We start from the raw sequence: 230,686 nt of genomic DNA, 5'->3' as shown, positions 1-230,686 counted from the left end.
CCTCCACCAATTGTCCGTCTTTCCATTCCATAGACTCAATCACAAAACCTCCTCTGGCTCTGAGTCCAGTCACTTTGCCCTCAGGCCAGACATCGGGAAGCGCTGGCAGCAAATGGATCGCTCCGTCATGGCTCTGCAACAGCATCTCGGCTAGTCCGGAGGTGAATCCAAAATTGCCATCGATCTGGAATGGCGGGTGAGCGTCTAGCATGTTGGCATAAGTACCTCCCCCCTTTGGAGAGTCGGGTCTGCCTACAAGTTTGATCTGATCGCCCATGAGCTTATAAGCATGGTTGCCATCGAGCAGTCGCGCCCAGAGGTTGATTTTCCAGTTCATCGACCAGCCGGTAGATGGGTCACCTCTGTAGATCAGCACATTCTTGGCTGCCTCGAAAAGCTCTGGATTGCGATAAGGCGATATCTGATTGGAGGGCTGCAGGGCGTAGAGATGCGAGACGTGCCTGTGCTTGTCCTCGGGATCATCCCAGTCCTGGATCCACTCCTGGATTTGCCCATGTTGCCCGATTTGGATCGGTGCAAGCTGCGGCAAGGTCTGCGCTATTTCATCAATCATCTCGGCATCTTCTCCTAGCAACTTGGCCGCTGCGGCAGTTTTGGTCAGGATATCGAAGACCAACTCATTGTCCATGGTAGCACCGTACTGGATATTGACCATATTGGGGAAATGCGCTGGACGGTTTTCGGGCGAAGTGGAGGGTGATATAATCAGCCATCCATGCTCCGGCTCAGGCACCAAGGCACTCAGACAAAACTGTGCCGCCCCCTTCATGGCTGGGTATACTTCTCGCAGATAGGTCAAGTCTCCGCTATACTGGTACTTGTCCCATAGGTGCTGCGACAGCCACACCCCGCCCATTGGCCATACGCCCCAGGTAGCACCATCTACCGGTCCGCAGATACGCCACAGATCTGTATTGTGATGAGTGACCCAGCCGTCAGCGCCGTACATGACCTCAGCGGTCTGCTGGCCTGCTACGGACAGTTCTTTGACCATCTCGATCAACGGCTCGTGCATCTCCGGCAGGTTCGTCACCTCGGCCGGCCAGTAGTTCATTTCTGTATTGATATTGATGGTGTAGGCACTCTTCCACGGTGGGTTGAGCTCGTTGCACCAGATCCCCTGCAGGTTGGCTGGCTGCCCACCAGGCTGTGATGAACTGATCAGCAGGTAACGTCCGTATTGAAAGTACAATGCAGCCAGAGCTGGGTCGTTGACCGTACTAAAGTTTTTGATACGCTCGTCGGTGGGTTTGTCTGCCTCTGCTGTACGTCCCAGGTTCAAATCCACCCGATCAAAAAACTGTTGATAATACTTTGTGTGTGCCGTTTTTAGTTCTTCATAAGTTTTGCCTTCGACAGCCTTGAGATAGCCCACTGCCAGCTCATGCTGATCAGCAGAAACATCCTGATAGTTGACAAAATTGGTGGCAATCGATACATAGACCGTCACGCTGTTGGCATTTCTTACCGTGAGCGAAGTATCGCCTGCAATCAATTCTCCGCCTTCTGGCAAAAACTTCACCCTTGTTTCGAATTTGATTTTTCCTTCGGTACCTGCTGCATCTTCAGGCAGACGATTGCTTTTTCGGTCGTTGTTTCTACCGACCATTTTCAACAGGTCATTGCCTTCTGTGGATATCGTCACCAACTCCGGTTTGGGACGGTCCATGGTAGAAGTGAAGCTAATCTGCCCTGGCTCGCTCGCTGTGAGTCGTACGACCAATACCTGATCGGCAAAAGATGTAAAAACCTCGCGTTGAAAATCTACTCCACCTACTGTATAGCTTGTCCTTTGGATGGCCCGACTGATATCCAGCTCACGATAATAGTCGCTGTAGTTTTCGTGACCGTCAAACTTGAAATACAGGTTGCCAGCGGTCTCGAAAGGCATGCCGTGAGAAGTCTTGGATATCAACTTGTCGTTGGCCAGATGGTGTGCTTCCTTGTACTTACCGTCAAAAAGCAGTTGGCGCATTTCGGGTAAAACATCTCTGGTTTCGGGGTTGTCATTTCGATGTGGCCCTCCTGACCAAAGCGTACCTTCGTTGAGTTGGATATTCTCCTGCTCAGGCACACCGAAAACCATGGCGCCTAAGCGACCATTGCCGATAGGCAGTGCCTCGTTCCAGTTGGGTGCTGGCTCGTCGTACCACAGTTTCAAGTGCTCTCTATCTGACTTCACTTCCATGCTGGATGGAGCACAAGACCCCAATACCAGCAAAAAGACTAGCCCATATACGTACTCAATATTTCTTTTCATAATCCCTTAATCAATCTGCTCGATCAGCACCAAGCTCCATGGAGTCAGCTCCCGATCAATCTCTATATTCCCCTTTTTATCCGCCGTGACAAGTTCCGTCTTTAGGTTCTCTACATACTGCTTCATCACCTTGATCTGCTCACGTGTCGGTGGCTCTGGCTTGTCCATCGATTCCCAGTAGTTGTAGATATTACCGCTTTCCCAATCCAACACTTCTAGTTTGAACTGTGCCCCTGGTTTCAAATCAGTGAGTTTAAATTTCAGTTGTCTACTTTTACCATTTTCGTATTTGTCTATTTTTCGGATACTTGAAGGTACTGCTTTGTAGTGGTCTTCTGGGTAGTTGTAAGCCAGTGATACGATTTTTCCATCGCCAGAATCTCGGCTCACGAAGAGATAGTCATTTTTGTAAAGTTGCTCATCGCCCAGCTGGTGCAACATGCGGTAGGCATGATACGAGGGCTTCACCAGGCCCTGATAGTTGATCATACCAAATCCGCCATGAAAGATGCTTTCTCCACCGCCTTTTTCCTCAAAAATATCGGTGAATGTCCAAAAAGCCAGCGAGTTAGTCAGTCCAATACAATCCAAGTTGACCTTGGCTATGTAAGCTGCTGGAGGCAAGAAGTCATGCATCGCATCGCGGCTATTGGGGCTGGTATTCCACTCTGTGAGGTGGATTTCTGCATCAGGATAGGCACTTTTTTTGATCACCTCATTGAGCCATTCTATATCGTCTTTTGTGGAGTTTACATATCGTGAAAAATCTTTCCCTTTGCCCGTTGTGGGGTTGAATGGGTAATCCGTAGGGTAAGGGTGGGTAGATATAAAATCCATCGGGAGTTTCTCTTCTTCACAAAAGGCTAAGAAATCTTCAATCCAAGAGCCTTTCCACTCTAAGTCGTTGATATTGTCTGCAGTAAAGGTGATCAAATCACCATCTCTACTCTCCACCTCTCCGTCGTACCTGCCATCTGCTACGAAGTTGCTACTCGATGGCCCTCCTACTTTCAAACGCTCGTCTACCGATCGCACAGCAAGTACAGATTGTCTATACAACTCAAAGTACTGTGACTTAGTCCCGTCGAAAAAACCATAGTATAGGTTAGGTTCATTCCATACCTCGAAATACCACGTGAGTACCTCGTCAATACCATAGCGATCCACACAGTGCTGCGTAAAAGCCTGTACCAAATTGTGCCACTCATCGTACTTGGACTCATCGGGTGTGATGTTGGCTTTCCACCAAAACTGCGTCTTGCTGTTTTCGGCTGCTAGAGGGGTAGGAAAAAACGCCAACTCCACAAAAGGTCGTACGTTCAGATCCAGCATACGATCAAACAGATCGTCGATGTACTGCCAGTTGTAGGTGATCTTACCATCCTTCTCGAAGACGGGGAACATATCGTCGTGGAAGATGCCATGGAATCGCACATACTCGAATCCACAGTTCTGCTGTACCATCTCCAGCTGCTCCAGCCATCCGGCACGCAGGCCTTCGTTGGCTCGCCCTGCCCCTACACTCTTGCTCCAAAAGTGTTCGAACTTTTCTCCTTTGGACTTTGCACTTACAGTGACCGGTTTTTGTGCCCAGGTCATGCCAGCTTGCACTAGCACCAATAGTAGTATCAATATTTTTTTCATGTCTTTATCTGCTTTATTCTAATTCAAAATCAGCCTCTATAGCCATTCTACTTAGAGGCTTGGGGTTTTATCATTGCTCGTCCTCAAACACCTGCTCCAACTCGATGTAGTCGATGGCCAGCTGCCCTTCGGAGGGTTTCCAGTTTCGTTTGAATATTCTCACCTGATTGTCACCTGCTTTGAGCTCTACGATACCAAAATCGATCGTGGTGAACGCCGTGGATTGGGGAAACTTAAACTCCCGGTACTGGTGACTATTGATCAGGATGTCGTGGTTGGATTCACCATCAGGCGAAGCGTACCTCACTTTGAAACGGTACTTGGCCGGTTTGGCCACTTGCGCCAGCATGGTCACGTGATCGTAGGGGTTGTCAAAGTTGGTCACATAGCCCTTGCCACTGTAGCCTTTGATCCAGGTATCTACAAAGACATTGTAGAGTTCTCCGCCAGCAGCAAAACCATTCTCCGCCTCCAGGTGTATGGTCGTTTTGGTGCGCTTGGCTTTGCCCAAACCTTCTTTGGAAGGGACTATCGGGATGATGTTTCCTTTCTTGTCGTACTCCAGATAGTCAGCCATCACCGAACGAGTTTCGCTCAATCCCCCAGACAACCAGGCACTGTGATAAAACATGATGTCTTTCCCTTTGTAGGTAACAGTGCCTCCATGATTGGTACCACTTTGCCCTTCGAAATCGTCGATGAATACTCCCTTATAATCATAAGGACCCAACGGCTGATCGGCCACTGCATAAAACATCTTCTCAGGCCATCTGCGTGGGGTCAAGCCCGGATAGGTCAGGTAATACTTGTCCTGATACTTGTGCACCCAAGGCCCTTCGAATACATGTGTCAATTGTGAGGTCAACTCCACGTAGGTCTCTGGTTTGATAGACATCAAGTCCTCATTCAACTCTGCGGCGAAACATTTTCGGTCATGCCCCCAAAACAAGTAAGGTGTCCCTTCGTCGATAAAAATCGCCGGATCCTGACCAAACTCTACCCCCTTGACATAGCCCAGATCGGTGAATGGCCCCTCAGGCACATCGCTTCGCGCCACCCCAGTACGAAACAGCCCAATTCCGGCTTCTTTCATACAGTAGATGATATAGTATTGGCCTCTATAATAAGCAGCGTCCATTGCCCAGGCATGGCTTTCTGCCCAATCGACATTGTCTAAATGCAGGATACGACCATGATCCGTCCAGTTGACCATATCTGTAGTAGAAAAAGCATGGTAGTCGGTCATGCCATAGTGGTTGTTGGACCCGGGCTCGTCGCGTGTGGTATAGACCCACAGGCGCTCATCCTCAGGCCATACATGAGGCGATGGGTCGGCGGTATACAAGTGTGTGAATATGGGGTTTTGTGCTTGAGCTATCCCCATTGAAATCATGGCCATGAAGAAAAAAATATGCTTTCGAATCATGCTAGTTTGATGCTATAGTTTTGGCAACATGTCCTTATCAAGTTAGTTTCTTGATGAAAGTCCATTATCGCCCTCCTTTAAAATTTAAAGCTAGTGACGACCCATGGACGAGGGCATAACTTATGGCTCAAATAGCTACATATATGATCCAAAATAGCACTTATTGCTTTGAGAGCAATTGTTTCACAGAAGAAGACCCAAAGGTTTTGGCTTCACTCACCTAGCACTGGGAAGTTTTATTCATACGCGCAACGATTTTTTTCACCTCTCATAAGAATACTTCGAAGATTCTATTTCATTGTCAACTCCAAGATCTTCTACAGCTCCATTGGTTATTATCTTATTGCGACTCGCTTTTGCATTCAGCTCTACAGGCATATCAGTCGAGTTACGTAGCACTACACCAGAGGTAGGAGTCGAGCCCAGTGGACTAAAACCATTGTTGGCAGGTGGTCGTGTGGTGCCGATTCTGATGGGGTGCGATTGTCCTCTTGTCATATTTCTCCATTTGCTTAGGGTCACCTGATGGTCATAGCCAGAGATGAGTGCTAGGGCATGTACGGTAGTCTGAGATTCAGTGGGCAGAAGAAACATCTCCACATGGGATGGTTGATCTCCATACACGTACAACAAAGGACCATGGGCAACATCACCACGGCTATTTTGGACCGTGACTCCTCCTACATTGTAGCCCACTTCACACCCTATGGTTTCACTATCTTTGATCAACACATCGTCTGTGATCTTCCCAAAAGCAAAACCGATCCGCGTGTTTTTGGCCTTGCAGTTGACTGCTGTCACGGCTCCAGTTTTGATCCCTTTTACTCCACCTTTTCCGTACATTCGAAAGCCACATTCGTTAAGTGACTTGGTGTAGCCTCTTGGGATCAACTTCTCTCCGCTGTAATTAGTGTATACGGATGCGAAGCTATTGTCATAAGCCAATCCAGAAGTTTCGGCGAGCATCGCATCGGTCGTTCGGGTCACACCTTCAGCGTAGCAATTTTCAAAATAGACATTTCGACCGCCCTGCACAAAAAAGCAGTGACCAAAGGCTTTCGAATAAATAGAACTATCTACTATGCTGTCGTTGAGTCCTTCGATACACATCCCGCTATGCTTTTGTAAACGAACGAGTGCTCCTCCACCTTTACCCAACAAATCGCCATAGCCATAAGGTGACGAACCACTGATATTGAGTGTTACCTTCTCTATTTTCACATTCTCTCCTGCTACAGTCATGGAATGACCTCCTTTGAATGTAGGATGATTTCCAATATCTGTGACTGTAAGCCCTTTGATATGAAGATTGTTTCCTCTCACATATAATTCGATGACTCGAGCCTTAAAAATGCTCAAGAGTTCGGTATCCACTTCTATAGTTACTCCTGTCAAATCAAAAGTATTGTCACTACCACTAAAATCGATCATGGCATATCTGCCTACACCATCCGGTTTCGTTTTCTTCACCACTTTGTCGGTCAGGTAATCCTTCATTTGATACACGCCAGGCTGCATACTGACGATATTTCCATCCTGAGCTGCATATTTGGCTAATTCAGTGATAGAATGGACCTTTATTTCTGCTGCCTGTATTGCGCCGTGGCTCAACAGTAATCCAATGATCCAGTAACCTATTTTTCTTTTCATATCTTTCGTTATTCTGCTTTGCCCATGACACTTCGCAATCGCTGTTCTTTGCCCTCACTCCAATAGTCACAATCGAGATTAATAAAAACGGAGGTATACGGAATGGTCATATTGGTTTTTAGAATCAATACCTTATACATCTCCGACGCACGATCCAATTGCTCAATAATCTGTTCGTGCGACATCTCAGCAACTTCACTGCTACCCAATAACCTATCTAAATCCTCTTTGTAACTCCCCACTCCGGGTGCATTCTGATCGGTCACAAAAGCCAACTCTTGATCGAACATAATTTTTGGCCTCACATGAGGACTTAATTCGATTTGCTGCAATACGTAGGTCAAAATTTCTGTTTGGCTTTCCCCTGTTACCAGCGTGGTGATCCCTTTCGAATTTTGTGAAGGATAAGCCGAATCGGCAACCACAATCCAATTGCGATGGCCCAACTCAGCAAGCTGAGTATCAAATGCTGATTTCCAATCGTTTTGACATCCACAAAAAGTGATGATTATCAAGGCCAGCATCAGACCAATTTTCTTTCTTTCTATATTCATCAGCTTTCTAAAATCCGTTGTATTGTTTATCTGATATCTAAAACTGCCTTTTCGCCCGCCTGAATTTTTAGTGGCTTTTCGAATGTCAATTGGGTCTCATCGGTCAAAGAGAAAGAGCTCAATAACACCGACCCATGAGCCACTGACAGCTCTACTGTAGAATCGGACTGTGTACATACGCCCCACGCACTGCCATTGGACCAAAACATACTTCCTTCGAAAGGGGCAAAAGCCATCGACTGATCCACAGCAGAATATTGAAACCCTGATAATGCGACCACTGCCCCCCAACTCGCCATGGCGCGGGCATAATTATGTCCGCATTCTGCCTCATTGAATGGGTTTCGCTTTAGACCATCATAGCGATCTCTGATATTTTTGATATTCAATAGTCCATCTTCGGTTTGCCCTTCGTATAGCATCCCTACAGCCGCAGTGTATTCAAATCCTGTCATGGCTTCTGTGAAATAGGGAAAGGGGTGTTTCGGACGATCGCCCGGATAGCTGGCCATCACGAGGGATTTTTCATCTCCTAGCACAAAGGAACGCATGCTATTAAAATCCGAATTGCTATCGTCTCGATAGTTGTATTTCATGATGCTTTGCAGCGTAGTCTTTACGTTTTGCTCATCGGTAAGGTAGCCGAGTCCACATATGTGTGCGAGATATTGCCCTACCAGTTGATCCACCAGGCATCCCTCGCCTAGCTGGTAATCCGGATTGCCAAGATCCTTGGACTCTAGTCCCTTGAGGAGCGATGGTGCTATGTCATCTCTACTTTCTGGTGCTTCTATCAAATGGATATAATATTCGCCATTGAACAAGTTGTCATCGATCCATTTGCTGCCTTTCTCAAATAGTTTATGACAGGTTTTAGCAAATTTCACATCTCCTGTGTATCTGGCCATTTCTTCCGATGCCCGCAGTGCCCCCAGATACCAAATGCCCATTTGCGGATTGGGACCAAAATACTGCACATCCATCGTATTGTGCTGGCATCCATCCATCACGCCGTCTTTGTCGGCATCCCAGCCTCCATCTATCCAGCAGTATTCCATGGCCTTTTTTACATTGGGCCAGAGTTTGAGCAATAGTTCATCGTCTCCACTCAACTGCCAATCCCGGTACATACGCATGATGCTACCCATTTGACCGTCCGCTGCGGTGCGATCAAAGTAAGTGGCTCTCTCCAATGGCAATCCGACGCGAAAATTCAGCATACCCAAATCATCGGTGGCGTGTCCAAACTCGACCTCTCGCATCGAACGAGACAGTCCGCCAAACAAGAACGCTGTGGCCTGCTCGTAATTCCAAACATGGGTACAAGATCCATGACAAATCCCACCTACATTGCTCGTGCCTTCCCATCCAAAAAATTTGCCGTCTGCTGTTCTAAAACAAGTCTGGGTCCGAAGCGTACTGCTGTTGTACAGGGCGGATTCTTTGACTACATCTGGCAAATCGCTATTCACAAAGGCATTGACGAATTGCAAAGACTTCCCTTCAAGTTCGGGGATTTGAGGAACCACTTTTTCCGCTACGTCCCAGGCGTCAGCATACTGGGTTGCGTAGTAATTCGTCAACCCATTGTCGATACCATCGTCTAGTGGAGACCAGCTCATGCGGTTAGGAAAGTGCCAGGTGAGGTAAAAAGTAACCTCTCTACTGCTATTGGCAGGTACATTGACCTCCACTGCCAGCGAGCCCATAGGCCTATCCTCCTCATTGGGTGAGCGGCCTTCGAGCTGCCCATCGGCGCTAAAATCATCCCAGTAGTCCAGTCGAGCATTGCTCCACTCGTCTTTGCTCCAAGAGGTCCGATAGGTGATCTTTTCGTCTACTGAGGTAGTCAAGGCCATTGTCCCCCAGGCATCATCGCCTTGGTCTACGCCCTCAGAGCGCATGTATATTCCCTGTACTCCGTTGTCCTTGCGGAAATCGTTTTTATTGTCTTTTGCGCCAGTAGCGGTCCAAAAGCCTCTCCCTTTCATTTCCTGATCCGCCCCGTCCATACCTATAAAATTGGGCATGTTGCCTGAAACAGATGCCTTCACGGCTTGATCCGTGGGATTAGTCAACTCATAAGTGAGCACAGCTATGGGTATTCCACTGGCATCAGCGTCTCCAGGGATGTAGGGATTAAATGCTTTTATTCTCACATCCAGAGGCATATCACTGTCCGAAAGCAACACCTGTCCAAAGGGATAGGCTGCCTTGAACGTGCAAGAATCGAAACGAGGGAAACCATGGTTGGGTGTATTGCTCCCGAAAGGGCCTTCGTATAAAGACACGTCCAGGGGTCCTTCGAGCGCCCGAGTGGCACGCTGGCCATCGGCTGTTTGGGTGAATAATGCAAAAAATGGCCCTATGTATCCACGGTGCTCACTGGTAGGTATATAACCAATGGCACCCGTGTTCATAATCGCCCAATCTCTCAGGTCGCCCCGACCTCCCAGTGATACCGTACCCGTCCCGATACCACCGATCGGCATGGCGATTCTGGCGATATGGTCTTGATCGTAGCTAGTCAATACTGGCCAATCTTCGGCAGGCATTCGCACCACTTCTTGGATCACTTTGTGAGTCTTCCCTTCGGTGTCTTTCACAGCCTGTGCCTGTACCTGTACAACTGCCAGAAGACTCAAAATGTACAACCCCAATTTCCTTTGCATGGTTTCTTTCCTTTATTACCTATTCCTTATTCGAAAGACACATCTTTCACAAACTCATTGATCGTGATCTGATCAGCCGTCACCTTTTTGCCATCCAGCACCACATTGTCGAAAACCACCCCTTCGATGGTATGCTCATCGTCAAAACCGATGAGCTGCATACTGGCATGGTCACGGATGATGTAGGGCTTCCAGTCCGTCCCGTCCTGAAATCCCGTGAGGGTCGTATCTATGGGTGCGGAAGTCGCCACGATGTCTTTGAACAAGACGTTGCGCACATTGCCACGCTCCTCGCTCTCGGTCCATCGCGTCTTGCCGATCCAGCCTGAGATCAGCCTGCGGGCTTCCTCCACGCGGATGTTTTGGAAGGTAACATCGCTGATCAATGCATCATCGCAATGGTAAATGCGCAAGGCAGTCTCGCGCCCTACGTCATGGATCACGTCACAGTCTTCGAAAAGGACATTGCTTACATTTTCATGAATCTCCGCGCCTATGCTCAGGGCATGCGCCAGCTCGTTCCATACTACGATCTTTCGGGTATGTATGTCTCTGACCTCTCCCTTGCCGGGAAAAGACTTGACCACTACGGCATCATCCAAGGTGCGCATGAAGCAATTTTCGACCAGCGCGGTACGGCTATTGGAGATATCCACCCCGTCGGAGTTGCCTCTCCAGCCGATGATCTTGACATTGTCGACATGCAGATCGTCCGATGCCTGTAGAGGGATCGTCCAGTGACTAGGGTCGACGATCGTAACACCCTCGATGCTAATTTTTTCAGAATGCTGCGCAAAAATGGTGTATCGTCGTTTCTTTTTGGGGATGGCGGATTGATCGATGATCCCCCGTCCACGAATGGTCATATTCGTGCCCTCCAAAAAGAAAGTAGGCGGTGTCTGGTTCTGACCGATTACCTTCTCCATTTTTGCTTCGTCAGGATCTACCATGGCGCGCAAGTATGCCCCTCCAGCCAGGTAGACGGTCTGGCCATCCTTTACCTCGACGTGGGTTACCTCATGTACGCCCGGGCCATAATAGATCACATTGGGGTCGTCTGGACTCGGTACGTTTTGTTCCATAGGGTTGGCAAAAATGTGCAGAGACTCATGCCAGTCACCATTGAACTCGATCGTCAAATGTTGAGGTTGAGCCACCTCAAAGCTGACCGTATTACCTGCTATAGTCGGTTCGATCCCAAAAGAGCTAGGCAATATTTTTACTGAATCAACAGGTTTGGGATAGGTAACTGTCACCTGTACTGCTTCAGCGCCCATGTCGAAAGAACCAAAGGTGGCAAACCCAAACTTGCTCCTTGAATGATTGAGACGTGGAACGGGGTCTTTGGTGGCGACTTTGGTTTTGAAAATCGGTACTTCCTGCCCCTCCACAGTCACCTGATAGGCTGCGGACAGTTCAACACCTTCGGGCGCGGGGTATACTTTTACTTTTTCTACCTGCTCTACACATGCACTGAGCCATATCGCACATAGCCATAGCAGAAATGCCTTAGCTCCCTGTATCTGAGGACGCCAGGTATCACGCTTCATTTGTTTCTCTATTTTTTTCACCATTGTTTTATTGTTTGGTCTGTTCTTCTCTGATGAGTTTTCCATCCTTCCATTCCTGAACGGATACCTCTACCGCACCGTCCTCACTTTGCAAGTCCGACACCCTGATCTCCTGTACCCGTCCGTCGGTCAGGGTCACGGTGAGTTCGTTTTCGTTTTTGGCCACCACTGACTTGATCATCGATTCATCTTCGTAGGGCTCTACGACTGCCAAATACCTGGCACTCTCGCCTTTGCTCCTCACGATCATGTTTTTGAGCCTTGCGCTCTCGTCCCCCAGAGGATAGTCGCTTCCGATCTTCGCTTCGAACCTGACCACATCCAGTCCCGACAAGTCCACGGTGATTTTACCGGTTACTTGATTGCTTTCGGGCATACCAGGTGTAGAATGCTCTAACAGCTCGCCTTGGATCTTGACCGGCCCACCGTAGTAGTCCAGACCTTCCTTTTCAGGCCTAGTAATGTTTTCGTACCTGACCGGGAGTGTGGTCACAAACCGTTCTGTTCCATCCTTTAAGATCACTTTGGCATTGCCCCAAAAGATTGAATTGTTGTCGTAGCGACCGGGTGTCCGGGTTGTAAGCTCCAACTGCTTTGTCCCAGAGATACCTACAGAGATGGCTTTGCTACCCAATATCCAGGCACCCGTGCTATCGTTGACTACCATTTCACCATCTGCAGACACGGTGTACCACAGCTGCTTGTTGACATGGAAGGCCTCATTGGAAGTACCGATCATGATGTCGGCCTGCTTGGGCCAGGCATTGAAAACATCGATTTTGAGCGGACCATCGACACTGTGTGGAAAACGTACCCCTCTATTGTCACAGTCATCGCCAAAGCACATTTCGAATCTGGTGCGCGAGGTGCCCTCCACACTCCACCAATCACAATCGGTAATGAACTGTGCGCTACCTATCGGGTCGGTATTCCGCTGGTTGGTATGCTCCAAGTAGGTCGTCTTATCGGCTTCTATGCCCTTAAACCCTTTGGCATTGAAAGTCCAGTCAAACGTGTGCTCCTCATCACCGGTCAGGTAATCGACCAGCACCACATAGTCGTCCATGACCAGCATGACCCTGCGCTGCAGGATCGGCTCGGTAAACTGTGTCACCTCACCAAACTCAGGCTGATCCGCTGGCAGTGCGATGCTTCGACCCTCCTCCCACATCTTGTCGGCGAAAGTGCCCTCTCTGGGGATGCCGCCATAGGGTGGCTGGCTCCACTTGGAGACCGTCTCGATTGCAGTCGCCTGCATCATATCACCTGCATAAAATAGTAAACGCTTATTCGGTACCGGCTGCTGCATTTTTTCATCCACGACCACCATATTCTTGTTAATGGAGACTTGCTTCAAAAACTTGTACAGATAGCTACTGTAGCCATACCAATACATGAGCGTACCATAAAAGCTACGCCCGTAGCGGCTCATGTGTACCAAATTGGTACGGTCAAAATGACCGTGATAACCTCCATGCGAACCATAGTGCAAGGCGGCCTGAATTTGCTCTGACTGCTCACGGCCAGCCGTTTGGGAGCGCAGCTGCACTATCCCCATATTGTCTGCATAGGCAGACACTGTCATCTGCTCGGACTCATAATCCGGCAAGTCTGGAACCCCATAGAGCAGGTCTCTCCCCTTGCCACGACGGATGACCGCTGCATACTCAGGATCGCCATATAGATAGTAAGCCAGCTCGTAGGACTTGCCAGACAAGCGACCATCCACGGCATCATTGACCGCCAAGAGCACCCCACGATAATCGGTAAAGGGCAGAGAAGCATCCCACATATCCTTAATACTGACGCTGTTTTTCTCGATTTTGCCCCACTTTTCAAACTCCATGCCCATGATGCCGCCTTGTCTGCGGCTGGATAGTAGCGAAAAGTGTTTGGTCGTACCTATCGGAAACTCTCGATCTTTGAAATTAATACCCCAAGGCTTCAGCGCAAGCGCAATTTCTGAAAACTCTGTAGCCACCCAGGTGTTGTATCCTACGGCACACTCGTACCACCAGCCGTCGCTCATGATGCCATGCTCCAGATGTTTGTAGATACCCGTCGGACCGTCGAGCAGCTGATTGATCAAGTGCCAATCTTGCAAGTTGAGCGCACAGTAGACTGCCGCAGTAAGCTCGGCCACATTCCAGTTGCTGATCGCGCCTTTGGTATTGCCTTTGAGCGTTTGGGTCGCAAACAAGCGAAAGGTAGATTCGATCTGTGCTTTATCTTCTGCGGTGACCTGCGGACTGGTTCTGATCAGGTCGTACATTCGAGCTACCGACTGCCAAAACTTGCCTTCACCTACAAAAGAATTGCTTCCGCCCACTAGAGTAGCAGGATATCCAGTTTGTGGATCGATCAAACGGCGCAAGAGCTTCAGGCATTTGGTCACGTAGGCTTCATTGCCAGTCAGCTGATAAGCGATACCGCAATCGAGCGCTCCATAGGCACTGGTATGAAAGACGGATTTGCCCAAAGGCCTTCCGTCCACGTCTGAAAAATCTGCCGCTTTGGGTACTTGCCACTTGTCGGCCTTTTTCACATATTCATCATAGCCTTCTTTAGCCCAATCGTAAGTTTCTGCTTTGTCTCTGATCCTCTGCCAGCCCTCAGCGGTAAATATGATATTAGGAAAGGGCACACTCACCGCTGTGGTAAACGCCAAGGTGGCTTCTGCTGCACCCTCTCCATTGGCGATGGCTTTTACGATTTGCTTTTCGCGAATGCCGTTGGGCAAATGATCTGGGATATCGACCGTGAGCACGCAGGTCTGCACCTCACCTGGTGCGAGCTGTAGCGTAGCAGGCGCGATAGTCGCGTGCATCGACTCCCAGCCCATGGTTGCTATTCTCAACTGTAGCCCTTGGGGCTGATCGGTGGTATTGCCGACTTGTACTTCGTATTGCACTTGCGTACCCGCATCAGCGGACTTTCCTTGGATATCAGCTTCGAGGTAGGTATTGAGGCCTTTTACGACCTGCACGCGCCGGATTTTGTAAGTATCGTTGGCACCAGCATCTACGGATAGCAAAAGGTGCTTAACGGCAAACAAGGTTGCTTCCTTTTGCCCTGCATCCACATCAAACATGTCCCAGGGGATGTACACCTGATGCCAGCCCTTGCCCGCAAGCTCTATCTGTGCCGTACTCACAGGATTAAGATCACCGTAATCCAGCGAGTCTACCTTGAAAATGGCCGTTGCCTGTATTTTGTCTTCTTTTTTGAGGAAGAGCTGAAAGGATAGCCCGCTGTAAGGCGTCCAATCAGCGGCATCTCCTTTAAACGGTCGACTGATCCCGGGGAAATAAATGCGATCCTGGTCAGAATAGGTGTAGGATATCGTATCTCCTCCTGCTACGACGGCCTCATTCTTTTTGACTTTTGACACGCCAGTCCAATCTGAAAAATCCAGTGAACCTACCTGTTGCTTGGGCTGAGCCTGTACACTCGCTGCGAGCATCAAGATCAATAACACTAAAACCCAAGGCTTGCTTCTTCTTACTAATTCTTTGCGCTCTGTTTTCATTTGATCGTACTTTCTTCTCTTAGCAGTTTTCCGTTTTTGTATTCTTTAGTCGTGACTTTTATGTTAGAGTCATCTCCATCGAGGTTTTCTATGAAGACCTGCTGCACTCTGCCATCTAGTAGTTCTACCTCCAGTTCGTTGGCACTTTTGGCCTTTACCGATTTCACTACAGACTCGTCCTCATACGGCTCGATCACCGACAAGAACCTAGCTTCTTTCCCTTCAGATCTGATAGCTAGCGTTTTTCTTCTGGCCGATTCGTCCCCCAGCGGATAGTCTCCTCCGATTCTGGCTTTGAATGCCACGGCATCTATCCCCGACAAGTCGACGGTGATTTGTGCTGTTTCTTTGTGATTATCAGGCATGGCAGGCGTGGAGTTCTCCATCAGTTGCCCCGAAATTTTGATTGGCCCATCGTAGTAATCCATTCCTTTGGACGAAGGCAAAAGGGTATTTTCGTACTGTAGGTCCAGCGATGACAAATACACTTCTGACCCATCTGACTTGACCAATCGGGCATCTCCCCAAAAGATGCTGTTGTTTCTGATTCGACCTGCTACCTTAGTCGTCAGCACCAGCTGCTTTTTGCCCTCTACATTTACGGACACCTCTTGACTTCCCAAAATCCATGCACCTGTACTATCGTTGAGCAATGTTTCCTCATCCCCCTGCACGGTGTACCATAGTTGCTTGTTCACACCATGGGATTCGGGCACTGTAGCGGTCGCCATTTCATTTTCAAGTGGCCAGGCATTGAACACATCTATTTTCAGTGGACCGTCTTCACTATTGGGTGCCCGGGTGCCCTTGTTGTCACACCCTTCGCCAAAGCACATTTCGAATCTGGTGCGCGCTGTTCCTTCAGTTTGGTACCAATTGACATCTGTAAAAAACTGTGCCGCACCTAGAGGGTCGGTAGACAGCTGATCGTCATGCCTAATAAATTTCTTTTCGGGCGCTTTCAATTCTTTCAGGCCTTTCATCTGAAACAACCAATCAAAAGTGTGCGCTTGATCAGACGCTAGATAATCGGCTAGGACCACATAATCGTCCATCATTACCATCACGCGACGTTGGGTAACGGGCTCCGTAAAATCATTGATCTTGCCGTATTCCGGAGCATTTTCTGGCACATCGATTGAGCGCCCCTCTTCCCAGGTTTTCTCGGCAAAGCTCATCCCTTCTTTGTAGCTATACACTATACCGCCGTAGGGAGGATTGCTCCATCTGGCTCTGGTCTCCACGGCAGTGGCTTGCATCATATCGCCCGTGTGAAAGAGCGTTCTGAAGCTTTCTTTGGGTTCCTGCATTTTCTGATCTACTACCACCATGTTTTTGGTCATCGAGGTTTGCACCAAAAATTTATAGTTGTAGCTGCCGTACCCGTACCAGATCATTTCGGGATTGAAGAAACTGCGACCATAGCGCATCATGCTCAGGAAGCTAGTTCTATCAAAATGACCGTGATACCCGCCATGAGTACCATAATGAAGTACCGCCTGAATCTGATCTCTCTGTGTGCGTCCATCGGCTTGTGAGCGCAATTGAACCACTCCCATGTTGTCGGCATAGGCAGATTGCGTATTTTTCACGGAAGTAACTTGAGGCAATTCAGGCACACCGTACAGCAGATTTCTCTTTTCGTTTTTATTAAGTACTGCGGCATATTCAGGATCTTTGTACAGATAATAAGCCAACTCGTAAGGCTCTCCCGTCACACGGCTTTCTTGCGCATCATTCACGGCAAACATCACCCCGCGGTAATCAAGGAAAGGCACCAATGCATCCCACATATCTTTGATCGAAACACTGTTTTGGTGCATAGTCCCCCATTTGTCGAAATTCATACCGTACAAACCTGGCTGCATTCTTTCTGGTAATAACGAATAATAGGGTGTGGTACCGATGGGTACCTCTGCATCTATAAAATTGATGCCCCAAGGTCGCAGTGCGATACCTATTTCCGAAAACATGGTGGCGCACCATAGATTGTAACCCACCGCGCATTCGTACCACCAACCATCGCTCATGATGCCTTGAGAAAACTGTCTCAAGATACCTGAAGGCGAGTGAAGTGTCCAATCTACTAAGGTCCAATCCTGAATAGCCAAGGCACAATAAAAAGCCCCTGCCAACTCACTCAGGTCCCAGTTGTTGACGCCTCCATCATCATTACCCAACTGTGCCGTTTCGATGTACAACCTGAAGGTTTTTTCGATCAGCTTATGATCTTGCTCGGTCAATAGACCTGATGTTCTAATCATGTCGTAGGTACGCGCGATATCTTGAAATATCCCACCTTCCTTCACAAAATTATTTTGGTTGACACGCAACGTAGTGGGGTATCCCGTTTCTGGGTCTATCAGTTTGCGAAGAAAGTCCACACATTTTTGGGCATATTCTTCTTTGCCCGTCAGTTGATAAGCAATCGCACAATCCATCAATTTTCCTCCTTCATTGCTATGAAAAAGGTATTTGCCCTTTTGCGCATTCATTGAAGGTAATTTATCAGCGATATCGGGCACAACCCATTTACTGGCTTTCTCTTCATACACCTCAAGCTCAGCCTGGGCCCAGCTATAGTTTTCAATTTTATCGCGCACTTTCTGCCAATTGTCTGCGGTGTGAATCATGAAAGGCGACGGTACCGTGACTGCCGTGGTAAATTCCATTGTCGCTAAAGCACTGCCGTCACCATTGGCTATAGCCTCCAATCGTTGCTGCTCTCGCACGCCCGCTGGGAGTGTTGCTGGCAACTGTACCGATACTTCGATTGTCTTTATCTCCATCGGATTCAGGCTTACCACCGATGGGTTCACACTAGCCTGCATCGCTTCCCATCCTACTCTTGGGAAAGTCAGTTGGACCTTTTGCACCTCATTGGTAGTGTTGCCGATTTCTACAGCGTACTGTACGGCATCCCCAGCCTTCGCAGATTTACCTCGAATGGATGCATCCAAATAGATACGCTCCCCTTTGGTCAATACTATACCCTTGATTTTCAAGCTTTGATTCTTGGCAGAAGTAAGTTTGATGGAAAAATCCTTCACGCCTTGCAGCGTACCTCTTTGACCTTCTGCCAAGTCGAACAATTGCCACGGTACATAGACTTTTTGCCAACCCGAGCCATAGAGCTGAATGACGGCACTGCTTTTGGCTTGTAGTTTTCTGGTATTTTTCTCGTCTACCTCAAAGGTCAGCTCTATTTCCGCATTCGATTCTTTCTTCTGATATATATCGAACGATAGCCCCTGATAGATACTCCAATCCGCACCACTATAAAAATCCCTAAATCCTTTGTCTGAGTTTTCACCATCTGGATAGCTAAAATCAATGCGTTTTCCGCTACTTACCATGGCTTCATTGCCTTTGACTTTTTCTATGCCAGACCAACCCGAAAAATCCGAAGACCCTATATGCGCGATAGGCTGTGCCCTTGCCCCTATAGAGATGAGAAAAACAAAAATTAGTAATGCAGTTTGATTTAGTTTCATAATTGTGATGCCTTAGATGGCTTGCTGATAAAGCTCTTCTGTTCGTTTTCTTAATTCCTTTAAAATCTCCTGATGCTCTGGGCTATCGGCCAGATTGTTTTGTTCTGATGGGTCTTGTGCTAAATCATATAGCTCTTCGATTTGAGGCGTGTGCTCATAAAAAACAATATACTTCCAGCGGTCCATTCGGATGCCTCTGCTACGGTAGGATTTGTTCTCATCGATCAACTTTTGGTTGATCTCATCTACATTTTCCTTGTAGCGCTCTTTGAACATGTCTACTAAAAAAAGATCCTCCATCAGCACTGCATCGCGCCACTGTGTCATGTCTTGTGATTGATCCAAAATACCACTGATATCTCGTCCTTGCATACTGGCTGGTGGCTCCAGTCCTGCAAGTGACACAATAGTGGGTGCTACATCTACGGAAGAAATCAGTGCATCTTCTCTCCGCTGTTGTTGCGCTTTTGGTTTTCTTCCATCGTACACTATAAAGGGAGCTTTCACCGATTCTTCATACAAGAGGCACTTATCAAACAAGCCATGCGAACCTTGAAAGCGACCATTGTCACTAGTGTAAATGATTACCGTATTGTCCAGGATCCCCTTTTCTTCTAGCTTCTGCATCAAAAGTCCTACCTGCTCATCAACCGAATAGCCTTGGGCGGCAAATCGACGCACGAGCCGCTGATACATTTCGGGCGTAGAAGAACGCTGGCGGTGCAGATATACCCCCCTGGCATTCTCCTTGACTACCTCGGGCAAAGCTTCATTGTCACCCTCTACCCAATTGTCAGGCACGGCAAACTCATGATCCTTGTATGGCTCAAAATGCGGCCAATACACATCGTGATCTCTGTCGTGCTTGACCGCATAGAAGCTCACCGACAAGCAAAAAGGCTGATCGGCAGGCTGTGTATCTAAAAATCGCAGCATGGCCTCCCCAGTGCGCAAGGTTCGTCCAGAGTTTTCGCGCCCTTCGCGATAAATACCCGACAGCACTGAGTCTTCTTCCGGCCAGGTGACCAGCCCCTTATAATCATAGGTTTCGCTCCCAGCAAAAAAGTCAAATACCCCACCCATCTGCTCCCGATAGTAATGCTCCTTAGGCGTACTCGGGCGGGTTGCTTCGTTGGTTACAGTGAAGCCCACTTTGCCTACAAAGCCCGTGCGATAGCCTGCTGTTTTCAACAGTGCAGGATAGCTTTTGGTAAAATCCGCTTGTGATAACGTGTAATCGTTAGGAGCCACAAAGCCCACGTTGTGGTTGGAGTTGTAGCGTCCTGTCAGCATCGTGACCCTACTGGGCATGCATACTGCCACGGCATAATAGGCATTGTCAAAAGTCACTCCACCGGATGACAGCTTGTCGATATTGGGCGTGTTGAACTCTGGACGGCCGTAGCAACCCAGATTGTCCCAGCGCTGATCGTCCGTCATCAGGAAAATGATATTGGGCTGTGTGCTCGTCTCCTCTACCACAGTGGTAGGAGAAGTACAAGCACCCAGCAGCAACACCGTAAGTGCGAATATGTATGCCGGCTTTATCAACAAGTTTATCACCTTATAATCTTGAAAGAATCCGAGGCATTAGGTCCTTTCAGCATAAGGATATATATCCCCTCATCCATTGCTCTAAAATCCACCGACAGTTGCTGCGCTTGATCTGCAATCTGCCCCTGACGCACCACACGACCATTCAGATCATGGATCCAAAATTGTGAATAGGCAGCAGCAGGAAACTGAACATTGAGAACATCTACCACCTGATTGGGATAAACACTCACTTGTCGAGATGCAGAAGTGGAAAGAACTTCATCGTCTGTTTCAAGATTGTCCACGTCTGCAGCTTCAAACTTCCATTGCTGCGCTTCGCTAGTATAGTCCAGCGCTTCAAGGTAGATATTGGCTCCATCAAATCTGCCACTCCCTCCATCGATCACCAATTCTGTTCCTTTCAGTTGTAGACGATAGTGTCCCTCTCCTCCTCCGATTTTGAACCATTGTTGGTTTTCTGCACTTTCATCACATGTTGCCAGCACGAGATCGTCCTGATCATTGCCAGCCAAGCACAATTCGCTTCCGTATTTTTGATAAGAATAGTATCCTTCTTCTCGGTCTAGCTCTGTCCAGGTCATATTCTCATGATTGCTGAACTTAAGCATGGCCACAGAATGTCCCGCTTCGGTTTCTTGTGCGCCACCATCAATGGCATATAGGTCAGAATCTCTCTTACGCAATTGAAATTCACCACCGTGTGTAACCTCAGTGCCTTCGTACACTTCCACTTCGGCTAGCGCTAAGATCCCCACCTCAGTTTTTTCTATCCTGATTACTCGACCCAGTACACCTTCGGCATCTACTGTGACAGATGGCTCGGTGAGTGGCTCGATATACTGACAAAATAGAGTCTGGCCCTGCTCGTTCAACACGCTGATCGTAAAAGCACCTAAGCGATCCGAACAGCAATCTGTGCGATTGTAGACGTTTATTTCTCCGATAGGATAAGTATCTCTCAGTTCGACTTGCCACCAAGCATTCGTTTCTTCATATGTGTGCGTCACCGAATTGGAAGCGAAAGCCCCATCAGTATTGCCATCGACCGCCCTTATAGCTAAGCCTCCATCTGAAGTAGAAGGTTGTGTTGCATTGGCCAGATAGGCCAAATTATCGATGGAAGCAAAGTCATTACCAAATACATCCAAGGCCGTGGTCTTAGCTACATCGTCTGATTCGTAAGAAACGGAAAAGCTCTGATCACTATTTTTTTCGACTCGAACGACTTCTAATGAATGAAAGCCCTCAGCCAAACAGATCTCCCCAGATGACTCAAGTAGACCTGAAGCGCCATCGTAGCTCACTACTTCTTTGCCATCTACGATCAGGCTTGTTGGATCATCGGATGATACATAAAAAGTGTAACGACCATCAGCAGATACTTCGAGTGTACCGTCAAATGCCACCACAAATTGGCTTAAGGTATCCGTAGCGGAGATGTCCATATCTGCGACCATACCTGACTTAGCAGGAGTCATCGTTTCCAAATCTGGTATCGCATCGAAATCTCCCTCATATATCTCATAATTGATCCCTGAAGTGGCATAAGTAGGGAAGGCCACACCCTCTTCGTAGACACATGCCGTAGCACAGTCGACATCCGACACATCGTTGTTTGTGCCGTCATCGGTAATGGCACCACAAGACTGACCTGTCACACGGGCACTATTAGATCCCAAATACATCGGGTAATTAGTCAGGTTATTGAAATCGATATCAGTTGCTGTGAAATTAATGGGAGGAGCTGTACTACCTGACAAGAATCTGTGAGCCAATCTTTCGCCTCCAACTACAACTTCTACATGATCGTGCAAATAGGTCGTTTCGTCATATAGCACCACATTGTGTCCCGAACCCGCGTAATAAATGGCTGTAACCTCGCCATCCACGGGAGTCACATAATCATCCATCAGTGACAATTCGATATTGGAATTGCTACGGCTCACATCCTCAGAAAGTAAAGATCCAATAGAAGCATCTCCACGAGAATTCACCACGTCGGTATTCGCTCCGACCCAGTACCCTATCTCACAAGCCAGAGTCGTACAGTTTTCAACATACTTGTATCCTGATGCCCACCCGATAGTAACACCAGACCTCATTTTCACTACAGTACTGTTGGTGACGGTGGCTCCAGTTACTCCTCTTTCGTACTCTATGCCATCTACGATGGTCTCTCCTGCATTGTATGAGCGTATACCGTCTTCCTGTAGACTGAAGTAATAATTGCCCGTAATGTCTTTTAAATTAAACCCCCAGACTGTTTCAAAATCAACATTGTCTGCAGGTGAGCCTGTACCCTCTTCGGCGAGCACTTCGTCCGTAGAGCGCAACTCACCTTCTACATAACATCCATCTACCCTAGGATCAACAGCTCCCTGAAAAAAGATTCCGTGACCATAAGATCGACAAATGAATGTACAGTCCTTAACCAGATTAGATTTTCCACGGACCAAGCATGCGCTGCGTTTGTTATGAGAGATGACAGGACCTCCGCCTTTCCCAAAAATATCCCCATAACCATAAGGGTAAGAACCTTTCACCGTAAAGTGACAACCTACCAGCTTATTGTATGCCCCATCCAAAACCACACTAGTAGCTCTGCTAGTAGGTTTATCATCTACATCTCCATCATCCACCACGGTTACATTTTTTATCGTGTTGTTGCTTCCTAAGACACGAAATTCATAAAAATCAATACTTCCAACAGACTGCGCTGTTTCTGTCTTGATGTAAATCGTAACTCCGGTAAAGTCATAGGTACTATTGTTCCCTTCGAAAAGGAATACATTGAAAGTACTCCCCAGATACTGGCTACCAGTCCAGCGTTTGCCAATCACACCATTGGCCACATCGGCCCCTGTCACCGTATAATCGCCAGGTGCCAATTTCACATGAACATCGTCCTGCTCGAGATACGGTTGCAGTTCGGTCAATGAATTGACCGTCGTTTGAGCCATCAAACCCGTACTGCTCCAAAGCAACACGGCTAATAGTAATAGTTGTAATCTTCTCATGCTGATTATCGTTTATAATTCAATTTTTCTTCCCTTGTATTGTATTTTTTTCAAGTCTCCGTCTCCGACCACTTCTACCATCATGTCCATTGGGTTTTGTTCAAAATCGATGTAGTCTCCGTTTCCATTTTCGATGGTCAGGCTCTGATCGGCCTGGTCGTACGCAAACACAAGCTCTGAATACTCTCCCTGCTCATAGTCGTAACTTTCATTGTCGTCTAGGTACAGCACATACTCGGCATCCTCGCCTGGATAGATTTTGATCGTGAGCGGCTCATCTGTCTCTTGCGTGGCGTATTGTACTTTCGGGCCGAACGGTATGATCGATCCAGCTTTCACGAAAAGCGGCGTCTGATCCAGTGGCGCGTCTACAGTCACGGTTTGGCCTCCGGGTAGTTTCTCTCCTGTCCAGTAGTTGTACCAATCACCGGCTGGTAAATAAATGTCTTTTTCACGCTGCTCGTACTCGGTCACTAGCCCCACCATGATCGACTCGCCAAAGAAAAACTGGTCTTTAATCTCCCAAGTCTTTTTGTCCTCTGGATAGTGATAGGCCAATGGACTCATGAGCTCGCGACCTTCCCGCGTCACGCGCCATGCCTGCGAATAGATGTAGGGCATGAGTTGGTAGCGCAAATCGATGAACCTACGCGCTGTACTTTCGAAAGCTTCGTTGTAGCGCCAAATCTCCGTCTCTGACACATAGCCATGGATGCGAAAAATCGGGCTGAAGGCACCAAACTGAAACCAACGCGTCAGCAACTCGATAAACTCGGGATTGGTGTATTGATCGTCAAAATACGGATTGATGGATTTAATATCGCGAAAGAAACCACCAATGTCATGCGTCCAGTACGGTACACCCGCCATCGTAAAATTGAGTCCAGCAGCAATCTGTTCTTCGAACTGCTCCCAAGAAGCCTCTGTATCGCCCGACCAGGAGGTTGCCCCATAGCGCTGCTGTCCAGCATAGGCCGAGCGAGTCAGGTTAAACACCCGTTCATTGGGAAATTCCTTCCTTCTGCCTTCATACATGGCTCGGGTTACTTCCAGTGAATACGTATTATGTACTTGCTCAAATGGCCCTACGGCTGTCATGGCCTTGCTGTCTTTGACGCCCTCTGGCTCAGTGCCATCCAACCAGATCGAACTGACTCCCAAATGAAACATCGAATCACTTAGCATCCGATAAAAACGATCTGCAACGCCCTGATCATAGATATCTACATAATTGCTACTTGGGATTTTCGTCAGGTCGTACTTTTCTTCCAAAGCCTCATTTTTTACCTCAGGCCATACAGAAACCATCAGTTTCATGTTCAAATCCTTGAGTTCATCTACCATGGCCTTGGCGTCAGGGTATTTGTTTCTATCCCACTCTGGTCCTTTCGTACCTTTCGGCCAATAAAACCAGTCCTGCACGATGTAGTCTACCGGTATTTTTCTTTCACGCATCTCTCGGGCGTTTTCTAGGATTTCGGTCTGATCGTGATAGCGCTCTCGGCACTGCCAAAAGCCATAGGCACCTTTGGCAAACATCGGTGTACTACCTGTCAGTTTATGATTAAGTGCAATAGCCTCCGCTGGATTATCTCCCGCTACGAAGTAGTAGTCGATGGCATCACCAGCCTGACTGCTAAAAACTGTTTTGTTGAAATCCGGCTTGTTGTAAAACAGACGTCCGGGCATCTTAGCTCCTGTGTTTTGGAATACCACTTCGTAGGTCCTGCCTGCTTCTAGGTACTTTTTGCCAGAATACCTCCTCGGCATCCAAATCGTAGAATAGTTGATCACCTCATCGCCATCGATGGTCACTTGGATTTCGCCACGCATACGACCGTTGTTGTCGCTCAGTGCTAAAAAGGTGTACTCTCCTGTTTGATCCGGAGTGAAAGTGGTGCTTCTGATGTTTTTTTCTTCAGCCTCCACTGTAGCATAGGCTGCTACGTTCTCCTTTTCTCCTGTAGTTGGTACCTCTTCGTTTTCCTTCGAGATTTGAGCTTTCGCTACGGCATCAAACTCAATTTCATTTTGCGGTTCGTTGAAATCCGTCAGGCTGTAGTTGTTCCAGTAGATGCCGTAGCCTTTGGTAGAGACCAAAAAAGGAATCGCAATCTCTTGGTTGTATTGCTGGAGTCGGATCGGTACATTTTTCCAGTTCATGATGCCGCTCTGAAACTGCCCCAACCCGTACAAAGCTTCCTCTCCTGCTACGAAAGCCTGCGAAAGGACATTGCCTTCAGCTGTAGGATTGAGATAAGTCCTGTCATTGGTTTCGGACAGCAATGGCTTGCCGTTTTTGTCCTCATACTGGATCGTACCATCACTGTTGACCAACACTTTGATCTGATCAGTAGTGATCGTCAATTGGTCTTTGATTTCTTCGATGGTCCATTTTATGTCCTGAGGTTCCAGTACCGTCACATAATCCGGAACATTAGAAACAGCTGCTCCAGGCATTTGCTTCGTCACATGGACAATCGCCTCGTCTACTATTTCGATCTTTAGTTCGAGACTATCATGTTTGATGGTAAGCCCCTTGTCTTCTTTGATTACTTCATGGATAAACTTTGAATCACAAGCATTTAAAGCCAGAATCAATAGCAGACCTAAAAGCGTCTGGCCATGATAGTTCAGTTGAGTAATTTTAGTCTTCATGTGATTTTTTACTAGCTATCGTCAATCTTCTATTTTGGTGAGCCGGTACACTTTGAAATTGTCCAAAGTCATGTGGTTGTGCACGGTACGCAAACCGAAATGCCCTTCGGTGTAAGGTCTCGGATCTCTATAGTCATATATCAAGGTATCATTTCGATAGTATTGGATCACATCATCGAATGCAACGAGACGAATCTTCTTCACCGTATTGGGCTTGATGAGGTAAACTGCATCCGACAAATCATGCGCTGGCAGCAAAGGCTTTTCTCCATTGCCTGTATATCTTCTAAACCGGGTTTTGGTATTGAAATGCCCCCCCATACCTACATAATACAGGCTAAGTGTATCGTAGTTGGGGAAGCGACCCGTACGAAAATCAGATTTAGCAAATAGGTCGTCAGGGTTTTCGCTATCGGTAGCCATCCAGAAACAGTTGAGATCCGAAGCTCTATCGAAAATACCGTCTTCTTCCTGACTCTTGGTGGTGTCTTGCAAGACCACCGCCTCATATTCGATCATGATGGGGCCTTCTAGTTTTTCTTTGAACCATGCAGTGCAGCCTCTCCAGTCATTAATCTCTAGTTTTCCGTCTTTGTGATAGACACTGCCGTCTGGCATTTGCTCCACTTTCCAGTTGTCGATCCCATCTGTAAAATCATCACTATGTATCAGTTCGGCCTTTACTGTCAGGTCGTCGGTTAGTGCTAATGACCGCTCTGGCTTGGACTCACACCCTATCATCACCAGTCCTGCCATTACCACTATTAGTTTTATTCCTCTTACATTTTGTAGCATCCTTTTAACCTTTTATTATTAATTATTCGCCCTCACCTAATTGGCCTAAAAAACCCTCAGGCAGTGGCGGTATGTTTAGTACCTCGTCTTCGTCTTGGGTCCTGTTGGAGCTAGTCTGCCGATCTCCATACCAGTACATCCCTACAGTATAGCCCATCTCGCAATCTGTCCAGCTCCATACTTCCATGTCTAGCCGCAGTGAGCTACCAAAAGGCATCGTGTCTAAAGCTCGGCTTCTGGTCTCCGTACTATAACCCTGAGTATTTTTCTCTTCACCTTTTTTTCGATTCAGTTTGTTATAGACGTGGCTGTTTGGCTGTGCATGAAAAGGATGTTCGTAAAAATCCGTGCTTCTTCCTCCCCAGGAATATCCATAATAGTCCTCTGTACCCGTACCGAAAATAGAAGGAAAATCTTCTCCATCTACCCATATCTTTTCATCGCCTTCGCCCCACCATTTTTTTACGGGATTCATCACGGTGAGCGCATCTCCTACATAAACGCCACGCCCTTTCAAAGTCACGTAGTTCCAATCGGAGAAAGGTCGCGTTAGCACGGGATATTGCCCTCTCCAGGCAGCGTTGAAATACATACTTGCATCATCCCATTGCCAGTCACCCACGATAGCTTTGAGTTCCACCTCTACAGGGACTGCACTCAGATTAAAGACACTGATCTTTGCTGATTTTTTATAAGGCATGACCCATCTGGTAGTCATTGTACCATCCTTGTCCACGGTATTGTACCAGCCCTGCACAGGATTGAGTCCTATGCCGCTACCGAAAAAATCACCGATCGGACACCAAACGGTTTCTTCCCCATCGAACTCTATTTTGAGCACAACTGTGCGCGTCACTTCTGGATTAGAATAGTCACCCAATTTGACGCTAAGAGAGCGAATCGCTGCATTCCCCTTAGGTAGTTTTATTCCTTTTTCTACACCAGTATTCAAGGTTTTAACCATATTGACTTGCTGTCCGACCATAGGACTATCAGGGTTCAAAAGTTGTTGTCCCACCGCTTGAGCCAGTGGCATAGATTTCTCAAAATCAACTGAGCTAAAGGTCTTTACTGCTGTGCCTTCGTCATAAACTCTGTAAGTAAACTGATAGAAGAACGGCTGAGCTGTGGTGGTAATTTTACAGCTTTTGGCATAAGGTATCGGATAGAATGAAACTGCAGAACGCAGTGACTGGTGCGCTAGTGGATATGGGATTTCTCCCGTCCCATCGAATAATCCTAGCATATTCCCTTCTAAAACCGGTCGATCACTACCATCCAGATAAATTTTTATCTGAATGTCAGTATCGGGTTGGTTGGGTTTCATGAACGGCATCCAAGTACGAACAATTGCGCCTGGCCCTTTCTGATCCATGAGTACCCATTCTTGCCGCCCCTCATTCTCCTCTATTCTGATAAAGTTGTGGTCTTCATCACTTGAATTGTAGTCATGATTGATAAACCATCCCACACTATCCTCTGGGCTTTGAGAAGCCCTGTTGTAGCTGCTTTCCTGCTTCAATCTGAAATTGGACTGAGGAAAACGAGCGATAGCTTCTCGATCCACCATCTCCTGCAGCAAGGATGTGATACTTACCTCCTCTTGCTGAGCGACTGCAGCATAGCTCAATAGCGTCACAAACAGGCCAAAAAATATTTTTTTCGTTCTCATGCTTATCGATTGTTAAAATTGAGGTGAATTTTATCAAGGATCAGTTTTGCTTTTTTCACCGTTCCCAAACATGACTTCCCTCCAACAATGCCTGATACTCCTTGTTGAGGATCACCTTCATGCTATCTAACTGCTCTGGTCGATCAGCAGAGAGGTCCTTCCACTCGTTTTCATCTTCTGTCAGATTGTAGAGTTCAAAATCTACCAGCTCGGCATTTTTGACCGAATCGACATTGCCTGGGTAAACGTTTTTGATCTTGGGCAAGTAGGCAGTATCGTATTGGAGACGAGCCATCAGCTTCCAATCGCCATCGCGCATCGCCACCACCCGGTCGTTGAGCGCGTTGTAGAATGCCCATAGCAAGGGCTTTTCCCTTTCCACCTTACCCGTCTTCAGAAAATTGGTGAGGGACTGACCATCCAGTGTACGGTCTGGGAGCTCTGCTCCGGCCAGTTCGCAGAAGGTCGGCATCAGATCCAGTGCTGAGACTACAGCGTCCGACTCACCATTGTAGATTTCCCCTCCCATCCAATACATCATACCGGGCACTTTGAAGCCGCCATCGGTCGTCCAGAGTTTTCGACCTTTCAACCCATCCGTCGTGCCATAGGAATGTTTGGCTTGAGGATACCTAAGCAGTGTTTCCGGTCCATTGTCCGAGGTAAAGACGATCAAGGTATTGTCATGGCCATTGTCTTCGAGATATTGAACCAGGCGCCCTACGGCGATATCCACGTTTTCCACGTTAGCGAAATATTGGGCCTGGTTCTCATTTTGCGCATGCGCCAGATACTTCTGCACCAGTGCTGGCGGAGAGGCGATCGGCACGTGCGGCTCGTGAAAAGTCACCTGGAGGTAAAAAGGTTGATCTTTCTGCTGCTTGCCCAGCCAGTCCATCGCCTCATCTACCACGATCTGACAGCTGTAGCCTTCGATCTCTCCTACTTCCTGGCCATTGCGCACAAAGTTGCGCGGGTTTTCGTGGCTTGGCGCAGCATTGTTGTGCGTAGCAAACCAGTGATCAAATCCGAACTTGTCCGGCGTAGGTTGCTTTTCAGGATCGTTGAATAACGAGCTGCAATGCCACTTGCCAGACAAGCAGGTGGCATACCCCACCGACTTCAGCTTTTGCGGAATGGTCTCCTCATGCGCCTGCATGTGCACCAAGTCACGGTTGTTGAGGCGAGGGTTGTGACCGCCGACTATGAAGTCATATATACCGGCACGGTTGGGGCTGCGTCCGGTCATCAGCCCCACGCGAGAGGGAGAGCATACAGGAGCCGCTGAGTAAAAATTGGTCATGCGTATGCCTTTGGCCGCCAGCCCGTCCAGATTGGGCGTCTGAATCATCGGATGGCCATAAGACGACAAGTCTCCATAACCCAAATCATCGCATAGAAACACCACGATATTGGGTTTCTCCTGCTGTGTGGATTGCTGCTCCTGCTTTTGCTTATCGCAAGAAAAAACGAACAGCGATACAGTCAATAAAATGGCTATTTGTATTCTTTTCATAGTGTTGAATTTTGATCCCAGAGTCTATAGGGGTCATCATGTGCTATCATTTGCTTTAGCAGCAGTGCCTCCATCTCCTTTAGTTTGTCAGCATACTTTGGATTGTCGGCCAGATCAGTCAGCATCTCCCCCTCCTTGCCGTGCTCGGGCAGGTATTCGTTGGGGTTTTCGGCCAGATTGAAAAGCTGCGTTTCTCTCACCGCTCCATCCATCACGTCGTATTTGATCAGCTTCCAGTCGCCCTGGCGTACGCTGCGCATCCCCGGCTTGGTGCCTCCACAATACACACCATACTGTACCTCACGCACGGTCTCTTTTTGGCCCATCAGCACAGGCTTGAAGCTCACACCCTCCACGGTCTCTGGGATATCAATCCCCGCCAAATCGCACAGAGTAGGCAGTACATCTAGCAAGTAGATGTTACCCTCGGCACGCTGTCCGGGCTGGATCCCGGGTCCGCTTACGATGAAAGGCACACGCCAGGTATGCTCATACAAATTTTGCTTGCCCTGCAGACCATGGCGACCTATGGCCATACCATGATCAGAAGTGTAAATGATATAAGTATTGTCCAGCTCTCCCATCTGCTCCAACCTGGCCAATACCTTCGCCATCTGGCTATCGATATTCTCCGAGCAGGCGTACTCGCGCCCCAGTTCGTTGCGGACGGTGTTTTCGTCCCTTCTCTTCCACACACCGCTCACACGCTCTTCGTCGCGTAGCTCAGGGTGCCCATGATGAAATGGATGCGCCTGGAGATAGTTGTCCTGCAGCGGCGGTTGTTTGGGGTTGGCTGCCGGGATGGTTTCTTTGTCCTTGTGATTGGTCGCTCCGTATTTGGCCAGCAGCTCAGGGGTACCGTTGCGGGTATCATGCGGATGCGAAAAGCCAAAGTATATCATAAAAGGATCGTCCTCTCCGGCCGTCTCACGCTCTCCCAGATAGTCGAGTACCTGCTGGGCATGCCAGGCACTGCCCGACTCCTCGGTACCGCCGCGCTTGGTGGCGTCTTTGACCACCGCAAACTGGCGGTTGGCCCCTGGGTAGGAGTTGCCCTTCTTGCAGGTACGCATGGTCTTGTATCCGGCGCGATTGAAGATCGCCGGCAGTGACATCGTATCGAGTGGATGCGGATCGGTCTGCTTCTGAAACTCCGCACTAGGTGGCAAATGCCACAGCGTGCGCCCCGTCATGATCATGTGCCGCGAAGGGGTGCACACCGCGCCGTTCATCGAGCCCATGTGGCGTGCACTCTCGATCACCATGCCCCCAGAGGCCAATCGATCGATCGTGGGCGTCTCCAGGATCGAATTGGGATCGTACTGCTTGAGGTCAAATGGCGACTGATCGTCTACCAATACAAAGAGAAAATTGGGACGCTTGCTCTCTTGCTTTTGCTCCGATGGCTGACAGGCCACCAGAAGTAGCAGCAAGCCTGCGATGTACCCGATATTTTTGATCATGTCTTTCATTCCAATTTCTATTTTAGTCTATCTGCTGATCTATAGCTGCCGGATACTCCTTGGCCTTGCCTTTTTTCAACTTGATACGGATCGGCTGATCGGCACTGTAGTACAAATGTCCATCCTCCCATCGCAGCTCTGCTGTAGCTGACTCTCCCACTGCTTCGAGCTGATATTTACCAAACTGCAACTGCTTGCCTTGCCCGAGAAACAGGTACTCCAGCTCTCCCTCCTTCTGTGATACTACCCCCAATCTACCTTGAAACTGCTGTTTCTTTCCTCCTTTATGCACCTGGTCATCAGTAGCCTGATAGATGGTTTGCTCGCTCATCGCTGAAGTCACCTCCAGCTGCACGAAGGTCGCTGAAGCCACTTTTGTCTCCACTCGCTTTACGCTACTTTGATCTCCTGCGTAGCTGTCGAATACGGCTACAAACGGATGTGCTGCGCCATTGCTGCCGTACTGCTGTACCAGCAGGGTTGGAGTATTTTGTGGTGCCTTGTTGACCTGGCCTGGCGTCACATCAGAGCGAAGAGTCGTTGGTGGCGCATCCATTTGATACAGTGTACGCCCGGCTCCTCCTGTCATCCACATCGTGGTGCTGATAGATGGCGATACTCGGTCTATCGTCCAGGTGGCTTTGAAGTCTCCCTCATGAGCGACAGCCTTTGTCTGTTCAAAAAACGAATAGGTCTTGTGCGGTGGATTGGCGATCTCCGCGTCGGTCAGTACCAGTGGCTCTCCTGCCAGGCTTTGTAGGGTCAGCTCATCGCCCAAGTTGTGATGCAGGTAGTCATTGTCGTCCAAATCCGAACGAAATATATCTACATAGTATCCTGACGTAGGAGAAGTGCGAATCATGGCGATCACTCGTCGCTTTTCATCGGCCGATACATCGACAAACGAGCAGTACTTTGAGATCACCTCGTCATTGTAAAACTGCCCCTCGGGTACCGCCGGAGACATGGCATTGACAGTGATGTCACCTTTCTGATAACCTTGGATGATGGTATTACTACCGACGATGTTGCGATGATAGCCGGCATCCTTCGACCAGTAGGACTCATAGGCCGAGGCGTCAGGCGCCATCGCCCAACCCTGGTGGTAAAACTGCCAAGCCAGACCATTGGGCGAGAGATGCCCCCCTTTCTTGCCTCCGTAGAGGGTAAACATCATGCCATTGTCCTCGTCATTGCCATTGCGTAGGATCATGTGACGATGAAAACGCGAGTAAGCCGCACCGTAATAGGGCAAAGTCGTCTGGTTGGACTGGATAGGCTGATTGAGTACGATGCTGCGCCATTCGCCATCGGCACGGTCGTACTGTCCCATTTCGATGCCTTTGTTGATCACGGTCTCTACGTTGGCCACATACTCGTCGCTCCCTACCCAAGAGTAGTAGGTCAGCAGTCTCTCAAACACATCGAAACCCAGCGGACCACCGCGCATATCACCAAATACCACGAGGTTGCCTCGCGGATCCAGCCAGCCAATGTTAGCCATGGCTGCTTTCTGAATGATCGGATTGTCTCCTACTGTATTGACACCCGCCTTGTACAGCGGCATGGCCATCTGTAGTATCGCTCCGATCATGCCTGAGGCATAGCCAGGAGACTCAGGCCATAGCCCCGTGTCAGGATCATAGTTTTGCAGAATCTTGGGTAGTGCCGCGTGATACTCAGTGGATATCTCCGTATAGTAGGGGATATAATGTTCCTTGCCTTTGCCATCGGCATAGTAGTCGTCAGACTCCAGCACCAGCATACTCGGTATGATGTGACGGTAGCGGTTTACGTTCCAGTTGCCCTTGTCGCCACCGCGTACGAGTCCGATCTCGATGAACCGCTTGAACACCACGCTAGCCAAATCCGTGACGGTCATATCCAGCGTTTGGAGATGCTCGTGCGGGTGTGCACTCATATAATCATGTACAAAATCATACGTAAAAGCTGCCGGTTCCTGACGATCGTCATGGATCACCTCATAGTCGTAGTAGCCCAAGATACCACCCGGTGCATATCCCCCTGGGCCATTGGAAGACTCCTCTGGATCCAAAGGCGGCTCCATGTAATAGGTACCCAGCAGCCAGGCCCACAGAATGTCCGATGAAAATTTGGCGTATTTTTCGTCCTGCGTGAGATAATAAGCAAAAGCCGACTTCTCTGCCAGCTTGAGGATCTCCATATTGTTTTGGCGGATCATGTGTCCTGACTTCTTGTAGGGCACTAGTATACGGGTCGTATCTCCCGAGGATCGACTCACGCCCCACATATCACCCGTGGCATTGTATGGGGTACGCTCTGCTAGCGGCACATTGTAGTAGTCATTCCAGCGACGCATGCCGGGGAGGCGTACAGTCGGTACTGGAGCATTGCCTTCACCATAGTCCCAGTCTTGATTTTTGATATAGCATTGGGTGTATCGCTCACCATCTTGCCAGTACATGGCCAGGCGAGATACGATCCAGTCTGGGTCTGTCTGGTGCCTATTGGCAAAAGGCTCTACTTCCTGGAGCAGCTTGTCCCAGCTGGCTTTGGCCCAATCTTCGCTTTCGATTTTTTGTTGAATAACTCCCCGATCTTCTGTACTGACGTACAAAGCGGGATGCTGGCTTGTACTGGTAGTCTGTGCCAGTATAGGGAGGTGAAATAGGAGTACCAAAGTCCAAAGCATAGGTTTGAACCATGATGACCATGTCATATTTTCTTTCATAATAAATACAGCTTTACAGCCCGTAATTTCAGTCAAAAGCAAGGTTTTGGCTATCACTCATCGTTCGAGACCGATAAATTATGTGTCAAAATCTCCAAAATGAAGGCTTTTCTCTGATTGAGCAAGACAAATGAATTAGTATACGAAGTATGACTGACAAGCCAAGCTCCAAACACTTGTCCGCTTGGATAATTTACACTTAAACTGACTACAAAAAAAGGGCTTCCTCGTTAGAGAAAGCCCAAGTTCATCTAATATGAACCAAAAAGGGTATCGTAATGTGATGGTTTAGAAAAAGAGCAAAGTAGCCACTTTGCTCTTTTGTATTTGACTAAACTTTCACAAACCAATTAATGATTTTCAGCGTATGCTTCAAGCTCTTCCATCGTCTTGAAAGTAATCACCCAGTCCACAGAGATATCGGTACCAGGCACAAGCCCAACTCCGCCTCTATTCTGGAAGCCCCACTGATCAAAGGTCACATTGCCGTCAGCATCCTGCGCTGTGGCATAGTTGGCATCTGCTTCGATACTTGTCGATCCATCCCAGTAGTACACATCAGTGTATCCGCTAAGTACAGATGCATCTCCATAGTTGCCATTGCCAACACTTGCATCTGAATTGGACGCAGTGAGATAAGGAAGCTCTCCATAAAGATTGGCCTTCATCGCTATAATCGGGTACTCTGGAGAGTAAGTAACTGGTCCTACATAATCAAGAGTAGTCACACCATCAGGGTAGCCCGTAAGTGCGAACTTATTGCCGTCCCAGCATCTGAATATACCCACACGAGCTGCAGTCAAGGTGGTATAGAAAGATCCATCTTCTTGCCACTCTGGTGTATTTCTATGATCCATAAACTCTAGGTTGAGATAATCCTCTTCTGTCCAATCTGGAGCAGGACGAGTATCCATATCAAATTCCCAGAAAAGTTTACCCGCAGGGTAATTTTCAACTACCTCCGATTTCATCAATTCAATGGACTCGTACGATCTAATCCAATCTACATCGTATCCAGACTCTGAAGAGCGTGCTTCTATATGGAAACCAAACTCTCTGAATATAGTCAATCCATCCAGAGTCTCTTCACTACCATCGGCAGCTACAAGTGGCAAAGCACTCAAATCCCAATACAAGACGTCACCCGCTCCAGAAACATAGTTATGGGTATTGTACTCTGTTCCAAATACTCCAATATCACTAATGATCTGCAAATCAGCATCTCCTAATCTCGACATTCTAATAGCCAAAATAGGGAAAGTAGCCACATCAATGACGGTATTGCCATCATACATGAGGTCAGCCTGACTTCCTCCTGCGAATTCAACATGCAGTTCACTACCTGATACAGATTGAGTAGCTCCCTGCTGAGCCATCCACCCTTCATTGTCCGTATCAAATTGCGTTTCAATACCTACAAATGGGAAAGTAAACTCTTCGGTTTGAAACTGCTGAGGAGCCACTACCACAGTCAATGGTCCTGATATCGCCAAAGGCACTTCTACCTCTATCTTTGTGTCAGCAACTGACAGTACGGTCGCTTCAGCTGGTGCATCTATTCCCGAAAAGAACACCTGCACATCTGAGGCCACAGTGCCAAAATTCTTACCATAAATGGTCACTATATCTCCAATCACCCCAACAGTCGGTGCAATCGAATCAATCACCCCTCCAGGCAATACATTGAAGGTCTCTGTAAAGGCCACTTCATGCGTCCAAACTTTGACCATCAAGTCATCGTCTCCAGCAATGGCCTGAGAAGGAACTCTGACTTTTAGCTCTTCATTGGATACGCTTTCTATTACCTCTGCCTCGAACTCTCCAAAAGTGACTGTGACCGCATCTGCATAATCACCGAAGTCTGTACCTATAATCGTGACCAACTCATTGGGTTTTCCAACTTTAGGAGAGAAATCTCCTAAAGTTGGTTCTGGATACTCCTTGTATCCAACCTCTTCTGGTTCGCAAGCACTGTAGATCGCCATGATCCCAAACGTCAGTGCCAACAGTATGATATTATTTTTTATAATCTTCTTCATTTTTCATGTTTTTTCGTTGAGCAAACTGCTACTACCTTACCACTCAGGATTCTGAGTCAACGCTCTGTTGAGGTTCAATTGTGCAGTCGGCAATGGGAACAAATAGTCCTTTCTATCGAAGCTACGGTTAGATGCTGGGTCGATGACCGTAGCTCTAAGTAGTGAACCCGTACCGTTTTCTACTTCTAGTTCTCCATAGATATATACAGAAGGGTCATACAAACTAGGGTCCGCCTCGTACAAGGTTCCTTCAACTATTGCACCCAAGATTGGTGCATTCAACTCTTGCTCAGCGATTCCCCATCTTTTCAGGTCATTGTATCGGCTGTTTTCCAAAAACAGTTCTACTGCACGCTCTCTTCTTATTTCCTCGAGCATGTCGAGGTTATAATTAGAAACCAAAGCATTGGTCAAATCCGCTACTCCTGCTCTTTCACGAATCTTATTGATCGACTCATCCAGCTGTGCATCGGTAATCGTACCGTTCAACTCGAACAATGACTCTGCATAGATCAAATAGACCTCTGCCAATCTCAAGAACGGGTAATTGAATGATTCTTCATTGACATTTCGATAAACAGGGTAGTTCCATGATCTAAACTTCTGTCCTAAAATACCCGTTGGGTTTCCTTCACTAGTAGGAGGCGATAGCGCAGGCGAGCCATCCTCAGGAATCCCGTAGTAATATGACGTCATGCGGTAATCTCTATTCTGAATCTCATCAGAAACCTTGTAATACCCTTGAAAGCGTGGTGATTTGTCCACTGGCAAACCATCTGTACACAAGAACATATCCATGAATTTTCTACTTGGAGCAGTTCTGCCATCAACAACGTGACTTACATTGGCTCCTCCTTTTCTTAGGATAAAATCGTATACACCTTGGATGATAAATTCCTTGTTGGATGACTTATCTAGACCTGCAGGATTAGAGTCACCATCTTCTAGATTGAACAAATAGTAGCTACTCATGCTGTCCAACTCTGTATTATGGTTCCATAACTCATAGCCACCATTGTCCATCACGTCTTTGGACAAAGTAATAGCTCCTGTCAGCATATCCTCTACCGAAGGGTAGTTGTCAGGCTTGGCACTGCCTGCTCCTGTGTTTACACCATCACCATCGGTCGTAGTACCTACGTACTTCTCCCAGGTGGCTTCATAGAGCATTACCTCTGACTTGAAAGCCATGGCTGCCCATTTGGTGATTTTGCCTTTGTCGCCAGCGTCCAGCTGTTGCTCCGTGGGCAACAAGCCAATCGCTACATCTAGATCCGCCAAGATCTGAGCAATCACTTCGTATCGGCTATTTCTAGCACTAGACAACTCTGGAGAATCCAAGTCCAACACAGAAGTCACAATCGGCACTCCACCAAATCGCTGTAGCAATAGGAAGTGATGCCATGCACGGAAGAAATGTGCAGTTCCGATGGGCTGCTTGATTTCCTCTTGACTGCCATCGTATTCATCGGCTTTTTGGAGAATCATGTTGACATCACGCAACCAATAATAACAGTTGCTCCAGTACTTGTCCTGCTCTGGGACGATCAAACTACCTCTTCCTTCTGGTTGGACAAAGGCAATCAAATCTGTACCAAAATCCATGAAATCAGCATATCCTGTCTGGTAGTCATTGCTCAAACCAGACCCTTTTACCTTTTGCCAGCCCACCAATTGGTAGTACAGGTTATTGGCTGCTGCATCGAAGTGCTCAGGTGTCTCGAAATAAACCGACTCAGTCACACTGTCCAGTGGATCCAATTCCAAAAACTTATCCTGACATCCAAATATGATGGTCAAGACCACCATCATTGCTATTTTTATATAATTATTCATGTTTGTTCGCTTTTAAAGTTCCAAAAACTAGAATGTGATATCTAGACCCAAAGAATAGGTTCGGGTGAATGGATAAATATCGCTACCCGTTTCGCCCATTTCTGGATCATAACCATCTTTGATGGAAGTAGCTTCCCACAGGTCATTGCCAGAGAAGTACACTCTTGCTTTTCTCAGCTTGATTTTCTCCAACACTGACGATGGTAGTGTATAGCCTACTACAAGTGTTTTGAGTCTGATGTATCTGTTGTTCTGCAAAGCAAAATCATTGTTCAACCAGTTATACCCTGATCGAGTACCGTTGGTAGTCAAACGTGGATAATCAGCCCCTGTATTGGTTTCTGACCAAGTAAGTCCCTGATATGAAGTAGTACTCGTAGACCATATCGCTCTAAAAGGATAAGACATGTGTCCCGTTCTTTGTATATTTTGGTTGAGTACTCCTTGGAAGTTAGCGGTAAAGTCAAACCCTTTCCAACTCATGTTGGTATTGATACCGTAGTTGTAATGAGGAGCAGCATCACCCATATATTTCACATCACCGCCTTCGTCTGAAATCGCAGAAATGTACCCATTGCCATCCGCATCTACTTTGATGATGTCTCCTGGTCTGAGTGCCTGAGCCGCATTGTTTTGTACAGGCACCTCTCCTTGACTAGTAGCTGTATACTGTGCATAGTATGCGTCTACTGCTGCTTGATCAGCAAAAAGTCCATCCGTCTGGTACATGAAGTACGAATTGAGAGGATACCCCTCACGTTGAGCTACTTTGCCTGCATTGTAAGAATCAGACCCCTCTAGCTTGACAAGCTCATTGGTACTATTACCCATGTTGACAGATACACCAAAGTTGAAGTCTCCGATTCTGTCTTTATAGCCCAAAACAGCTTCCCAACCTTTGGTCTCCAAGGTTCCTATATTGGTTTTAGGTGCATTGCCCCCCAATATGGCTGACAAAACTGGTGTCGACAGCATCCCTTCGTTTTCTTTGATGTAGTAATCAAATGAACCGTTCAGCTTATGATTGAGCAGAGTAAACTCAGTACCGAAGTTGGTCATTTTCACACGTTCCCAAGTTCTCACATTGGTAGTAATCCCGCTCACACGAGCAGTATTTTGTATAGCAGGGGTAGATCCAAAAGGTATCGAACCTGTACTGATAGTAGATACATAGTCATTTTCACCAATCCCTACTTGGTTACCCATTTCACCATAACTGGCTTTCAATTTCCAGAAACTCAAAACAGGATTATCTCTAAGGAACGCCTCTTCTGTGAGTACCCATCCTAGTGATGCACCTCCATAGTTGGCCCATTTGAATCCATCAGCAAATCGCGAAGAACCGTCTCTTCTACCGATCAATTCCAACAGATATTTGCCTTGGTACTCATAGTTGAATCTACCCACATAAGAGTAGAGTCCCCAGTGTCCAGCTCCCCCTTCATTTTCCATGAGGTCTTTGGCTGCCACATCCAGGTCATACACTCCTTGATCTTCGAGACCTGTACGCTTGCCCATCAAGTCTCTATGTTCGTTGAGATCAGCAGTCACACCTACCATAGCAGATACGTAGTGATCTTCTGCGATCGTCTTGTCATAGTGTAGGAAACCACCATAGTTTTGGTAGGTAGCGTCATTGTAGGTGTTTTTAATTGATGAACTTGAATTGACCATTCCTATCTGATCTCCAGCCCACGTATAGAGAGGTACACTCAAATAAACCTCGTCGGTACGACCGATACGTCGGTTGATCGACCCCAACACTTTGAAATCCAACCCTTCGATGATGTTGACATTCAATCCCAAATTAACTTTCGTCAAATCTTCTTTGATGTCTTTGGTACCACCGTCGACTACTTGACCTACGGAGTTTCTGCCTCCTACATTAAAGTTGGCATACCACTGGCCGTAAGGGTTCTTGGCAGGAAACACCGGAGGGTCATTGTACACACCTCCTTGTATACCTCCAGATGGACTAGAGCTATTGGTCTGCTGATAAGTCATCCCTGACTGGAAGGTCACTCGATCAGAAAGTTTGTGCTCAAAATTGAATCGAACATTGTATTGTTTTTGTCCGTCATATGCGATTTTGAGCGGAGCTCTGTTGTCGGCAAAACCTCCAGAGACTCTATACTTGGTTTTCTCATCGCCACCAGAAATACTCAAGTTGTGCTGCTGCGAAAAGCTATCACCATAGAAATCATTGAATCTATCCGAACTCTCTAGATAAATATCTCCCCAAGCTGTCCCTGGATAGATTCTAGCTTCGCCATTGGCCATACCTTGCATGTTTTCCAGAGTACTCCAACCCCAGTAGTCGTTCGTTCCATCTTGCTCTACTGCTTCGATAAACATCGAAGCATACTCCTCCATACCTGGAGTCGGAGGACGAATACCTATCGTGTTGAGTCGGAAGTTGTTGCTATAATCTACAGTCATGCCTCCAGATCCTTTCTTGGTAGTCACCAAGATCACACCGTTGGCTGCACGTGAACCGTAGATAGATGCAGAGGCATCTTTCAACAAACTCACAGACTCGATATCGTCAGGGTTCATGTTGTAGAATTCACGAAGTCCCACTACAGGCACTCCATCAATGATACACAATGGATCACCGCCGTTGATAGAGGTAGCCCCTCTGATCTGCATTGTGATCCCTTCATTACCTGGACGACTCGATCCTCGAGTGACCACTAGACCTGGAGTCTGTCCTTGTAGAGATAAAGCTGGGTTTGTCACCGCACGATCTTCAAAAGTCGCAGCAGTCACTTGCTCTACAGCACCCGTCAATGTAGCTTTGGTTTTCTCACCGTATCCAACGACAATTACTTCTTCCAAACTCTGTGCATCGACCTGCATATCTACACTGAATTGAGTACGACTACCCACAGTCAAGGTCTTGGTTTCGTATCCAATAAAAGAAATAGAGATTTGAGAATTTTGACCCTCAACACTCATGTTGAAATTACCATCCAAATCCGTAGTGGTACCATTGTTGGATCCTATTTCCATCACGGTAGCTCCTGGTAATCCTGCTCCCGTTTCATCTAACACCTGTCCCGATATCTGAGACTCTTGTGCATATACTGTAGCTACTGACAGACAAGTCAGCAACAACATGATTACACTCCTCTTAAGAGGCAATCCAATGCTCTTAGTAATAGTTTTTTTCATAATTTAGTTTCTTAATATGCTTTTAATTCTTTCCAAGTGACACCTTATGGTGTTTACTTGATCACCCTCAAGCGGGCTTCTCTAACTTCTTAGTTCACTGAGAAGCTCATTCCATGCTTTGTTTCATACGCTCATACTTTTAGTTTTCATTCATTTCATGTGACAATCCACAGATTGACACCTCAATTCTAAATGTTTAAGTAATGACTGCATATAATTCATGATTCACACCTTATAAAACATGACTCATTATGATAAAAAGCAGTTATACGTGGAATAAAAGCACATTTTATCCGCACAACACGAATAAAATTCAATACAAAAGAATTATTATTTATAGGAAAATGAACGTATTTTCAAAATCAATACAAAGCTGATCAAGCTCCTGAACCGTCTCCGCTGGCAAACTCATTGGGAGTAACTCCAAACAACTCTCTAAAAGTCTTGGAAAAATAAGCGGTTGAGTTGAAGCCCGACATAAAGGCGATCTCTTTGATCGATCCTGTTTTCTTCTTCAATAATTCGGCGGCATGCTTCAAGCGAATGGTTCGTATAAAATTGCTCGGGTTCTGACCAGTTAGAGAGTTGATTTTGCGATAGAAATGAGAACGGCTCACGCCGATTTCGCTGATCAACTGCTCCAATCCAAAATCAGAATCGCTCACATGGTCAAGAATTACCTTCGTCACATCATCCAAGAACTTTTCATCCAAAGAGTTGGTAGTCAATTCACTTGACGCCATTATTCCTGTCTGGGACACAAATTTTTCTCTCAGACGCTTTTTGGACTCCAACAGGTTTTTGATCCGAGCACGTAGTACGTTGACATTGAAAGGTTTGGGCAAGTAAGCATCGGCTCCTATTTCATAGCCTTCTATCCTGTCCTCTTCCAAACTACGTGCAGTCAGGAGTATCACAGGAATGTGACAGGTATCGGTGTTGGTTTTGATATTGCGACACATTTCAAAACCATCCATCTCTGGCATCATCACGTCACTGATCACGATATCTGGATAAAATTTCTTGGCCTTTTCAAGGCCTTCCTGACCATTGGCAGCTTCCTTGATTTTAAACTGGTGCCTCAGTTCATTCTTCAGGTGTACCCGCAACTCTTTGTTGTCCTCTACAATCAGGATGGTTTGATACCCAGATGTATCTGCCGTTTCATCCGAATCCAATACATTCATATCCGAAATCGAAATTTCATATTCCAAGGACTTGATGCTATTCATGTCAAAATCCTTGATCGTACGCCTGACTTCTTGGTTTCCCTTGAGCGCGTCTTGAAGTTGCTTGCTTTCCAACGGTAGATTCACTGTAAAGCAACTCCCTTGTCCATAATCACTCTCTACGGTGATCACACCATCATGCTGCTCGACGAGACTTTTGGTGAAATTGAGTCCTATCCCAGTACCAGAGTTGGTATTGTCGATGTGAAAAAAGCGATCGAAGACAGCACTAAGTTGCTCTTTCTTCAGGCCTATCCCTGTATCCTTTACTTTTATTTCTACGGATTCACCCAATTTGCGTGTCCCAAACAAAGTCCCCCCAACATCTTGTTTGTGATCGACTATCACTTCTACTTTTCCTCCCTTCGGAGTGAATTTGAGTGCATTCGACAGCAGGTTGGATAGCACTTTCTCTATCTTGTCCGGATCGAACCAAATAAACATGCCATCAATAGTCGACGAAAACGTCATTTCAATCTCCTTTTCTCTAGCCAGATCTTCAAACAACTTCGTGATGTCCTTGGTGAAAGGCACAATGTCCCCTTTTATAGGATCTAGAGGAGCCTTACCCAAATCCATTTTCCTAAAATCAAGCAGTTGATTGACCAAGTTGAGCAGTTTACGTGCACTTCTTTGGATGACAAACGCAGAATTCTTGACGATCTCTGGATCATTGAATGAAGAAATGATCTTATCTACTGGGTTCAGTATAAGCGTCAGAGGTGTTCTAAATTCATGAGACACGTTCATAAAGAACTGCAGCTTCATGTGGTCCAACTCACGCTCACGCTCCTCATTCACCATCTTGGTGTAATATTTGAAAAGCATCCATGTAGCCAATGAGATCAAAAGAATATAGATCGTATAGGCCCACCAAGTTTTCCATGGCGGTGGAAGTACTTCGAGCCATAGAACGGTAGAAGCCGCGGTACTCCAGTCCCCATTCAAAGAGGCCTTTACCTCAAAACGATAACTCCCCGGCTGCAATCCAGAGTAATTCGCCATGCGGGTCGGTCCCGCCTGTACAAAGCTCTGATCTGCTCCATGTAATTTGTAGGCATATTTGACACGGTCGGGATTATGCATGTGCAAAGCGACAAAAGAAAGGGTGATGTACCCTTCGTTGTGCTTCAAGACTATTTCTTTGGACTGATCCAATGCGTGCTCTAAAATGACCCGCCCATTCAACTCCTCTCCAGCATGTATGGAGTGATTCAAGATTTTAAAATCTATCAATATCGGCAATACTTGTAGCGTATCCTGGGCAATGTTGCGAGGATCAAAAAGGTTGAATCCGTTGATTCCTCCTGCCAATATTCGACCGTCCTTGAGTCGGGCAATCGACTTACTTTGGTATTCCATCTCCTGCAATCCATCACTGACGTTGTAATTTTTGAAACTTTCTGTTTCAAAATCGAAACAACTCATTCCACTTTTGGTGATGAGCCAAAGCTGCTTTTGCTCATCCTCCTCCACTCCTATCACTAGATTGTTGGGGATTCCATCTTCGGTAGAGTAGGTCTTTTTCAAATTGAGATCAGCACTCAATCTGTGCAAGCCCAAATCAGATCCTACCCAAATATCCCCCAAATGATCTTCTACGATATCATTGATCAATATGCCTGTGACATTGGGTTCATCGACTTTATTAAAAACCAACCCTTCGCTCAAATCGCCAGAGATATCAGCCCAACACATACCTATAGACGTGCCTACCAAAAGTCTCTCTTGTGAGTCTATGTATAATGAAAACACATAATCTCCTAAAATACTGGTCGAGTCATAGGGTGTGTGTTCAAATTGTACAAAGCTACCCGTCCGAGGGTCCAATACATTGAGACCTTCCTCTTGCGTCCCTGCCCATAATCGGTGCTTTTGATCTTCTACTGCACACCACACTGAATTTTGGGCAATGCTAGTAGAATCAGATTGGTCATGTTTGTAATGGACATAGCGCTTGGTCTCTGGATCAAACTTATTTAATCCCCCATCCAAAGTACATACCCAAATATCCCCATCATAGCATTTTTCCAAATACAGGACCTTATCAGAACTCAGTGAGTTGGGATTTTTGGGATCATGTCTAAACTGCTCAAACTTCCCTGACATTTCATCAAAATAATTGATACCTGCACCATCCGTACCTATCCACAATCGCCCCTTTAGGTCTTGCATGACAGCCTGTGCTATTCTAATATCAGAATCTTTACTCTTTTTGTAGAAGTTGTGCCCGAAAGCTCCTTTGGACAAATCCAACTTAACCATCCCTTCGTTGTATGTCGCAATCCAGAATATACCATCCTGATCTTGCAGCAACTTGGACGCTTGATTGTTGGGTATAGAGAAGGGATCACTAGAATCATGCTGCATATGATGCAACAGTTTCCCTTGAGTATCCACTACATAGACTCCATGGTCGGAGGTAGCAATCCAGACGTTGTGATCTTGCCCTTGATAGATGTCATATATCGCTATGCTTTCCTCTGCAATGACAGGGTTTTCAAAAACCTGATTTTGGTCCATCACAGCCAACTGCGACAGGTTATTGCCTACCCATACCTTGCCTCCCTTATCTACCATCAACGCCTTAGGCAAGTGATCTAAAGATTCTCCTCCATTGTTGGGGATGGTGATTCGTTGAAAATTGTCCTGATCAGGTCTGTATCTATGCAAATGGCTTCCTCCGGTCACCAACCAAACATTACCTTGTTCGTCAATATCTATACGAGAGACATCATTGTCATCCAAGGAGGTCTTGTCCGAAGGATGGTTGACATAGTGAGAAAAATGAAGTGCTTGTTCATCGCCTGAGTCAAAGCGACTCAATTCTGTCTTGCTCACTCCATTTTTAGTAGCCACCCAAATTTCATTGGTTAACGGGTTGTAATCAATGTCATTGATGACGTCACGCGTATTGATGTGAAAAAGATTTTTGTCGTATAAGTGTATCCGTCGGAAAGCCCCCTTTTCGTGTCGATATATGTTCAACCCATTCTTGGTTCCTACCCACAGGTTACCATATTTATCTTCTTCGAGAGCATAAACTCTGTTGTTGCTAATGGATGTGGAGTCACCAATGATCGGACGAAAAACCTCAAAACCATACCCGTCATAGCGGTTGAGCCCGTCGATCGTCCCAAACCACAAAAAACCACGGCTATCCTGAAACACTTCCAGGCATGTACTACTCGACAATCCCTGCGGTGTAGAGTAATTCTCAAATTTGAGATTGGAAAATTGGGGTTGTGCCCATGCCAAACTACAACTCAACAGCAACCCTACGACCAAATGACACTTTCTATTTGCTTTCATAATCCCTCCAAATCAATGCTGCAAGCAAAGTAGCCTTTACCGATTGCGATTGTGTCCAATCTAATCTTTTTTCAATAATAATAAATCTCTCTGCTGCTAATGATGAAGTCATCCTGAAACACAGCATGACTTCATCTCACCTTAAAATTAGGAAAATCCTCGACTCGTTCACAACAAATTTGCTCCATTACTTGCAGCAACTGTGTTTTGAGCATTCCTATGATATGGTCTCCACCTTGGCTACCCAGCGCAGCTACGCTATACATAAAGCTCCTGCCCATGAAAGTAAACTCCGCCCCACTGGCCAATGTCCTTGCTACGTCTGGACCTGATCGAAGACCACTATCCATCATGACCTTGATCTGACCTTTGTATTTCTCTGCGATACGAGTCATCGGCACGATACTCGACTGCCCTGCGTCCAACTGTCTACCTCCGTGATTGGAGACGATGATCCCATCCAATCCCAACTTGATAGCCTTCTCAGTATCTTCTTCGCTGGCAACTCCTTTCAATACGATCTTTCCTTTCCACTTGTCACGTATGGCTGCTATTTTATCCTCGTTTAGCCTACCCGAAAACGTTTGATCCATGAATTTACCGAGTTGCTTCATGTTTAGATTCTTGGGCATATAGGGACGAAGTGTCTCGAAATTTGGCTGACCGTTGATCAAAGTTCTCAATGCCCACTCTGGCCTCCCCATGATCTGTAGCATGTTGTTCACAGTCATACTTGGCGGCATGGCCAGCCCGTTGCGAATGTCTCTGGGACGAAAACCAAAAGTAGGTACATCGGACAGCAATACTAATACTGGACAACCGGCTGTATCTGCACGTTTGAGAATATCATCTCTCACCTCATCCTTGGCTGGATGATAGAGCTGAAACCACGCCCGCCCCTCGGTCAGTTCGCTGGCCTTTTCGATACTCATGGTAGTGACAGTACTGAGAATAAACGGCACATTGTGTCGAAAAGCCGCCTTGGCTAAAATCTCAGGAGCCTTGGGCCACATCAAGCCCTGCAAGCCCACTGGAGCAATCCCAAACGGCGCATCGTAGGTATGCCCAAATAGTTCGGTAGACATATCCGAATGCGTGTGCTTGGTCAAGTACTGAGGGATCAATTCCACATCTCGAATCTCCTTGGTATTCCTCACCAAATTCACATCCTCGTTGCATCCTCCATCGAGGTATTCAAAAGCAAATCGAGGCACTTTTTTCTTCGCTCTTTTGATCAAATCGTCTATCGACGGGTAACTGGAGTTATATGCCCACTTGCTCATAGTTCAAATATTTTGTTCATTACTACCCATTTTTCTCCCTTAGCGGCAAAGGGCAATCGCTTTTGGTATTGATCCATCAGTTCTTCCCATTCTTGCACTTTTGGATTGTTCTGATCCAAAGCATTCTTCTTTTCGAACGAAAAATCATCCCTTGCCTCCACGGTCATCACCAGTCGATCTCCCACATGATAAATTTCCATCCGCTCGATACCGGAATCTATGATGCTTTTCTGCACCTCCGGCCACACAGCCTGATGATGCTCTTTGTAAGCCTGGATCAATGAAGGATCATCCTTCACATCTAAAGTGAGTGTATATTTTTTCATTTAATAAAAGCTTATTGGTCTTTAGGTCAACGCTCGGTTTAGAAAACTAGGCTACTTCATAGGTACCTACTTGCAACACGTAATCAAATTTTCCCTTTCATCACACGCATGCCATAGCTGGCGATAAACAGGAAGCACAACAAGGGCAGTACGAAAGAAAAATTGACTTCTGGAACACCGAGAATCTCAATATCCGAATACCCTGCTCCTCCCAAATCCAATATCATCCCTTGTAGGGTAGGCATCAAGGCCCCTCCCACTATCGCCATCACCAAACCTGCTGCGCCAATCTTGGATTCGTCCTCACTCAAGCCTTCCAAGGCAATACCGTATATCGTCGGAAACATCAGAGACATACAAAACGAAACCATCACCAAACAATACAGCCCAATCATCCCTTGGATGAAAATGGTCCCCAAGACAAATACAATAGCAAGAGCCGAAAGCAGTGTGAGCAATTTGCCCGAATTGATATACCTCAACAGAAAGGTACAAATAAAACGCCCCGAGAAAAACAGCACGAAAGCCGCAAACTGATAACTGCCTGCCGTGACACCATCCACTCCGATCGATTCGGCATACTGGTAGATGTAGGTCCAACACATGATCTGTACACCTACATAAAAAGCCTGAGCCAATACCCCCTGTGCGTAGTGTGCCCTTTGGACCAATGTCTTGATGATCTGCCAAGTACTCAGGCTATCTTCTTCATCTTTGCTCTCTGGCATTTTGCTAATGACAATCAGTACAAATACAGCTATCACCACCAAACCTAGCGCCACGTATGGATCACGTATGACCATCAAGTCAGACTGTCGGATCGTCGCTTTGGCACTCTCTGACAGCCCACCAAAGTTGACGTCATCGGACTGAAGTTTGGCTAGTACGAAATTTTGCGCCACTAACAATCCACCAATCAAGCCCACTGGATTGAAAGCCTGAGCCAGATTCAACCGACGTGTGGCGGTCTCCTTGCTTCCCATAGATAGGATGTAGGGATTGGCGGTGGTTTCCAAAAAAGCCAGTCCAAAAGTCAATACATAGAGTCCCATCAAAAAGAAACCAAACTGCTGGGTAACGGCAGCCGGATAAAACAACAAGGCTCCCGACGCATACAATCCCAAACCGATCAATACGCCTGTTTTGTAGGAGTACTTGCGGATGAACATAGATGCTGGTAAGGCCATGGTGAAATAACCACCGTAAAAAGCCAACTGTACCAGCGAGGCTTGAAAATTGTTCAATTCCAATACCTTCTTGAAAGCCGACACCATCGGGTCGGTCACCGCATTGGCAAAACCCCATAAGGCAAATAATGAGGTGATTAAAATGAAAGGTAACAATACCTTTCGCGATACTACTTTTTCATTCGTCTTCATCATGCTTTTTTGCTTTATGAGAAATGTTAGTCTTTAGTATTCATATGCTTCACATTCAACATTCCTCTTTCCCCTCCTAGGGGGAGTATATCACGTAACTGATCGGTCGAAGTGTACATAGCCACCATCCACAAACAGCCACTGTCCCGTCGTATGAGCACTTCGCTCGGAAAGTAAAAATACGCTCATAGCTGCTATCTCCTCTGCTTCAGTCATTCTTTTACCTAGCGGGATATTAGCTACGATCTTCTCCAACTTCTCGTCGCGATTCTCAAAGGTGCTTAACCAAGTCTCATAGAGTGGAGTCATCACCTCTGCAGGAATCACAGCGTTGACCCTCACATCGTAGGGAGCCAGTTCTACCGCCCACTCTCTAGTCAGTGCGAGTTGAGCACCTTTGCTGGCGGCATATCCAGATGTACCTCCTTGACCTGTTACAGCCGTTTTGGAACTTACATTCACTACCGACCCTTTGTGTTCTTTGAGCTGTGGCAGTGCGTAGTGCACCATATCATAATAGTGCATCAAATTGGTCATGACCGATTGACGAAACCGTGCCGGGTCACCCTCTTCTAAGCCAGCACCATCATTGACTCCTGCATTGTTGACCACACCATCGATGCGACCGAGTGTAGCGACGGTTTCCTCCACTACACGCTGGCAGACCTCTGCTTCGCCCAGTTCTGCAATGATATTGAGGCATTGACCTCCCGCTGCTTTTATCTTCTTTTCTATCGCCTCGCCTGCAGCGACGGATCGCCCGACTACCACAGGTATAGCGCCTTCGGCTGCCAGCTCTAGCGTAATCGCCTCGCCGATCCCTTTGGCTCCACCCGTCACGATGAAAACTTTATTTTTTAGTTTTAAATCCATGTTTTTCTTGTATTGAGTACTGCGTAATTAGTATTGAGGTAGGCTGTAGAATTTAGCAGCCGTGCCTCCCATAATATGCCCCTGTTCTGTATCTGAGAGTTGGGAGATATGGGACTGGAGTAAGTCGTATATTCCCGAATAGCTCCCTGCCAGCAGACATACAGGCCAATCCGAACCGTACATCAAGCGCTCTGGCCCAAAATGCTCCAGACAAAAATCGATGTAAGGAGTAAAGTCCTCCCTTTTCCAATTTTTCCAATCAGCTTCAGTCACCAGACCTGATACTTTGACTGTCACATGCTTTCTTTCAGCGATGGCCTTCATGTATTTGGCCCAGTGATCGAAAGATGCCTCTTTGATCTGAGGCTTGGCGATATGATCGATCACCAGCGGCATCTCTGGCAGTTGATCGATGAATTGCAGCGTCTCTTCCAGCTGTCCCTGATGCACCAACACATCGTAAGTCAAGCCAAAATCCGCCAGCTTCTTCACTCCCGCCATGAAGGCCGAATCCGTCATAAAATCATCCGGTTCAGCTTGCAAAATATGTCTTACGCCTTTGAAAACCACTTGTTCGGTATAACGCTCCAAGTCTGCAGACAATTGATCCGATCTCAAATCAACCCAACCCACTACACCTCGAATAAAGTCATGCTTATTGGCTAGAGACAAAAGGAAATCTGTCTCCGCCAATGATTGATCTGCTTGTACGGCTACACATCCATCTATCCCCTTGTCCTCCAGAAGAGGCTGCAAATCCTCGGGCAAAAAATCCCGCTGTATCACAGCCATTTCTTCGGTGATCCAGGTATCCCTCAGCGGATCAAACTGCCAAAAGTGCTGGTGTGCATCGAGTCTCATGCGTCTGGGTGTGCTACAGCTGTTTGCTTGGATGTACCCAGACCATCGATACCCAATTCCATCACATCTCCTGGTTTCAAATAGACTGGAGGATCAAATCCCAACCCTACGCCTGCAGGTGTACCCGTGGAGATCACATCCCCTGGTTCCAAAGTCATAAACTCTGACAAATAGCTGATCACAGTCGGGATATCAAATACAAAATCTGACGTATATCCATCCTGAATCTTCTCGCCGTTGAGCTTGAGCCATAGGTTGAGGTTGTGTGGATCAGCGACCTCATCGGCACTCACAATATAGGGTCCGAGTGGCGCGAATGTATCGCAACTCTTGCCTTTCACCCATTGACCACCACGCTCGAGCTGGTAAGCTCTTTCGCTCACGTCATTGTGTAGGGCATAGCCGCCAACATAATCCATGGCTTCATCTTTGCTCACATAACTAGCGGTCTTGCCGATCACCACAGCCAATTCGACTTCCCAATCGCTCTTTTCGCTTCCTTTTGGGATCACCACATTGTCATTGGGACCACATAGACTGGATGTTGCCTTGAAGAAAATCACAGGCTCTTTCGGTACTTCCATACCACTTTCTTCTGCATGTTTCCTGTAGTTCAATCCGATGCATATGATCTTGCCTGGGCGATAGATCGGTGCATCAAACTCAGGGGTCTCTATCGCTTCCAGCTGACCTTTTTCGATCAACTCCTCTACCTTGCTAAAAGCATCCGATGACTCGAAAAAATCCCTGTCGATATCTTGGACGTGCCCTGCCAAACTATAGTGTGTATCACCAGCACTTACACCAGGCCATACTTTCCCTTCTTTTCTATATCTAAATAATTTCATGATTCTTCGTATTTTTTGATTGTAAAAATTCTCTTTTCTCATAAACAGTCACTCGCTGTTTCTCAAAACATCTCTTTGCAAGTGACTAGTCAAACTAAAAAGGCCGCTCGGATCAATTGCCATTGAGCGTCACAAAACCTCCATCTATCGGGAAATCTGACCCTGTAATAAAAGACGCCTCGTCTGAGCATAGATACAGTACCAAGTCACCGATTTCTTGTGGTTTACCCATTCGACCAATAGGCTGTGTTTGTGATAATTTTTCGAACATTTCCTCTTCCTTTCCTGGGTAATTTTTGGATATAAACCCATCCACAAATGGCGTATGGACCCGAGCAGGTGATATACTATTGCATCGAACTTGTTGTCCTAGGTAATCTTTGGCAATCGACAAGGTCATGGTATGCACAGCCCCTTTGCTCATCGAATAAGCAAAGCGATCATTGAGGCCTACATGTGCACCAATCGAAGACAGGTTGACGATAGCTCCCCCATCTCTCATCTTTGCAACACCCGTTTGCAAGCAGTGGTACACGCCTTTGACATTGACAGAGTAGACTCTATCCAAATCTTCCGCAGTTGTATTTTCTACATTGCCTACATGCGCGATACCCGCATTGTTGACCAGTATATCAAGGTTTTCTTCGCCTACTGCTCGATCAAATGCCTGCTGCACACTCTCCAACTTGGACACATCACAAGCAATGGTTTCAGCGTCTCCACCAGCTGCCTTGATCTCATCGACGACCAACTGACCTCCCTCTTCGTTGAGCTCGAGGATGGATACCTTCGCGCCATTTCCGGCCAATGATAGTGAAATCGCTCTACCGATACCGCTACCACCACCCGTGACAATGGCACGTTTCCCTGTTAAATCAAATTTTTTCATAGTGACACTCCTCTTTTCCAAAGTATAAAATCGTTTTGTTCTAAGTCCATCGCTTTGGTTTTCTCACCACTAGCAACGGCTATTATTTTTTCTAGAATCTCTTCTCCTACTTGTTCTATGTTTTTTTCACCACGAGTAATTGGCCCTGCATCCAAATCTATGATATCACTCATGCGTTCGCGAAGGCTCGTATTGCTAGATATCTTGATTACTGAAGCCAATGGATTGCCTGTCGGTGTACCCAAACCGGTAGTGAAGAGGATAATACTCGCACCCGATCCTGCCAGTCCTGTGGTAGATTCCACATCGTTGCCTGGTGTACATAGTAGATTGAGTCCTGGACGGGTGACTGGCTCTGTATAATCCAACACATCGCTCACGGGTGCTCGTCCTCCTTTTTTCGCCGCACCGGCAGATTTGATCGCGTCAGTAATCAAACCATCTTTGATATTGCCAGGCGAAGGGTTCATGTCAAAACCTGAACCAGCCGCTTTGGCTTGTGCTTCGTAGGCCCGCTGAATATCCACGAACTTCTCTGCCACACGATCCTCTGTACATCGATCAATGATGTCTTGCTCTACGCCGTTCAACTCTGGAAATTCACTCAATACCGTAGAAGCCCCCAGCGCCACCAACAAGTCTGATGCATAGCCTACCGCAGGATTGGCAGAAATACCCGAAAACCCATCCGAACCGCCACATTCCAGTCCTACGACCAGTTTGCTCAGTGACGCTGGCTTGCGCTCGATCTGATTGGCTTCTTTGAGTTGCTCGATCGTATCAGCAATGGCCTTTTTGATCAATTTCTCTTCCGATTGGATGACCTGCTGCTCCAAATAGATCACTGGCTTGCTTGCCTGCGGATATAGCTCCTCTTGAATCTCTTGAAACCACTGCACCTGCGCATGTTGGCAACCCAGACTCAGTACTGTAGCTCCCGCGACATTCGGGTGCTGTAGATAACCTGCCAGCAAACGCAAGAGCGTCTCTGCGTCACCACGTGTACCTCCACACCCTCCGTCATGGTAGAGAAATTTGATGCCGTCTACATTTTCAAACACTCGATTTCGCAACGGTATCTCTTGTTCCATCACCCCGCCGATTAATTCATGAGCATACTGCAAATACTCGTTGGGCTTTTTGTAGCCCAACGAGGACTTCAAGGTCTCCTCAATGACTTTAAGGTTGCGGTTTTCGCAGAAGACCAAAGGGATGAAAAGCCAGTAGTTGGCCGTCCCCACCTTCCCATCTGGTCGATGGTAGCCCTGAAACGTCCTCTCCTCCCATGCCGAGACATCGGGAGCTTGCCATTCGTATTTTTTTCTATTGCCGAGTGAGATGGGATCAGCAAAGTGCGTCACATTCTCGGTGGTAATCATCGCACCGATGAGCAAGTCTTCATTGGCGATAGCAACAGGGACCCCATACATTATTACTTTTTCACCTCTTTTCAAAGACTGCAAAAGCACCTTGTGCTTTTGCTTGATTGCCTCGATGTGAAATGACTGGCCATTGATCTCTACTTTTCCTCCTTCGTGATCCTTAAGCGCCACGGCCACATTGTCTGATCGATCTATGATTAAAAACTCTTTCATCTTGTTCATGCTTTGCTTTACAGCTTCCTTACTCCCATACAAACCTGCTGTCATTTGATCCTCAGTCTCCTTTTAGGAGCCTCAGTTCCCTAATTTTCAGCAGAACAGAAAGGTCGTACGGAATGGAATCTTTTGCTTCCTTGCCTCTTGCATAATTACACGAAAGCTTCAGTCTCCACAACTAAATCGACCTAGAATCACATTACACACGTGTGCACTTATTGTCTAAACATAGAATTGGAGCCAAAGTCAAAAATGAAACTCGAAAAAAGGGTTCTCATTTCTATCTGGTCATAGCACAATCTAATCCAGTAGTCAAAAGAGAATTGATAAACTTCAGGATGGGCTATTCGAAGTTAGTCTAACAGACACTACAGCTAGTGAGAATTGATTCCTATGGAGAAATCAAGGTTATTATTCCATTGTTCGACGCTACAAAAGGGGTCAGTCGATATTTCTCGGGAGAGAAACCTCTTAATTAAAAACTAGGATTGATAAACGTAACAACTTTGCAATCATGGTGATCAAATTTCACAAAATCCTGATCGTCTGTTACAATCACCAAATCTTGTTCGGTAGCCAACTCAATATAATAGCTATCATTAAAATCAATTTCAGTCGTGCGCTCAAACACATGATCTAATTCTATTGACTCAAATTCATCTGAGATGGGGTCTGCGATAGACAGTATCCGATCGGTAGCGTCTCTAATTTCTTCTGCAGTTTCTTTGTACCTACTTGTCCCTACATAATCCCTTTTGTATTGAAGTTCGGTATCGCCTGCTCTCCAAAGATCAAAATCCATCCTAAAACATCGATTAGTAAATTCTGAAATAATCATACTACTCGTGTAAATGGTACAGCCTCTATCCCTGATCCGCTTTAATAAGCCAGAGTACAACTTTTGTTTATATGAATTATAGTCACCAATAAAGGCGTATAAGTACATCCAAATGTTGTTGTCAAAAAAGAAAAGGTCGTCGGAGTCTGGTGAGTAAGTCTTTACATCTCGGATACTAGCTGCCATGTATTGCTTGGTTGGCGGATTGGTCAAATTGTTTTTTATTGGCAAAGTACTCCTTGGCTCGTGCCACTACTTTCTTGAAAAGAATTTTATCTTGATCGGCTACATTCACCAATTTAAGTCTTGCATTTAATTGCTCACTACTATAGGCACTATACAGTTGGCCTAGTGCTGCATTCAAAAATGCTGTGGTCAATATTTCAATACCAGAAAAATCCAAAATCACTACTTGGCCTGCATCAAAATCCTTTTTGATTAGACCAAATATTTCATTGCCATCTTCGGTAGATACAGCTGCATCTCCTCCAATATTTTGAGCAATATTAATCTGCACTTCGGCTTTGTTCATAATACAAAATTACTAAAAAATATCGTCTAGTGATATTTCTCCTTCTAGGTAGTAGTCGTGTGTATCGGATAGATTGAACTCAATATTGACGATCGTACCCGGAAAACTCAAATCGAAATCGAGCATTCTTACCTCCCCTCTTCTGTATTCCCAATACCCATCAGACGAAATAATCTGTACTTTTCCCTGATTCAATTTGATAAACTGAAACATAATATCTAGTCCTAACCCTCCTGAAATATCACCTGTTTTAGTGGTGTTTCCATATTTCAGTGCCCATTCTATCGCCTCACTGCCAGTCATCTGACTTCCGAGATAATTGTTGACATTGTACTTAATCGACTGCCCCATGTCTACAATAGACAGGTCTAATCGCTTGATATTGTCCTTACGAGGAAAATACTGTCCACATGCATGTATCTGCTCGCACAATCCATGGGTTCTGGCATTTTCATATAATTCAAAAATACTTTCCCTGATTTTTTTCCCTAGATTGGGACTATGACTCGGAAAGTCTGGCTTGGCCAACAACTTGTTTTTGATATATTCTAGAAACCGATCTCCTTCATTAGGATTGAATCTGGTGTATGCAACCATGGTCTGGTGAATATCTCTCTTGGGCTCATATCCAAACTCACATAAGAACCTATTTCTCTGAAGCACATCTTGAATAGCATAATTGCACCCGCCTACCACGACATGTTTACCCTGATTAGTAAGCAACTCGCAAATGGCGCCTAGCACTGCCGAAAGATTAGCCTCAAACCATGTGGTATAGGTGAAGTCGAAAACTATAGAATCGGACGGTTCCTGCCTGGCCGATTCGTACAACGTCATGAGGTGAGTGTAGCCGTCATGCTTGCTCATCACTTGAGGGGCAACATATATTACCTTTTCATTGGCCATACTCCCCCCTATCCTCAGCAGCCATACTCAAATCCTGATCATCCACTAATCCTGAAAATCCCGATGCAGACAACCCTTCCCCCACCCTCACCTGACCATTCATCAGCATCGGCAACAACCAATCCCGCAACTCTGACAGCTTTTGGTTTTCTTCTGACGCAACTACTGTTTTATTAATAATTGGATCAATTTGCTCATGTAGGTTATTTATCAAATTCAAGGGAGGAATTACTATTCTGCTCTGTTTCAGGTGATCTTGAGTAATGTGACCCATTGTAGTTTTTCTCAACTCAGCAATCATTTTGAAATGTTGCAGATATTGAAGTATCTCAAAATAGTAATATGTCCTTGGATAGTTGGACGAAGTAATTTTAAAAATGTGCTGATTCAATCCACCAATTCCACCTGTCCAAATTTTTACATCTAAAGTAGCTGACCAAGAAAACAAAACATCACCATTAAAAACAATGACTTTCTCAGGTATTGATTTAGAAACAAATTCAGATTTGTCTGTAAACCCATCACCCATCTCTCTAATTTTAATGACTCTTAATGACTCTTCACCTTCATGAGGTCTATATTTCTGACAAGCAATCCCATTAGTGAAATTCGCTATATCTAGAAGTGTTCCAACATCCCACCCCTCAGGGATCTCTCTTTTCAACTGCTCATTGTAGACCATAGCGCCACCAGAGGACTTGTAGGGCTTGTCTTTGAGCTCTGGCTTGCCTATCGAAGAAGCATATGCTTCGGAGATAGGGAAATCGAACTGCACAAACCAGTAGTCGTACAGCAACTTCGCCATCCCCTCCAACTCCGCATTGATCTTGTTGTTGAGTTCTATTTTTGCGTCTAGATCGGAGAGGACTTTGGCGATTTTATTTTGCTCAGAAATGGAGTCAGGTAATCCAATTTCAAAATTTTTAATGTCATTAGAGTTAAGGTTTTTCCTCACTCCTGATGACAAATTCCTTAATTGATGATACTGTGTTTTTAGAAAGTAATAAACATATTCATAATCAGCCTTTTTGGAATCGATTACCACATTACAACACGCTTGATTAGTCGTCATTTCCTTTTTAAGGATAGACACACTTCCTCTAGTTTTCCCTTCCCCATACATTGCAATTGAAAGGGTGTTTTTTGGGTTTAATTTCAAGCCCGTCTTTTCAAAAACTAGTTTTGAAACCTTTTCATTAGAATCATAAATATGCTTTACACCGAGTTGTTCCGTTTTCACCCATGGAATATCTTGAGAGTCCCAAAAATCAGGATTAGAACGCAGTGGTGTTAAGCCACTTGAGATTTTCTTGGATATAGTATTTAGGGCAATCTTATACATATTTAATTTGCTCTAAATTCGTCTCAATCTCTTTCTCCAATTCCTTCGATTCTCCAAACAACCCTTTCAAAGAGTCCTCAAAACCTTTCATCTTAGCCGTAAACTCATCATGTGAAATATCCACATATTCGATCTTCACCTCGAAGTATTGCCCTGCGCTTAGGGAGTAGTTTTTGGCCGTTATGTCCTCATAGCTCACTACTACAGAGAAGTCATCGACTGCCTCCTTAGCGTTGAAAGTATTGATGATTTGATCTTCTTCCTGAGGGGTCAAGACTGTCCTTTGGTTCTTATCTTCCTTAACTGTCACACCGAGGTTGGATGCATCGATCAAGACTACCTCCTCTTTGTTTTCTTTGTCCAAGAAGAGGATACTCACGTTGGTACCTGTATTGGCAAAGATGTTGGACGGCATACTCACTACTCCTGCCAGCATTTTGTCTTCTACCAGCTTTTGCCTGATCTTTTTATCTATCCCGCTCTGTGCAGTGATAAACCCAGTTGGCACTACGATAGCAGCCTTGCCTTTATCCTTCAACACATGCATAATGTGCTGGAGAAACATCAAGTAAATCGCCATGGATTCCTTCTTCTTGGCTGGTACCTTAGGTATGCCAGCAAAGAATCGGACGTTGTTGGCTTTGGTATCCAAGTCTACACTGAAATCTGAAAAATCCAGCTTAAACGGCGGATTAGATACGATATAGTCGAATTTCTGAAGTGATCCGTCTTTTTCCTTGTGATAAGGCTCTAGGATGGTATTGCCTTTCACGATGTGAGGAATGGAATGCACCAAGTCATTCAAGATCAGATTGAGTCTGAGCAGACTCGATGATTTTTGCGAGATATCCTGAGAGTAGATAGTACATTTATCTTCACCTATCTGATGTGCTAAGTTCATGAGTAGCGATCCCGATCCTGCACTTGGATCAAAACAGGTCACACTTTTAGGTGTGCCATGCACCAGACATCTGGCCATGATCTTGGCTACCGCATGAGGGGTGAAGTACTCAGCATATTTACCTCCACTGTTGGTATTGTAGTCTTTGATCAGGTACTCGAAGATAGTGGCATAGAAGTCGAATTTCTCATGAAAAATGTGCTCGAAGCTAAAGTTGACCAGCTTGTTGACCAGTGCCTTACAAAACTCATCCCGATCATCAGTCACATACTTGCTCAAGTTTTCGAACAATACCACTCGCTCTCCACCAGCAGTCAGTACAGAGAAGATATCACTGTTCTCCTTGGCAATATCCAATAAGGTGTTGTCAAATATATCTGCAAAATTGGGTTCATTCTGTCGTTCATACAGACTAGAGATAAACTGACTGGGTTTGATGCTGGCCGTGCTGGCACTCATCTGCATCATGAGCATCTCATAGTCATCATCTGGATAAGATCTAAGTACTGCTTCCCAGTCGTCGGCTTTGGCTATTTTATCATCCAGTTTCTTTACCTCATGCACGAATTTGTCATTGAGGAATTTGTATAAAAATACTTGTGTGATGATCTTGAACTCATTGCCGTCATTGCCCAAGCCATAGTTGGCACATACACTCTTCAACCCGTCTATCAGTTGCTTGGTCTGCTTCTCAAATTCTACTGTCTTCGTCATTCTATCTTGCTACCTCTCTATTATTTGTCTGAATCAGGATTACCTTGATTTAAGGATTTTTTGGATTGAATATTTTCTTAAACTCTAAGCTCCTGGCTCCAAAATTGATCAATAATCCAACTTTCTTCTGATATGCTACCACATAATTTTTTGCCTGTGCCAAATGCACATCTTCCAATTTTATTAGTGCTTTAAGCTCCACCACAACTTCACCTTCCACCACAAAATCTGCTCTTCGTGTACCAACATCAACGCCTTCATAATAAATTGTGTGTTCACATTCACGTTCGAATCCCAAGCAAGCCTGCCTTTTCCAACTCCAGTGCAAGACACCTTTGATAAATAACTTCCTGAAAGCCATTACCAAGCGTATTATGTACCTTCATCGCACAGCCATTGATTTTATAAGTTACCTCATCTAAAGTCATCTTGTTAATCCAATAATCCTAACAATCCTGATTCAGACCACCTAAGCCACTTTACCATAAAATTCATTCATATACTCTTTCACCAGCAATCCATTCACTCGTCTTGTAGTAGCAGGATCTAGATTGATGTGATGCTTGTTTTTCAATTGATCTATCACCAATTTCATCGTCATCTTCTCTACAAAATTCTCGTTCTCCAACATCTTGGAATTCTCAAGAATTTTCAAATCTACCTCCTTTTTCAAACCTTGCAAGGCTTCAAATAGCTTACTTTCACTATCAGTCAAAGGATCCTTTTCCATCAGCCTTTTGTGCAATCGAGCGTACTTTTCATCATAGTCATACTTGGCTCTCAGTAGTTGGTTTTTGCGTTCCAATTCTTTCGCCTGATCATTGATGGCATTCAGAGCATCTATATTTTCAATCATCTCTCCTTGAGAGATTTCACTTAGGTTTTTCTTTTTAAACAATCGCTCCAGCTCCTCCTTCAAACTGACAAACACTGGATCAGCAGGATCAAAATTGCCACCTAGATTTTCTCTAGTTCTACGCAAAGTGTCTTTCAATTGATCAGCCAAGATCATCTCCTCTTCAGAAATTTTAGTAAAAGCAAACAAGATGTCTTCCAGTGCTACATTGAGTAGGTTGTTGGTATCTGCACCCGACTCCAATGCTTCCTTTTTATTGATCAAAGCCAAGTGGTTGTTGGCTTCTCTCGAAAGCACCGTGAGCTTTTTAAAATCTAGTTTCTCCAGTAGTTGATAGTTACCAGACAAACGAATCAGATTGTAAAGGCTCTTAGCAGCATTCAAAGCCTTGGTAATCTCCAACATCTGCTTTCGATCTTGGATCTGAGTGATCTGCTGAGAAAACACTTCTGCATTCAGCGTATCAAAATGAAAGAGTGCATCCTTAATTTGGTGTATCTCCTCTTCTATTTCTTCCTGAGATTTAAACAGGTTGGAATAGTGCTCCATCTCATCACCTAGCTCTGATTGGAGTTCATCAAAATATGCCTTGTTGGTTTTGTCAAATTCACTTTTGATATCGGCAAAGTCCACCACATAGCCGTACCTGAAATCCTTATAGGTTCTATTGACTCTAGTTAAGGTTTGCAGCAAGTTGTGCGACTTGATCACTCGACCGATATATAGTTTTTTCAATCGCTTGGCATCAAAGCCAGTGAGCAACATATTGTAGACAAATAGTAAATCAATCTTTCCTTCTTTGAAATCCTCTACTTTATCTTTTCGGTCTTCCTTAGTACCAATATCATGAAGAATGACGGCTGCACTTTTTACCTTGATGTCTCTTTTTCGTTTGTCTCCGTACCTCTCTACTGGATCTGCCGCCTGTAATAGTTCTGCCTCCGATTCAGCATACGTCTCACTGAATATTTCATACATCATCTTGGCCTGATCAGAAGAATCACAAACGACCATTCCTCCAATACTAGGATCATCCAAAGTCAAACGACTCTTTTCAAAATCAGTAACTACATAGTCAAGCATTGGCTCCACAAACTTTCGATGTGCATAGATCATCTTCTTATCTGCATTGCCTTTCAAGATTTCAATCTCCTTCAAGGCTTCAATCATCGTCATCTTATAACTGGTCTCTATCTCTTCACGAATAAGCCGCAAAGTATAGCCATCAGCTATAGATGCATTGTAGTAATACTTATGTATATAGTCACCGAATAGTGCTCTAGAATTGAAATCTTGTCCCAGTAGTGGCGTACCTGTTAGTCCTATTTTGACAGAATTTGGATCTGACTCTTTGAGGTTAGCCAAGAAACTTCCTTTTGGGTTATAACTACGATGCACTTCATCCAAGAAGTAGACACGCTGGATATTCAGATTATAATCCGTATTCCTAACCACATCAGGATCGTTTTCAAACTTTTGAATATTGACTACAGTAATTTCTGGCTTGCCCGAGGCATTATGGAGAGCTGTAGTTGATTTGATATTTTTAGCAAACTCCTCTTTTGAATTGACGTTGTGTACAATCAATCCTCGGCTTTTAAATTCTCTCCCAGCTTGTATCAATAGATCTAATCGATCCACGATGAAATAGAATTTTGGTATGATTGATTTCTTTTGATAGTAATCTGTGAGATAGCCCACATTGTAATAAGCCAAGGCGGTCTTGCCACTGCCTTGCGTGTGCCAGATGATTCCTTTCTTGATACCCGATTCCAAAGTAGCTTCTATGGCCTTGGTTGCAAATATTTGCGGATAACGCATCACATGCTTTTCCAGTCCCTTCTGCTCCTTCACATAGGCTAAAGCATACTGAAGCATAAAGGATAAACGATCTCGACTAAATAGAGAAGTGCTTACTCTGTTGGTTGGTGTGTCAGGATTCTTGTTGGTTTGAAATTCAGGCGCATGCTTGATACTGATGTAATTGGTATCCTTGAGTACAAAATCTTCCTCTTCATCACTCAGTGATTTTAGTATACTACCTAAGTCAAATTTCTTCTTTTCTTTAAAGTAGTTGAACATCGGCTTGCCATACGAAGTGGAGGCATAGTATGCGCCTTGCAGAGGTTCAGGATCTAGATCATCATATTCCATGTTATTGGAAAATACCATGAGCTGAGTGAGGTTTACAAACTTGCGAAATTTCTTATTTTGGAATCTCGTATTGATCCGATCTCGCTCAGCTAGAATACCATCACGATTATTTGGTTTCTTCACCTCTATAAACACTAAAGGCATACCATTAATCAGCAGAATAATATCTGGTCTAAATTCATCATCATCCTTCTTATAGGTCAACTCAGTGACCACATGAAATGAATTATTATCAAAGTCCTCAAAGTCGATCAATCTTTCTCCAGATCGATCAATAAGCTTCTCATAAAATGCTTTCCCTAGATCTTCATTTTCAAGGGTCAAAGACACTTCATCATAAAGTCTTTTGATATCGCCAGCGTCCATCTCAGGATTGATGCGTGCAATTCTTTCATTAAATATATCAGTGAAGATGTTGGTGTCTTCATCCCACTTAGCACTCTTCAAGGATAAATACTCATATCCCAACCTGATCAGGTGGAGAATGGACGGGATCTTTACTCTTGAGTCTTCGTTGAATTTCATTAATGTTCGGTTGGTTCAATTAGCTTCTGATGTATTCTTAAAATTATTGTTAATAAAATATTGTTGAGAGGATCTAACAATCTTCTTTGAGCCTCGACGTGATAGAGATTCATGAATTTATTAAAACTCCATGATAGTCAGTATCGTCAATAGATGAAACTGTTTGACTCCAATTATTATAAGAATTGATGTAGTATGAATTCACATTCCTTTAGTTCTAGTTATAATAACACCTGAAACTGAATTTGGACAAGACATTTCAAGTCTAAGTTATTATTCTCAAAATGCTTCACCAATTTGGAAAAAACCAATGTAAGTATCAATTATTACTAGAGAAATAACAGAAAACGTATGCACAAACCTGTTACTAATCTGGAAAATAAATCCTTATAGTTTGGGTATTCAATGAAAGGAATCTGTGATCATATCAATTGGAAGTTAATATATAATACCAAGCCCGTTTGGGCTTACAAAAAGCATTCCCTTTCTGCTAAAAAGCCCTTTTTCATATAGAATGTATAACTGTTAAATGAGGTAGCCGTCAAAAATTCGAAAATAAAAAAGACCCCCGGGGGCTGTTTATGTACTGTGGTTGATTTGAGACTTCTTGTTACTGATCATTTTTAATTCACTCTTAGCTTAGCATCGTCAGGTTGGGTCAAAAGCTTTTCGAAACTCTGAGAAAATGCAATTGTTAAAAAGTGAGACTTTTCTCAAAAATTACTAATTAAAATTTAATGGGGTATCAAACAATGAAATTGAATTCCATCTCCCTATTTAGGGTTTCAGGGAGAAGAAAATAGTTATGTGAAAATAAAAATCCCCTTATATTCGAGATATAAGGGGAAAATGTGGGCCCACCTGGGCTCGAACCAGGGACCACCTGATTATGAGTCAGGTGCTCTAACCAACTGAGCTATAGGCCCTTCAAAATAGTATTTACGACCACCTTGAATTTGGGAGTGCAATGTTACATATTTGCCAAACATTACACAAACATTTCTTTTGAATATCAATACAATAATTTTCGATCTTGGAGGTGTCATCATCGACCTCAACGAGAAGGCAACCGTAGAAGCGTTCGCTCAACTGTCTGGCAAGGATATCACCGAAGTGGTCAAATACTACCAAGAATCCGATACGTTCAAACAGTATGAAATGGGGCTGATACCGAGTGATGAGTTCAGAGCCTATATCCGTGAGATCCTAGACACTCCTCAGGCCACTGATCACGAAATCGATCGGGCCTGGAATGCCATGCTTGGAAACATCCCTCTGCGTCGACTAGAATGGATGATCAAGCTCCAAAAGACGTATAAAATCTGCATCCTTAGCAATACCAACGCCATCCATGAATCAGCCTTCAACCAAACACTCCTCGAAGTGAGTGGCAAACCCTGCTTGGATGATTTTGCTCATGAAGTCTATTTCTCCCATCGACTTCATCTACGCAAGCCCAATATGGACATTTACGAGAAAGTCTTGGAATTGTCTGGACAGTCTGCTGCAGGTTGTCTTTTCCTAGACGACAAACTCGAGAACTTAAAGGGGGCTGCTTCAGTAGGTATACAAACCATGCACATCTCATATCCAGACGAAATATTTAAACTAGAATCTCGTGTTTGATTTCAAAACCAACAAACAAGTCCTCATTCAAATCGGACTCTTCGTCACTACGCTGATCACCACCACCATCTCTGGTGCCGAATGGACCAGTGGCAAGTCTCTACTCTACGGCGAAGACACGGTAGGCTGGTCTGACTTCTTCACAGGATTGACCTTTTCGATTCCTTTCCTACTCATTCTCACGGTGCACGAGTTTGGGCACTATTTCATGGCGCAGTACCACAAAGTCAAAGTCACTCTCCCGTACTACATCCCGTTGTGGCTCGGTTTTCTTGGAGGGCCTTCGATCGGCACCATGGGTGCTTTCATCAAAATCAAAGACCGAGTAGACAGTCGCAAAAAATACTTCGACATTGGGGTCGCAGGACCATTGGCAGGCTTTGTCATTGCTCTTCTAGTGCTATTTTATGGATTTACGCACTTGCCAGACTTGGATTACCTCTACGAGATTCATCCAGACTATGCCCAATGGGGAGCAGACTACCCATCACATGCCTATACGGATCGAGATCTTTCTGTGATGGTTTTAGGGCCCAATCTGCTATTCAGTTTCTTTGAACACTTCGTCGTATCTGACCCTACTCTCTTGCCACATAGCTACGAAATGATTCATTACCCCTACTTGTTTGCAGGCTATCTCGCACTATTTTTCACCGCACTCAACCTCCTACCGATTGGTCAGTTGGATGGCGGGCACATCCTATATGGCCTGATTGGCCCCAAAAATCATCGAATATTCTCTCAGGTGTTTTTTCTTGCTCTGATGTACTATGCGGGACTCGGCCTGATGACACCCTACGATATTTCTCCATGGATGCTAGACGAACTTCTATACCTTGGCTTCCTCTACTTTTGCCTCTACCGGTTCACAGAGCACCGAACAGAACGAATCATGTATGCACTCGGAGTATTCTCCTTGCAGCTAGCGACAGTATATTTCTTTCCTCGGGTAGAAGGGTATTCAGGGTGGCTTGTCTTTTCGTTTGTACTGGGTCGTTTTTTAGGCATTTATCACCCGCCCGTGTTGCTTGACAGGCCGCTAGATGCCAAACGTATCTTCTTAGGATGGATCTCCATCGGTGTATTTATCCTCTGTTTTAGCCCAAAACCCTTTGATATCATCGAGATTCAAAGCAACGACAACAAGTCAGAGACTCCCAGTGCTCTGTCTGTCACGAACCCTTCGCCGTACTTGCAGCGAATCGACATCCCGAACTCTCGCCCTCTCGCCTCGAGCAGTTCCATGAATTCCGGTGAAGAGATTAATGTATTGCTTTCTTCACCTCCAGGGGTAAAAAACTGAGACTTGAATGCCCGTACCGCATCCATGCGTCGGTCCCAATACTCGGACACATCCACCACGAAATCGGGTTTGTGCCAATCCGTCTGAATGTAATGATACATATTTTGTGCTCGCCAAATGGGTTGAGACTCTCCGTCATGACTCGTTTCGATCTTCTGGAGCCCCGCCCAAAACAAGGCTCGTTTGACTACTTCCGCCGCTTTGCCATGATCAGGATGTCTGTCAGAGAGGGCATTCGCCAAAATAGTCTGAGGCTGGTACTGACGAATCTTCTCAACCACTGCCAATACATGCTCCTCATCATTTTGAAAATAGACATCCTTGAACCCTAGGTTTTCTCGAACAGTCAGCCTTAATATCTCTGAGGCTGCAGCTGATTCAGCCTCACGAATCTCTGGAGTCCCTCGTGTACCCATTTCGCCACGAGTAAAATCCACGACCCCTACTTTCTTGCCTTGTGCCGCCAAAGACAATAGCGTGCCTCCACAAGCCAATTCAGCATCATCTGGGTGTGCTGCAAAAACCAATACATCCAATTTCATAGTCTATTCTTTAAGCCTTCATCAAGTAATCCGCAACCGTTGCCCAATGCGCAAAATTGAATTTCGGCTGATTCCATTCAATCTGCAAATTTTGCTAATTGAAATCCCATATCGATAACTGATCCCACTCAAGGTATCTCCACTCCGAACCCGGTGAAAACGAATCTTGCGCGCTTCTGTCAAGTACGAGAAGGTAGATGCATTGATTTCTAGTTCTTCGCTTCGCAACGACAAAGACTCAAAATCAAATATCTCTGAGGGAGTGATCGCATTGCCTTGGTAGCGTGCCTCAAAATGCAAATGCGGGCCAGTACTTCGCCCCGTGCTACCACCCAAACCGAGTACATCACCTGCCTTTAGGATATCGCCTGGTTCTACGAGACGCTTACTGAGATGTCCGTAGAGTGTCTCCAGTCCATTGTAGTGTCGCACGAGGATATAGTGTCCATAACCATAGCGGTCGTAGCGCGCCAAACGTACAATACCGTCAAAAGCCGACCGCACAGAATCCCCGACATTGAGACGTAAATCATCGCCATAGTGCCACTTCCATCGCCGCAAACCAAACGGAGAAGTCACCTCCATTTTCTCCAAAGGCATACACCAATCCAATTCTGGATTCTTGTACACCAGCGGCAACCGAACCGTGTCTGCAAATTTCTCTCCATCCAACTCATAAGGATTGATCTTGTTGGCACTCCAAAGGCTATAGTACTCACGAATAGTCACCCATACCGAATCGATGTACAACTGCTCTGACACCTCTACTGGTGTGTTGTAAAACAACACCAGTTGGTTAGAGTCCTCCTTCGCAGCTGTCATCATTTGCTGTTCGACGAGGACTTGCTCCTCTTCCCAAGCTAGGCTATCCAAATAGGACTCATCGAGTGCAAACCAATCTTCCTCTACCACATTGACCGTGTCTGGGTCAAAACTGCTCTCTATTTTCTTATTTCTAAAACGAAAAAAATCCTTTCGCCGGTTATTCTCCTGACCAAAGGATTCTGATGATATGCATAAGAAAAGAAAGAAGCCTACAATTACACTTCTTCTCATGCTATAAAACTATCTTATTGTGCTGCTTCGAACTCCTTAGCAGCCAAAAAACGCTCTGCATCTAGCGCTCCCATACATCCTGTCCCTGCTGCAGTCACTGCCTGTCGGTAGACTTTATCTGCCGCATCCCCCGTCACAAATACACCTTCGACTTTGGTCTTGGTCGTACCAGGCTCGACGATCAAGTACCCCGCCTCGTCCGTATCCAAATACTCTTTGAATATCTCAGTATTCGGTTTGTGACCAATCGCTACGAAGAATCCACTCAAAGCAATATCCTTCTTCTCTCCTGTCACATTGTTGACAACACGCATGCCTTCTACTTCGTTTTCCCCTAGGATTTCTTCTGTAGAAGTATTCCAAAGGATCTCAATATTTTTGGTGTTTTTCACTCTTTCTTGCATAATGAGTGACGCTCTCATTTCGTCTCTACGGACGAGCAAGTATACTTTAGGGCAGATATTAGCCAAGTAAGTCGCCTCCTCAGCAGCGGTATCTCCACCTCCTACGACAGCTACATCTTTTCCTTTATAGAAAAAACCATCGCATACCGCACAAGCTGACACCCCCACATTCATCAGTCTCTTTTCCGATTCTAGGCCGAGGTATTGTGCACTAGCACCAGTCGAAATAATCACTGCTTCAGCTGTAACTTCATGTTTTTCATCCACGACAACCTTGTGTGGGTAAGAAGAAAAGTCTACCGAAGTGACCAAACCGTATCGTATATCAGTTCCAAATCTCTCCGCTTGCTTCTGTAGGTCTGTCATCATAGCCGGACCATTGATTCCTTCTGGATACCCAGGAAAATTCTCTACGTCGTTGGTAGTTGTCAGCTGTCCTCCAGGCTCACCACCTGTATACAAAACAGGATTTAACCCTGCTCTCGATGCATAAATAGCAGCCGTATACCCTGCTGGACCCGAACCTATGATTAGTACTTTTACTTTTTCCTCTGTCATTATTTCTACGCTTGAAATTGTCTTTCTTGATGAACGCAAATATAGATTTTCAGTTCACCAAATGCAGAACAAATCCCATCAAAAAAAGTTCATAGGATATTGAATTTATCGATCAATCTTAACCCAAAAACACACGAAGACTCTGAGTCTTGGTCGTATGTCGCAAACGACGAATGGCCTTTTCCTTGATTTGCCTGACTCGCTCCCGAGTCAACTCAATACGGTGACCAATTTCGTCGAGTGTCAACGGGTGTCCGTCCTCTAATCCAAAGTAGTAATTTAGCACTTGAGATTCACGGTGAGTCAATGTAGACAATACACGCTTCACTTCACTCTTCAGCGAATCTACTTCCAACTGATCGTCAGGGTCTTTTTCTGACTCATCGGCCATCACATCGAGTAGATTACTCTCTTCTCCTCCAGCGAATGGAGCATCCATAGACACATGCTTGCCCGAATTACGCATTGCCAAGATCACGTCATCTACAGACAAAGCCAACATCTCCGCGATCTCTTCATTGGTGGGTTCCCTCTCATAGTGTTGTTCCAATTCGGCAAATGCCTTGGATATTTTGGATATAGAACCAACTCGATTGAGTGGCAGACGCACTATCCGAGCCTGCTCTGCCAGAGCTTGCAAAATCGACTGTCTAATCCACCATACAGCATAGGATATAAACTTGAACCCTCGCGTCTCATCAAAGCGTTGTGCAGCTTTGATCAATCCCAAATTCCCCTCATTGATCAAATCTCCTAAAGTCAATCCCTGGTTTTGATATTGCTTGGCTACTGAAATCACAAACCTCAGGTTGGCCCTGATCAGTTTCTCCAAAGCCACCGTATCTCCTTCTTTGATTCGCTGCGCAAGGAGTACCTCTTGCTCGGCTGAAATCAATTCCACTTTGCTGATTTCCGAAAGGTATTTTTCGAGACTGGGACTCTCGCGGTTGGTGATCTGTTTGGTGATTTTAAGCTGACGCATCGATGCTGGTTTTGATGTTAATAACTTAGTGATCAATATTTTCCAGTAATATAGTCATTTCCTGAATTTCACAAATTGAAGAGAATTCCTTTTATTTCTCTTCTGAAAAAGATCAATCTTTCAACTGCAAACACACATAAAAACACCTCATCCCGGTTTTCATGAACCTAACCACTCCCTAATGCTCCTATTCACAACCTACTGCACAGACCAAAATTCGTCTGTCCAGACCTCCTCGACATGGTATTGAGCATGTGCGACCTCTATTCGCGCCAGTTGTTCTTGACTGGCCACAGCCTGTATCTCGTTGAACAACACGCGTTCTTCAAATCGAATATGATCATTCAACTCCTTTTGGATCATCCGTAGATGTTCTTCCTTACAATCTACTGCGGCAAACAACGTCTTGAGTCTAGTATGATCTGCAAGCACCTTGACCACATGTACATGTTCTCCTCCCAATATAGGGAAGAGTGCCTTTTCTTCGAGTTCAAAGTGTGGCACCAAATGATGCAGCCAAAACCAATCCACATACGCTTTGATGCGCTCGACAGATACTCCCTTTTTAAGTCCTTCTCGAATTTTCCAGCACAGCAGCAATCCCTGATGGTGATCACGACTGACAGGCTGAATGGAAGGGTGTCTTTTGATGGGTTTATGTATCATGGGCATCGGTTTTGATTCTGTATTCAAATTAACAAAAAAGGTCATTCCTCTTGCGAAGAATGACCTTTTGTATTTTTATATATGATCTATCCTTAGTCCTTTTTCTCAGGCTTAGGAAGAATCGCTTTTCTAGACAATCTAAATTTACCCGTCTTCTTGTCGATCTCGATCAATTTGACTTTCACTTCCTCTCCTACTTCCATGACGCCATCCATTTTCTCGACGCGTTCCCATTTGATTTCAGAGATGTGTAGCAATCCGTCTTTGCCAGGCATGAATTCAATGAATGCACCGAAAGGCTGAATCGACTTCACTTTACCGACGTAGATTTCACCTTCTTCTGGCATTGCTACGATGTTGTTGACACGTCTAACCGCATCCTCCATCGCATTGCCGTCTGTAGCGAATATGCTCACGATACCATTCTTGTCATCCTCGTCCACTACGATGGTCGCACCAGATTCTTTTTGGATTTCCTGAATGATCTTACCGCCAGGTCCGATCACAGCACCGATCAATTCTTTCGGTATTCTGATGACCTTAGATCTAGGCGCATGAGATTTCAAGTCCGCTCTAGGCTCAGACAATGTCTCGGTGATTTTTCCCAAGATATGCTCTCTACCCGCTTTGGCTTGCATCAACGCTTCGGTCAATACTTCGTAAGACAACCCGTCTACTTTGATATCCATCTGACAAGCAGTAATACCATCCGCAGTACCTGTTACTTTGAAGTCCATGTCACCCAAGTGATCTTCGTCACCCAAGATATCCGATAGGATGGCATACTTTCCAGTCACAGGGTCAGAAATCATACCCATCGCGATACCTGATACAGGCTTCTTCAACGGCACACCAGCATCCATGAGTGCCAACGCACCTGCACATACAGTCGCCATAGATGACGAACCGTTTGATTCCAAGATATCAGAAACTACACGGATCGTGTATGGATTTTCATCGTCTGGTGGCAACATTGGCTTCAATGCTCTCCAAGCGAGGTTACCATGACCTACTTCTCTACGTCCAGGCCCTCTATTAGGTCTTACTTCACCCGTTGAGAAACCAGGGAAGTTGTAGTGCAAGATGAATTTGTTGTATCCAGAGTGTACCGCTCCATCGATCATTTGCTGATCCATCTTGGTACCCAATGTCACAGATGTCAACGACTGGGTTTCCCCTCTCGTAAACACCGCAGAGCCATGCGCTGACGGCAAGTAATCTACTTCACTCCAGATCGGTCTGATCTCGTCCAATTGACGACCATCGAGACGTACTCTAGTGTCTAGCACTACATTTCTGATGGCTTCTTTTTCCACATCGTGGTAATATTTCTTTAGTAAGAAGGTGCTATACTCTTCGCCCTCTGGCAATTCTGGAAGCGCCTCTACATACTCGTCATAGATTGCTCCGAATTTTTGCTTTCTCAAGTTTTTGTCCGCCAGACCTTCTTTGGCTACCGCGTACACTTTGTCGTAGGTCTTCGCTTTGATATCGGCAGCAAGTGCTTCATCATGCGTTTCGTGGTTGTATTCTCTTTTGACAGATGCTCCGACCGCCTCAGCCAACTCTGACTGCAATGCACACTGGTCTTTGATCGCCTCGTGTCCCGCTTTGATCGCTCCGATCATCACGTCTTCAGACACTTCTTGCAATTCGCCCTCCACCATCATGATCTCTGTAGCAGAACCTGCTATGATCATGTCTAGCTCAGCGCCTTCCATTTGTGTTTTCGTTGGGTTGATGTGGTAATCTCCATCTTTGAAGATCACGCGTACTTCTGAAATAGGCCCGTTGAACGGAATGTCAGAAACAGCGATCGCAGCAGAAGCAGCAAATGCAGCCAATGCATCTGGAAGATCATCCTCTCCCAAAGAGATCAACTGGATAAAAACTTGTGTATCCGCGTGATAATCACCTGGGAACAAAGGTCTCAAAGCTCTATCTACCAATCTACAAATCAATACTTCTTGGTCAGAAAGTCTACCCTCTCTTTTCAAAAATCCTCCAGGAATCTTACCAGCAGAAGCAAACTTCTCTTGATAATCTACAGACAACGGGAGGAAGTCCACGTCTTCTTTAGCGTCTGGAGCAGACACTACAGTCGCGAGCAACATGGTGTTGCCCATTTTCAAAACTACAGAACCATCAGCCTGCTTGGCCAATTTACCGGTTTCAATCGTAATTTCTCTGCCGTCCTTTAACTTAACGGTCTTGTTTACTACGTTTAATGACATAAAATATGTTTTAAATTTTGACTAATGATTGAGTGTGAGTGATGTCAAAATTTCAATTAACATGGAGTGAGAAAGAACAAGAAAGGGAATCCGTAAGAATTCCCTTTTTGCGCATAATATTATTTTCTAATGCCAAGATCAGCAATTGTTGCTCTATAGCGTTCGATATCGCTTTTGTATAGGTAATCTAAAAGTTTTCTTCTTTTACCTACCAATTTCAAAAGACCTAGTCTCGTAGAGTGATCTTTTTTGTGTGTTTTCAAGTGCTCTGTCAAGTGCTTGATACGGAAGGTAAAAAGCGCGATTTGCGATTCTGGAGAGCCAGTATCTGTTTTCGCTTTCAACCGACCATGATTCGCAAACAACTCTTGTTTCTTTTCTGTTTCTAAATACATGATTAGTAATTTTTATAATAAGCTGCAAAGCTAGAAAAATATTGTACAATTACCTACTTCTTAGAGAAAGTAAATTTAGACAACAAATCCCCTCGTTGTGTCCACAGGCGAGTAGCTCGTTCGATGGCCACATTGTAAAAGTCTGTATCAAACAATTTGGCATCCTTCCACGCTTGTATCAAAAAGAAGATCCCAAAAGGTAGCAACACGACATCAGCCATCCATGCGGCATAAAACCCGTCTACAATTCCTCCTTTGGCCCATTTGTCACTCGCACTGGTAAACACGTAGAATATGATGAAGAATATCACGCCAACTATGACAGGCATCCCCAGGCCCCCACGCTTGATAATGGCTCCCAATGGGGCCCCAATCAAAAACATGACAATGCATGCAAAAGCTTGGGCAAATTTCTTATACTTCTCCACGGTGTGAGAATCAATAGCACGTTCAAAATAGCCCTGTCTGTTGATCGAACTGGTGATACTCGATCGGATGCTGCGAGCCTTGCTGAGGGCCTTAACTGTTGCCTGTTTGTACTTTTTGGCAGGCATGAAAAAAGTATCTACTTCCATTCGGACCGAATCCATATACTCCGCATCCACATAAAGCGAATCGTTCTTCAATTTCAACTTCTTCTTATTTTTGAGAAAGCTCAACGTACGATCCAAAGAAGTCTTCTCCGGCCCTTCGTTAATGGAGCGATCATTTTTCATATAAATCGGCAGGGTATCTATCGGATTTCTCGCTAGTCCCTCTGCAGCCCCCTTTACTTTAGGATTCTGCACGACGTCTGTAGAGTCTTCAAGCGACTCATCTATACCCAAGCTATCTTTTTGGGCTCGGGCTTGACGCAATGAATCGCGGTACACTTGCACAGCCATCAAATCATCCGTTGGCTCTACAAAACCACCCATAATCAACTGATAACTACTGGCTACCGAATTGAATAACTTGAAATGCACATCAGACTGCTCCATTTTCATAGAGTCAATACTCTCCGCAAGCTCATGCACACTCTTCATGTACCGGTTGCCTGAAAACAAATCCATATCCGTACGGTCCAGATCAAATGAAGATAGGCTAAACACCAAATCCATCCGATCAAAATTGGTACGAACAAACTGTGGAATCTCCTTTTTGCGGGAAGCTTTGTTTTCTTCCTCTACGTAATAATTGCCACGATACAACTCCATCATCAAATACCGATCATTGATAAAGGTGTACATTCGGCAAGAATCGGCAAATATCACTTTTTTGTTGCCATTGGAGTTGGTATGATCATAAATCACCACGTCGGACATCCCTACTCCATCCTTATGTTTTTCTCGAACCTTTATGCTAAAATTAGGGATGCCTGCATAAAATTGTCCCTCCTTTAGGTCTAGGGCGGGTTTCTGCTGCTTGATGTCGTAGAGCAAACTATATGCCCGCAAATTGGCATGCGGCACCAAGTAGTTGTTCAAAAAAAATGCACCTATAGATATAAAAATCACCAATACAAATGTAGGCAACAGTACTCTCGGGAGGGATATTCCTGCGCTTTTGATAGCCGTCAATTCAAAGTGCTCCCCCAACTGACCATAGGTCATGAGCGAAGAAATCAAAATCGCCAAAGGCAGTGCCATGGGCACCATGTTGATACTGAAGTACATCATCAGTTCTCCAAACACACTAAACCCTAGATCTTTGCCTATGAAATCATCAAAATACTTGAGCATGTACTGTATCAGCAGAATAAACACCGCTACTAGAAAAGTAAGGATAAAGGGCCCAATAAAGGACTGTAATATGAGCTTGTCCAGCTTTTTCATTTAGAGATTCATAGTCTGTGTCGTACTAACCATACCTGTATGCCGTCTAAAGGTTGTCCTTTTGGCAAAATCCACGACAAAAAAGATGAGAATAATCAGAAACAACAGGACGATAAGTAAAAATATTTTCTTTGACCGATTCATTTCTAGTGACAGGGTTCTAGTTGCAAACTTCACATTTAATCCTAGAAAATGGAAACTTCGCTCGATCATTTCGCAGACAATGCCTCATATCACCCTCTGCTACTCTAGAGTATACAAAATCAACCCATTGAAAATTAGTCTACTATACCTGCCGCTTTGTCGAAAATAATAGTGCTCAATTCAATTAGCTTATTATATTTGGGATTGTGTACAGCCGCGCATGAGAAAAATAATTGTTTGTCTACCTGAATGAAAGTCATCTATCCCAACAAAAAACTGGATGCTTTATTGAAAAAATCATTCGCTCAACGAGTGAGTGATCTCCCAGACGCCATCAAGATCGCTCAAAAAGTAATCAATCGATGTGCGCTCAACTACGATGATTATCATCAAGCCTATGCCAATTGCTATCTCGGCTACTACTACATGATCTTAAGTGATACACTTCAGAGTGAAATGTACACTAAAAAGGCCCTTACTTATTTTGAGAGACATGGAATTGACGCAGGTATCGCCATGTGCTACTACTCTTTGGGTAGCACACTCTACAAAACCGACAACTACCACAAGGCCCTCAAATACCTACTCGAAAGCCATCAGCTCTTCAAGAACAACGAAGATCTATTTGGTCAGGCTCGTTCACTCAAAGCCATAGCTTCGATCTACGAACTGTTCAACGATTATAAAAAAGCAGAAGAAACCTACCTCAAGTGCATCGATATAGCACATCGAAACCAAGATTACAACGGCATCTCCAATGCATACAACCCTCTGTCTGGAATTTTCCTCAAAAGAGGAGCTATTGATCTCGCCGAAAAAACAATTCTCAAAAGCATCGAGCTCAAGAAAAAAACCAAAGATGCTCGTGGCTTGGCGTATGCCTACTATGGAGAAGGCAAGGTCGCACTTGCTCGTCACCAGTTCGAACGTGCCGAAAGTCTATTCATCAAAAGCAAAACAATCCACCAAGAAAAAGGAGATCAAATTGGGCAAATGATGTCGCTCAACAAACTAGGAGTCCTGTATTCTCAATCGGGTGACATCAGCAAAGCCAAAGTCTCTCTGCACCAAAGCGTACAGATAGGCGAAATGTCCAAGCACTATGTCTTGCTTTACAAAGCATACAACGTCCTCTACCAAATCGCCAAATCAGAAGGTCGGTCAGAAGATGCCCTGAAATATCTTGAGTCCTACACCGATCATAAAAACGCTGTAGAAAAGAAAGATACACAAAACGTCATCAGCAGTATCAAGTCACTCTCAGAGATGGAGCTCCTAGAGAAGGAAGCGGTCTGGCAAAAGACCATCAACGAAAGTGTCGAACGAAAAAACAAAGAATTGGACACCTTCGTCTACAAGGTAGCACATGATCTACGAGGCCCTATATCATCCCTCATGGGGCTATATTCTGTCGTAGAGCATGATGTCTCTGATGAAAAATCCCTCGGCTACTTTGACATCTACAACAAAGAGATCAACCGACTCAACAACATCGTGTTGGATTTTATCAGTGTGACACAGATCAAGGAGAAAAAACTAGAGAGCACTCAGATCAATTTCGAGCCTATGCTCGACGAGATCATCAGTTCGTACCGTTACATGGACAATTTTGCTTTTCTGAATTTCAAGGTTCGTATAGACAAAAACTTAGACGTATACAGTGACGAGAGCACTCTCACTACAATTATTCAAAACTTGATCGAAAATGCCATCAAGTACGCCAAGCCCTTCGAAAATGGAGAAGTCACCATCAAGATCTATGGCAGAAAGCGTGACATGGTCATCCTCGTGCAGGACAGCGGAATCGGAATTGAAGAACGCAACCAAGACCACATTTTCGAGATGTTTTTCCGAGCCAACCACAACACCAAAGGAACAGGACTAGGGCTGTACCTGCTAAAATCAGCTGTCGAAAAGCTTAATGGAGAAATCACCTTTGACAGTACGTTGACCGTCGGGACAACCTTCAAAATCATCCTCCCCTATTGATACTCTTGGTAGAGTTTTCTCTTTCCTTTTTTAGTCACTCGGTACCACTTACCTACTTCTTTGCCTTGTGCATAGTTCCCTTCAAAACTGACATCCCCTTCCTTGTCATAGAATTGCCAAAAACCCTCTTCTAAATTGTGGTGATAGTCGCCCTTCTGCTTCAACGTACCGTCTTCACGATACACTTCCCAGCTCCCATGCGGCTCCCCTAGATGATAGGTCCCTCTGCTCTTGAGATGACCATTGCTATAAAAAGACAACCAAACACCCTCGTAGAGTCCATCCACGTACACCCCACTGCGATGCAACTGTCCCGTCTCGTAGTAGTAAAACGCACTGTCTGTCAATACATCCACTTCATAGTACTCTTCACTCTTGACTCCCCCCCCATGAAAATAATGGACAGACAACCCGCTAAGTAGGCCGTTCTGATACTGCTCTACTGCATTGAGTTGCCCTGTCGGGTAATAAAACCGCCATTCGCCTCTTCTACCCATGGTATCAGACACCCCTTCACTGCGAAGTGTCCCATCTGGATAGTAGTCTCGGACAGGCTGTGCAAAACCGCTTTGTGCCAGTAGTACTCCTCCCAAAACAACCACCCACAACCAAGCGTTCCATCTAGATACCGTCTTGGTATATATCTCATTATTCATAGCTCACCGTAGTTTCATTCTCCAATAAAGCAAAAAGCTCCACTGTCCTGCCAAATAAAACAAGTTAGTACTTTATTACTTTATAAAAATGCGTTAAAATTGACCTTAGGAAAATTCATAACAAACAATGATCAACACAAAACATATACTCAATCTTTTTGCGGTGGGAACTTTAGCGTTTGCAGTGACCTCATGTGGAAACGACAATAAAAAATCCAAAGGTGAACTGGAAGCACAAGCTGAGGTTTTTGACAAGGCCGAGCATGAGCTCATCGGTGAGATTGACAAAGTAGTGCACGACATGCCTCCTCCATCCGAAGTGCCTTACCTATTGATGGCAACTGGAGCAGATTTCAATGGAGACATCATCAACTCCGTAGACAATGCATCCAAGTACTTCAATTCTGCAGACAAAGCAGCTATGAACCTTGGAGCATATGCCACTGATATAGGATATCTTTCTTCGTACGATCAAGTACAAGATGCTTTGAAATACATGGAAACAAGCCAAAAACTTGCAGATCAAATTGGTGTTTCTTCAGCATTCGAACTGGACTTGATGGAGAGATTTGAGAAAAACTTGGGCAACAAAGATTCGCTGGCCAACTTGATCAACTACTCAATGGAAGTAGCCGAGAAAAAACTGGAAGAGACGGACAGATTACAAATGGTTGCGTTGGTATTGTCAGGCAGCTATATCGAAGGACTGTACCTCTCCTGTATGGTACTTGATACCTATCCAGAGGATCTACTCCCTGAGGCTCAAAAAGATTTGATTTTGGAACCTATTGTTCGAATCATCATCGACCAAAAAGAATCATTGAATGACGTCATTCACCTGTTGAAAAACCTAGAGAGTGATCCAATCATCTCTGACGTGATTGCAGAATTTGACATCCTCAAAGAACTCTACAAAGAAGATCTATCAAACATCGATCAACGTATCGCTGATCAAGACCCTACCTTGAAACTCAACAAGGAGTTGTTGGTAGACATCATCACTGAAGTCAAAAGAATCAGAGGAGAAATGGTTCTATAAATCAACCCTTTCATCCTTTCTAAAAAGCATTGTGTTTTCACGCAATGCTTTTTTTATATGCAAAGCATAATCCCTTATATTTAGACTCGTTTTGGCACATGCCAAAACAACCAATATCGACTACCTAGACTATGAGCGAACCACTACTGAAAGCCATCATCCATCTCCTTGCGATTGTAGCCAAAGAAGATGACGTCACTGAAAGTGAAAGAAGTGCCATCCAAGACTTCCTGTTAGAAAATCTAAATCAAAAGGACAGTACCCGCTACCTGACCCTCTTCGATGAGATGACAACCAACATGACCGAAGGCAGAGGTGTTTCGTTCAGCGAAGAACGTGAGATTGAACTCCTCGCCAATCAGGTCAATCAAGAACTCACACAACAACAAAAAATAGTCGTGATCCTCAAAGTGATCGAACTCATCGTAGCGGATGGAGAAGTATCCGAACGAGAAACCCACCTACTCCATCAAATTGGTGAAGACTTTCACTTCAGCAAGACTGTCGTGGATCAGGTGATGTTTTTCGTGATGAGCAAGACACGCACAGCCATGGATCAAGAGGATACCTTGCTCATCGATGGCACCCCAAAAGAAGGACTGCTCAAAGCCAAACATCTCCACCGTGAAAATCTCAGCGGACTCATCGCATTTTACCGCATTGCCGCACTCGACACCTACTTTGCCAAATACATCGGAGACGAACAACTCACCAACAACGGCGTACCTGTCCGTCCCAACAAAATCATGGTCTTCTCGGCGGGCAGTTCGATTCGTGGTGCCAAGATTGCCCCGATATTCTACAGCGACATCATCTCCTACTACCGCAAAGAAAGTAGTGATACCAGAATTTCATTCGTAGCAGAGAAAGTTGAGTTTGCATTCCCAAACGGCAATCTTGGTCTACGTGGCATAGATATCGCAGAGTCTTCTGGAAAGCTCATCGGACTCATGGGTGGTAGTGGTGCAGGAAAATCCACCTTACTCAATGTCCTTAACGGCAATGAATCTCCCTCGTCAGGCTCAGTCCGAATCAATGGGATTGACATCCACAAAGACAAAAAAAGCATCGAAGGCATCATTGGATATGTCCCTCAAGACGACCTGCTCATCGAAGAGCTCACCGTCTACGAAAACCTACACTATGCTGCACAACTTTGCTTCAAAGACAAGACTCCTGCAGAACTCAACGAACTCGTCGAAGGTACACTTTCCTCTCTCGGCCTCATGGCCACACGTGACCTCAAAGTAGGCTCTCCACTCGAAAAAACCATCAGTGGTGGCCAACGTAAACGCCTCAACATTGGACTAGAACTTCTCCGTGAGCCTTCTGTCATGTTTGTAGACGAACCGACTTCTGGCCTCTCTTCACGGGATTCTGAAAACATCATGGACCTACTCAAAGAGCTGTCCCTTCGTGGAAAAATGATCTTTGTTGTCATTCATCAGCCTTCTTCGGATATCTTCAAGATGTTTGACAAACTGGTCATACTTGACGTAGGAGGCTACCAGATCTACTATGGAAACCCAGTAGATGGGGTTATCTATTTCAAAAAAATAGTTAAAATAATTGACAAAGACGCGGGGTCCTGTATCGAATGTGGCAATGTCAACTCCGAGCAAATCTTCAACATCATTGAGACCAAAGTCGTCGATGAATATGGGCAACTGACCAACACACGAAAACTCAGTCCAAAGGACTGGAACATGCTCTTCAATGTCAAAATCAAAATTCCAGCAGCTGAAGAGGCCAGTGACAAACCGGAAAAAACCCTTTCGATCCCCAACAAACTGAAACAACTCTTGATTTTCTCCAAGAGAGACTTGGCAGCCAAACTCAGCAACAAACAGTACCTCACAATCAACTTGCTAGAAGCCCCAGTACTTGCTCTGCTGCTAGCCTTCATCATTCGCTACGCTGGCGAAGGTGAGAGCTATACTTTCAGCCAAAACCCAAACATCCCAGCATTCTTTTTCATGTCCATCATCGTGGCCTTGTTCATGGGACTGACCGTGAGTGCTGAGGAGATTTTCAAAGACCGCAAGATTCTCAAGCGTGAATCTTTCCTCAATCTGAGTCGCTACAGCTACTTGATTTCAAAACTCCTCATTCTATTCACTCTGTCGGCGATCCAAACGCTGATGTTTGTCCTAATTGGGGACTGGATCCTAGGGATCCAAGGCATGACACTCTCCTTTTGGCTTGTCTTGTTTTCTACATCCTGCTTTGCCAACATCCTTGGGCTCAACATCTCCTCGGCTTTCAATTCGGCTGTGACTATCTACATCTTGATTCCGCTACTGATCATCCCTCAACTCATCCTCAGTGGAGTAGTAGTCAATTTCGACAAGCTCAACCCGATGCTCAGCAGCCCCAATCGTGTACCAATCATCGGTGAAATGATGGCGTCTAAATGGGGCTATGAAGCACTGGTCGTGGATCAGTTTAAAAACAATACCTTCGAAAAACACTTTTTTGCATATGACCAACAGATCGCCAACTCGGAATTTAAGAGCATGTATTTCTACCCAGCAATCGAAAAAGCGATCGAATCAGCCTTCAAAAACTATCAAAGCGAGGATGCTTCCTTACGCAAAAGCGCTAGTCAGCAGCTTGAGCTGGTACACAAAGAACTGAGCAAAGAGATGACTGCATTCCACATCCCGAAAGAGAAATTCAGCGCGATCAGTGCTCTCAACCTAGAGCAGTTCGATCCAGCGATCTACGAGCAAACAATGCACTTCATCAAAGTCATGCGCAAAATTCACAACAACTCGATGAAGGAAGCATCCAAAGCTAAAGACGAACTGGCTCAATCCATGACCGATACTCCAGAAAAAGCTCGCGAGTTCGACAAACTCCGAACGGGCCATGAAAATGAGGCCATTACTTTTTTCTTGAAAAATGCGACGACCAAAGACCGCTTGCTCGTCACACAAGATGAACTGATTCAGAAAATCTACCCGATCTTTTTGAGCCCACAACCTGACGGCCCCTTAGATTTTCGTGCACACTTTTATGCGCCCGAAAAACAATTTCTTGGACGGTATTATGACACGCTGCCTTTCAATGTCGTGATCATATGGATCATGTCTTTTCTCCTGTTTGTCACTTTGTATTTTGATGTGTTGAAAAAAATCATCTCTAGTTTCGGAAGATAGCGACCATGTTTTTCGTCCTATCCAAAATCATCACATGGTTCTTGATGCCACTTAGTCTAAGTTGTCTTTTATTGATCACGGGGCTGACCTGGCGACATTCCCGACTCAAAAAGCCTCTCCTACGTTTGGGAATCGCTTTGTTACTATTTTGCAGCAACCCTCTGCTTGCCAAGTGGATGATGAACCTTTGGGAACCTCCGCCTGTGACCTATACCAGCATAGACCAAGCCTACGATTGGGCCATCGTTCTCGCAGGCATCACAGAGCCCAATCGGCCACCCTATGACCGAGTACAGTTCAACAAGGGAGCAGACCGCATCGTACACGCCATACAACTCTACCATCTTGGTAAGGTCAAGAAAATATTGATATCGGGAGGCTCAGGAACGCTGACCTTTGAGGGCGTCAAAGAAAGCCATGCATTGGCAGACTTTGCTCGAATGTGCGGTGTAGACTCCTCAGCAATCTATATAGAGGACCAGTCCCGCAACACGCACGAAAACGCCAGTTTCTCTGCTACACTCCTCCCCCCCAATGAAACGAGCATTCTCTTCACCTCAGCATTTCATATGCGACGAGCAAAAGCATGCTTTGAAAAAACAGGCCTCTATCCAGACGCCTTCCCTACTGACTACTATGGTGGACAAATCCGGGCCACACCAGACGCCCTACTGATCCCTTCCGTCTACAGCTTGCAACTGTGGTCCATACTCATCAAAGAATGGATGGGACTCACAGCTTATCGCCTAGCAGGCTACATCTAACTATCGTCTGCATAAGCGATACACCTCCATATCGTCTTTGTAGACGATACAGTAGGATATCGTCTACAAAGACGATATCTTAGCAACAAACACCCTACTATGATTGCCATACTCACCGGAGATATCATCAATTCACAAGCAGGTCAACCCTCTGACTGGCTACTCAAGCTAAAAAAAGTACTCAACCACTATGGCACCTCTCCCAAACAATGGGAGATATATAGAGGTGACAGTTTCCAGTTATCCGTGGCTCCTAAGGTTGCTCTCCTTGCGGCCCTACATATCAAGGCTGCCATCAAACAAACGAAAAACCAAGACGTCCGCATTGCCCTTGGTATAGGCCAAGAAACACATCATGCACAAAACATCACTGAATCCAACGGCTCGGCCTACGTACACTCCGGAGAAGCCTTCGAGAACATGAAAAAACAAACCCTTGTCATCCAATCCGAAGACCCACACTGGAATGACACACTCAACCTTATGCTCACTCTCGCACTACTGACAGCCAACCAATGGAGTAGTACTGTAGCAAAAATCATCACGACAGTAATCGAACACCCTACCAAAAATCAAAAAGATATCGCCAAATTGCTCAACAAGTCCCAAAGTACGATCAGTGAAGCATTGAAAAGAGGAGGATACGAAGAAGTAATGAATCTCAACCGCTACTACACGCAACAACTAGACACGCTATGATCTCCCTTCTACTCAAACTATTAATTGCACATACGCTTGGTGACTTTGTACTACAACCCGATGAATGGGTCGTAGACAAACGCCTCAAAAAACATCGATCTAGATTCCTATACCTGCATGTCTTGGTACATGTTCTCACCCTGCTTGTACTGCTACAGTTTGACTGGAACTATGTACCACTGATGGTTGTGATTGCTGTCAGTCATTTCTTCATAGACTTGGTCAAACTCCATCTAGACTCAGTCGTCAATACCCGCCTACTATTTGTCATCGATCAAGTCGCTCACTTGCTCATCATTGGGGCCCTAGTCTACTTCCATGAACCCTTCGCTATTGATTTTGGGGTTTTGTATGCCAACTCATCACTCCTCTTAATCTTTGCCTTGCTGTCCATCACATCGATCTCCTCCATCGTGATGCGATTGATCATGAGTCGCTGGACACTCAACGAAGACAGTGAGAATGACTCGCTAGCCCAAGCCGGAAAATACATCGGAATTTTGGAGCGACTCTTTGTATTTGGCTTCATCGTACTCAATCAATGGCAGGCCATTGGGCTCTTGATTGCCGCGAAATCCGTCTTTCGATTCAGCGACCTATCCAAAGCCAAAGACCGTAAACTCACAGAATACATCTTGATTGGGACACTACTCAGCTTTGGATTGGCTATCTCTATCGGTCTAGCCTACCGCTATGCTCACCAGTCATGGTGCTAAGATCTTGCTAGCATGCAGCAAAATGGATTACAAATGTCGTACCCTCCCCTACCTTTGACTCACAAGTCAACTGCCCATCTAGCAACTTGATATACTTGCTGACGATGGACAATCCCAATCCCGAAGACTTTTCTCCCGCTGTAGCTTTGGCGCTGAGCATCTGAAATTTCTTAAACATCTTCTTTTGATCCTCCTTGGAGATACCAGGTCCTTCATCCTTGATTCTCACTTCTACATGATTTTCTACCACGGTAGAGTTGACGTAGATACTAGCGCCTTGTGGCGAAAACTTGATCGCGTTGGATAGGACGTTATCAAATACATGAAAGAAAAACTCCTCCAGTCCCATCACAAAAGTGCCCTCCACCAAATCCTGCCGCAATGAAATTCCCTTCGACTCAGCCGTCGGCGCAAAATTCGTCACTACTCGCGACAATACACCATGAATATCCACCCTGACAAACTCTTCCTCCGTCTCTGACTCCATTTTTTCCACATCTAAAATACGTGTCACCATATCACTCAACCGCTTGGACTCATCCGATACATGAAGCAGCAGTTTGGACTGGTCGGGTTTCAAATCCTCCGCATCACTCAACAGGATACGAGATATCCCATTGATATTATTGATCGGAGCACGCAAATCGTGAGACAGGATACGGATAAAACTATTTTTATCCTCGTTGAGTTCGACCAATTTCTTGACGTTTTCTTCGAGCTGTACATTTTGATTTTCTATGATCTGACGCTGAGCGGTCAATTCCTGATTGGCTTTCGATTTAATCTTGTATCGATTGTAAAGAAAAAAACTAACCATTAGAACCATTCCCACACTCAGCAATAGAACATTCCTCAATCTCGTTTGCTTTTCCACTTGAATCATCTGATTGTCTATCTCCTCGTCCATAAACTTCTTCTCTTGCATCAGGAGTACGACCTCTTCGTTTTTATGATCTTCGAGATTATCAATGAATGCTTGAAAATCCGGCCCAAAATACTTATCCAATCCTCGGTCTCTGATACGGTCAAATTCTTGACTGGCGAGGTACTCATTGAACGGCACCTCCCAGTCCGAATTCTTATTAAAAATCACCCCCAAACCATGTCCCTTTACCGCGTAGGCATTGAGGCGTTTGACCGGCAGATTGTTATCCAAAGCCAACAGATAACGTGTCAAATCGATATAACCAAAACTACCGGGTGTCCGAATAACATGTTGAACAATCTCCGTGCTCTTCTCTATATATTTTATCTCAAAATCCAAACCAGCTGAAGATTTGATCTCTTGAAGGTTCTTTTCATAGGTAGTACCTGCCACAGTGATCGCCGTGTGATGATTGTAACTTTGAACAAAATCTCCTAGCTGAAGTACAGTAGGGCTGGACCGGTTGGCAATCAACACCTGAAAATCCGGAAAGTAAGGTTCGGAAAACTTGACATTTTTTTCGCGATCTGCGGTCCAAGAAATAATATCTAAACCAATCTCTCCAGGCTTATTGATCGTTTGTATGCGCTCAAATATCTCTACCAAACTTTGTCGTTCTACCCATTCGTACTTGAGTACAACTCCATAATGGTTGAGCAAATAATGCTGAAACCCAATCATCATATCGTACTCCATTCCCTCAATCCATAAGCTGTCATTGGCAATAAGAAACGGTTCATTGAGTTTGTACTGAATAGTAAGCAAACCTCCTCCATCCAACTGAGCTTGCTGCCATGTGAGGTCACTCGCGTGGCTAGGTTGAAAATGAAAACATATCGAAAGGAGTAAAAGAAAATAGAATGTAATCTTATGCATGGCACTGCTTGCTTGTTCTTTGACAGTATGAGCCGGTGCAGTATATCCACAGCAGCACTCCTCCAAATTAAATACAAATTGGATGATTCAATACCTCTAATCGAGAAAACCTTAGGTTACAGCAATTTTACGCACGATGCGCGAAAACAAACTTGGAAAGAACCGCTTGACATAGATCCCCATCACCTCTTTGAAACCACCAATGTAGACTTCCTCTTTCTCTGCAGCGATGGCCTTGGTAGCAATCTTGCAAAATTCATCAACGGACAGGCCGTTAGCTTGTGCATTGTCTAATTTCAATTGCTGAGAGCCATCTCCCATGAGCGCGTTGTAAGAAATATTGGTATGTACGTACCCAGGACACAACAGAGTCACTTTGACGTTGTTTTGATGCTGCTCGGCACGTAAAGCATCAAAAAATCCATGCAAAGCATGTTTAGAAGCAGAATAACCCGACCGATACGGCGTACTGATTATACCCACCGCACTCGTCACTACTACATGCAAACCTGACTTGCGCTCGACCATCTTAGGCAAGACAGCCCTAGACAGGTGTATTGCACCAAAATAGTTAACCTCCATGATTTTGCGCTGTACCTCCATCGAGGTACGAAGCACAGTATCTCGCTGACTTATCCCACCGCTTTGCACGAGTATATCGATATACCCCAACTGACGTTCTACATCTGCTACACACGCATCGATCATCTCTGGATTCGTGAGATCCAAAGGTGCAATCACAAATTTTGCCTTTCTACCTCGATTGGCATCCTTGACACGGTGAAGCTCTTCTTCTCTACGTGCCGACAAAATCAAAGTACAGTCTACATCACTAAGAAAATGAGTCAATCCTTCTCCTAGCCCACTCGATGCACCGACAATCCATATGTGTTTCCCTTCGAAGTATTTCATAATTCCTTTATTGCTAGTTTCTAATCAGTCACTTATCCGCGTTCGTAGGTCACAAAATCAAACGCATACTGATGTCGCTCATCCACCCCATGTGCTGTCCTCGTTTTTTCTAGCCAGTCGCTGGTCAGCTCAGGAAAAAAAACCTCTCCTCCCTCGATATCTGCATGGATCTCTGTGAGATAAATTTTATCTGCCAAGGCCTGTCCCAGTTGATATATCTGCCCCCCACCAATGATGAAAAGCTCCTCTTCACCGGTATTACGAGCAAACTCAATGGCTGCTTCGATGCTATCAAATCGTTCACATCCAGGGGTTTCATAATCCCCCTGCCTCGTCACCACCAAATTGGTTCGGTCCGGCAATGGACGAAATTTTGGAGGCAAGGATTCATAGTTCTTGCGCCCCATAATCACGCAATGATGCTTAGTCGTCTCCATAAAATACTTCATATCATCGGGCAAATGCCACGGCAGATCATTGTTGATGCCAATGACTCGATTGCTCGACATGGCCGCTATCATTGATATCTTCATCTTAGTCAAATTTGTATCCTCTGAGCAAATCGGTGATTCCCATACGCTTCTTGCCTTCCATCTGTATTTCTAAGACATCGAGAAACCCCTCTTGCGTTTTCACGCTAAAATAAGTCTTGCCATCTGTGAGGTACCCCCCCACTTTCAAAGCCTCTCCCTCTCGGTTCTCAGCATGCGTTGTCTTGTATATTTTGAAGACCTTTTCATTCCAGAGCGTCCAAGCTGCTGGATAAGGAGACAGACCCCGGACAAAATTACGTACGGACTCAGCGGGTTGGTCCCAGTTGATGCGACAAGTTTCTTTATGAATCTTAGGAGCAGAATTGAGTGTACCAGACTCCGCTTGGGGTTGAGTTTCAATCGTCCCCGCCTCAATTTTCCTTACTGTATGTAGCACTAGTTCTGCACCGTGATTCATCAACCGCTCGTAGACATCCCCGACATTGTCATCAGTGTGTATTGGTTCGTGGATTTGATCTATCACATTCCCCGTATCAATCTCATGTTGAAGAAAAAAAGTCGTGGCTCCCGTCTCCTTCTCCCCGTTGATGATTGCCCAATTGATCGGAGCAGCTCCACGGTACTGTGGCAACAGCGATGCATGAAGGTTAAATGTACCTCCTGAAGGCATGTTCCAAACCACCTCAGGGAGCATACGAAAAGCCACTACAACCTGTAGATCTGCCTGAAGAGCCTGAAGCTCCTCGATGAACTCAGGAGCTTTTAGATTGGTAGGCTGTAGCACGTTGAGTCCTACACTCACTGCATAATCCTTGACAGGAGTGCCTTGCAGCTTTTTGCCCCGCCCCTTAGGTTTGTCAGGAGCTGTGATCACTCCGACGACATCCAAACCGTTTTCTACCAATATTTGCAAACTAGGTACAGCAAACTCTGGCGTACCCATAAATACTATTTTCATACAATGGATTGTCTTATCGGCGTCTCCTGACTCGACTACCTAGTGTAATCCGAGGATTAGCAATGAACTGAATAATAACATTGGACCAAGACTTGTGTGTAAACAAATGATCATAAAAATCAGGCGCCGTTTTCTTGACCTCAGGTAGCCGTGTGCCCGGTACATTTGGAAAATCATGGTGTTCGTTGTGATAACCTACGTTTAGCGCAAAGATATTAAGCGGCCCATAGTACGAATACGTCTCTTGTCCTTCTTTGAACACATAGTGCTCGGCAATGAAATGCCCTGCCAGAGGGTGTAAACTACCCGCCAAGAAGATACTCAACAGCAAGTACAGAATCGCCCCATACCCTACAAAATACCAATAAACCGCTACAGCGATCAGCTGAAATACGATGTTGATTTTGTGCCATTTCTCATACTTGATCGGATGCACAAACATCGGCCTCAAAGCATAAAACAATATTTGATTGGTCGCCCAAAGCAGCTTCCCAATAAATCCTTGGAAAACTTTTCGTTCTCCGTCTGTTGGCAAATCAGTATCATGGTTTACATCTCCTTGCTCCCAGTGATGCTTGAGATGATAGGTCCTAAACGACATAGCATAAGGAAACAAAATCGGAATATTAGCAATTAGCGCAAGCCAGTTGTTGGGCACACGATTCTTGAAGGCCAAATCGTGACTAATCTCGTGAATGGCCAAAAAAAGTGTATGACTCACGGAAGCTCCAACAAGATAAGCCAATGGTATATACCAATACCATGCTAACTCTGCAATAAATGGAGCTGTGGCCAATTGAAACACCACCAGAGCCAAGGTTTTGAATTTGAGTCCTTTGTCGATCCCAAACAAATCACGTACCTGTGGATACTTTGCAAGTATCTCTTTCCTTCTGTTGAAATGAGGCTCTCTCTCGTCGGACCAATAAAAACCGTTCTTCTTTTCCACAATATTTCCTTTTAATTCTCCGGCAAAGATAGGTCGTAAATGGCAGCTTAGGAAAAAGCCCCGTGCAATTATTGACTAGGGAACAGGATCGTAACCACTCCCCCCCCATGGGTGACATTTTCCGATTCGTTTGATCCCCAACCGGACACCCTTCCATGCCCCATGTTTCATGATGGCCTCCTTCATATACTGCGAACAAGTTGGTGAATATCGACAGGACGAAGGAAACATCGGAGATATGCTGTACTGGTAAATCAATATCGGAAAGATGGCTATTTTTTTGATGATCGTTCTAAGCATATCTTCAAAGCGAGAGGAGTAACGTTCCTTCAGTTGGTGATTGAATACTCAAGTTGAGAATAAATTCATACGCTCTCATGAGCATAAATGTTTTCCGCTCATTCTTCAAGAATCCCCTCTAAACCAGTCCCCTGTAGCCTAATATACACCTAACTCAGGGTGCTTCCCTTTGACATCCAAGTACAAGGACTTAATGTAAGCCATGTCCTCATCCATATGTCCAGTCGGACTAAATTCCTCTATGAAACGAACAAGCCTTTTAGAATAATCAAACCCTACCAGAACAATAGGAACTTGAGCACGAAGTGCAATTCTATAAAACCCCGTTTTCCACTCTTTGACATAAGAGCGTGTCCCTTCTGGTGTGATGGTCAGTACAAGGCTCTCCCGAGATTGAAATTTCTCTACAACACTTCCAACAACATCTACCTTCTTGTTTTTGCGATCCACAGGAATCCCCCCAGTCACCTTAAAAAACCACGCAAGGGGTTTCAATTTAAAGAACTCTTTCTTGATAAGGTAATTGGCCTGAAAACCACAAATCGAACGGGACATCACACCAATCACAAAATCCCAATTACTGGTATGTGGAGCAATTATCAAAACACATTTTTTTAGCCCCTGCGAGAGGTTGCCGTCTATCCGCCAACCCACCAGCTTGAAAACGGCTAAAAAAATGAGTCTAATCATGTGTATATTATGCGTATGCGCCCATGGCGCTAAACTTATCTATTCTCGCATCGATGCGTTGACGTGCATCAACTTTACTCAGTGCTTTGATATCTTTCAATATCACTTTTTTTAGCTCTTGGGCTGCAGCCTTCATATCCGTATGTGCGCCTCCCAACGGCTCTGAGATGATCCCATCAATGAGCTTATTCCCCATCATATCGTTGGCGGTCAACTTAAGAGCCTCTGCTGCTTGCTCCTTGTACTCCCAGCTACGCCACAATATCGACGAACATGACTCTGGAGAAATCACAGAATACCAAGTGTTTTCCATCATGAGTACACGATCTCCTACACCGATACCAATGGCTCCACCTGAAGCTCCCTCACCAATAATCACGCAGATCACAGGCACTGTCAACATAAACATTTCTTTGACATTGCGAGCAATGGCTTCACCTTGCCCTCTCTCCTCAGCCTCCAGCCCCGGATAAGCTCCAGGAGTGTCGATCAAACATACAATTGGCTTACCGAACTTCTCAGCCATTTTCATCAATCGAAGCGCTTTACGGTACCCTTCTGGATTGGCCATACCAAAGTTCCTCATTTGTCTTTGCTTCGTGTTTCGGCCTTTTTGCTGCCCTATAATCATCACAGTCTGCCCATCTATGGATCCAAACCCACCAATCATTGCTTTGTCATCTTTGACATTGCGATCACCATGAATCTCTATAAAGTCGTCTGTGATTTCGAAGATATAATCCAACGCATAGGGTCTGTCTGGGTGCCTAGATAGCTGTACCCTCTGCCAGCGCGTCAAATTCTGAAAAGTATCCTTTTTCAACTTTTCTATCTTTTGTTCTAATGATTTTACCGTTTCAGAAACATCCACGTCATTGGTGCGAGCCAGTTGCCTCATGTCTTGCAACTTTTCCTCTAACTCAGCAATCGGTTTTTCGAATTCTAATAGCATATATCTGATATGAATTGAATTGCAAACCTAAAAAGAAAATTGAATTGGAACGGCAAAACACGCCGAGATATCTACACAATAATAAGATAAGGCCCCTCACGAATAGTACCAGTGGGAATGACGCCTTCTCAGATGCTTTCTGAAGTTCATCACGAAAGCCAACATCAAATAGACCACCAGTGGACTACCGAAGGTCAAAAAAGAGATGTAAATAAAGAACAAACGGATACTCGAAGAAGGAAGTCTCAATTTCTCCCCGAGCCTTGCACAAACTCCAAAAGCATGTTTTTCCAAATAATCTTGTAATCCTGTCATAGTGTGGCAAATTTAGGCTAAAAACGCTGATTTATTTGTGTTTATTAATTTTAGGATAAAAAGTTTTTTTCCGTATTATTGCAGTTCTATCCAAGATAAGTACAAAAAGTTATATCAGTTTTCAAAAAAACAATTTTTCAAATGAGAAAATCGAATATTGTGATAGCCATCGTTTTAGGCTTAACTGTATTTTCAGCGTGTAGTTCATTGAACAACATGGTGAAGCTTGCTGACAGCCAGCAGGTAGACATCGTGCCTAGTCCTTTAGAACTTCACGGTGATTCAGTAAAGTATGACATGGCAGTTGTATTACCAGCAAAAATGCTTCCAGAGAAGTATGTGTATAATTTGACATCATTTTACAAGTATGGTGAGTCTGAAGTAGAAGTAGGTACTATGACCTTCGACGCAGCAGATTTTCCAGATAGCAAAACTACCACCTCAAGAAAATCAGACACTTTCGCTTTCTTATATGATCCTGCCATGGATCAAGGCGATCTTCAAGTGATGGGGGTTGCTGTAGATGAAAAAGGCGAAAACAAGTCTACTCCACGTGCTACAGTTGCACAAGGATTGATCACTACTTCAGCCATGGCTGAGCCTGTATACTACAGTGCATTCGCTGATCCAGGGTACACAGACCAAGAAGAGCTCGCTCCTACCAACGTCAACATGTATTTTGACAGAGGCAGTGCTGTATTGAAAAGCTCTGAAACTAGAAGTTCAAAAGGAAAAGAGTTCTCTGCTTTCATCGCGGACAAAAATGTAACTAGAACAGTGTCAATCACTGGTACTCACTCTCCAGAAGGTCTCGAAACTGTCAACACAAACTTGTCAGAAGACAGAGCTAAGGCGATTGAGAAGTACTACAGATCTCAAATGAGAAAATACGACTACAAAGATTTGGCTGACTCTATTGAGTTCATCTTGAAGCCTGTAGTTGAAGACTGGACTGAATTCAAAGATTCGTTGGACGTATACGAAGGTGTATCTGACGACCAGAAGTCTGAAATCCTAAAAATCGTAAACGGTGCAGGCACATTTGAAGACAAAGAAAAAGCGTTGCAAAAACTGGACTCATACGATGCGATTTTCAAAGACATCTACCCAGGATTGAGAGCTGCTAGAACAGAAGTTCTTACTGTCGTTGAAAAGAAATCTAACGCAGAAATCTCTGTAATCGCAAAACAAATCGTAGATCAAGATTCTACAGCTACTGATTCTCTATCAATCGGAGAGCTACTTTTCGCTGCTACCTTGACTCCATCATTGGAAGAAAAAGAAGCTATCTACAAAGCAGCTACCAAACAAGAAGGAAACTGGGAATCTCACAACAACCTCGGCGCTACATACCTCGCTATGGCTATCGCTGCTGAAGGTGATGAGAGAAACCAAAATGTAGAGTTGGCTTTGACGCAGTTGGATATCGCTGCAAACAAAAACAACACTGCTGAAGTACAAGCTAACATGGCGACTGCTTACCTCCTACAAGGCAACAAGGCGCAAGCTTACGATGCGGCTGTAGCTGCATTGGCTAGCAACCCAGGTGATCACGCAAGCGGCATCAACGGCGTAAAAGGTTCTTTGGAAGTAATGCAAGGCGACTATGAAACTGCTGTAGCTACACTAAGCGCAGCTGACGAGTCTGTAGAAGTTGCATTTGACAAAGGTCTAGCGCTACTGTTGAACAAAGACTTAGAAAACGCTGTAACTGGATTTGATTCAGCTACTGAGTTGGACCCTGAGTTTGCAAAAGCATATTATGCTTCTGCTATCACTGCAGCTAGAGCCAACAAAGCAGAAGATGTACTTTCTAACTTGAAGACAGCTGTTGAAAAAGATCCTTCATTGAAAGAAAAAGCATTGGCTGATCTTGAGTTCAGAGCATTCGCTACTCAAGTAACGGAAGCATTGAACTAATCAAGGCGACTAAGGCACTGAAAACCCTGACTAGATTAGTCAGGGTTTTTTTATGCCCTTTTTAAAACCCAAAACAGCTATTTATTCAAAATAGATTGGGATATTGGAGCACTTGACATAATTTAGCACCTGCAAAAATTACGACAAGACACCCTCCTTTAGGAAGTATATATTAAACAAAAAAGTATGAAAGTTTTACAATTTAGAGAAGCCCTCAGAGAAGCGATGAACGAAGAGATGCGCAGAGATGAATCTGTTTATCTAATGGGTGAAGAAGTTGCGGAATACAATGGTGCTTACAAGGTAAGTCAAGGTATGCTTGATGAATTTGGCCCAAAAAGAGTCATCGACACTCCTATCGCTGAGCTCGGTTTTGCGGGTGTAGGTGTAGGCTCAGCAATGAACGGCCTGCGTCCTATCATTGAATTCATGACTTTCAACTTTTCATTGGTAGCCATCGATCAGGTCATCAACGGAGCGGCTAAAATCATGTCTATGTCAGGTGGACAATTCACTGCGCCAATCGTGTTTAGAGGACCTACAGGAAACGCTGGTCAGTTGAGTTCACAACACTCACAGAACTTCGAAAACTGGTACGCAAACTGCCCAGGACTAAAGGTTGTCGTGCCATCTAATCCTGCAGATGCTAAGGGCTTGTTGAAAGCATCAATCAGAGACAATGACCCTACGATCTTCATGGAGTCAGAGTTGATGTACGGTGACAAAGGCGAAGTACCTGAAGGCGAATACATCATCCCAATTGGTGTAGCTGATGTTGTCAAAAAAGGGACAGATGTAACCATCGTCTCTTTTGGTAAATTCATGAAAGTTGCTAACGCATCGGCAGAAGAATTGGCAAAAGAAGGAATCAATGCTGAAGTCATCGACCTCAGATCTGTAAGACCTATTGACTATGCTACTGTTATAGAGTCTGTAAAGAAAACAAATCGATTGGTAATCGTCGAAGAGGCCTGGCCACTTGCTTCGATTTCATCTGAGATCAGTCACTATGTACAGCGAAAAGCATTTGACTACCTAGATGCCCCAATCCACAGAATTACAAACAAAGACGTACCACTACCTTACGCACCTACATTGATCCAAGAGATCTTACCTAATGTGGAGAGAACCGTAAAAGCAGTCAAAGAAATAATGTATGTGCAAAAGTAATTGTCACATCATATAAGACTTAAAAATCCCAAGGCCTACGTCTTGGGATTTTTTTATCTTCAATACCCAAGACAAAAACTACTCTAGAGCTACACAAGAGGATTTTGATTTTGTTTAGTCTTCTTTGTTGAAGGTCAATCAAAACCATTTTTTACCATTTTGTACTTTTCTAAGAATTTCAAATTCTTTTTTCTCATTTCCGAGGACAGAAGTAGTTTTTAAAAAGTCAATATGAAATAGATTTTTTAATTCATTTTTTTTTGGTCAAATTTGAAATTCTCAAAAGAGAAAGCTACAAGATTTTATCGTAAACCTCCAACTACCAAAATCCAAATGCACAATAGAATATGGGATAACTGTCTGAAATTTATTGGGAGTAAAATCCCAGAACAAAGCTTCAAAACTTGGTTCATCCCTATTATTCCGTTAAAATTTGATAGTCCGGTACTGACGATACAGGTTCCTTCACAATTCTTTTATGAGTGGTTAGAAGACAATTACGTACAGCTACTTAAAGAAGCCATTCAATCTGAAATCGGTCCTGAGGGCAAATGGGAGTACTCGGTAATTGTAGACAAAGGAAATGCCAAAAACCAACCATACACCGTCAATTTGGCGCAAAAGAAGGATTTCTCCAAATTTGCACAAAACGGTGGCTATAAAAACCAAGTCTCGTCAAGTCCATTTGCCTTGCCAGAGATTGACAATAAACAGCAACTCTCCAATCTCAACGCAGAATACACCTTTGATACTTATATAGAAGGAGACTGCAACAGACTGGCTCGTTCTGCAGGTTTGGCTGTAGCCTCTAAACCAGGGATCACCTCGTTCAATCCTCTGATGGTTTATGGTGGTGTAGGATTGGGAAAAACACATTTGGCACAAGCCATTGGCAATAGAATCAAAAGAGAAAATCCAGAGCAATTTGTACTCTATGTCGCTTCAGAGAAGTTTGCAAGTCAATTTATCGAAGCACTCAAAAACAACAGCTTACAGGAATTTCAAAATTTCTATTTGAATGTCGACACTTTAATCATTGATGACGTTCAGTTTTTCAAAGACAAGGTCAAGACGCAAGAAATCTTCTTCCATATATTCAATCACCTGCATCAAAACGGTAAGCAAATCATCATGTCAAGTGATCGCCCGCCGACTGAGTTGAAGGGGTTGCAAGAGAGATTGGTTTCTAGATTCAAATGGGGACTGACTGCTGATCTGCAGCAACCAGATTTTGAGACAAGGCTAGCGATCATTCAACGCAAGTTGCAGGATGACGGACTAGAAATAGACGACAAAGTACTCGAGTACCTCGCTTACAGTGTGGACACCAACATCAGAGAACTTGAAGGAGTTCTAATTTCTCTCGTAGCACATGCATCACTCAATAGAAGTGAAATCGATCTAGAACTAGCCAAACAGACTCTCAAATCGATCGTCAAAAACATCGAATCTGAAGTAGGTATTGATTACATCCAAAAGACTGTCTCAGAGTATTTCAATGTATCCTCTGATGACCTCAAAGCGAAAACCAGAAAGAAAGAAATCGTCATCGCAAGACAACTGGCGATGTATTTCTCCAAAGACTACACCAATCACTCGCTCAAGAGTATCGGTAGTCACTTTGGGGGGCGAGATCACAGTACGGTCATTCATGCCTTGCAGTCGGTCAATGACATGCTAGATACAGACGCTAGATTCCGTTCCTCATTCACGGAACTAAAAAAGAAATTCAAAATGAAGGCTATCTAACGATAGCCTTCATTTTGAATTCTTCATATGTACTCGTCATCAAAAAATCGAGCCTCCAGTCTTTGTAGTCAATAACTCCAATGCCTTCATCCCTTTGCTCGAATTGCCTTTCTTATTAAGCGGCGGACTCCAAACACTCACGCAATACCGCTCGGGCAACAAAGCTACAATCGCCCCACCTACTCCGCTCTTGCCTGGCAAGCCCACTTCGAAAGCAAATTCACCCGATTCATCATAAAAGCCACAGGTCAACATCAGAGCATTCATACGCAAAGCTTGACTCATCGTCAGAATATACTCTCCATGACCAAAAGGTTTGCCCGTCTCCCCAAAGTTGCGAAAAGCCTCTGCCAATTCTACGCAGGTCATCTCTAGCGAGCATTGCAGATAATAAAAATCCAAAACTTCTTCTACATCGTTGACCAAATTCCCTTTCTCCTTCATCATGTAGGCGAGAGAAGTATTCATATAGCCTACACTCTTCTCCGACTGAGCGACTTGCTCGTTGTACTGGATATCTGACCCCGTAATTCCTTGTACGAAAGCCAAAAACTCCTCTTTGGGCCTTTTCAACTGACTCACCAATACATCTGCTATCACAATTGCCCCTGCATTGATGAAAGGATTGCGAGGTATACCATTTTCGTACTCTAACTGTACAATCGAATTGAATGGATTGCCTGAAGGTTCCACCCCTACACGCTTCCAAAGATCACTGCGAAGGATATTGATTGCAATGGTAAGTGACAGTACCTTCGAGATACTCTGTATAGAAAACTTGACTTGAGAATCTCCTATCTCGTAGCGTGTGCCTTCGACTGTGGTCAAACACATGCCAAACTGATTGGGGTCCACCTTGGCCAATTCAGGTATATAACTTGGGACTTTTCCCTTTCCCTCAAATTCTTTCAGTTCTACCGCTATCTCACAAAGAACAGCTCCATAATCCATCATATCTGTAAGCATACACATAAAAAAAACCTCTGACCAATCATCAGAGGTTTTGTCATTTTCAAATAAAATCTCTTATTCGATGCCTGAGCAACTCATTGCCCATTCCAAATATTGATCTTGATACTTTTCGTAGCTTGCTGGAGTTGCCAAGGCATAAAACATGTAATACACATCACTGTAGGCATTTTTCGCCACGACAGCATACATCATTTTGTCTCCTACCTCTGCTTCATAAACTTCCCACCAAGCAAAACCATTTTCGTTTTCACCCGTGTCTACAGCATCCCAACTAGCCTTTGCTATTCCTGATTCTTTTGAACCAAAATCGTAGATCTTAGATTTCTCTATCGCACCTACATATGCATAGGCATTGATTTTGGTATCAGATTCGGCATTGTATCCTTCGATTTTTGTGAACCCATCCTTTTGACTTTGTTTGAACCCATATCCCTCAGGGATAGCCATGTCAAACTTATATTTCTTGGTATCGATATTGCCTTGTGCAAATACACTTCCTTGGGCAACCAATGCCAATAGCGCTACAGCTAGTACGTATTTTTTCATCGTGTTATGATTGTGTTTTTGTATGATTAGTTAAAAATATAGAATTAAATCAAGTCACCAAAACAATCTTCCCTTTCACTTCTTTATTCGCCAAAGTATTGAGTGCCATCTCAAAATTTGCCAAAGGGAATACCTTATCTATTGGTACTTCTAACTTCCCTTCACCAAACCACTGCATCAACTGGCTCACATTTTTTCGATTCTCTTCTGGGTTATTTCTAAAGAACGATCCCCAAAATACCCCAACGAGAGAAGCACTTTTAAGCAAGGGCAAATTCAATGAAATCTTGGGGATTTGCCCAGCAGCAAACCCTACCACTAAATACCGACCAAAACGTGCTATACCTCGAAAAGCTTCTTCCGTATACTTCCCTCCCACTGGATCGACCACTATGTCTACCCCCTTTCCATCCGTGAGTTCCTTGATTCTTGTTTTCAAATCCACCTCCGTATAGTGGATCACCTCGTCTGCTCCCAGTGATCGACAATAAGCCAACTTGTCCTCTGTCGAAGCACAGGCCACTACACGCGCTCCGAGTAACTTGGCCAATTGTATAGATGCAGATCCTATTCCTCCAGACGCCCCCAATACCAAAACGCTCTCTCCTGCCTGCAAGTTTGCACGATCTACAAGCGCATGATAAGCCGTCCCGTAGGTCATCAGGCACCCAGCAGCTTGTTCCATTTCTAGATTATCAGGTATCTTGTAGACATTGCTAGCCAATGATCGCGCCTCCTCAGCCAACCCTCCCCAGCTAGTACCTGCCACAACATGATCTCCCTCCTGCACATGCCTCACATCTTCACCTTGGGCAATCACTACTCCCGCCACCTCGCCCCCAGGGGAAAAAGGAAATTCGGGCTGAAACTGATACTTACCCTGTATGATGAGATTATCAGGAAAGTTCAGCCCACAGGCCTTTACCCCGATGATCACCTCATTGGGCTTAGGTACCAAAGAAGGCACATCTTCTAAGACTAAGCGCTCTGGTCCTCCATATTCTTTGCACAAAACGGCTTTCATACTGCTACAACTTCTGGTTCGGAAAAATAAATCAAATACCCCTCTACCTGCTGGTATCCCATCTTGGTGAGGATAGCTTTGTACTCTTCGACTTGACGAATGTGCCCTGCAGACTTGGTTCCTGTTTTGTAATCAATGACTAGAGCTCGCTGATCTTTGATTACAACCCGATCGGGCCTTTTCATCTTGCCATCAGACAGGAGTATCGATGCTTCATTTTTGACCTCCCAGTCTTCAGTAAACCAGCGTGACACCCCTGGCAACTCCCAAATCTGACGCAAATGACTCTTGATCTGCTCCAATTCCTCCCCACTGAGACCAAACTTGATAGTGGCCATCTCGATGGCTGACCCAAAATCACTACGCTGTGCGATCTTGGAGTAAATCCAATGCACAATATCTCCATAATTGATCGATTCGAGCTGAGCCTCTTCTAGTATTCTCGATTGGTGACGTAGAGAGATATTGTCACCGAAGGCATTGAACATTCGGCGCGGTGTTATTTCAAAAGTCCGCATCAAATCCTCGTGATAATTCCTGATTGCCGGCAACACTCCAATTTCAACGGTGCGCCCACCCTCTTCTACTAACCCTTGCGTCAAGGCATAACGATACATCAGGTGACCACTAGTCTTCAATCGACCAGAACCGTATCCATCCGTCGTAGAAGTGATAATCAACACCTCCTCCGCACGCGTCATCGCTACATAGAGCATATTGAGATTATCCAAATGAATATCGTGTCGCTCAGTCCAATAATCCGGAGCAAAAACTGTATTCTTTAACCCTGAAGTATACACAATCGGCACCAACGGCAGATCCACCAATCCAGAACTCGCCGCACGTCCACTCCATAGAAACTGCGTCGTGAAACCACCACTCTTGTGCTCCAGGGTCCACTGACAATACGGGATCAGTACCGCTTTGAACTGCAAACCTTTGGACTGGTGTATCGTCATGATGGTCATAGCGTCCTGATCACCCGACACCTGAATCGAACGCCGCTCGTTCTCTAGCCACCAGGTGAGGAAGTCCACCAAGGTATCACTCTCGTACATTAGAAAATCCTCCACTGCATCTTGAAACGCCATGACATACGGCAAGTCTTCTCCTTTGGCCATCAAGTCAAACTCCCGTACGATATCATTGATCAACTCCGACAAGCGCAGCGTCAGCCACTTTGACCGATGGTCTTTGACCGTATTCCATTGGCTCTCCCATTCTTCCATCGCATAGCAGGACTGGAGTGCATATTGCACCTGCTTCTGATACAGTCGCTCCTTAGGTTCCATGAGGTAGTAGAGCAACTGTAGGATCAAGTGCACGGCTTTGTTGTTTTTGATAAACAACGATTCATTGGACAACACATCATAGCCAAACCCATCGTCTGGGTGATCCATCTGATACTTCATGAGTGCCTCAGCCACCTTGCGGCCTTCGTCATTTTTACGCACCAGTATCGCAATATCACTCAGGCCATAATTCGCCCGCTGTAGTGCCTGCACATCTTCGATCAGCTGAGTCAACGGATGCTCTTCTCCGTCCTCAGATTTCTCATAAAATCGCAGCTGAACCAAACCTTCCTCCGACGTATCAAAGTACTCCTGACTACTTCCCTCGTAAGCTTCTTGTATCCGCAGCGCTGCGCTTTCGGGTGCTTCGAGTTCTCCTTCCATCATCTGGGGAGCTCGCTCAAAAAAATCGTTGTTAAATGCCACCACGTTCTGCTTGCTCCTTCGGTTGGTCGCTAAGTTTCGTTCTTCCACTACAGTGGGATCGATGCCTTCTTTGACTTTCGTCAAAAGAATGTCCCAATCCCCCCCACGCCATCGGTAGATCGACTGTTTGACATCTCCCACGACCATATTGAAATGACCACTAGCCAAGCTATCTAGCACAAGTGGCTTGAAATTACCCCACTGCATGCTACTCGTATCCTGAAATTCGTCAATCAGAAAATGCTTGTATCTCGTCCCAATTTTTTCATACACATAGGGAGAATCACTATCCTGAATGATTTCGTTGAGGAACAGTTGAAAATCCGAAATCAATAGCAGCTCATTGTCCTCCTTGTAGTAGGCAATCTCTTGAGAGATTTTGGACAGGAGTCCAAAAGCATATAGCTGCCTAGAAATCTGTACCAAGGACTGGTAACGATCGATGTTCTCCTCGTAGTACTCCACCATCTCAGCTACGATACCCTGCAATCCAGATCCCACGACTTGCATCACCATGTCTCGATCCGGCGATTTCTTGGTGACCCATGCTTCCTTCTCTAGTGCATTGGTCACCCGCGCACCAGGTTCCTTCATCTCTCCCTCTTTGACCTTGTAGAAGTAGCCTGCCACACCTTTTTCTCCATAGACAAAGCTAGATTCATTGAGCCCATTGCCTTCGCAAAAGTCAACCGCATCCCTTCCCAATTTCTGATACCTACGCTCAAAATCCCTGACACTGCTGCGTACCTGGTCCAGCGCCTGATTCATGAATTCGGCATCCTCGAGTTTGGCAAACATTTCCTCTTTGTGTCGTACGACTTGCTCTTTGAACAACTCTTTGGACAAACTCAAGATGCTTTTGTATGTATCCCAAGATTTTCCTTCGTTGATCTGACTGATCGCAAAATCCGTCAACCAACGCAGCAACTGTGGGTCTTCGGAGAGCTTGAGAATCAATCGATCAATCACCTCTCCCAATACTTTGTTTTGATCCAGCTCGATTTTGAATCCCGTGTGTATACCTATTTCCTTGGCAAAAGAACGCACTACCTTCTGAAAAAAGGCATCAATGGTCGTCACCGCGAAAAAGGAATAGTTGTGCAAGATGGTATTGAGCACCGTCTGAGCACGATGCTTCAGCTGCACTCCGTCAAGTCCCAAATCCTCACACAAATCGACCGACATGCTATGCTCGCCCTTGCCCAAGTCGCGCAGTGTCTCTACGATACGAGATTTCATTTCTTGGGTGGCCTTGTTGGTGAATGTCACTGCCAGTACCGATTTGAAATATTCTGGGTAGCGCAGCACCAACCGCAGGTAATTGTATGTCAAGGTATAGGTCTTGCCCGAACCAGCAGACGCACGATATATACTAAAGTTTTTGATAGCTACTTTGAGATTAAATGAAAGACCAACTTAGCGTTTCGTCCTGTCAATCGCAAGATCCGGACAGACAAAGCCTGCCCCAAATCAACCAATCACAGGGATATAAATCACCTCATGTACCCACTTGATGTTCTTGATATACTGAAGTGTGATTTCGTGAATACCCGAATCCATCTCGATGATCTGACAAGCGATATCATTTTTCCCCTTGCGGGAAACCGTCATCGTAGCGATGTTGCAATCATCGTGTGAGATCACATCAGAGATGAAGGCAATACTCCCCTGTGCATCATCGGTCGTCACAATCAACGTATGTAGATTGGCTGTAAACCCTGAATTGAACCCATTAACGTGTGAGATTCGGATGACTCCTCCTCCTCTACTCTCTCCTTCGAGTTCGATTTTCTTGTCGCCTCTGCTGAGCTTGAGTTGTATCGTATTGGGGTGCTTCGTAGAAGCATTGCCAATCGATCGAAACTTGTAAGTCAATTTGCCCTGAGCGTGATCAAAAGACTGCTTGATCCGCTCATCATCGGTATCAAAATCCAGCAAACCCGCTACGATGGCACGGTCACTACCATGCCCTTCGTACGTCTGTGCAAAGGAGTTATAAAACGTGATTTCAGCCGTATCTGGCACGCCACCGAGGAGTTTGACTCCTACTCGACCGATGCGCACTACTCCGGCAGTGTGCGAACTAGATGGACCGATCATGATGGGTCCAATCATATCGAATACGCTACTTCTTTCCATTTGGAGGTATTGTTGTTTCCACTAAGGAAATGAATATTTGAAACAAATGCACTCCCATAAGGTCTAGCATTTGCGATAGATTAAACCAACATTGTCTTGCAAGGTTAAAAACAAGGTCTAAACGGCAAAAACAGAATATTAGACCTCTGACTTCAAGCACTACTGCTGCTAAAACCATGAACCAACACTTCCCTCTTGCCCTCACGAAGCCTTGTGCTCCCTATACAGCTACAGCGCCTTTGATGTGTGGGTGCGGGTCGTAGTTCGTCAACTCAAAATCCTCAAATTTGAAATCAAATATATCCTTCACGTCTGGATTGATAGTCATCGTAGGAAGCGGTCTACACTCACGAGACAGCTGCAATTCGGTCTGTTCCATATGATTGGAATACAAATGTGCATCACCAAGAGTGTGGACAAAATCACCTGGTTCCAAATCACAAACTTGTGCGACCATCATAGTCAAGAGAGCATACGATGCAATATTGAAAGGGACACCCAAAAACACGTCTGCACTACGCTGGTATAATTGACAACTCAACTTGCCTTCTGCTACATAAAACTGAAAAAAAGCATGACAAGGAGGTAAAGCCATCTGAGGCACATCCGCCACATTCCAAGCACTCACGATCAAACGTCGCGAATTTGGATTGGTCTTGATATCATGGATCAACTGTGAGATCTGATCTATAGTCTGTCCATCACTTGTGGGCCAACTGCGCCACTGCACTCCGTACACCGGACCCAGTTTACCGTTTTCGTCTGCCCATTCGTCCCATATCGATACGCCATTAGCCTTGAGATAGTCGATGTTATCATCTCCTTTCAAAAACCACAACAACTCATGAATAATCGAGCGCAAGTGCAGCTTTTTGGTGGTCACAAGCGGAAAGCCTTCTGACAAATCAAAACGCATCTGATGCCCAAATACACTTTTGGTACCGGTACCGGTACGGTCTCCCTTCTGTACCCCTTCATTCATTATCCTTCGCATCAGTTCCTGGTATTGCTTCATCGTGGTAGTGCTTGTTCTTAAAGTATTGTTTTTTTCAAAAGTAGTCGATTTATGCAAAACAGAATGCAGAAGAATCTATAAATGGCCACATTCTCGAGTACTCAATAGCGGTTGCTCAGCTCTATAATTCCCACTAGCTAGATGATCCACGACTTTCTACATCGAGGACTGTTGGGATTGATCAATCTGAGTTAATATTGCGACCTGATTTACTTCTTGCAATGATCAATAAAAAGTCCTCTATTCTCTCCCTTGTCATCACCTTTGTATTGGTTGTCTCTCTTGGGAGCCAGTTGATTCACCTCCGATTCAACAACGACCTAGACGCCTTCTTTCCACTGGATGATCCAGACCTGATCTATTACAAGTCCTTCACCGAGAAATTTGGGCACGACAATGACTACATCCTCCTTGCCCTTTCCAACAAAGCGGGACTATTCCAACCGGACTTCCTACAACGTACCGATTCGCTCATAAATGCCCTCGAAGATCTCTCAGGTACACAAAAAGTCATCTCGCTCGTCAACCTCAAAAAACTGGTCAAAAGTCCCATGGGCTATCTCGAACTACCCTACCTACACCTTGACAATCCTGACCTGCTCGCCAAGGACAGTGCCAAGATCTACAAAGAACCGCAAGTCCGTGACCAGTTCATCTCCGAACATTCAGAAAGCATCAAAATCATCGTCAGCCACCGCAAATTTGAGCAAAAAAAACAGTCTGACATCTACGTTACTCAACTCTACGGTACCGTCGACAATTACCGCTTTGACAAAGTCAGACTAGCAGGACGTCCCATTGGAGAGCGTGCCTACGTTTGGGCTGTGCAGGAGGATTTCACTTTCTTTCTCATTTTTAGTGGTATCACGATTTTGGTTATGCTCATCATTTTCATTCGTCGACCAAGTATGGTGGCAGCATCCCTACTCATCTCACTACTCTCAGTCGTCATGACACTCAGTTTCATGACTCTAGTTGGGAAAGAAATCGACATCCTCTCCACACTGATTCCATCTATACTCCTTGTGGTCTCAATGTCCGACATCATCCATCTTTTCGCCCATGCGCAAGAAGAAGCCACACTTGGAACACCCCTTCCGCAGGCCATCAACACAGCGGTCAAAAAAGTAGGATTCGCGACCCTACTCACCTCACTCACCACTGCAGTGGGGTTCATCACTTTGATCTCTGTACGTGTCCAACCGATCATAGACTTAGGCATGTATAGTGCTGTTGGAATCATGTTTGCCTTTGGATTAACCTACTTGCTATTCCCTCAATTGATGTTCCTCATTCGGCCCAAACTCAAGCGCAAGAAGTCCAACAAAGTGCTCAAGTCCGTCCTCATGACACTCCACACTTGGGTGATCCATCGCCCACAGACCATCATTATTTCGTTTGGTATAGCATTTGTCTTGGTGATTGTCGGCATTTCAAAAATAGAGATCAACGCCTACCTCATCGACGACTTGCCCAAAAACGACCCTGTCAAAGAAGACTTTAGCTATTTCGATGCAAACTACGGAGGCACCAAGCCCTTTACGATGAGTCTCTGGACACCAGACAGTGCCACCATCTATTCCAAAAAAGTCATCACGCTCATCGATTCTATCGAACAGGTTGCTCACCAGACTCTCAATGCCAACAACCTGATTTCTCCCGCTACATTGGTCAAATCCATCCACCAGATGCAACACAGCGGATTGGCCAAGAACTACCGTTTGCCTCAAACCGATCGAGACTGGTCACGTGTCTTTCAGATGATCGAAAAAGGAAAAATCGAAGAGCGGTTTTTCAAAGTTACAGATGGCAACTTGGCTCAAATCAGTGGCTTCTCTAAGGACTTTGGTACCAAGGATGCTACCGAGCGCAGTAAGGTCTTCTCTCAAAAAATCGACCAATGGCTTGACAAATCAACGCTTGATTACCGCATCACAGGTTCGTCACAACTCATTGAAAAAAGCCATGCAACACTCTCTATGAACTTGATGAAAGGACTCTTCGGTGCAGTCATCATCGTCAGTATGATCGCTGGATACATGTTCAAATCTTGGCGTATGATCTTAATCACCCTCATCCCTAACCTTTTCCCTATCTTGGCCATAGCTGCCGTGATGGGCTTCTTTGGCATCCCTATCAACCTCGGCACATCGATCATTTTTGCCATCTCGTTTGGAATCGTGGTAGACGACACCATCCATTTCTTGAGCAAAATGCGTGAAGAGCGCATCGCTGGCAAGTCCATGCATACTGCCATTCAACGTACGATTTTAGCAACCGGCGAACCCATCATCATTACCACCATCATTCTGACTTCTGGCTTTGCAGTATTTTGCTTTTCGCAATTTGCAGCCACGTTCAATACAGGTCTTTTTGTCAGTGTATCTTTTCTTGTTGCATTGATCGCTGACTTGACACTACTCCCAGTTCTTATTCTCAAATTCCTTCCTTCCAAAAAACTCAAGTAAACCACTCCAGGATCAATAGACTATAATCATCCCCAGTATAATTGACATTCACCCCTTACCCGTGGTAAGTCTATAAACTGGAAGAAAACAAATTCTATTCGAGTACTCATCATTTACACAAACATTCACCTCCAGTTGTTTGGAGAACACATTGACTTTACTAGATTAGCAGTGAAATTGTATCTTTCGTATACATTGAAAACAAACTACTTCCATATTGTCATTGCCTCGCTGCTGATTCTCAGTACCACAGAATTTTTCTGGTACCAACAGCTGACGGATGACAAAGAGCTCATCGAACTAGAACAGGAAGAAAAGTCTGAACTGAAAGAATTAGAAGAGGCCGACAAACAAGGAAACTCACCTTCGCATGGTTACGACGGCCATCCACCTACCAGTCTATTACGCTTATTCAGTATCCCTTTCGTCACGACCAAATCACTGTTGGGGAAAGTCGCTTTCCAAATAGAAAGCACTAAACTCTACCTGCTGTTTGGGCAACTCAAATTTCATTTATAATTATTGTCTTATTGTCTCGTCGTGACTGCTATACATCCGTACACAGCATAGGATCACCATGTCTCATCCTGTGATTTGCTGATCTCACCACGAGCTCATCACTACACGCTATTTTCCTCATGGACTGCTATCCCATGTAAATCACTTCAAGGTGTCCCATTTGTGTGTGTGTGTGACACAACAAGCCTTGCAGTAAAGATAGTACCCTTTTCATTTACCTGTAAGGCCGGTCACTAAACGGGTGACTGGCCTTCATTTATTGCTTCATCCAGTACTTATGCTATCATCTGTACATAGCAGTCACCACCAATAGCAGAGACAACTACAGGTCTCTCCGTTCGTTCCGTCCGCATGGGATTTTGGCGACTACCTCCTGTCACATAGGTGGACATTCATTTCATATCACAGGGTCATTTACACATTGCCCAAATTTGAACAGATAAATGACGCGTAAAATTCACGTTTCATATCCGATTGATATAAGTTTGGGAACGAGAGAAAGCTGAAAGACATACTATGAAAACACATGCCCTATTGATGCTCGTGCTAGGCACGATTCTAGCATCTTGCCACACCCAAATCTACGATGAGAACTCCCTGCCAGATGAACACCGATTCACACAAGAAGTGTTTCTCAAAAACCTCAACGAACCAGTAGAATTAGACATCTTGCCCAATGGACAAATCCTGTTCGTCGAGCGCAAGGGCAGCATCAAACTCTACGACCCTGAAAAAATGTCGATGGTGACAACAGACAGTCTCCCTGTACACGATGGGTTCGAAGACGGACTCATGGGGCTCGCTCTGGACCCAAATTATCGTACCAACCATTGGATATACCTTTATTATTCACCGATAGGCGAAGAACCGAAGCAGCATCTGTCTCGATTCGTTTTTGATCAAAACGGACTCTCTGACGAAAAAATCATGCTCGTTGTCCCAACACAACGTGACGTGTGCTGCCATACAGGAGGATCGATCGAGTTTGGTCCTGACGGGCTACTCTACCTCTCTACCGGTGACGACACCAACCCTTTCCAATCCAAAGGCTATGCCCCCATTGACGATGACCGTGAGGGATTCAAAGCTTTTGATGCGCGCCGTACCTCATCCAACACCAACGACCTTAGGGGGAAAATCCTACGTATCAAACCCGAACTCGACGGCAGCTATTCTATTCCTGAAGGCAACCTCTTCGTCGACGACAACCCCAAAACCCGACCTGAGATCTATGTGATGGGTTGTAGAAATCCCTACCGCATCACCGTCGACCAAACAAGAAACTGGTTGTTTTGGGGAGATGTCGGGCCAGATGCAGGAGACAATGACAGTATACGCGGCCCGAGAGGTCACGACGAAATGAACGTAGCGATGACACCCGGCTACTACGGCTGGCCGCTATTCGTCGGAGACAACAAGCCTTATGCAGATTGGAACTTCACCACTCAGGAAAGTGAAGGCTACTTTGATCCCAAAAAGCCCATCAACACCTCCAAATACAACACGGGTATTTCTAATCTCCCCCTACCAAGGCCAGCCATGATTTTTTACCCGTACTCAACTAGCCCTGAGTTTCCTCAGTTGGCTACAGGAGGCCGTACGGCGATGACAGGCCCCGTCTTTTATACCCAAGAAGGTATGAATAAGAAAACAGGGTTTCCCTCTTACTTTGACCAGCGTCTCTTCATTTATGATTGGATGCGCGACTGGATATTCACCATTCAGGTTGACGAATCAGGTTCCCCCTCAGACTTTCAACCCTTTACTCCAAGTAGTGAGTACAGCAACATCATAGACATGGCCTTTGGACAGGACGGTAAACTCTACATCCTCGAATACGGCACGGCATGGTTCAAACAAAATGAAGACGCTCGCCTGAGTCGTATTAGCTTCGATCGAGGCAACCGAACACCTGTCATGAAAGTCAACGTATCAACCAACCACGGCAGCAGCCCACTCACTGTTACTCTTGATGCATCACAATCAATCGATTACGATCAAGATGACTTGGACTATGTATGGAAAATAGGGGAAGAAGAATTTGAATCTCCCTCAATCACCTACACCTTCGAAGAAAATGGTATCTATTACCCCCGGTTGACACTCCGAGACCCCGCAGGCCACACGCTGATGGAACAGTTCAAAATAGAAGTAGGAAATGATGCTCCGCATATAGACATAGCTATCCAAGGCAACCAGACTTTCTACTGGCCCAACCGCCCCATCCGATATGAAGTCACTGTCACCGATCCACAAGATGGTCAATCTGGAAAAGAAATCGCACGTGATGAGATCAACTTCGACATCCTATACATGGATGGTTTTGACCAAGCACAGGTTCTAGGACATCAGATGCCTGTCACCAGCGGAGAGACGCTAATCAGCAAATCAGACTGTATGTCTTGCCACAAAATCGACGGAGTATCCGTAGGCCCTTCATTCGTCGAGGTAGCCCAGCGCTACAAAAATGACGACAATGCCATGGACTACCTGGGGGCAAAGATCATCAAAGGAGGGAGCGGTGCCTGGGGAGATCATTCTATGTCTGCTCATCCGGACTTCACCCAAGAAGAAGTACAAAGTATGGTGGAATACGTCCTCTCATTGGGCGAAGCTCCAAAAGAAAAAAAGGCTCTGAAGGGCACTTTTGAAGCAGATCCCATTGAAAACAAAAAAACCATCGTACTGAGTGCTCAATACACCGACCGTGGAGCAAAAGGACTCTCTCCAATCGCGAAAACACTGTCTGTGCCTCTCCAGTCCAATCTCATGAAAGCCAGTAAGGCTGACAGCCTGCATGAGGCCCAAATGAATAACAAAGGGATACATCGCATCTACGATCAAGGCTTTGTACGATACAAAGACATAGACTTGACTGACATTGAAGCAATTGTATTCCAAAGCAAAAAAATCACCGCTCTGCCTGTCACCCTATCCGTCAGACTAGGGTCGGCTACAGGCCCAGAAATTGGAACTATGTCTTTCGATACGGACCCAATGCAGCAGCTCACAATCCAGCCTACGACTGGCAAACAAGATCTATACATGGTCTTCAATAGTAGCGACAAAGAGAATAATTTATTACAAATTCGAACCCTAAAATTCATACCCAATGACTGATTCAACACGAGGAAAATCAAACTTCTCCATACTCGTTCTAGCCCTATTGACCTTGTGCTACAGCTGCAGTTCGCCCCAAGAAAACAAGCAGGAAGCTACTCTACATACTGCCCAGGCCCCATCAGGTATTGGACTCCAACTCTACACCCTGCGTGACTCAATGTCTGTCAGTCCCAAGGAAACCCTTCAGCGTGTTGCAAAGTTAGGCTATACTCAAATCGAGCTCGCGGACTACAAAGAGGGTAGATTTTATGGATTTGAGCCAAAAGATTTCACTCGGATTGCCAAAAGCTACGGGCTCACACCAGTCAGTGCCCATATAGGTATCGAAGCACTGCGTAGCAAACCCGAACTCGTCATCTCCTCTTGCAAAGTAGCTGGGATCTCTTATGTCGTCCTACCATGGCTTCAAGAAGAAGAACGTCAAAATATCGAGCAATACAAGGAACACGTTGCACTCATGAACCGAATCGGGAAAATGTGCAGTGAGGCAGGGTTGAAGTTCGCCTACCACAACCATGCCTTTGAGTTTGAAAGCATAGATGGAGAAGTGCCAATGGACATCATCATGGAAGGCACCAATCCAGAGCATGTCAAAATGGAGCTCGATCTCTATTGGATCTCCAAAGCAGGGTTTGATCCCGTCACTTACCTCCAAAAGTACCCCGGTAGATTTACCATGTGGCATGTCAAAGACATGGATGATACCCCCGACCAAAACTTCACAGAAGTAGGTAACGGAACAATTGACTATCAAGCAATATTCGAACTAATAGAATCGAGTGACTTGGAGTACTTTTTCGTCGAACAAGATCAATCTAGCAATCCACTCGGCAGCATCGAGACATCCATCCAATATCTCAAAAAAACACTCCTGACACAGTAAAAACACACATCAAGACAACATGAGGGGATTAGGCGTGGTGCTTTTCGTACTTCTTTGTACGTCAATTCAAGCACAAAACATAGAGGGCATGGTCCGTGATCTCATCAGTGGTGAGCCACTTGTCGGTGCGACTCTACACTTGGATGAGCAATCAGGAGGAGCAATCACGGATGCAAACGGAGCCTTTCGTATAGAAAAGGTAGCTCCGGGGCTACATCAGCTTGTCGTTTCCTATCTAGGGTATGAAAAACACCAAGAACAAAACATATGGGTCAAAACTGGAAAAACAATCTATCTAACGATTGATTTGACCCGACAACCGGGCCAACTCGAAGAATTGGTCGTGTCTGCCAATCACCCACTCACCCAAATGTCTTCGCTGGAAATCACCGAAGAGAAAATCAATCGCTACGCGGCTACCTACTACGATCCGGCCCGACTCCTCTTGGCCAGCTCAGACGTGATGGTCACCAACGACCAAAATAACCAAATATCCGTACGAGGACTCTCGCCAGAACTCAACGTATGGAGACTCGAAGGGGTAGAAATTGTCAACCCCAACCACCTATCCAATGCCGGCACCTTCAACGATCAGCCTGCTGCAACAGGTGGTGGAGTCAATATCCTCAGCGCACAACTGCTAGACATGTCTAAGTTTGACATAGGACAAATGGACAACTCCAAAAACAATGCTGTCGCTGGGCTATTCGACATGAATCTACGCAACGGTTATGCGGGGCATCATCAATTCACCGCACAAGCCTCTGTCATTGGTTTGGATTTTAGCGCCGAAGGCCCCCTTGCCAAAAATAGCCGTGCCAGTTACATCGCCAACTACCGTTACTCGTTCACTGGACTACTTGGACTCATGGGCGTAGATTTTGGGGGTGAGACGATTGGGTTTCAAGACCTTTCTTTCAACGTCAACCTTCCTATGAAAAACAAAAGCAATCTCAAAGTATTTGCCTTTGGTGGAATGAGCAGCAATGACTTTGAAGCAACCGACCCGCAAGACCGAAAAGTACAAAAAGATCTTTACGACATCTATTATCAAGGCAAAACGGGAGGTATCGGCACCACTTTCCAGACACCATTGGGCAAAAACCTCAACTTATCCTTGACCTCTGTCTTCTCTGCCTCTCAAAACAAACGAGACCAAACCTTCGCAATTGATAGCCCTTTGGTCATCCAAATGTTGAATTACAATCACATCAACCAAGAAATTTGGGCCAACCGTCTGAATACAACACTAGCCATGGGCAGGTCTACGTTACATTTTGGCAGTGCATTGAACTACTACCATTATTACCAAGACTTTAGCGGAGAGATATACACCCCGACCACACGCAAGACCATGCTACTCAGCCCCTATCTAAACTGGCACTTGCAAGTCACATCTTGGCTCAAGTTAGAATTTGGAACAACCTACTACTACGCCACGTTGGGTGATACTCAGAAAGACAAACTCGACTACCGAGGTACGCTGTACATAGAGGGTGATCATACGGCCATAGCCCTGAGTGCAGGTAAGTATACGCAACTCAACCAACCCAATGCGTATTATCTACGCTACCGCGAAGACTCCCCCATGGAAATCCAATTTTTCGACTTCACAGAAAGCTACCGCTACCTCGCTAGCCTTGCTCAATCCATAGGTAAGCTCACCCTGCATGTCGAAGGCTTCTATTACTATTTCCCAAAAATCTGGCAATACTCCTACTATAGCTATGCGTTGCCCTGGACCTTTGCCACGTATCAAGCACAAACAACTGGGGTCAGCCTATCCGCCGAAGGCAGTACACCACAGTTTTACTACCTAGTCAGCGGCACCATGTTCAATTCCACCTTTGACGAAACCCAAGACAATCCATACAACATCAAATACTCTTACAGTGGTGTATTAGGCAAAAAATGGAGCTTTCCCAAATTAGATCAAGATCGACAATTGGGCATCAACATCAAAGCAATCTATCAAGGTGGCACACGCCAGTATTCTTATGAACAGGACACCTATGACTACAAAAGCCAGCTCAACAACTATGCACGACTCGATATCCGAGTCCAATGGACCACTAGCAAAAAGAAATCCACACGAACATGGGCTATCGATATTCAGAACCTCACCAATCGAGAGAATGAAGCCTACCAATACTATGACAATGTCACCAAGCAGGTTGAAATGACCTACCAACTTGGGATGTTGCCCATACTCACGTATAGAATCGAATTTTGATGAAAAGAAAACTCTTTGGGTCCCTCTATTTTTTAACTTTCGGCGTCTTTGCCTATTTGCAGTTCAATGATCCCGATCCAGTATTTTGGATAGCAGTATATGCTAGCCTGTCGTTGTCTGCGCTTCTACATGTGATAGGAATCTCCCACACGCGAGTTTTTCAAGTCATCTCGCTCATTCTTGTCGCTATATCATGCTTCTACATTACTGGGTTCGTCGAATACCTCTCTCAGCCCAACAAAAATGAAATCATCGGTGAGATGGTCTACCAAAAATCCTACATCGAAGAGACGAGAGAATTCATCGGTTTGTGGATAGCGGCAACTGCAAGCTTCCATCTTTCCAAAACCTAAGATCATATCGAGCATAGGCAATAAATTCCCTAAAGGCACTGCGCATAACACAAGAATTGAACAACTTCGCATTGCCATCAAACATTACTTCGTAGCAAACCATGCGTGTATTTATACTTTGTACAGGTCGTAGCGGATCAGTCGCCATTATCAAAGCGTGTAGTCATATCAAAAACTTCAGTGCAAGCCATGAATCCCTGTCCAACCAATGGGCAGAACGCCGGATGGACTACCCAGATCAACACATCGAGTCAGACAATCGTCTCAGTTGGCAATTGGGTACCTTGGAGAAAAAATTCGGGGACGAAGCGATCTACATTCATCTCACACGAGACCGAGAAAAAGTCGCCTACAGCCTTTTGCAACGCTACTATCAACCTGCCAGCATCATTGATTCATTTTGCGAAGGCATACGTATGACTCCTCCCGAAAAACTCAACATAGACCAACGTATGCAAGCCTGCTATGACTATGTCGACACCATCACTGACAACATCGAAGTATTTCTGTCCAACAAGACCAAAACCATGAACCTTGCTCTTGAAAACATCCAAGAAGACTTTCCAAAAATGTGGGAATTGATAGGTGCGGAAGGAGACATGGAAGCTGCATTGGCTGAATTTGCTACACCACACAATTCCTCAAAAAAATCTGCCAGACTCAACTATCTCTACCGCATCAAATTGCTGTGGGTTAGAGAATGGAGACACCTTTTTCGAAACCTTTGAATAAAACTAGCTTTCTTGAGGTTCGATTGGCAGACTTACATAAAAGACACTACCCTCTTCCGGTTGGGATTCAAGCCATATCTTTCCTTGTAGGTCTTGAACGTACTTTTTCACAATCGATAGCCCCAACCCTGTAGAAGACTCATTCCCAGTAGGCTGAGCACTTAACTTTTGAAACCGATGAAACATCCGGCTCTTGTCCTCTTCCGAAAATCCAGGCCCCTGATCCCTCACTACAAAAATCATCCGCCCCTCATGCTGACTTGCTTCCAACCCTACAACACTGCCTTGTGGTGAGAACTTGATCGCATTGGAAACAAGGTTTTCCAATACCAAAAATAATAACATGTGATCCGTCATCAACCAACTATCACTAGACAAAACAGTCTCCAAACAAATAGACTTTTGTTGGGCAACACTACCGTACCGATCCGCTATATCTCCAATAACCTGACGTACATCCACTCGCTCGACCAGTACTGGGCTCTGAGTCCCCTCTAAAACTTCACGATCCAGTATTTTGCTCACCATCTGATTCATGCGTTCTGCCGCATCATGAATATGCCCCAAATATGTAGCATCCTCCTCTGGTGTCCGCTTCGAAGAACTTGACATCAAATTGGACAACCCCACTATCTGACTCAAAGGGGACCTCAAGTCATGAGCCAAAATACTGACCAGATGGTTTTTATCTTCATTGAGCGCATGCAACTGCACATTTCGATTGATCAGTTTCTCATTTTTATGTTGAATATCCTTTTGTTGTTCTTCGATTTGCCCTTTTTGAAGAGTCATTTGCCGCATGGTTTTGTCATACTTGATCAACAACACTGACATAGCCAATAGCAAGACCCCTACCGCCGACAAACCTATCACCAATATACGATGAGAGCGCTCCTCCTCAGCCAAGCGTAGATTGGCATTTTTGATCAACGCCAATTGCAACTCCTTCTCCTTGGTAAGGATAGAAGTACTCAATTGCTCCTCACTGTACAGCTCATCAATAAAACTATAAAGCTCGGCCCCCATATATTTAGAAATGAAGGGCTGAAAGGTCTTTTTGCTCTCCTCATCAGTCAAAAAAGCATTGAATGGTATCACCCAATCACTACCTTGCGGCAAAATAAAACCATAACCTGTTCCTCTCACGGTGAAGAAATTTTGTCTGGTCAACTCTCCCCCTCTCTTGACCTGCATCAAGTATATAGGAAGATCGATGAATCCAAACCGATTGTCCTCTTCATTGATGACATCCAAAATATTCTGTCCACTACTGATATAAACGATTTCAAACTCTCTGCCTAGGCGAACTTGCAAATCCTTCAACATTTTCTCATATACTGTCCCTCTGATAGTCACAGCCTGCATATTATTCATCATTGCCGAAATCTCATCAGTACTCCTTACGATTGGAGTCCCCTTGCTTGACACAAGTACCGAGATGTCTGTCAGATACGATTGGGTAAAATCTAAAAACTGCTTTCGCTCTTCTGTAATCGAAAAAGCAGACACCCCGATCACATTGGCACGGTCCGCCTCTCGAACTACCTCCATGACATTCGAAAAATTCTCTGCCTTTTTCCAATTGAGCGTGAGATTCAGCCCATGCGTATTTTTTAGATAATCCTGAAAGGCTTGTAAAATCTCGAACTCAACACCTTCGAACTCTCCAGCAGTGTTTTGATAGATAAATGGTCGCGAAGTGTACCAGTACACATCCAATGTCGCTTCCTTGGATTGCTGTGCAGTACTCCAATCTTGCCCATGAGCCAAGCTCAACCCAAAAAACAGAAACATCGCTACTAACAGATTTTGACGCATGTCTCAAGATGTTCATTTACGATGATAAACAAAAGAATAAACAACTAGATTAGCCATCAACAGCTCAATTTCTCCGATTATTTTTCTTTAAGCCAAAGAAAAGCATGGGAAAGCGACTGAAAGTATTCGAAATTTGAAATACGCTGATGGGCAAGTTTCTGGTGAATTCCATCGATAGAAAATTTCGCAAAAACATCATCGGGCAACACAGTAGCTGAAAATTTAACACCAGAACTAATCATGTCCTTGGTAAAAGTCCCTGAGATATACTTCTGAGACTCATCATCCAGTACTTCAATTTCACGAGCATCATAGAGCACTTTTTCCACCTGTTCGAAAATCACCGCATCCAAGATACGTTCTCCGACGGCTTTGATCTCTGCAAAACTGCAAAAGCCACTCCATTGACTGGTAAGCACACGATCTTCTGGGTTCCAAAACACCTTCACATAAGGCTTATCAAGATACAATTTTGACTTTTCGGATAGAACAGGGACTGTACTCATGTAGAATCAATTATGCTTGTTAAGCCAAAATTAAGACTAAATATTTAGAATTAAGACTAGTAATACCACATAAAGATGTACGAGATTTTCTTAAAAATGCTTCCACCCTTGAGCTTCTAGAGGTACCGCATTCCCGCCTTTGGTGACCATTTTATGTCCGTTTTCCTTCTTATCGATATACCCTATCGCTGTGACATCAGACAGGTTCTTAATTTTCTCAAAATCAGACTGACTGATAGTAAAAAGAAGCTCGTAATCTTCTCCACCATTGAGTACACAGGTAGCTGGATCCAACTTAAATTCAATAGCCGTGTTGTAGGTAACTTCGTCAATTGGCAACTTATCCTCATAGATGGTCACTCCCACTTGAGAATGCTTCGCAATATGAAACAACTCAGAAGCCAGTCCATCAGACACGTCGATCATAGAAGTAGGCACTACCCCTACATCTTCCAATTCATAGATCACATCCATGCGTGCTGTAGGCTTCAACTGTCGCTTGACCACATACTCGTACGCCGATATATCAGGCTGCATGTCGGGGTTGGTTTTGAACACTTCCTTCTCTCTCTCAAGTACCTGGAGTCCCATCAAAGCTCCACCCAAATCTCCGGTCACACAGATGATGTCATTTTCTTCTGCATTTTTCCGATAAACCACCTTATCCTTCTCTCCTTCACCTATCACCGTGACAGACACGATCATCCCACTTGGCGAAGAAGTCGTATCTCCACCAACCAAATCAACTCCAAAATCCTCACAAGCGTATTTCACACCTTTGTAAAACGACTCTACAGCCTCTACAGAAAAACGATTACTGAGTCCCAAGCTAATGGTAATCTGTTTCGGTTTAGCATTCATCGCAGCTATATCAGAGACATTGACAGCTACAGATTTGTAGCCCAAATGCTCGAGTGGCATATAAGACAAATCAAAATGCACCCCCTCTACGAGCATATCCGTGGAAACCAACTTGACATGATCTCCCCCGTCGATCACAGCAGCATCATCTCCAATCCCCACGAGTGTACTACTGTTGGTAGCATCAAAAGTAGATTCGATCCTATCGATCAAACCAAACTCTCCTATTTCTCCTATTTCAGTCCTTTTCTGTTTTTCCTCTGACATAACCCCTTTAAATTGTAGATGCGCAGTATCATGAGCGCTAATATTTTGATGTAAGGAAGAATCCATTATTTAAAATAATTCTACCTAAAAGCCTTACTTTTGCAAAGAGAATGAAACTTTTTATCAAGCTAAAGAGTTCCATCCAATAATATTGAACAGAGAATATTATGCTGAAAGTATCAGAAAAAGCGCTAAAGAGAATAGTACAATTGAAAGAGAACGAAGGACACTCTGAGTCTCACAACCTACGGGTGTCTGTGAAAGGCGGAGGGTGTTCGGGATTGATGTATGACTTATCCTTCGATGATCAAATCACCGACAAAGATGACGTCTTCGAAGACAAAGGTGTCAAAGTAATCGTCGACAAGAAAAGTTTATTCTACTTACTTGACACTACTTTGGATTTTTCGGATGGGCTCAATGGCAAGGGGTTTCAGTTTATCAATCCCAATGCCACAAGAACTTGCGGTTGCGGAGAGAGTTTTGCCGTATAAATAAGCCAACGAATTACATGTTTATACATGGTATTTCCCCTAATACTTAGGGGAATCACTTATTTTTCCAGAAATTAACATATTATAACTAATATTTGTTTGCGGATATCAAGGATTACAATACTTTTGTATCACGCTAAAGTTAATAACAAAGCAAAAAAATTAATCCTTTAAATGAAAGTTTGGCACGGTTCTAGCAATTAACCAAATATCAAATAAAGGTAACAAAGGTAAGTTTAGGTTAGGTTGGTTTAGGGGTTGCACCGCAAGGGCAGCCCCTTCTTTTTTATCCTCACTCTACTACTCCATATGAAAGATTTGAGGATCAGTCTGTATTTCTGGGGGAGAGATGATGGATCACTTCGTTATTCAACGATTCAATGTTCAAAACGGATCAGTCTGTAAACTTGGGGGATTGAAAAAATCACGCATAAATTTTAGATAGTCTGTAGAGGAAAAATTCTACGTTTTGAACACCTCTGAATTGAGATCTAAAGGCCTTGATCTTGGCATTGAAAGATTCTGCTGACGCATTGGTACTTCGATGATCAAAGAAATTGAGAATACTCTGATAGTGGTTTTGTATTGTTCTGGCCACTGTGTTGAAGGACTTGAAGCCTGCCTTTTCTACCTTGTCATACCATTGAGCCAAACGAGTAAATGCAACTCCTTTGACCTTGCTACTTTGATAAATGTAAGCGAGTTCTCTTGAGAGTTTGTAGGCTTTTTCCAGTGAAGGATAGTGTTTGAAGAGTATCTCTGCACGGTGGACTTGTGAGACAGTCCAGTTGTGTTCGCTTTTGAAAAGCAAGTACCTGCTTCTAGCCAAAAGTTGCTTCTCTGTATCGCCATTTTCGAGTCGATGGGCAACATAAGACTTACCTGCTTCACGACTCAATTCAATTTCTTTATTTTCCTGATCGATGGCTTCCCATCTGTAAGCAATGCGCATTTCTTGTACCGCATCATAGGCCAATTTTTGAACATGAAAGCGGTCTGTTACTAACTGGGCTTTTGGAAAGCTGCGTCTAACTATTTTTTCCATGCTAGCAGCCATATCCAGTGTGACTTCTTGGACTTTGCGCCTTAAAGTACTGTCAACTTGCTTCAATACCGCGTTTACTTGCTCACTATCAGTTCCTTTGACCAAAGCAACTAAGCTACCTTTCCTTCCTTTTGCTGCTTTATTGGTCACAATTGTATAAAGCTCTCCTTGTGAGAGAGCAGTCTCATCAATACTTAAATGAGTGCCCATGTTTTCGGGGAACAATATCCAATCAGAGGCGTGCTCCCGTTGAGGCCATTGCATGAAATTGCTCAAATAGAAGACATATTGGTGTTCGAGTTGCTTACTATTGAGATGAAATAGTTCGGCAACCAGCTTGCAGCTTATAGGCTTGGAATCCAGGAGTTCCGTTTTAAAAAAAGCGCGAATTCCTCTGTCATCCGCGTACCTGTTGCTACCATTTTCCAATCCCTGCTTACATTTTTGCCAGTATCCTCATTGAGCCACTTCCTACGCTTGATCTTAAGATAGCAGGGCTTGCCGCGAAGAGGAAAATCTTGAATGGAAACCTCATCAAAGAATCCTTTGGAGGTCAATTTATCTCCTTTGAACTGCTGAGGGTGGATATTCTTCTCTTCCAAATAAATGAAATACGTTTTGTCCTTTAGCCTCATGGACACTACTTCGAAATAATCCAACATACCCTCAGGTAATAATAGACTCAATAACTCCTTTTCCAATGCTTTTTTCTAGCAAAGAAAATTAATTATGACTTATTGCCCCCCAGAAATACAGACTGATCCAGATTTGAGACCAATCCGTATTTCTGGGTTCAAGATTCATCGAGAAATGGTTACTGATGTTGCTCCAAGCATTACTAACTGATCCTATAGTTGACCTACAAATCAACAAGCTCTCTTTCAATTCTGCAGAAGCTTAACACATAATTCATTCTAAACTAGCCTCTGCCCGATCTTGGATTTTCAATACAGTCTTCCAGAAAAGATTACATCTCTAACACAGGCATGATATTGCACAAAATAAACACAAAAGAAACTCATCAAAACAACCTCCAAAGCCTACGCGCCCCCCGAGCCATTCATAGTAACAATATTCCCTAAGAACCCCTCTATTATTCACACCATTCGAAAGGCTGGCTATGAAGTAAAACATAATTGCCACATATATACTAGTGCGGAGAACAGTCTACAACACTAGAGAATTCACATCCCAAATCAGCATCCTCAATTAAACAAAAACACCCACTCGCTACGAAAAAAAACAGGGATTGAGTGAAAATAAAGCAGATTGGCAGGATTTTAAACACATTTGGCAGGATTCGAAAGTGAGATGTTCGCAGCTTTACACTTGTAAATACGTATTGCCCCTAAGTCAACCAGTTAGGAAACCAACCCCAACCAAAAAAGGACAGCTATATGGCTGTCCTTTTGTATTTCATAGAATCAGGCCCCTCTACTCCTCTAAGATCCCCTTCAAATCTGCTGGTGAATAATCAATAGACTTGAGAGTCTTGTCATCCTCTTTGCGATAGACCAAATACAAGCCATCCTCTTCCTTGATATAACTCTCCGTCCCCTTATTCTCCCTATAGTGCAACACTGTCGCCTGAGCCTCTTCCATCGTCTTACAAGCCTTGCTCATATTAGAACGTTGTACTTCGTCAAACAACTCAACAAACTTGTGACCAAGACCAAACTCCAATACCGCACCAGACAAGACATACTGAATATCACAAAGTGCATCAGCTATCTCCACCATATCCTTGTCTTTGATTGCTTGTTCAAGCTCTTTGAGCTCTTCCGAGATCAACTCTACACGTAGTGCGCAACGCTTCGCATCAGGGATTTTAGGGCTCTCAACTATAGGATGTTTGAATGTCCGGTGAAACTCGGCAACTTGATTGAGTGCATCTATCTTTTTCATCTGTTATTAATAAGTCTTTAAAAATTGAACACAAGGGATTTAAACATATACAACCTCTCAGTGGGATTATAACATCCCATAGCTACCACGAACTACCCTTTGTCGTTCGCTTGGTCATTATTCTCTTTTCGTATGGCTAAACTCAGAAAAAACACGAACCCACCGACAACTGCCCCTAAGATACACACCATACTAATGATTGCTTGGCTACTCATTTTGTTGCAAATTTCTTATACAAAAATCGATTGAACAGTACACCTATCAACAACACGCCTCCCCACTGGGTAACGATCGAGGCGTTACTATACACATCCATCACATTCCAACTCCCAGATTCATCAAACCAAGGGTAATTACTAAAGCCTTGTGACATCCACCAGTAAATCAAAACACATCCCAATAGTAGATTACTCACCACACAAATTTGGAAATATAGCGTTGGAAATTTCAAATCCGAATCAGTATCGAGATACTCTTCCTTGAACCGCTTGATTCCAAAAACAAGCAAGCCGTACAAAATAAACATACCAGTCAAGATCAGCCCTAACCCCCAAACCCAATCTTGATTATTGAATACATTCAAAGAATACGCCGAAGGAAACCCAAACAAGACAAAAAAGAATGAAACCCACAGCATGACTTTCCTTTTATTCAATCCCAGGTCTTGCAAATTTCGCCCCATGAGTTCTAGCATCGGCAACAGCGAACTAAAAGCTGCCATAGAAAGCGCCGCAAAAAACAATACTGACAAATACCCCCCTCCATCTACGTGAGCAAACAACTCGGGTATGATCATGAACGTCAACGCTTGGTTACCTTCCTGCAGATACGCTATGGCCTCTCCCTCTGAACTTGCCAATGCAAACACCGCTGGCAAAATTGCCATTCCAGCAATCAAAGAAGCCGTATTATTCCCCAAAGCTCCAATAAATGTATTAAGAACAACGTCTTCTTTGACTCGGGAATAAGAAGAAATTGTAATCATCAGTCCCCAGCCCGCTCCCGTAGACCAAGCCGATTGAGAAAGCGCTTCAATCCATATTTTTCCATTTGAAAAATGGCTGACGTCAATGGCAAACATATACTCCAACCCCTTGACTCCTCCATCCATATTGAGGGATATAGCCACTATAACCAGCAACAATACAAACAAACTTGGAATGAGCAATCGGTTCGTCTTTTCTAATCCTTTTTGAATACCTCGAGACAACACCCACACCCCAACCATTACACAACAGATATATGTAATCACTGTCACCCAACTACCGTTGGACACGCTCTCCCAGTGCCCCCCCATATAACTCGGATCAGTAGCAATACGATCAAGCAACGGCGTGTCATCGAATAAATTCCCTACAGAGAAGCTTAAATAACGAAGTGACCATGCTGTCACCACTGAATAATAAAAGGCAATCCCTAAGGTACATACCGTAATGAAAAATCCCATCCAAGTGTAACGTTTCCCTGCCAAGGCGGCAAAAGAGCCAATAACACCCTTTCTAAAGTTCTTGCCCATAGAAAACTCCGCCAACAACAACGGTATGGACCAAACAAACAGAAACACAATCCAAAGAATGATAAATGAACCTCCATACTGACCTGCGAGACGAGGAAAGCGCCAAAGATTGCCCGCCCCTATCGCCATACCCAATGAGGCTAGTACAATCCCCCAACGATTACTAAAATTTTCTGTGTTGCTCATGAAGACCCGAAACTACACAAAAAGAGGCGGTCTCAAAAGCAATATCTACATAGACATACTTTGAACCGCCTCTCTCCAAATCCAAATAACCTCTGCTAAATCTTTATCAACTCTAAATTCAATTTGACATTGACATCCTTGCCTACTACAAGACTACCTGTGTCCAAAGTATCATTCCAAGTCAATTTGTAATCAAAGCGATTGATGACAAACTCAGCCTTAAAACCGCTGATCACTTTCTCTCCTAGTTTGGCCATACCACTGTACTCTGCAGGAAATGTAATCTTCTTGGTCACATCGCGAATTGTTAGCCATCCAGTCACTTGATACTTGGTATCACTTTTCTTTACAAAAGACTCGCTTTTGAACGTAATCACTGGATATTTCTCTGCATTAAAAAAATCATCCTCGCGCAAGTGTTTGTCCCTCGTTACGTTTTTAGTAGTCAAACTTTTAACTTGGACCAAAGCATCAACTTTGGCACCATCAAAAGAATTCCTCTTGGACTCTACTGCACATTGAAAATCTGTAAAACTGCCTGTAACGGTCGAAATAGCCATATGGTCTACTTCAAACTCTATATTGGAATGTACAGGATCTATCTCCCACTTGGTCTGTGCCCAGGATGTAAGTGATAGACACACCAATATCAAAATTGGATATATCGTCTTTTTCATAATCTTTAGGTTTTGCTTGATAAAATATACGAAATAATGAAGACAATTCCCACCGCATTTTGTGCTATGTCTATAATTAGAGTAGATTCGATACTCTAATAAATTTACCCCATGAGTGAATACGGTTTCTGGTCTTTAGTACCTCCCCTCTTAGCAATTTTCTTAGCGCTGCGCACCAAGCAAGTCTTCCTTTCTCTCTCCATAGGCATCTGGCTTGGGTGGATTATTCTCAATAACGGCAATCCCCTCGCTGGCACTATGGACACCCTAGCAGCCTTCGTACAGGTGTTTGCTGATCCTGGCAATACACGTACTATTATCTTCACCTTGCTCGTTGGATCACTCATTGCACTGATCCAGCGTTCGGGAGGAGTCGAAGGTTTTATTCAATGGGTTTCTCGACGATTGGAAAAATCCACCAATACTACCAAAAGTCGCACTATGATTCAACTCTACGCTTCCCTCACTGGAATGATTATTTTTGTCGAATCTAACATCTCGATACTCACTGTCGGGACGCTGTATCGACCCATTTTTGACAAGATGAAAATCCCTAGAGAAAAACTCGCCTATCTGGCCGACTCTAGTTCGGCTCCCTCATGTATCATATTCCCTTTCAATGCCTGGGGAGCCTTCATCATGGGGCTACTTGCAGCCCAAGGTTTTGACAGCCCATTTTCCCTCCTCTTTGGTTCTTTGATCTATAACTTTTATCCGTTTCTCGCTATAGGGCTGGTACTTTATATCATCCTCTCCGGCAAAGACTTTGGACCTATGCGCAAAGCCGAACATCGTGCCCAAACCGAAGGCAAAGTCATCGCCGATGGAGCAACCCCCATGATTTCTGACGAGATAGCCATGATCGAACCAAAAAGCACACACAACCTCAAAGCATTCAATATGACCATCCCTATAGTCGTGATGATTGCGATGATGCCCACCATGCTTATCTATACTGGCTGGGATGACAACAATACTACTCCCCTCTTTCAACGAGTATTTACAGCAATTGGAAACGGGTCTGGTTCCACATCTGTTCTATACTCTGTCACTCTTGCAATCTTGACCTGTATGGGATTATATAGTGCACAAAGAATAATGAAGATCAAGGAAATGATAGACCTCTCCATCCAAGGAATGTCTGGAATGGTTTCTTTGGCACTATTGATGGTATTTGCATTCACAATAGGGGCCTTATGCAAAGAGCTTGGCACAGGACTATATATCGCACACGCCACAGAGGCTTGGCTTTCGCCCAAATTCGTTCCTGCCATAGTCTTTGTCACCAGTTGCTTCATTGCATTCAGTACAGGCACATCATGGGGCACCTTTGCCATCATGATATCAATCGCCGTACCAATGGCTCAAAGCATGGACAGCAACGTCAGTATGGCTATTGCTGCAGCGATTGGAGGTGGAGTATTTGGAGACCACTGCTCTCCTATCTCCGACACGACAATCATTTCATCTATGGCCTCAGCCAGTGACCACATCGATCACGTCAATACACAACTCCCCTATGCACTTGTGGCCGGTGGTGCCACTTTCATCCTCTATATGATCATGGGGTCAGTTTCATAACTCTCTCGCTAAACCACAGCAGACTCTAGCAACTCTATCTTGCCAGTTTGAGAATCCATCCTAGCACGTATCCCTATAGGCAAGGTGCTATTGTCATCAATGTGCCCAATAGGCAACCCATAAATAACCGGCACTTTGAGCTGACCCAACCGATCCGTAAGTACTTTAGTCAATGTCACATAGTGATCATCATCTACTCCTCCTGATTTAGCTACACAGCTTGCAAAAACCCCTAACACCACACCTACACATTGATCAAGCTTTCCACTATTGAGAAGCTGTGTCAGCATACGGTCCACACGATAAAGTGACTCACCTACCTCCTCCAAAAACACAATCTTGCCAGAGAAACTGACATCATACGGAGTCCCCAACATCGAACACACTATACTCAAATTACCTCCAATAAGCTGCCCCTCGGCCACCCCCTCTACAAGTACATTGTATTGATAAGATTCAGCACTCTTGACCTCCCAACTAGCAGGGCGCTGAATACTCGGTTTGGAAGTAGACATCACTACATTTCTCACCCCTGCCGTAGTATAAGGAGTAAACTCTGAAGAAGCTACTGGGCCATGGAAGCAGGCCAACCCAGTCTGCTGATGTATCGCAAAGTGCAATGCCGTGATATCACTAAACCCCATCAACACCTTAGGGTTACTTTGAATCAAGCCATAATCGAGCATTTGCAGCAATCTACCTGTACCATACCCCCCTCGTCCACAAATCACACCAGCTATATCCGGGTTTGCAAACATCTCGTGCAAATCCTCAACACGTTGCTCATCCGTCCCCGCGACAAAACCACGGCGCACATTGTAATGCCTCGAATAGACAACCTCAAACCCCAGTGCGCGCATGTTTCGCTCAGCCTTTGCCACTGCTGCTCCTACCAACGCGCTCCCTGGTGTAATCAAACCAATCGTGTCACCAGGCTGCAGCGCTTTAGGCTTCAATACATGAGTAGCTTCCTGAACCTGTTCAACGGGCATTGCCTCTCCTGTACAGTAAGACAATAAACCCGTGCCACTCCATAGGGCGGCATTTCCAATAAACTTTCTTCGATTCATAGTAGGTTCTTATTTAGGATAAATCTAAAATAAATTGGGCATAAAAAAACCCCGACGATATAGTCGAGGTTCTAATCTCTATCGAGCTGTTGATTATTTCAATTGATCAACAACTGCTTTGAAAGCTTCTGGGTGATTCATTGCTAAATCAGCCAAAACTTTTCTATTCAATTCGATTTGAGCAGCCGAAAGCTTACCCATAAACTGAGAGTAAGAAAGACCATGCTGTCTCGCACCTGCGTTGATTCTCTGAATCCACAACTTTCTAAATTCTCTCTTTTTAACTTTTCTATCTCTGTATGAGTAGCCGAGGCCCTTCTCTACGGCATTCTTCGCTACCGTCCATACATTCTTTCTTCTTCCGAAATAACCCTTGGCTAATTTCAGAACCTTTTTTCTTCTAGCTCTACTAGCTACAGTGTTTACCGATCTTGGCATAATTTTTAACTTTTTTGATGCTTGGCGTCCATTGATATATGAATCTTATAACCAACCCTCTGGTGAAAATTTGAACCTAATCTAGCCCTAGGCTTGATTAAATATGAAGCATGTCTTTAACATTAGCAACATCTGACTTATGGACTTGACCCATTTTTGTCAAATTTCTCTTCTGCTTCGTTTCTTTCTTGGTCAAGATGTGGCTCTTGAAAGCATGCTTTCTTTTGATTTTACCACTTCCTGTCAACTTGAAACGTTTCTTTGCTCCCGCTTTAGTTTTAACTTTTGGCATTTTATTAATTTAACTATTTATTTCTTTTTTAAGATTTTAGGCGAAAGCATAAGGAACATTCTCTTTCCTTCCAGCTTTGGCAACTGCTCCACCTTGGCATACTCCTCGAGTGCTTGTGCGAACTTCAATAATAAAATTTCCCCACGCTCCTTAAAGACGATAGTTCTACCTACGAAATGAACATAAGCCTTCACTTTGGCACCTTCCTCCAAAAATTTAATTGCATGCTTCAGTTTAAATTGAAAATCATGATCATCCGTATTGGGACCGAACCTGATTTCTTTCAAAACAGCCTTATGCGCTTTGGATTTAATCTCCTTCTGCTTTTTCTTTTGTTCGTACTTAAACTTCGAGTAATCCGTAATTTTACAAACAGGAGGTTCAGCTTTCGGTGAGATTTCAACAAGATCCAGACCTTGCTCTTTCGCAAGATTCAATGCTTGGCTCAACGAATACACGTCTACCTGTACATTTTCACCCACGACTCTAACTTCTCGAGCGGTTATTTTATCATTTACCTTATAGGGCTCTTCTACTCTACCTCGAAAACCCCTTCTCTGATATCTTTGTTTAGCGATTTGTTTTAAAGTTTATGTTTCAAAAATTTCGAACTGCAAATATCGACTTTTATAGAGCAAAACCAACACTTACTATAACTAATAATCGATTATCAATAATAATTATAAAAGATTTTGAATCATAGAGCTAGCCTGTAATAAATATCTGTGTTTTAACTTGAGCTTAAGTCACTCATCATTCAGCAGTTACAACTAGGCTAATATAAGCCCTATTCACGCCATCTAAGATTGAATAAATTTGTTTGGCATTAATGCTTTTAATTCATTTCTTTGCACAGATTTTTAAACCAAACAATAATAATAATGTCTGATATAGCACAAAAAGTAAAATCAATTATTATCGACAAATTAGGAGTAGAAGAGTCTGAGGTAAACGCTGAAGCAAGCTTCACTAACGATCTTGGTGCTGATTCACTTGACACAGTTGAGTTGATCATGGAGTTCGAAAAAGAATTCAACATCTCTATTCCAGACGATCAGGCTGAAAACATTGGTACTGTAGGACAGGCTATCAGCTACTTGGAAGAGAACGCAAAATAATTTTAATTATACCTAAACAGGGAACTCACAAAAATGCAATTAAAGCGAGTTGTAGTTACCGGCCTTGGAGCTCTTACACCAATAGGTAACAATCCTGACGAATACTGGCAGGGACTATCTAATGGTGTAAGCGGCGCTGCGCCTATCACCCGTTTCGACGCGGAAAAATTCAAAACCAGATTTGCTTGTGAAATCAAGAATTATGATCCTTTGGATCATTTTGATCGAAAAGAAGCACGCAAAATGGACCCATTCACGCAATATGCACATATAGTAGCAGATCAAGCGATAGTGGACTCAGGTTTGGATCTAGAAAAAATAGACGTAGACAGAGCCGGAGTGATTTGGGGAGCTGGTATCGGCGGATTGAAAACCTTCCAAGACGAAGTAATGAACTTCGCTGCAGGAGATGGCACACCAAAATACAACCCCTTTTTCATCCCTAAAATGATCGCAGATATTGCCCCAGGCATGATTTCGATCAAATACGGTTTCCGTGGACCGAATTTCACTACGGTGAGTGCATGTGCATCAGGCACCAATGCGCTATTGGATTCATTCAACTATATCCGGTTGGGTATGGCTGATATATTTATATCGGGTGGATCTGAAGCAGCAGTAACGGAATCAGGAGTTGGCGGATTCAATGCCATGAAAGCCCTGTCCGAAAGAAATGATTCTCCAGAAACAGCTTCAAGGCCATTTGACAAAGATAGAGATGGTTTTGTTTTGGGAGAAGGGGCTGCTTGTTTGATTCTAGAAGAACTAGAGCATGCCAAAGCAAGAGGAGCAAAAATATATGCAGAATTGATAGGTGGAGGCATGTCAGCAGATGCACACCACATGACAGCACCGCACCCAGAGGGAATCGGCGCAACCAATGTCATGAAAAATGCGATCAAGGATGCAAACATTTCACCTACAGAAGTAGACTATATCAACGTACATGGTACTTCTACCCCACTTGGTGATTTGAGTGAGTCTTCGGCTATCAAAAATGTATTCGGAGAACACGCCTACGACTTGAACATTTCATCGACCAAATCGATGACTGGTCATTTGCTAGGAGCTGCTGGAGCGATAGAAGCTGCAGCTTGTATCATGGCTATCCAAAACCAAATGGTACCTCCAACCATCAACCACTTCACAGACGACGAAGCGTTTGATAGCAAACTAAACTTTACATTCAACAAAGCTCAAGAAAGAAATATCAACGTTGCACTTAGCAACACCTTTGGATTTGGCGGACACAATACGTCCATCATTTTCCGTAAATACGAGTCTTAATTGGTGATTTAAAGTTTAACGAATCTGCGTTTATTTAACAGAACTAAGGATACAAATTATTCTAAATTTGTAAAGCGAATCATTGGAGGATCTCCCTCCAATATAGATTTGTATTATCTCGCCATGAGGCATACCTCTGCGGCGAAAGAGAAACGTGAAGGATTTGTTGAATCCAATGAAAGACTAGAGTATTTAGGAGATGCTGTTCTTGGACTTGTGGTAGCAGAATACCTCTTCAACAAGTACCCGTTCAAGGACGAAGGCTTCCTCACAGAAGTACGCTCGCGTATCGTAAATCGCGAAAACCTCAATCAACTAGCCAAGAAAATTGGTCTCGAAGAGATCATCCAATACAACGGTCATCTCAAGGGAAATAGACAATCTTTCAAGTCCATCTATGGAGATGCCCTAGAAGCTCTGGTAGGCGCAGTGTACCTAGACAAGGGACATAAGTTCACCAAGAACTTCATCCTTCGAAAATTAATCGTACCTCACGTCGACATAGAGATGGTGATCAGTACCGATACGAATTTCAAAAGCAAGGTCATCGAATGGTCTCAAAAGGAAAACAAAAAACTCTCCTTTGAGGTAATCGAACTAGACAGCAAAAAGCACTTCAAAAAATTTGAAGCCAAGCTATTTGTAGGCAAAAAGCAAATCAGTATAGGGCATGGTTTAAGCAAGAAAAAAGCAGAACAAGACGCAGCTGAAAAATCATGTCAATTGCTTAATATTGAGTAAATCAAAAAATTCTATGGCTCAAGTCAGAATTGGTGGGGCCTGTCTCAACCAAACACCTATTGATTGGGAAAGCAATACTCGCAACATCCGCAGTGCCATTGATGAGGCCAAAGCTCAAAATGTTCAGATCCTTTGCCTTCCAGAACTTAGCATCACCGCCTATGGGTGTCAAGACCTTTTTCTCAGTGATTGGGTAGCAACCGAAGCTCTCGATCAACTCTTGGCATTGCTCAAGCACTGCCTTGATATTACAGTATGCATAGGACTACCTATCAAACTAGAGGACCACACTTTCAATACGACTTGCCTCATCTCCAATGGTGAAATCCTAGGGTTCTATGCCAAGCAAACTCTAGCCAATGACGGCATACATTACGAAAAACGCTGGTTTACCCCTTGGCCAAAGGGCTTGCAAAAGAGCATTGAAATCAACGAAAAATCCTACCCTATTGGTGATATCACTTTTCATGTTGAAGGGCTACATATCGGGTTTGAAATTTGCGAAGATGCATGGAGTAATGACCGTCCTGCTGCTAGACTCCAAGACAAAAACATCGACCTTATCCTCAATCCAAGTGCCAGTCATTTCTCCTTTGACAAAAAGGTGCTCCGAGACAACCTCGTCAAAACGAGCAGCAAAACCTTTTCCTGTCACTACCTGTACGTCAATCAACTCGGTAATGAGTCTGGTCGTGTAATATACGATGGTGACATCCTCCTGTCTCACCGTGGAGAATTCTTGATCAAAAATAGACGACTGTCCTTTCGGCCCTACCAACTACAATACTACGACATCAATAGTACAGAGGACCCTACCCCTAAAATAGAAGAAGATTTTAAGAGCTCTAATGAAGAATTTGCACAAGTCGGTGCTCTAGCTCTCTTTGACTACATGCGTAAGACCTACATCAAAGGGTACGTCTTGTCACTCAGTGGAGGAGCAGACTCATCATCGATCGCAGTACTTGTCGCTCATATGGTACGTATAGGGCTTCAAGAACTAGGAGCGTCACAATTTGCGCAAGCCTTACATCTTGAAAACATCGACCTATCCGGTAGCACAGAGTCTATCGCTCAAAACTTAACGTCTCGCATACTGTTCACCGCATATCAAGGCACTGACAACTCGTCCGAACAAACCTTAGAATCGGCTCGTGCATTGGCAGATTCACTAGGTGCCACGTTTCGCTCATGGACTATCGACGCAAGTGTCAATCAAGCGCACCTAATCGCAGAAAAAGCCATAGGAAGAAAACTAACTTGGGAACAAGATGATATTGCACTACAAAACATCCAAGCGAGGACACGGTCTCCATTGATATGGATGATCGCCAACCTAGAGAACAAAATACTACTAACCACTTCCAATCGTAGTGAAGGCGATGTGGGCTATACCACTATGGATGGAGACACCAGTGGCAGCCTAGCTCCGATTGCTGGTGTAGACAAACCATTTGTACTACAATGGTTGAAGTATGCCGAAACCAAACTGGGCTATACCGGATTACGCTATGTCAATAGCCTAACCCCCACTGCCGAACTACGCCCCAAGGAATATACACAAACGGATGAAGATGACCTTATGCCATATCATCTGATGGTTGCTATTGAACGCCTCGGTATCGCTCAACGTAAATCACCACTTGAAGTATTCTCCGTATTGGAAAAAAGCCTACAAATCGATCGAGAACTTCTCAAAACCTACATCATCAAATTCTACAAACTTTGGTCTATCAATCAGTGGAAACGAGAAAGACTTGCTCCCTCCTTTCATATTGATGATTTCAACGTAGACCCGAAAACGTGGTGTAGATTCCCCATTGTCAGCGGAGGATTCAAAAAAGAACTAGAAGACTTGAAATCTCTTTAATCGAAGTTCAATACTTCCTATCCAAGACTTCTTTGAGAATCATAGCTTGTCTCACTCCATCTTCATCTTGAAGTAGTGCACGAATCTTGTCTCCCTCCTCATTATCCTCTGCCTCAATAGCAAAATTACTATTGCGTGCATACCTATCTACCGACCCGACGGATCGCTTGGTCTGTTGGTCTTCTTTGTACACATAATCAGATAAGACAGGTTCTTCTGCAGGTTCTGGATCATAAACTTCCTCGATATCATCGCTATAACCAACAGGTTCTATAGGCTCATCCACTCGGTGCTTTTTCTCCTCCAAGCTCTCCCCTGTAATTTGTTTGAATAGGTCCTCAAAACTAGGTTGATTCACCGGTCGATTGGAGACATCTCCCCCCCCCTCTTCTGATGATTCTCCCTTAGCTGACTCAGGCTTTTTCTTCTTAAGCACACGTGACAAAACATATATCACGGCCAGTACAATGTAGTACAAAATATTAGAATCATCCATGAATCAAATCTAAGGAATTATTTTAAATTTGTCGATTCGGATATCCCCAAATACCACATGCAATTAACCAAATTAGAGATTAAAGGATTCAAAAGTTTTGGTGACCGTGTAGTCATCAACTTTGACGAGGGAATCACTGGAATCGTTGGTCCAAACGGCTGTGGAAAATCCAATGTTGTAGACTCTATTCGGTGGGTCCTTGGAGAGCAAAAAGTCAAATCATTGCGCTCCGAAAAGATGGAAAACATCATCTTCAACGGCACCAAAAACAGAAAAGCTACACAATTGGCAGAGGTCTCTTTGTCCTTTAAAAACACCAAAAACCTACTCCCAACTGAATATTCAAACGTCACCATTACGCGTCGATACTATCGCTCAGGAGAAAGCGAATACCAGCTCAACGGTGTAACCTGCCGTCTGAAAGACATCACAAGTCTCTTCCTAGATACCGGGATCGCTTCCAATAGCTATGCCATCATCGAACTAGGTATGGTGGACAACATACTCAATGACAAGGACAATTCGAGGCGTGGGCTCTTCGAAGAAGCTGCCGGCATCTCCAAATTCAGAATCCGAAAAAAGGAAACCATGCGCAAGCTTGGAGATACAGATGCGGATTTGGAGCGAGTGGAGGATCTACTCTACGAAATTGAAAAGAACCTTAAATCACTTGAACGCCAAGCCAAGCAGGCACAAAAATATTACCAAATCAAGGAAGACTATAAAGTGTACAGTGTCGAATTGGCCAAGAAAACGGTACACCATCAAAAAGTCGCGCTCGACGAGCTCAACAAATCAATACAGACCTGCAACGACCTCAAGATCAGTTTCAACAAGCAACTTTCCGAGCAAGATGCACAACTAGAAAAAGCTAAAGCAGAGCTCATCAACAAAGAAAAGCTCTTGGCAACACGTCAAAAATCGCTCAATGAGCATGTTCAAAAAATCCGAAGCTACGAAAGTGAAAAGAAAATCAAGAATGAGAGATTGCGCTATCTCAACGACAAAAGTGACAACCTCAAAGACCTGATCGAACAAGACCGAAAAAGCACAGAAAGGTCAGCATTTTCTATTGCCAGCTTGGAAAATGAAAAATTGAGCTCTGAAAAAATCCTCCATGAGATCACCTATAAGCTCGAGTCACTACAAAGTGAATACGAAAAGGAAAAGGAAGCCAATGCCGAACGTAAAGCGCAAGGTGAAGAGCTGAACGAAAGCTACTCTTTGAAAAAAGAAGAAGTCTATCAACTCACCAAGTCTGTAGAAATCAAACAAATTCAGCTGAGTACGCTTAAACAAGAACTGGAAAAAGCAGCCAATGATAGCAGTTCTCGCAGTGAAAACCTCAAAGGGTTTGAAGAACGAATTGCTGAAGTAGATGCCCAGAAGAAAATCAAACAAGAAGAGTTTGAATACCTCAAATCCAAAGATGAAGAGCTGAAAAACAGAATCAAGCATTCAGAAAAAACCATAGAAGTCATTCGCGAAGAGCTACAGCAGGTCAACCGAAAGCTGGATTCCTCTCAAAACGAATACAACCTCACCAAGTCACTGGTAGACAATCTAGAGGGATTTCCAGAAGCTATCAAATTTCTAAAAAAAGAAAAAAATTGGAGTAAAAATGCTCCACTACTCTCTGATGTACTGACGTGTCCAGAAGAGTACCGCGTCACAGTAGAAAACTACCTAGATCCCTACATGAACTACTATATAGTAGAAACAGAGGCGGAGGCATTCAAGGCAGTCAACATTCTCAGTGATGCAGCTAAAGGCAAAGCACACTTCTTCATACTTGATCGGTTCGAAGGATTCCGGCCTACCCAGTCAGAGTTGTTAGAAAATGCAATCCCTGCAACAGAGGTTGTCGAATACGACCAAAAATACCGCAAACTAATAGGACACATTCTCGACAATGTATACATCACAACCAACGAAGACGGAAAGGTCAATAGTAAAAACGCGGTATTGATCACCAAGAGTGGCAAAATCATCAACAGGCAATTTAGCATTTCGGGTGGGTCCATCGGGCTCTTCGAAGGAAAGAAAATTGGTCGTGCTAAAAACCTAGAAAAACTTGCGCAAACCATTAAAAGCCTCTCTTCGAAACTCGATGAAGTCAAACAAAACCTTGCAGAAAAGACCAGTGACCTAGACCGCTTCAAATCCAACAGCTATGGAGAACAATTGGAATTGGTCCAGTCCGAACTGGCCAAAGTCAACGAAGAGCATGTCTCATTGACCACCAAGCAAGAGCAGTACTCTACGTTATTGTCCGAAAATGCCATGAAGCGTGAGGACATCCTCGATAAAATCAATGAACTGCAAGATGAGATAACAGAGTTAGAACCTATACAAGCCTCCGAACAAAACTTACTTCAGGAGCTAGAATTAAAAAACAGTTCGTTCAAAGAGCAGCTCGCGGGATTCAATGATCAACTCAATGAAAAATCCTCAGCATACAACCAAGAAAACCTAATCTACCATCAGCAACAAAACAAAGTATCCAGTATCTCGCAAGAGATCACTTACAAACAGTCCAACTTAGACTCGGCCAAAGAACGAATAGAAAGGAATCAAAGTGATCTAAAACTAACAGATGAAGAAATCAAACAACTCATCGAAAAATCCGATTCGAATGACGATCAGTTGATCGAGATGTACGAAGAAAAAGAAAGCATCGAAATCGGGGTAAATGAAGCGGAAAAATCATACTACGCAGAGCGTGAGCAAATCGATACATTTGAGAAAAGTACACGTGACATACAACGTGAACGAGAAGCCAACGACGAGCAACTCATGGAGATACAAAATCGACTCAACGAAACTCGTCTCGAGCTCAGCAGTGTCAAAGAGCGTCTCTCTGTAGAGTTCAAGGTAGATATCGACCAATTGCTCATCAATAACGATGAAGAGAACGAAAAAAACAAGGAAATAAACGAACTCAACGAAGAGGATCTCAAGGATAAAGTAGAAAAGTTTAAAAACAAGCTAGAGAATATGGGACCAATCAATCCCATGGCAATGGAAGCCTATGAAGAGATCAAGGAACGCTATGATTTCATCACCGCACAACGTGAAGATCTCATCAAAGCCAAAGACTCTCTACTATCAACCATCAACGAAATCAACGAGGTGGCACAAGTGACTTTCATCGAGGCATTCGAAAACATCAAAACCAATTTCATTCGAGTCTTTCGCTCACTATTCACCGACGAAGATCAGTGTGACCTCTTCTTGACAGACCCTGATAATCCTCTAGACTCGGGTATCGAAATCATCGCAAAACCTAAAGGAAAAAGACCGCTATCAATCAATCAATTATCAGGAGGAGAAAAGACACTCACAGCTACTTCATTGCTCTTTGCCATCTATCTGCTCAAGCCTGCGCCATTCTGTATATTCGATGAAGTAGACGCTCCCTTGGATGACGCCAACATTGACAAATTCAACAACATCATCCGAGATTTTTCCAACGAATCTCAGTTCATCATCGTCACTCACAACAAGCGCACCATGTCTACCACAGACGTCATATATGGAGTGACCATGGTCGAACAAGGAGTCTCTAGAGTAGTCCCTGTTGACCTGAAAGAATTGGCATAACTCTGCATCTAAAGATCAATGCTCTCCACACATAACTAAAAAAGGCCACCCATAGGCGGCCTTTTTATCGTCATTCGGACAGAATGAATCAATCCAAACCAATCATAATGAATGGCCCCCAGAAAATGGGATCTTTGTATTCATCTCTAATTTCTTGCTTGGCACTAATAAATGATGCCCGTTTGTCTCCAGTTTCTAACCACTTGGTGTAAAACTTCACCATCAGCTTCTGAGTTGCTTCATCAGACACCTTAAAGAGCGACATGATGATCGTTCTAGCTCCTGCGACCAAGAATGCTCGCTGCAATCCATAAACTCCTTCACCCGCTTCAATCTCACCTAATCCCGTCTCACAAGCGGATAACACAACCAAATCTGTCTTGTCCAAACTAAGGTTCATCGCTTCATAAGCAGTCAACACACCATCTTCTATGTTAAAATTGGAAGCAGTCTCGTTGAAAATATCTCCAGCACCAGCCATCAAAAGCCCGGTCTTCAAGAGCGGGTTTTGTGCAGCAGCATTTTCATTGAGCGCGATATCTTCCATACTCAAATCAGCATCGGGTTGAAAGAAACCATGGGTTGCAATATGGAAAATTTTGGGGTTATCCATGTTTTTTACTGCTTGCTCTGTGGCATCTGCTTGCAAATAGTCCTTGGTGATCCATCCATCCTTTCGAAGCATATCTTTGAGACCTTCGACCTCTTCTGCAGTACCGAATAGCCTACCTACTACATCAGGGTTGCCTCCTCTCATCGCAGCTCGCCCAGTCCACTCACCTGGCGCAGTTGCCATATAGTACATCGGGTCTCCAAACATAGTGGCTGTATTGGCAGTTTGGGTAAGCCGTGTCGTCACTCGATCAAAATAGAGATCTTTTGTATTGCTAATCAAAATGATATTGGATCGATCCAACACGTAACTACCATCAGCCAACTTGATTGCTTCCAAATTGATCTGGTTGTATACGCCGTCTGCCGAGAGGTAGATTTTCCCTGGGTTACCTACTACATCTTGTATCGGCTTCCAAAAGTTCTCATACGATTTCGGGTCATCGACACGGTATCGAATACTGTTTCTATAATACTTCAAATACTTCGTTTCTAGATCCTTTCCATTCTTCAATAGTATCAGCCCTGGCGCACTTCGCTTGCCTTCATTTTTGACATAAAGTACCGCGTACATGATCGAATCATTGGAAAACTCATGGTCGAATACACGGAAACGAATCATTTCCAAAGCCACTTGATCTGGTCCCAATGCATCTTTGACTTCATTCCATGTCACGACTTTCCTGTCAAATCCACTGCTAAAATCCTCCGATTTATTACTCAATTGCTTTTCCAAATCTTCGACTTCTCCCAAGAGTAATTGTCCGTCTATTCCCGCCTGCAACATCTGGTCTGAGCTCATGGATAGCACTTTGGTAAGCAAATCCTTTTTGGCTTCCCAGTCATGGTAAATCGCCTTGAGCTCTTCATCTCCAGATGTTAGGATTCGCTGTCTGATTTTGATCGACGAACTCAACAACAAAGCTTTTGTCAAAAGAGCATTGTTGTACAGGTTCCCAATCATCTCATCGTTTCGGTTGTAATTGATGACCAGTGTATTGTAAAACTCATAATCCGATTTGATCGTATTCCAAAACTTCGCTTTCTCTCTTTCACTCAGCGCTGGAAAATAATCTTTGATAAAAACAGAATAGTTGCTTAGCACCTCCTCCAATTCCGCTTGCGAACGCTTGACATTGCCCTGCATAAAATAGGTCTTACTCAATTTGGACTGGACCTTGACATATTCGGGATGACTGGTGCTAAAAAACCTCTGATAGAGTTTTTTGGCATCACCGTAATAATCCTCCGCATCGTCATAGTCTCTTTTGCCGTAATAAATATCTCCCTTGAGAACAAATATCCCCGCAGCATTGACGTTGTTTCGTGCCCCTATTTTGCGACTCCAAATCGCACCTGCCTCATCCAAAAAACTAAAGGCCTCATTGTACCTTTCTTCGGCGATATAGACAATGGCCAAATTTTTAAGAACCATCGCATAAGTAGGGTTTGATGCTCCTAGCTTACGTCCGATAACTTTCTCTGCGCGCAAAAACAACTCTTCTACCTCTCCCACCGGTTCGTTGTTGAAGAACTTGACAAGCGCCAATTCGGACACTGCACGAGCCACATCGATGTGATCTCTTCCGAACTGTTTTTCGCGTATATCGATGACAGACTCTAGAATATCAATCGCCGTTTCATAATCCCCTACCAGGGTATTTATTTTAGCCAAAGCCATCAAACTGGGCGTCACCTTTGAAGACTCCTTTCCAAAAATACTGGTCGTGATATCATTGGCCCGCTGAGCATACTGCTCTGCAAGAGTATAGTCCCCCATGGTCATCTTCAACCTAGCCTCCAATACCAACGGATCATTGAGATGACGGGAATTCGCACCGAACCGGTTTTCCTTTAATTTAAGATCTCCTTCAATCAGCTTCTCTGCCTCACGGTATCTACCGATATCCAAGAACACCTCTGCCAACTCATCAGCGATTTCTATTCCAGAAGTCTCGACAGTACGTACTCCTTGGCTCTGCATTTTTTCCGATTTATTGATATTCTCCTCTGCTTCGTCATACTCTCCTTTGATTGCCAATAGGGTCGCATATGTCACCAATGATTGTGCATAATATGACTTGGCAAAGTCCGTATCTGAATTCTTGAGAATATCCATCGCAATATGAATATTCTTCTCTGCTTGAGCATATTCACCAATTTTATATTGCAGATTGGCAATTTTATCCAGCTCTAAAGCATACTCTGGATCTTGATCATCGTACTTCCTCCTGGATGCTTCCAAGGCGACAGACAATATCTCTGAGGCTTTATCGTACTGATCATTCTCCTCATAGAATATCGCTTGATGATCCAAGATATCTACATATGCCAAATGTCCTTCTGTAATTTCCTTTTTGACTATTCCATCCCAAGCATTGACGTAGATATCCAGTGCCTCTTCGAAGTTTTCAGTATAATCCACATAGTAATTGGCCAAGTGCACCAATGACAAATTGTATTCTGGCGATTCCTTACCATACAAGACCTCTTTGATGGCGAGTATCTGATCCAAATACTGGTGAGAATTGTCTGGTCGCCCATTGATCGTAGCGATTTTATTGGCAAACTCCAGCATTTCTATTCTTTTGGGATGATTCTCAGGGATGAGTGACTCTGACCCCAACAATTTCGCTACATCATTTTCAAGTCCGACATCCTTGCCGCCCATAAGGACGTCATACTCCAACGTCTTGAGCATGAGACTATACATACTGTTTTTACCATAGTCAGACTTGATCATCTTCCTAAATTTCTCTTCTTGCTCTCTCAGTTTACCTCGATTGCCATTTTTGATATAGCTCTTGATGAGACGCTCCTGAATCATCACCGTCACATAGTGTGATGGAGCATATTTTCGGATAGTATTGACATAGGCTTTCTCGTATAGGTCTACAACCGACGATATCTCTAGACCATTCTCTTCGAGCAGATAGGTATTCCAATATTGGTTTTCGGAGTACAAGATATCGGCCTTACCTAACCCCTTTCTGATCCAAGTATCTGCATACACAAATGCCGAATCTGCACGGAGGTAATCTCCCATTTTGCGGTATGCGTTTCCTTTGAAAATCATCATGCGAGCCAACTCTCTCTTGCGCTCCCGTACGGCGCTTCTACGTCCATCCTCATCCAAGGCACGCTTTTGATAAAACGACATCTTGTCGTTGATCAGAGCAATTGCTTCTGTATAAAACCCACGTCCCACTAGCACTTGAGCCTCGAGTACATCCATACTGGCTGCCAAATCTGCATCCATCCCGGCCCCTTCGAGTACGGGTCTCGCTTGGTTGAGGTAAGCCTTGGCAGTCACATAATCACCATATTGAATCATGACTTCTGTCGCTTCTTTGAGGAGCAACGCATGTACTTCTGTTTCGGTACCATTGATGGTCGCGCTCAACTCCAGTCCAGTATTGACGGAGTTGTAGATATTGCCCAAGATCCCTAGGGCTACGTCGTACTTGGCTTCCTTGATGTAGGCGATTGGCAAGAAGTCATTGTTGGCTCCTAACTTCTTGATGGACTTCTTTTTGATGCCTTCGACCTCAGCACGTGCCTCTTCATACTTCCCCAATTCGTAGGCTTCATCGGCTTTTTCTAACTTTTTATCGTACTTGGTCTGTGCCCCAACTGTCATCGCGAAAGACAGCAATGCAAGCAATAGGTAGGATTTGGCGATTCTCATTTGTAAATGTGTTTTTATAAAGTATCCAATCTATAAATATCAAAAATATCTTCGAGCTATCAAATTATCAACGAGTAAGTTATGCATTGATTGTGCATCACACTGGGTCTACATCAAAATACAATCGAAGTGAACTATACTCTTTCTTCTTTTTGAGCTCAATACTAAGCTTGTAGACCAGTTCCTTGACCTTTTTTATACTCACCCCCTTCTTTTCTATTTTGACAAAAATCTCATCAATGTAGAGATTTCGAATACGGCCGATGACTGGTGTCTGTGGTCCCAACACTCTACGCTTGCCTAGTTCGCCATGTAGCGATGCTACGTACTCATGCGCTGCTCGATGGAGCATCTGATTGTCCTTGTGCTTGAGTACTACTTTGATCATTCGATAAAACGGCGGGTAGTTGAAATTGCTGCGTTCCAAGATCTCCTGCTGAAAAAAGCCTTTGTAATCTCCTCGCAATATCAAGCCTAACAAGCCCCCTTCTGGCTCTCCTGTTTGAATGATCACCTTGCCTTGATCATTTTTTCGACCGGCACGACCACTCACCTGCGTGATCAACTGAAATGCCCGCTCATGTGAGCGAAAATCAGGAAAATGGACGATACGGTCGTAATCAAACACACCTACCAATGATACCTTGTCAAAATCCAAGCCTTTGCTCAGCATCTGCGTCCCCACGAGTATATCTGTTTCTCCTTTTTCAAATCGATCAATGATGTTTTGATAACCGTATTTGCTACGAGTCGTATCTTGATCCATCCGCTGTATGTGGGCTTCGGGAAACAGCAACTTCAGGTCTTCTTCTATCTTTTCTGTACCTACCCCCACCGTTTTCATCGCTGTAGAACCGCACGCATCGCACACCATCGGTACTCCTTCCTTGTGCCCACAATAATGACATATCAAACTATTGCTATGCATATGAAAGGTCAAACTCACATCACAACTTTGACACTTGGGGACATGGTTGCAATCGTTGCAAATCAGGTATGGAGAATACCCTCTCCGATTCTGAAATAGAATCACCTGTTCCTTCTTTTCCAATGCTCCTTCTATCTCAGCAACCAATTCTGGAGTAAAGTCGCCTTGCATTCTTTTGTTCTTACGAGCAGTAAGGATATTGGCAAGTTCAAAATGCGGAAGGCTCCCAGTGCCAAACCGTTCCAAGAGCTCCACCAATTCATACTTACCATCAAGGGCGTTCTGGTAGGTTTCCAATGAGGGGGTTGCTGTTCCTAGTAGTACATTTGCTTGATGCAAATGCGAAAGCCATATCGCCGTATCCCGTGCATGATAGCGCGGTGCTGGGTCGTATTGTTTGAACGATGATTCATGCTCTTCATCGATGATGATCAAAGACAGCTCTTTGAATGGCAAGAATAGTGACGAGCGCACACCTGCGACCAGATTGACCTTGCCTTCGTTGACTTGATTCCATATTTCCACCCGTTCATTGTCCGAATACTTAGAGTGATATACCCCCATTGCCGATCCAAAAACCCTAAATAGGCGCGTCACAATTTGAGTTGTCAGTGCAATCTCAGGCAACAAATACAACACTTGCCCTCCACTCTCTAGGGCCTGTTTGATGAGTTCTATATATATCTCCGTCTTCCCACTGCCAGTGATGCCATGCAGAAGTACCGGTTTATTGGCTTCAAAACCAGACAATATTTTGGTATAAGCCGCCTCCTGTGTCTCTGATAAACTTGCCTCATGCGCATCACTATGACGGGTAGTGTCGATACGCGAGACAATCACCTCCTGCTCCATAAAAACTCCATGGGCCACCAAGGTCTTGAGCGACGAAACAGACACGCCTGCCTCTACCAATACTGACTTGTCCACAGATGACAACTCTCCTGCCCCTTCATCTCTTCGCGTTTCGCTAAGGTACTTCAGTAAAATCTCCAGCTGTTTAGGCCGCTTCTCTAGTTGCTCGAATAGCCCCTGCAATGCCTTTTCATCTTTCTGATAGCGTGGATCGATGACGATTATCTTTTTTGTCTTGGGCTTGTACTTATCTTTGATTTGCTCATACAGCAGTATACACCCCTTTTGCATCAAGCCCTTGAGTACCGGATGAATCATCTTGATCCCTAAGACATCTGCTACATCCTCATAGGACAAGCGATCACTCGTCTGGAGTGCATCGAGTATCTTGTTTTCCTTATCAGAAAATGACATCCCTGCCCCTTCAAAATCAGGGTTGAGCTGAATAAACGATTCGCTGTTGAGTTTGAGTCCACTGGGGAGTCCTGCATTGAGAACTTCTCCGATGGTACACATGTAGTATTCTGCCATCCAGGCAAACAACTGCAATTGATAGGCATTGACAGAAGGTATGCTATCCAAACAATCCATGAGTAATTTGGCCTCATAGACTTTGGGAGCAGTCGTATGTACACGAGAGACAATACCTGTGTATATTTTTTTCTTACCAAACTGGACTATCACACGGCTCCCGACCTGTATTTGATCGGTCATACTACGCGGCACTCTATAGGTATAGCTACCCGGTAAAGCGATCGGCAAAATCACGTCGGCAAAATAAGTCACGAGCTCCTCGAACTCTCCTTCACCCCCGCTATTTAGCTCCAGTTGGCTCAATCAATCGACGCTATGAATTTCCTCGAGTGCTTCGTAGTTCGCTTTTACGATCTGCTCTATCTCTTTATCACCAATCGCTTTGGACAAAAATAGTGTTTCGAACTGTGAAGGCGCCAAATATACTCCACGCTCCAACATGGCATTGAAATACCGCCCAAAAAGGTCCAAATCGCTGGTCTTGGCCGTATCGAAATCCAAAACTGTCTTGTCGGTAAAGAAAAGACTAAACATTGATCCCACCGCATTGATCGTATAGTTCAACTCCAGTTTATCCAAATTGGATTGAAAACCGCTGACGATTTTATTTTGTGTGGCCTCCAATTGCGCATAGAGAGCTCGATGCTCATCGAGATAATGCAACATCGCTAGACCAGCTGCCATAGCGACTGGGTTGCCAGACAAGGTCCCTGCTTGATAGACTGGCCCTTTGGGGGAAACCAAATCCATGATCTCTTCTTTGCCACCATAGGCACCTACTGGCATACCTCCACCGATTATTTTACCCAGAGTCGTCATGTCTGGGCTCACCCCGTACAATTCTTGCGCTCCTCCTGGTGCCAATCGAAACCCAGTCATCACCTCATCAAATATCAAGACAATACCTTCATCGTCACACAATTTGCGCAAGCCTTCGAGATATCCTGCCACCGGAGTGACACAACCCATATTCCCTGCTACAGGCTCTAGAATGATCGCAGCTACTTGCCCCTTGTGTGCTGCCACGATCTCAGACATAGCCGTGAGATCATTGTAGGGAGCAGTGAGTGTATCTTGTGCAGTACCTTTGGTCACTCCCGGGCTATCTGGCTCTCCCATGGTCGCAGCTCCACTCCCTGCCGCAATTAGAAACGAATCTCCATGCCCATGGTAGCATCCTTCACACTTGACGATTTTGTCACGCCCTGTATACCCTCTTGCCACGCGTATGGCTGACATGGTTGCTTCCGTTCCAGAATTGACCATTCGTACCTTGTCCATCGAAGGGATCATCGAGCAGATCAGATCTGCCATCTCTACCTCTGCCGAAGTAGGCGTCCCAAACGACAAAGACTTGGTCACTGCTTCCTTGACTGCCTCTGCAATCAAGCCATTGCCATGACCTAGAATCATAGGCCCCCAGCTGTTGATCAAATCAATGAATTGATTGCCATCGATATCTGTCATGTAAGCTCCTTCTGCAGACTCCATAAATATGGGTTCTCCCCCTACGGCTCTGAATGCTCTAACAGGCGAATTGACTCCTCCTGGTATGTGTGTCTGCGCTTGTGCGAATATGCTCTTACTCTTCCCTTTTTCCATCTCCTGAATTGATTATTCTTAACTGGGCTCCGTCAAATCGGGTAATAGGCACACGTTGATTCGAATTGTATCCCGCGTACTCCAGTCCATTGTATATTTTGCCTTTAACCATCCCTTCATCCAGGGTTCCTGTCTGAAAATGATTGCCGTATTTGACCATTAGATACCCCACAGACATCATCATGTCGTAAGCAACCAAAGCATTTTCGGCAGGGAGCTTTCTGTATTTCTTGGTATATCGATCTCTAAATGCTTTGTAACTGTACTTGTCATCATCCAGATACATCGGATCGACAAAATACACCCCCAAGCGCTCCATCTCTTCGAAAGTTAAAGTCTCCGAATCCCTCCACTCTCCACGACCAATGATCTTGGTACTATCTGCACGAATCTCTACAGCACTAATATAATTGGATGCAAACAGCGTTTTGGAAGAAGCCACATAAAGGTGCCCGATACTATCCGGCGCTATCCTAAAAAATTCCTCGTAGTAGACCTGTACATCTTTTTCTTTAATGGATCGCTTTTCTTTGATGATACGTGTATCGTCCTCTCTGCGAATCGAATCTGCCTCTTGTTTGGTGTATTCTACTTCGAATTTTTCGGTCAGTAAATCATATGACGATCGCACAGTGGTATCTGTCACTGCCTCTAGCAAGACAACTTCAAACCCCTCCTCCATGATTCGCTGAGCATACGTGTAGGCACTGAGTGAGTCCTTCTGATTGTCCTCATAAAAAATCATCGCACTACGATTGGAAATACTATCTATCGCCAACTGCGCTGCGGCCAAGGCCTGAGTTTCTACTGTAGACTTGAATAGAAAGGAAAAGGGGTTGTTGCCTACCACATCCGAAGTAGTTGACAAGGGGTTGATCATATTGATCCGGTATTGGAAACTAAAATCTGCCACCAATTTACTCGGCACAGGAAACAACGGACCAATGATCATGTCCATCCCTCTCATTTCGGGCAAGGCCAAGAGCTGAGCTGTCGTACTCGAATCGCGTCGAGTATCATAGGCCAATAATTCAATTTTTTGTTCTTTCTTGTTGAGATCCTTGACAGCTTCCTCTATCCCTTGATACAGATCCATGATAAAACGGTTGCGTACCGTACGTCTCGGATCATTCAACCCGTCAAACATGAACGGTAACAAAACCGCTACTTTGTAAGTATCTTTGAGCTCACTCTCATTCACGTCCACTAACCCGAGTGCTTCTCTGTCAAATTCAAATGTATCAATCACATTCTCCAGCAAAACAACGTTGCGAGCTGATAATGGCAAGGATACTATCTTCTTGGCTAGAATCAATCCAATGATCCTATTGTCTGGAAACTCGTAATGCAGTTTCTCCAATTCAGCTACCGAGTCCACCTTGTACAGCTGAGCTTGCATCAGCTCATCAGATACTGTCAAACCAGATTGAACCGCATAGAGACAACCATTGTCCAAATCTGACTCAGCGAAATACACCTCGGCTAACCAGTAATACACATCAGGCATGTTGTTCCAACCTTTGTTTTTCATGGTCATCTGTAGCCACATGGATTTGGCCGTATTGAGATCTCCAGATTTGTAGGCAGAGAGCCCGTAGTAAAACGCCGCATAGTCCTTGTAAGGATGGGATGGTTTGCCAACAGTCAATTGACGAAAATATTCCATCGCAAAGGTGTACTCTCCTTGGTCAAAATAGTCCTTAGCCTTTTCGTAGGTAGCTTGATTGTCTTGTGCACGGAGGGCACCAAGCGAGAAAAATAACGGGAGAAAAAAAAGAAAGCCAAACTTTATAAGTCGCATCAAGCCGGGGTTATTTGGAATGAAATAAAACGGCTTAAAACTATAAAATTTGGCTATCGCAATCTATCAAAAGTGGTAAATTATTTTACCACATCGACTTTCATCATATTTGTTTTGGACTGCCAGTGAAGAGGCATAGCAGCAGTAGTCACGTAAGTATCTCCTGTCTCCAAATATCCTTTCTCTTTCAAAATAGCTACCAAGTCATCGAATGTCTCATCAATTGGCTTTTGTGCATCATAGTAAAACACTTTGATCCCCCATACCAAATTCAACGAATGCAAAACTCTCTTGTCATCAGTGAAGATAAATATATCAGCCTCTGGTCTGTTTTTAGCCAAGCTCAATCCGGTATACCCTGACTTAGTCATCCCGATAATCGCTTTGGCACCTACAGCTCTACTGAGTCTACATGCAGAACTCACCAGTAGACTACTCGCTCCAAGATCCGTTCTACCTGATTCTTCCCAAGGCTTGTTAAATACCGCATCAGAAGCTTTCTCAATCGCTGAAATACACTTGGCCATGCTACGCACAGACTCTACTGGAAACTTGCCCGACGCTGACTCTGCAGACAACATCACGGTATCCGCTCCATCAAAAATAGAGTTTGCCACGTCATTGGCTTCCGCTCTAGTAGGACGAGGGTTTTCTGTCATACTTTCTAGCATCTGAGTAGCCACGATGACAGGTTTACCTAGGTTGTTACATTTTTTGACGATACTCTTTTGAATAGGAGGCACATCTTCCATCTGCACTTCCACTCCGAGATCCCCTCTAGCTACCATGATCGCATCAGTCGCTTCGATGATTTCATCGATATCTGCTACAGCCTCTGGCTTTTCGATTTTCGCGATGATCTTGGTTTTCTTTCCTTTGCTCGTAATGATCTCACGCAGCTCTTCGATATCTTTTGCGTTGCGCACAAACGACAGAGCCACCCAATCCACATCATGCTCCAGACCGAATTCCAAATCTTCTCTGTCCTTCTCTGTCAAAGAAGGCGAAGAGATCGCCGTATCTGGGAGATTAATTCCTTTTCTAGATTTGAGGATGCCACCGTGGACTACTTTGGTAGTGACCTCAGTACCATTGGTAGACATAACTTCCACCTGTAGGTTACCATCATCAATCAAAATAAAATCACCAACTGACACGTCCGTTGCTAGTGGTTTGTACGTTGTACTTACCTTTTCGCTGGTACCCAAGATATCTTCGGTAATGATCGTCAGCGTCTGACCAGGCACGATTTCCGCCCCGCCATTTTCCATTTCACCAATTCTAATCTTCGGCCCCTGTAAATCTTGGAGCTTACAAACATTGGTACCTAACTCTTCATTGACTTCATTGATGGTGTTGATTCTCACTAAGTGATCCTCATGCGTACCATGAGAGAAGTTTAATCTAAAAACGTCTGCACCAGCTTCTATCAGCTTTTTGATCGTTTCCTTGTCTTCACTCGCCGGCCCTAAAGTCGCGATGATTTTTGCCCTTTTTGATTGCATCAAATACTATTTAGTTAAAATAAAAAACTCTCCTTTTCTTTAATCTTGTTTACGTCCAGTTTGACCAAGGAATCTAAAGTGTCGACACCCCTCAGCTGACTGTAGATAGTATCCAAATCCGAATCTTCTTCGAACTCTTCAATCTTCAATAAATAATCAAAGCTTCCTAATGACGGAACAAGTAGTTTTTGGGTAGCCGTTTGTCCTGTAATCAGCGTGTTGGATAGCAATGAAAAACGCATCAAGTCATTCTCAAACCGACAGTTTGATATACGAATGACTCCCTGTCCTTTCATTTCTATCTCTAAATCCTCTTCCTTTTTCAAACCGATCCCCAAAGCTTGGTTGATGGCCCATGAGACGGTGTACTCTTTGGATTTAGAAATCATACCTATCAAGTGAAAGTCATAAAGAAAATCAGTCTTCAGCTTTAGCTTTTTCACTCTACGTATAATTAAAATCCAAAAGTGTCAACAATTTCAACAATATCAAACTTTCATTGAAGATATTAACGCATTCCATGTTTTTATTGATAACAGAACTACGTAATTGCCCGTTTGATTGTAATTCTTTGGCTTCTCATGAGGTTCATTTTCTTCCTTTTGGACAGGTCTTTGCCTCATCCCAACAGCCACAACAAAATTAACACTTCCCCGATCATCTACTAATCCTTTCGGGTCTAATTCGTGACCATAGTCCCAATCCACAAACTAGCCTTCATTCAGCTTACTCCCTCTTTGCTCAACGGCAACTTCGCGACCTGAATCCCCACCATCGAAATCAAGCAGTAACCCGCAAAGTAGTAGAACCCACTGTGCAACTGCGCTTCGACCGAACTGTTGGACTGAGAGGATAGAAAGGACATAAAAACCCCCACAACAAAAACATCCGCCATCGACCATTTGCCAATCAGTTGTACCACACGAAACATGCGAAGCTTCAGTCCAAAATCCCTAACCAGCAACACAACCAATAGAATAACACCTTTGGTCACAGGTACTATCACACTAAACAGAAAAATGAGTACGGCGACAAATTCGTTATTGTGAGCCCACAAGTTTTTCACAGTCTCGAGGATACTCTGCGTCTGTTCGTAAAAGGTGGTTTTGCCAATGATTGGCAAATCGGCAGAAACAGTGATTTCCAATATAGGGTTGGTCAGACCTGGAAAGAGAAGGGCAAAAGAGGCTAAGGTAAAAATAAGTGCCGCAATATTACGTGTGAGCATAGTCGTCTAACAGTGTTTTATAGTACTACAATGATACGCATTATAACTAAAAGGATACACTGTTGATTCAGGAATCAATTCGGTGGTGTTTATTCCTTTAATTGGGAATAAATCTGTAATATTAGATCATCGATCAGCTATCGACCTATACATATAAACATGAAATCCGATGGAGAAATACGACGTCTGTATCATAGGAGGAGGACCCGCAGGATACGCTGCAGCCATGCGTGCAGTTGATTTTAGAAAGAAAGTACTGCTGATCGAAAAAGAAAGAATAGGTGGCGCCGGCATCCACAATGGAGCCCTATCCAGCAAAACTTGGTGGGAGCTATCCCGAGAGGCTTACGCACTACGTATGCTCTGTGAATCCACACACCTACCGACCCCACAGCACGACTACCAAACGCTCAAATCGGAAGTAGACAAGGCAGTAAGCACACGACGAGAGCTCCTAGAGCACCATATGCACAACCTCAACCTCAACAGTCAAGGTGATTACTTTCATTTTGTACGAGGGCTAGGAAAAGTGGTAAAAGACCGAATAGTGTCGGTCCATACAGTGGACGGTGAAGACATAGAAATCGAAGCGGACAACATCATCCTCGCTACAGGTAGTCGTCCCCGAAAACTAGATCATATTCCCATCGATGAAGAAACCATACTCACAAGTGACGGTATAGAAAACCTCAAAGAATTCCCCAAAAGCATGGTAATTGTCGGGGCAGGGGTCATCGGCTGTGAATTTGCGACGATCTTCTCCAATTTTGGACAGACAAGAGTACACATCATAGACAAAGGACAGCGAATCTTACCCTTCGAAGATGAAGATGTCGTTCAGATCATCGAAAAAAACTTAGAAAGCAAAGGCGTATTGGTCCATCGCAACTCCCAGCTCGTCGAAATGAAGGTTGAAAATGGACTGGTAGTCTACACCCTTGAGTATGACAATGGTTCCAAAGAGGTGTTTCATGTTGAAAAGGCTTTGGTATCGGTCGGTCGCGTACCCAACTACGAAAACTTAATCTCAGCTCAAGTCAAAGTCGACATAGACCATCGAGGAATCATCGACGACCTCACACAAACCTCCATTCCCAACATCTTTGCGATAGGCGACATCACAGCAGATATAGCCTTGGTCAATGTCGGCGAACTAGAAGGCCGGTATGCGGTAGAAAAAATGTTTGGAAACCCCGTCAAACCACTCCTATACGAAAACATATCCACGATCATGTTTCTCGCGCCAGAAGTCGCAGGTGTCGGGCTCAACGAAGTAAAGGCTAGGGATATGGGCATCTCATACAAAGTAGTCTGTCTGGACTACAGCTGTATCTCCCGTGCCATAGCCATGCGCAACACGACAGGTTTTATCAAAATCATCGTATCCAATGATGAAGAAATGCGCATCCTCGGCATGCGCGTAATTGGAGAACATGCTTCCAGTTCAATAGAAGCTGTGGCGCTACTCATCTCCATGGGCAAAGGAATCGAAGAGCTTGCCGAGCTGATTCACCCTCACCCTTCTATCATCGAAGGAATCCAAGAATGTGTACGCATGCTCCTCAACAAGTCCATGCTCAAACCAGGTGTACTTAGACAATCCATGCGTTGTGCCTGCTTCGTAGATGGGGAACTAAAAAATGTAGAATTTAACTAACAGACAGCGAGCACGATCATAGCTCCGACTATGACCAATATAGAAATCTGTTTCGTAGAGAAGAGTCACCTACGACACCAAATAGTATGCAAATAGGAATTTAGACGCGATTGATTTTGACCTGAAACGTGAAATACGAATACTCGCTGTTCACTTTGTCAAACTTATAGTTGAGCTTTTCGCCAGTCTTACGAGCCAATTGGATCAAACCTAGACCAGCTGTCCCTTTGTCCGAAAACTGCCCATTGCTCAATGTCTCTTTATACAAAGCTCTCAGACCATCTTTGTCTGTAGTGTTGACCTCATCGATTTTTGACTTGAGATCGTAGGTATTTTTGGTTGGGATGAAATTGCCTGTCAAGATGTTGTAGTACTTCTCCTTGGCTAGTACAGTGATCAAACCAGACTTGGCATCATAGTCAGATATATCCTCGAACTGCCCTTTGATCTCATCCATGTGATGATAAAGATTGTGCACCACTTCTACTGCCGCGCTGTAAAACGCCTTTTGTACCTTCTTGTCTGATTCTACCTGGGCGACTTTTCGATCCAATGTCTCAATGACCGACGTAACCAAATCAAAAGTGATCGCCCCTTTGTACATCAACAGTACGTTTTCATTGTATATCTTATTATACAAATCAAAACTACTCACACTCTTGACCTCTTCACTGGACTTGGTACCTGTTTTTGTCTGATCAATCATTTCTATTGTTTTCCGTTGTTCTTCCTTCCACTCGTCAAATGCCCCCAGCATATCCTTTGATAATTGATTCATCCCAGACGTATAGAAAGACCCACTTTCCTTTAAAAGTACAAAAATATGAAGATAATCTCTAAATTATCAAAAAGATTAAAAAACCAATCCAAAGAAAGACAAAAGTGACATAAAAATTTCTAAGCCAATATTCTTTGCAATACTAGTATAGGTTTTTACTTAATTTCTATCTTTAGGCCGTGATAAAAAGTACAACTATCATTTGGGTCATTATCGCCCTGTTTTTTATATCATTTTCGTCTCTTGGATCAAACTTGTCTTGGGGACAATTTCAAGAGAAAGGAAAGGGTGAGCTCCACGTATTTTATCGCAATACGGAATCTTTCATCACGATCTCGGACAATGGCACACTCAAAGGCCTAGAGTACGAGATGCTCATGGGCTTCAAGTATTACCTTCTCAATACCTACGGGTATGATCTTCAACTCAATTGGACACGTAGACAGGCCTTCAGGGACATCTACGAGTATGTACGGGATAGTGCAGCGTCCAATGTCGTAGGATTGGACATTATATCCAAAATCCCAGAGCGGGAAGTAGAAGTCACCTTCTCCAAACCCTTCTTCCCAGACATTCAAGTACTCATCACTCATCAAGACGCTCCGACCATAGAATCTTTGCGGGAGTTCTCCCAGACTTTTGATCAGTACACTGCTGTCACAGTCAAAGGCACGACCTACGACCTCTATCTCCAGAAACTCAAGCAACTCTATCGTGTGAATTTCGAAACAAACTATATTCGATCAAGCAACGACATCATCAAAAGTATCGCAGCTAACCCCATGCAATTCGGATATGTAGACTTGCCCAACTACATTTTAGCTCTCAACAAAAACCGTCCCATCAAACGCCAGAATCTCCTCTCCAAAAAGGGATTCGGCTATTGCCTCATATTCAACAAAAGCAGTGACTGGTACATCCCGTTCAATGAATACCTCACTAGCCAAGAGTTTGAACTACTCAAAACAAAAGGGATACAGAAATACTTGGGCTATGATGTCAACCAACTCATCAGTCACATCGCAGAAGGAGGAAACGAAGAAATTATTTTGCTGCAAAAAGAAAAAAGCCTCATCAACGAAGAGCTCTATCAGCGTGAAAAAGAAGCGCAAAACCAAGATCACATCCAAAACATCTTGCTCATCTCCATCATCCTCATCCTAACCATCGCATACTTCCTCTACAACAGCAACCGTGTCAAATCCAAAGCCAATGAAATCCTAACAAAGCACCGCCAGATGATCGAACAGCAAAACGTACTATTGTCACGTAGAAACGAAGAGCTCGTCAGTCACGATGAAGAAAAGAATAATTTCATCCACATCCTCTCACACGACCTGAGGGCACCTATCAACAACATCACTGCGCTTGCAAACATACTCAAAATGGATGCCGACACTCTCAACGAAGAGCAGTCCCGGATGATCACTCACATCGCTACCGAATCCAGTCGACTCAACAAGATGGTGACTCGTATCCTTGATATCGAAAAGATCGAGTCCAAGACCTCCGAACAATTCGAAAAAATTGAACTCAGTACCATTCTCAATCGAGTGGTCGAAAACTACCTCACACAGGCTTCTGCCAAAGAGATCGAGCTGATCACCGAAATCCAACCCCAGGTACACGTACTCGGTGACGAACAATACCTCTTTCATGTGTTTGAAAACCTGATATCAAACGGGATCAAATTTTCGCCACATGGCAAAAAAGTCTTCGTCACATTAACCGGCCAAAACCACATCGCCATAGTCAATATCTCTGACCAAGGTCCAGGCATGTCTGACGAAGATCAACGCAACATGTTCAAGAAGTTCCAAGTACTCACAGCCAAAGCAACGGCTGGTGAACGATCAACGGGTCTAGGCCTCTCCATCGTCAACAAATACATCGGTCTACTCGGCGGAGAGCTTGAGTGTCAATCTCAGCCGGGACAGGGCACCACATTCATCGTCAAGTTGAGTTTGGTGTAAATGATATTCGCCTCCAACCTGCCGCTCTATGAATACTAAAATATACTGTATACCAGGATTAGGGCTAGATGCTCAAATATTTGACAACCTCAATTTAGGCTGCCGCCCCCTCCTATTCATCCACTGGATAGAACCCTTACAAGAGGAATCGATCCAAGCCTATGCCAAAAGGCTATCGAGTATTCTACACAAAGAGGATTCAGATATCATACTAATTGGGCATTCATTTGGAGGGATACTAGCTCAAGAGATCTCCTGTTTGCACAACATAAAGTTGATCATCCTGATTTCAAGCGTCAAAAAGCCAAAAGAAATCCCGATGTATATGCGTATCATTTCAAAATTGAAACTTTATAAATTGATAACGAAAAACAATCTTCTTTATAGCTTCCCACTTTGGAGTGCCTCGCAAGGGTACTCGTCTTCTTCCTTAAAATCCATTTTCAAAAATTCGATTGCCAAAATATCCACCTCTTACATTCAGTGGTCCTTCCATGAGATTGCCAACTGGAAAGGTGTAGAAAACGAATCCACACCCATTGTTCAGATTCATGGAGACAAAGATTTGACCTTCCCTCTCCAATCAGAAAGTCCTCCGCACAAATTGATTCATTCGGGCGATCACTTGATGGTTTATAAACGAGGAAAAGAGATCTCTGATTTCATCCAAACCACTCTGAATGCTACCTAATGCTCAACCCATAAAAAAAGGCCACTTACTACAAGCGGCCTCAAAACTTAGACTATTACTCAATTCTATTTCTAACGGGTAAGCACAAGGCTCGCTCTAGATCCTAAGAAAATTTCTTCGTTGCTGAGTTCTACAGTTCCGTTGTAGAACGACTCGGTATACCCTGCTGAATCTACACCTATCGTGACCGACCGATCCGAGAGATTATGAAAGACCAGTGCTTTTTCCTCCATATACTTTCGTTCGAAAGCCAAAATGGCCTTATTGTCCACATCAATTTTGGCAATGTCCCCTCGTGAAAACAAATCTGTTTCTTTCAGTGCAATCAACTCCTTGTACACCGAGTAGACCGAACTCGGATTCTGCTGCTGAACTGCTACTGGTACGACAGTCGAGTCGGTCGTGTACCTTGGTGTCATCCAAGTGGTACGATACTTATCCTTGGCCTGTACGTCCCACAGCATAGGCTCTCTAATGTTCTCATCAGGTTTCATCCCTAACATACCGATCTCCTCCCCATAGTAGATATAAGGAGTACCTGGCAAAGTCATCAGAATCGCTGCTGACAGCTTGATTTTGCTCTCATCCCCTCCCAAGACTGACCCGACACGGTTCTGGTCATGATTACTCAAAAAACTCGCTTCTAAAAAGTCTTGGTTGTACTTTTTGAACCACGGCAAGGACTCGTTGATCACGTCCGCCATGTGTGCCTCTCCATTCATCTCATACCCGTGCCCAGCGATCTGAGCTGCTCTTTGTTCACCTGTATTGATCGACTCTAGAATACTAAAGGCTCTATCAAAATTAAAAAGTGAAGTGAATCCCGCCGCATAAGGTGACGCGTTTTTGGCATCAGACCAAACCTCCCCGATCAGATATACATCCGGGTTGGCCTTTTCCATTTCAAACTTAAACTCCTTCCAAAAAGCATGACTGTCCGTCGCTCGATCATCTGGATAGATGTGCTTCGCTGCATCCAGACGAAAGCCATCCACTCCGATCTCATCCAGCCAAAAACGACCCGCTTGATAAAACTCCTCCCGCACAGCAGGATTGTCATAATTGAAGTCTGGCATCCCTCCATAGAAGAATCCATAGTAGTGCTCCGAGACCGTGTCCTCTTCGGTGACGGGGTGCCACTGGCGGATATTGTCCGAGTCAAAGGAAGTCTCCTTCTTTGCGATTTGTTCAGCAATGGAATCCTTGTCAGCCCAGACATAGTAGTCACGGTACTGGGCTCCCTTGCCTGTTTTAGAATCCAAAAACCACGGATGCTCTGCCGAACTGTGATTGATCACAAAATCCATCACCACACGGATGTCTCTCGCATGCGCCTCCTCAATGAAGGTTTTGAAATCCTCCATGGTCCCATAATCAGGATGAATCCCTACGTAATCGGTCACGTCGTATTTGTGATAGCTTGGCGAAGGAGACATAGGCATAAGCCATATTGCATTGACTCCTAGATCAACCAAGTAATCCAACTTGGCTGTCATACCAGGTATATCTCCTATTCCGTCTCCGTTGGAATCAGCAAAGGACTGCACGAAGATTTCATAAAAGACGGCATTGTCATAGGATTCTCCTTTGGTCATGGCTTCTTCTGTCTTGACTTCTTTTTTTTCCTGACAAGAAAATAGAAAGAATAAGGCCAAAAGGCTAATATTTAGTTTGAATAGACAGTTCATTGCTTTTCGTTTTATTTAACTAATACTTTTTGTTGGATGAGCTGCTTACCATTGGACATGCGCAGCATATACATCCCCTTGCGCAACGGTGAGACTGTAAATGACAGCTGATCGGACTGATTTGTTCCACTCAGTGCTTCACGCCCCAATACGTCCACCATAGACCAAGTCACCTTTTGGTTGGCCCAGTCAAAAGATGACAGGTCCACCTGTACACGATCGCTTGCAGGGTTGGGATAAATCAGGACGTGACTCTCAGTTGCTATATCCTCCACTCCCAAGATCACGTCTATATCTGGTGTGTGCAACTTATGATCGGTATAGATGTGGTACTCACCTGCATCGAGAATCAACTCAACGTCCAGATTATCGATCTGGAGCTCATCCCCACTAAAAAAGTCATACCAGATACCTGTATGTGGAAATTCAGGAGCTACAGACTTAGATTTCAAGGCATAGTTGGTCACAATCACCACACTGCTATCGGTATTGGTGAGATGTATCGTCTTGACCTCTCCATCTGGCTGCCATGTAAAAGTACCGTCTCTAAAAACATGATACCTGTCCTTGAGAGCAATCATCTCTTGGTAGGTCTGATACAGCGATGCACGGTAGGGGTTGTCGAGATATTCCCAATGCGCCGGTTTGCGCCCCGTACGCCCATTCTCCTCCAAAGAGATATCGTACCCGTACTCGCCCCACTGCCAGAGCATCTTTGGCCCTGGTATATTGAAGAAGTAGGCCGCTGACATTTTCAATCGCTCGGTGGCAATCCGCAAATCTCGAATACTGTAAGTCCCGTCGCTGTTGCCGTAGGTCAACATGTCGTACATCTGGCGTTCTTCGTCGTGGCTCTCCATATAGGATACGACGTGGTTGTCTTGCCAACCTCGTGTCCCTGCGTAGGCCCACTCCACAGATTTGCCCTCAGCATAGCCGACATTGGCTTCTTTGAAATCATAGTGACTGTTGCCCCAAAGCATCATCCCATAGTCTGCTAGGATGGTCTCCTCACTGTTGTCAGCAAAATGCTCTAGAATCACGTAAGCCTCTGGATCATAAGACCAAATATGGTCTGCCATACGCTTTAGAATCGCGATACGGCTGTCATCTTGCTGTCCCCACTTGGCTACATCGTCTCCAGAGTCCACTTGCGTGAATCCCTTGGACAAATCAAAGCGATAGCCATCAAAATGAAATTCGTTGATCCAGTAGTGATTGATCGAATCCAACCAAGTCTGCGTGTAACTACTCTCATGATTGATATCAGCAAATACGTTGTAAGGGTGCTTTGGCACTCGATTGAACCAAGGGTTCTCCTCTGTCGGCGCAAAGGCATCAAAATCAAAATACATCTGTGCGTAAGGAGAAGGGATGTCGTTTTGGTTCATCACCATATCAAGAATCACCGCTATACCTCTGCCATGCGCCTCGTCAATGAATTCTTTGAGGTCGTCCTTGGTCCCGTAGGCTTTGTCTACTGCAAACATAAATGTAGGATTGTAACCCCAGCTATCATTGCCATTGAACTCCATGACAGGCATCAACTCGATGGCATTGACACCTAAGTTTTGGATGTAATCCAGTGTATCGATGAGCGCTTGATAGTTCATATTGGTCTCCCCGAGAAAATCCCGTACCAACAGTTCATATACAATCAAATTTTCCTGTTCAGGTCTTTCAAATGAGGTATTGCTCCATGCATAATCACTTTGCCCCGTCTCCAAGACGGCTACTCGATTTTCGTACCAGTTGTCATGCATCGCACCCGCTGGATACCCCATCAAGTCGGGGTAGGAATCATCAGTGATCCAAACATCATCTGGATCCAAAATCATGTCTGCATAAGGATCGGCTATCCAAATCGTTTCATCTACCAAATACTGAAAGCCATAGGCTTTGCCAGCCGTGAGACCATCCACTTCGAGCCAAAAATGCTCTCCGTCTTTCTTCATCAGAAAGGCTGCATCTACCTGCCAGTCCGTAAACTCTCCCACCACGTAAACTGAACTTTTGAGGGGCGCCCATACCGACAAGGTTACTTTATCGGTAGCAGTATGATAATTGATCCCGTCGACTATTCCTGTAGGTCTTTCTTGCTCGACAGTCACACCACGAACCGTGTAGGCAAATTCATCTGCAGATTGGTCTGTTCCATTGTCAGCCATGACGGTCACGCTATGAGTACCACTAGCTAGAGCAGTCAAATCATAAGTCAACTCGGTAGCACTGGATACAGTCGTTTCAGTTACTCCATCTACTTTTAGCGTAAGTGTAGCAGCGGTACTGGCAGAAGCTGCCACAGATATCGTCTCTCCTGCATCCACTAGCAGTGTACTCGTATTGGGCGTGGTTATTTTGACGACAAACTGATTGGACACGATCTCGATCGCGTAATCTGATGTTTGTCCATTGGCCCAGTCACGGCCTTTGAGCAAAAAGCCCATTTCTTCTATCTCGCTGGCTTCTTTGCCAAAGAAAGTGGTAGGCGTCAGCGTAATGGTGTACTCGTTGGCATCTGAGTCAGATCTGGTCATTAGTGCGTCACTCTGATCATCTGTAGCAGGATTGACATTGGTCGGCGCATCAGCATCTGCGGTGGCATTCTCCACCCAAGCCCATAGCCATATATCATCAGTATAGTCCGCCAGTGGGGTCCCTGTCACATCGACGGTCAATGTCATCGGTTGGTCGGCAATAGGTATCGCAGGGTTGGTAGTAAACTGCCCATGACACCAAGTGGTCATGCACATCAGGAGAATTATGAGCCGAATCGTCATATATCTTTAGTTATAAAATGAAAAATAGTATCCTATCGCCATGATCAATCCAACAAGTCTTGAGCAACGAACCCAGCCTGGCTCGTCCCTAAGTGATCTATCAACCACAACCGGCTATGGCGAGTAGTGAAAAGAAAAGACTACCTCAGAAAGTGTCCGAGGTAGTCTCTGTGCATGTTGTATTAGTTTTTGGTCATCGTGTAAGTCAACCCTGTCAAGTCGAACTGCAAGGTGTAGTTACCTGCTTCGGACACGGCAATGTTGGCTCCACCCGCTTCGAGAGTACCGTCTCCATTGTCATCTCCATAGTCGGACACCCACTCATCGTTGGCTCTGATTTTGAATTCTCCCTCGATCAAGTCTACAGTGATCTCCCATACTCTGAGTTGGCCATTGTAAAGCAAGTCCGTGTCATTGTCCCATCCACCTGGTGTAGCGCTACCGATGAGCCCCCAGTCGTCTGTCTTAGTCATCTCGATGGTCATCGCATCTGTATCTACCGAAAAAGCATAGACACCCGGTGCCACTGAGAAATCTCCTCCTGAAGGGTCTAGATCCCCTGTATATCCTGTTCCTGCAGCGGTCAACACTCCACCCCAAGCCAAGTCCCAAGCGGGCTCTGGTGTCACCTTGAAGCTCACATCTCCCGTGGGATTCGCAGCATCAATCACCCGGATGACTCCCGCATACTGCTTGTTGAAGTCATACGAGTACAATCTACCATTCTCCGCACCTGGAGACCATCCCTGGTATGCACCTGGTACATAGATCGTCGGGTAGTCTATCACCACCTCGTATGGAGTCACTGTTCTCACCATCTCTGTACCAGACAGGACAGACTCCTCTACGCCATTGATTTGAGAAACTACCATGAAATAAAGGTCCAATTGCTCCCCTGTCGCTGCTCCGAGTGCAATCGCACCATCATTGACCTGCTTCACAGTAGGACTGGCCAACAACTCCTCAGTAGTCACCAAATCCGTCGCGGTACTGAAGTCTTGGTTAACATCCATTTTGAGTACATAAGTAACCGCCACAGGCGCGCCATAATCTGCGGCCACCCATTCAAACACCTCAAACACTTCCGCCGCAGCATCCTCACTGAGATCAGCCGTACCACTGGCAGGATTACTTACTGTAGGAGCTGTCGAGTTTTCGCCCGAGAGATCTACCGTATATTTCGAATCTTCCTCTGCACAACTGCTCATCAGCCCAAGGCCTACGCACAGTGTCAAAGCGATATATAGTATATTTTTCATTGTCTTGTTATTTAGTCTTTGTTGATTAAAAGAAAGGATCAAGAAGTGCCCATCGCTAGGCACTCCGAGTCATTCTTATTTCGCATACCCATCGTTCTGCTTCAAGTTTGGATTGGCATTGAGGTCATTGGAAGGAATAGGATAGAGGTCTCTGTACGAGTCCGTCGGCACTCCTGCTTGCGTGTTTCCTTTCCATTCCCAAGTGTACGAACCATCCGAGAACTGTCCAAAACGGATCAAATCCGTACGTCTGTGTCCTTCCCAATACAACTCACGTGATCTCTCGTCTAGCAAAAAATCCAAGTCCAGGTCCGCAGAAGTGATTGATCCCACACCCGCTCTGGTTCTGAGGTTATTGACATAGCCTACCGCAGTAGCCATATCTCCACCACCCCCGCGCACTACGATCTCAGCATACATCAAGTAGGCATCTCCTAACCTAAACATCGGCAAATCTGTGCTCACAAAAGTAGGATGAGCATTGGGAGCTTCTCCTCCGTCTGCACGTATATTCTTGAACTTCGTCACACCGATCCCTTGGGTGAATGTCCCGACATTGGTGATGTCCCATTCCCAGCTTTCAGGATCAAAATAGAACATGCCCCTCTTGTCTTGAATCGCAGTAAACTGTGGGTCAGCAGACGAGAAATCCGACTCAGACACGTTGAATTTCTCTACCATGTCTTGGATCGCACGAATACCACCCCATCCACCATCGATTCCGTTGAGCGGCATGTCACCACCTACCGAAGCATGCAACAAGAAGGTCATCCCACCGTACTGCTGTGTATTTTGTCCATCAAAAGCAATCGGAAAAATAATCTCGTTGCTCAAGTGATTGTCGGCACGAAACAAGTTCTCGTACACGGGTTCTAGGCTGTAGCCTCCACCGATGATCTGGTTGACATAGGTCAAAGCGTCGCTGTATCTGTCAGTCCCAGTGTACACCTCAGCATTCAGGTACAACTTGGCAAGCAACATCCATACTGCTCCCTGATCGGCACGTGCATATTCATTGTTTCTCACCGAAGTGATTTTAGACTCCATGTCGAGCAATTCGGTCTCCAAGTAGTCAAACAAATCAGCCCGTACGATACGCTCAGGAAAAAATGCTCCTGGAAGATCAGCTTCTGTCACGAAAGGTACATTGCCAAACATGTCGATCGCATGCCAATACGAGAGTGCTCTGAGGTATCTCGCCTCTTCTTTGTACGCCTCTAGATCAGCCAAAAAAGTACCCGAGGCACTGCCCATCGCTGCGTCAGCATTGCGAATAAACTCGTTGCAGATAGTCACGGTATAAAATATACGTGAGTACATCGCCGCAATGAATCCGTCATTGGGTGCCCATGTCTGCCAGTGGAAGTTTTTGATCGTCGCATCGTCCCATGCCATGATCGCTTCGTCCGTAGACAACTGCTGCAATCCCCAGTACTGACGAATGTAATTACCGAACCCTTCGTCGATCCCAGAGATATCTGGGTCTCCACCACCGTTGCCCAGCTGACCACTGAGGGCATAACTTGCGTACAATTTGGCCAAAGCCTCTTTGTAAGCCTCTTCACTATCAAACACATTGTTGGGCGTATTGATATCTGGATCGATCGGGCTCACGTCCAAATCTCCGACACATCCTCCCAGTAGAATACTCGCTAGGAGCACTACGATATATATTCTTTTAGATTCTTTCATCTCTTATGTCTTTATAGATTCTTAGAAATTCAGATTTAGACCTACCATGTACGTTCTCGGTCTTGGATAGATGTTGTTGTCTATCCCACTTGATACCTCAGGATCCAATCCCGTGTAGTCTGTGATGACAAAGGCATTTTGTACGGTAAATGAAACTCTACCCGACACCTTGTCTGTCATCAAACGATCGAAAGTATAGCCCAAAGTGATGTTGTCCATACGGAAGAACGACGCGTTCTCCAAGTAGATACTGGACCAGTACTGAGCCGTCATAAACTGCGTCTTTTCGACATCCGTCAAAATATTGGCAGAGTACCCTGCTTGATTGTAGAGATTTTGGTAGATCCCTAGATTTGACGCATTGTTGTTGTACACGTAGTTGTCTAGATTGATTCTTCCGGAAAAAGAGAAGTCAAACGCCTTGTAATTCATCCGAGAAGAAATCCCGATCAAATAAGTCGGCGCAGGGTTCTCCATGTAATACTTATTCAAGTTATCCCCAGAGACAGTACCTCCGTTGCCTGTTTTGTCTACATACAAGCCTTCGATAGGCATGCCATTTTGATCATAGATCTGCTCAAACATGTAGAAGGTATTGACTGCATGACCGACCGAGTTGATCTGAATCTGGTTGTTTTCTCCTCCACTGATCCCTCCTGTCTGAAACCCTGGGTAGCTCGGATCTTCTACCAAAGTCAATTTGGTGATTTCGTTGACGTTGTAAGTCAAGTTGGCCGAGAGTTCCCAAGTCAAATCTGGGGTAGAGATGATTCCTCCTGTCAATGCCACTTCGACCCCTTTGTTGACCAAAGTACCGACGTTGGTCGTCAAGAAGTTGTTGAAGTTGGTTCCCGCAGCAATCGGCACTTCGTTGAGCAGATCAGCTGTCTCACGATGATACACATCTACAGAACCACCGATACGACCACTCAAGAATGCAAAATCCAATCCGATGTTTTGAGTCGTAGTAGTTTCCCATTGGATGTTGGCATCATAGGCATTGGGTCGCTGTGTAGGATAAAAACTGTTGCCAAACTGATAGTACGCTCCCGTCTGACTCCCTGTATACGTAGGGATATAGGGGTAGTAGTTGTCACCAATGTCCTGCTGACCTGTTTGTCCCCAACCTACTCTCAACTTCAACGTCTCCAATACATCTACATCTCTCAAGAAGCTCTCTTCGTTGATCTGCCATGCAAATGCCAACGATGGAAACAATCCCCATCTGCTGTCCTCTCCAAATCTAGAGGATCCATCTTGTCTCACCGTAGCGGTCAACAAGTACCTCTCTTTGAAGGTGTAGTTCAATCTACCGAAGAAAGAAATCAAATAATACTCGTTCTTGTACTCATTTTTGCTAGCGCCTTCGTAGCTTCCATTCGTCATGGCTGCTGGTCTGTTGCTGCTAAAGCCCTCGTTGTAGAAGTGCTGATACGAGTAGCCTGCGGTCAAGTCGATTTTGCTATCGATTCCTTCCAAGCCCTTGTTGTAGTTGAGGTAAAAATCCAACAAACTGTTTTCTTTCGTCTGCTCGTATTTTTTCACTTGGTTGCTCGGCTCTCTATATGACCATGAGGCCAATGTGTCCATCGCATCGTATCCTACCGAACCAAAATAATCATACCCTACATTGACCGTGGCTTTGAGGCCACTCACGAAAGGCAATCTATATTCTGCCTTACCTCCTAGGATCAATCGCTGACCTGTAGAAGTATTGTCTCGGTATTCCAACTGTGCAACCGGATTGCTCGTCGCAATCGTAATCGGCAAACTGTTGATGTCATTGGCATCAGTCGTCCAAGCCGTGTAACCACCATAACGAGAGTTTCCATTTTTGATCGGTTGTGTAGGATCAAACTGAACGGCCGATCCGATCGCATCTGGATTAGAGAAATCGTTTTCCACCAAAGACCCCTTAGCTGTCAAGGACAACTTCAAGTTGTCATTGAGTAGAGAAGGTGTCAACATGACGTTCAAACTAGTTCTCTCCATGTTGTTCTCCTTGAGGATACCGTTTTGATTGGTATAACCTACAGACACACGATAGGGCAGCACACTGGCTCCACCAGATATACTGAGGTTGTGATCCGTAGAAATCGCATTTCTATAAATCTCCTCTTGCCAATCGGTATTCTCTGTCCCTAGACGATCGAGTGCGACAGCAGTCAATCCATGATTGTCTACGCGGTCTTGCATCAGTGCGCGGTACTCATCACCGCTATATACGTCAAGCGTCTTGACTGGCACACCGACTGACACATTGCCGTTGTAACTGAACTTGAGTTTATCACTCCCCCCTTGCTTCGTAGTGATGATGATGACACCATTGGATGCTCTCGACCCATAGATAGCCGTCGCTGACGCATCTTTCAATACTGTGAAGGATTCAATATCGTTTGGGTTGATAGTCGAGAGTGGATTGGCCATGCCCGAGATGCCTGCGCTCTCGAGAGGCATGCCGTCTACGACGATCAACGGGTCGTTGCTCGCACGCAGCGAAGAGCCTCCTCTGATTCGGATTGTAGATCCAGTACCAGCTGCTCCACCTCCAGTAGTCACGACTACTCCAGGGATTTTACCCATGATGAGCTCTTGTGGTGTAGTGATCGCTCCGGCGTTGAAGCCCTTGCTATCCAGTACTATGACTGACCCAGTAGCGTCATCCTTTTCGATCTCACCATAGCCAATTACGACGATTTCATTGAGTGAAGCGACATCATACTCCATGCTTACATTGATAGACGATCGCCCTCCAACCGTCACCTCTTGAGCCTGATACCCCACAAATGAATAGATAAGCACCGCATCAGACGAAGGAATGGTAATAGAGTATCTACCTTCAAAATCCGAAACCGTACCAGTTTGAGTGCCCTGAATCATGATGTTTACTCCCGGGATGGGATCACCTAATTCAGCATCTTCAATCACTCCTGTGACAACACTGCTCTGCGCATAAATCTCCCCGATCGACAATACGATCATAGCAGCTATGGCAAACAGTATCCTGAAATTAAACAGGTAATAGTTTTTCATAATTTTCAATAATTAAGTTTTTCAATAATTGTACTATACTAAGTTTGCTTTCAAAGAATATCTATCCTTCCTCAGAACACCACAGGTATCTACTTTCCTTATTATTAAAAATTTTGCAACGATTTACAGGTGAGAACTCACCTATCAAGAGTGGAGTCTTAGTCTTTCATCACACTTCTTGACTTTCGCCAACACCCAATTATAGTGAGATAAATCAAAACAACAATGGTTTTTCAAGGGCTTGAGGACACTTTTTTCGCCGCAACCGTCACCGCAAACGTTTGCGGTAAAAACTTTTTTTCACCAACTCATTGAAAATTTATCAAAACCTGATTTTCTCACCCACGAACCAACATGTATACTCATACTCCAGCACAATTGTACTATTCACTCAACCCAGCGATTTTCGTCCTGACACACTTCCATTTCAAAATTCTTTGGAATCAACACGACGGAAAATTGCATTTCACCGTTTCTAGAATAATATTGTGCTAGAATAACACCATGAAACAAACACCAGTCACCATAAAGGATATCGCCAAAGCACTCGGTATCTCCCCTTCTACCGTCTCCAGAGCACTCAAGGATCATCCCGACATCAGCCCTGAGACCAAACGACTGGTCAACGATCTGGCACGCGAACTCAACTACGAGCCCAACACGATCGCGATGAGCCTCAGAAGCCAGAAGACCAATACCATTGGCATCATCATTCCAGAAATCGTACACTTCTTCTTCTCCACAGTCATATCTGGTATCGAAGAGGTCGCCTACAACAAAGGCTACACCGTCATGATCTGCCAATCCAACGAGACCTACGAAAAGGAAGTCCTCGACACCAAGGCCCTCCTTGCTCACCGTGTAGATGGCTTTTTGATCTCCTATTCCAAAGAGACCACCAACTTTGACCACTTCGACGAAATCAAAAAAAAGAACATCCCTATGGTGTTTTTTGATCGGGTCCCTCCGGTAGACATACAGTGCAGTACTGTCACGATCAACGATTACGACAGTGCCAAAATGGCCGTGGATCACTTGGTCGTCGAGCACCGCAAAAAAATCGCTCATCTGGCTGGACCACAAAACCTCACCATCAGTCAAGAGCGCCTCAAAGGCTACAAAGATGGTCTCAAAGCACACAACCTCTACTTCGAAGACGACTATATCCAGTACTGCGGCAAAGGCGATTTTGACGAAGGCTACCGATGCACTACTGCACTCATCCAGCTACAAAACCGACCCGATGCGATCTTTGCCAACAATGACGTGGCAGCCTATGGCGCCATGAAAGCACTCAAAGACAACCACATCAAAATCCCCGAAGAAGTCGCTATCATTGGATTTAGCAACTGGCAGTTTGCTTCCTTGACCGACCCACAACTCACCACCGTGGCACAGCCAGGCATCGAAATGGGTAAGGCCGCCGCACGCCGACTCATCACCGAACTGGAATCCAAAGAAGATGAACTCCCTCCCGTACACCAAGTACTCAAAACGGATTTGATCATCAGAGAATCCACACAGATAAAAAAACCTTCGAAATAACCCAAAAATCACCGCAACCGTTTGCAACGACTTGCAAGCCCCAAAAACCTGCGATTACACAGCCTGACAGACGATTATTCCCAGTCTAGCACAACCTACCCCTTGTCGTCAGAGTAGTTATTCTCTAGCTTTACTTCGCTTTTAAAGATTATCACCCTTCGTTAGGATTGCCACACGTCTGCTTTTGTTAACCTTATCTACCCATGATAACAAACAATAGCGAGAAGCTGTCTTCGTCTAGAAGTACAGCACTGGGCCAGTTGAATGAATATACGTTTACAGAATTTGGACTGATAGGTAAAACCGATCAAGAACTCGTAGAAATCACCGTCTACAGTGCCACGACTATCCGTGTCCGTGTCACTCGTCACGACGAGTTCAACGAATTGAAATACAGTGTCGTGGCTCTGCCACAAACGACACCTACCCAAATCGAAGACCAAGAAGACAAAATCGTCTTGGCTACCGAACGAATCACGTTAGAAATCGACAAGTCTGCGCTACGCTTTCGCTTCCTCAATGCCCACGGTGAGATCATCAACGAAGACGATCACGCCTTTGGTACCTCCTGGCAGGGCGAACAAGTCACCACATACAAAAAACTACAGCCCGAAGAAAAATTCATTGGACTCGGAGAAAAAACTGGGCCACTCAACAAACGGGGCTGGGGCTTTCAAAACTGGAACACCGACCACTTCGGGTACGGTACAGAAGCTGACCCGATATACTGTTCGGTTCCGTTCTACATCGGCGTACATAGCGGATTGGCTTACGGCATTTTCCTCAACAACTCCTACAAGACGCACTTCAATTTCGGCGCTTCCAACAACCGCTTCTCGAGCTTTTCGGCGGATGCCGGTGACATGGACTATTTTTTCATGCACGACGAGAGCGTGGCACAGATTGTCTCTGCCTATAGCACCCTGACAGGAAAAATGAGCCTCCCTCCCAAATGGTCACTCGGATACCAGCAGTGTAGGTACAGCTACTACCCAGACAAAGAAGTACTCAATACCGCCCAAAACTTCCGAGACAAAGAAATCCCAGCAGATGTCATCGTGTTGGACATCCACTACATGGATCAGTACAAAATATTCACATGGGACAACGAGAGATTCCCAGACCCCGAAAGCATGATCCTCAAACTCAAAAGTCTGGGGTTCGAAGTAGTCGTGATGTGCGATCCAGGCATCAAGACCGAAAAAGGATACGAAGCATTCGAAGACGGGCTAGAGCAGGACGTATTCATCAAATATCCCGACGGGACCAACTACGAAGGACAAGTATGGCCCGGCTGGTGCCACTTTCCTGACTTCACCAAGCCCGAGACCAGAGACTGGTGGCAAAACCAACTCAAAACCTACACCGCACTCGGTATAGCTGGCTACTGGAACGACATGAACGAAATCGCAACTTGGGGACAAACCCTCCCCGAATTGATGGAGTTTGATTTCGATGGTGACACAGCCAGCACACGCAACGCCCGCAACGTATACGGCATGCTCATGGCCAAAAGCACCTTCGAAGGAGCCAAAGAAAACTTGAATGGCAAGCGCCCCTTCAACTTGACAAGGGCGGGGTTTGCTGGAATACAACGCTATGCCGCCGTCTGGACGGGAGACAATGTCGCCTCAGACGAACACATGCTACTCGGCATGCGCATGCTCAACAGTATGGGACTCTCCGGTATTCCGTTTGCAGGATTCGACACGGGAGGTTTCGTGGGCAATGCCACCGAAGAACTCTTTGCGCGATGGATCTCCATGGGGGCTTTCACACCCTTTTTCAGAGGACACTCCAATGTCAACACACGTGATAGCGAACCTTGGGCATACGGTGAGCACACCGAAGAAATCTCACGAAACTACATCAACCTACGCTATCGTTTGATGCCCTATCTGTACTCGATGTTTTACGAAGCATCCGTCAGTGGCATCCCAATCAACCGATCCCTAGCCATCAACTACACCCACGACGACAAAGTCTACGAAACGGCCTATGAAAATGAGTTCCTATTTGGAGATGCTATACTCGTAGCTCCTGTATCGAGTCAAAAAGAATTGGAAAAAATCTACCTCCCAGAGGGCAAATGGTATGACTTATTCACGGATACAGTCTACGAAGGAGCCAAAGAAACCATCGTCGAATGCCCCATGGAAAAGCTCCCGGTATTTGCGAAAGCCTCAGGCATCCTCCCCATTCAATCTTTGGTCAAAACAACCAAAGACACACCCAATGACACACTCGAACTACACCTCTACCATGGCTCAGCTATCAACACCTTCCACTACTACGAAGATGACGGCACCACCTATGCGTACGAGCAGGGACACGTACACCAGCGTGACATTCGCTACGACCCTACAGCCCAAACCTTGACATTCGCAGCTGCACAAGGGGATTTTCCTTCGGTATTCACTCAAGCACGGATCTACTTTCATGGGTTCGAACCACAAGAACTACAATCCTTACCCATCAAACACGAACAGTACCGTTTTTTGGAGAAGCTAACCAATTTTGATCCCTTGGATTTCAACAACATCCACGATTTTCACATCAAGGATTTGGCATACACTACCATCGCCCTTAGCCACCAAGAAATCAAACTCTCATGGTGACCAGGTCGACTGTATACAATTGACATTTTGAATTAAATTATAGCAATGAAAAGAATCGCAATCATCGTCTTATTCGCAGGGCTCGGATTATTCTCCTGCCAAACCAAAGAAGAGAATTCGTCCACAGAGATCAGTTCTCCAGACCAAAGCACGGTCATCTCTTTCTATCTGACACCAGAAGGAAAACCAGCCTATACCGCCCAATACAAAAACAAAGTGGTCGTGGACAGTTCAGCGCTCGGCTTCATCCTCGGGGACGGCAAAGCCATCAACCAAAATTTGACTGTCGTCTCTACAAGCGAAACCACCTTTGACGAAACTTGGGAACAACCGTGGGGTGAACAACGCCTCATCCGCAACAATTACAACCAATTGACGGTCAATCTTCAGAATCCTGAGGGGCTACAACTCAATGTGATCTTTCGTGCCTTTGATCAAGGTGTGGCACTTCGCTACGAATTTCCAAAACAGGACGGTTTGACGGAATTTACGATAATGGACGAGCTGACAGAATTCAACATGTCAGACGATCACAGCGCATGGTGGATCCCTGCCTACGCGGGCAACCGATACGAATACATCTACACCAACTCTCCCATCAGTGAGACCAATTTGGTCCATACGCCATTCACTGTAGAGACCACCGACGATCTCTACCTCCACCTCCACGAGGCAGCACTGTATGACTACCCCAGCATGGTCCTCAAAAACGAAGGAAATAACTCACTCAAATGTGACTTGGTACCATACAGCAAAACCAATCCAATCAAAGCGTATTTGAAAGCGCCCTTCTCCACTCCATGGAGAACCATCCAAATCGGTGAACAACCAGGTGATTTGATGACCAACTACATGATCCTCAATCTCAACGAGCCCAACAAACTCGGAGATGTTTCTTGGGTCGAGCCCGGCAAATACGTCGGCGTATGGTGGGAGATGTTCATCAATGTAGGCACATGGCACCAAGGTCCCAAACATGCCGCCAACACAGAGAATGTAAAACAGTACATTGATTTCGCTGCTGCAAATGGCTTCAAAGGCGTACTCGTCGAGGGGTGGAACTACGGCTGGGATGGTGATTGGATGGGTGGTGGCACCAAATTCGAATTCACCAAACCCTACCCCGACTATGACATAGACGAACTCAGCAAATATGCTGCAGACCGTGGAGTCTACATCATCGGCCACCACGAAACGGGTGCGGACATCGAAAACTACGACGAACAACTCGACGATGCCTATGCCTTCCTCAACAAGTACGGAATGAAGGCCGTCAAAACAGGTTATGTTGAAATGGGCGACACGCTACCCAAAACAGGCCTGTACCACCATGGACAATACTTCGTCAATCACTTTCAGCGAGTCATCGACATGGGGGTCAAATACAAAACCATGATCGTAGCGCATGAACCCATCAAAGCGACGGGCAAAAGAAGAACCTATCCCAACATGGTCTCTCGTGAAGGGGCCAGAGGACAAGAATACAACGCCATGGGCGGCAACCCTACGAGCCACGTGACGGTACTGCCGTTCACCAGACTACTCGCCGGACCCATGGACTATACTCCAGGTGTGTTTGACCTAGAGGTGGCCACTACTTCTGAGCAAGTGCAAAGTACCATCGGCAAGGAGCTCGCACTCTACACGGTGATTTATGCGCCCATGCAAATGGCCAATGATCTACCCAAAAACTACGAAGGACACCCGGCATTCCAATACATCAAAGATGTCGTGACAGACTGGGAAACAACTAAAGTCCTCAACGGGAAAATCGGTGCATACGTGACCGTAGCGAGACAAGAGAGAAATGGCGACAGATGGTTTGTCGGATCGATCACCAACGAAGAAGGCAGAGACCTAGACCTCTCCTTTGACTTCCTCGATCCTAACACGACCTACATCGCAACTATCTACGGGGATGCTGCAGACACACACTACCGCACCAACCCCTCTGCGTACGAAATCAAAGAGCTAGAGGTGACTTCTGCTTCTAACCTTACCCTCACACTGGCACCCGGTGGTGGAGCAGCCATCAGCCTCGTGCCTAAAAAATAAAACCGCAGGATTCAAAAACCCACAGCGCTCAGTCATCACGACTTAGGGCTGTGGGCTTCCTGCTTGATACGAACCAAAGACTTGACAAACTACCGCAGATATGTCCTTGATCTAGGACTAGCTGCCAATTATCTGCTTAAATTATGGTGAAAATCGATTTCGAAGCTTCACTCATTTGTTTCACAAGGAATAGTGCATTGCGAAAGCATGATTCTGTTTCTACCAATTCCCGAATGTGATCATTCGGACTCTATACGTATGAAGACAAAGATAAATTACCTACTCGCCCTATTCGTGCTACTGATGGCTTGCCAACCCAAAGAAAGCACGACTCCTACCACCCCTGACACCATCACTTTTCCCGAAAGGGCTGCCAACATGACCGTCTATGAGGTCAACATACGCCAAGCCACTCCAGAGGGTACACTCGAGGCATTTGCGACTCACCTCCCTCGTCTGCAGCAACTCGGCGTACAGATGCTATGGATCATGCCCGTGCAGCCCATCAGCCTCGTCAACCGCAAAGGCACCCTCGGCAGCTACTATTCTATCGCCGACTATACGGCTGTCAACCCAGAGTTTGGAAGCATCGATGATTTCAAGGCGCTCGTCCAAGCCGCACATGCACTAGACATGGTCGTCATCCTCGACTGGGTGCCCAACCACACGGGATGGGACCACCCGTGGATCACATCGCATCCCGAATACTACGCCAAGGACAGCGTAGGCAATATCGCACACGAAGCAGACTGGACAGACATCGCCCTACTCGACCACACCGTCACTGACACTCGCCAGGCGATGATCAACGAAATGAAATACTGGATCGCAGAGACTGATATAGATGGATTCAGGTGTGACCATGCGGCCCATGAGATACCGATGTATTTTTGGGAAGAGGCTACAGACGCACTAGACCCGATGAAAGACCTCTTTTGGCTCGCCGAATGGGACGAACCGAGGCTACACACGACATTCCATGCGTCCTACTCGTGGGAACTACTGCACCTCACAGAACATGTCGCCCAGGGCGAAAAGAATGCCAACGATATCGCGGCATTCATCGACAAGGACATGGCGCTCTACGGACGTAGACCCTTTCGCATGACGATCACCACCAACCACGACGAAAACTCATGGGCAGGCACAGTGTTTGAGCGCTACGGACAGGGGCACCAGGCCTTTGCGACCTTCATTTTCACCGCCTATGGCTTCCCGATGATCTACAACGGCCAAGAAGTAGGACTAAACAAACGCCTCGAGTTCTTCGAAAAGGACAGCATCGACTGGAGCGATCCACTCAACCTGAGTCCCTTCTACCAGTCCCTCGTCTCCCTCAAGCGCGACAACCCCGCACTCTGGAACGGAGCCTACGGAGGTCAGCCCTTCCGTATCAACGAAGGAGAAGCAATATACGCCTTCAAACGCACAAAAGACGACAACCAAGTCATTGGCATCATCAACATGACCGATCAGCCTGCAGCACTACAACTCACCGACAGCAGTGTCTATGGAGACTACATCGACTACTTCACCCAAGACAACTACCAGTTGTCCGACAAGCAAACCTTGACCTTGAGCCCTTGGCAGTACCTGATATTCATCCAAAATCAATAAACCATGAATCAAACCACAGTCAAACCACGGCTCAGCCTCCTCGATGCATGGAACCTCAGCTTTGGGTTCTTAGGAATACAAATTGGTTTTGCTCTACAAAATGCCAACGCTAGCCGTATCCTACAAGCCTTCGGTGCAGACACCCACGAGCTCTCTTGGTTTTGGATCGTAGCACCCTTGACAGGACTCATCGTACAGCCCATCGTGGGGCACTACAGTGACCGCACATGGACCAAGCTCGGACGTAGAAAACCTTACTTCCTCACCGGTGCTTTGTTGGCAGCCTTTGGATTGATTTTCTTGCCCAACGCAGGATTACTCACTTCCATCCTACCCGCCCTATGGGTCGGGGCAGGCATGCTCATGATCATGGACGCTTCGTTCAACATCGCCATGGAGCCTTTCAGAGCACTCGTCGCAGACATGATGCCCAGTGACCAAAGAACACTGGGATTCAGTGTCCAGACCGTCCTCATCGGGATCGGTGCAGTATTCGGATCAGCACTCCCCTACATGATGACCAACTGGATCGGCATCAGCAACGAGGCGGGATTAGGAGAAGTCCCCCTTAGTTTGATCCTCTCCTTTGTGGTCGGAGCGATCGTCCTAGTCGGTAGCATCATGGTCACTATCCTGACCACCCAAGAATTCACCCCAGAGGAGCTCCGTCGCTACACCAGCGAAGAGCCCGCAGCAGCTGACCACCAAGGCAGCCTCCTCGACATATTCGACGACATCCGTCAAATGCCCACCGTCATGAGACAACTAGGCGCCGTACAGTTCTTCTCATGGTTTGCATTTTTCGGACTATGGGTATTTGCGACCCCTGCCATCGCACACCACATCTATGGCCTACCACTCTCCGATAGCAGCTCCAGCAGCTATCAAAATGCAGGAGACTGGGTCGGTATCCTATTTGGCGTGTACAACGGCGTCTCAGCGATCTACGCCTTCTTCTTGCCTGCCATCGCCCAGCGAATCGGGCGCGTCAAAACACATGCCATCTCCCTCATCATCGGTGCACTAGGGTTCCTCTCGATCTACATCGCTCCAGACGAAAACTGGCTCATCCTCTCCATGGTGGGGATCGGTATCGCATGGGCGAGCGTACTGGCCATGCCCTATGCTATCTTGATCGGCTCCATTCCTTCCCAAAAAATGGGCGTCTACATTGGTATCTTCAACCTATTCATCGTGACACCACAGATCCTCAATGCCCTCATCGGAGGCCCCATGGTACGCTACTTCTACGATGGCAACCCGATCTATGCCTTGATGACTTCTGGTGCATCCTTTCTCATCGCAGCAATCCTCTGCCTGAGAGTCAAAGACAAATAGTTTTTTAGTCATACATATAGTAATCTTTCACGCACCGCAGGACCCAATCGTTCTGCGGTGCTTTTTTTCCATCGCCCCATCCCTAGTATCATTGTATACTCCTATCAGGATTTATCTAAAACCTGTCAAGTCTTTCTAGGACGACCTCTTATTTGCACTTTATCTATATAGAATTATAATTTATTTATATGTAATTGTAATTTCTCTATACCGATTTGTACTTTATCCATATTCAAAATCAATTTCTCTCCTTCCATTTGTACTTTCTCTACAGCGATTTGCAACATCCCTACATGGATTTATACATTCTCCACACACACTTGTACATTCTTTGGATCAGACGATGTAGTATAGAGGAGATTTGTTTTCCCGATACATGTCTTCATGCGAAATCACCCACAAGTCCTTACTTACTCTTTCAGAAAAATGAGTTGATCCATAGAATGATCGCCTTGATATTTTCACCAATATGGTTAAAATTGAGCCTGAATTAAATCAAACCAACACATGGCATCAGGATTATTTGCACTATTAGATGATATCGCCACGCTCATGGACGACATGGCCGTGATGAGCAAAGTAGCCGCCAAAAAAACCGCAGGTATACTCGGGGATGACTTGGCTGTCAATGCCGAAAAAGCATCGGGTTTTGTCTCCGATAGAGAACTGCCCGTCCTATGGGCGATTGCCAAAGGATCCTTGCTCAATAAAATCATCATCCTGCCCTTCGCTTTTTTGCTCAGTGCTTTTATGCCCAAGGCGGTGACAATCATATTGATCTTAGGCGGACTGTACCTGGCTTTCGAAGCAGCAGAAAAAATCTATGAATTTTTCGTCCCCCATGCACACGACAAACTCCCCGAACTGACCGACGACTTGACCGCAGAGCAGCTTCTTGCTATGGAGAAGAAAAAAATCAAATCCGCTATCTTGACAGATTTCATCCTATCTGTGGAGATCGTCATCATCGCACTCGGATCGGTGGTAGACTCCCCCATCGTATCGCAGATCCTGATCGTGTCTATCATTGCTCTACTCGCTACGGTAGGTGTGTACGGTATCGTGGCATTGATCGTGCGCATGGATGAGTTTGGCTACCGACTCATCGCTCTCAACGAACAAAACGACAGTTTCTCTGACAAACTAGGGAGGATACTCGTGAAAGCGCTCCCTGTGATCATCAAGAGTATGGGGGTAATCGGCACAATCGCACTGATCACCGTATCGGGTGGCATCTTCGTCCACCACATCGACTTCTTGCATCATCTCCTCCCTTCGTTCCCTGGTATCGTACGAGAAGTTCTAGCCGGTTTAGCATTGGGCTTTGTGGTATTCCTTGTCGTATCATTAGTCAAGAAACTAAGAAAAACTAAAAAGGGATAATTTCAGTTTTCCTGTTTTTCTTATAGATCTATGCTAGGGGTCCAAAGGACTCATGTTCTCCCTGTAGTCTCATGTATCTCTCGCAAGTCAGATTCAGATGCATGTGATTTGACATCAATACCTATCACCAATTCCTTTTCCTTTTTGACAACAGCTCATACTAGTCTCACACAATCCCTCAAAAACATACAAAACAACCGAACTTGAACAACACGTAGACAGGGCCTATCCAGAGCCACCCTCTACTTCTATTCCCACTTCTTTCCCGATTCCTTCCCAATTGTTTCCTGATTCATGTTTGAGATTTATTGTTTCAATAATCCAAAAACATGAAAAGAAACACGCTACACTTATTTGTCCTTCTACTCACGATAGTTCACTCCTATGCTCAATCTCCTAAGGTACACCATGCCGAGCCGCTGCATGTAGACCTAGTACGTGACTTGGGGGCACGTCAGGGAGAACAAGAAATCAACTTGGGATGGGAAGTATCTAAAAGATCAAATTACTACGTACACCAGAATTTTGTAGAGTATGAATTTGCCCCAATAGACCGTCTAGCCTTTGAGGTGGAGATCCCCTTCGCACTCTACCAACCCAAAAACACAGAACCCACACCCTCTTCCATACCTGACAACCACATAGAAGGGGTCAAATTGGCTTCTCAATACACTTTCTTGGTATCTCCCCCGCTACAATTTTCGATGGCGGTAGGCTACATGCAGGAGTTTGAGCTTGGTAGTAGACACCCTTCTATACAAGGATACGTCTACCATCCCTTCTTGGTGGTAGCCAAACGCTTTGGCAAGCAATGGCATACGCTCTTCTACACAGGCCCCAAATGGTCCTGCGACCTTGACCAAAACACCGAGACACGAACCATCGCCAATCTGAGCCTACACTATACAATCCCACGAACCTCCTACCTCATAGGTCTAGAGTGTGATAGCGAGTGGCAAACCGAACTTCATGCAATCGTGCTTTACCCTCAAGCCAAACTACACATCAGTCAACCCTTGATGCTAGGGGTACTCATGGGCATCCCACTACAGCAGAGCTACAGTCGACAGAGTTTCATGCTACGATTGATCTACGAACTGTAAACAACCCGTCCACTGAACCCATTGCCCTGTCCTACGTCCAAACCGATCTACAATCAAAAAAATAACCACCCAAATTGTCGCGATTTTCAATACTTTACCTATTTTTAAAATTCACTTGCTGACACTTGATCTTCGAAGTGAATCATTTTGAACCAACCCACTGATCGCACCATGTTTCAACCTATAGCTCAACACCCGCCTACTACTTTGCGCCCAGTTGACATACATGCGACTAGTCCATGGTCGGGCCTAAAAAATGCAATCCACACTGACAATCATCAATACCCCTAACCACAAAACAATGGAGACCAGCGACCATTCCAAAAACGGGGCGTCATCGAAAAGCCTTATGAGTAGAAAACTATAAAACACAACTTATGAATTGGTATTTAAAAGTATTGAAACAATATGCAGACTTCAGTGGTAGAGCCAGAAGAACAGAATATTGGATGTTCATTCTGTTCAACATGATATTTTCAACAGTAGCGATGGGCTTGGATTACCTCATCGGGTCTTCATTGGGAGGCATGTCCTACGGTATGCTGTACATGATCTACTCCTTGGCAGTATTCATTCCATCTTTGGCAGTGACCATTCGAAGATTGCATGATGCGGGCAAAAGTGGCGCCATGATCTTTATCGCATTGATTCCGATTATTGGTAGCATTTGGCTCTTAGTTCTCTTGGTATCAGACAGCGACGGTGACAACAAATACGGTCCAAACCCAAAAGGTGTAACTCTCTAAACTTACCCTTTGATCAACAAAAAAGAGCTATCTCACGTGTACTGGGATAGCTCTTTTTTGTTGATTTTGTCATCTCTCCTGCGCGAATACCCGTTAACCTACATCTAGATCAAACAACTAACATCATGACAGACGCATGGCAAAAACGGTGGGACGATAGATACAGCACAGCTACCTATGCATATGGAGAAACTCCAAACGAGTACTTCAAGGCTCAACTCGCCAAATTAGAGCCTGGGACTATTCTTCTTCCTGCCGAAGGAGAAGGTCGAAACGCTGTATTTGCAGCCAAATCAGGCTGGAAGGTCTCTGCATTCGACATCAGTAGCGAAGGAAAAAACAAGGCGCTACAACTGGCTCGTACCCACAACGTGACGATTGACTATGCCATAGGTGAGTTGCCCAAACTAAACTATAGCAAGGAACAATTTGATGCCATAGCTCTGATCTATGCGCACTTCCCCGCGGACCTCAAATCAGACTACCACAAACTACTCGTCAACTGCTTGAAGCCTGGAGGCAAGATCATCTTCGAGGCTTTTAGCAAAGCACATCTTGAATACCGAACGAAAAACGAGAAAATAGGTGGACCAAGAGACATTGAATCACTGTTTTCAATAGAAGAATTGGAGGCAGATTTTGAACACTTCGAAAGCATAGAACTGGAAGAGCGCGAAATTGAACTAAAGGAAGGATTGTATCACAACGGCAAAGGATCTGTGGTTAGATTCGTAGGTAGAAAATTGTGAGCATCCAAATAGAAAGCAAAAAGCCCTAAACCAACAGGGTTCAGGGCCATTTGCTCCAATAATGATTCTTAAGACTACTTCAAGATCGCTTCGATGGTTTCGAGTTCTTGAGTAGTAAAGGCCGTGTTCTCTAGCGTCTCCAAGTTCTGCTGAAGCTGACGGACACTGCTCGCTCCGAGCAGGACAGAGGTCACCACCTCATGTCTCAGCAACCAAGCAATTGCCATCTGCGCGATAGATTGTCCACGTTCGTCGGCCAGTATTTTCAATTTTCTGACTTGATTGATTTTCTCCTCAGTGACTGCATCCTGCTGTAGATGCCCTGTCTCACGTGCGGCACGCGAATCCTTCGGTATCCCATCTAGGTAGCGATCTGTCAGCATTCCTTGCGCCAAAGGTGAAAACACGATTGTCCCCTTACCGAGCTTCTTCAAGGTCTCCAGCAACCCATCCTCTACCCATCGATCAAACATCGAATAGCGAGGTTGATGAATGATAAATGGCGTGCGCAATTCTTTGAAAATTTTCTCTATAGCCTCTGTCTGCTGGGGTTTATAGTTAGAGATCCCTACATAGAGTGCCTTGCCTTGCTTCACCAACTGATCCAATGCCAGCGCCGTCTCCTCCACTGGTGTCTCGGGATCAGGGCGATGGGTATAGAAGATATCGACATACTCTAGTCCCATGCGCTTGAGCGACTGATCGCAAGACGAGATGATATACTTGCGGCTGCCCCAGTCACCATAGGGGCCGTCCCACATCGTATAGCCTGCCTTGGACGAAATGACCATTTCATCCCTCAAGCCACCAAAATCCTGCTTGAGTATCTTTCCAAAGTTCTCTTCGGCCGACCCTGGAGGGGGGCCATAGTTGTTGGCCAAATCAAAATGTGTAATACCTTGATCAAAGGCGAACTTGAGCATTTCACGGCAGTTTTCATAGTCATCTACATGACCAAAGTTGTGCCATAGCCCGAGTGATATCTCGGGCAAAAACAGACCTGAATCGCCACATCGGCGATATTTCATCTTGTCGTATCGGTTGGTATTGGGTACGTAAGTCATCTCCTAAAATTATTGATGTTTCAAATTCCTTTTGGATAAAAATAGTGTTCTAGCTGTCCGATTGCACTACGGACATCCTGCCAGTCACCAAGCTGCAAACTAATCACAGCTACCCCACATGTGGGAATATTCTCTATGTTTTCTGCGGTCAGTTGGTTGACAAAATCGGTAAAGCCTGGATTATGTCCAAAGAGCATGACGGATTGGGTACTAGGGGACAACTGGGACAACACGGCTGATATCTCGCTCGGCCCTGCATGAAACAGTGCACTCGTCTCTCGTACCTGATGAGGCAGCGTACCCAGTGCTTGGGTAAAGTAATCTGCTGTCTGCCGCGCGCGTATAGCCGTACTCGTCACCACCATGTCAGGACGATCCAGGTATCTACAGAGATACTCCGCCATCCTTGGAGCATCCCGCATCCCACGTTTGGCCAATGGCCGGTCGTGATCCGTGAGGCTAGCATCGTCCCAGCTTGACTTGGCATGACGTACGATGATGAGTCGCTTGATGGACTGCCCTACCATGTTTACTTCTTCTTTTTCTTCTGCTCAAAAAAGGCCGTAATCTCAGGCAAACTCATGCTGTTGAGGTTGTCTTTGGCCGTCAATCCACCTTTACGTGCCACTTGCAGCCCGTAGTACATGTCTTGGTAGCCATCCATGCGGTGTGCATCGGGATTGATGCTCAGTTTGACACCCTTTTCCAAGGCATAGTCGATCCATCGCCAATCCATGTCCAAGCGATAGGGACTCGCATTGATCTCTATGACCACTCTTGTCTCTGCACAAGCTTCAATGATGGCTTTGTGATCGACAGGATAGCCTTCGCGCTGCACCAGCAAGCGACCTGTCATGTGACCGAGAATAGTCGTGTGTGGATTATATATGGCTTTGAGCAAACGATCGGTAGCCTTTTTGACATCCATATTGAGGCCTGAGTGTACAGACGCCACGATGAAATCAAATGACGACAAAATCTCCTCCGAGTAATCGAGCGAGCCATCTGCCAAGATATCCGACTCGATCCCCGAAAAAATCTTGAAAGGAGCCAACTCCTCGTTGAGTTGTTTGATTTCCTCCTGCTGGCGCGCTACATCAGCATCCTGAAGGCCTCCAGCATAGACCGCTGTCTGGCTGTGATCCGAAATCCCCAGATACTCATACCCCAACTGCCGGCAGTGCTCTGCCATCTGGCGCAGCGTGTGTTTGCCGTCACTGTAGGTCGAGTGGTTGTGCAATATCCCCTTGAGATCTGACATCTCAATCAACGCAGGGATTTGGTCATTTTTGGCCCATTCTATTTCCTTCAAGCCTTCTCTCAATTCGGGTACGATATACTTCATTCCCAACGATTGATACAACTCTTCTTCACTTTCGAAAGGCCTAATCAAAGACGATTTGATTGTTACTTGATCCGCGATGGGCATATTGATGTGACGAACTGACCCAGTCGTCTCGACCAGCCTCTGGACAAACTTGTCCAGACTCGTCAAGTGTAGTTTGAGAGGGGCTTTGATCCCAACATGACGACCATACCATGTCGTAGGTCCTGATTTTTTTTCTTCTTCACTCAATACCTGTAGGGCATTGAGTGAGGTACGTAGCGCATCGAAATCCTCTGCCGCTACGACGATCTCCACCAAGTCGATGACTTCCATCCTGCGACGCATCTGTCCCGATTCGGAGCAAGACTGTACTTCCTTGAGTCCTTCTATCGCTGACACCAAATTTGCGATCGCTTGATCGATGTTCCCATATTTTTCTTTGTATTGATTCGAAATCAAAAACGCCACTGCGGCCTTGAGTGTTTCTTGGGATTTTTCTGCAAACCCCTTGAGACTAGCGACTTTGCCTTGGAGACACAGTTCCATGAGCTGCTCTAGGGTTTCGGCTCCCCCCTCTTGCCAGAGAACGGCGACCTTTTTGGGTCCAAACCCCGAAATCCCCAACATCTCAACCACTCCGGCTGGTGTCATTTCCATGTACTTGTCGAGGTTATCAAACGACCCTCGCTCTAGCAAACCAGAAATATTAGTGGCCATGCCTTTGCCAATACCATCTATGGCGAGGATTTCGTCGGTACTCAGCGTACTGAGCTCCGCGTCCAAACCTCCCACCACGTCGGCAGCAGATACGTACGATCTAGTTTTGAATGGATTCTCCCCGTGCAGCTCCATGAGTTGAGCGGCCAGTTTTAGACTGTTTTTTATCTCTGAATTGTTCAAATCGACGATTTTAATTGAAGGCATAAAGCTACGAATTGCCCAAGGCAATTACTTAAAATATGACGGTAATAATTATCATTGTGCCCACACATCAAAACAACAAACCCCTTGGGAGTAGTCATCAAGCAAAGCAGCATTTCTGGAATCGTCACCTACCTCGGTGCCTTCATTGGCTTTGTCAACACCGTAGTACTTTTCCCCGCATTTCTATCCACAGAGGAAGTCGGATTGATGCGTGTCTTACCCTCTATTGCGTTCATGTTGCTACCTATGGTCCAACTCGGCGCGACTCAAGCACTCATCCGCTATGCGCCAGAATTTAAGAAAAAACCTGAAGGCCTACCGCAGCTACTCGGTCTCATTGCTATCGGTGTACTCATCGGTGCAACACTCGTAGCTACCGTACTCTTTGCCTTCCAGAGACAGTTTGTCCGAATGTTCGAAGAGAATGCTGCACTCATTAACGACTACTTGTATGCTATTGCTGCCTTGATTTTCCTCGTCGGCCTCTATTCGTTTTTCGAAACCTACTGCCGTGTCTTGCTCAAAATCATCGTGATGAATGTCATCAAAGAGATCTTGCTCCGTGTGATGACAAGTATCCTGGTCTCCCTCTATTTCCTTCACTATCTCAGCCTAGACGGAATGATCAACGGGCTGATACTCATTTATGCTGTGAGTTTAGCCCTCCTGATCGGATACATCGTCTACTTGCGTCAGTTTCGGTTCACATTTCGCTTTGACACCCTCGACCCTCAGCAGATCAAAACCATCGCCAACTACAGCTTATTCAGCATGGTCGGGGCGAGTGGCACCTACATCATACTCAACATCGACCAGCTGATGGTATCCAATATGCTCGGGCTAGAAGCCAATGGAATTTACACCACTTCGTTCTTCTTTGCGGTGATGATTGAGCTCTCCAAGCGCGCCATCTTGCAGATCACTACCCCACTGATCTCCGAGTCCTTCGAAAACAACCGCCTAGATGAAATTCAAAAAATGCACCGTCAACTCTCCATCAATCAAATGTTGGTTGGCTCTTTGTTTTTCATCGGTATAGTAGCCAACCTAGACAATATCTACGCCCTCATGCCCAACGGAGACATCTACGCTGCAGGCAAGTACATCATCATTCTCATCGGTATATCCAAGCTCATCGACATGACGTTTTCAAACAACAACGTGATCATCGTCATGTCCAAGCACTACCGGTTCAATGTCGTATCAATCCTATGCCTATCGGTCCTACTGATCTTACTCAACTGGCTCCTCATCCCGCTATACGGCATCAATGGGGCTGCCTTAGGGACTTTGATCGCGGTTGCTGTATTCAATCTAGTCAAGATGATTTTCATCAAATGGAAATTTAACATCACACCGTTTACCCTCAATACCGTCAAAATGCTGGCCATCTTTGCGGCAGTATTGCTACCTGCACTCTACATTCCACAGCTCCCCAACCCCTACTGGGACATCGTGCTACGCTCTAGTTTCATCTCTCTCCTGATGGCCATACTTGTCTTGTCCTTTCGGGTATCAGCAGAGGTCACGGGTATTTACAACAAGTACATCCGACACAAATTGCCTGGATATCGAGCCTAATCCCTATATCACTTTGCCTCTCTTCCCGATTCCCGTGTCAAGACAAACACTGCACAGCTGGACAGATTCACGTATGTTACATAAATATGAAATTTTGAACGAAGCACGCTCAACTTAGCCTATAGCTCAACAATTGGACTCGCTTATTGATGAATTTGTAGTAAAATATGGTTTACTTTGGGCACCAAAACAACTCAACCCAAGCAGTTAATTTTAAGGGCAAATCTTATAGAATTTTAATCTATGAAAAAAATCGCAGTATTTACATCTGGTGGAGATTCACCAGGAATGAACGCCTGCATCAGGTCAGTAGTACGAAGCGCCATCTATCTCGGTCTAGATGTATATGGCATCAAATATGGGTACGACGGGATGATCAGAGGAGAAATCACCAAAATGGAATCACACTCTGTCAGCAACATCGTGCAGACAGGAGGCACCATCCTCAAATCAGCCAGAAGTGAAGAGTTTCGTACCAAAGAAGGAAGAAAAAAAGCATACGAAAACCTCAAAAAACACGGAATAGAAGGCATCATTGCGATCGGTGGTGACGGTACTTTTACAGGAGCCAATTTGTTTTATGACGAGTACGGCATCCCTGTGATCGGAGCTCCTGGTACGATTGACAATGACCTCTACGGTTCGGATTATACGATTGGTTTCGATACAGCAGTCAACACAGCCTTGGATGCCATCGACAAGATCAGAGACACTGCCGCTTCTCACGACAGAGTGTTTTTCGTAGAAGTGATGGGACGTCACAGTGGCTACATCGCTATCCAATCAGGTATCGGAGGCGGTGCAGAGATGGTCATGGTACCTGAGACTTCTACCACAATCGACGATGTAATCGACAAGCTACGTGAAGGCAGAGACAACAAAAAAGGATCGTCTATCATCGTAGTAGCAGAAGGTGACGCACAAGGTAGTGCCCACGAAATCGCTTCTAGAGTCAAAGCACACACTCCAAAGATGGACATCAAGGTGACCAACCTTGGACACATCCAGCGTGGTGGTGGACCGACTGCCTTTGACAGAATCCTCGCTTCGAGACTAGGACTCGCTGCAGTAGAAGGTCTCATGAACGGTCAAAAAGGAGTAATGGTCGGTGTGATCGACAACAAGATCACCTACACCAACTTGAAACTTGCGATCTCTAAATCTAAACCGTTGAACCAGGAATTGGTTAGACTAACGAAGATATTGAGTATCTAGAAAACTCCATCAAACACATAAAAAAAGGGGGATCAGTTGACTAATCCCCCTTTTTTTATGTGTTTTTCTTCTTATCGGCCTAGCAGTGCATAGCCAATAGAAAGCTGAAACATCGCGTTTTTCATCGATTCGATATCTGACGCTTGAGAGTCTTCCACTACATCTGTGAACCCTTTGACATATCTCGCAGTGACATTCAAGTTGAAAGGCAAGTCTACACCTACACCTGCTGCGATAGAAAAATCCGTATCTGTCGTTTGTCCTTTGAGGTCATCTGCTATTCCTTCATAGTCCTCTGACACGACAATCCCAAACTGCGGACCTGCATGAATATTGAACATTTTCAAGAAATTGAACCGAACCAAAACAGGGATTTGCAAATAGTTTGAATTGATGGCTCCTTTGGCTCCATCGACGCTGATATCAGCTCCTTGTACCGAATAGTAAGCTTCTGGCTGGATACCTATCGGCCCCAACTTGATGTGAGCATAAGCACCAAAATGATACCCTGTCCGTGTATCTGCTACATCATCGTAAGACGCACCATTGGATACTGCATCTACTGTAGCAGAGTTGAAATTCAAACCCGCTTTCACTCCGAGCTCCAACTGAGCTGCTGAATCGAACGAAACAAGAGCTACCAACATCAAAGTGCTCATTGCAATAAATTGTATTTTTCTTTTCATGTCTACTTTGTATTTAGAGTTTAATCATGATGAGAATCCAATCTCACCTGCCAATAATACTAAAACATAGACATTTTATTGTGTCGGCTTTCTTAATAAATGTCAAAGCCTACAGAAATTTGGAACTGTCTGTCGCTGAATTGCGAGGATTGGATGGGCTGTAGATAACGAAAAGACAAATCAAAACCACTGGGTAACGAAAAGCCAGCCCCAACCATACAGGAGGAAGTCATATGCTTCTGTAAGCTCTTTGAGACATCCTCATTGTAGGCTTTATCCAAAGGCACTTCGGCCTGAAACCCTCCTTGTATATAAATAGGCTTGGCTATGTGATACTTGGCTAGCACGGGAAATTGCATCTCTCGAATTGTTATTGTCGACTGGTCATACTCGGCGCTGCGAAGCGAGTACAGGCCCTCTGTCTGGAGCGTCCATTTTTTCGAAACATCGTATTTGACATACAACCCTGCGTGATAATTCTGCGCGACATTCACAATCTCAGAACTGAGTTCCGATACATTCAACCCTCCCTTTATTCCTACATTGCTACGTTGTGCCATCAACTCTCCTGCCACACAAAACAACAGTACGACCAATACTCCCCCTACTATTTTCATTGCTTGTTTCCTCTTTTTCGTATGATTCGCTCTTTCACAGCGGACTTTTACAAATAGAGTGCCACTTTCAAAACAACGCATAGGTTTGGGCCAACCGCATAAGACCAAAACGCCACGATCAGAAGCGTCGAGAAATCAACAAGGTCCCGTACTTGTGTCTTTGGCCTCCATATACTTCCTTGCCGAGTACCGACCATAGGGCATGAAAATCAGTCTTACCTCCACTCAGCATAAGTCCAACAGTCTGAGTCACCACCCAAGGCACGGCTTCCTTGACAAAGGGAGAGTTTTCTCCTATCCAATTGCCCTCGATCGTAGCATCGTAAAACACACGTGAGATTTGTGTACGGGAGTAAAAGTATATCTCCTGGAGTTTCTTGGTTCGCTTCCCGCTCGAACCTACCCGGCTATACGTCAAAGTACTCTGGTGCTGCTCCAACTGCCGCCCTAACCGAAACATCAAGCCTACATCGGAGGCATTGCGCACACTGCCGAGTTGCAAATTGATGGCCGAAAGCATAGAAAAACCGGCAGTATGAACCCACTCGCGCTGTAAACTTGCAGAAGCATCCACCACTGGGGAGTTGTTGATTTGATACTCTCCCCAACCTCTCGGTCGTACCCAACCAAAAGCCTGATGCAAGCTATACTGGACCTTGCCCGTATGAGTAGCTGATCCCATCCACCCAAGATCCAACCCTAAACTGAGCGCATTCTTTCCCCAAAAAGTAACCATATCGCTCTCTACATACAGTAGTCCAGCATAGGGCCGATCGATTTCGTCCTCCTCCTCTCCCTTGAGGTTGTAAGGATTGTATATCTTAGAAACAAAAGAAAAGCTCCACAGTGACTTGTGCAGCTGATTAAATCTCAAGGGGTTGTATGCCCAAGTATTCGCTCTAGGCACCTGACGATAAGTCAAAAATAGGCCGTTGGTATAATAACGGTCCCCTGCATCAAAAAACAGCAAATCATTGTCAAACTGAAAGCTGATTTCGTGTCGCGTCAACGAATCATTTTGAGCAGAAACACTCAGAACTGCACACAACAAAACAAGGGTAAAAGAATACTTCAAGACAAATTTGATCAGCGTAGAAAATTAGGTAGCTGGTTTCATATTGATAAACTCAAAACTGTAGTAAAATTGTATCAATGAAGCTGGATTTCATAAAAAAACTAGAAGAAAGGAAAACCAAGGACAACCTCCGCTCGCTGACCACTACTCCTACTACTCACATTGATTTTTCCTCCAACGACTACTTGGGGCTGAGTAGATCCCGAGAATTATTCGACCGGATCAATAGCTACTCCTACGAAGGCATCACGACACTCAACGGGTCAACAGGCTCACGCTTGCTTGCTGGCAACTCGGACGTAGTAATGCAATTGGAGTCCAAACTCGCACGGCTATTCGATGGAGAAGCAGCGCTACTTTTCAACTCTGGCTATGTAGCCAATCTCGCGTTGATCTCTACCCTACCACAGCGTCAGGACACGATCATTTACGACAGTCTCTCCCATGTTTGCATCAAAGAGGGGGCTCAATTGAGTCATGCCAAGAGCTATTCGTTTCGTCACAATGACCCCAATGATCTGGAGACCAAACTCAAGAAAGCACAAGGCCAAAAATATGTCATCATCGAATCGATCTATTCCATGGATGGTGACATGGCACGCTTCGATGACCTCATCACCATCTGTCAACGGTACGAAGCTAAACTCTTGGTAGACGAAGCCCACGGCACGGGACTATATGGCAAACAAGGCAACGGCAAGGTCTGTTCACTCAACCTACAAGACCAGTTTCTGGCTCGTATTTACACCTTTGGCAAAGCCATGGGTGTACACGGTGCCTGCATCATCGGGTCCCAAGCATTGATCGAATATCTCATCAATTTTGCGCGCCCTTTCATCTACACCACTGCTCTCCCTATTCATAGTCTCTATTCGATCGAAGCAGCGTTTGACTATCTCTCCGAGCAGCCAGCTATGCAAGAACAAATCCAAGCAAAAACCCATTACTTCAATCAATACTTCGACCAACAAATCGGCTCCAACCCAGAATGCTCCAAAACAACTAGTAGTACCCCCATCCAGCCCCTCATCATACCTGGCAACACCCGAGTCAAAGCCCTCTCTCATCAACTACAACGAGAGGGGTTAGACGTCCGAGCCATCTTGTCACCAACCGTACCCGAAGGATCGGAGCGTCTCAGAATCTGCCTCCACCTACACAACACACAAGCAGACATCAAGAATCTAATCGATACCCTATCTTCGCAACTATGACAGCTACCAAACGATACTTCGTCACAGGCATAGACACAGACAGTGGCAAATCCGTAGTGAGCGCCGCGCTTGCCCAAAAACTACAGGCTGATTACTGGAAACCCGTACAAGCAGGTTTTCCTACCGACAGTGAGACGGTTCGATCGCTGATCGACGAAAGCCTCACCGTACACCGTGAGGGAATCATACTACAACTGCCCATGTCTCCTCATGCTGCGGCCAAAGCAGAGCACCTCACTATCCGACGGGATCAAATCATACTACCCAAGACAGATAACACCCTCATCATCGAGGGAGCAGGAGGACTGATGGTCCCGCTCAACGACCATGATTTCGTAATCGACCTAGCCGACGATTTTGACGCGGAAGTCATCCTCGTCTCTCGCAATTATCTGGGTAGTATCAACCACACGCTGCTCTCGATCGCATATTTGCAGGCCCGTGGATTCCGCATTGCCGGCATCATATTCAACGACGAGACCAACACCGAAAGCGAGTCTTTCATACTCAATCATTCTCAGTTGCCCTGTCTGGGCAGAATCCCCAAACTCGACCAAGTGACTCCCGAAAGCATCGCGTCACTGGCCAACAAAATTGATATTTCATGACCACACAAGAACTCAGCACACAAGACAAGGACCTCATCTGGCACCCCTTTGCGCCCCTACTTTCACCATTTGAATACATCCCGTTAGATTCGGCCAAAGGGGTCTACCTCCATACCTCCGACGGCAAAACAATCATCGATACTGTCTCCTCTTGGTGGGTCAATATCCACGGTCACTCCAATGAGACGCTAGCCAAAGCCCTCTACGACCAGGCCATGCAGATGGAGCACGCAATCTTTGCGGGATTCACTCATGAGCCTGCCGTTCGCTTGGCCCAAAACCTCATGACACTACTCCCAGAAGGTTTCTCCAAGGTATTCTTCTCGGACAACGGCAGCACATCTATCGAAGTAGCCCTCAAGATGTCACTACAGTACTGGTACAACAAAGGCAACACCAACAAAACCAAAGTCGTAGCACTAGACGGAGCCTATCATGGAGATACTTTCGGGGCGATGTCTGTCAGTGGACGTGGGGGGTTCACCGCTCCGTTTTTTCCTTTCCTCTTCGAGGTGGATTTCATTGATTTCCCTACCGAAGAAAACAAGGAGCAAATCTACCTACAATTTGAAAAACTGGTCGCACACGAAGACTGTAGTACCTTCATCTTCGAACCCCTCATCCAAGGATCTGGCGGCATGCGCATGTACTCTCCAGAGATACTAGACAGGCTGATCGCCATAGCCCAGCAGCACGACGTAATCTGTATCGCAGACGAAGTGATGACAGGGTTTGGACGTACTGGCAAAGTGCTCGCTACAGACCACGTCTCGCACAAACCTGACCTGATTTGCCTCTCCAAAGGCATCACGGGAGGCACTATGCCTCTGGGCATCACCGCGTGCAATGCCAAAATCGAAGATGCATTTCGCAGTGACTCCTATGCCAAAGCGCTACTCCACGGACACTCCTACACCGGCAATCCACTCGCCTGTGCTGTCGCCAATGCCAGCTTTGAAATATTCACAAGTGACACCTGTCAACAAAACATCCAGCGTGTCCATACCAAACATCTGGCTTTCGCCGAAAAGCTAAAAGCATATGACAACATCGAAAAAATCCGTGTACAAGGAACGATCATTGCATTCGACCTCAAAGGATTCGGAGAAACAGGATATGAAAGCAGTGCGAGACAAAAAATCTACCCCTATTTCCTCGAAAGAGGCATCCTGATCCGCCCTCTCGGCAATGTCATCTACCTGATGCCTCCCTACATCATCACAAACGAAGAGTTGGATACGGTCTATCAGGAGATCTTGACTTTTTTGGCTGATCATTAAGTGCACTCCCCATGTCTATCCTGTCACAGACCTTCCGATTCTCTTTTCAGAAAAAGTACCGCCGATGGCGTCTGCTGTTGGCGCTATGGTGTGTGATGGGGTTGCTATGCTACATGAGTGTATGGATACCTCCTCGAGACTTTTGGCCTGCTTCATTGGTCAGTTATGCCATTCCTGGCGTATGGCTGGTCAATTTCTTACTGGCCTTGACATTGCTTTTTGTGCGGTTAAAGTTCGTTCTCTACCCAGTAGCTATGATGATGATCGGAACGCCTTTCATCCAAGAGACTTTTGCCTACAACAGTCCCCTCCCAAGTACGACAGAAGAACTATCCATTTTGAGTTACAATGTCAAGCAATTTCGCAAGCCACATGGCTATGACTCCTTCTCCACAGCGCTGATCCAATCGGTGGTCGCTGATGCTACTGAAGTGAAATGCTTCCAAGAATACAGCACAAACCCCAAATGGGAGGCTCTAGATGTCACAGGACAAATGGAGAAGCAAGGCTATCATGGCTGCACCTTTGCAGCAAAAATCAGAGGAAACGACCACAATCCAGGAATGGCGATCTTTTCAAAATCTCCTATTCTCAACTCTGGGCAAGTGTGGAACAGTCCCAGGTCCAAAAACGGAGGGCTCTTCGTCGATATAGCCCCTATTAAAGACACAATCCGCATCTACAATGTTCATCTCGCCTCGATGCACATTGATTTGCAACAATACAAAAAAACAGGACATTATGGTCAAAAAATCCTCTACCTTCTGCAGGCTCTCAAAAATGGAGCCGTCAATCGCTCTGGGCAAATCGATGCGCTCGTCACGCACACCCAAAACTGCCCTTACCCATTCGTGATTGTAGGAGATTTCAACGATACACCGTATAGCTACAACTACCATCGCCTCAAACACCACTACACCAATGCATTCGAAGCAGTCGGTTCAGGATTTGGATTCAGTTTCAACAGCCTCCTGTTCTTCCTTCGGATTGATCACCACTTCACCGGCAATGGCCTAAAAGCTCGCTCATTCGCAGTGGACCGCAGCATGCGAATCTCCGATCACTTCCCGACAAGAGCACACTACGCCCTTCCCAAACATACAGATTAGTTGTCTAGACGTACCATGTATATTCGAGCATCGTCCTCGAGCACCTCTCCGTCTTTCATCGCGATGAGTATGTCATCCTGCATCATCCAGTACTCCTCGTCACTGGTCTGAAAACTATCTGTGTCACTGATGACCAACTGCCCATCCCTGTTGATCTCCCACCGAGCTTCCTCGATTTCAGTATCTGAATCAAATGCCGATACATACACCATGCAGCGATTGTCTGGTAAAAATTCAAACCGAATATCCAATTCATCTAGTATGCCATTGACAAAAGACCCCGTGGCTTGCAAGATCACACGCGCAAAGGCGTTGTCTTCGTCTTCCATCTCCTCCTCCAAAAACTCCTCTCCCAAATCAATTTTCAATTGCCAAACCCCATTCAAGTCTCTGGTTTTTACTTTTTTGGGTTGTGCCTCTACGACATAGCATGCCAGGACAAATACAAATACTCCGATGATACTTTTCATTATTATTTCTTTAGTTCAAACATATATTGACAGGTACTATGCATTGCAAGATACATAACAAATAAGAATACTCCATTCACAAAAAAAGGTTTCATGGAGCAACGAAGGACTGCTCCATGAAAGCCAATGAATCACAGCATAAACCCACGCCAACAGGCTGAAAACGGAAAAACACCTCTCTTCAAGAGAATTTCACTACAAGTAGCGATTGCGATAGCCACATTCATAGAGGTACATTTGCACCCTATTTATATCAAGTCTAAATAAAAACAATGTCTAAATCAGCGAGTTTTATATTACTCTTTCTACTCATCACCACAATCTCCGTCGCCCAATCTATCTCTGGAGTCGTAGCAGATGCGGATGGAGGAGCACTACCTGGTGCTACAGTCATGCTGCTTGGCAGCAGTGCTGGAGCGGCAGCTGACATAGATGGCAAGTTTCTCCTCCAAGACCTCCCCAGTGGCAAACACAAAATCCGTATCACAGCGATTGGTTATGAGCCTATCGTACGCGAGCTCATAACCAGCCCCGGCAAAACCACGCATGTAAACATACAACTCCAAGAAGGGGCAACCAGTCTTGATGAAGTGACCATCGTCGCAAAATCTGAAGCCACACAAGTTCGCGAACAAGCCTATGCTGTCTCCGTAGTGGAAGCCAAAGCCTTCAAAAATGCGAGTCAAGATGTCAACCAAATCCTAAACCGCGTATCAGGAATCAATATACGCCAGAGTGGTGGCATGGGCTCAAACTTCAACCTATCACTCAACGGGCTCTCCGGCAACCGTGTTCGGACCTTCATCAATGGTGTACCCATGGATTATTTCGGTTCATCACTCAGCCTCAACAACTTCCCTGCAAACCTCGTCAGTACCATCGAGATCTACAAAGGCGCCGTACCGATCCACCTGTCCTCTGACGCACTCGGAGGTGCCATCAATATCATCACGGATTCTCGACCGATCGACTACTTGGATGCCTCATATTCTTATGGTTCGTTCAACACCCACACCGCTGCAGTCAATGGTCAATGGCATCACGAAAAAACAGGACTAACACTTCGAGTCAAGTCATTTTACAACTATTCGGACAACGACTACCCCATAGACATCAATATCCTCAACACTGAAACGGGCAAACTCGACGAACAAACAACCGAAGTACGGCGCTTTCATGATGCGTACAATTCCAAAATGATATGGGCCGAAGTAGGCGTCATGAACAAAGCCTACGCAGACGAGCTAATGGTCGGTGTAGTACTCTCAGACAACTACAAGGAAATACAACAAAGTCCATTTGCCACAGGCACCTCAGCCTACCCTGTCGGCGAAGCTACATCCCAGTCAGACATCAAAATCATGAATTTATCTTATAGCAAAAAAGACTTGCTCGTCAAGGGACTCAATGCACGAGGATATGCCGTGTACTTAGACGCCAACGAGGAGTATCTGGACATTAGCCCAAACCAATACGACTGGTTTGGCAACTACACTCCAGACGTACACACAACCACTGGAGAACTCGGGCGCAAAACCCACTTCTACCTCAATCGCAAAAATCTATTGGCCAACGCCAACGCAGAATATGCGATCAATCCACAGCACAACCTCTCGATCAACTACTCACTCAACCGCCTAGAGTTGAGTGGACACGACGACTATCAACCCCAAAACAATACACAGTTTAGCAATCCCAACAACGTCACCAAGCAAGTGACTGGCCTTGGGTACACTAACAAAGCTTTGGGTGACAGGTTAAGCACCACGTTGTTTGCCAAAGGCTACAACTACCTGATTCAAACCAACATCGCCAGCTACGACGGTACCGAAACCGAATTTTTAGAAAATAAAGAACAACGCATGGGGTATGGATTTGCCACGACCTTCTTTTTGAAAGAAGGACTACAACTCAAAACATCCTTTGAAAAAGCCTACCGTTTCCCTGAGTCTTACGAGATGTATGGAGATGGCCTCAATGTCATCCCTAACCCCTCTCTGGTACCCGAGTCAAGCTTCAATTACAACTTGGGATTCCGTTTCAATTCACTCCCTCAGCGAAGCAACCGCTACACGGTAGAAATAAACACCTTCGTCAGAAACAGCAAAAACTATATCCGCTTTGAACCCCAACTAAACCGAAGCACCTATGTCAATGACAGAAGTGTCCTCGCCAAAGGCATAGATCTAGCTACTCGCTACGCACTTCGAGAGCGATTTACCATTGGTTTAGGAGTCACCTATTTGGACCTGAGAAACAATGACAAGAATAATTCTCTCTACGGTGATCGTCTACCCAACGAGCCCTACCTATTTGGCAATTTGATCATGACCTATAGCATCTCCAACCTCTTGAGCTCGCAAGATCAACTGACCTTCAGCAATACCAATCGCTACGTACATGATTTCTACCTCAAGTGGCCCAGCCTAGCCGCCTCTGGCAAATCGGTTATTCAGCACCGACTGACCAACGACCTACAGATGACCTACAGTATGCAAGACGGGCGCTACAACCTATCCCTACTGGTCTCCAATGTCCTTGACACCAAAGTCTACGACAACTTCAACCAACAAAACCCTGGAAGAGCATTCAGCATTAAAATCAGATACTTTATTAGCAATTAATTATTAGAAATAAATCATGAAAAAACAAATAGTAAACCTAGCAGCTAGCGTACTCAGCGCAGCGATCGTTTTGACATCATGTGTAGAAGACGATGGTGCCAGTGGATCATCTGGTGCAGAATTCATCGTAGGTATAGAAGCAGAATCAGGAACAGACGTATTGGTCAGCTCGGACGATTTGTCCACGGGCACGATCACACCCATCGACAATGGAATCGAACAACCAGCATGGATGTCCTTCTACCAAGTAGGCAACACCTTGCTCGCCTGTGGATACTCAACCGACAACCTCACTACTGGCTACCGCATGGTCAATGGTGTCTTGACAGACGTCGGGTCGTTCATCACTGAGCTCGGTATCTATGGAGTAGTCGAAGTAGATGAAAACACGGCCATTCTAGCCGGATTGACACGATCAGGATACGAAGACCGAATCTTCTACACCATCGACCTAGAAAGCATGTCCATCACCAGTCGTACCTACACGCGTATCGACGAACGTCAAGACGAAGGTCTCGTGGCTTGGCCAACAGGCATGAGAGTTCTTGGCGACAAGTTTTATGTAGCCTACCAACTCAAAGGATCAGGAGAGGATGAAAACGTACCGGCTTCATCTACACCTAACTCTGATCAGGCACGTGTAGCGGTATACTCATATCCTGAGATGGAATTTGAGAAAATCATGACGGATGACCGCACCTCAGATATCGGTGTATACTCAGGCGAAAACGCCCTGATGGAAACAGAAGATGGTGACCTATACACCTACTCTACTTCGGCCTTGGCCAATGGGTTTTACCCAACACCAGACAACCCCTCTGGTTTTTTGAAGATCGAAAACGGAACCACGGAATTTGACGATAGCTACTTCTTCAACTTCGAAGAAGTAAGCGGCGGATACAAACTCAACAATGCCGTCTATGTCGGCAATGGCAAAGCAGTCGTAAGAATGGCAAAAGAAGACGACACCAACCAAGATTACCTCTGGGCCACCTACAAACCTACTATTGATCCAGATCTCGCAATTTGCGAAATGGCAGTAGTAGACATGGAAGCCAAAACATTCTCTAAACTTGACATCCCTGCTCACGGGGGCGAGTGGGGCATGGCAAATTTGACCAAAGACGGTAAAGTGTATGTCAACATCAGCAACGCTGATGAAGCCTACATTTACGTCATCGACCCGACGACAGCCACCGCTCAAAAAGGAGCCAAAATCGAAGGAAACTGGACCAAAGGTTTCGCAGCACTTTAATCATTCTTATAAATAGTTGAATCCCGATGGGCACATCGCACCGTCGGGATTCTTTCAATTTTCACTCCTCACCCATGAAACACACAATCCTATTCCTCACACTCCTACTATCGAGTGTAGCTCCTTCATTCGCTCACTTCATGTGGGTAGAAACCAATCCTACAGGACATATCGACCAAAGCCAAGAAGTCCGTGTATTCTTTGGTGAATATACCTACGGCGTGTTTGAAAAAGTCGGAGAAGAGTCTTTCAACAAAATGGCAGATTTTGACCTTTGGGTAGTGAGCCCTTCGGGTAAAAAATCCACCCTCAAAACAACGGCAAAAGAAAACGCTTATGTCGCTCAATTCACTCCAACCGAAAACGGTACCTATACAGTCATCCTCGACAACAACAACATCGAAGTAATCGACTACACCAAATATGATTTTGGAATATTCAAAACACACTACCACAGCGTCGTACCTGTACAAGTTGGCACAAACATCACCGACTCGGTCTTGCAAAACGAAAAAGGACTGGCAATTAAAAAAATAGCCACTAACGACGATACCGTCCTGCTACAGGTCTTCTTCCAAAACAAACCATTGGCCAAAAACGAACTTACGGTATTCGTTGCTGATCAGTGGTCCAAAACACTCTATACTGACGAAGATGGCAAAGTCTCCTTTGAACTCCCTTGGGATACCAAATACATCGTCGAAACCACGACCAAAGAAGAAGTCCCAGGCAAATACAAAGGAGACGCTTACGAATTTGTTTGGCACTGTGCCACCATGCCTCTACTTCTTCATTGATCAAGTGATATCCTATGAACAGACGGCTTGCAAAATTCAGCAACATACAGCTCTCGGCAATACGCACACCGAGTCCTAGGTGCTACGCATTAGATGGTGGGCAAGAAAGTCATCAAGACTCTCGGACCAACAAGCCCCATAGAAACTGAAACAAAGCATCTCAACTGTATGGATACACACTTCTAACTTTATAAACACAGCAAAATGGTAACTCTCAATTTGATCCTCATCTGGATCAGTTTTTATCTCTTCTATTTGACCTCTACCAGAGTACAAATAGACCGCTCCTTGTCAATAGAAAAATGGATGCACAACCATGCACCCATCGCGAAGACTCTCGGTGCTATTTTGATGTGTTTATCACTTGCACTTTCTATCGTTCTGTGGGGCACGGGTTCTGGCAGCCTGTTCTTTTTCGTCATGCTTATGACCATAGGGAGCTTGGTGACCATCATCAGTCCTCTCCGCATCCTCACCTACCTATCGATCTGCATCCTATCCGCCTTGTCCTTTGTATTCGAAATCATACTGCCATAGCTCATGCCTGCAAACCCCAAGTACCTCACGTCATCCATTCACCAACGTGTAGCTAAAATATCCGCCGCTATACTCGGTGGCTACATCCTCAGTACAGTCACCCACCTCGCATTGGCCAGTTGGTTTGACAAGGCCACCATATTGATCACTGCTACTTACTCTGGATTCATCCTTTGGGCCATCCTGATGATCATCGCCTTCATTGGCAAAAACGGTTGGATAACCTGGGGCATCTACCTCCTCCTCTCAGCCCTATGCGTCGGCATACTCTATTTAGGCATCACACTCCACTCTGCTACAGTCATCTAATCATGGACAAACGGACATACAACATCTTCTTTCACCTCCATACCGTCAGTGGTATCGTCATCAGTGTCATTCTCTTTGTCATATTCTTTGCGGGGTCTTTCTCATTTTTCAGAGACGAGATCGTCAATTGGGAAAAGGATCACAGCATCGAACCGACCGAAAACCTGACCATGGACTATGATGCTACTTTTGATTCTTTGGATACCCAATACGAACTCTATAGTCGCGAAGTATCCATCGCCAAGCACTACATTGAGCGACGCATCAGTGTCAACCTCAGTACGCCCCAAGACACAATAGCCAACTCCCAAAAAGGTCGAAAATTTTTCTACCTAGACACTCAAAATTTTGAAACCAGTGATTATTATGAATCTTACAGTCTGGGAGAGTTTTTGTATCGTCTGCACTTTTTAGCGCAAATCCCTCATCCTGTAGGATACTATATCTCTGGTTTCACCGCCTTCTTTTTCTTATTTGCTATCCTGACAGGCATCCTGATTCATTGGGACAAGATCGTCTCCAATTTTTATGTTTTTCGACCTTGGGCCAAACTCAAGACTCTCTGGACCGATGCCCACACAGCTCTTGGCACCATAGGCCTTCCCTTCCAATTTGTCTACGCGGTGACAGGAGCTTTCTTCATGATCAAAGCCCTCCTCGTCGCTCCGAGTGTATTTGTACTCTATGGAGGTGACCAAGCCAAACTCTACGCGGATTTGGGCTATACAGAACCTAGTTTTGAGGCAGAAAACCAGAAGTCTCCTGAGCCCTACTCTCTCAACGCGCTCGTGGCACAAACACAACAGGACTGGGAGGATTTTGAAGTCAACCACCTCCATATATTTCACTACGGAGATGCCAACATGCACGTATCCATCGAGGGACAGCTCAAGCGCAACAGGCAGTTTACTGGCTCAGGCAAACGCGTCTACAAAATAGCAACAGGTGAAATCGTCGAACAAACTATCCCCTACACGAACACCAGCTACCTCGAAGGAGTCAAGAACAGCCTGTACCGTCTACACTATGGTGACTATGGAGGCTATGCACTCAAGGTCATCTCCTTTGTACTAGGACTTCTTTCTTGCTTTGTCATCATCTCAGGAGTCATGATTTGGCTCGTCGCACGCGACAAAAAGAATATTCCCGAAAAACGACGAATATTCAACCGTAACGTAGCTTTGGTGTACCTAGCCATCTGCCTAAGTATGTTCCCGGTGACAGCTTTGACATTTTTGGCAGTCAAGACATTACACCTCTCAGGCCAAACCCCTATCTACTCCGTTTATTTCATCACTTGGCTGATTGCAACTGTATTTTTCATTTTCAAGAAAGATCTGAATTTCATCCACAAATACGCGCTGCTCTCTGGTGCACTCCTTGGCTTTCTGATACCCATCGCTCATGGCGTCCAAACAAGTGACTGGTTTTGGATTTCATTCCTCGAAGGACGCATACAGTCATTCACCATAGACATGCTTTGGATCTCACTATCCATCACCGCACTGTGGGCCTATCTCAAACTCAACAGCAAAACCCAAAAAGAAATACCGCAACACCACGCCTAGGCACTGGATTGAAAAGCCAAAAACCTACTTTGATCGTATGGATTTTGGACTATGCGTCAAAATCACTCAACAGTTACAAGTTGTGATCCCTCATCCATCATGACCAAGTCACAACAAAATCCCCTTTTCCAAAACCTAACGCTAGACTTTTCCTTGTCTAATGATTAGCTTTGCCGAAATTCAAAATCGCACGGAGTATGTTTGATAATTTAAGTGGAAAATTAGATAAGGCATTTAAGAACCTAAAAGGACAAGGCAAGATCACAGAGATCAATGTAGCCTCTACTGTCAAAGAAATCAGACGTGCGCTAATTGATGCCGATGTAAACTTCAAGGTGGCCAAAAATGTCACCGACACCATCAAGGAAAAAGCCCTCGGACAAGACGTACTCACAGCAGTATCTCCAGGACAATTGCTTACCAAGATCGTATCGGACGAACTCACCCTACTCATGGGAGGAGCCAAAGAAGACATCAATCTCCAAGGCGATCCCAACATCATCTTGATTTCAGGTCTTCAAGGATCTGGTAAGACGACCTTCACAGGAAAACTCGCCAACCATCTCAAGTCACAAAAGAATGTACTATTGGTTGCATGTGACATCTACCGCCCTGCAGCGATCGACCAACTCAAGGTCCTTGGCGAGCAAATCGGTGTGGATGTATATGCAGAGCCAGAAAACAAAGATGCACTCAAGATCGCCCAAAATGCGATCAAATACGCCAAAGAAAACAACAAGAAAACCATCATCGTGGATACGGCAGGACGTCTCGCCGTAGACGAACAAATGATGCAAGAAATCGAGGCGTTAAAAAACAAATTGAACCCTGCAGAGACCCTATTCGTCGTGGATGCCATGACTGGTCAAGATGCAGTCAATACCGCCAAGACCTTCAACGAGCGTCTCAATTTTGACGGAGTAGTCCTTACCAAAATGGATGGTGACACCCGTGGAGGAGCTGCGCTATCCATTCGTACAGTCGTCGAAAAGCCTATCAAATTCATCTCTCACGGTGAAAAAATGGAGGCACTGGATATATTCTATCCAGAAAGGATGGCCAGTCGAATCCTCGGCATGGGGGATGTTGTTTCGTTGGTAGAAAAAGCACAGCAGAACTTCGATGAAGAAGAAGCCAAAAGGATCCAAAAGAAGATCCGTAAAAACAACTTTGGTTTTGACGACTTCCTCTCTCAACTCGAGCAGATCAAAAAAATGGGTAACCTCAAAGATCTCATGGGCATGATCCCTGGTGTAGGCAAGGCTATCAAAGACATCGACATAGATGACGATTCGCTCAAGCCTATCGAAGCAATCATCAAATCCATGACTCTCCAAGAAAGAGAAAACCCTGATTTGATCAATGGCAGCAGAAAGAAAAGAATAGCCAACGGTAGTGGAACTTCTATCCAAGAAGTCAACCAGCTCATCAAGCAATTTGATCAAATGCGTAAGATGATGAAAACCATGAACAAAATGGGGGGAGCCAAACGCATGATGTCTGGGATGAACATGATGGGCAAGTAAGTGAAAGACCTCCATGGCCGTGCCATATTAGACTACTACAAAAAGGAAACACCATCTCCTCTCATCCTGCACAACTCCTACGGAGAGCCCGAAGAAATGCCCGTTGAGGTATTTTTTAGAGAAGCAGAGGATTTCAGTGAGTTGGAAAACTGCGCCATAGCACACTGCTACCGCAAAGTACTAGATCTCGGAGCTGGTGCGGGTGCACATGCCCTACTCCTCCAAGCCTTGGATTTTGAGGTCACAGCTCTCGACAACTCTCCGGGATGTGTAGAGACCATGCAAAAATCGGGTATACAGCACGTCATCGAGACAGACTATCGCGACCATCAGGGAAAGTATGAAACTATCCTCATGCTCATGAATGGTCTCGGCATAGCAGGCAAACTATCTGGAGTCAAAGACCTTCTGCTCTACTGTCAGTCTCTCATGACTCCAAAAGGCAACATCATCGTCGACTCATCAGACATATCCTACCTCTACGAAGAGGAAGGAATCTCCAAACCTGAGGGCTATCTGGGAGAAGTACGCTACCGATACGAATACAAGACTGAACAAGACGAATGGTTTGATTGGGTATATGTGGACCCAGAGACCCTAACCCAAATCGTCCACGAGATTGGCATGGAGATCGAAATAATAATGACTGACGAAAACGACCAATACCTCGCCAAGATTCAGAACGTCTAACCTTGGATGATCAACTGACTCGTCAAGCGCCTAAAACGATACACATGCGCAACAGCGGCCAGCGTGAGCCCAGTCAGCAAGCCTACCCACACACCTGATGAGCCCCAGCCCATCACAAACCCGAGCACATACCCCATAGGGATCGCTACTCCCCAATAGGCTATCAATGTCACTATGGTAGGTACCTTCACCTCTCCCAATCCACGCAATACACCCAACCCCACAGTTTGTATCCCATCCGAAATTTGATAAAAGGCTGCAATAATCAACAAACCAGAAGCCAACTGAATCACCTCCGCATCGTCAACATACAATGAAGGAAGCAAGGTCCGTGTCGCTACAAACAAAACAGAAAAACATGCCATCAGCGAGGCAGCCATATAAAAACACGTCATTCCGGCCGTACGAAGATTCACATAATCTTTCCTCCCCAATTGATTACCCACTCGAATCGAGGCAGCCGCTGAGATCCCCGTAGCAGTCATATATGTCGCTGCTGATAGGTTGAGTGCAATCTGATGTGCAGCAAGAGGGATGGCTCCTAACCAACCGATCATGATCGCAGAAGCACTGAAAGCACCAATCTCAAATACAAACTGCAACCCCGTAGGGACCCCTATCCTCAAAATCTGTCCTACTGTATGCCATTTCAAACCAATACGTGCCCAAATGCTCCGGTACCTGGCCAATCGGCCATACCACAAGACAAAACCTCCCATCGCAAAGACCATCATCACACGTGAGAGCAAAGTTGCTACTCCCGCACCGATTACCCCCATAGGCTCTATACCAAAATGTCCAAAAATCAACACGTAGTTTAGTCCTATATTCACCAGATTGCTCACTACTGATACGACCATGGCTTGACGCGTCATCGACAAGCCTTCGGCAAACTGACGAAAAGCTTGAAACACCATCAATGGCAACAGGCTCACAGCCATGATCTGAAAGAATGGAATCGCACCCACCAATACTGACTCCTCTTGACCAAGGTGATCAAACACGAAAACAGAAGCTAAAGCCAACCCGGACAACAACACTCCCAAGACGGTATTGAGTACCAAACCATTCTTGAAATACCGACTCACGAGGTACTTGTCATTCGCGCCATCCGCTGCAGCTATCAATGGCGTCATCCCAAAGGAAACCCCTATACCGAAAAGCATAAACATTGTGAACACACTCACTGCAAGAGAAACAGAAGCCAATGGCACTGCACCAAGCTGTCCAACCATCACACTGTCAGCCACAGACACCATGATATGTCCAAATTGACTGAGCATGACCGGATAAGCCAACACAAAATTCTTCTTATAATGTTCTTTGAGCGTCACTGTATATTTCTATTTTCTATGAAGATGAGAACGCACTCCTTCGGCGTTATTTGTCAAATCTGACCATTCGCCAATAACCTATCCACTTTGAGCAAGCCAGCCATCGACAAACTATCTGTGATCTCTCCAGACATCACCATCTCTACGGCCTCCTGAAGCGGTAGTTTACGTATGGCCAAATCTTCCGTCTCATCAAACTCCGTCTCTCCTTGAGTCAAGCCCCGTGCCACGAAGATGAAACCCTCTTCGTCGGTCACCGAGTTAGATGTGTGTATCCTCGCGATATTGTCCCATCGTTCTGCTATCAACCCCGTCTCTTCTTTGAGCTCTCTACGTCCAGCCTCTACGATGTCTTCATCCAAAGGACCTCCACCCATAGGGACCTCCCATGAGTATTCATCCAGGGTATATCGATATTGACCTACGAGCCACGTGTTGCCTTCTTCATCGATGGGGATGATAGCGATCGCCTTCCCTTTGAAATGTACCTTTCCATAGATCCCCTGCCCTCCTCGTGGGTTGATGACCTGATGTTCTTCCAGTTGTATCCAGGGGTTGGAATAAATCTCCTTTCCGCTAAGTTTCGTCCAAGGGTTTTTCATAGTCAAAAAAAAAGGCGCCAAGATAGGCGCCTCATGTCTTTACGTTTCCTTTATTAGATCAATGGCCTTCTGGTGATTCTCCCGGTGCAGCATGTGCATACGAGTGAATGGTTTTTTCAGTAAACGACAACAACAGTGCCGAAACGATAAACACCATGTGAATCACAATCTCTACATAGATACCATCTGTCCCTTCGACTGCAGCAATATCTCTATAATCTACAAATTTCTTCAACAACTGAACCCCAGAAATAGAAGCCAATGAGGTCGCCAATTTAATCTTCAGCATCCCTGCATCAAGACCTTCCAGCCAGAGAGGTTTATCTTCGTGCATCTCTACATCGATTTTAGAGGTAAAAATAGAATACCCTCCAATAGACACCATGATGACCAAGTTCATCACCATCGATATATCCACCAAACTCAATACGCTGAGCATTACTTTCGTTTCTTTTTCTCCGCCTAGCACTTGATGGTACAAATGTGCCAATTCAGTAAAGAACGTAAACAAATATAGGACAGCTCCTACGATCAAACCACCGTATAGAGGTGCTTGCACCCATCTACTCCAAAATATGATCCCTTCAAATACATTTTCGAACCACCCAAAAGCTTTAATCTTTCCTGCCATAGTGTTTAAGTTGCTTATTTTCTATTTTTCAATGTAGTGCTAAAATTAAGACTAATTTTTCTTTTTAGACGACAGTCCCCTTCAATTTTCACCCGATTTATGCAAAACCCTCTTCTAAGCATCAGGAATTCCCCTTGGCCTCACCACCGTACCTGCGAGTAGATCATGCAAGCCTCTCCGATCCTCTCGGAAATAAATCATCATAAACCCACCAAACAACAGTCCTAGAGAAAGAAATTTACACAGAATCCTGAGCAATGCCCGTCCAAACCCAATCGGCTGACCAGCCGAATCTGTCACAACCATATGGCTGTAATGCTTTCCCAACGTCCCCTGCCATGACGAACTCTCCATGAGCGCATGGTACAAGCACACAATCGCAACAGCAGCTCCATAAAACAAGCGATCACTCTCTACCCAAAGTAAAAAAGGCAACATCAGCAGCATCATCACCGTGATATCGATGTTGTACGCAAATAAGCGCTTGGAAAAGCTCGCCGCTCCTTCGTAGATATTCATAGAGTCTAAGTATAGATCGTAATAGGTCTCAAATCTATTGAATGCTATGGTCTAATTTTCTAAATTCATCCAAACAAAAACTAGACTTATGAAGATTCTAAAAATTATTATTCGAGTAATTGTACTCGTACTCATCGTAGTAGCAGTCGTCGGATGGATACTCCCCAGAGAAGTAGAAGTCTATCGTGAAACCACCATCGATGCTCCAGCAAATCAAGTATTCGACTACCTCAATGATCTGAGCAAACTGGATCAATGGTCTCCTTGGTACCAAATTGACCCAGAGGGTACGACCTACACTGCCGAAGGGCCCACTACAGGTATCGGCTCCAAAGTCTCTTGGGAGAGTGAGCATCCAGACGTAGGTTCGGGCAGTCAAGAGATCATAGAGGCTGTACGTCCCGAATTCATCAAAATCCAAATGTACTTCGCAGGATTCGACGAACCCAACTATGCCACGTACCTCATCACCGAATCCTCAGGAGTCAGCAGCGTCAAATGGGGCTTTCAAGGAGACTTTGGTATCAACCCATTCTACAGATGCATGGGGTTGTTCATGGACAGCATGCTCGGCCCTACCTACGAAGAAGGGCTTGCTCGTCTCAAAAACGTCTTAGAGTCTCAGCCCTCTCCTCCCATCAAATCAGATCTAGAGAGTATGGAGAATGATTCGACTCAAACCAGCAGTGACACTACACAAGTCATGTAAAACTATATCCTTACACAAGATACAATATAATACCTCGGTGTGATGCGTCGCAACAGCGGCCTCACACCGATTTTATATGCAGGAGATGTCCACTTCTCTGCATCCACGATTTTCCAACCTGCCTTTTCTAGAAGCATATCAAACTGTCGAGGTTCAAACTCATGGTAATGTCGATCCCAAGGATCCTTTTCATTCCAGTAGGCATTGGCAAACCACAGTTTGAGAGGTATCGATGCGACGAGCTTATCTGCTTTGATTTCACGCAGCAAATTGAAAGGTGCCACCATGTGTTCAAATATCTCAAAAGCCGTCACTACCTCGTACTGTTCCTCTTTGACGATCTCGTACTCCAAATCCAAATCCACGCCTAGCTTTGTATTGGTGACTTCAAAACCCGCCTGAGTCATGATTTGACCAAAAGGGTTGCTCGGTCCCAAATCCAATACTTTGGCAGGAGCTTGTACATTGCGCTCCAAAAAACGGAGTGTTCGCTCAAATCTTACCTGGTGTGTTTTGCTATACTTAGGGTCAAATGACATCTTCTTCTAATTGCTTGTAGTAATTGATTAATCCCTGAGAGGTTGTCTCCCAGTTGTACACTTCGGAGACAAACCGCTTCCCGTTTGCTCCTAGTTCGGCGCGACGTTTCGCATGGGCTTCCAGTTCCAAAATACAACGGGTGTACTCCGCTACATTCTCCGCTTCATGAACCAATCCACTTTGGGCTTTTTCGACCACCGCCTCTTGCGAAAGGCAGTCACTCACCACCAGTGGTTTGGCGAAAGCCATGTATTGAAAAATCTTGTTGGCGTAGGTTGTATCATGGTGAATATTGCGATGCAGAGGACTGATACATATGTCACTGACCGTGATATAGGATTGAAACAAAGTAAAATCCTTCCATCCCTCAAAATCTACAAAATTCTCCATCCCAAGTGCTTTCACACGAGATTTGAGCACATCATCTGTTTTGTTTTTGCCTACGATGACAAGTCTAACTTTAGGGATGCTAGCCGATAATTCAGGCATGGCGTCTATGGCCGTCAACAAGCCTCTGCGCAACCCGGTATCACCGACATAAAGAATCACAAACTGATCTTGTAAACGCTTGATGATCGAACGGTCATTGTTCATCTCCTCACGAAACGCCGCTCGCACCGTATTGGGTACGACGATGATTTTGTCTGCATCCACTCCCAATTTGTCTACGTAGTATTGCTTTGCCTCCTCTGTGACCACCACAGTCCGTGTCGACTGACGAATGTATTTGCTCTCGAACTTCTCCCATCTTGATGGAAAAATCGTTTGCTTACCTGGAAACTTCTGCAAGTGTCCATAAAATTTCATGATCTCCGGTCTGTTCTCGTGCAGGTCCAGTACGATAGGTACTAGAACCTTCAATTCAAACACGGCCCTTGCAATCTGCAAGTCATGCACGTGAATGGCATCCAAAGCATTGTCCGTGATAAACTCCTGAATCCAGCGCTTGGTCACCCGATGATAAAACGGGAACGTATAAGCCCATGCCGACAATTTGTAGACGAGCGGCTTGCAGTACCTGCGTCGCACCTCTATCCCTTGGATCACTTCGCTTTCGGCAAGATCGCCTGTATAGTCCAGGCAAAAAAGATAGACTTCAAAGCCCGCTTCGATCAGCGTCACCGCCTCGTTTTCGACCCTTGGGTCAGGAGGAAACACCCCGTCCAAGATCATTCCTATCCGCATACTTAGGCTTCTTTACTCCCTCTAAAACTTACTACCACATACACCACACAACTCAATAGCAATATGACGTTGAAAATCCAAGTCATCGTATTGCCCACATAGTAGGCCTGCGGCGCAAATGTAAAAACTACTTCATGACGCCCTGCCGGTAGCTCCAGAGCACGTAGTACATAGTTAGCCCGTAGGATATCAATCTCTTGGCCATCGACAGTTGCCGTCCACCCTTTCGGATAATAAATCTCCGAAAACACTGCCAACCCAGCTTGATCGGAGTTGGATTCATACACCAATCGGTTGGGGGCATAGGACTTCAGTGCTACCTGAGCCGTTGAATCATATCCTGCCACAGCCAAATCAAACTTCGACACATCGACCACTGCCTCTTCCTTGGTATTCATTCCTACCAAAGCCATGAGTTCATCGTCTGGACTCTTGACCTCCAAGATATCTCTGACAAACCAAGCATTTCCATTTGCTGCAGGATTAGGAATCACAGCAGCTGCTCGTTCACCCGCTTTGAAGTATTTCGTATTGAGCATATTCAACACGTTGGCCTTCTCAAAATTGACCTTCCCCTCCTGCAATCCACCAATCACCATAGACACTTCTGGAGAGATATTCGCCTCAATTAGATCTTGATACCTTTGCATTTTCGCACCGTGATAGCCTCCAACAGATTTGTGATAGTAAGATGTTTTTGCATCGTTGAAAGGGTTCATCAGGTTAAGCACCCGATAGTCTAAATCCTCATCGCGCAAGATACGCTCGTCTGCTTCCGTTTGAGCAAATTCTGCAGAAGCTGTATCACGGACAAAGCTGTCACCATTGAGATAGCGCTTGGCCACTCCAAACATATCTACCAGTACCAAGGCAATCATTAGCCCGTAGGCCAAAGTCTTCGATAGTTTCTGCTTGTGATGAAACCAAATGACCGCCGCTGCTGCTGCAACGAAGAATAAACTCCGAAAAGCATCCACTCGTAGCAAAGACGCTCTATCTTCACGCAAAGCTTCTATAAACCACGCAGGGTAAGATGCCAAACGCACATCAATCGCTCCACGGTAAGCCCCCATACCGGCTGCCAGTGCTGCCAAAAGTGCAAAACCACCTACAATGGCTGTTGCCATCAAAAATCGCTTTTGCAAAGTTTTGTCCCACGTGCTCCCAAGCATTTTTTCCAAGCCCATGAATCCAGACAAGATCATAGCCAGTATAGCCATGATGATGGCAAAGGTCACGGATCTAAATTTGTTGTACCCGGGCAGATAATCAAAGATCAAGTAATTGAAGGTCTCGAAGTTCTTGCCCCAACTCATCAAAATCGATAGCACTACCACGACCATCACCCAACGGGTATACTTTTGATCAAGTACGAGCAAACTCAATACAAAGAGGAATACCACAATTGCACCTGCATAGTAAGGTGCGGTCAATGGCTGGTCTCCCCAGTATGCGGGAGCACGCTCCACTTGTTCTTTGATTTGTTGCCTGTTGGCTCCTTGCTTTTTGAGTGCCTGCTCTAGGTTGGAATTTTTGCCCAAATCCTGCTGCGACGAACCACCGAAGAAATTGGGAATAAAAAGAACGAGAGGCTCGAAAATACCGTTGCTATACTGAAAAGCATAATCCTTGTCCAAGCCACTCTTTGGAGCCTCTCCTTGTACGGTAAGCTCAGACTTGCCACGCATCGAATACGGACTATACTCCAAGATGGTCCATAGTCTCCCTAGGTTGGCACCTACCGCAATGACCACTGCAACCAGCAAAAAACCTACCGTCTTTAGAAAGTGAGGCAGTGTCTTCTCTTTCACACTTCGAATCAATACAAACAAGCCGTACACGAGTACCATCAACATCACATAGTAAGTGATCTGCAAGTGATTGACCCGCAACTGCAACGCCAAACCCAAAGCAGTCAATGCAAAGCCCAAAAATCGTCGATTGCTAAATGCAGCATGTACCCCAGCCAAAATCAGTGGCATGTAAGCAACAGCCGCTACTTTGGAATTGTGCCCTGCACCAATAGAGATGATACTAAAGGAAGTCAAGCCAAAAGCTAAAGCCCCAGCAATCGCCACCCAAGAACGTACTCCGAATACCATCAGCATGACATAACACGACAAGAAGGCTATCAAAATCAGCCCTGTAGGATGTGGCAAATAAAAGGAAATCAATTGCTGGACATCCTTTGTCAGTTCGCCCGAAAACTCCATATTGACGAGGTATCCTGGCATCCCTCCAAACATCGAATTGGTCCACAAGCCTTCTTCACCAGTCGCTTCGCGATACGCTTTGAGTTCTTGTGCACTGCCCTTCCATTGCATGATGTCATGCTGAGGAAGCACCTTGTTTTCGAAAAAAATTGGAGAATAAAAAACTACCGTAACGATCAAAAACAACAGTACGGCAATGAGGTGAGGAAACAAATCCTTTTTCATATCAAAATTCTTCATTGGGCAAACAGGAATTGAAAATTTTCAAGTCGTAATATTATACAAATTGAATAGGAATCATTTCTCAGAATCCAATTATCTGCCTTGCACAGGGATAGAACAAGTGGCTTCCTGCCCCTTTGTCAAGACATGAGGCATTTGGTAAGGCACACCGGCAAGTCCTGCCCTAGCATATAATCTAAATCCGGCAGGTTCAAATCATAGTCGTGGCATGATCTATCTCTCCCTGGTACTTGGAGCACTTCACACCAAAAGTCTCGAGAAAATCGACTCCCTCGTCGATATCCAACCCTTTGTACTCTGCATAGGACTTGAGATAAATCACTTCGGAGATACCCATCGAATAGATGATTCGGGCGCAAGAGAGGCATGGGGACAACGTCACATAGAGTGTAGACCCCTCAACAGAGGCATTGTTTTTCACAGCATACAAAATTGCATTTTGCTCAGCGTGTATGGCAAGTGAACAGCTCCCCTTGGAGTCCCTTGCACAGCCCTGCTCTGCAAACTCCTCATCACAGTTATGTGTACCAGACGGAGGTCCATTATAGCCTATCGAAATAATCCGAGTATCCTTGACCAACACTGCTCCCACGTGTCGTTTGATACAGTGCGATCGTTTGGCTAGGTTCACCGCCAATTCCATAAATATATCTTCGAAAGCAGGCTTGCTCATATCCATCCTATTTGATCATTGCTAAAATTATGCATCTCTCACAAATGTACAACAGCAAACCCTAAATCACGAGTGTCTTTCAAAGCACAGCGTAACATCTCCCATCATACCTACCCTCTCATCTTACATTATTCAATAACTTTAATACTTACATATCAAACAACTGAATAATAGATAGATAAAACATAAATATAAATTTTATCTATGTGCCAAAAACCCACACAAGTCGATGCAATTAGCATTTTTATAATGAGAATAAAGTATTAATTTGCAGCACAATCGAAAACTTTAATCTTCCTACAAACCGATGAGTAACATCAACATCCCTCTCCCTATCGACTATTCGTATCTCTACGAAATCAGCGACCATGACCGTGATTTTATCAAAGACATGTTGGCGACTATAGTCAAAAACACTCCAGGAAATTTGGGTGACATCATTGAAGCCAGCACGAAGGAAAACTGGACAGAAGTAGGTCGTCAGGTTCACAAGCTGAAGCCCTCTTTATTGCTACTCAACATTGAATCCTTGACAGCTCATATCAAGACCCTCGAAGGCAATGCCAAAGGACAAAAAAATCTCGAAACCATAGAAAAAGAAATCGCAGAACTCAAAGAATTCTGCGACCTATTAATTTCTGAAATCAAGAAGGACTTAGCGTCCGACTCTTACTAAGCTCTACTCCCACTCGATCGTTGCGGGTGGCTTAGAACTAATGTCGTACACCACTCTGTTGACCCCCTTGACACGGTTGATGATATCATTGGATACCTTGGCCAAAAACTCATACGGCAAGTGACACCAATCGGCTGTCATACCATCCACACTGGCCACAGCTCTCAATGCCACTACACGTTCGTAGGTACGTTCATCTCCCATCACTCCTACAGACTGGATTGGCAGCAGCATTGCACCTGCCTGCCATACATCATCGTACAAGCCTGCTTCTTTGAGTCCATTGATAAAATGAGAGTCTACCTCTTGCAATATTTGCACCTTTTCGGCAGTCACATCACCTAGGATTCTAATCCCCAAACCTGGACCTGGGAAAGGGTGTCTCCCCAATATGCTTTCATCTATTTCCAAGGTTCTACCGACCCTTCTCACTTCGTCTTTAAACAAAGTATTGAGAGGCTCAACAACCTTCATTTTCATTTTTTCTGGCAAGCCTCCTACATTGTGATGAGACTTGATCGTCACTGACGGGCCATTGACAGATACCGACTCGATCACATCTGGATAGATCGTTCCTTGCCCCAGCCATTTCACATTTTGTATCTCATGCGCTTCTTTGTCAAACACCTCGATAAACACACGACCGATAGCCTTGCGTTTGTCCTCTGGATCTGTCAATCCAGCCAAGGCTGCATAAAATTCCTTAGAAGCATCCACTCCTTTGACATTGAGCCCCATGCCCTTGTATGACTCTAGGACATCCTCAAATTCATTCTTGCGAAGCAATCCATTGTCTACGAAAATACAATGTAGATTTTTGCCAATGGCCTTGTGAATCAACATCGCCGCTACCGACGAATCCACACCTCCTGACAACCCAAGCACGACTTGATCCTCTCCTAGCTGTGCCTTGAGTGCTTCTACTGTAGACTCTACAAACACGTCTGGCGTCCAGTCTTGGCTGCACTGACAGATATGTACCACAAAATTTCGGAGAAGCTTCTTACCGTCCTCCGAATGAGTCACCTCAGGATGAAACTGAATCCCCCACACGGGGTGCTCAGTACTATGAAACGCTGCTACATTGACTGAATCTGTGCTCGCGATAACCTCATATCCAGCAGGCAAATCAAGGATCGTATCTCCATGAGACATCCACACTTGCGAACCTATGTTGACTTCTTTGAGGAGTTCATTATGAGAATCCACCTTGGCCAAATTGGCACGACCATACTCTCGGATCTCTGAGGGCAATATCTCTCCGCCAGACTTGTATGCAATCAGCTGTGCGCCGTAGCACACACCCAAAATCGGCAACTTGCCCACCAAAGCATCGAGATCGATGTCTGGGTTTTCGTCTTGTCGCACCGAACAAGGACTGCCCGATAGAATCAGTCCTTTGACACTTTCGTCAAGTTCGGGAATTTTACTAAAGGGGTGTATTTCACAATAAATATTGAGTTCTCTGACGCGTCTTGCGATCAACTGTGTGTATTGAGAACCAAAATCGAGAATGATGATCTTTTCTGCCATGCGCAAAATTAACACCACCCGCCATTCGGACAACTGTTTTCCAAAATAGATTTCCCAATAGGATGACCTTTTTCTATTTGACTACCATTTTGAGATCTAGATCGACAACTAAAAAACACTTCCATACTACCAAGAAGCATTCCCAAATGACTACCCTCATGTTGGCTGCAAGTACATAACTGGTGCAATCAAAAAGTCTCAACATTGTCGAGCACAAAAACACTAAATCACCAAACTGTGTAATTGGATAGTAACTGTTAGAACCTCTCGAAGGAGTACTTGATATAAAGATTGGCGGCAGGGACTGTATGATCAAACGTGCGACCGTACCCTGGTATCGAAAAAACATCCAATGGGGCTTGGTTGTCATAGTCAATCATCACGCGCAGACGCAGATTGAACCCCGCGTAGAGACCTTTCCAAATTCTTCGTTCCGAACTCAACACTGCTTCGAACCATTGCGCGTGGATATCCTCCCTTTCGAATGGATAAAGAAAAGTATCATATATCCCAGACTCACTTACTATCCGTACATTTCCCTGATCCGAATACGTCGAATGGCCGTACCTTATCCCTAGATAAAAGTTATTCTTCTGATTCATGTCAATTTTATAACCTAAACCTACACGATAGTAACTCCCCTCCGATTGATAATCCGCATTGACATAGGCACCCCTCGGGTTCAAAGTGGCTATCCCGTATTCCCCAACTAGCACCAACTTGTTGTAAAATACAACTTGGGCACCTACTTCATACTTTGTCTCAGTATCCAACACCAACCCTGCGATCAACTTGCCATAGTCAACCATCACCGACACCTCCGATAAGACGGGAACTTTGTCTACCTCAACCGTATCTGGCAAATCCCCAACTTGCGCACAAACCGGATTGACAGCCATGCCCAGTACTACGAGGAGACTAAAAATAAATGTATATCGATGATTCAATATCAACACAATCTGATGTTTTACAATTTAACTGGAGGCTATCAAACGAAGTAGATTCAATGTTCTGCTCATCAAATCCATAGCTACTCACCAATACATCGCCGTACTCATTGGTCACGATGGATCTTTGGTAGCCAATTTTGAGATCGTAGTATTTGTCACCTATCTCTATCGTGAGATCGGACAAGTCACTATTCATATCTAGAGGAATACGCCACACCGTGGCACTGTCGTCATAATAGACGACCTGATTGTTGAGGTTATTGGTAATGGAAAGTACTTGTACATTACCATTCTCGATTTTGGTTTCTACAGCTAGCCATTCTTGGTAGTCTATGTAGAGCACAGAATCTATCCCAAAGAAATAGCGATAATCTTGATTGATGGAGACCAATTCATCGACCAATTCTATAAGAAGAGAGTCCAAAGTAGTATCTCCCTGCTGAATCAACAGCCGTACCACTACCAAACTGTCTTCCACTGCACTCGCAGAATCCGCAAAGTAGGTCACCGTATCATCGAGGACTTTGAGGGAATCCGAAAGAGAATCTGTCACCACAATAACCTTACTCAAACTGTCCATGTTGTAAAACACTACATCAATCCCAGTATCATATACTACCGAATCGTCCTCCTCATCACATGCCCACAAGGACACACATATCAAGGATAGAATGACTCCAGCAAAGAGGTGTTGCTTAAAGAATTGCCTTTTATTCATCAGCAGCAAACTTAATTCATTAGACATACATATTCACTTTTCGTGAATCACTTCTTTGTCGCCCATCTCAAATTATCTTTCATTTTTACAGGGACCTTAGATGGACGTTATAAATCGAGAATTCCAATTATCTTGCGGCAATGGTCAGAAAGGTTTGGATATTGGTTTTCGCTTGCACGCTCCCCGACATAGGGTGGAGCCAAAACATGGTCATCAACCCGAGTTTCGAAGAGATTTGGGATTGTCCCTTCACCATGAATCAACTCGAGTACGTCAAGTCTTGGTTCCCTTTTGGAACGGCTGACCCCTCACCTGACTTCTTCCATGGCTGTGCGGCAGATGGCTTCATGGGGGTCCCAAAAAACCTATTTGGAGAGCAGCAAGCTCATAGTGGAGAATCCTATATCGGCATGATCTGCTACCTCACTTCGCGCTCTGGTAGAGGATGGAAAGTCCCCGCCAATCACAGGGAGTTCGTCATGGTCCAACTCACCAAACCTCTCGTCGCAGGGCACAAGTACTATGGAGAGTTCTGGGTCAACCTCGCAGATGCCTGCGAATTTTCGATCAACAGTATCGGAATGCACTTCACCAAAGACATGCCCAATATCGATTGGAAAGCCATGGATCTAGGCTACTACAAACCGCAAATCAACAGCAACCCCAAACACGACCTCAAAAACAACAACGGATGGACCAAGATATCTGGCGAATTTACTGCCAAAGGAGACGAGCTCGCACTCACTATCGGGACTTTCGTACCTGACTCCTCACTCCGTGTCAAGAAAACCAAAAGAAAATTCATCACTGGTCGTGACAAAAACCTACCCAAGCACCTCCAGCCAATGATCGCTTACTACTTCATCGATGACGTGAAAGTCATCCCACTTGACCCGAACGAATCCATCTTCCCAGACCCCGTCGCGCAAGCGCCTCTAGACGAAGAATACTTCGGTCCCGCCGAAATCGGCAATACCTTTGCTTTACAAAATATCTATTTTGAGTTTGAAAAAACCAAGTTGTTGCGCAGTTCGCTTCTTGAACTACAACGTCTCAAAGAATACCTGGACAATCACCCAAGGATAAAAATACAAATCGAAGGACATACAGACAATGTCGGTTCTCGAGAAGTCAACGAAAAACTATCTACCGAACGAGCCAAAGCTGTCGTGGACTATTTGGTTTCACAGGGCATCAGCGAGTTTAGACTAGCGTACAAAGGCTACGGCAGTAGCCGACCCATCGTCCCCAACAGCACTCCACAAAACCGTGCGCTCAATCGTCGCGTTGAATTTTTGATTTTAGAAAACTAATGAATGAGACCACAAAGCAGTGACCGATAGTAAACGAGAAAGCCCTTAGACTCATTACTGACATTCATTAAAAAGGAGCAGGATCATTGCTATTCGGCTCGTCATTGGCCTTGGACTGGAAAGTCATCGTACTCGGTGAACTATCGAAACTGGCAGCCCCATCCGATGGAAACCCTCCTCCATAGTCACCTCCCATCAATCCTCCATCGAGATTGGCAAACTTGGTAAATCGACCGATAAATTTGAGTTTCACATTTTCAAGTGATCCATTCCTATGTTTGGCAATGATCACCTCTCCCGTACCTGCCGTAGGCAAGCCATCTTCGTCCTCAGTGATATCATAGTACTCTGGGCGATAGAGAAACATCACCATATCCGCATCCTGCTCTATCGATCCCGACTCCCTCAAATCCGACAGCATCGGACGTTTGTCTCCTCCACGCGTCTCTACCGCTCTACTGAGCTGGGACAACGCAAGAACGGGTACGTTGAGTTCTTTGGCAATCCCTTTGAGGGCTCTAGAAATCGAAGCAATCTCCTGCTCACGGTTTCCTCCTCCGCCTCCACTTTTGGAGGTATCTCCCGACATAAGCTGGAGATAGTCAATGACTACCAGTTTGATATCATGCTGCGCCTTGAGACGACGGCATTTGGCACGAAGTTCTAGAATACTGAGACCAGGTGTATCATCGATAAATATCGGTGCTTCCGTCAATTTGGCTGTTTTATGCACGAGTTGTTCCCACTCATGATCTGCCAGATTACCCTTTTTGATTTTATCACTTTCGAGTTCTGCCTCTGCAGAGATCAAACGATTGACGAGCTGAATAGCCGACATCTCCAATGAGAATATCGCGACTGCTTCCCCGAAATCCACCGCAGCGTTTCGCATACAGGACACTACAAAAGCGGTCTTTCCCATACCTGGACGAGCTGCGATAATCACCAAATCAGAGGGTTGCCAACCTGCCGTGACACGGTCGAGATCGGACATCCCTGTCGGCACACCTGTCAGTCCGTCCTTCTGATCCTTGCGTGCTTCGATCTCTAAAATCGCCTCATGCATGAGTTGCTGCATTCCTGCATAGTTCTTTTTGATGTGAGACTCCGAAATCTCAAACAACGACTGCTCAGTCTTGTCCAGCAGTTCAAACACATCCTGTGTATCCTCAAAAGCATCCGTCTGAATCTGAGACGAGATACGAATCAATTCACGCTTGATGGATTGCTCCGTGATGATACGTGCATGGTATTCGATATTCGCTGCAGAGTTGACTTTGGTGGTGAGATCCGCCAAATAATACGCTCCACCAGCCACTTCCAGCGTACCATTTTTCCTCAACTGAGAAGTCACAGTCATCAGATCTACAGGCTCAGATTTATTGAAGAGCTGTACGATCGCTTCGTAAATTTTGGTATGTGCTTCCTTGTAAAAGCTCTCGGGCTTCAAGATATCAACGACAGTCGTCAAAGCATCCTTTTCGAGCATCAAAGCCCCCAAAACCACCTCCTCTAGATCAGTAGCCTGCGGTGGTACTTTACCCAACTGGACGGACAGCTCCTGGATACCTGGCTGCTTGCGGTTGCCCGCACGGCCTCTGTTGCCTCCTCTATCTGTCGCTGTGTCTGATCCCTTCACATTCATATACGCTGACTTTATTGACTCTAAGTTTCAAAAGGCAAACCTACATAATAGGCAGAGCAGATAGTCGCCCTTTACAATAAAGATTAATAACATTTTATCCACCTTGGCAGGCCCTTTCACTTCTGTCATTTTCTCGACTTGCGCTGCGACATTGCCAATCGAAAAGATTAATTTGCGCACCTAAGTATTTGTCTTAATTTTGGACAACACAGAAGAGAAAACATGAACGAGAACTTCCAAAACGTACACATCATCGCGATAGGCGGAGCAGTCATGAGCAGTCTAGCTATTGCTCTCCAAAACAAAGGGTTGAAGATCACAGGGTCTGACGACAAAATCTATGACCCGTCACTCAGTGCCCTCAAATCGAACAAGCTCCTGCCAGGGTCCGAAGGATGGGACGAGTCCAACATCACAGAAGATCTCGATGCAGTCATTGTAGGTATGCATGCCAAAGCAGACAATCCGGAACTAATAAAAGCACAAAACTTAGGGTTGAAAATCTTGTCCTACCCGGAGTTCATTCGTTCTCAAAGTGAAAACAAACAGCGCATTGTCATCGCGGGCAGCCATGGCAAAACGACGATCACGAGCATGATTGTCCATGTGCTGCAGTACTGGAACAAACCCTGTGATTATTTGCTTGGCGCAAAAATCAAGGGACTCGACAACACCATCCAGCTCTCTGATGCTCCTGTGATTGTCATCGAAGGGGACGAGTACCTCAGTTCGCCTATCGACCCCTCACCGAAATTCCTCAAGTACGACCATCACATCGCACTGATCAGTGGCACAGAGTGGGACCATATCAATGTCTTTCCAACCATGGAAAGTTATGTTGAGCAATTCGAAAAACTAGCAGACAGCTCCCCTAAAGCAGGGTCATTGATCTACTGCGAAGACGACCGCATGGCTGTCCTCATCGGCAGCAAAGAAAGAGATGACGTCAAAGCCATCCCCTACAAAGCCCCCAAGTATACTGTCAAGGATGGGCAATTCCTCCTCCATGGGAACATCCCTCTCAAGGTGTTTGGAAAGCACAACATGCAAAACCTAGAAGGAGCTCGCAAAGTACTGGATCTAATTGGCATCACCGACGAACAGTTCTACGAGGCGATCCCTTCGTACGAGGGAGCAGAAAAAAGAAACAATCTGGTCAAAGCAAACGACAGCACGGCATTGTACTCCGATTTTGCACACGCACCGTCCAAACTCAAAGCAACCATCCATGCCGTGAAAGAACTTCACCCAAATAGAAAGCTAACGGCATGTTTCGAGCTACACACCTTCAGTAGTCTCAACAAGGATTTTCTCCCGCACTACGAAAACAAAATGGCTAAAGCTGACGAAGCTATCGTCTATTACAACCCAAGCACTCTTGCTTCGAAAAACAACGACATGACCTTGACCGAACACGAACTTCAAAGCTTCTTTGGTAGGGACAACCTCCTTGTATTCACGGACAAGGCTGCATTGCAACAACACCTCACTAGCAAAAACTGGACAAACGCTGACCTACTCATGATGAGCTCAGGCAACTTCGGTGGCTTGGACATGAACCAATTGGCGAATCAAATCATAGACTAACCCCCTCCCAAACACAGCACATGGAACTGAAACTAAAAAACCCCTTGGCCATATTCGATCTGGAAACGACTGGCACCAGTACTTCACACGACCGAATAGTCGAGATTTCTATTGTCAAACTACTCCCAACCAACGAGCAAATTGTCAAAACAATGAGAATCAACCCCGAGATTCCTATCCCCTTGGAATCCAGCTTGATTCACGGCATCTACGACAAGGATGTCAAAGACGAACCTACTTTCAAATCCGTTGCTAAAGAGCTTTCAGCATTTCTAGATGGAGCAGACCTGGGTGGATTCAACTGCATGAAGTTTGACATCCCTCTACTGGTCGAAGAGTTTCTACGTGCGGATATAGAGTTTGACACAAGTCACCGCAAAATGGTAGATGCACAGAAGATATTCCACATGATGGAGAAACGCACCTTGACTGCTGCATACAAATTCTACTGTGACCAAGACCTAGAAGGGGCCCATGGAGCAGAAGCAGATACACTTGCTACCGCTGCTGTCATCAAAGCACAAGTCGAAAGGTATCAAGGCCAAGAAGCCGTTGATGCTTTGGGCAACAAAATCGGAAAAATCGAGAATAGTGTAGACAGCTTGCACAACATCTCAGCTTCCAAAATGGTAGACTTAGCTGGGCGATTCGTATTCAATGACCAAGGTGTAGAAGTATTCAACTTTGGCAAACACAAAAACAAACCCGTAGAAGACATACTCAAAGCAGAGTCGGGATATTATGATTGGATGATGAAGGGTGATTTCCCTCTAGACACCAAACGCAAGTTGACTCAAATCAAATTGAGAGGCTTCAACGCTCGGTAACTTCGATTACAAGTCCGACTCGTAACTTTCCTGATACTCCTTCCAAGGAGTATCCTTGTACTTGTCCTCCCCATAATAATGGATGATTTCGTCAAACACCCCTGCCTCTAAATAACCTGGCACTGGTAAAAGCATTCTGAACTCCTCGTCCATGAACACTACTGTAGGGTAGCTCATCTTCCCGTTGAGCAGAGAGTAGGCCAACTCATGAATACCGTTGCGTCCACTGTCTACCCATTTGAATGTATGGTCATTGAACTCTATGCTTTCACGTTGCTCTGCGTTCAGTTTGACAGGATAATATTTATCGTTGAGGTATTTAGCAATGACAGGGTGATTAAAAGTAGCCTTATCCATCTTTTTGCACCATCCGCACCAATCCGTATACACATCGATAAAAATCTTCTTTGGTTTCTTTTTGTTCAAAGCTACAGCTTCCTCAAATGTATACCACTTCACTTCCTCCCCCTGCTGCTCCATCTCAGGAGACACAAAAGAAGAAATAGCCAATCCCAATGCACACAGGATGGTCAACACCGCACTTATTTTTACCCTATTCATCATAACATTAATGCTTCTTTACAAAACTAGCGAATTCTAACAATACATCACATACACCCAAACGTTGACAAAAGTTTCATCCAACTTGATTTTGGAAATTCCTCCCAAAACTGTACTTTAATGAAAAATTCAACCATGGAAAACTGCAACAAATGCCAAAAGCGGGCTGTTTTGAAATGTAAAGGGTGTGGAAGAACTTGGTGCACTCAGTGCCACGAGGAGTTGGGCAAACCAGGTCTCTTTGCGGGAAAATGTGGAGCCTGTGACGGAATAGTCGTCCGTCTAGAACACGCCTAGACCTCCGTAGAAATCAGCCGCCAACTAGCTCTTTGAGGTTACTCATCAGACTACCCCATAGATCGGCTAGTTCTTGTTCATCATCCATCTCAGAGTAGTCTGTCACTCGAATAAACACTTCCTGAGTAATCTCATTCATTTCCAATTTGAATTCTAGATAATTCGGATCTTCATCCTCTGAGATAAATTCAAACTTCACCTGACTGTGCGTCCTATGCGACACGATCTTGGCACGGCTCTCATCCCAATCCCACACGAAAGTAAACACCTTATCTTCGTCGATATTGACATCATCAGCAAACCACTGAGACAATCCACTCGCAGTAGACAAATAAGGGTAAAGCATTTTTTTCGATGCTTTTATTTCATACTCTCCTATGTACTTGAATTTACTCATAATCAGATCGATATAAAGACACTGTTAATTTTTCCCGTAAGCTAATCCATTTTTTTTCTAATCAGCCATTGTTAAATCAACAATAATAATAACTTTGCACCTCCAAAATCAATGGCGAGGTAGCTCAGTTGGTTAGAGCGCAGGATTCATAACCCTGAGGTCACGGGTTCAACTCCCGTCTTCGCTACAAATTTCAACCCTTGTATTCTTGTAATATAAGGGTTTTTGTTTTTTTAGAAAGACTTTTCAAGCTTTTAATTAGCAAGCCCAAATCATCAAATTCTACCGAATATTATCCGATAACACACGGTGATATTTCTCAAAAAAAATAGATTTGTAGGGCAAAGATCAAATCCAGAAATCCTCATATCATGGCAGACTACAATCACTCCGAGATAGAAAACAAATGGCAGAAGTATTGGCAAGACCAAAAAACATTTGAAGCCCACGTCGACACCTCCAAACCGAAGTTCTATGCACTCGATATGTTTCCTTACCCTTCTGGAGCTGGACTACACGTCGGTCATCCATTAGGCTATATCGCTTCGGACATCATCTCTAGATACAAGCGCAACAAAGGCTTCAACGTACTGCACCCCATGGGATTCGATGCCTTTGGATTGCCTGCGGAGCAGTATGCCATCCAAACCGGACAGCACCCTGCCATCACTACCGAAGAAAACATCGCGCGCTACAAAGAGCAACTCAAGAACATTGGCTTTTCTTTCGATTGGAGCAAAGAAGTACGTACATGTGACGCAGATTACTACAAATGGACACAGTGGATTTTCATCCAGCTATTCAATGCATGGTACGACCAAAGCCAACAAAAAGCTCGGCCGATAGACGATCTCGTAGCGATCTTTGCGTCAGAAGGCAACAAGTCTGTCCAAGCAGCCTGCGACGAGGACACCGTGTCATTCACTGCGGCAGAGTGGAAAGGCTATTCTGAAAAAGAACAACAAGAAACCCTACTCAAATATCGCCTCACCTACCTATCCGAAACTTCGGTCAACTGGTGTGCAGAGCTCGGTACCGTACTGTCCAACGACGAGGTGAAAGACGGCTTCTCAGAACGCGGCGGACACCCAGTCGTCAAGAAACTCATGAAGCAGTGGAGCATGCGCATCACTGCCTACGCTGAGAGACTACTCGACGGCCTAGATCAACTCGACTGGTCTGAGCCACTCAAAGAAATGCAGCGCAACTGGATTGGGAAATCACAAGGTGCTGAGATGACCATGGATATCGAAGGCCATGATGACAAGATCACGGTATTCACGACACGTATCGATACGGTCTATGGAGTCAGTTTTTTGGTACTCGCACCAGAACTGGATCTTATCAAAAAAATCACAACCGACGAACAAAGAGCAGAGGTAGAAGCCTATGTAGAAGTCGCCAAAAACATCTCCGAGCGTGACCGCATGACCAATGTCAAGAAAGTGTCGGGCGCATTTACGGGAGCGTATGCGATCAATCCATTCAGCGGAGAGAAAATCCCCGTATGGATCGCAGACTATGTACTGGCAGGCTATGGCACAGGTGCTGTAATGGCCGTACCAGGCGGTGACCAAAGAGATTATGACTTTGCGAAGCATTTTGACCTCCCTATCCTACCTGTCTACGAAGGCATGGATGTGAGCAAAGAAGCTGACGCAACCAAAGAAGGCAAAATCATCAACGAAGGCATACTCAAGGGACTGACCTTCCAAGAAGCAACCGATAAAGCCACTGCCTTTCTCGAAGAAAAAGGCATCGGATCAGGCAAGATCAACTACCGCATCCGTAACGCCATCTTCGCAAGACAAAGATACTGGGGCGAGCCTGTACCCGTGTACTTCAAGGACGGCATCCCCTACCCTGTAGCCACAGAAGATCTACCGATCGTACTGCCCGAAATCGACAAATACCTGCCTACTGAGGACGGTGATCCACCACTCGCTAGAGCAGAAAACTATACCTATACACCGAAAGGAGAAAACACAGCCTATCCGCTAGAACTCAGCACCATGCCGGGCTGGGCGGGATCAAGTTGGTACTGGTACCGCTACATGGATGCCAACAACAGTGATGCATTCGTAGACAATGACGTACAAAAATACTGGAAGGATGTAGACCTCTACATCGGTGGTACCGAGCACGCTACGGGGCACTTGCTGTACTCTCGATTCTGGAACAAGTTCTTGTTTGACATGGGATTCGTACAGGAAGAAGAGCCCTTCAAAAAACTCGTCAACCAAGGCATGATCCAAGGGCGATCCAACTTCGTCTATCGCGTAAAAGGCACGAACCAATTCGTCTCCCTCAACAAGCAAAGTGAGTACGATTGTACACCGATGCACGTGAATGTAAGCCTCGTAGACAATGACGTATTGGATACGGATGCCTTCAAAGCATGGAGACCTGATTTGGCGGATGCCGAATTCATACTCGAGGACGGCAAGTATGTCTGCGGCTATGAGGTAGAAAAGATGTCCAAGTCCAAGTACAACGTCGTGAATCCAGACGATATCATCGAGAAGTACGGTGCGGACACACTTCGTATGTACGAGATGTTCCTCGGGCCGCTGGAGCAGTTCAAACCATGGAACACGCACGGAATCGATGGCGTATCGAAGTTCCTACGCAAGGCATGGAGACTCTTCCATGACGAGCAAAACGAATGGAACGTATCGGACGACAAAGCCACGCCTGAGGAACTCAAAATCCTACACAAGGCAATCAAGAAAATCGAGGAAGACATCAACAACCTCTCCCTCAACACGTCGGTAAGTACGCTCATGATAGCCGTCAATGACTTGACCGCTCTCAAGTGCAACAAACGTGAAATCCTGGAGAACTTGACCGTTATTCTGTCGCCTTTCGCTCCGCACATCAGTGAGGAACTCTGGGAGAAACTCGGACATAGCGAAGGCATCAGTCAAGTGGCATTCCCTGCTTTCGACGAAAGTCTACTGGTAGAGAATAACCACGAATACCCAGTATCCATCAATGGCAAGGTGAGAACGAAAATCAGCTACCCAGTAGATATGGACAAAGGTGAGATAGAGAAGTCTGTCTTGGCCGATGAGACAGTAGTCAAATGGACCGAGGGCAAAGCACCCAAGAAGGTGATCATCGTCCCTAAGCGAATCATCAACATCGTGCTGTAGAGACACGGAAAAAACATAACCGAAAAGGGAGAGCCGCTCACAAATGGCTCTCCCTTTTTTTATCTACTCTTCCATACCAAGAGTCAAAAACCTCAGCATTCCTTTCGTAATTCGTTGAAAACCATTGATTTTTAGGCCAATGACAGAGACATGACATCTAAATGTCGGCAAAAAGGCAGAAGGCAAAGGCTAAACTTGCTTCATCATCAAAATTCAAAATCATGAGCAATCAATCACTAGCTGATCGACTCAGATACCAGAGAAAAATCAAAGGGTTTTCCCAAGAAGAGCTCTCCAACAAAACGAGTGTCACTGTCCGCACCATCCAACGAATAGAAAACGCTGAGGTCAACCCCCACCTCAATACCATCAAGTTGCTGGCAGTAGCCCTCGAAGTAGAAGTAGGCGACTTGCTCCCCATCGATGATCCCAAAGTAGAAACGGTCAAGAAAAAATGGCTCCTACTGATCCATGCCACTCCTCTCTTAGGCATCTTCATGCCGCTGTTCAATATATTGATACCGCTGTTTCTATGGATCCACAAGCGAGAAGACAACCCCATCTACAACACCCACGGCATCAAGGTGATCAACTTTCAGATTACCGCCGCAATACTCGCCGTTCTCTCCTTTGTCAGCCTCGTCACCATCGAAAAATGGGGATTCTTCCTCTTCATCTTGACCGTCCCTATTTGCGTAGGTATAGTGATATGCAACATCATCTATGTCCTACGTGCGGACAAGTGCTACTACCCGTTCTCCCTCCCCTTCTTGAAAATCAAGAAAAGACATACTGCGGATAGTATTGCCTTACTTCTAGTGGCGCTATCTTTTGTTCAGTGTGCCCCTGACCATGCGACAATAGAACGCCTCGATGGCAGTACAGTAGCCAAAGACTCTATCACGATGAAAATCAACCAACTCACCGAGGATGCCCAAGTGCAGGGAATGGCTGTCGCCATATTCAACAGCAAACAACCCGTGTATCAACACCTCTCTGGATACAAAGACGCCCCTCAAAAATTAGCCTTGACCGACTCGACCAACATGTATGGCGCTTCGTTGAGTAAGGCCGTATTTAGCGTGCTGGTGATGAAAATGATAGAGGACTCCATCATTGATCTAGACACACCTCTAGAGTCCTATCTACCCAAAAAACTGCACGAATACACCCCGCAAACACGGTGGCACGACGATTTCTCGGATCTAAAGGATGACAGTCTCTACCACCTGATCACTGCACGCATGTGCCTGACACATACCACGAGCTTTGCCAACTCTAGAGGTATGGAATCTGACCATAAATTGAAAACCCATGGTACACCAGGTACCACATACAGCTACAGTGGAGAAGGCTTCATATACCTCCAAGTGGTACTGGAGAAGTTGACCGGCAAAGGGCTGGAGCAGCTCGCACAAGAGATCATATTCCAGCCACTGGGTATGAATAAATCCTCTTACGAATGGAAACCACGCTTTGACAAAGACTTTGCCTATGGCCACCAAACCAATGGCAAAACCTACCCCAAGGACAAAGACAATGAACCCAGAGGCGGCAGCACCTTGGAAACGACCGCAGAGGACTATGTCAAATTTTTAACCGCCGTGTTGAATCAAAAAATCATCCATCCCTCATCCTACGAGGAGATCTTTCGTCCACAGATCAGGATTCGCTCTTTGACTCAGTTTGGTGAAGGCACAGCAACATCTACCGACAAATACGACGACATCAACCTGAGCTATGGGCTGGGATGGGGATACCTAGAGACACCCTACGGCATAGGCCTGTTCAAAGAAGGGCATGGCAATGGGTTTCAACACTACTCGATCTTGTTTCCCGAGTCGGGCAAGGGTGTCCTCATCCTAACCAACTCAGACAATGGGGAGAGTATCTTCAAAGAACTGCTGGCCTACACCATGGCAGACACCTATACTCCGTGGGAGTGGGAAAACTACATCCCGTACTCGCACTAAAACACAGCGTTTTGATTTTCCTTAGGGATCGGTAATAAAAGACTGATAAAACTACACCTAGAGACATAAAGTCAAAAACTTCAAAAACAACACCATGCTGAATCTAAACCCATTCAATCCTCTGTTTGTAAACATTCGAACCCATCTGTACGCAACACTGATGCGTACGCTGGTGTGCTGTACCAGCTTTGCCTAGAACTCACCCTTGCTCATCAACAAACGACGCATTGATAACTTCTCTTCTTTGCCGATTCACTCCATGCTTATCCAAGAAAATAACGATCACTCTCTAGTTTGATCGATTCTTGAAAGAAAACGAGCCCCTTCCCGACATGGAATACCACGGAAAGTAGCCACCGGGAAAGCTTCTCGCAGGCTGCAGGGAGGTATTTAGTGTTACTTGCGATACGCCAAGCCCAATTCTAGCCCTCGCAGTTCAGCCAGGCCTTTCATCCTCCCGATGCAGGTATAGCCGGGATAGGTATCTTTCGACAAATCATCCATCATCTGAAACCCGTGATCGGGTCGCATCGGCAAACTCACCCGCCGACGCTGCATGATATCCAGCAGTCCGTCCACCACCGCGACCATATCGGTATCGGCATAGAGATGCTCCCCTTCTTCGAAGTTACCCTCCGAATCTCTGGCGGTATTGCGCAAATGCACAAAATGAATGTGTGCCGAAAAGCGGGTCAACATCCCCAAGATATCATTGTCTACCCGTACACCGAGCGAACCCGTACAAAAGCACAGTCCGTTAGCAGGAGAAGGAGCGAAGGACAAGATATCCGCCAAATCCTGCTCTGTACTCACAATCCGAGGCAGCCCCAGTACCGAATACGGCGGATCATCTGGATGGATGGCCATGTGGATCCCGCAGGCTTCTGCCATAGGGATCACAGCTTGGAGAAAGTGCGCCAAGTTCTCCTTGAGCTGTTTCTCATCGATGTGTTCGTAGGATTGGAGAGCGGTGAGGATCCCTTCGGGGGTAAAGGCCTCTTTGCTCCCTGGCAAACCGAGTAGCATGTTATCAAACAGTCTTTTCTTTTGATCCTCGGACATACGTCCAAATTTCTCCTGCGCTTGTTCCTTGTCTGCTACCGAATACTCCTCCGCTGCACCCGGTCGCTGAAGCAACAGCCAATCTACGATGACAAAGTCCGTCCATTCGAACCGCAAGGTACGCGTACCGTCTGGGCGCACATGAAACGGATCGGTTCTGAGCCAATCCAGTATCGGCATGAAGTTGTACGTCACGACCTCTATCCCGCAGCGACTCAAATTCTCTAAACTCGTTTTGTAGTGACTGATATGTAACGCACAGTCTTCTGAGCGCGTCTTGATCGCTTCACTCACGGGCAGGCTCTCTACTACCGTCCAGGTCATCCCCTCGGCAGCCACTATAGCCTTTCGCTCCTCGATCGCTTCCACAGTCCACACCTCTCCCACGGGAATCTGGTGCAGCGCCGTGACCACTCCACTACAGCCTGCCTGTCTGATATCTCTGAGGCTGACCGGGTCTCCAGGACCAAACCACCTCATGGTTTGTTTCATCAAATACATGTTTCTTCTCGGTTACCACTGAGGCTTGATGCCCGGTGCATATGGAAATCTCAAACGCTTGTAATGTGCCAACGACCCCTTTGGCGTCTCTATCTCCGCAGGAAACGGTCGATTGGAAATCGTCTGAAAGTACAGCAAACTTGCATCCTTCCACCATACAGCTTCTTTCTCATGTATGGTCAGGAGCATCTGCACCTCCTCAAAGCGCCGCGCATCGACCTTCCCTTCTAGGCTTTTCCATTGGGACGCAAAACGCCTCACTTCATCGACACCACTCTGATAGTGTAATCCCATTTCGTCCCAAAGCGTCCTACCCGATTGCATTTCATAGTCCCACGAGACATGGTGAAACCATAGCAGGTATTCTTCAGGGCAGGATTTCAGATTGCCAAACTTCTTGGCGATAGACTTCTGGTACTGAAGCACAGCCCCGCTTCCTTTTGCCGTACGGTCAAACCCTATCCCAAAACTATCTGCACGATGATAATAGACTGGATTCCACTCAGGTCTACCCAGTTCACTCACCCAAGGTCCAGGCCCGTAGTGGTGACCAGTCGCCATGAGGTGATGCAGCCCCAGTGGCGTCATGTAATTGACCGCCGCTTCACGCGAATGCATCATGATGTCCTTGATGGTCGCATGTACCTGTGGATCGTGATCGAAAGTCATCGCGATCCATTCGTCCGCAATAGCATCAGCACTCAAATCTGGATTCCATGCCAACCGCCCAAAGGCGTACCAGTTGGACTGTCCAAACAAATGCCCCGTCCAGTTGCGGTCTGTGCCGATATTGGCCACACCAGCAATGACACTATGCTCCTGCTCGTTCGACTGCCCCTCTATCACTTCGCTAACAGTCGCTTTCTTGATTCCTATCTGCGCATCCAAACACTCCTCATAGTAGGTCCCTAGGTACACAAGCTGCGTCGCTTGTCCCAGATACTCCTGCGTGATCTGAAACTCCATCGCTAGCCGCGTCTCCTTCATCGCGCTAAACAGCGGATGAAAAGGTTCTCTAGGTTGAAAATCTATCGCACCGTTTTTGACCTGAATCGACACATTGTCATCGAACTGCCCATCCAGCGGCACGAACTGATCATTGGCCTGCATGTGGCGATCGACGGGATTCTCTTCGCTGTAGACAAAGGCTCTCCAGATCACCTGTCCCCCATGAGGCGCGAGAGCCTTGGCGAGCATATTGGCCCCTTCGGCATGGTTGCGATGATAGTCGTGCGGGCCAGGCTGCCCTTCTGAATTGGCTTTGACCAAGAATCCACCAAAGTCTGGGACGTAACTGTATATCTCCTTTGCTTTGTCAGCCCACCAAGCCGCTACCCCTGGGTCGAGCGGGTCGGAAGTCGCCAACCCACCGATTTCGCTTGGCGCGCTAAATCGCGCCGTGAGGTACATCTTGATACCATAGGGTCTCAGCAGATCCGCCAAGGCCTTTACCTTCTCTAGGTACATGGGAGTCAAAATCAAAGCATTCGAATTGACATTGACAGGTACCATGGCATTGATACCAATCGAGGCGTTGGCACGCGCATACTCGGCATAGATGGGGTCGAGGTAGTCCGGCAACCTATGCCAATCCCAAATTGCAAACCCGGCATAGCCACGCTCCGAACTGCGGTCCAAGTTGTCCCAGTGGTTGAGCATACGGGTCTCGATGCGTGGATACTCCACAACATCCAAGCCCACCAGCGACTGCTCAGTCTGCATCAGTCGGAGCAGGTGAAACGTACCGTAGTACAGTCCTATATCCGTATTGGCAGTCAAGAGCAAAAAGGATTTCCCCTCTCGCTGCACTGAGCGAAGCAAAAAACCCTCTGCTCCGATTTGTTCTTTGATTTCCGCATCGATCCCGAGTCCTTTCACCAGCGAATGATCCGTTTTGCAGACCTGAAGCGAATGCTCCAACCCCTCAGTAGCAACCAACTCCTGCTGGTACATGCTCTTCAGTCCGTTTGTCAACTCCTCGTGGATCAGTAGTCCCGTCTCGCTACTCGTATGTACCTCGAAGTGATCGACGGTCTGTAGATATTGGGTCAACACAGCCTCCTGGCTAATGGGAGTATATCTGAGCCACAGTCCGTGTCCATCCTCCGCAGTGGCTACATAACTCCAAAAAACCAAATAGATCAATAGTATTTTTTTCATATGCTTCATAGTCATCCTAATGGAACCAACCATTCGATCGCTCCCAATGATCAACAAAAGAATAGCAACACAACAAGAAACACAATCGATTGCGTAAAATAAAGCAAGCAATGACAAGTTTAAGTCACCATCGCTCAATGGAGGAAGAAAATTCTCTAATTATCACTCCATCAAGCTACCAGATGGCAAGACTGGGCTTTTAGGCAAGAAGTCTACCTCCTCTTCTTATACTCCAGCAATGTCCCGTCATCTGGTTAGCTAGGGACAAATGCCATCCATTTCTTCCAACATTTTTCACTCCAATGCTGTCATATTAATCAAAAGAATTCTTAATCTTGCAACCGCTTTGCCCACGTGCTGAAATTGGTAGACAGGCTAGATTCAGGTTCTAGTGTTCGTATGGACGTGAAGGTTCGACTCCTTTCGTGGGCACCAAAAAACCTCTGTAATCAATGATCACAGAGGTTTTTTTCTTCCCCATTATACTAGCCAATTGTACGCTTGTTCCTGAAGCCTACGATGCATCGACCTCTCAATCACGGATCCCTCCGTATTTCTGGAGGATTGCCCCAAGATTTGATACCCTTCCTGCTATACAACTGACTACCAGCCCTTGTGTTTTTTCCTAGAGACTGATCATAGCTTGTTAAGAGAATCTAGCAAAGAAATAGTTACGGGTTTTGCGAATAATAAATGGCATCATAAGAATACACCTTTGAAGTATGATAGTATTTCAACTATGCCGGATATGACAGAGGATATCACCTCTTAGTAAAAACTTTCAACTATAAACACCATCAAGATGCTCAACATAAGCTATTTCAAAACTGTATTTTTCAACGATAGAGAATGGGAAACAACAACTGTGGATACGACGCTATCTGAGTACCCTCAATTCAAGAGAGATCTAAAGAGATTCTCAGAGACCAACGATCAGCTCAATTTGAGGGTACTGGTCCAGCAGTGGCAGCATACAGCCCAACTCTTGAATCAAGATGACCTATGGTATTTACTCGAGCAATTCCAAACTTCAGAAGAGATGACATCAGCAGACCTCGACAGGTGGACCCATCTCGTATTGAACGAACTTGAAATCATTATTGGTGAATTCCAATTCTGTAGAATTGCCTCATAATCTTTAGCGTTAAGTTCAATCTGATATGGCTAGGGTAGCCTTTTTTATCCTAAAAACAAATGGATAGTAGCAGGTTACGAGATTCTAGTAAAGAAATAGTTACGGATTTCCCGAATAATAATTGGCGCGGCAGCACTGCACCTTTGAATTATAATAAGTCATCAAGCTAACAACTATAATCATGAAAAATCTAAAGCAAATTATCTCAACTAGCCTATTAGTAGTTATGTATTCTACTCTCTGGGCACAGGATCTAAAACTATCAGTATACTCTACACCTAGCATGGGCAGGTCAGATTTCGGGACTGCGGTGGGCATATTGCTTCCAGGCGGAATAGGAGACATCGAAGTGGGTGGCTTCTTTGAGAAAAATGGATATCTAGGTGAAGGTTCAGACGACGATGTGAGCTCGATGATAGCTAAGGACTACACCGGCATTTACACTACAATATATCTAGTAGGAAATGAAAAAATCGGTTTCGGGGTAAACATGCGAGGAGGGGCTTTTGATGCAGAGAAGTTCTTGATCACCTTCGCTGCTGTAGCCGAGTACTACATCAACCCTCACCTAGCAGTAGCCGCATCGGCACGTTTCATTGATGAATTGCCAAGAATAGAAGGACGTTTGTCTATCAACTTGTCAGGAAAAAGAAATCGAACCAAGCGCCAAGAGAAGTATGCCAGCGCTTGGAGTCAATACAAAAACCACAGTTACCGAAGATTTTAGACTTCATGATTGCCTTTTTTGGCGATAATTGCTTAGACAGCAGCATGTATCATGTTGCTGTTTTTTTATTCATTCATTTATCATACCTAGGCCTTGTTGATCCCACAACTAATGACTAATTTCTACTAGGAACCGACCTAGTAATGGTCTTCCAATAGCGCTTTCGATAAAACCGCTGACATTACCCGACGAATCTGGCGAAGCAATGATGATCCTATGGAAGAAAAAACTATTCATTCGGAGCTGACTTTTCAGCTCATGATCGAGTCTACCCCTAATGCGATCGTTTTGATCAATAAAGAGGGAAAAATCGCTTATCTCAACAAACCATCCGAACAGCTGTTTGGGTACGACCGTACGGAGTTGATTGGACAATTGATAGAAACCCTCATCCCTCCCCGGTTTCACGAAAACCATCCCCGTTTTAGAAACATGTTTTTTGCTTCGCCTACTGTCAGGTCTATGGGAGCTGGGAGAGATCTCTATGCTCTGCGCAAAGATAAATCCGAGTTTCCAGTAGAGATTGGATTGAACCCATTGGTGACTACAGAGGGCACTTTGGTATTGGCCTCCATCATTGACATCACTGAGCGCAAAAAGGCCGAAGAGCGATTCAAGCTGGTCGTAGAGTCTGCACCCAACGCCATGATTCTAGTCAATCAGAAAGGGGTGATCACTCTAGTCAACGCCCAAACTGAACAGCTATTTGGGTATTCCAAAAAAGAACTGATTGGAAACAGAATAGAAATGCTTATTCCAATACGTTTCGCAGGCAAGCACCCCAGCGATAGAACGGGATATTTTGAAGCGCCCAGTACACGAAAAATGGGAGCAGGTCGTGAACTTTTTGGCTTGAGGAAGGACAAAAAAGAGGTGCAAATTGAGATAGGACTCAATCCTATCAATACCGATGAAGGTGAGATGGTACTTGCCTCTATCATTGACATCACCGAGCGAAAGATCCAAGAGAAGAACCAAGCAATAGTAAAAGAGATGGTGGCTAAAAATGAGGAATTAGAGCAGTTTGCCTACATAGCCTCCCATGACCTACAAGAACCACTGCGTACAATCAATAATTATATACAAGTGATTCAGGAAGACTGTCTCGAAAGTATGGACGCAGAGGCTATGCGCTATCTAGAGACGATCGGCAAGGCCACAGATCGCATGGTGATTTTAGTCAAAGCACTGCTCGACTACTCTCGAATCGGTACGGGAGATAGACAAATGACAAAAGTAAATTGTTCGGAAATCATGAAAATGGTGCGCAGTGACCTTAATGACCTGATTCAAAAAACAGAGGCCGATATCACGTTAAATGATCCGCTCCCCACTCTCATTGGGTTTGATGTGGATCTGAGGCAGCTTTTTCAAAACCTCATTACCAATGCGATAAAGTTTAGAAAAAAAACAGATATACCCAAAATCAAGATCTCTTGCCTAAAAAGAAAAGACTACTACGAATTTCAATTCCAGGACAATGGAATCGGGATACCCAAAAGAAATTTTGAACGAATCTTCTTCATCTTTCAAACCCTCAACCCCAAAGGAAAGTACGAAGGTCATGGATTAGGTTTAGCTCATTGCAAAAAAATAGTAGAACTGCACGAAGGCCGGATTTGGGTCGAGTCCAAAGAAGGTGAAGGCAGTATCTTTTATTTCACCATACCACGTATCACTCATGGCTAAGAAAGTAAACTGCATCATGCTAATCGATGACAACCCTGATGACAATTTCTTTCATAAGCGTGTCATCAACAAAAGTGAATGCGCCAATCAAGTGATTGTTTTCCAAAGCGGACAAGAAGC

General features: G+C 45.3%; 172 protein-coding genes, 3 tRNA genes and 1 pseudogene (2 of these 176 running past the window's edge). 64 read left to right on the top strand and 112 right to left on the bottom strand.

Features of this window, described 5'->3' with window-relative positions:
* The 38 genes from BFP72_RS05580 to BFP72_RS05400 all read right to left on the bottom strand — a co-directional run.
* On the bottom strand, nt 1-2,281 hold the 5' portion of the coding sequence (locus BFP72_RS05580; RefSeq protein WP_099598201.1) for a glycoside hydrolase N-terminal domain-containing protein. The gene continues 242 nt to the left of window position 1, outside the view; 2,281 of the gene's 2,523 nt are visible here — the first part of the coding sequence; it begins with the start codon at nt 2,279-2,281; the stop codon falls past the left edge of the window.
* Between the two features lie 6 nt (nt 2,282-2,287).
* The gene (locus BFP72_RS05575; RefSeq protein WP_099598200.1) at nt 2,288-3,925 is read right to left on the bottom strand and encodes a glycoside hydrolase; all 1,638 of its coding nucleotides are present in this window, start codon (nt 3,923-3,925) and stop codon (nt 2,288-2,290) included.
* 70 nt (nt 3,926-3,995) lie between these two features.
* The gene (locus BFP72_RS05570; RefSeq protein ID WP_158233297.1) at nt 3,996-5,324 is read right to left on the bottom strand and encodes a family 43 glycosylhydrolase; all 1,329 of its coding nucleotides are present in this window, start codon (nt 5,322-5,324) and stop codon (nt 3,996-3,998) included.
* A 288-nt stretch (nt 5,325-5,612) separates the two neighbouring features.
* Entirely contained in the window at nt 5,613-7,001 is a 1,389-nt protein-coding gene (locus tag BFP72_RS05565; RefSeq protein WP_099598198.1) for a hypothetical protein, read from the bottom strand.
* Between the two features lie 8 nt (nt 7,002-7,009).
* Nucleotides 7,010-7,555, bottom strand: coding sequence for an RbsD/FucU domain-containing protein (locus tag BFP72_RS05560; protein ID WP_099598197.1), 546 nt, complete (start codon nt 7,553-7,555; stop codon nt 7,010-7,012).
* 26 nt (nt 7,556-7,581) lie between these two features.
* Nucleotides 7,582-10,227 carry a GH116 family glycosyl-hydrolase gene (locus tag BFP72_RS05555; RefSeq protein ID WP_099598196.1) on the bottom strand — a complete coding sequence of 882 codons (2,646 nt, stop codon included), beginning with the start codon at nt 10,225-10,227 and terminating at the stop codon, nt 7,582-7,584.
* 26 nt (nt 10,228-10,253) lie between these two features.
* Entirely contained in the window at nt 10,254-11,801 is a 1,548-nt protein-coding gene (locus BFP72_RS05550) for a glycosyl hydrolase family 28 protein (RefSeq protein WP_158233296.1), read from the bottom strand.
* A gap of 4 nt (nt 11,802-11,805) precedes the next feature.
* Complete coding sequence (locus BFP72_RS05545) at nt 11,806-15,327, bottom strand: hypothetical protein (RefSeq protein ID WP_143519947.1); 3,522 nt, start codon at nt 15,325-15,327, stop codon at nt 11,806-11,808.
* The gene (locus tag BFP72_RS05540; RefSeq protein WP_099598193.1) at nt 15,324-18,821 is read right to left on the bottom strand and encodes an alginate lyase family protein; all 3,498 of its coding nucleotides are present in this window, start codon (nt 18,819-18,821) and stop codon (nt 15,324-15,326) included. The genes BFP72_RS05545 and BFP72_RS05540 overlap by 4 nt, the downstream gene beginning before the upstream one ends.
* Nucleotides 18,822-18,833: 12 nt before the next feature.
* On the bottom strand, nt 18,834-20,375 hold the full coding sequence (locus BFP72_RS05535; protein WP_221406480.1) for a sulfatase-like hydrolase/transferase: 1,542 nt from the start codon (nt 20,373-20,375) through the stop codon (nt 18,834-18,836).
* A 5-nt stretch (nt 20,376-20,380) separates the two neighbouring features.
* Nucleotides 20,381-23,395: a PA14 domain-containing protein gene (locus BFP72_RS05530; protein ID WP_099598192.1), complete on the bottom strand. Its 3,015-nt coding sequence runs from the start codon at nt 23,393-23,395 to the stop codon at nt 20,381-20,383.
* Between the two features lie 12 nt (nt 23,396-23,407).
* Nucleotides 23,408-26,053 carry a TIM-barrel domain-containing protein gene (locus tag BFP72_RS05525; RefSeq protein WP_099598191.1) on the bottom strand — a complete coding sequence of 882 codons (2,646 nt, stop codon included), beginning with the start codon at nt 26,051-26,053 and terminating at the stop codon, nt 23,408-23,410.
* Nucleotides 26,054-26,074: 21 nt separating this feature from the next.
* Nucleotides 26,075-26,848, bottom strand: coding sequence for a DUF6250 domain-containing protein (locus BFP72_RS05520; protein ID WP_143519946.1), 774 nt, complete (start codon nt 26,846-26,848; stop codon nt 26,075-26,077).
* A 22-nt stretch (nt 26,849-26,870) separates the two neighbouring features.
* Nucleotides 26,871-28,520: a glycoside hydrolase family 172 protein gene (locus tag BFP72_RS05515; RefSeq protein ID WP_221406479.1), complete on the bottom strand. Its 1,650-nt coding sequence runs from the start codon at nt 28,518-28,520 to the stop codon at nt 26,871-26,873.
* A gap of 55 nt (nt 28,521-28,575) precedes the next feature.
* Nucleotides 28,576-30,036, bottom strand: coding sequence for a sulfatase-like hydrolase/transferase (locus BFP72_RS05510; RefSeq protein WP_099598189.1), 1,461 nt, complete (start codon nt 30,034-30,036; stop codon nt 28,576-28,578).
* Complete coding sequence (locus BFP72_RS05505) at nt 30,033-31,499, bottom strand: sulfatase-like hydrolase/transferase (RefSeq protein WP_221406547.1); 1,467 nt, start codon at nt 31,497-31,499, stop codon at nt 30,033-30,035. The genes BFP72_RS05510 and BFP72_RS05505 overlap by 4 nt, the downstream gene beginning before the upstream one ends.
* A gap of 22 nt (nt 31,500-31,521) precedes the next feature.
* On the bottom strand, nt 31,522-34,212 hold the full coding sequence (locus BFP72_RS05500; RefSeq protein ID WP_099598187.1) for a hypothetical protein: 2,691 nt from the start codon (nt 34,210-34,212) through the stop codon (nt 31,522-31,524).
* Between the two features lie 350 nt (nt 34,213-34,562).
* Nucleotides 34,563-36,251, bottom strand: a complete 1,689-nt coding sequence (locus tag BFP72_RS05495) for an IPT/TIG domain-containing protein (RefSeq protein ID WP_099598186.1) — start codon at nt 36,249-36,251, stop codon at nt 34,563-34,565.
* 36 nt (nt 36,252-36,287) lie between these two features.
* Nucleotides 36,288-38,087 (bottom strand): RagB/SusD family nutrient uptake outer membrane protein, encoded by a 1,800-nt coding sequence (locus BFP72_RS05490; RefSeq protein WP_099598185.1) that lies wholly within the window; start codon nt 38,085-38,087, stop codon nt 36,288-36,290.
* Between the two features lie 27 nt (nt 38,088-38,114).
* Nucleotides 38,115-41,261 (bottom strand): TonB-dependent receptor, encoded by a 3,147-nt coding sequence (locus BFP72_RS05485; RefSeq protein WP_099598184.1) that lies wholly within the window; start codon nt 41,259-41,261, stop codon nt 38,115-38,117.
* A gap of 377 nt (nt 41,262-41,638) precedes the next feature.
* The gene (locus tag BFP72_RS05480) at nt 41,639-45,802 is read right to left on the bottom strand and encodes a two-component regulator propeller domain-containing protein (RefSeq protein ID WP_099598183.1); all 4,164 of its coding nucleotides are present in this window, start codon (nt 45,800-45,802) and stop codon (nt 41,639-41,641) included.
* 131 nt (nt 45,803-45,933) lie between these two features.
* Complete coding sequence (locus tag BFP72_RS05475; RefSeq protein ID WP_099598182.1) at nt 45,934-47,085, bottom strand: alpha-hydroxy acid oxidase; 1,152 nt, start codon at nt 47,083-47,085, stop codon at nt 45,934-45,936.
* Complete coding sequence (locus BFP72_RS05470; protein ID WP_099598181.1) at nt 47,082-47,411, bottom strand: L-rhamnose mutarotase; 330 nt, start codon at nt 47,409-47,411, stop codon at nt 47,082-47,084. Before BFP72_RS05470 ends, BFP72_RS05475 begins: the two co-directional genes overlap by 4 nt.
* Before the next feature lie 83 nt (nt 47,412-47,494).
* Nucleotides 47,495-48,793, bottom strand: coding sequence for an L-fucose:H+ symporter permease (gene fucP / locus BFP72_RS05465; protein ID WP_255397159.1), 1,299 nt, complete (start codon nt 48,791-48,793; stop codon nt 47,495-47,497).
* Nucleotides 48,794-48,880: 87 nt separating this feature from the next.
* Nucleotides 48,881-49,663: an SDR family oxidoreductase gene (locus BFP72_RS05460; RefSeq protein ID WP_099598179.1), complete on the bottom strand. Its 783-nt coding sequence runs from the start codon at nt 49,661-49,663 to the stop codon at nt 48,881-48,883.
* Nucleotides 49,664-49,690: 27 nt separating this feature from the next.
* Nucleotides 49,691-50,524 (bottom strand): amidohydrolase, encoded by an 834-nt coding sequence (locus BFP72_RS05455; protein ID WP_099598178.1) that lies wholly within the window; start codon nt 50,522-50,524, stop codon nt 49,691-49,693.
* Complete coding sequence (locus BFP72_RS05450; RefSeq protein WP_099600693.1) at nt 50,521-51,372, bottom strand: fumarylacetoacetate hydrolase family protein; 852 nt, start codon at nt 51,370-51,372, stop codon at nt 50,521-50,523. The genes BFP72_RS05455 and BFP72_RS05450 overlap by 4 nt, the downstream gene beginning before the upstream one ends.
* Before the next feature lie 112 nt (nt 51,373-51,484).
* Nucleotides 51,485-52,261 (bottom strand): SDR family NAD(P)-dependent oxidoreductase, encoded by a 777-nt coding sequence (locus BFP72_RS05445; RefSeq protein WP_099598177.1) that lies wholly within the window; start codon nt 52,259-52,261, stop codon nt 51,485-51,487.
* Nucleotides 52,258-53,856, bottom strand: coding sequence for a UxaA family hydrolase (locus BFP72_RS05440; RefSeq protein ID WP_099600692.1), 1,599 nt, complete (start codon nt 53,854-53,856; stop codon nt 52,258-52,260). Before BFP72_RS05440 ends, BFP72_RS05445 begins: the two co-directional genes overlap by 4 nt.
* A 478-nt stretch (nt 53,857-54,334) precedes the next feature.
* Complete coding sequence (locus BFP72_RS19320; protein ID WP_221406478.1) at nt 54,335-54,883, bottom strand: PIN domain-containing protein; 549 nt, start codon at nt 54,881-54,883, stop codon at nt 54,335-54,337.
* Nucleotides 54,873-55,229, bottom strand: coding sequence for an STAS-like domain-containing protein (locus tag BFP72_RS05430; protein WP_099598175.1), 357 nt, complete (start codon nt 55,227-55,229; stop codon nt 54,873-54,875). The genes BFP72_RS19320 and BFP72_RS05430 overlap by 11 nt, the downstream gene beginning before the upstream one ends.
* A 12-nt stretch (nt 55,230-55,241) precedes the next feature.
* On the bottom strand, nt 55,242-56,135 hold the full coding sequence (locus tag BFP72_RS05425; RefSeq protein WP_099598174.1) for an ATP-binding protein: 894 nt from the start codon (nt 56,133-56,135) through the stop codon (nt 55,242-55,244).
* Nucleotides 56,125-57,477, bottom strand: coding sequence for a restriction endonuclease subunit S (locus BFP72_RS05420; RefSeq protein WP_099598173.1), 1,353 nt, complete (start codon nt 57,475-57,477; stop codon nt 56,125-56,127). Before BFP72_RS05420 ends, BFP72_RS05425 begins: the two co-directional genes overlap by 11 nt.
* Nucleotides 57,470-59,092 carry a class I SAM-dependent DNA methyltransferase gene (locus tag BFP72_RS05415; protein ID WP_099598172.1) on the bottom strand — a complete coding sequence of 541 codons (1,623 nt, stop codon included), beginning with the start codon at nt 59,090-59,092 and terminating at the stop codon, nt 57,470-57,472. The genes BFP72_RS05420 and BFP72_RS05415 overlap by 8 nt, the downstream gene beginning before the upstream one ends.
* Nucleotides 59,093-59,141: 49 nt before the next feature.
* Nucleotides 59,142-59,390, bottom strand: a complete 249-nt coding sequence (locus BFP72_RS05410) for a GxxExxY protein (protein ID WP_369824017.1) — start codon at nt 59,388-59,390, stop codon at nt 59,142-59,144.
* Nucleotides 59,374-59,478 (bottom strand): GxxExxY protein, encoded by a 105-nt coding sequence (locus BFP72_RS19440; RefSeq protein WP_369824146.1) that lies wholly within the window; start codon nt 59,476-59,478, stop codon nt 59,374-59,376. Before BFP72_RS19440 ends, BFP72_RS05410 begins: the two co-directional genes overlap by 17 nt.
* Before the next feature lie 83 nt (nt 59,479-59,561).
* Complete coding sequence (locus BFP72_RS05405) at nt 59,562-62,627, bottom strand: type I restriction endonuclease subunit R (RefSeq protein WP_099598171.1); 3,066 nt, start codon at nt 62,625-62,627, stop codon at nt 59,562-59,564.
* 852 nt (nt 62,628-63,479) lie between these two features.
* Nucleotides 63,480-63,553, bottom strand: a tRNA-Ile gene (locus BFP72_RS05400).
* A gap of 79 nt (nt 63,554-63,632) precedes the next feature.
* Between BFP72_RS05400 and BFP72_RS05395 the strand changes: the two genes are divergently transcribed.
* Nucleotides 63,633-64,253: an HAD family phosphatase gene (locus BFP72_RS05395; protein ID WP_158233295.1), complete on the top strand. Its 621-nt coding sequence runs from the start codon at nt 63,633-63,635 to the stop codon at nt 64,251-64,253.
* Nucleotides 64,246-64,989, top strand: a pseudogene (locus tag BFP72_RS05390) (site-2 protease family protein); the annotation flags it as partial. The gene BFP72_RS05395 and the pseudogene BFP72_RS05390, both read left to right, overlap by 8 nt.
* 392 nt (nt 64,990-65,381) lie before the next feature.
* On the opposite strand, the gene bshB1 reads toward BFP72_RS05390, so the two are convergent.
* The 8 genes from bshB1 to BFP72_RS05350 form a co-directional block, all read right to left on the bottom strand.
* Entirely contained in the window at nt 65,382-66,098 is a 717-nt protein-coding gene (bshB1, locus tag BFP72_RS05385) for a bacillithiol biosynthesis deacetylase BshB1 (protein ID WP_099598169.1), read from the bottom strand.
* 21 nt (nt 66,099-66,119) lie between these two features.
* Complete coding sequence (locus BFP72_RS05380) at nt 66,120-67,154, bottom strand: peptidoglycan DD-metalloendopeptidase family protein (RefSeq protein ID WP_255397158.1); 1,035 nt, start codon at nt 67,152-67,154, stop codon at nt 66,120-66,122.
* 14 nt (nt 67,155-67,168) lie between these two features.
* On the bottom strand, nt 67,169-68,116 hold the full coding sequence (trxB, locus tag BFP72_RS05375) for a thioredoxin-disulfide reductase (protein ID WP_099598168.1): 948 nt from the start codon (nt 68,114-68,116) through the stop codon (nt 67,169-67,171).
* A gap of 118 nt (nt 68,117-68,234) precedes the next feature.
* The gene (locus BFP72_RS05370) at nt 68,235-69,098 is read right to left on the bottom strand and encodes an RNA polymerase sigma factor RpoD/SigA (RefSeq protein WP_099598167.1); all 864 of its coding nucleotides are present in this window, start codon (nt 69,096-69,098) and stop codon (nt 68,235-68,237) included.
* A 198-nt stretch (nt 69,099-69,296) separates the two neighbouring features.
* Complete coding sequence (locus BFP72_RS05365) at nt 69,297-69,764, bottom strand: hemerythrin domain-containing protein (RefSeq protein ID WP_099600690.1); 468 nt, start codon at nt 69,762-69,764, stop codon at nt 69,297-69,299.
* A gap of 92 nt (nt 69,765-69,856) precedes the next feature.
* On the bottom strand, nt 69,857-71,998 hold the full coding sequence (gene pnp, locus BFP72_RS05360) for a polyribonucleotide nucleotidyltransferase (RefSeq protein WP_099598166.1): 2,142 nt from the start codon (nt 71,996-71,998) through the stop codon (nt 69,857-69,859).
* Nucleotides 71,999-72,117: 119 nt separating this feature from the next.
* Entirely contained in the window at nt 72,118-72,393 is a 276-nt protein-coding gene (rpsO, locus tag BFP72_RS05355; protein WP_099598165.1) for a 30S ribosomal protein S15, read from the bottom strand.
* Nucleotides 72,394-72,446: 53 nt separating this feature from the next.
* Nucleotides 72,447-74,207 (bottom strand): LptF/LptG family permease, encoded by a 1,761-nt coding sequence (locus BFP72_RS05350; protein ID WP_099598164.1) that lies wholly within the window; start codon nt 74,205-74,207, stop codon nt 72,447-72,449.
* Nucleotides 74,208-74,600: 393 nt separating this feature from the next.
* On the opposite strand from BFP72_RS05350, the gene BFP72_RS05340 reads away from it, so the two are divergent.
* Nucleotides 74,601-76,340: an ATP-binding protein gene (locus BFP72_RS05340; RefSeq protein ID WP_099598162.1), complete on the top strand. Its 1,740-nt coding sequence runs from the start codon at nt 74,601-74,603 to the stop codon at nt 76,338-76,340.
* Here the strand turns inward: BFP72_RS05340 and BFP72_RS05335 are convergent.
* Entirely contained in the window at nt 76,334-76,996 is a 663-nt protein-coding gene (locus tag BFP72_RS05335; protein WP_099598161.1) for a toxin-antitoxin system YwqK family antitoxin, read from the bottom strand. The two genes, BFP72_RS05340 and BFP72_RS05335, sit on opposite strands and share 7 nt — an antisense overlap.
* Before the next feature lie 127 nt (nt 76,997-77,123).
* Here BFP72_RS05335 and BFP72_RS05330 point away from each other — a divergent pair, with 127 nt between their 5' ends.
* From BFP72_RS05330 to BFP72_RS05310, 5 genes are all read left to right on the top strand, one after another.
* Nucleotides 77,124-78,035 (top strand): hypothetical protein, encoded by a 912-nt coding sequence (locus tag BFP72_RS05330; protein WP_099598160.1) that lies wholly within the window; start codon nt 77,124-77,126, stop codon nt 78,033-78,035.
* Between the two features lie 131 nt (nt 78,036-78,166).
* A complete protein-coding gene (locus BFP72_RS05325) occupies nt 78,167-81,196 on the top strand; it encodes an ATP-binding cassette domain-containing protein (RefSeq protein WP_099598159.1) in 3,030 nt (1,009 codons plus the stop codon).
* 176 nt (nt 81,197-81,372) lie between these two features.
* Nucleotides 81,373-81,960 (top strand): YdcF family protein, encoded by a 588-nt coding sequence (locus BFP72_RS05320; RefSeq protein ID WP_158233294.1) that lies wholly within the window; start codon nt 81,373-81,375, stop codon nt 81,958-81,960.
* A gap of 99 nt (nt 81,961-82,059) precedes the next feature.
* On the top strand, nt 82,060-82,659 hold the full coding sequence (locus BFP72_RS05315) for a helix-turn-helix domain-containing protein (RefSeq protein ID WP_099598157.1): 600 nt from the start codon (nt 82,060-82,062) through the stop codon (nt 82,657-82,659).
* Complete coding sequence (locus BFP72_RS05310) at nt 82,656-83,375, top strand: DUF3307 domain-containing protein (RefSeq protein WP_099598156.1); 720 nt, start codon at nt 82,656-82,658, stop codon at nt 83,373-83,375. Before BFP72_RS05315 ends, BFP72_RS05310 begins: the two co-directional genes overlap by 4 nt.
* A gap of 7 nt (nt 83,376-83,382) precedes the next feature.
* Here BFP72_RS05310 and BFP72_RS05305 read toward each other — a convergent pair whose 3' ends face one another.
* The 9 genes from BFP72_RS05305 to BFP72_RS05265 form a co-directional block, all read right to left on the bottom strand.
* Nucleotides 83,383-85,176 (bottom strand): ATP-binding protein, encoded by a 1,794-nt coding sequence (locus BFP72_RS05305; protein WP_143519945.1) that lies wholly within the window; start codon nt 85,174-85,176, stop codon nt 83,383-83,385.
* Between the two features lie 111 nt (nt 85,177-85,287).
* The gene (locus BFP72_RS05300) at nt 85,288-86,088 is read right to left on the bottom strand and encodes an SDR family oxidoreductase (protein WP_099598154.1); all 801 of its coding nucleotides are present in this window, start codon (nt 86,086-86,088) and stop codon (nt 85,288-85,290) included.
* Between the two features lie 32 nt (nt 86,089-86,120).
* Nucleotides 86,121-86,621 carry a dihydrofolate reductase gene (locus tag BFP72_RS05295; protein ID WP_099598153.1) on the bottom strand — a complete coding sequence of 167 codons (501 nt, stop codon included), beginning with the start codon at nt 86,619-86,621 and terminating at the stop codon, nt 86,121-86,123.
* Nucleotide 86,622: 1 nt separating this feature from the next.
* A complete protein-coding gene (gene fmt, locus BFP72_RS05290; RefSeq protein WP_099598152.1) occupies nt 86,623-87,540 on the bottom strand; it encodes a methionyl-tRNA formyltransferase in 918 nt (305 codons plus the stop codon).
* Between the two features lie 13 nt (nt 87,541-87,553).
* The gene (locus tag BFP72_RS05285) at nt 87,554-88,489 is read right to left on the bottom strand and encodes a fatty acid desaturase (RefSeq protein WP_099598151.1); all 936 of its coding nucleotides are present in this window, start codon (nt 88,487-88,489) and stop codon (nt 87,554-87,556) included.
* Between the two features lie 75 nt (nt 88,490-88,564).
* Nucleotides 88,565-88,789 (bottom strand): membrane protein insertion efficiency factor YidD, encoded by a 225-nt coding sequence (yidD, locus tag BFP72_RS05280; protein ID WP_099598150.1) that lies wholly within the window; start codon nt 88,787-88,789, stop codon nt 88,565-88,567.
* Nucleotides 88,790-88,927: 138 nt separating this feature from the next.
* Nucleotides 88,928-89,479 (bottom strand): 1-acyl-sn-glycerol-3-phosphate acyltransferase, encoded by a 552-nt coding sequence (locus BFP72_RS05275; RefSeq protein ID WP_099598149.1) that lies wholly within the window; start codon nt 89,477-89,479, stop codon nt 88,928-88,930.
* Between the two features lie 7 nt (nt 89,480-89,486).
* Nucleotides 89,487-90,431: an acetyl-CoA carboxylase carboxyltransferase subunit alpha gene (locus BFP72_RS05270; protein WP_099598148.1), complete on the bottom strand. Its 945-nt coding sequence runs from the start codon at nt 90,429-90,431 to the stop codon at nt 89,487-89,489.
* 96 nt (nt 90,432-90,527) lie between these two features.
* Nucleotides 90,528-90,746, bottom strand: a complete 219-nt coding sequence (locus tag BFP72_RS05265) for a PspC domain-containing protein (RefSeq protein ID WP_099598147.1) — start codon at nt 90,744-90,746, stop codon at nt 90,528-90,530.
* A gap of 141 nt (nt 90,747-90,887) precedes the next feature.
* Here BFP72_RS05265 and BFP72_RS05260 point away from each other — a divergent pair, with 141 nt between their 5' ends.
* The 3 genes from BFP72_RS05260 (at nt 90,888) to dnaA (ending at nt 95,585) form a co-directional block, all read left to right on the top strand.
* A complete protein-coding gene (locus tag BFP72_RS05260) occupies nt 90,888-92,666 on the top strand; it encodes an OmpA family protein (protein WP_099598146.1) in 1,779 nt (592 codons plus the stop codon).
* 186 nt (nt 92,667-92,852) lie between these two features.
* A complete protein-coding gene (locus BFP72_RS05255) occupies nt 92,853-93,836 on the top strand; it encodes a pyruvate dehydrogenase complex E1 component subunit beta (protein WP_099598145.1) in 984 nt (327 codons plus the stop codon).
* A gap of 333 nt (nt 93,837-94,169) precedes the next feature.
* Nucleotides 94,170-95,585, top strand: a complete 1,416-nt coding sequence (gene dnaA, locus BFP72_RS05250) for a chromosomal replication initiator protein DnaA (RefSeq protein WP_099598144.1) — start codon at nt 94,170-94,172, stop codon at nt 95,583-95,585.
* A 39-nt stretch (nt 95,586-95,624) separates the two neighbouring features.
* Here dnaA and BFP72_RS05245 read toward each other — a convergent pair whose 3' ends face one another.
* From BFP72_RS05245 to BFP72_RS05220, 6 genes are all read right to left on the bottom strand, one after another.
* The gene (locus BFP72_RS05245; protein ID WP_369824016.1) at nt 95,625-96,557 is read right to left on the bottom strand and encodes a glutaminase; all 933 of its coding nucleotides are present in this window, start codon (nt 96,555-96,557) and stop codon (nt 95,625-95,627) included.
* A gap of 54 nt (nt 96,558-96,611) precedes the next feature.
* Nucleotides 96,612-97,103, bottom strand: a complete 492-nt coding sequence (locus tag BFP72_RS05240) for a hypothetical protein (protein ID WP_099598143.1) — start codon at nt 97,101-97,103, stop codon at nt 96,612-96,614.
* A gap of 49 nt (nt 97,104-97,152) precedes the next feature.
* Nucleotides 97,153-98,127, bottom strand: a complete 975-nt coding sequence (locus tag BFP72_RS05235; RefSeq protein WP_099598142.1) for an NADPH:quinone oxidoreductase family protein — start codon at nt 98,125-98,127, stop codon at nt 97,153-97,155.
* On the bottom strand, nt 98,124-101,216 hold the full coding sequence (locus BFP72_RS05230) for an exodeoxyribonuclease V subunit beta (protein ID WP_255397267.1): 3,093 nt from the start codon (nt 101,214-101,216) through the stop codon (nt 98,124-98,126). Before BFP72_RS05230 ends, BFP72_RS05235 begins: the two co-directional genes overlap by 4 nt.
* Nucleotides 101,217-101,315: 99 nt before the next feature.
* Nucleotides 101,316-101,984, bottom strand: coding sequence for an L-serine ammonia-lyase, iron-sulfur-dependent subunit beta (gene sdaAB / locus BFP72_RS05225; protein ID WP_099598140.1), 669 nt, complete (start codon nt 101,982-101,984; stop codon nt 101,316-101,318).
* A gap of 220 nt (nt 101,985-102,204) precedes the next feature.
* Complete coding sequence (locus BFP72_RS05220; protein ID WP_099598139.1) at nt 102,205-102,999, bottom strand: thymidylate synthase; 795 nt, start codon at nt 102,997-102,999, stop codon at nt 102,205-102,207.
* A gap of 221 nt (nt 103,000-103,220) precedes the next feature.
* On the opposite strand from BFP72_RS05220, the gene BFP72_RS05215 reads away from it, so the two are divergent.
* The 7 genes from BFP72_RS05215 to BFP72_RS05185 all read left to right on the top strand — a co-directional run bounded on the left by BFP72_RS05215 (nt 103,221) and on the right by BFP72_RS05185 (nt 113,306).
* Nucleotides 103,221-105,467, top strand: coding sequence for an RND family transporter (locus BFP72_RS05215; protein WP_099598138.1), 2,247 nt, complete (start codon nt 103,221-103,223; stop codon nt 105,465-105,467).
* Between the two features lie 171 nt (nt 105,468-105,638).
* A complete protein-coding gene (locus BFP72_RS05210; RefSeq protein WP_143519944.1) occupies nt 105,639-105,986 on the top strand; it encodes a hypothetical protein in 348 nt (115 codons plus the stop codon).
* A 516-nt stretch (nt 105,987-106,502) separates the two neighbouring features.
* Nucleotides 106,503-109,106 carry a PQQ-dependent sugar dehydrogenase gene (locus tag BFP72_RS05205; RefSeq protein ID WP_099598136.1) on the top strand — a complete coding sequence of 868 codons (2,604 nt, stop codon included), beginning with the start codon at nt 106,503-106,505 and terminating at the stop codon, nt 109,104-109,106.
* Nucleotides 109,099-109,992: a sugar phosphate isomerase/epimerase gene (locus BFP72_RS05200; RefSeq protein WP_099598135.1), complete on the top strand. Its 894-nt coding sequence runs from the start codon at nt 109,099-109,101 to the stop codon at nt 109,990-109,992. Before BFP72_RS05205 ends, BFP72_RS05200 begins: the two co-directional genes overlap by 8 nt.
* 19 nt (nt 109,993-110,011) lie before the next feature.
* Complete coding sequence (locus BFP72_RS05195; RefSeq protein WP_099598134.1) at nt 110,012-112,225, top strand: TonB-dependent receptor; 2,214 nt, start codon at nt 110,012-110,014, stop codon at nt 112,223-112,225.
* Complete coding sequence (locus BFP72_RS05190; RefSeq protein ID WP_099598133.1) at nt 112,225-112,578, top strand: transmembrane 220 family protein; 354 nt, start codon at nt 112,225-112,227, stop codon at nt 112,576-112,578. Before BFP72_RS05195 ends, BFP72_RS05190 begins: the two co-directional genes overlap by 1 nt.
* A 101-nt stretch (nt 112,579-112,679) precedes the next feature.
* Nucleotides 112,680-113,306, top strand: a complete 627-nt coding sequence (locus BFP72_RS05185; RefSeq protein ID WP_099598132.1) for a hypothetical protein — start codon at nt 112,680-112,682, stop codon at nt 113,304-113,306.
* A gap of 6 nt (nt 113,307-113,312) precedes the next feature.
* Here the strand turns inward: BFP72_RS05185 and BFP72_RS05180 are convergent, their stop codons facing one another.
* From BFP72_RS05180 to thiL, 3 genes are all read right to left on the bottom strand, one after another.
* Nucleotides 113,313-115,127 carry an ATP-binding protein gene (locus BFP72_RS05180; protein ID WP_099598131.1) on the bottom strand — a complete coding sequence of 605 codons (1,815 nt, stop codon included), beginning with the start codon at nt 115,125-115,127 and terminating at the stop codon, nt 113,313-113,315.
* 77 nt (nt 115,128-115,204) lie between these two features.
* A complete protein-coding gene (locus BFP72_RS05175; protein ID WP_099598130.1) occupies nt 115,205-115,633 on the bottom strand; it encodes a hypothetical protein in 429 nt (142 codons plus the stop codon).
* A 90-nt stretch (nt 115,634-115,723) separates the two neighbouring features.
* On the bottom strand, nt 115,724-116,761 hold the full coding sequence (gene thiL, locus BFP72_RS05170; protein WP_099598129.1) for a thiamine-phosphate kinase: 1,038 nt from the start codon (nt 116,759-116,761) through the stop codon (nt 115,724-115,726).
* Nucleotides 116,762-116,928: 167 nt separating this feature from the next.
* Between thiL and BFP72_RS05165 the strand changes: the two genes are divergently transcribed.
* Nucleotides 116,929-117,255, top strand: a complete 327-nt coding sequence (locus BFP72_RS05165; protein ID WP_099598128.1) for an iron-sulfur cluster assembly accessory protein — start codon at nt 116,929-116,931, stop codon at nt 117,253-117,255.
* A gap of 424 nt (nt 117,256-117,679) precedes the next feature.
* Here BFP72_RS05165 and BFP72_RS05160 read toward each other — a convergent pair whose 3' ends face one another.
* The 6 genes from BFP72_RS05160 to BFP72_RS05140 all read right to left on the bottom strand — a co-directional run bounded on the left by BFP72_RS05160 (nt 117,680) and on the right by BFP72_RS05140 (nt 122,584).
* Entirely contained in the window at nt 117,680-118,564 is an 885-nt protein-coding gene (locus BFP72_RS05160) for a transposase (RefSeq protein WP_221406442.1), read from the bottom strand.
* Nucleotides 118,565-118,644: 80 nt separating this feature from the next.
* The gene (locus BFP72_RS05155) at nt 118,645-118,986 is read right to left on the bottom strand and encodes a transposase (RefSeq protein ID WP_255397137.1); all 342 of its coding nucleotides are present in this window, start codon (nt 118,984-118,986) and stop codon (nt 118,645-118,647) included.
* Nucleotides 118,987-119,734: 748 nt separating this feature from the next.
* Nucleotides 119,735-120,205 carry a nucleoside triphosphate pyrophosphohydrolase family protein gene (locus tag BFP72_RS05150; RefSeq protein ID WP_099598126.1) on the bottom strand — a complete coding sequence of 157 codons (471 nt, stop codon included), beginning with the start codon at nt 120,203-120,205 and terminating at the stop codon, nt 119,735-119,737.
* Nucleotides 120,206-120,297: 92 nt separating this feature from the next.
* A complete protein-coding gene (locus tag BFP72_RS18955; RefSeq protein WP_255397266.1) occupies nt 120,298-120,396 on the bottom strand; it encodes a hypothetical protein in 99 nt (32 codons plus the stop codon).
* Between the two features lie 20 nt (nt 120,397-120,416).
* Nucleotides 120,417-121,907 (bottom strand): sodium-dependent transporter, encoded by a 1,491-nt coding sequence (locus BFP72_RS05145; RefSeq protein ID WP_099598125.1) that lies wholly within the window; start codon nt 121,905-121,907, stop codon nt 120,417-120,419.
* Nucleotides 121,908-122,002: 95 nt separating this feature from the next.
* Nucleotides 122,003-122,584 carry a YceI family protein gene (locus tag BFP72_RS05140; protein WP_099598124.1) on the bottom strand — a complete coding sequence of 194 codons (582 nt, stop codon included), beginning with the start codon at nt 122,582-122,584 and terminating at the stop codon, nt 122,003-122,005.
* A gap of 111 nt (nt 122,585-122,695) precedes the next feature.
* Between BFP72_RS05140 and BFP72_RS05135 the strand changes: the two genes are divergently transcribed.
* Nucleotides 122,696-124,165: a Na+/H+ antiporter NhaC family protein gene (locus BFP72_RS05135; RefSeq protein WP_099598123.1), complete on the top strand. Its 1,470-nt coding sequence runs from the start codon at nt 122,696-122,698 to the stop codon at nt 124,163-124,165.
* Nucleotides 124,166-124,173: 8 nt separating this feature from the next.
* Here BFP72_RS05135 and BFP72_RS05130 read toward each other — a convergent pair whose 3' ends face one another.
* From BFP72_RS05130 to infC, 4 genes are all read right to left on the bottom strand, one after another.
* Nucleotides 124,174-125,235, bottom strand: a complete 1,062-nt coding sequence (locus BFP72_RS05130; protein WP_099598122.1) for an LD-carboxypeptidase — start codon at nt 125,233-125,235, stop codon at nt 124,174-124,176.
* A 93-nt stretch (nt 125,236-125,328) separates the two neighbouring features.
* A complete protein-coding gene (gene rplT / locus BFP72_RS05125) occupies nt 125,329-125,673 on the bottom strand; it encodes a 50S ribosomal protein L20 (RefSeq protein ID WP_099598121.1) in 345 nt (114 codons plus the stop codon).
* A 97-nt stretch (nt 125,674-125,770) separates the two neighbouring features.
* Nucleotides 125,771-125,965, bottom strand: a complete 195-nt coding sequence (gene rpmI, locus BFP72_RS05120) for a 50S ribosomal protein L35 (protein ID WP_099598120.1) — start codon at nt 125,963-125,965, stop codon at nt 125,771-125,773.
* A gap of 17 nt (nt 125,966-125,982) precedes the next feature.
* Nucleotides 125,983-126,543 carry a translation initiation factor IF-3 gene (gene infC / locus BFP72_RS05115; protein WP_099598119.1) on the bottom strand — a complete coding sequence of 187 codons (561 nt, stop codon included), beginning with the start codon at nt 126,541-126,543 and terminating at the stop codon, nt 125,983-125,985.
* A 303-nt stretch (nt 126,544-126,846) separates the two neighbouring features.
* Here infC and BFP72_RS05110 point away from each other — a divergent pair, with 303 nt between their 5' ends.
* Genes BFP72_RS05110 through nadE form a run of 4 tightly spaced genes read left to right on the top strand, consistent with a single transcriptional unit; the run spans nt 126,847 to nt 130,981 of the window.
* The gene (locus BFP72_RS05110) at nt 126,847-127,083 is read left to right on the top strand and encodes an acyl carrier protein (RefSeq protein ID WP_099598118.1); all 237 of its coding nucleotides are present in this window, start codon (nt 126,847-126,849) and stop codon (nt 127,081-127,083) included.
* 33 nt (nt 127,084-127,116) lie between these two features.
* Nucleotides 127,117-128,370: a beta-ketoacyl-ACP synthase II gene (gene fabF / locus BFP72_RS05105; RefSeq protein ID WP_099598117.1), complete on the top strand. Its 1,254-nt coding sequence runs from the start codon at nt 127,117-127,119 to the stop codon at nt 128,368-128,370.
* A gap of 24 nt (nt 128,371-128,394) precedes the next feature.
* Complete coding sequence (gene rnc / locus BFP72_RS05100) at nt 128,395-129,111, top strand: ribonuclease III (protein WP_255397265.1); 717 nt, start codon at nt 128,395-128,397, stop codon at nt 129,109-129,111.
* A 13-nt stretch (nt 129,112-129,124) separates the two neighbouring features.
* Complete coding sequence (gene nadE, locus BFP72_RS05095; protein ID WP_099598115.1) at nt 129,125-130,981, top strand: NAD(+) synthase; 1,857 nt, start codon at nt 129,125-129,127, stop codon at nt 130,979-130,981.
* A 7-nt stretch (nt 130,982-130,988) separates the two neighbouring features.
* Here the strand turns inward: nadE and BFP72_RS05090 are convergent, their stop codons facing one another.
* Nucleotides 130,989-131,477: a hypothetical protein gene (locus tag BFP72_RS05090; RefSeq protein WP_099598114.1), complete on the bottom strand. Its 489-nt coding sequence runs from the start codon at nt 131,475-131,477 to the stop codon at nt 130,989-130,991.
* 57 nt (nt 131,478-131,534) lie between these two features.
* On the opposite strand from BFP72_RS05090, the gene smc reads away from it, so the two are divergent.
* On the top strand, nt 131,535-135,080 hold the full coding sequence (smc, locus tag BFP72_RS05085; RefSeq protein WP_099598113.1) for a chromosome segregation protein SMC: 3,546 nt from the start codon (nt 131,535-131,537) through the stop codon (nt 135,078-135,080).
* A gap of 88 nt (nt 135,081-135,168) precedes the next feature.
* Here the strand turns inward: smc and BFP72_RS05080 are convergent, their stop codons facing one another.
* The 7 genes from BFP72_RS05080 to BFP72_RS05050 form a co-directional block, all read right to left on the bottom strand.
* Nucleotides 135,169-139,380 (bottom strand): CHAT domain-containing protein, encoded by a 4,212-nt coding sequence (locus tag BFP72_RS05080; protein WP_099598112.1) that lies wholly within the window; start codon nt 139,378-139,380, stop codon nt 135,169-135,171.
* Between the two features lie 97 nt (nt 139,381-139,477).
* A complete protein-coding gene (gene priA, locus BFP72_RS05075) occupies nt 139,478-141,997 on the bottom strand; it encodes a primosomal protein N' (RefSeq protein WP_255397157.1) in 2,520 nt (839 codons plus the stop codon).
* Complete coding sequence (gene hemL / locus BFP72_RS05070; protein WP_099598111.1) at nt 141,998-143,296, bottom strand: glutamate-1-semialdehyde 2,1-aminomutase; 1,299 nt, start codon at nt 143,294-143,296, stop codon at nt 141,998-142,000.
* On the bottom strand, nt 143,277-145,097 hold the full coding sequence (locus BFP72_RS05065; protein WP_099598110.1) for an ABC transporter substrate-binding protein: 1,821 nt from the start codon (nt 145,095-145,097) through the stop codon (nt 143,277-143,279). The genes hemL and BFP72_RS05065 overlap by 20 nt, the downstream gene beginning before the upstream one ends.
* Before the next feature lie 80 nt (nt 145,098-145,177).
* Nucleotides 145,178-146,602: a pyruvate kinase gene (pyk, locus tag BFP72_RS05060; RefSeq protein ID WP_099598109.1), complete on the bottom strand. Its 1,425-nt coding sequence runs from the start codon at nt 146,600-146,602 to the stop codon at nt 145,178-145,180.
* Between the two features lie 14 nt (nt 146,603-146,616).
* On the bottom strand, nt 146,617-147,045 hold the full coding sequence (locus BFP72_RS05055) for an IPExxxVDY family protein (protein ID WP_158233293.1): 429 nt from the start codon (nt 147,043-147,045) through the stop codon (nt 146,617-146,619).
* A gap of 278 nt (nt 147,046-147,323) precedes the next feature.
* Nucleotides 147,324-147,830: a paraquat-inducible protein A gene (locus BFP72_RS05050; RefSeq protein WP_099598107.1), complete on the bottom strand. Its 507-nt coding sequence runs from the start codon at nt 147,828-147,830 to the stop codon at nt 147,324-147,326.
* Nucleotides 147,831-147,999: 169 nt separating this feature from the next.
* Between BFP72_RS05050 and BFP72_RS05045 the strand changes: the two genes are divergently transcribed.
* Nucleotides 148,000-149,487 (top strand): NAD(P)/FAD-dependent oxidoreductase, encoded by a 1,488-nt coding sequence (locus BFP72_RS05045; RefSeq protein ID WP_099598106.1) that lies wholly within the window; start codon nt 148,000-148,002, stop codon nt 149,485-149,487.
* Between the two features lie 100 nt (nt 149,488-149,587).
* Here BFP72_RS05045 and BFP72_RS05040 read toward each other — a convergent pair whose 3' ends face one another.
* A complete protein-coding gene (locus BFP72_RS05040) occupies nt 149,588-150,265 on the bottom strand; it encodes a SiaB family protein kinase (protein WP_099598105.1) in 678 nt (225 codons plus the stop codon).
* Nucleotides 150,266-150,444: 179 nt separating this feature from the next.
* Between BFP72_RS05040 and BFP72_RS05035 the strand changes: the two genes are divergently transcribed.
* Both BFP72_RS05035 and BFP72_RS05030 read left to right on the top strand, forming a co-directional pair.
* On the top strand, nt 150,445-152,238 hold the full coding sequence (locus BFP72_RS05035; protein ID WP_158233292.1) for an ATP-binding protein: 1,794 nt from the start codon (nt 150,445-150,447) through the stop codon (nt 152,236-152,238).
* A gap of 28 nt (nt 152,239-152,266) precedes the next feature.
* Entirely contained in the window at nt 152,267-152,929 is a 663-nt protein-coding gene (locus tag BFP72_RS05030) for an alpha/beta hydrolase (protein ID WP_099598103.1), read from the top strand.
* A 71-nt stretch (nt 152,930-153,000) separates the two neighbouring features.
* Here the strand turns inward: BFP72_RS05030 and BFP72_RS05025 are convergent, their stop codons facing one another.
* From BFP72_RS05025 to BFP72_RS05005, 5 genes are all read right to left on the bottom strand, one after another.
* Nucleotides 153,001-154,617 carry an alpha-amylase family glycosyl hydrolase gene (locus BFP72_RS05025; protein WP_099598102.1) on the bottom strand — a complete coding sequence of 539 codons (1,617 nt, stop codon included), beginning with the start codon at nt 154,615-154,617 and terminating at the stop codon, nt 153,001-153,003.
* An 11-nt stretch (nt 154,618-154,628) separates the two neighbouring features.
* Nucleotides 154,629-157,364, bottom strand: a complete 2,736-nt coding sequence (locus tag BFP72_RS05020) for an alpha-amylase family glycosyl hydrolase (RefSeq protein WP_221406477.1) — start codon at nt 157,362-157,364, stop codon at nt 154,629-154,631.
* A gap of 215 nt (nt 157,365-157,579) precedes the next feature.
* Nucleotides 157,580-158,656: a SusE domain-containing protein gene (locus tag BFP72_RS05015; protein ID WP_099598100.1), complete on the bottom strand. Its 1,077-nt coding sequence runs from the start codon at nt 158,654-158,656 to the stop codon at nt 157,580-157,582.
* Between the two features lie 75 nt (nt 158,657-158,731).
* The gene (locus BFP72_RS05010) at nt 158,732-160,348 is read right to left on the bottom strand and encodes a RagB/SusD family nutrient uptake outer membrane protein (RefSeq protein ID WP_099598099.1); all 1,617 of its coding nucleotides are present in this window, start codon (nt 160,346-160,348) and stop codon (nt 158,732-158,734) included.
* A 21-nt stretch (nt 160,349-160,369) separates the two neighbouring features.
* Nucleotides 160,370-163,381: a SusC/RagA family TonB-linked outer membrane protein gene (locus BFP72_RS05005; protein ID WP_099598098.1), complete on the bottom strand. Its 3,012-nt coding sequence runs from the start codon at nt 163,379-163,381 to the stop codon at nt 160,370-160,372.
* Nucleotides 163,382-163,885: 504 nt separating this feature from the next.
* Between BFP72_RS05005 and BFP72_RS05000 the strand changes: the two genes are divergently transcribed.
* From BFP72_RS05000 to BFP72_RS04960, 9 genes are all read left to right on the top strand, one after another.
* Nucleotides 163,886-164,926: a LacI family DNA-binding transcriptional regulator gene (locus BFP72_RS05000; protein ID WP_099598097.1), complete on the top strand. Its 1,041-nt coding sequence runs from the start codon at nt 163,886-163,888 to the stop codon at nt 164,924-164,926.
* 203 nt (nt 164,927-165,129) lie between these two features.
* Nucleotides 165,130-167,544: a glycoside hydrolase family 31 protein gene (locus BFP72_RS04995; RefSeq protein WP_099598096.1), complete on the top strand. Its 2,415-nt coding sequence runs from the start codon at nt 165,130-165,132 to the stop codon at nt 167,542-167,544.
* A 45-nt stretch (nt 167,545-167,589) separates the two neighbouring features.
* Nucleotides 167,590-169,599: a glycoside hydrolase family 97 protein gene (locus tag BFP72_RS04990; RefSeq protein WP_099598095.1), complete on the top strand. Its 2,010-nt coding sequence runs from the start codon at nt 167,590-167,592 to the stop codon at nt 169,597-169,599.
* A 258-nt stretch (nt 169,600-169,857) separates the two neighbouring features.
* Nucleotides 169,858-171,216 carry an alpha-amylase family glycosyl hydrolase gene (locus BFP72_RS04985; protein ID WP_099598094.1) on the top strand — a complete coding sequence of 453 codons (1,359 nt, stop codon included), beginning with the start codon at nt 169,858-169,860 and terminating at the stop codon, nt 171,214-171,216.
* 3 nt (nt 171,217-171,219) lie between these two features.
* Entirely contained in the window at nt 171,220-172,554 is a 1,335-nt protein-coding gene (locus tag BFP72_RS04980; RefSeq protein WP_099598093.1) for an MFS transporter, read from the top strand.
* 507 nt (nt 172,555-173,061) lie between these two features.
* The gene (locus BFP72_RS04975; RefSeq protein ID WP_099598092.1) at nt 173,062-173,937 is read left to right on the top strand and encodes a DUF808 domain-containing protein; all 876 of its coding nucleotides are present in this window, start codon (nt 173,062-173,064) and stop codon (nt 173,935-173,937) included.
* Between the two features lie 329 nt (nt 173,938-174,266).
* Nucleotides 174,267-175,040 (top strand): HAEPLYID family protein, encoded by a 774-nt coding sequence (locus BFP72_RS04970; protein ID WP_099598091.1) that lies wholly within the window; start codon nt 174,267-174,269, stop codon nt 175,038-175,040.
* A 377-nt stretch (nt 175,041-175,417) separates the two neighbouring features.
* Nucleotides 175,418-175,786 carry a DUF805 domain-containing protein gene (locus BFP72_RS04965; RefSeq protein WP_099598090.1) on the top strand — a complete coding sequence of 123 codons (369 nt, stop codon included), beginning with the start codon at nt 175,418-175,420 and terminating at the stop codon, nt 175,784-175,786.
* A gap of 125 nt (nt 175,787-175,911) precedes the next feature.
* Nucleotides 175,912-176,535 carry a bifunctional 2-polyprenyl-6-hydroxyphenol methylase/3-demethylubiquinol 3-O-methyltransferase UbiG gene (locus BFP72_RS04960; RefSeq protein WP_099598089.1) on the top strand — a complete coding sequence of 208 codons (624 nt, stop codon included), beginning with the start codon at nt 175,912-175,914 and terminating at the stop codon, nt 176,533-176,535.
* A gap of 74 nt (nt 176,536-176,609) precedes the next feature.
* Here the strand turns inward: BFP72_RS04960 and mgrA are convergent, their stop codons facing one another.
* The 3 genes from mgrA to BFP72_RS04945 are packed head-to-tail and all read right to left on the bottom strand — an operon-like array spanning nt 176,610 to nt 179,850.
* Nucleotides 176,610-177,599, bottom strand: a complete 990-nt coding sequence (gene mgrA / locus BFP72_RS04955; protein ID WP_099598088.1) for an L-glyceraldehyde 3-phosphate reductase — start codon at nt 177,597-177,599, stop codon at nt 176,610-176,612.
* A gap of 20 nt (nt 177,600-177,619) precedes the next feature.
* On the bottom strand, nt 177,620-178,126 hold the full coding sequence (locus tag BFP72_RS04950) for a histidine phosphatase family protein (RefSeq protein WP_099598087.1): 507 nt from the start codon (nt 178,124-178,126) through the stop codon (nt 177,620-177,622).
* 2 nt (nt 178,127-178,128) lie between these two features.
* The gene (locus tag BFP72_RS04945) at nt 178,129-179,850 is read right to left on the bottom strand and encodes a DNA polymerase/3'-5' exonuclease PolX (RefSeq protein ID WP_099598086.1); all 1,722 of its coding nucleotides are present in this window, start codon (nt 179,848-179,850) and stop codon (nt 178,129-178,131) included.
* A gap of 84 nt (nt 179,851-179,934) precedes the next feature.
* Here BFP72_RS04945 and BFP72_RS04940 point away from each other — a divergent pair, with 84 nt between their 5' ends.
* Nucleotides 179,935-181,431: a lipopolysaccharide biosynthesis protein gene (locus tag BFP72_RS04940; RefSeq protein ID WP_158233290.1), complete on the top strand. Its 1,497-nt coding sequence runs from the start codon at nt 179,935-179,937 to the stop codon at nt 181,429-181,431.
* Nucleotides 181,432-181,674: 243 nt separating this feature from the next.
* Nucleotides 181,675-182,646 carry a 6-phosphofructokinase gene (gene pfkA / locus BFP72_RS04935; RefSeq protein ID WP_099598084.1) on the top strand — a complete coding sequence of 324 codons (972 nt, stop codon included), beginning with the start codon at nt 181,675-181,677 and terminating at the stop codon, nt 182,644-182,646.
* A gap of 71 nt (nt 182,647-182,717) precedes the next feature.
* On the opposite strand, the gene BFP72_RS04930 is transcribed toward pfkA, so the two are convergent.
* The 3 genes from BFP72_RS04930 to BFP72_RS04920 all read right to left on the bottom strand — a co-directional run bounded on the left by BFP72_RS04930 (nt 182,718) and on the right by BFP72_RS04920 (nt 184,997).
* Nucleotides 182,718-183,332: a porin family protein gene (locus BFP72_RS04930; RefSeq protein WP_099598083.1), complete on the bottom strand. Its 615-nt coding sequence runs from the start codon at nt 183,330-183,332 to the stop codon at nt 182,718-182,720.
* 92 nt (nt 183,333-183,424) lie between these two features.
* The gene (locus BFP72_RS04925) at nt 183,425-183,949 is read right to left on the bottom strand and encodes a porin family protein (RefSeq protein WP_158233289.1); all 525 of its coding nucleotides are present in this window, start codon (nt 183,947-183,949) and stop codon (nt 183,425-183,427) included.
* A gap of 118 nt (nt 183,950-184,067) precedes the next feature.
* A complete protein-coding gene (locus BFP72_RS04920; RefSeq protein WP_221406476.1) occupies nt 184,068-184,997 on the bottom strand; it encodes a lipid A deacylase LpxR family protein in 930 nt (309 codons plus the stop codon).
* A 104-nt stretch (nt 184,998-185,101) separates the two neighbouring features.
* Between BFP72_RS04920 and BFP72_RS04915 the strand changes: the two genes are divergently transcribed.
* Genes BFP72_RS04915 through BFP72_RS04900 form a run of 4 tightly spaced genes read left to right on the top strand, consistent with a single transcriptional unit; the run spans nt 185,102 to nt 189,235 of the window.
* The gene (locus tag BFP72_RS04915) at nt 185,102-186,238 is read left to right on the top strand and encodes an 8-amino-7-oxononanoate synthase (protein WP_099598080.1); all 1,137 of its coding nucleotides are present in this window, start codon (nt 185,102-185,104) and stop codon (nt 186,236-186,238) included.
* Nucleotides 186,235-186,846: a dethiobiotin synthase gene (bioD, locus tag BFP72_RS04910; RefSeq protein ID WP_099598079.1), complete on the top strand. Its 612-nt coding sequence runs from the start codon at nt 186,235-186,237 to the stop codon at nt 186,844-186,846. The genes BFP72_RS04915 and bioD overlap by 4 nt, the downstream gene beginning before the upstream one ends.
* Nucleotides 186,843-188,126 carry an adenosylmethionine--8-amino-7-oxononanoate transaminase gene (bioA, locus tag BFP72_RS04905; RefSeq protein WP_099598078.1) on the top strand — a complete coding sequence of 428 codons (1,284 nt, stop codon included), beginning with the start codon at nt 186,843-186,845 and terminating at the stop codon, nt 188,124-188,126. The genes bioD and bioA overlap by 4 nt, the downstream gene beginning before the upstream one ends.
* An 11-nt stretch (nt 188,127-188,137) precedes the next feature.
* The gene (locus BFP72_RS04900) at nt 188,138-189,235 is read left to right on the top strand and encodes an endonuclease/exonuclease/phosphatase family protein (RefSeq protein ID WP_099598077.1); all 1,098 of its coding nucleotides are present in this window, start codon (nt 188,138-188,140) and stop codon (nt 189,233-189,235) included.
* On the opposite strand, the gene BFP72_RS04895 is transcribed toward BFP72_RS04900, so the two are convergent.
* Nucleotides 189,232-189,705, bottom strand: a complete 474-nt coding sequence (locus BFP72_RS04895; RefSeq protein ID WP_099598076.1) for a hypothetical protein — start codon at nt 189,703-189,705, stop codon at nt 189,232-189,234. The two genes, BFP72_RS04900 and BFP72_RS04895, sit on opposite strands and share 4 nt — an antisense overlap.
* Before the next feature lie 272 nt (nt 189,706-189,977).
* Between BFP72_RS04895 and BFP72_RS04890 the strand changes: the two genes are divergently transcribed.
* From BFP72_RS04890 to BFP72_RS04855, 8 genes are all read left to right on the top strand, one after another.
* Nucleotides 189,978-192,329 carry a TonB-dependent receptor gene (locus tag BFP72_RS04890; RefSeq protein ID WP_099598075.1) on the top strand — a complete coding sequence of 784 codons (2,352 nt, stop codon included), beginning with the start codon at nt 189,978-189,980 and terminating at the stop codon, nt 192,327-192,329.
* A gap of 16 nt (nt 192,330-192,345) precedes the next feature.
* Complete coding sequence (locus BFP72_RS04885; RefSeq protein ID WP_099598074.1) at nt 192,346-193,584, top strand: DUF4374 domain-containing protein; 1,239 nt, start codon at nt 192,346-192,348, stop codon at nt 193,582-193,584.
* A 74-nt stretch (nt 193,585-193,658) separates the two neighbouring features.
* Nucleotides 193,659-194,381, top strand: coding sequence for a DUF4198 domain-containing protein (locus BFP72_RS04880; RefSeq protein ID WP_099598073.1), 723 nt, complete (start codon nt 193,659-193,661; stop codon nt 194,379-194,381).
* Nucleotides 194,382-194,585: 204 nt separating this feature from the next.
* Nucleotides 194,586-194,918, top strand: a complete 333-nt coding sequence (locus BFP72_RS04875; protein WP_099598072.1) for a hypothetical protein — start codon at nt 194,586-194,588, stop codon at nt 194,916-194,918.
* A 3-nt stretch (nt 194,919-194,921) separates the two neighbouring features.
* Complete coding sequence (locus tag BFP72_RS04870; protein WP_099598071.1) at nt 194,922-195,227, top strand: hypothetical protein; 306 nt, start codon at nt 194,922-194,924, stop codon at nt 195,225-195,227.
* 2 nt (nt 195,228-195,229) lie between these two features.
* Nucleotides 195,230-196,795 (top strand): PepSY domain-containing protein, encoded by a 1,566-nt coding sequence (locus BFP72_RS04865; protein WP_099598070.1) that lies wholly within the window; start codon nt 195,230-195,232, stop codon nt 196,793-196,795.
* 197 nt (nt 196,796-196,992) lie between these two features.
* Entirely contained in the window at nt 196,993-198,321 is a 1,329-nt protein-coding gene (gene ffh, locus BFP72_RS04860) for a signal recognition particle protein (RefSeq protein ID WP_099598069.1), read from the top strand.
* Nucleotides 198,322-199,011: an SAM-dependent methyltransferase gene (locus BFP72_RS04855; protein ID WP_099598068.1), complete on the top strand. Its 690-nt coding sequence runs from the start codon at nt 198,322-198,324 to the stop codon at nt 199,009-199,011.
* On the opposite strand, the gene BFP72_RS04850 is transcribed toward BFP72_RS04855, so the two are convergent.
* The 4 genes from BFP72_RS04850 to BFP72_RS04835 form a co-directional block, all read right to left on the bottom strand.
* The gene (locus tag BFP72_RS04850; RefSeq protein WP_255397156.1) at nt 199,008-200,345 is read right to left on the bottom strand and encodes an MATE family efflux transporter; all 1,338 of its coding nucleotides are present in this window, start codon (nt 200,343-200,345) and stop codon (nt 199,008-199,010) included. The genes BFP72_RS04855 and BFP72_RS04850 overlap by 4 nt on opposite strands.
* A 53-nt stretch (nt 200,346-200,398) precedes the next feature.
* Nucleotides 200,399-200,947, bottom strand: a complete 549-nt coding sequence (locus BFP72_RS04845; RefSeq protein WP_099598066.1) for an NUDIX hydrolase — start codon at nt 200,945-200,947, stop codon at nt 200,399-200,401.
* 58 nt (nt 200,948-201,005) lie between these two features.
* Nucleotides 201,006-201,578, bottom strand: a complete 573-nt coding sequence (locus BFP72_RS04840) for a TIGR00645 family protein (protein WP_099598065.1) — start codon at nt 201,576-201,578, stop codon at nt 201,006-201,008.
* Between the two features lie 114 nt (nt 201,579-201,692).
* The gene (locus BFP72_RS04835; protein ID WP_099598064.1) at nt 201,693-202,097 is read right to left on the bottom strand and encodes an RDD family protein; all 405 of its coding nucleotides are present in this window, start codon (nt 202,095-202,097) and stop codon (nt 201,693-201,695) included.
* An 88-nt stretch (nt 202,098-202,185) separates the two neighbouring features.
* On the opposite strand from BFP72_RS04835, the gene BFP72_RS04830 reads away from it, so the two are divergent.
* Nucleotides 202,186-202,806 carry an SRPBCC family protein gene (locus BFP72_RS04830; protein ID WP_099598063.1) on the top strand — a complete coding sequence of 207 codons (621 nt, stop codon included), beginning with the start codon at nt 202,186-202,188 and terminating at the stop codon, nt 202,804-202,806.
* A gap of 2 nt (nt 202,807-202,808) precedes the next feature.
* Here BFP72_RS04830 and BFP72_RS04825 read toward each other — a convergent pair whose 3' ends face one another.
* From BFP72_RS04825 to BFP72_RS04810, 4 genes are all read right to left on the bottom strand, one after another.
* A complete protein-coding gene (locus BFP72_RS04825) occupies nt 202,809-203,345 on the bottom strand; it encodes a methyltransferase domain-containing protein (RefSeq protein ID WP_099598062.1) in 537 nt (178 codons plus the stop codon).
* The gene (locus BFP72_RS04820; RefSeq protein WP_099598061.1) at nt 203,335-204,531 is read right to left on the bottom strand and encodes a glycosyltransferase family 4 protein; all 1,197 of its coding nucleotides are present in this window, start codon (nt 204,529-204,531) and stop codon (nt 203,335-203,337) included. The genes BFP72_RS04825 and BFP72_RS04820 overlap by 11 nt, the downstream gene beginning before the upstream one ends.
* 2 nt (nt 204,532-204,533) lie before the next feature.
* The gene (locus BFP72_RS04815) at nt 204,534-206,969 is read right to left on the bottom strand and encodes a YfhO family protein (RefSeq protein ID WP_158233287.1); all 2,436 of its coding nucleotides are present in this window, start codon (nt 206,967-206,969) and stop codon (nt 204,534-204,536) included.
* A 208-nt stretch (nt 206,970-207,177) separates the two neighbouring features.
* On the bottom strand, nt 207,178-207,660 hold the full coding sequence (locus BFP72_RS04810; protein ID WP_099600687.1) for a dCMP deaminase family protein: 483 nt from the start codon (nt 207,658-207,660) through the stop codon (nt 207,178-207,180).
* Nucleotides 207,661-207,967: 307 nt separating this feature from the next.
* Here BFP72_RS04810 and BFP72_RS04805 point away from each other — a divergent pair, with 307 nt between their 5' ends.
* A complete protein-coding gene (locus BFP72_RS04805) occupies nt 207,968-208,336 on the top strand; it encodes an Hpt domain-containing protein (protein ID WP_099598059.1) in 369 nt (122 codons plus the stop codon).
* Between the two features lie 3 nt (nt 208,337-208,339).
* Here the strand turns inward: BFP72_RS04805 and guaA are convergent, their stop codons facing one another.
* The 3 genes from guaA to BFP72_RS04790 form a co-directional block, all read right to left on the bottom strand.
* On the bottom strand, nt 208,340-209,869 hold the full coding sequence (gene guaA, locus BFP72_RS04800) for a glutamine-hydrolyzing GMP synthase (RefSeq protein WP_099598058.1): 1,530 nt from the start codon (nt 209,867-209,869) through the stop codon (nt 208,340-208,342).
* Nucleotides 209,870-210,126: 257 nt separating this feature from the next.
* Complete coding sequence (locus BFP72_RS04795) at nt 210,127-210,825, bottom strand: DUF6048 family protein (protein ID WP_143519941.1); 699 nt, start codon at nt 210,823-210,825, stop codon at nt 210,127-210,129.
* Nucleotides 210,788-211,564 (bottom strand): hypothetical protein, encoded by a 777-nt coding sequence (locus BFP72_RS04790; RefSeq protein ID WP_143519940.1) that lies wholly within the window; start codon nt 211,562-211,564, stop codon nt 210,788-210,790. The genes BFP72_RS04795 and BFP72_RS04790 overlap by 38 nt, the downstream gene beginning before the upstream one ends.
* 113 nt (nt 211,565-211,677) lie before the next feature.
* On the opposite strand from BFP72_RS04790, the gene BFP72_RS04785 reads away from it, so the two are divergent.
* Nucleotides 211,678-212,850 carry an OmpA family protein gene (locus BFP72_RS04785; RefSeq protein ID WP_099598055.1) on the top strand — a complete coding sequence of 391 codons (1,173 nt, stop codon included), beginning with the start codon at nt 211,678-211,680 and terminating at the stop codon, nt 212,848-212,850.
* A 67-nt stretch (nt 212,851-212,917) separates the two neighbouring features.
* Here BFP72_RS04785 and dnaB read toward each other — a convergent pair whose 3' ends face one another.
* Nucleotides 212,918-214,495 (bottom strand): replicative DNA helicase, encoded by a 1,578-nt coding sequence (dnaB, locus tag BFP72_RS04780; RefSeq protein ID WP_099598054.1) that lies wholly within the window; start codon nt 214,493-214,495, stop codon nt 212,918-212,920.
* 222 nt (nt 214,496-214,717) lie between these two features.
* Between dnaB and murC the strand changes: the two genes are divergently transcribed.
* Nucleotides 214,718-216,082: a UDP-N-acetylmuramate--L-alanine ligase gene (gene murC / locus BFP72_RS04775; protein ID WP_099598053.1), complete on the top strand. Its 1,365-nt coding sequence runs from the start codon at nt 214,718-214,720 to the stop codon at nt 216,080-216,082.
* A gap of 20 nt (nt 216,083-216,102) precedes the next feature.
* Nucleotides 216,103-216,909 (top strand): 3'-5' exonuclease, encoded by an 807-nt coding sequence (locus tag BFP72_RS04770; RefSeq protein ID WP_099598052.1) that lies wholly within the window; start codon nt 216,103-216,105, stop codon nt 216,907-216,909.
* Nucleotides 216,910-216,915: 6 nt separating this feature from the next.
* Here BFP72_RS04770 and BFP72_RS04765 read toward each other — a convergent pair whose 3' ends face one another.
* The gene (locus BFP72_RS04765) at nt 216,916-217,473 is read right to left on the bottom strand and encodes a DUF255 domain-containing protein (RefSeq protein ID WP_221406475.1); all 558 of its coding nucleotides are present in this window, start codon (nt 217,471-217,473) and stop codon (nt 216,916-216,918) included.
* A gap of 307 nt (nt 217,474-217,780) precedes the next feature.
* Entirely contained in the window at nt 217,781-218,164 is a 384-nt protein-coding gene (locus BFP72_RS04760; RefSeq protein WP_099598050.1) for an START-like domain-containing protein, read from the bottom strand.
* A 113-nt stretch (nt 218,165-218,277) separates the two neighbouring features.
* On the opposite strand from BFP72_RS04760, the gene BFP72_RS04755 reads away from it, so the two are divergent.
* From BFP72_RS04755 to BFP72_RS19375, 3 genes are all read left to right on the top strand, one after another.
* Nucleotides 218,278-218,351: transfer RNA gene (locus BFP72_RS04755), tRNA-Met, on the top strand.
* Between the two features lie 184 nt (nt 218,352-218,535).
* Nucleotides 218,536-221,319, top strand: a complete 2,784-nt coding sequence (leuS, locus tag BFP72_RS04750) for a leucine--tRNA ligase (protein WP_099598049.1) — start codon at nt 218,536-218,538, stop codon at nt 221,317-221,319.
* A 221-nt stretch (nt 221,320-221,540) separates the two neighbouring features.
* A complete protein-coding gene (locus BFP72_RS19375) occupies nt 221,541-223,292 on the top strand; it encodes a serine hydrolase (protein WP_099600686.1) in 1,752 nt (583 codons plus the stop codon).
* 396 nt (nt 223,293-223,688) lie between these two features.
* Here the strand turns inward: BFP72_RS19375 and uxuA are convergent, their stop codons facing one another.
* A complete protein-coding gene (uxuA, locus tag BFP72_RS04740) occupies nt 223,689-224,846 on the bottom strand; it encodes a mannonate dehydratase (protein WP_221406474.1) in 1,158 nt (385 codons plus the stop codon).
* Nucleotides 224,847-224,867: 21 nt separating this feature from the next.
* Nucleotides 224,868-227,015: an alpha-glucuronidase family glycosyl hydrolase gene (locus tag BFP72_RS04735; protein ID WP_099600685.1), complete on the bottom strand. Its 2,148-nt coding sequence runs from the start codon at nt 227,013-227,015 to the stop codon at nt 224,868-224,870.
* Nucleotides 227,016-227,363: 348 nt separating this feature from the next.
* Between BFP72_RS04735 and BFP72_RS04730 the strand changes: the two genes are divergently transcribed.
* From BFP72_RS04730 to BFP72_RS04710, 5 genes are all read left to right on the top strand, one after another.
* A tRNA-Leu gene (locus BFP72_RS04730) sits at nt 227,364-227,450 on the top strand.
* Nucleotides 227,451-227,817: 367 nt separating this feature from the next.
* A complete protein-coding gene (locus BFP72_RS04725; RefSeq protein WP_099598047.1) occupies nt 227,818-228,150 on the top strand; it encodes a hypothetical protein in 333 nt (110 codons plus the stop codon).
* Nucleotides 228,151-228,331: 181 nt separating this feature from the next.
* Nucleotides 228,332-228,877 carry a hypothetical protein gene (locus BFP72_RS04720; protein WP_143519939.1) on the top strand — a complete coding sequence of 182 codons (546 nt, stop codon included), beginning with the start codon at nt 228,332-228,334 and terminating at the stop codon, nt 228,875-228,877.
* Nucleotides 228,878-229,093: 216 nt separating this feature from the next.
* Complete coding sequence (locus BFP72_RS04715) at nt 229,094-230,566, top strand: PAS domain S-box protein (protein ID WP_099598045.1); 1,473 nt, start codon at nt 229,094-229,096, stop codon at nt 230,564-230,566.
* Nucleotides 230,559-230,686, top strand: the start of a protein-coding gene (locus BFP72_RS04710; RefSeq protein WP_099598044.1) for a response regulator. The gene runs 277 nt beyond the window's last position; only the first 128 of its 405 coding nucleotides appear in the window; the start codon lies at nt 230,559-230,561; the stop codon falls past the right edge of the window. Before BFP72_RS04715 ends, BFP72_RS04710 begins: the two co-directional genes overlap by 8 nt.

Origin of the sequence: Reichenbachiella sp. 5M10 (assembly GCF_002742335.1) — a bacterium.
Lineage (GTDB): Bacteria > Bacteroidota > Bacteroidia > Cytophagales > Cyclobacteriaceae > Reichenbachiella.
Note: the sequence above shows the minus strand (reverse complement) of the source record. Positions and strands in the feature narration are given on the sequence as shown.

Excerpts from the sequence above, each read along its gene's own strand:
- BFP72_RS05575 (WP_099598200.1), bottom strand. The coding sequence starts at position 3,925 with ATGAAAAAAATATTGATACTACTATTGGTGCTAGTGCAAGCTGGCATG.
- BFP72_RS05570 (WP_158233297.1), bottom strand. The coding sequence starts at position 5,324 with ATGGCCATGATTTCAATGGGGATAGCTCAAGCACAAAACCCCATATTC.
- BFP72_RS05565 (WP_099598198.1), bottom strand. The coding sequence starts at position 7,001 with ATGAAAAGAAAAATAGGTTACTGGATCATTGGATTACTGTTGAGCCAC.
- BFP72_RS05560 (WP_099598197.1), bottom strand. The coding sequence starts at position 7,555 with ATGAATATAGAAAGAAAGAAAATTGGTCTGATGCTGGCCTTGATAATC.
- BFP72_RS05555 (WP_099598196.1), bottom strand. The coding sequence starts at position 10,227 with ATGCAAAGGAAATTGGGGTTGTACATTTTGAGTCTTCTGGCAGTTGTA.
- BFP72_RS05550 (WP_158233296.1), bottom strand. The coding sequence starts at position 11,801 with ATGGTGAAAAAAATAGAGAAACAAATGAAGCGTGATACCTGGCGTCCT.
- BFP72_RS05545 (WP_143519947.1), bottom strand. The coding sequence starts at position 15,327 with ATGAAAACAGAGCGCAAAGAATTAGTAAGAAGAAGCAAGCCTTGGGTT.
- BFP72_RS05540 (WP_099598193.1), bottom strand. The coding sequence starts at position 18,821 with ATGAAACTAAATCAAACTGCATTACTAATTTTTGTTTTTCTCATCTCT.
- BFP72_RS05530 (WP_099598192.1), bottom strand. The coding sequence starts at position 23,395 with ATGAGAAGATTACAACTATTACTATTAGCCGTGTTGCTTTGGAGCAGT.
- BFP72_RS05525 (WP_099598191.1), bottom strand. The coding sequence starts at position 26,053 with ATGAAGACTAAAATTACTCAACTGAACTATCATGGCCAGACGCTTTTA.
- BFP72_RS05520 (WP_143519946.1), bottom strand. The coding sequence starts at position 26,848 with ATGCTACAAAATGTAAGAGGAATAAAACTAATAGTGGTAATGGCAGGA.
- BFP72_RS05515 (WP_221406479.1), bottom strand. The coding sequence starts at position 28,520 with ATGAGAACGAAAAAAATATTTTTTGGCCTGTTTGTGACGCTATTGAGC.
- BFP72_RS05510 (WP_099598189.1), bottom strand. The coding sequence starts at position 30,036 with ATGAAAAGAATACAAATAGCCATTTTATTGACTGTATCGCTGTTCGTT.
- BFP72_RS05505 (WP_221406547.1), bottom strand. The coding sequence starts at position 31,499 with ATGATCAAAAATATCGGGTACATCGCAGGCTTGCTGCTACTTCTGGTG.
- BFP72_RS05500 (WP_099598187.1), bottom strand. The coding sequence starts at position 34,212 with ATGAAAGAAAATATGACATGGTCATCATGGTTCAAACCTATGCTTTGG.
- BFP72_RS05495 (WP_099598186.1), bottom strand. The coding sequence starts at position 36,251 with ATGAAGAAGATTATAAAAAATAATATCATACTGTTGGCACTGACGTTT.
- BFP72_RS05490 (WP_099598185.1), bottom strand. The coding sequence starts at position 38,087 with ATGAATAATTATATAAAAATAGCAATGATGGTGGTCTTGACCATCATA.
- BFP72_RS05485 (WP_099598184.1), bottom strand. The coding sequence starts at position 41,261 with ATGAAAAAAACTATTACTAAGAGCATTGGATTGCCTCTTAAGAGGAGT.
- BFP72_RS05480 (WP_099598183.1), bottom strand. The coding sequence starts at position 45,802 with ATGAAAGCAAATAGAAAGTGTCATTTGGTCGTAGGGTTGCTGTTGAGT.
- BFP72_RS05475 (WP_099598182.1), bottom strand. The coding sequence starts at position 47,085 with ATGAGCAAGTGGGCATATAACTCCAGTTACCCGTCGATAGACGATTTG.
- BFP72_RS05470 (WP_099598181.1), bottom strand. The coding sequence starts at position 47,411 with ATGAAAAAATATACACTCACTTTAGATGTGAAGGATGATCCTTCATTG.
- fucP (WP_255397159.1), bottom strand. The coding sequence starts at position 48,793 with ATGATGAAGACGAATGAAAAAGTAGTATCGCGAAAGGTATTGTTACCT.
- BFP72_RS05460 (WP_099598179.1), bottom strand. The coding sequence starts at position 49,663 with ATGGATTTAAAACTAAAAAATAAAGTTTTCATCGTGACGGGTGGAGCC.
- BFP72_RS05455 (WP_099598178.1), bottom strand. The coding sequence starts at position 50,524 with ATGAGACTCGATGCACACCAGCACTTTTGGCAGTTTGATCCGCTGAGG.
- BFP72_RS05450 (WP_099600693.1), bottom strand. The coding sequence starts at position 51,372 with ATGAAATTATTTAGATATAGAAAAGAAGGGAAAGTATGGCCTGGTGTA.
- BFP72_RS05445 (WP_099598177.1), bottom strand. The coding sequence starts at position 52,261 with ATGAAAAAATTTGATTTAACAGGGAAACGTGCCATTGTCACGGGTGGT.
- BFP72_RS05440 (WP_099600692.1), bottom strand. The coding sequence starts at position 53,856 with ATGAAAGAGTTTTTAATCATAGATCGATCAGACAATGTGGCCGTGGCG.
- BFP72_RS19320 (WP_221406478.1), bottom strand. The coding sequence starts at position 54,883 with ATGGCAGCTAGTATCCGAGATGTAAAGACTTACTCACCAGACTCCGAC.
- BFP72_RS05430 (WP_099598175.1), bottom strand. The coding sequence starts at position 55,229 with ATGAACAAAGCCGAAGTGCAGATTAATATTGCTCAAAATATTGGAGGA.
- BFP72_RS05425 (WP_099598174.1), bottom strand. The coding sequence starts at position 56,135 with ATGGCCAATGAAAAGGTAATATATGTTGCCCCTCAAGTGATGAGCAAG.
- BFP72_RS05420 (WP_099598173.1), bottom strand. The coding sequence starts at position 57,477 with ATGTATAAGATTGCCCTAAATACTATATCCAAGAAAATCTCAAGTGGC.
- BFP72_RS05415 (WP_099598172.1), bottom strand. The coding sequence starts at position 59,092 with ATGACGAAGACAGTAGAATTTGAGAAGCAGACCAAGCAACTGATAGAC.
- BFP72_RS19440 (WP_369824146.1), bottom strand. The coding sequence starts at position 59,478 with ATGAAGGTACATAATACGCTTGGTAATGGCTTTCAGGAAGTTATTTAT.
- BFP72_RS05405 (WP_099598171.1), bottom strand. The coding sequence starts at position 62,627 with ATGAAATTCAACGAAGACTCAAGAGTAAAGATCCCGTCCATTCTCCAC.
- bshB1 (WP_099598169.1), bottom strand. The coding sequence starts at position 66,098 with ATGAAATTGGATGTATTGGTTTTTGCAGCACACCCAGATGATGCTGAA.
- BFP72_RS05380 (WP_255397158.1), bottom strand. The coding sequence starts at position 67,154 with ATGAGAAGAAGTGTAATTGTAGGCTTCTTTCTTTTCTTATGCATATCA.
- trxB (WP_099598168.1), bottom strand. The coding sequence starts at position 68,116 with ATGACAGAGGAAAAAGTAAAAGTACTAATCATAGGTTCGGGTCCAGCA.
- BFP72_RS05370 (WP_099598167.1), bottom strand. The coding sequence starts at position 69,098 with ATGCGTCAGCTTAAAATCACCAAACAGATCACCAACCGCGAGAGTCCC.
- BFP72_RS05365 (WP_099600690.1), bottom strand. The coding sequence starts at position 69,764 with ATGATACATAAACCCATCAAAAGACACCCTTCCATTCAGCCTGTCAGT.
- pnp (WP_099598166.1), bottom strand. The coding sequence starts at position 71,998 with ATGTCATTAAACGTAGTAAACAAGACCGTTAAGTTAAAGGACGGCAGA.
- rpsO (WP_099598165.1), bottom strand. The coding sequence starts at position 72,393 with ATGTATTTAGAAACAGAAAAGAAACAAGAGTTGTTTGCGAATCATGGT.
- BFP72_RS05350 (WP_099598164.1), bottom strand. The coding sequence starts at position 74,207 with ATGAAAAAGCTGGACAAGCTCATATTACAGTCCTTTATTGGGCCCTTT.
- BFP72_RS05340 (WP_099598162.1), top strand. The coding sequence starts at position 74,601 with ATGAAAGTCATCTATCCCAACAAAAAACTGGATGCTTTATTGAAAAAA.
- BFP72_RS05335 (WP_099598161.1), bottom strand. The coding sequence starts at position 76,996 with ATGAATAATGAGATATATACCAAGACGGTATCTAGATGGAACGCTTGG.
- BFP72_RS05330 (WP_099598160.1), top strand. The coding sequence starts at position 77,124 with ATGATCAACACAAAACATATACTCAATCTTTTTGCGGTGGGAACTTTA.
- BFP72_RS05325 (WP_099598159.1), top strand. The coding sequence starts at position 78,167 with ATGAGCGAACCACTACTGAAAGCCATCATCCATCTCCTTGCGATTGTA.
- BFP72_RS05320 (WP_158233294.1), top strand. The coding sequence starts at position 81,373 with ATGATGAACCTTTGGGAACCTCCGCCTGTGACCTATACCAGCATAGAC.
- BFP72_RS05315 (WP_099598157.1), top strand. The coding sequence starts at position 82,060 with ATGATTGCCATACTCACCGGAGATATCATCAATTCACAAGCAGGTCAA.
- BFP72_RS05310 (WP_099598156.1), top strand. The coding sequence starts at position 82,656 with ATGATCTCCCTTCTACTCAAACTATTAATTGCACATACGCTTGGTGAC.
- BFP72_RS05305 (WP_143519945.1), bottom strand. The coding sequence starts at position 85,176 with ATGCATAAGATTACATTCTATTTTCTTTTACTCCTTTCGATATGTTTT.
- BFP72_RS05300 (WP_099598154.1), bottom strand. The coding sequence starts at position 86,088 with ATGAAATACTTCGAAGGGAAACACATATGGATTGTCGGTGCATCGAGT.
- BFP72_RS05295 (WP_099598153.1), bottom strand. The coding sequence starts at position 86,621 with ATGAAGATATCAATGATAGCGGCCATGTCGAGCAATCGAGTCATTGGC.
- fmt (WP_099598152.1), bottom strand. The coding sequence starts at position 87,540 with ATGAAAATAGTATTTATGGGTACGCCAGAGTTTGCTGTACCTAGTTTG.
- yidD (WP_099598150.1), bottom strand. The coding sequence starts at position 88,789 with ATGCTTAGAACGATCATCAAAAAAATAGCCATCTTTCCGATATTGATT.
- BFP72_RS05275 (WP_099598149.1), bottom strand. The coding sequence starts at position 89,479 with ATGATTAGACTCATTTTTTTAGCCGTTTTCAAGCTGGTGGGTTGGCGG.
- BFP72_RS05270 (WP_099598148.1), bottom strand. The coding sequence starts at position 90,431 with ATGCTATTAGAATTCGAAAAACCGATTGCTGAGTTAGAGGAAAAGTTG.
- BFP72_RS05265 (WP_099598147.1), bottom strand. The coding sequence starts at position 90,746 with ATGACAGGATTACAAGATTATTTGGAAAAACATGCTTTTGGAGTTTGT.
- BFP72_RS05260 (WP_099598146.1), top strand. The coding sequence starts at position 90,888 with ATGAGAAAATCGAATATTGTGATAGCCATCGTTTTAGGCTTAACTGTA.
- BFP72_RS05255 (WP_099598145.1), top strand. The coding sequence starts at position 92,853 with ATGAAAGTTTTACAATTTAGAGAAGCCCTCAGAGAAGCGATGAACGAA.
- dnaA (WP_099598144.1), top strand. The coding sequence starts at position 94,170 with ATGCACAATAGAATATGGGATAACTGTCTGAAATTTATTGGGAGTAAA.
- BFP72_RS05245 (WP_369824016.1), bottom strand. The coding sequence starts at position 96,557 with ATGTGTATGCTTACAGATATGATGGATTATGGAGCTGTTCTTTGTGAG.
- BFP72_RS05240 (WP_099598143.1), bottom strand. The coding sequence starts at position 97,103 with ATGAAAAAATACGTACTAGCTGTAGCGCTATTGGCATTGGTTGCCCAA.
- BFP72_RS05235 (WP_099598142.1), bottom strand. The coding sequence starts at position 98,127 with ATGAAAGCCGTTTTGTGCAAAGAATATGGAGGACCAGAGCGCTTAGTC.
- sdaAB (WP_099598140.1), bottom strand. The coding sequence starts at position 101,984 with ATGGAAAGAAGTAGCGTATTCGATATGATTGGACCCATCATGATCGGT.
- BFP72_RS05220 (WP_099598139.1), bottom strand. The coding sequence starts at position 102,999 with ATGAAGCAATACCAGGAACTGATGCGAAGGATAATGAATGAAGGGGTA.
- BFP72_RS05215 (WP_099598138.1), top strand. The coding sequence starts at position 103,221 with ATGATCAATAAAAAGTCCTCTATTCTCTCCCTTGTCATCACCTTTGTA.
- BFP72_RS05205 (WP_099598136.1), top strand. The coding sequence starts at position 106,503 with ATGAAAACACATGCCCTATTGATGCTCGTGCTAGGCACGATTCTAGCA.
- BFP72_RS05200 (WP_099598135.1), top strand. The coding sequence starts at position 109,099 with ATGACTGATTCAACACGAGGAAAATCAAACTTCTCCATACTCGTTCTA.
- BFP72_RS05195 (WP_099598134.1), top strand. The coding sequence starts at position 110,012 with ATGAGGGGATTAGGCGTGGTGCTTTTCGTACTTCTTTGTACGTCAATT.
- BFP72_RS05190 (WP_099598133.1), top strand. The coding sequence starts at position 112,225 with ATGAAAAGAAAACTCTTTGGGTCCCTCTATTTTTTAACTTTCGGCGTC.
- BFP72_RS05185 (WP_099598132.1), top strand. The coding sequence starts at position 112,680 with ATGCGTGTATTTATACTTTGTACAGGTCGTAGCGGATCAGTCGCCATT.
- BFP72_RS05180 (WP_099598131.1), bottom strand. The coding sequence starts at position 115,127 with ATGCGTCAAAATCTGTTAGTAGCGATGTTTCTGTTTTTTGGGTTGAGC.
- BFP72_RS05175 (WP_099598130.1), bottom strand. The coding sequence starts at position 115,633 with ATGAGTACAGTCCCTGTTCTATCCGAAAAGTCAAAATTGTATCTTGAT.
- thiL (WP_099598129.1), bottom strand. The coding sequence starts at position 116,761 with ATGTCAGAGGAAAAACAGAAAAGGACTGAAATAGGAGAAATAGGAGAG.
- BFP72_RS05165 (WP_099598128.1), top strand. The coding sequence starts at position 116,929 with ATGCTGAAAGTATCAGAAAAAGCGCTAAAGAGAATAGTACAATTGAAA.
- BFP72_RS05160 (WP_221406442.1), bottom strand. The coding sequence starts at position 118,564 with ATGCAATGGCCTCAACGGGAGCACGCCTCTGATTGGATATTGTTCCCC.
- BFP72_RS05150 (WP_099598126.1), bottom strand. The coding sequence starts at position 120,205 with ATGAAAAAGATAGATGCACTCAATCAAGTTGCCGAGTTTCACCGGACA.
- BFP72_RS18955 (WP_255397266.1), bottom strand. The coding sequence starts at position 120,396 with ATGGTGTGTATCTTAGGGGCAGTTGTCGGTGGGTTCGTGTTTTTTCTG.
- BFP72_RS05145 (WP_099598125.1), bottom strand. The coding sequence starts at position 121,907 with ATGAGCAACACAGAAAATTTTAGTAATCGTTGGGGGATTGTACTAGCC.
- BFP72_RS05140 (WP_099598124.1), bottom strand. The coding sequence starts at position 122,584 with ATGAAAAAGACGATATATCCAATTTTGATATTGGTGTGTCTATCACTT.
- BFP72_RS05135 (WP_099598123.1), top strand. The coding sequence starts at position 122,696 with ATGAGTGAATACGGTTTCTGGTCTTTAGTACCTCCCCTCTTAGCAATT.
- BFP72_RS05130 (WP_099598122.1), bottom strand. The coding sequence starts at position 125,235 with ATGAATCGAAGAAAGTTTATTGGAAATGCCGCCCTATGGAGTGGCACG.
- rplT (WP_099598121.1), bottom strand. The coding sequence starts at position 125,673 with ATGCCAAGATCGGTAAACACTGTAGCTAGTAGAGCTAGAAGAAAAAAG.
- rpmI (WP_099598120.1), bottom strand. The coding sequence starts at position 125,965 with ATGCCAAAAGTTAAAACTAAAGCGGGAGCAAAGAAACGTTTCAAGTTG.
- BFP72_RS05110 (WP_099598118.1), top strand. The coding sequence starts at position 126,847 with ATGTCTGATATAGCACAAAAAGTAAAATCAATTATTATCGACAAATTA.
- fabF (WP_099598117.1), top strand. The coding sequence starts at position 127,117 with ATGCAATTAAAGCGAGTTGTAGTTACCGGCCTTGGAGCTCTTACACCA.
- nadE (WP_099598115.1), top strand. The coding sequence starts at position 129,125 with ATGGCTCAAGTCAGAATTGGTGGGGCCTGTCTCAACCAAACACCTATT.
- BFP72_RS05090 (WP_099598114.1), bottom strand. The coding sequence starts at position 131,477 with ATGGATGATTCTAATATTTTGTACTACATTGTACTGGCCGTGATATAT.
- smc (WP_099598113.1), top strand. The coding sequence starts at position 131,535 with ATGCAATTAACCAAATTAGAGATTAAAGGATTCAAAAGTTTTGGTGAC.
- BFP72_RS05080 (WP_099598112.1), bottom strand. The coding sequence starts at position 139,380 with ATGAGAATCGCCAAATCCTACCTATTGCTTGCATTGCTGTCTTTCGCG.
- hemL (WP_099598111.1), bottom strand. The coding sequence starts at position 143,296 with ATGGAAAAAGGGAAGAGTAAGAGCATATTCGCACAAGCGCAGACACAC.
- BFP72_RS05065 (WP_099598110.1), bottom strand. The coding sequence starts at position 145,097 with ATGCGACTTATAAAGTTTGGCTTTCTTTTTTTTCTCCCGTTATTTTTC.
- pyk (WP_099598109.1), bottom strand. The coding sequence starts at position 146,602 with ATGCAATCAAAAAGGGCAAAAATCATCGCGACTTTAGGGCCGGCGAGT.
- BFP72_RS05050 (WP_099598107.1), bottom strand. The coding sequence starts at position 147,830 with ATGCTCACACGTAATATTGCGGCACTTATTTTTACCTTAGCCTCTTTT.
- BFP72_RS05045 (WP_099598106.1), top strand. The coding sequence starts at position 148,000 with ATGGAGAAATACGACGTCTGTATCATAGGAGGAGGACCCGCAGGATAC.
- BFP72_RS05040 (WP_099598105.1), bottom strand. The coding sequence starts at position 150,265 with ATGAATCAATTATCAAAGGATATGCTGGGGGCATTTGACGAGTGGAAG.
- BFP72_RS05030 (WP_099598103.1), top strand. The coding sequence starts at position 152,267 with ATGAATACTAAAATATACTGTATACCAGGATTAGGGCTAGATGCTCAA.
- BFP72_RS05025 (WP_099598102.1), bottom strand. The coding sequence starts at position 154,617 with ATGAACTGTCTATTCAAACTAAATATTAGCCTTTTGGCCTTATTCTTT.
- BFP72_RS05020 (WP_221406477.1), bottom strand. The coding sequence starts at position 157,364 with ATGACCACTTGGTGTCATGGGCAGTTTACTACCAACCCTGCGATACCT.
- BFP72_RS05015 (WP_099598100.1), bottom strand. The coding sequence starts at position 158,656 with ATGAAAAATATACTATATATCGCTTTGACACTGTGCGTAGGCCTTGGG.
- BFP72_RS05010 (WP_099598099.1), bottom strand. The coding sequence starts at position 160,348 with ATGAAAGAATCTAAAAGAATATATATCGTAGTGCTCCTAGCGAGTATT.
- BFP72_RS05005 (WP_099598098.1), bottom strand. The coding sequence starts at position 163,381 with ATGAAAAACTATTACCTGTTTAATTTCAGGATACTGTTTGCCATAGCT.
- BFP72_RS05000 (WP_099598097.1), top strand. The coding sequence starts at position 163,886 with ATGAAACAAACACCAGTCACCATAAAGGATATCGCCAAAGCACTCGGT.
- BFP72_RS04995 (WP_099598096.1), top strand. The coding sequence starts at position 165,130 with ATGATAACAAACAATAGCGAGAAGCTGTCTTCGTCTAGAAGTACAGCA.
- BFP72_RS04990 (WP_099598095.1), top strand. The coding sequence starts at position 167,590 with ATGAAAAGAATCGCAATCATCGTCTTATTCGCAGGGCTCGGATTATTC.
- BFP72_RS04985 (WP_099598094.1), top strand. The coding sequence starts at position 169,858 with ATGAAGACAAAGATAAATTACCTACTCGCCCTATTCGTGCTACTGATG.
- BFP72_RS04980 (WP_099598093.1), top strand. The coding sequence starts at position 171,220 with ATGAATCAAACCACAGTCAAACCACGGCTCAGCCTCCTCGATGCATGG.
- BFP72_RS04975 (WP_099598092.1), top strand. The coding sequence starts at position 173,062 with ATGGCATCAGGATTATTTGCACTATTAGATGATATCGCCACGCTCATG.
- BFP72_RS04970 (WP_099598091.1), top strand. The coding sequence starts at position 174,267 with ATGAAAAGAAACACGCTACACTTATTTGTCCTTCTACTCACGATAGTT.
- BFP72_RS04965 (WP_099598090.1), top strand. The coding sequence starts at position 175,418 with ATGAATTGGTATTTAAAAGTATTGAAACAATATGCAGACTTCAGTGGT.
- BFP72_RS04960 (WP_099598089.1), top strand. The coding sequence starts at position 175,912 with ATGACAGACGCATGGCAAAAACGGTGGGACGATAGATACAGCACAGCT.
- mgrA (WP_099598088.1), bottom strand. The coding sequence starts at position 177,599 with ATGACTTACGTACCCAATACCAACCGATACGACAAGATGAAATATCGC.
- BFP72_RS04950 (WP_099598087.1), bottom strand. The coding sequence starts at position 178,126 with ATGGTAGGGCAGTCCATCAAGCGACTCATCATCGTACGTCATGCCAAG.
- BFP72_RS04945 (WP_099598086.1), bottom strand. The coding sequence starts at position 179,850 with ATGCCTTCAATTAAAATCGTCGATTTGAACAATTCAGAGATAAAAAAC.
- pfkA (WP_099598084.1), top strand. The coding sequence starts at position 181,675 with ATGAAAAAAATCGCAGTATTTACATCTGGTGGAGATTCACCAGGAATG.
- BFP72_RS04930 (WP_099598083.1), bottom strand. The coding sequence starts at position 183,332 with ATGAAAAGAAAAATACAATTTATTGCAATGAGCACTTTGATGTTGGTA.
- BFP72_RS04925 (WP_158233289.1), bottom strand. The coding sequence starts at position 183,949 with ATGAAAATAGTAGGGGGAGTATTGGTCGTACTGTTGTTTTGTGTGGCA.
- BFP72_RS04915 (WP_099598080.1), top strand. The coding sequence starts at position 185,102 with ATGAAGCTGGATTTCATAAAAAAACTAGAAGAAAGGAAAACCAAGGAC.
- bioD (WP_099598079.1), top strand. The coding sequence starts at position 186,235 with ATGACAGCTACCAAACGATACTTCGTCACAGGCATAGACACAGACAGT.
- bioA (WP_099598078.1), top strand. The coding sequence starts at position 186,843 with ATGACCACACAAGAACTCAGCACACAAGACAAGGACCTCATCTGGCAC.
- BFP72_RS04900 (WP_099598077.1), top strand. The coding sequence starts at position 188,138 with ATGTCTATCCTGTCACAGACCTTCCGATTCTCTTTTCAGAAAAAGTAC.
- BFP72_RS04895 (WP_099598076.1), bottom strand. The coding sequence starts at position 189,705 with ATGAAAAGTATCATCGGAGTATTTGTATTTGTCCTGGCATGCTATGTC.
- BFP72_RS04890 (WP_099598075.1), top strand. The coding sequence starts at position 189,978 with ATGTCTAAATCAGCGAGTTTTATATTACTCTTTCTACTCATCACCACA.
- BFP72_RS04885 (WP_099598074.1), top strand. The coding sequence starts at position 192,346 with ATGAAAAAACAAATAGTAAACCTAGCAGCTAGCGTACTCAGCGCAGCG.
- BFP72_RS04880 (WP_099598073.1), top strand. The coding sequence starts at position 193,659 with ATGAAACACACAATCCTATTCCTCACACTCCTACTATCGAGTGTAGCT.
- BFP72_RS04875 (WP_099598072.1), top strand. The coding sequence starts at position 194,586 with ATGGTAACTCTCAATTTGATCCTCATCTGGATCAGTTTTTATCTCTTC.
- BFP72_RS04870 (WP_099598071.1), top strand. The coding sequence starts at position 194,922 with ATGCCTGCAAACCCCAAGTACCTCACGTCATCCATTCACCAACGTGTA.
- BFP72_RS04865 (WP_099598070.1), top strand. The coding sequence starts at position 195,230 with ATGGACAAACGGACATACAACATCTTCTTTCACCTCCATACCGTCAGT.
- ffh (WP_099598069.1), top strand. The coding sequence starts at position 196,993 with ATGTTTGATAATTTAAGTGGAAAATTAGATAAGGCATTTAAGAACCTA.
- BFP72_RS04845 (WP_099598066.1), bottom strand. The coding sequence starts at position 200,947 with ATGAAAAACCCTTGGACGAAACTTAGCGGAAAGGAGATTTATTCCAAC.
- BFP72_RS04840 (WP_099598065.1), bottom strand. The coding sequence starts at position 201,578 with ATGGCAGGAAAGATTAAAGCTTTTGGGTGGTTCGAAAATGTATTTGAA.
- BFP72_RS04835 (WP_099598064.1), bottom strand. The coding sequence starts at position 202,097 with ATGAATATCTACGAAGGAGCGGCGAGCTTTTCCAAGCGCTTATTTGCG.
- BFP72_RS04830 (WP_099598063.1), top strand. The coding sequence starts at position 202,186 with ATGAAGATTCTAAAAATTATTATTCGAGTAATTGTACTCGTACTCATC.
- BFP72_RS04825 (WP_099598062.1), bottom strand. The coding sequence starts at position 203,345 with ATGTCATTTGACCCTAAGTATAGCAAAACACACCAGGTAAGATTTGAG.
- BFP72_RS04820 (WP_099598061.1), bottom strand. The coding sequence starts at position 204,531 with ATGCGGATAGGAATGATCTTGGACGGGGTGTTTCCTCCTGACCCAAGG.
- BFP72_RS04815 (WP_158233287.1), bottom strand. The coding sequence starts at position 206,969 with ATGAAAAAGGATTTGTTTCCTCACCTCATTGCCGTACTGTTGTTTTTG.
- BFP72_RS04810 (WP_099600687.1), bottom strand. The coding sequence starts at position 207,660 with ATGAGCAAGCCTGCTTTCGAAGATATATTTATGGAATTGGCGGTGAAC.
- BFP72_RS04805 (WP_099598059.1), top strand. The coding sequence starts at position 207,968 with ATGAGTAACATCAACATCCCTCTCCCTATCGACTATTCGTATCTCTAC.
- guaA (WP_099598058.1), bottom strand. The coding sequence starts at position 209,869 with ATGGCAGAAAAGATCATCATTCTCGATTTTGGTTCTCAATACACACAG.
- BFP72_RS04790 (WP_143519940.1), bottom strand. The coding sequence starts at position 211,564 with ATGTCTAATGAATTAAGTTTGCTGCTGATGAATAAAAGGCAATTCTTT.
- BFP72_RS04785 (WP_099598055.1), top strand. The coding sequence starts at position 211,678 with ATGGTCAGAAAGGTTTGGATATTGGTTTTCGCTTGCACGCTCCCCGAC.
- dnaB (WP_099598054.1), bottom strand. The coding sequence starts at position 214,495 with ATGAATGTGAAGGGATCAGACACAGCGACAGATAGAGGAGGCAACAGA.
- murC (WP_099598053.1), top strand. The coding sequence starts at position 214,718 with ATGAACGAGAACTTCCAAAACGTACACATCATCGCGATAGGCGGAGCA.
- BFP72_RS04770 (WP_099598052.1), top strand. The coding sequence starts at position 216,103 with ATGGAACTGAAACTAAAAAACCCCTTGGCCATATTCGATCTGGAAACG.
- BFP72_RS04765 (WP_221406475.1), bottom strand. The coding sequence starts at position 217,473 with ATGATGAATAGGGTAAAAATAAGTGCGGTGTTGACCATCCTGTGTGCA.
- BFP72_RS04760 (WP_099598050.1), bottom strand. The coding sequence starts at position 218,164 with ATGAGTAAATTCAAGTACATAGGAGAGTATGAAATAAAAGCATCGAAA.
- leuS (WP_099598049.1), top strand. The coding sequence starts at position 218,536 with ATGGCAGACTACAATCACTCCGAGATAGAAAACAAATGGCAGAAGTAT.
- BFP72_RS19375 (WP_099600686.1), top strand. The coding sequence starts at position 221,541 with ATGAGCAATCAATCACTAGCTGATCGACTCAGATACCAGAGAAAAATC.
- uxuA (WP_221406474.1), bottom strand. The coding sequence starts at position 224,846 with ATGAAACAAACCATGAGGTGGTTTGGTCCTGGAGACCCGGTCAGCCTC.
- BFP72_RS04735 (WP_099600685.1), bottom strand. The coding sequence starts at position 227,015 with ATGAAAAAAATACTATTGATCTATTTGGTTTTTTGGAGTTATGTAGCC.
- BFP72_RS04725 (WP_099598047.1), top strand. The coding sequence starts at position 227,818 with ATGCTCAACATAAGCTATTTCAAAACTGTATTTTTCAACGATAGAGAA.
- BFP72_RS04720 (WP_143519939.1), top strand. The coding sequence starts at position 228,332 with ATGAAAAATCTAAAGCAAATTATCTCAACTAGCCTATTAGTAGTTATG.
- BFP72_RS04715 (WP_099598045.1), top strand. The coding sequence starts at position 229,094 with ATGGAAGAAAAAACTATTCATTCGGAGCTGACTTTTCAGCTCATGATC.